Raw genomic sequence first — 218,200 nt, 5'->3', positions numbered from 1 at the left:
TCGAAAACACCTTCACCGGAGCAGAAGGGGCCTTCGAGCGGACCACAAACGGGGCGCTGCATGGCGTCGTCAGCCGCACGTCGCAGGGCGGACACCGCGCCGGGATCTACGGGGCGGACGCAATCCGTGATTATCTCGCCAACAATCCGGGGCGCGAGGTTGCCATGTTCGTCTGGGCTGACGTGACCCGCGTGGCGACGGCTACGACAAACCTCTACTTCACCGGCATGGGCAACACGGCGGCCTTTGCCACCAACCGCCTGTTGCTCGGCTCGCTGAGCAACACGACAGGGCCGCGCCAGAAGCCCCTGAATTCCAGCGGGTGGAGCGGATCGCCCAACAGCAATGCCAGCCTGAACGCGATCTATCAGGCGTTCTGGGGGAACATCCCGCCTTATAACAGCCTGCGCTCCGATGATGGTCAGAGCTTCATTCTCTACCAATACCATCTGATCGACGTTGCCGCGTCCGGCATGACCTATGCGGAACTGCTGGCGGCGGATCAGGCAGCTTACACGGCCTTCTTTGGTGAAGGCGGGCGTGGCTTTGGGGATGCGACGGCGCTTGACCTGGGCAGCTACCCCTGATGCCCATAACCTATCTGGGTGAAGTGGCACTTGCGGGGACCGGCAAGACCGCCGACATCTCCGCCTTGGCTCTGCAGGCTGGTGACGTTCTGCTGATCCAGTGGTTCGGCGGGGCAAACACCCAACGCAACTTCGACATTGTCTCGGATGTGGATGACGCGGTCCGGCGCATTCGGACGGATGGGCTCGTTGACGCGGTGGGGGCGGTTGGCGTGCTGACCGTCGGCGCCAGCCCGCCGACGGAGCTGGTCTTCAGCGGCACGATCTACAGCACCCACAGCACCGGCTTCAACATCCGCGCCTTTCGCGGCGTCGAAGAGGTTTCCCTCTCGGTGGAACAGGCCGGGGGCAATAACCCGATTGCAGTATCGGCGGTGGACGTGACGCGAGACGGCTCTTTGGTGGTGATCGGTGCGGCTATGGCTCACCAGTCCGGCAGCTTGGACCTGAACCATCCGGAGCTCGATGGGCAAACCGTGATCGGGCAGAACACCACTTATGATCTGGTCGCCTGTACAGGGCAGATCACGCGCGACACCGGGGCGTATGCGCCAGCAGACTTTGCCACCGGGATAGCAAACCCGAAGACCTGGTTCACGTCCACCTTTCTGCTCACGCCTCAGGAAGAACCCGAGCCGGAACCTGACCCTTCCGGGTTCGATGGGCCGGTTGGGAAGGCGGCTACACACATGGCCACCGGCACTGCTTTGAAACATGCGGCCACCGGGCGCGCCAGAACATGGAGGGCGACGGCAAATGTCGGAACGCTATGACATCGAGGATTACACCAAGGGCGAAGCGTTGCCCTTTGAAATGCTGGCCCAAGACGGGGCAGGGGCTGCGGTTACAGCCGGTGACTTCGCGATGCGCATTCGCCGCTCCAAAGGCGGCGCTGCCGACGTCGAGGTCACCGGGGTGCACAGCGGCGACGGCCTTTGGCTCTTCGACGTAAGCGCCGCGCAAATGGCGGCTTTCGAGGTTGGAAAGGTGGCGTCCTATCAGGTGTGGGACACGGCAAACCTGCGCGTCTTTCTCGAAGGCGGCATTCTTATCGGGCAACAAATCGACCCTGCGACTTGAGCAGGCTTCAAAGAAAGAGGACTGGTAATGAGCGAAAACACGTTGGACCGTTCGTTCACAGAAACAGAGCTCGCGGCGCTCCGATCCTTGGCGGAGATATTCCAGGACAAGGATGAACGCGATGAGCTTCGAAACCTAATCCAAGAGGGAGCGACTATTCGTGAAATCCTTCTCGCCTATCGGACGCAACGCCGACTGGGCGCAACTCTCAAAGCGATTGCCGGTCTGATCGTCCTCGCCGGAGCGGCCGTCGCCGCGCTCAAGGGGTTAAACCTCTGGCCGAAGTGACCTGAACCAAAACTGACCGTTTTCTGCCCGCCTCCGAGCGGGCTTTTTTATGGAGGAAGAAATGAAACTTGTACCCAACGCCCGCGCCATCGCGGCGCGGTCCCATTCGATGTGGGCAATCTATCTCGGAATTGTCGTCCTTTGGTTGGGCGATGTGATCTATTGGGCCAAAGGCGTCGATACCAACCCGCGCATCTGGTTTTGGCTGTCGATGGCCTGTTTCGCATACGGCATCTTCGGGCGCGTCTTGCGTCAGGGGATCGAGCATCCCAAGGATCGCAGCACTTTCCACAGCCCGCCGTGGGTTGGGCTGATCGCGTTGATTGCCGTGCTTGGCGGCGGGATCTGGATGTCTCAGGAGCCGGGACCGGTGGAGCGATCAGGGGCTCAACCGATCGAGGCAGAGGCCAGCCCCGATGCCGCGCAAGCCTTCCTCGATCATGCTTTCCCGCTGGTCGCCAAATGGGAAGGGCTGCGACTTGAGGCTTATCTCGATCCCGTGGGCATCCCGACCGTTTGCTACGGCGAAACCAAGGGCGTCAAGCTCGGGGACAGCTATTCCGAAGCCGAATGCCGCGCGATGCTGGAACGTGAGCTGGTCAGTTACCGGAACGGCCTGCACGGCTATTTCTCGCCTGAGACCATCTCCGCGCGCCTGCCACCGACGCGAGACGCCGCCTATGGGTCACTGGCCTATAACGTGGGCGTGGCCGGGGCAGGGAAGAGCACCGCCACGCGCCGTCTGAATGCCGGTGACATTGCGGGCGGGTGTGAGGCGTTGACCTGGTGGAACAAAGCGGGAGGGCGCGTCCTGCGCGGCCTTGTGCGCCGTCGCGCCGAAGAGCGGGACCTTTGCCTGATCGGTGCGACCACATGATCAGACTTGCAGCATTGGGCGGTCTGTTGATCGCCCTCATTGGCGCGGGGATCTGGCTGCATCAGTCCGGCCGCGCGGATCACGAAGCAGAAGTGGAGGCGGAGAATGCAAAAGCTGTTGGACAAGCGATCCAGGCTGATCTTGGCCGTCGCGAGTGTGTTGACGCTGGCGGGGTGTTTCAGTTCGACACCGGGAAATGTGCCCGGCCTGAGCCAAGCCATCGGTGATGCGCTTCCGGGCGCTCAGGGGCTCACCCTGCAGGATCAGGATCGGATTGACGAAACCGTCGCCCGTGGCTGTGCTGCGGGGGTTTTTGCGAAATCCCGCTGTGCGGAGCATACCGCCGCCAGCGCATCGAGGCGGGCGGAGTTGAACGGAAAGACTCTTGAAAAGACAACACCCCGTCAGAAGTGGCGGGGCGCTCTTCCGCATTTTTCAGGGGCAGTACCCGTCTTGTAACTGACACAAGATTTCGTCCGGACTGTATTTACACATCCCCACATCTGGTGGGTGCATGGACAGATCGTGCCGAATCACTTAAAAGAAAAGGCGGTGAGGGTGCGACCTCACCGCCTTAAGAGAAACCCGCCGGTTGGTGGCGGAAGATTTCGAAATCTGTAGATTCGTTATCTACTGATTCACCGAAATGGTCAACCATCAACTGGCTCAACATCGGAGCAACCTTAATGGTTGATAATACTAAGAGCGTCCTTTGCGGCGCGTGTCGCGTAGCGCTGAAAGGCCCTGCTAATCCTGATCCCCAAGATGTTTTCTCCTGCCCTTCCTGTGGGCGTGCTGACAGCTTCGACAACGTTATGGCATCCGTCAAAGCCTTCATCGTGGAATTGACAGAGCGTCGTTTGGAAGAAACCATGCGGAAGGCGGCCAGGGGCAGCAAGGTCATCAAGGTCACTGGAAAACCCGTCCAAAAGGGAAACCACCCCTTCATTGCAGACGTCGAATTGTGAGGGTTTGAACATGGCAAGCTATCTCATTTCGTACGACCTCAATGGTCCCGTTCCGTCTCACAAACAGATGGACGATCTGATCCGCAAGATTTCGGCAAGAGCTGGCAGGGTTCTCGAAACAGTATGGTGGGTCGAGTTTCACGGCTCGGCGGCACAACTGCGTGACCGGCTTCTCTCCACTCTCCGCAGCGAGGATCGTCTCTTCGTATGTGCTTGCAAGGAAGCTGCATGGTTCAACACTCTATTGAATAATGTCGCTCTCAAAGAAGCAATAGAAGCCGCCTAAATTAAGGCGACATCGTAACTCACAGGCTGGCCTTTCCGGGCCAGCCTTCATGCCTGCCGTTACGCTGCACACTTCCAAGCCCGCTACTTGCACACTGCGTTGGACAGTCTACTTCAACCATCGGCGAAAAAATCGCTTTCCTCACCGTTGTCCGGTTCGACTGTCGTATAATGAGCATTTCGGCGACGGTCTTCTTCGAGCCAGTCTTTTGGCCAAATGAACGCAACGGGCTTCCCGCCGAAGGGGGCGAGCATAACCACTTCCATTTCATGTTCTTTATATGTTCTACGCATGAACCTATAGATTGCATCGGTAGGTTAAGAGCGCATGAACGTCCTGCATTTCGTCTGCGGTCACTGCAAAAGGCCCAATGACATTCCATTCCCCGAAGCTGCGGAGGGGCTTACGCGCGAGCGGATCCTGCCTCGATGCAAGTGCCGACACTGCGGCCTGACCGGGGCGTCTGAGATGCGCCGATACTACGATCCAGGCGTCAACGCTCTAAGCGGATCCAGAACCGACTTTGAGGAATCGTAGTCACTGGCTTTCTAGGCCATGTTCGGCCAGCAAACCCCGCAGAGCCAAGGAGGCCTCCGGGCTTAGGGATTTAACGCCGTTCTCGACCTCAAACATGGTCTTGTGCCTGGTGTTGCTGTTGCCCCGATAGCCGATGGCTTCTGCGAAGTCCGCGCGCGACATGTTTAGAGAGGCCCGGGCTTTCGAAACGAACTCACCGGTCAACCTCTCCGACTGGCGCAACCGCTTGGCTTCTGCGAGGGCGGCTTCCGGAGAGTCGTACCAACCAGAGGGCTGGGGCAGGGTGGCGAGCCATTGCTGGGCTTCAAGGACGGTGGCCAAGTTCGGAGCGTCCTTTAGTCCTGACAGCGCCGCGAGCAGAAGCGCGTCACTCTCTTGAGCAAGGATGGCCGGCGTGACTTCTGACACCGGCATGACAATTGCGACGGGCATAACCTTATCCTTTCGGTGGTCCGGGGCGGTTGCCCGCCCCGGTGTTGTTCATTCGATGATTTCGGCCTGATCGCCAACCGCGATGAAAACGGCCTCTTGATCGGTGGCGTTGAGAATCTCCCGGGCGGCTTCCCGAAGGACAGACAAAGCGCCGTCCTTTTCGGTGGCGGCGCTGACGATCACGGAAACCGGATCGCGGAAGAGGGTGCCGGATTCGTTGATCCAGTAGCCATTGGCCTGATAAACAGTTGCCCCGCCGAAAGCTGCACACATCGCTGAGATGTTGCGTTCGATCAGTGCGGCGTTGTCAGAGCCATCGTTATCAAGGTTGGGGATGATCAGTTCAGTTTTCATCGACAATCTCCTTTCTCATTGTGGGCGCATTGCCCTCTGTCGATGAAACTAGAATATGGGTATTTACCCATAATAACAAGTCTTTCTATGGGTAAATACCCATAAAAATCACCTTTACTGCCTGTGATTTTCAGGCTCTGTCATTGTCAGCTTCGTGTAACGCCTGATCTTCGGCGGCGCGGTCAATGTGCCATCCACCCTTGCCCCGACATGTGTCACACCGGACGGGCGTCGGAACCGCACAGAAGCAAATGTCCTCTATTCGCTCGCACTCGCACATACTGTCGTCCTGACCTGATCCACCGCAATCCTCGCAATCGTGCCAGTCGTCATAATCAAGATCGGAAAGGTCTGCGCTTGGGTTCAGATTGCTTGCCATATCGGCCTCCTGAGGTTGTTCGACTACTTGATGACGATCGCTTCGGCGGGAAGAGCAGGTGCTTTCATCCCCGGGTCCATCGGGTACGAAAAATCAACTTCCTGCACCGGCTGGCCGCTATCCAGTTGAACAACCATGTCGCCGTTTTGATCGAGTAAGTCTTCGAGTTCGTTGATCAGTTCTGAAAGGTGCATTGGAGCTCCTGGGGTTGTCAGGCCGGGCAGGGCCCGGCCTCGTTTCGTCAAGCGGCCAACTGGTCACGGAGACGGAAACCAAGAAGCGGCCACAGCTTTTCGCGGGCGTTTCCGCGCGCAATCTTCTGGCCGATTTCGGCGTCGAAGTTCTCGGGACTCGCGCAGGCGCTTTCACCGGTAACGGTGAAGCCGTTCTTGAGCGTCAGGCAGCACACCGTCAGGCAGGAACCGGGGAATACGTGGTAATCCTCTGCCACGATTTCCGCGTCCAGATCGGCGGGCGTGATGCGCTTGGCTGTCAGGCCCTTCGCTTTGATTTCGGCTTCGATCGCCGCTTCGTTCTTGCTCATGGGTATGTCCTTTCTGAGCGTTGAGTTTGAGGGTGGCCCGAGATCATCCGTTTCGGCTGTGCAGATCGGGCAAAAGCCTGCGCATTCGGGGTGTCCGCATGGCATCGGAAGCTCCGGCGCTAAGTGAACTAGTCAAAGAAGCCGGCGCGGCGAGCGCTGGTGTTTGTCGCGGCGTATAGAGCGTCGCTCGCGCGACTATACGCAGCCCGTGTCATGCCGTTTGCAGTTGCTTCGAAAGCATCTTCTCCGAGGCTGGCTGAGGTCAGAAGCGCTTCAGCCTCCGCTTTTGACAGTGTGACCGTCACGGTGTCCCGCGACGCGTTGTTCGCTATGTAGGTCGCCATATCCGTCTCCTATCTGTTGTTGGTTTTAGGCTGCGACACGGAAGCCAGCAGCGTTCCGATGTCCGCCACCACCATTCGCCTCTGCGATTTCTGAAACGTCCATGCGGTCATCCATCGAGCGCAAAGAGTACGTCACGCCGTCATAGGATCGGACAATGCAGGCCGCGAATGGGGCTGTCGGGTTGCGATTGAGCAGCTCGTGCGCCGTTTCGGAAACGAAGTCGTAGGAGCAAGCCGCTACAGGAACCGCGTGGCCGTCGATTTCCTCGATGAAGGCGGTGTCGCAGATGTTGCTCACGATCATGTCCACATAGCGCCGGATGGCCACACCATCGTTTGCAAGGCGTTCTGTCGTGAACATGTCCCAGAGCTCGAAGTCCCTGGGTAACGACCGGATGGCGATGCAGACTTCCTTTGTACCACGAATGTTGAACCGCCACAGATCCCGGTCCTCAACGTGTTCCATCCATTCCGGCATGGGTTCGCGGCCAAAGCAGTACTCCCATGCAAGACGGCACCCGGATTTCTCCATATCGAAGTGGACGCCGACGCCTTCGATCATGCGATCCGCATGCCACGCCTCCAGCGGCCCGTCGAAACGCTCCAGATTCAGAAAGCCGGCCAGCTCAGCCTCGGCGGTCTTGTGGTGATCCAGAACGATGATGCGCGCGGCCTTGTTCGCCATTTCGTTCAGAACGTCTTTCTTGAACGAGAAATCGACCATCAGGACGTCTTTACCGGTCACGTCCGGCGCTTCGTCGCCGTACTGGCAAGGGATGAACTTCACTCCATCTCCAAACCGTTTCCACACTGCGTAGGCCGCAGCAAATCCGTCGTCGCAGTTGGCGTGGTAGATACAAATGTCGGGTTTCATGTTTGTTGTCCTTTCTGCTGAGTGGGAGTGTCGAGGTAGCGGAACTCGATCCGGTTCACTTGCTTGTCGTCTGGGCACCCATAGTGACTGGTCAGCATCGCGACGAAATCGGCCGGGCGGAAATCGGGGAAGCCTTCGCGCGCGCAGTCTTCGTGGGTGATCACGTTCAGTGGCTCAGCGCGGATGCTGACAATTTCGATTTGGCAGATGCGCTTGATCTTCTCACCGGGCTTCAGGCCCATGCCCTTTTCGACGGCATTGACCACATCGCCTGGTTTCAGGAACCACCATCCGAACCGGCGGGTCACGTCCTTTTCACGGTTGCGCACTTGGTTGAGCGTCAGCGCAAATGACATGTTGCGAGGCATGCGACCCCTCCTTTCGGGCGGCTCACCCATTCACGTTTCGTTTTTGTTTTGTCTGGGGGCGTCGATCAGGCCAAGGTGCTGATCTTGCGGAGAGTCGGCTGGATTCAAAATCCCCCGTCCTAACGGACGTGCCGGTTCGAGTCCGGCCTTGGGTACCAGTCTCGCAGCAAGACCTGCGTGATCTCCCGCTGAATTCCCCTTCAATTCCTGTTTGTTTTTCGCTTGTCGCAACTCTGCTTTGACATGTTTTTTGTCGAGGCTCCGCAAAATATGGCTGAAACGCGGCGCCTGCGATTTTCGATTCGGCGATTCGCGGCGACATTGATTATCGCCACGTAAACAATCCAACCCACGGTTGCTTATTGGTTCGTCAATTGCCGCAGGCCGTGCCACATTTCGCGGGGAAATACGGCAATCCGGGAAACCGCGGCAGAGCTTGTCGATTGTTCTTGAAACGTAAACAGTCCGTTTGACAGCGCAGCCCGAAAGCGTGCGGAATGCGGGATTTCTCCAAAGATTCGATCAAATCTTGTAAAAAACCACCGGTCTGTTCGGAAACAATACCGTTAAAAATTTGTTAAAAATTGCTTTGGATTCGGGCAAAATCCTGCCTTTCGTTGAGGCAACGGGGAAGCGACGGCCAAATTTGTCCTTTGTGGGACATGTTTGAGAGCGTATTAATTAACGCAAGCCCACTGGGGGGTGATGTCTGTTGGCCACGGGGGCGGCCGCTGAACTGTTGAGCATTCGGGATGAATGCGAGGTGACGCGAGGGCGGAGAATCCGCTCGTGCTGCTATGGTGATGTGTGTTCCGTGCCGGGGGCGTGGAATGTTTATGACGCCGACCACTTCGCAACAAATCGCTGGCCCAACGGGATAACGAGGAAACGGGCAGTGCGGTGCGCATTGTCACCGCTGCTGCAAACCGGGTTCTCCCCGGGAAAGGATTGAGGGTCGAAACATGGCTGATCTGTTTCTGAACTGGGGCGATTTTGGCCCTTACGGCACTACCTTGGACGACGGGACAACAACCTCGGTTGATACCGGTGGTGTTGCGGTCGGCGTGACTTTCAACGCGCTGGACCCTTACGCAACCGCCTTCACCTTCAACGCCGAAGGCTACGTGGAAGACGGTGAGGACATCAGCCCGAACTCCTTCCTGAAGCTGTTCGACGACACCAATGACGACGGTGCCCCGGCGACCTCCTCCGCATCGCTGGTCTTCACGGCCTCCGATGATCTCTACACCGACGAAGTGACGGACGTTTCCTTCCGGATCAACGACATCGACATGTCGGCCGTGAACGGCGATCTCGAAGACCTCGGCCTCGGCGCCTTCGAAGACATCGTGACCGTCAATGCCTTTGACATCGACGGCAACCCGGTTCCTGTCACGCTGACCCCAGCCGGGGCGGTGTCGACCTCCGGCCAGACCGCGACCGGCACCACCGAAGGCACCTTCACTGATGCCAGCGGCTCGCTGCTTGTCACCATTTCCGAGCCGGTGCACACCATCGAGATCACCTATGGCAACGGTGCCGAGGCGGCCCAGGCCGTGACCATCTCGGACGTGCACTTCTCCACTGTGGACGTTGATGGCAACCTGCCGCCGATCGCCGTGGACGACAGCGCCACAACACCTGAGGACGTGGCGGTCATCGTTGACGTGCTTGAGAACGACAGCGACCCGGAAGGCGGCGCGCTGACCGTGACCGGCGCCACCGTGGACACCGGCACCGTGTCGGTGAACCCGGACAACACCGTGACCTACACGCCGCCCGTGGGCTACAACGGCCCGGCGACCATCACCTACACAATCGAAGACCCGGAAGGGAACTCGGCTACCGGCGAAGTTGCCGTGACCGTGGAGCCGGACAACGGCAACACGCCCCCGGTCGCCTTTGACGACACCGAAACCACCGGGATGGACACGCCTGTCACCCTGACCCCGACCGACAATGACACCGACGCCGAAGATTCCCCTGCGGATCTGATCGTCGAGTCCATCGGCACGCCCGCCAACGGCACCGCCACGCTGAACCCCGATGGCACCGTGACCTACACGCCGAACATGGGTTTCACCGGGACCGACAGCTTCACCTATGAGCTGCGCGACACCGGCGGTCTGGGCGACACCGGCACCATTACGGTAACCGTGAGCGACGATCCGAACACCGCGCCCACCGCGGTGGACGACAGCGAAACCACAACCGAGGACTTCCCGGTCATCATTGATGTGCAGGGCAACGACAGCGATCCGGAAAGCGATCCGCTGACCACGGCCTCGACCACCGATCCGACCAACGGCTCGGTTGCCATCAACCCCGATGGCTCCGTGACCTACACCCCGGATGGCGGCTTCACCGGCACCGACACCTTCGATTACACCATCGAAGACGGCAACGGCGGCAGTGATACGGCCACTGTGACCGTGACCGTGGATCCGGCGAACGGCGATCCGGTTGCCGAAGACGACACGGCCACCACACCGGAAGACACGCCGGTTGTGATCCCGGATCCGTCCGATAACGACACCGATCCTGATGGCGATCCGCTGACCGTGACCGAAGTGGGTGATCCGACCAACGGCACCGCCACGCTCAACCCCGATGGCACGGTGACCTACACGCCGGACCCGGATTTCGTGGGTCAGGACACGATCCCCTACACCGTGGATGACGGCAATGGCGGCACGGACACAGGCGAGATCGTCGTCACCGTGACCCCCGAAGATCTCGGCCGCATCGACACCGACATCTTCCCGGTCGACCCGGCGCTTCAGGATCAGGACCCCTTCAACGGTCTTGATGAGGACCCCGATCCCTCTGACGATCTCGACAACGAGACCGGAACAAGCGGCGCAGACGTGATCAGCACCGGCGACGACGATGACACCATCGTTGCGGGCGACGGCAATGACACAGTGAACCCAGGGATAGACGATGACCTCGTGCGTCTCGGCGGCGGTGATGACCTTCTGATCGACCCGCAGGGTGCGGACACGATCACCGGCGGCTCCGGCAACGACACGATCATCGCAGGCGTTGACACCTTCTCGAACTACGAGGGCGACGATCCGTTCTTCCCGACGCTCGGCTTCCTTTCGGATCCGAACACGGACGACGGCCGTGACTATGTCGAAGGCAACACCGGCGACGACTCGATTGAAACCGGCGACGACGATGACACCATCGACGCAGGTCAGGGCGATGACACCGTGGACGGCGGCATCGACGACGACCTGATCACCGGCAACCAGGGCAATGACTCGCTGCTTGGCGGCCATGGCTCCGACACCATTGACGGTGGCCAGGGTGACGACTTCATCGACGGTTCCAACCTCGCTCCTCTGGAGCAGACCGACGATGTGGACGTCAACACCGAGAACGACCGCGACAGTCTCATGGGCGCGCTTGGCAACGACACGATCCTCGGAGGGGACGATGACGACACTCTCATTGGCGGTTCTGGCAATGACCTGCTTGACGGCGGCATTGATGAAGACTCCATCAACGGTGGCGGCGACGACGACACGCTGATCGGCGGTCAGGGCGCGGATACGCTCGATGGCGGCGACGGCGAAGACAGCATCTCGGGCGGTGCAGACCGCGACGTGATCATCGTCGGCAGCCCGACCGCTGGCATCAATGACACCGTGGATGGTGGCGCAGAAGGCGATGACTTCGACATTCTCGATCTGACCGGCGCCGGCGTGCGCGGTGAAGACTGGCGCATCGTTGACACCTCGCCGGACAGCAACGGCAACGGCATCGACGGTACCGTCGAATTCCTGAACGCCGACGGCGACGTGACCGGCACCATGGACTTCTTCGAAATCGAAGAGGTGGTGCCCTGCTTCACCCCCGGCACGCTGATTGCCACGCCGCAGGGCGAGCGCCTTGTCGAGGATCTGGAGCCCGGCGACCGTGTCATCACCCGTGACAACGGTATCCAGGAGATCAAATGGGTGGGCCGCAAGGACCTCACGGGCTTCGATCTGGCCCGCAAGCCGCACTTCAAGCCGATCCTGATCCAGAAGGGCGCCTTGGGGAACAACCTGCCGGAGCATGACATGCTCGTCTCGCCGAACCACCGCGTTCTGGTGGCCAACGACAAGACCGCGCTCTACTTCGAAGAGCGGGAAGTTCTGGTCGCGGCCAAGCACCTGACTGGTCTGGACGGGGTGGATGAGGTCGAAAGCCTTGGCGTCAGCTACATCCACGTGATGTTCGAGAACCACGAAGTGATCCTCTCGAACGGCGCATGGACCGAAAGCTTCCAGCCCGGTGATTACACCCTCAAGGGCATCGGCGCGGCGCAGCGCGAAGAGATCTTCGAACTCTTCCCGGAACTGGAGCAGGCCGAAGGGCTCAAGGCCTATGGTGCCGCGCGCCGCTCGCTCAAGAAGCACGAAGCGCAGCTTCTGACCAAATAACCGGGAGGCCGGAACCCGCATATGCAGCGTGTTCCGGTTCTCGATGGGCCGGAACAGAAAACGGGGCAGAGCTATCTGCCCCGTTTTTTTGCGGTTTGGAGAGGGCCTTGAGCATACCGCGTCCCGGACTTGATCCGGGACCTCAACGGCAACGTTTGAACCAAGGGAAACGCCGTGCCGTCACGCCAAAGGCGTGCCGAGAACATGTTGGCGCACCTCTGGTGCGACGGACGACTCGTCATGTCAGAGACATACTTCCAGCATGATGGCGCGGCGGCCTGCGGCCTTGATTCCGCGCCTTTTGTGATGGGAATGGTCGCTTTGGGGGAGACGGTGCGGCTCCGTTAACCCCTAAGCCACAGCCGCCGCCCGCCAGGAAGCCCAGGCCTCCGGCGTATCCAGATCGACCAGAGCACGATTGTCCTCCAGCGGCACCTGCACCAACCGGTGCTTGTTTGCCCGCAGAACATCCCGCGCGCCCTGATCCCCGGTCAGCCGGGTCAGTGCATAAAAACAATCCGCCGGAAACAGCACCGGATGTCCCGGCGTGCCATCGGCGGCGGTTGCCTGATGCAACATCGGATGCGGCACGGCCCGGAACCCGGTCACAAGCCGCATCAGATCTTCCGGCTCCAGATCCGGCATATCGCCGGGCAGGATCATCACCGCCTTGAGCCCCTTTGGCAAAAGCGCCACGCCGCGCCGAAGCGACGCCGACATGCCTTCGCCCGCGTCTGGCACAGCCACAAGCTGCACCGGCAAACCCGAAAGGGCCGCACAGCGGGCGTGCTCATGATCCGGCACGGTTACCGTCACATGACAGCCTGTCGCCAGCGCCCGATCAGCCTGACGCCGCAGCAGTGGCACACCGTCCACCGGCTCCAAAAGTTTGTCCTTGCCGAGCATGCGCGAGCTTGCACCGGCGGCGGGAATGAGAATGGCGATATCTTGCATGACGGGTCTTATAACAGACCCGTTGACGCAGTGTCACCCTCAGCTGTGTCAATCCGCCACAGGTTTGTGTCAAGACAGGGATCTTGCCCTAAATGCCGCGCACGCAACATTTTTTTCTGCATCAGCAGCGTTGCTTTCAACCCCGCATCCGCGCGCCATCCGCGTCAAAAGGCACTTCAGACAGCAACCGCGCCTTGCAGCGTTTGCCCAGGATCTCGATCTCCGCCTCAAGCCCCGGCACCGCCCGATCCCGCGGGATCAGGGCCAGCGCGATGGATTGCTGCGTGTGATGAGAATAGCCGCCCGAGGTGCAGAACCCCTGTACTTCGCCGTCAATCCAAACCGGCTCATAGGCGTGCACATCCGCGTCCTCGGTCTCAACAACAAAGGCCGCATTAATTCGTTCGGGGGGTGTGTCACGCTCCGCCTCAGCGGCCGCACGCCCAATGAAATTCGTGTTCTTTTTCCATGAGATAAACCGATCAAGGCCCGTCTCCGCGCAGGTGTAATCGGGGCTGAATTCCGCGCCCCAGGAGCCAAAGAACTTGTCCAGCCGCAGGCTCATCATCGCCCGCATGCCAAAAGGTTTCATCCCAAGAGGCTGCCCCGCGCTCCACAGAGTGGCCCAAAGCTGCCGCTGCGCCATCGGATCACAGTAAATCTCATACCCCAGATCGCCGGTATAAGAGACGCGTTGCACCAGACACTCTGTCATGCCGATGGTCATCTTGCGAATATCCATGAATTTCAAATCAACCACATCGCGCGTGCAGGCTTGCAAAACCTCCGTCGCCTTCGGCCCTGCGATCTGAAATCCGTTCAGTTTATCGCTTATATTCTTAATGCTTACGCCGCCTTCTTCATGTTGAAGGAACCACCGCATGTGATAGGCTTGCGCGCCATAGCTGGCAATCAGCTGGAAGGTCTGCTCATCAAGACAGGACACTGTGAAATCCCCGATGATCCGCCCCGAGGGCGCCAGCATCGGCGTCAGCGAAAGTCGCCCAGGCTTCGGGATGCGCCCGGCCATGATCCGATCCAGCCACGCCCGCGCACCGGAGCCAGTGACACGGTACTTTCCGAAGTTGTGAACCTCATTGATTCCAACAGCTTCGCGCACGGACTTCACCTCCCGCGCGGTGGCCTCAAAGGCGTTGGAGCGGCGGAAAGACGGGGTCTCATACCGTGGCTCATCCCCTTCGGCGAAGTAGTTCACCACCTCCAGCCCGTATTGCTGTCCCCACACTGCACCCATGCGGTCAAAGATGTCATACATCGGCGTGGTCCGGTTTGGCCGCGCGGCGGGCAGCTCTTCGTTCGGATAGCTGACAGAGAAACGTTTCTGATAGTTTTCAATGACTTTCGGCAGGGTGTAGCCCGGGCTGATCCAGTCGCCAAACCGCGCCACGTCCATCGCCGCCGTGTCCCGTTCGCACTCGCCATGCACCATCCACTGCGCCAGCATCAGCCCGACACCGCCTCCTTGGGAGAACCCCGCCATCACACCGCATGCGCTCCAATAGCCGCGTAGACCGGGGATCGGACCAACCAACGGATTGCCATCCGGCGCAAAGGTAAACGGCCCATGGATCACGGACTTCACGCCAGAGCGTTCAAGAACAGGGAAGCGTTTGTAAGCAAATTCAATACTGTCTTCGATCTTGTTAAAGTCGTCTGGCAAGAGCTCATGGCCAAAATTCCATGGCGTGCCATCCACCGCCCAGGGCCGGCAGGGTTGCTCATAGAATCCAATGCAAAGCCCACGACCTTCCTGCCGCAGGTAGCTTTCGCCTGCAGGATCCATCACATGCGGATGCTCTGTTTCGCGTTCATAAATCTCTGGCGTCTCATCGGTGACGATATATTGGTGCTCCATCGGGTGAAGCGGCAGATAAACGCCCGCCATGGCCCCAACTTCCCGCGCCCAGAGACCACCCGCATTGACCACATGTTCGGTGTGGATCGTGCCCTTGTCGGTGAAGATTTCCCAAGTTCCATCAGTTCGTTGCGTGGTTTCCTTCACGTGGCAATGGGTGACGATCTCCGCGCCCCCCATGCGCGCTGCCTTGGCGTAGGCATGGGTTGTCCCCGATGGATCAAGATGCCCGTCCAGAGGATCATAAAGCGCCCCGATGATCCCATCGAGGTTCACGATCGGAGCCAGTTTGGCGATCTCTTCGGGGCCGACGATTTCCGTCTCCAACCCCATGTAGCGATGCTTGGCCCGTTCCGCGAGCAGCATATCAAACCGCTCCTGATTGTCTGCCAAGGTAATTCCACCTACATGATGCAGGCCGCAGCTCATGCCTGTGATCTCTTCCAACTCTCGGTATAGGCGAATTGTATAGCCCTGAAGCGCGGCCATGTTCGTATCACCATTGAGCGTGTGAAACCCGCCCGCGGCGTGCCATGTGCTGCCCGACGTCAGCTCGGACCTCTCAACCAGCATCACGTCGGACCAGCCAAGCTTTGTCAGATGGTACAGGACTGACGCGCCAACAACGCCGCCGCCAATCACAACGACTCTGGTGGTGGTTTTCATGACGCACTCCTTTTTCTGTTAACGCTAATTCAAGGCATACAGGCCTGTTCAGACTTGGCCAAACACGACACGAGATGTCGGGAACCGTCGTTTCGGCCCGCTTTTCCTGCGCCACCCTAGGCGTCAGGCAAACAGGAGGCTTTCATGCGCAGCCAAGCTCAGGCGGTCGTGATCGGTGGCGGTGTCATCGGCTGTTCGATCCTTTACCACCTTACCAAACTCGGCTGGTCCGATGTGGTTCTGCTCGAACGGGACGAGCTGACGTCCGGCAGCACATGGCACGCCGCCGCGAACATTCACGGGCTGCACGACAGCACCAACATCAGCCGCCTCCAGCACTATACGATGAACCTTTACAAGGATATCGAAGCCGAGACCGGGCAGGGCTGCGGCGTGTTTCAACCCGGCAGCCTGTACCTCGCACAGACCGAAGCCAGAGAGCATCAGCTGCGGCTTCAGGAGGCAAAGGCGCGGCTGTATGGTATGAACTTCCACGAGGTGAGCCGGGATGAGGCCGAACGTCTGCACCCGCTCGTTGATTTCTCCGGCATCCGCTGCATCATGTTCGAGCCGGACGGTGGCAATGTCGACCCGAGCGGCGTCACAGCCGCCTATGCCGCAGGCGCGCGGGCGCGCGGAGCGGACATTCATCGCCACACGCCGGTGACGGCCACCGAACAGCAGCCGGATGGCACATGGATCGTCCGCACGCCGAAGGGCGACATTCGCACCGATTGGATCGTCAATGCCGCAGGGCTTTGGGGCCGTGAGGTCGCCGCGCTCGCCGGGATCACGTTGCCGCTTCAGCCGACCGAACATCAGTACTTCGTCACTGAAACAATTCACGAAATCAAAGAGTTGGACCGGCGTCTTCCGTCCGTCGCTGACCGGGACGGCGAGTATTACCTGCGCCAGGAGGGTCAGGGCCTGTTGATCGGGGCCTATGAGCGCGACGTGCGGCTCTGGGCCGAACAGGGCACGCCGCTCGATTTCGCACATGACCTCTTCCCGGATGATCTCGACCGGATCGAAGACAACATGATGCGCGCCATCGATCGCGTGCCGGTGATCGGTAGTGCAGGCATCAAGCGGGTGATCAACGGCCCGATGATCTGGTCGCCGGATTCAAACGTGCTGATGGGGCCGGTGCCGGAGCGGTCGAACTACTTCTGCTGCAACGGCATCATCCCGGGCTTTAGCCAGTCGGGCGGCATGGGCCTGATGGCCGCGCAGTGGATTATCGAAGGCGAGATGCAATACGACATGTTCGCCTGGGATGTGGCGCGGTTTGACGACTGGGCGGATGAGGCTTTCACCAAGGCGCGGGTCAAGGACCAGTACGCGCACCGGTTCAAGATCCACTTCCCGCTAGAGGAGCGCGAGGCCGGGCGGCCCGCGCAGGTGCGGCCGGTTTATGAGTCGCAAAAGGCGCTCGGAGCGGTGTTTGGGCTCAACGCGGGCTGGGAGCATCCGCTCTATTTTGACCACGAAACGCCGGAAAGCGCTGGCTTCACCCGTCAGCCCTGGTTTGACAGCGTGGGCCGTGAATGCACCATGCTGCGCGAGAAGGCCGGGATCATCGACATCTCCAACTTCGCCAAATACCGCGTCACCGGGCCGGGCGCGGAGGACTGGTTGAACGCGGTTTTTGCCAATCACATGCCGCGCGCGGTGGGGCGTTCTTGCCTTACGCCGCTGATCGGGAAACGCGGCGGAATCGCCGGGGATTTCACGGTTACACGCCCCGGGGAGGAAGAATTCTGGATCATCGGCTCCGGCATGGCGGAGCGGTATCACAAGCGTTTCTTTGATGCCGTGCCGCGCGGCGAGGACGTCTCCTTCGAGAGCATGACCCAGGCGTTTTGCGGCTTCAACGTTGCGGGCCCTGCGGCGCGGGACATGCTCCAACGCATGACCAACGTGTCGCTTGGCTCGGACAGTTTCGCTTTCATGCGAAGCTGCTGGATTACGGTTTCCGGTGTCACCTGTCTGGCCCTCCGCGTATCCTTCACCGGTGATCTTGGCTGGGAATTGCACTGTAAGGCAGAAGATCAGAAAACCCTTTACGAAGCGTTGCTGGAAGCCGGGAAAGAGTTTGGCGCCGGTCCGGTGGGCAGCCGCGCGCTGATGAGCCTGCGGCTTGAGAAGGGATATGGCTCCTGGGGGCGCGAATACAGCCCGGAATACTGGCCGCAGGAAGTCGGGCTCGAAAGACTCTGCCAGCTGGAGAAGGATTTCTTGAACAAAGACAGTCTTCTAAAGGTCATACATAATCCATCACGTGAAGATTTACGCATTCTTCAGATTGACTCGACAGAGGCGGAGGTATCGCAGGCAGATGCCCTTGGCGGTGAGCCAATTTTCAAGGAAGAACAGGGCATTGGCCGCGTTTCTTCAGGTGGGTATGGGTTTGGTGTCGGCATGAGCCTTGCGCTTGGATACATCAAGGCAGGCACCGCCAAACCAGGCGATCGGGTTGAGGTGATGATCCTCGGCAAACCGCATACCGCGACAATCCTTGAAGAGCCGCCGTTTGATCCAAAGGGTACACGGCTGCGCGCCTAAATTCCTCAAATGGGTCAGAGACTTGCCATGATTGCCCGGCACAAGGGGCGTCATGGTAGAAACAAGTCAATCACCGGGCGTCTGGCGCCAGACCTTTGCAAAACCGGGCCTCGCGGCGATGGTTGTCTTGCCGCCAGCAGCGATCTCCTTGCTTCTGGCCTGGCTTTTTACCCTGCCTTTCGACATCTCCATGCCGTTCTGGCAGACGGTTTTCACCGTGGTTTTCTTCTCGGGCATGATGTTCATCTGGTTGCGCTGGCTGCTGATCGACGCCTCGCCGCTGGACAAACTGCCTAAGGACATCCGCAGCCTCCGTCGCAAGTTCGCCTTGCGTATGGTGCTGTTTGCATTGGCAATTTGCGCTGGCGTCGGGCTTGTTGGCGTGGATGCCGCGCAGGCTCTAGTCTCGCTTCTGGCGATGCTGGCCCAGGATCATACAACTGATGTCTGGGAGATGACGTACCACAATGCCGAAACCGCGCGCGAGCAGATCTGGCTTTTTGTGATCCGCTGGCTGGTCTTTGCGCAGTTGATCGGCGGGATGTTTGTTGCGGTGATCTGGCATGATCCGGTTTTGCCGGTGCGCGCCATTGGCGTTGATCCGGCGCGGCTGCGGAAACTCCCTGATATGCGCATCGCGCAGACCCGCACCGCCCTCGGTCTTGCGGTGATCTGGGCCGGAATAGGGGCTTTGCTCGGCCAAAGCGCAGTTCTGTGGGAGATTTTCCTGAGCGAGGTGGCCTCGGAGCGGCTTGTGGAAGCGCTTCAGCAGGTCTGCCTTGCCTGCGCCGGGATCAGCTTTGCAACCTTGCTCGCCCAACCGTTCCTTGATCTCAAACGTCAGGCGAGCCGGAAACCGGCCCCAAAGCCTGCGCCTGACCCACAACCCGCCGCAAAAGCCCCGTCAAAACCGCACCGCGCCCCGTTCCGGCGCTACAAAGCGCAGTAAGTTACAGCGGCCGCACCTTCAGCTGAGTGATGCGGTTGTTTTCCCGTGCCATCACCTCGAAACGGAAGCCGTGGAAGGAAAACACCTGTCCCACGGTCGGGATCATCTGGGCTTCGTGAATGACCAGACCAGCCACGGTGTTGGCCTCTTCATCGGGCAGGGACCAGTCCGTGGCGCGGTTGAAATCGCGGATCGTCATGGCGCCATCAACCGAATAATTGCCGTCCTCGCCGCGCTCCAGCGTGTCTTCGTCGAGGGGATCATGTTCGTCGGTGATTTCGCCAACAATCTCTTCGAGAATGTCTTCGAGCGTGATCAGCCCTTCAAGCGAGCCATACTCATCCACCACCAGCGCAAAATGTGTCCTTCGGCGCAGGAATTGCCGCATCTGATCGTCGAGCGAGGTGGTGTCCGGCACGAAATACGGCTTCATCGCCACGTCGAGCACGCGAAAATCGGCAAAGCGCGCCTCTTGGTCGCCGCTTTGCTCGTAGAGCTTGTACATGGCGCGCACGAGGTCCTTGGCGTGAACCACGCCGATGATGTTCTCCGGCTCGCCGCGATAGACGGGCAGGCGGGTGTGCGGGCTGGACAGACATTGTTGCAGGATCGCCTGCGGCTCTGCGCCCGCGTCGATCATCTCGATGCCGGACCGGTGCAGCATGATCTCTTCAACGGTGCGATCCGCAAGATCCAGCGCGCCGAGGATCCGGTCACGGTCTTCTTTTTCCACCACTCCTTCGGAGTGGCCAAGCTGCAACGCGCCGGCAATCTCTTCACGCACGGCGAGGATATGGCTGTCCGGGTCAGTCTTGACCCCAAACAGGCTCAGAACCCCGCGCACCAGCACGCGCACGGCAGAAACCACCGGCGCAAAGACGCGCACCACCACGGAGATCGGCCCCGCGACGCGCGATGCGGCGGTCTCGGGGTTGGTTATGGCGTAGGTTTTCGGCAGCACCTCGGCAAAGATCAGCACAAGCAGCGTCATCACCAGCGTCGCCAGCGCCACGCCGCTTTCGCCGAACAGGGAGGTGAACAGGGCCGTCGCCAGTGAGGTGGCAAGAATGTTCACAAGGTTGTTGCCCAAGAGCACAGAGCCGATCAGCCGCTCGTTGTCTTCGGTGATCCTGAGCGCGGTTTCCGCCCCGCGCGATCCCTTGTCCGCCCCGGCGCGCAACTTTCCGCGCGAGGCGGCGGTCAAAGCCGTCTCGGAGCCGGAGAAAAAGGCCGACAGGGTCAGCAGCGCCAGAATTGACGCGGATGTGATCCAGAAAGCTGTGTCGAGAAGGCTGGTCTCGGGTTCCATGTCGGCTGTATTCCTCTAGTGATAAAGGGGTTATGGGGGCGCGGCCCTTCAGGATCAAGGGCGGGCCAATGCTGACCGAACGCATTTTTCGAGGGGACTTGCCCGCAGGCGGGCCGCTGCTGATTTTCGGTGGGCCCTATTCCAATCTGCACGCCACGCGCGCGATGCGGGCAGAAGCTGACCGGCGGGGTATCCCGGCGGATCGCACCATTTGCACCGGCGATGTGGTGGCCTATTGCGCGCATCCCGAAGAGACTGTGGCCGAGGTGCGCGATTGGGGCTGCCATGTGATTGCGGGCAACGTGGAGCGGCAGCTGGGCGAGGGGGCGCTGGACTGCGGTTGCGGCTTCGAGGAAGGCACGGCTTGCGATCTGCTGTCTGCGGGCTGGTACGCCCATGCCAACGCTCAGGTGAGCGCAGAGACGCGGAGCTGGATGGCCGGTCTGCCGGATGTTCTGATACTCGGGTCGCAATGGGGCAGGCTGGGTTTTGTCCATGGCGGCACCCGCGCGGTGAACCGCTTTCTCTGGCCGGACACGCCGGATGCCGTGCTGCGCGCAGAGATTGCGCATCTGGATGCGCAGCCTGCGTACGTCTTTGCCGGGCATAGCGGCATTCCGTTTCAGCGCCGCGTGGCGGACACGTTCTGGGTCAACGCCGGTGTGATTGGCATGCCGCCTCATGATGGCCGGACCGAGACGCGCTACGCGGTCCTGCACGAGGACGGTCAGGTCGAGATTTGCACGCTGACTTATGACGCCGAAGGGGCCGCCGCCGCCATGGAAACCGCGCACCTGCGGCAAGGCTATCACACGGCCTTGCGATCCGGCTTCTGGCCCTCCGAAGACATCCTGCCCGCCGCGTTCCGGCGCTAACGCAATCCCGCGCGCGCCGCTGCCCGGTGGATGGCTTCGACCACCGCGCCGGGGCGGTTGTGGTTGGGCATGTGGCCGATGCCGTCGAGCAGAGTGATCTCTGCCGTGGGATGAACCTGCGCAAAGGGAATGCCGTGGATTGCGGCGCTCACCGTGTCATCTGCCGTGCCGTGCAGAAGCTCAATGGGCATGGTCAGCCGGTCATAGTCTTTCGACAGCGCCGTCATCTCCGCCAGAAGCCGCGCGCGCTGGATTGCGTTTTCGCGCAAGGATACCCGGCGCAGAGTCAGGGGCGGGCCAAAATGGGCGGCGTAGCCGTCTGGTTCTTCTTGCGGGACAAAAACCTCCGCCACGTTCCGCTCCACCACGCGATCGGGAACAAAGGCGGTGATCAGCGGGATCGCCACCGGCCCCAGAACAGGGTTCGACAGGACACGATAATAGGTGCTGAGCGGCGTGTCCCACGGGTAGACGGGCGCGGCCAGCAGCATCAGCGCCGAGACATCCTCGGGCCGCGACACACCCCAGGCCAGTGCCACCGCGCCGCCATAGGAATGGCCCATGACAATCGGCTTCTCGATGCCCAGAGCCTCCGCCGCCTGCGCCAGAAGATCCGCTTGCCGGGTGATTGTCGGATTGTCGAGCGCATCCGTGTAGCCAAGTCCGGGCCGGTCAAAGGCAATCACCCGGTAGTCCTGCGCCAGCCGCTCCATCAGCTGAAACGTCATGTCGCGCAGGTTTCCCGATGAGCCATGCAGCAGCACCAGATCCGGCCCCGCGCCGCGCATCACGTAATGCACGCGGGTGCCGTCCACCTCGATGAAATCCCCCACGGGCGGGAAATCCCGCAGCGCCGCTGCCTCGTGCCGCGCGGCCCGAACGAGGGTGACAGCCGCCAGCAGCGCCGCCAATCCCGCCAGAACAAGCAGCGCCTTGAGCATGATCACTCTTGTCCGATCTTCGTCAGATCAAACGGCGTTGTCTGGTATATCTCGTTGATCCAGTTGCCATAAAGCAGATGCGCATGGCTTCGCCAGCGGTTCGACGGCGGACGCGACGGATCATCATCGGGGTAATAATTCGCCGGAACGTTGATCGGCGTGCCCTCGGCCACGTCCCGATCATACTCCTGCTTTAGCGTATCGGAATCATACTCAAAGTGGTTGAAGATATAGAGCGCGCGATGCGCCGGATCTTCCACAAGGCAGGGGCCGGTGTCCGCGCTGTCGATCAGGATCGGCAGACCGGCGGCCTCGATTTCTTCGCGCTTCAGCTCGGTCCAGCGCGATACCGGTATGACCATATCATCCGAGAACCCCCGCAGGTACGGCGAGGCGGCGGCCTGATTGTGGTGCCGAACGCAGCCAAAGGCCTTGTGGTCCAGCATGTGCTTGGCCACGCCATGGAAGTGGTTGATCATCGCCATCCCGCCCCAGCATACGCCAAAGGTGGAATGCACATGGCCCTGCGTCCAGTTGAAGACGCGGGTCAGCTCTTCCCAATAGGTCACCTCGTCAAACGGCAGATGTTCGATCGGCGCGCCGGTGATGATCAGCCCGTCGAACTTGTCGCCGCTGGCCTCCACTTCCGAAAACGGACGGTAAAACGTCTCCATGTGATCGGCGGCGGTGTTGCGGGTCTGGTGCTCGCTCATGCGGATGAGCGACAGTTCGATCTGCAAAGGCGTCGCGCCGATCAGCCGGGCAAACTGGTTCTCGGTCTGGATCTTCTTCGGCATCAGATTGAGCAGCCCGATGCGCAAAGGCCGGATGTCCTGCCGCGCCGCCTGACGCTCACCCATGACCATGACGCCCTCGCGCGCGAGCACGTCGTAGGCGGGCAGGTCGGATGGCAGTTTGATGGGCATGGAACACTCCGGGGTTGAAACGTTTGACGGATGTAGGCGATCCGGCGCGGCGCGGCAAGGTGGGGTTGACCGGGAAGGGCAATGGCGGAACAGTTTGAATTCTATTTCAGGAGGACCCGATGATCCGAACCGCCTTTGTTTTCATGTCATTGCTCATCGCCGCTCCGTTGCAGGCCGAAGAGGACCCGATGGCCATGCAGCGCTGCGTCTGGGCCTGTCTTGCCAACTTCGGCCCGGCGGACAATCCGGCCTACGCGCAATGCGTGGCGGAGCACTGCTCGGACATCGGAGCGGAAGCGCCTGAGATCGCTTGGGAAAACGGCGCGCTCAAGAACGGCACGCGCTACGCCGGGGTCAACACGCCGGACGGATCACGCGGGCTTTATTACTTCTGCAACAAGACCGGACGCAGCGATTTGATGATTGCCGGCGTGCCGGAGGTGGCCGGAAGCTGGAGCCTCGCATTTGGCGAAGGGGAGGAGACCAGCAACACGCACATGGGCTGGCATTTCACCCCTGTGCGCAACGGGGTTGCCGTGTCCGTACCCAGTGATCACGCGGTGTTTACGCAGTTACGCAGCCGCGCGGAGGTGGCGATTGCCGATGAGGGCGGAGCAACGCGCTTCACACTGCCACTTCGAGGGTCCACAGCGGCCTTGCTGCGGACTTTGGCGGGCTGTTCCTGACGGTCAGTGCAGGGTGCGCGTCTCAGCGTTGGAAACGCCGTCCAGCACGTCAATCTGCGCTTGCAGGCCCACCGCCAGCGGCCCGTCTGCCTCCAGCGTAACGGTCTCGCCTTCGAGCGTTTCAAAGACCACATCAACAGAGGTGAAACGGAACACCGGGGCGGAGCCGGGGAAGAGGCTCGCCTGATCGGTCACACCTTCATGTCCGCCGGTGATGCGCGGATTGACCAGCGCCAGCGCGCGCCAAGTGCCCGAGGCGTCGGGCAGGTCCACCACCGTCAGCCGCTCGGGCCGTCCGATGGCCGAAGCCGAAAGCGCCACGCCGCCCGCCTCGGACATGATGTCAAAGAGCAGATGTGCCAGCTCTGCAATCCGCCCGTCAAACTCGGTGACGGTCTGCGAGGTCAGGCTCAGGGGCGCGGGTGTGATCGGTGTATTAAAGGCGGTCATAGTCATCCTCCGGGACTACTCGGGTAGGAGGATTTTCTTTGATTCTCAATCGATTCGGAGAATGGGTTAACAGAATCTTGTGGGCGAATCCGCGGGGTTTCCTGTGGATGAATTGTGTATGAAAGTCGGTTCGAAGGACGGCTCGGCCTAAACCGACCCGCGCACATGCGCCTTACTTCAAAGCCGCCGCAATCACCGCGTCGAAATCCGCCTCGTCCCGCACCGTGGCCACGTCAGAGGCTTCCACCGTCACCCCCCATTTCGCCGCCATCGCTTTATAGAGCGGCTGGCGGTGCGCCAGCGCCTTGGCATAGGTCCAGCGGATGAAGGCATCGGGGTCCACCTCCGCCTCCGCGCAACCCTGTTCGTCCAGATAGGCCCGCCACGCCCCGTCCAGAAACGCGGGCTGATAGGCCATCGGTTTCGGGGCCTGATCAAAGCGCCGGATCAGCTCTTCGGTGTGCGCCTCGTCGCCCTTGATCCAGACCATCAGCGCCACGTCCGAAAGCGCTTTCAGGATCGGATCAGCCGGATCGCTCGGGTCCACCCATTCACAGATGCTCCCGCCGGTGTCGCAGACAAAATGCGGATAGCCATACAGCGCCTCGGCCCGGTCGATGAAATAGGGCGTGTCGAGCAAAGCCTGCCGCTCCGCGCGCTCGAACTGCGCCTGACGGCGGCGGTACTCTTCGATCTCGACGCCGCCTTTGTCCGGATCGCCGGGTTTGCCAAGGTAGGTCGAGACGGGCGTGAGATTGTCGAAGGTGATGTTGGAGCCGATGAAAATCGAATCCGACATCAGAAGATCGCGCAGGAACGGCACCTTCATCGCCTCGCGCTTGGCATTGTCGGCGATGAACTCGCCCATGTATCGCGTGCCGATGCGGTAATCGATGGAGTAGTGAAACCAGTTGCCCGAGCCGCGCAGAAGGTTCGAGACATGGGTCTTGCCCAGCCCCGACATGGCGAAAATCACGGCGCGCTTGTGCGGGGCGCTGCGCCAATCGGCGGCGGAATTGTAGAGCATGCCATCCCTCATCTGACTTCAGGCATGGATTACGCGCGGGGGCGGGCGGCGTCAAACCCTGTTGCGCCGCAGAACCCTGCCATCGATGATCGCAAGGCCCATAACCAGCAGGGCAAAGCCCGCATAAGCGGCAGGCCCGAGGCTTTCGCCGCGAAAAGCCGCGCCCAGCACAATGGCAATGGGCGGGATCATCAGGGTGACCAGCAGGAGGTTGCCGCTGCCCGCCATTTTCAGCACGCGATAATAGAGCAGATAGGCCAGCGCCGTCGCGAGCGCTGCGTAATAGGCAATGCCGGTCCAGGCGGACGCGCTGAGCGCTACGGGCGGCACCCCTTCGACCAGCAAGGTGAGCGGCAGCATCACGGCGGTGGAGGCGGTCAACATGCCAAAGGCAGCGGCGAGCGGCGAGAGACCGGAGAGCTGCGCACGCGCCCAGACCCCCGCAAAGGCATAAGACAGGGTTCCGGCCAGAACGGCGATCTGCGCCAGAGACGTCACGCTGAAGCCGGTGAGCGCGCCCGGCCCGATGGTGAGCGCCACGCCCGCAAAGCCGAGGCTGACCCCAAGTGCCTTGCGCGCCGTCAGCCGCTCATCGGCAAAGACCATGGCCGCGATCAACACGCCGAAAATCGCCGTGGTGGCGTTGAGAATGGCGGTCAGACCGGATTCGATGTGCAGCTGGCCCCAGGCCATCAGCGTGAAGGGAATGACGTTGTTCAAAAGCCCCATCACCATTAGCCGCCCCCAGAGCGCCGCGCCCTTTGGCAAGGCCGCCCCTTGCCAGCGCAGCACCATCAGCAGGATCAGGGCCGCAGGCGCGGTGCGATAAAGCACGGACGTCAGCGGGCCGATCTCGTCCAGTGCGGTGCGAATGGCCAAAAAGGAGCCGCCCCAGACAAGGGCCAGCAGCAGAAGTTCGGCCCAGGCGCGAGCGGAGAGAGAGGTCTGTGTCATACAAGGGGTGTCCCACGCGCGCGCCCCGCAAACGATCCGAATCCTGCGCAAAGAAAAACGCGCGGGGGCCGGGCCACCGCGCGTCTCTCAAATCTTTGAAACCGGATCAGAAATTCGCGGTGTAAGACACCCCGACGCCCCATGCGGAGTTGCCGGTGAACTCGGTGCCCGAGGCATCCGTCGCATCGCCAAGCTTCACGTATTCCGCGCCAACCCGCAGCTTGTGCGCGCCTTCGGTGAACTGTGCGCCGATGCCGAAGGACGTGCGCCCGTCGGTCGGGGCCAGACGCGAAGCCACGCCGCCGTCGCCAGCCTCGTAGGTGACCTGCGCAAAGGCGGAGAGGTTGTCGTTGAACTGTTTGCCGATGCCCAGCTTCCAGGTGATCGTATCGGAATCGAAGCCGGTGACCTCGTCGCCCGTAACCGATTCATAGCCCGGCGTGCGCACTTCCCAGGCGGACCATTCCGTCCACTTGACGCCACCAAACAGCAGCGTGCCTGCCGCAATGCCGGTCTGGAAGTCGAGCGCCAGCGACTGCGGCATTTCAATTTCCGTGGTGCTGTCCGTCGGGATGCCAAAGAAGGGCAGGGACTCCGTGGTGCCGAACTTGTGCGTCACGGCGCTCTCGTAGGTCAGCGCAACGCGCAGAGCGATGTCCGGGATTTCGTAAGCCGCCCCGATGGTGTAGCCGAAGTCGCCGCGCTGCGCGCCGTTCGCGGTGTACTGGAACGCGCCCGGTGCAGCGGTTGCCACGGCGGTGCCATAGGCGGTTGTCTGTGCCAGTTGCGTTTGCAGCGCGATCAGGCGCGGGTCGGTAGCCGGTGCGCCTGCCGCGGTCAGCTGCGCAATGCCCGCCTGAATTTGCGTGATGCCTGCGGCCACACCGGCGGCAGTGCTCGCCCGGATCATCTGGTCAGGAATGACGATATCCGCTGTCGACAGCACGTAGCGCGCGCCGCCAAACACCGAGAAGCGATCCGCGATCTTGTACTTGGCGATCAGCGAGGTCTGCTTGGACTGCCAGTCCGCCGTCAGCCCGGTGTAGAAGCCCTGCGAGTAGGCGGCATTCGCGCCATAGGCCTGGTTGTGATAAATGCCGAGCGAGAGCTTGTCGTTCAGATCGGTCTTGGCCGAAAAGCTGAAGCTGCCATAGCTGCGCGCCATGTTCCCGGTGCTGCCACCGCCCAGCGCAGGCGCATATTCACCGGATACCGTCGGCGTCACGATGGCATGGCCAAGGCTGAACGCGTTGCCCGGGGTGAACAGGAAACCGTAGTCGTTGCTGGACCGCTCGATACCACCTGCAGTTGCGGCTGTGGTGGTCAGGGCCAGTGCGGTGGCCCCCAGTGTGGCTTTGTACATAATATCCCTCATCCCTGTCTGGGAAGTCTCTGTTGATCGGCCCGAGTGAAGGCCGCCTCCTGCGCATACGCTAGGGTGCCGGGGGGGAATCGGTCAATCTTTGACCATACGTCAGCTTGACGTGTCGCGACGCTGCGTCACGTTTTTGTAACAGGCGCGTTTTTCGCCGAATCCCGCGTCTCTCTGAGGATATTCAGGTAGTTGGCCCCGAAGATCACCACGGCTCCCAAAAACACCCATGGGTCCAAGTCTTCGCTGTAGAGCAGCATTCCGACCAAGGCAATAACCGGCAAGCGTGCAAAGTCGATTGGCATGACAACTGTAGCGGGGGCAAGGGACAGCGCCGTGGTCAGGCAGAAATGCGCCACCAGCCCGGCAAAGGCGATCACGGCGATCCAGGGCAGGCTGGCCGGATCGGGCACGGCGATATCGCCATCGAACCCGGCACAGAGCAATCCGAAGACAGCCTGCATGGCAGTCAACCAAAAGAGGATCTGCGTGATCGGCTCCGTCCGCGTCAACCGGCGGGTGAAAACAGCGGAACCGGCAAAGCCAATAGCGGCCAGCGCAGCAGCGACCAGCCCGATGTGAAAGGTCTCCGGACTGGGCCGGGCCACGATCAGGATGCCGATGAAGCCCCCGATAGCCGCCAGCGCCCGCCCCATGGTCAGCCGCTCACCCAGCACCAGCGGGCTGAGCAGCATCACCCAGAGCGGCGAGGTGAACTCCAGCGCAAACACCTGCGCCAGCGGCACCACGGTGATGGCATAGAACCACAGGTTCTGCCCGGCAAAATGCGAAATGTTGCGCAGCCCGTGAAGGCCCATCCTGCGCACGCCGATCTGGTGCCGCGTCCCGAAGGCGCTCGCCACGGCCACAACGATCACAATGCCGATCAGGGAGCGATAGAGCATGATTTCGAAGGTATCGAGATCAAGGCTGACCGCCCGCCCGGCCACGGCCATGCAGGTGAACGAGACAATCGTGCCGATCATCCAAAGACAACCGCGCAGGGTGTCGTGCATGGAGCTGGTCCTCTTGTGCCGGAAACGCGGCGCAATAGCCGCGCCGCTCAGAGGTGACAGAGCGGCGATGGATTGGCAAGGGCAGGGCGCATGCGTCCGGTCTTTACCACGGCATACCTCCGCCATCACCGGCCCTTAAAAGATGTTTTTCAAAGGCATGTTGTCTGTCCGCGTCATATCGCATTTACTGAATGCCGGAGGAGAGGAAAGGGAGCTTTTGATGCCAGACACACCGAAACCGGGGGTGCCGGACCTGGCACGGGTCGATGTTGCGCTGCTGCGCGAAGCGCTCCGGCGCGGCGCACGGGATCTGCGCAAGGCACCGGGCTTCGCGCTTTTGTTTGCAGGGGTTTACGTGCTCGGCGGCTGGCTGATGACATGGATCACAGCCATCACGGGCCAATCCTACTGGCTGGTCTTTGCCGCCGTCGGCTTCCCGATGATCGGCCCGTTCGCGGCCGTCGGCTTCTACGATGTCTCGCGCCGCATCGAAGCAGGCCAGCCGCTCGACTGGATGCAGATCACCAGCGTCGTTCTGCGCCAATCAAAACGGCAATTGCCCTCGATCAGCGCCATCATTATCGTGGTCTTCCTGTTCTGGTTCTTCCTCGCCCATATGATCTTTGCCCTGTTCCTTGGCCTGTCGACCATGACCAACGTCTCCAGCTCCTTCGAGGTCTTCTTGACAGGCAACGGGCTGACAATGCTGGTGGTCGGCACGGTGGTCGGCGCGGGCTTTTCCGTATTGCTCTACATGATTACGGTGCTGTCGCTGCCGATGCTTCTGGACCGCGAAATCGACTTCGTCACGGCCATGATCACCTCGTTCCAATATGTCGCCAGCCACCCGATCCCGATGCTCGGCTGGGCCGCCTTCATCGCGGTCTTCACGCTGATCTCGATGCTGCCGTTCTTTGTCGGCCTGCTGATCTCTCTGCCGCTGCTCGGCCATGCCACCTGGCATCTCTACGACATGCTGGCCTACGGCGTGGAACGCGGCGCCCCGCAAGCCGCTCCTGCCGAATAACCCGGGCACGCGCCGAAAACCGGCTCGCCCCGGTTTCTTTGGGCCACAAATACCTCGGGGAGTCGCGGCCCTGCCGCGACGGGGCAGCGCCCCAAAACAAAACGCGCGCCCGAAGGGCGCGCGCCGGTCGGATCAGGAATGGTCCGAAACCTCTCGAAAGATCACGCGCCGCGGGCGAGGGCGGCAACCCCGGTCCGGGCGATCTCGGTCAGCCCGAGGGGCCGCATCAGTTCGGCAAAGGCGTCAATTTTTTCGGACGGGCCGGTGAGCTGGAAGACAAAGCTTTCCAATGTCGAATCCACCACCTGCGCGCGGAAGATGTCCGCCAGACGCAGCGCCTCGACCCGCTTGTCGCCCTGACCCGCGACCTTGAGCAGCGCCAGTTCGCGCTCCACCGCAGCGCCTTCGACGGTCAGATCGTGCACGTCATGCACCGGCACGATGCGGCCCAGCTGCGCCTTGATCTGTTCGATCACCTGCGGCGTGCCGGTGGTCACAATGGTGATGCGGGAAAGGTGCCCTTCGTGGTCCACCTCCGCCACGGTCAGGCTTTCGATGTTGTAGCCCCGGCCGGAAAACAGCCCGATCACACGGGCCAGAACCCCCGGCTCGTTTTCCACCAGCACCGCCAGCGTATGGCTCTCCTGAACATCCGAAAAGCTCGGGCGCAGGTTGTAGGCAGAGTGCTTCGTGGAGCCTTTTTTGATGTTGAGCGCCGACATCGGTCGTTCCTTTCCTCAGTTTTGCCGGGCGCCGTCAGACGGCGTAGCCCCAGCGGTCAATCCATGGGCTCAGCCGGTCCAGCACCGGCTGCAGGTCTGTCTCGTAGCGTTTCCAGCGGCCATCGGCGCCGGTATACAGCGTTTCGGTCACCTGCCGATAGCTCGGCGTGCGGACCATCGGGCGGGCTTTGACGGTTTTCTGGTAATCCGCCATTTCGTCGCGCCATGTCAGGCCGAGGTGATCCAGCACCGGCTCCACCGCGCCGCGCAGATCGCGGATCAGATGTTCGTAGCGGATCTCCACCACGCTCAGACCCAGCCGCGCGCGGTAGCCTTCAAACAGGGTAAAGGCCTTGTCATAGGCTTCCGCCGCGCTGTCCAGATCGAGAAAGGTGTTCATCGCGTCATTGGGCCGGAAATTCTGCATGAAGCCGCTCAGCACGCAATCCGCCGGGTGGCGCAGGGCGAGGATGAAGCGCGCATTCGGAAAATGCCGCGCAAGCGTGCCCGCCTCGGTCATGTTGAGCGGCATCTTGTCGATGGCCATCCGGTCGCCCAGCGGTGCGCCGATCTGCGCCTCGAAGGCGGCAAGATAGCCCGCGCGGCGCTCTGCGAGTTGGCTTTCGGTCAGGGCCGAGAGCGCGGCGGCCTCGCCGCTTTCGGGAATGCCGTCCGTCAGCGGGGTAATCAGCGGCTGCTCTTCGACCACCGCCACGCCTTCGTGCCCGCGCAGGATGCTGTCGAGCAGGGTTGTGCCGGAGCGCGGGAAGCCGACGAGGAACACCGGGCCGGGCGCTGCCGGGTCGGTCTGCCAATCCAAGGCATCAAAATCGCTGAGCCCGCCTGCGCGGGCGTCCAGCCGCGTCAGGAAGGGCAGGGGCGTCGTCACATGGTGCAGCCGCGCCTGCGCCGCGTTCATCTCCGCAAAGGCCTGCAAGGCCCCGTCCTGTTGCAACGCGTCAAGTGCCTGCCCGCGCAGCTGCGCCGCGATGGATTGCGAATGCAGCGGCAGGGCAGCGGTGCTCAGGCCGTCCAGCGTCTCCAGTGTCGCCGCAAACTCCTTGCGCCGGGCCAGAAGCCCCGCCTGTTGCAAGCGCAGCAGCGGATCGCCAGGGCAGTGGCGCAGCGCCTCCGTCACCGTGTCGTCCAGATCCTCCAGCCGCGTGCTCTGCTCCAGAGCCCGGCACAGCGCATCCCAGGCCAGCGGGTCTTTGGGATCGAGCGCGCAGGCGTCTCGCAGCGCCGCTTCGCCTTCCGCCACCCGAAGCGCATCAATCAGGGCCAGCCCCAGCGCGCGATGCGCCAGCGCCATTTTCGGCGCCACATCAAGCGCCGCTTCCGCGGCCTGACGGGCGGCATCGGGCTGCTCAAGGCTCAGGTAGAGCGCAGAAATATTCAGATAGCCATCCGGCTGTACAGGATCGACGCGCACCGCGTGGTTGAACGCGCCCAGCGCGTCCTTGGGCCGACCAAGCTGAAACAGCGCATTGCCCAGCGCGTTGGCCGCATCGGCCACATGCGGCTGACGTTGCAGCAGGCTCTGCGCCTCGCTGACGACCTGCCGCCATTGTCCGGCCTCCATCGCCGCCTGAATCGCCTTGGCCGCGCGCTTGTCCTGCGGCGTCAGGCTCACGGCGCGGCGCGCCTCCGGGCCAAGACCGGCCAGCATCTGCCGCGCCGCGCCATTGCGCCCGTCGCGCACCAACACGTTGCGCAACAGCGTCGCCGCCTGCGCCCGCGCGCCTTTCTTGATCAGCGCGCGCGCCTGAGCCACCGGATCCGTCGCCGGGTTCAGAGGGATGAAAGGTTTGGGACCAGAGGCCATGACACCATCGACCGGTTCAAGAGGAAAGGAGGGCTGCCGCGCAACCCTCCTTGCCGTGGTTTTACACCAACACCGCGCCTTTGCCGGCGATGGCGTTGGTTGCCTTGGCGTCGCCGAGCAGCATCTTGTTGTGCGGCTCGCCCGAAGGGATCATGGGGAAGCAGTTTTCGTGCTTTTCCACCAGACAATCAAAGATCACCGGCCCGTCGTAGTTGATCATTTCCATGATCGCATCGTCGAGATCGGCGGGGTCCTTGCAGAGGATGCCCTTGGCGCCAAAGGCTTCGGCGAGCTTGACGAAATCGGGCAGCGCTTCGGACCAGGAGTGCGAGTAGCGCTCGCCGTGCAGCAGCTGCTGCCACTGGCGCACCATGCCGAGGCGTTCGTTGTTCAGGATGAACTGTTTCACCGGCAGACGGTACTGCACCGCCGTGCCCATCTCCTGCATGTTCATCAGCCACGAGGCTTCGCCCGCCACGTTGATCACCAGCGCTTCGGGATGGGCCATCTGAACCCCCACGGAGGCCGGGAAGCCGTAACCCATGGTGCCAAGGCCACCGGAGGTCATCCAGCGGTTCGGATCCTCAAAGCCAAGATACTGCGCCGCCCACATCTGGTGCTGGCCCACTTCGGTACAGACGTAGCGGTCCATGCCCTTGGTCAGCGCCTCAAGGCGTTCCAGCGCGTATTGCGGTTTGATCGTAGTTTCGGAGTTCTTGTAGCTGAGGCAGTTGACCTCTTTCCACGTCTCGATCTGCGACCACCATTTGGCGATGCCTTCGCGGTTGACCTTGCGGCCGCGCGATTTCCACAGGTTCAGCACGTCTTCGAGCACATGGCCCACGTCGCCGACAATCGGGATGTCGGTCTTGATGACCTTGTTGATCGAGGACGGGTCGATGTCGATATGCGCCTTGCGGCTGTTCGGGCTGAACGCATCGAGACGGCCGGTGATCCGGTCATCGAACCGCGCGCCGATGTTGATCATCAGATCACAGCCGTGCATCGCGAGGTTGGCCTCGTAAAGACCGTGCATGCCGAGCATCCCGAGCCACGCCTTGCCCGACGCCGGATAGGCACCAAGCCCCATCAGCGTGGAGGTGATTGGGAAACCGGTGGCTTCAACCAGTTCGCGCAGGAGTTGCGAGGCCGCCGGGCCGGAGTTGATAACGCCGCCGCCGGTGTAGAAAATCGGCTTTTCTGCCGTTTCAATGGCTTCGACCAGCTCCGTGATCATCTCCATGTCACCCTTGACCTGCGGCTGATAGTGGCGCGTGGCCGCTTTCGGCTTGGGCTGGTAGGAGGCAGAGGCGAACTGCACGTCCTTCGGAATGTCGATCAGCACCGGGCCGGGACGGCCGGAGGTCGCCACGTGGAAGGCCTCGTGGATGGTCGAGGACAGGCGCTCTGTCTCTTTGACCAGCCAGTTGTGCTTGGTGCAGGGGCGGGTGATGCCCACGGTGTCCGCTTCCTGAAAGGCGTCGGATCCGATCATGAAGGTCGGCACCTGACCGGTGAGAACCACGATCGGGATCGAATCCATCAAGGCATCGGTGAGGCCCGTCACGGCGTTTGTCGCGCCGGGGCCGGAGGTCACAAGAACAACACCCGGCTTGCCGGTTGCGCGGGCATAGCCCTCAGCCGCATGAACCGCGCCCTGCTCGTGACGCACGAGCACGTGGCGAATGTCGTTTTGCTGAAAAACCTCGTCATAAATCGGTAGGACGGCACCGCCGGGGTATCCGAATACCGTGTCCACGCCCTGATCCTTGAGGGCCTGGACCACCATTTTCGCGCCGGTCATCTGACGTGCCATCGTCTATCTCCAATTTTGACACTTCATTCATGTGCTCACAAAAAAGCCCCCGATTTTGTCGGGGGCGCATGGGTTAACCGTCTGGTTCCGATTACTCGGCCATGCGCCTTTTTCCTACGACTACCACTAGAATGGACATCTTGCGGGGCTCCGGTTTGCGTGCGGGGTGGACATTATGAGCAGGGGGCCGGGGCGTCAACCGCAAATACCCGGAAAAAGTTGCCGCCTGCTGTGATTTTTTTTCCAAATGTTGCGCAAACCCGGTGTTAGCGTGAAACTTTTCGCAAATTGAAAGGGGTCGGCGGTGCGCGCGCGGGTGTTTTGAGGCCGAAAATACATCTTCGCTCCCCGCGATTGGCGCTTTATGGTAGCGGCGCTGCAGAAAGAGGGGCCGGTATGGCAGAGCGTGTCAGTCGAATCGCGGGGCGGTTCTGTCCGCCGGAGCAAGACGCTCTGGATCGGATGCTGGCGGATCTGGCCCGGCCTTTTGCTGCCATGACGCGGGCGGTGCCGGCTGCGCCCAAGGCTATTGTCGCGCCGCATGGTCCCTATGAGCACAGCGGCGCGCTGGCGGCGGCGGCCTGGACGGCGGCGGCGCAATCTCAGCCTGCGCGCATCATCGTCCTGTCCACGGCGCATCACGAAACCTTTGACGGGATCGGCGTGCCGACGGGGCATGACGTGGTGCGGGTTCTGGACAAGCGGGTGCGCATCGACACACGCGCCTGTCAGGCGTTGATCCGCTCCGGCCTTGCCCATGGCGAGGAAACCGCCTTCGAAGATGAACACGGCATTGACGCGCAGCTGCCCTTTGCCCGGCATTTTTTGCCGAAGGTGCCGGTTGTTCCGATCCTGATCGGCCGGACCGATGTGCGCGCGGTGGCGCGGGCGATCGACCGGCTGACGCGGATGCAGGGCGAGACGCTGTTTGTGCTGAGCACCGATCTGAGCCACCTGCATGGCCAGACCCGGGCGCAGAGCCTTGATACCCATTGCGCGCGCCTGCTGGAGACCGGCCAGCCGGAGGCGCTGAGCGGCCTGCATGCTTGCGGGTATCTGGCGCTGGCGGGCTGGCTGACGTCGCAGACCGGGGCGGGGACGCGGGCGTTGCGGCTTGGCCTGCACAGCGCTTATCACGGCACGTCGCGCGCCGGGCAGGGGATCGGCTATGGCGCTTGGGCGCTGTATCCGCCGGGGGCCTCTATCGTGGATACCGCCGCGCGCAAGGCGCTGCTGGAGGTGGCGCGGCAAGGGCTGGTGTCGCGCTGTCGCCGGGGGATCGCGCCGGTGATCGACAGCGATAGTTTCGCGGTGCAGCTGCGCAGCCATGCGGCCAGTTTCGTTGCGCTGAAGCAGCACGGGATGCCACGCGGCTGCGCCGGTTCGATGACCGCCCATGCGCCTCTGGTTCAGGATGTGGTCAAGAACGCGATCAAGGCCGGGTTCGACGACCCGCGTTTCGACCCTATCAAGGACGTGGACCTGCCCGGGCTGAGCCTGTCGATCAGTGTTTTGTCAAACCCTGTACATCTGCCCGTGTCCAGCGAGGCGACGCTGGCTGAGGCATTGCAGCCCGGCATCAGCGGCGTGATCTTGCATGATGCGCGCCAAAGGGCGCTGCTGCTGCCTTCCGAATGGGACAGGCTGGACACGCCGGAGGCGTTTGTGGCCGCGTTGAAGCGCAAGGCGGGATTTGGTGCGCGCGCCTGGGATGAGACGATGCAGGCGCTTGTGTTCCAGACCGAAGCCTTCTCGGAGACGCCCGCACAGGTGGATGTAGCCTGATCCGCAAAGCCGTTTGCAACACTCGCGCGCGGCAACGTGATTGGACCGTGTGCGGGGCTTTGCGGCAAAGTGAACGGGCAAGTTCACTTGAGGACATGGAACACAGAGGTCACGAACATGGCACACAGCATCTTTCATCGCGCGTATTCGGGTCAGCATTCCGGCGTAAAGGCGGTGGCGCTGGCGGCATTGATGGCGGTGGCGGTTCTCATGGGAGACATGCCGCACCCGGTGAGCGGCGAAGCCAGCAACATGGTGAACCCGGTGACGGAACGGCTGGTTCCGGCTCTGTTCAACTTCGCGGATTGCGAGGATGGATCACACGGGGTGGACGTCTGACGCCAGCGTTTTGGCCCGCCACGGCGATGCTCGCCGGACGGGGTTTGCCTATGGGTGATGTGAGAGCCTGAAAAAGGCGGCCGCCCAGGTACGGATCATCAAGGCCGGGGTGTTCAATCCCGGCTTATTCGTCTGATCAGATCGAACATCCCCCGATGGGGCTGCCCGCCTTGGCTTTGATGGAGCCAGAGCGGATTAATCCGAGTGTCAGTGGTACCGCGGGCAAACCTGCCTTTTGTTTGTGAACAAGAGGTTAGGGCAGCGCGCGGTGGGTGCGAGGCCCCCGATCAATCGTATCCGGCCATCAAGGCCCCCAGCATCTCCCGCTCTTCACCGCTCAGATCGGTCAGCGGCGTTCTGACCGGCCCGGTGTCAAAGCCGCGCAGAGCCACGCCTGCCTTGATCGCCGAAACCGCGTAGCCCGTGTTGCGGTCGCGGATCGCGGCAAAAGGATAATAGAAGTCACGCAGCATCTGCTCGCAGGTGGCGTCATCACCCGCGAGGAAAGCCGCGTGGAATTTCAGCGCGGTGTTCGGCACGAAATTGAAGACCGCAGAGGAATAGGTGTCCACCCCGGCGCCGCGATAGGCCTGGGCGAACAATTCGTGCGTCGGCATGCCGCCGATATAGGCGAGGCGGTCGCCGTTATGCACGGTGATGCGCTTGACCGTGTCGATGTCGCCGGTGCCGTCCTTGAAACCGACAAGGTTCGGACAATCGTCGGCCAGCCGCGCCAGAGTTTCAGCCGACACAACCGATTGGCCGCGATTGTAGACAATCACCCCCATGTTGGTGGACTGGCAGACCCGGCGGATATGCGCCTCGATCCCGGCCTGCGGCGCGCCGATCAGGTAATGCGGCAAAAGCAGGATACCATCGCCGCCCGCCGCCTCGATCCCCTGTGCCATGTCGATGGCCATGCGCGTGCCATAACCACATCCGGCGATGATCGGATCGTTGGGTTGTGCCGCCTTCGCGGTTTTGACCACGGCGATCACCTCTTCGGGGGTGAGCGAGAACAGCTCCCCGGTGCCGCCCGCCACAATCAGCCCGGCAACCGGCGTTTGCGACAGCCATTCGAGATGCGCGGCAAAGGCGGCGTGGTTGACGCGATCGTCGGCGTCAAATGGTGTGACAGGAAAGGACAGCAGGCCGGATCGGATGATCCCGCGCAGATCGTTCGGAGCAATCATCGTCAGAGCCTACTCTTCTTCATGGATGTCATCGGTGCAGAACAAACCGCCCTGCCAGAGCACATCAGCGGCATCTGGGGCAGGCTTTGGCATGGCGGCGTCGATCTTGGCGCGGTAGCGCTCGGAGTCGTCCTGCGGTTTCCAGCCGAGCCAGTCGACATTGCTGTTGTCCCAGAACTTCGCGGTGTTGTCCGACATGCCGTAAAGGATCGGGCAGCCGAGTTTGGGCACATCGAAGATCCGGGTGATCATGGCGGCAAAATCATCAAAGCTCATCCATGTGGAGAGCATCCGGTGATTGCGCGGCTCTTCAAAACAGGAGCCGATGCGCACGATGGCGGTCTCCTGTCCGAATTTGTCGTGATAGGCGTGGGCCACCGCTTCGCCAAAGACCTTGGAGATGCCATAAAGCCCGTCCGGGCGCGGGTAGGCCGTGTTGTCGATCACCTGATCCTGCGGATAAAATCCAACGGCATGCACGGACGAGGCGTAGACGATGCGCGGTTTGCCCTGTTTGCGGGCGGCTTCATAGAGGTTGATCACACCCTGAATATTGGCGTTGTTGATCACGGACCATGGCCCTTCGATGGACTTGCCGCCGAAATGCACGATGCCATCACAGCCCTGAACCAGCGCCTCAACCGCCGCCGCATCGCCGAGATCGCATTGGACAAACTCTTCGCTCGGCGAGAGATCGTCCAGCACGGTTTTGTCCGACAACCGTATGGTTTCGGCCAGCGGCGCGAGGCGGCTGCGCAGCGCGGTGCCAAGCCCGCCAGCGGCGCCGGTGATGAGAAGGCGTTTCATGAAAATGCGCTCCTTGGTTGGTTCGATCGTCCGGGCGAGTCAGAGTTGTACTATGGGTATGACCCATTGTTTCCTCAGAATCATTGAAACAGGTTTCAAGTTATCATACAAGTACAGATATAAGTCATATGATTATGGGCGCGGAAGGACGAAGCGGTGATTGTGAAGGCGCAAGGCGGCGATACGCTGACGGAAGCCACGACAAAGGCGCTGTCGGCGCGGATCCTCGGAGGGGAGTTTGCCATCGGGGCACGCCTGCCGAGCGAGGCGCAGCTGTGCACGGCCTATGGCGTCAGCCGCACGGTGGTGCGCGAGGCAGTTGCCGCGCTGCGCGCCGATGGCCTTGTGGAGCCGCGCCGCGGCGCGGGGGTGTTTGTGGTGCGCGACAGTCTCAGCGTCACGGTGCCTTTCGGAGAGATCGATTTTGACCGGCTGTCCTCGGTGATCGAGGTGCTGGAACTGCGCACCGCCATCGAGGTGGAAAGCGCCCGCATGGCCGCCATTCGCCGTTCCGGCGCGCAGATCGAGGCCATCGTGGAGGCGGCGCGGGCGGTGACGGCAGAAGGTCCGGCGGATGCGGATTTTGCCTTTCACGTCGCCATTGCCGAGGCCACAAACAACCCCTGCTTCGTCGAGGCTCTGAAAATGTTCGGCCCCACAGCGATCCCGCGCAAGGCCCTGGAAGACAAGGCTTTGTCCGGCACGCCGCAGGATTACATCGCTTTCATCGACGAGGAACATCAACGCATTGTCGAGGCGCTTCTGGATCAGGACGCAGAGGCGGCGGCACGGGCCATGCGCGGACATCTCGAAGGCGCGCAGAAACGCTATCGCAGGCTGCTTCGCGCGCGGTGACTGGACAGCGGGGGCGCGTCCTGCCACATCGGGCCTCTAAAAGGAGACGCCCATGCAGCCCGCCGCCCGAGTTCAGACCGCCATCGAAATCATTGACCAGATCACCGCCGGCATGGCCGCGGAACGGGCGTTGACCAACTGGGCGCGGGGCGCGCGCTATGCGGGCTCCAAGGATCGGGCAGCGGTGCGCGACATCGTGTTTGATGTGCTGCGGCGCTGGCGCTCGTCGGCGGCGCTCGGGGGCGGCGAGACAGGCCGTGCACGGGTGCTTGGCCTATTGCGCGGGCAGGGGGCGGATCCTGAAGCGCTGTTCATTGGGGGCCGCCACGGGCCGGAGCCTTTGACAGATGACGAACAGGGCAGGGCGCCCGAGGGATTTGAAGCCTGGGATCTGCCCGATTGGCTGGCGGAGCGCTTCTCCGAAAGCCTTGGCGCGCAGGCACCGGATACCGCGCAGGCGCTGCGGGACCGGGCCGAGGTATTCCTGCGGGTCAATCGGCTCAAGGCCGATCTGCCACAGGCACAGGCAGCGCTTTCCGAGGCTGGAATCGAGACGGAGCCCCATCCGCTTGCGCCCGACGCCCTGCGTGTCATCAGCGGCGCCCGTGCCGTGGCCCGCAGCGCGGCCTATGAACAAGGGTTGGTGGAATTACAGGATGTTGCGAGCCAGGCCGTGGTCGACATGCTGCCGCTGGAGCGCGGCATGTCCGTGCTGGATTACTGCGCGGGCGGCGGCGGCAAAACCCTCGCCATGGCGGCGAAATGCCCCGAATGTGAGATCATGGCGCATGATGCAGACCCCCGGCGCATGGCAGACCTGCCGAACCGGGCGGAGCGCGCCGGGGTCAAGGTGCGCACGATCAAAGCGCCGAAAGGTCGGTTCGACCTGGTGCTGGCAGATGCGCCCTGTTCGGGCAGCGGTGCGTGGCGGCGCTCCCCGGAAGGGAAATGGCGCCTGACCGAAGACGCGCTGACCGACCTGACCCACACGCAGGCTGAAATTCTGAAGACCTGCGCGGGTTTGACGGCGCAGGGCGGTGTGCTGGCCTACGCCACCTGCAGCGTTCTGCACGAGGAAAACATGGGTCAGGTTGCGCGCTTCCTGGACGAAAACCCCGGATGGAAAACCCTTGCCTCACGGCAGTTTTTGCCCTCCGATGGGGGTGACGGGTTCTTTATTGTGTGCCTCCAGCGGGGGTGATCACCCTTTGGTTGCATTTTGTTTGTGTTATTTCTGTTTCTGGTTACATTTTGTTTACGGTTAACCAGCGATTAAGGGTCGCCGGTGTTAACTACGGACAAGATTCGAACAGGAGTTGGAATGAGCGCCACATCCTACCAGGAGAGTGACAACAGCCTTGGTCTTGCGTTTCGGTATGGTGCTTTTGCCATGCTGATGATGGCTGCCGCGTCTCTTGTGGCCTCCTGGTTTGTTCAGGAAGGTGTTGTTCGCACGGCACTTCTGGCGGCGACTGGGGCGATGGGCAGCATCGGGATCGGCTGGCTGCTGGCCAAGGCGCTGTCGGATTGGCGACGCATGCGGCGCACAACCTTGCTCATTGATCTGGTCGAGGGTGACCCGGATTATTGTTTTGTCACCGATGGCGAAGGCGGTTTGATCGGCGCGAACAAGACCGCGCGCACCCGCTTTTCCGCGCAACACGGCATGCCGCTCGCACAGGTTTTGCGCGATGTGTTTGCCAGTGCCGAGGGTATTCTGTACCGGCTTCAAAATCGCGCAGAATCAGATGGTTATGCTGTTGAAGACATCACCAGCCACGCAGAGGGGTTTCGTGTCTACACCCGAATTCTGCCCGGTCCAATCGTGTTCTGGCGGCTCGAGCCTGACAGCGCGCAGGCCAGCGCCGCGCGCGGTGATCAGGCAGTTCTGACGCTTGGGCGCAATGGCGCGGTGCTTTACATGAACGCGCGCGCAAGAGAGATCGCGGGCCGCCGCGTGAAGCGGGTCGAGGAAATGATCGAGGACATGCCGCTGCGATCGGGCGGCGTGCACAAGATCGTGACGGCGGATGGGCCTGTTCCGATGCTTCTGCACTGTGCGGAAATTGGCGCGGGTCGGCTTGAGTTGAACCTGCTCTCGATGCCGGAAAAAGCGCAGGACGAGGCGCTGGACGCGGATCTTGACGGTGGTTTTGACAACTTGCCTGTGCCGCTCGTCAAGGTGGATCCCGATGGCACGATCCTGCGCGCCAACCCCGAAGCGCAGCGGATGTTGTCGCTGGACGGGGCCAGCGGCGGCAATCTGGCGGAACATATGGTTGGGCTTGGGCGGGCTCTGGCGGATTGGCTGCAAGAAGCCAGCGAAGGACGCGGGTTGCACCGGTCCGAATTTCTGCGTCTGACGCGCGATGACAAGGACATTTATGTTCAGGTGACGCTCAAGCAGGTCACCGATCACGGCAAATCCTGCCTCGTTGCGGTGCTCAATGACGCGACTGAACTCAAGACGCTCGAGATGCAGTTTGTCCAGAGCCAGAAGATGCAGGCAATTGGTCAGCTGGCCGGCGGGGTTGCACATGATTTCAACAACTTGCTGACCGCCATTTCCGGGCACTGTGACCTGATGTTGCTGCGCCACGACCAGGGCGATCCGGATTACAACGATCTTGTTCAAATCAACCAGAACGCCAATCGCGCGGCCTCGCTGGTGGGGCAATTGCTGGCTTTCTCGCGCAAGCAGAACCTGCGCCGGGAGGTGCTGGACCTGCGGGATACGCTGTCGGATCTCACCCATTTGCTGAACCGGCTGGTAGGCGAACGGGTGTCGCTGACGTTGAAACACGATCCGATCCTGCCGCCGGTGCGCGGGGACAAGCGTCAGCTGGAACAGGTGATCGTGAACCTCGTGGTAAATGCGCGCGATGCGATGCCGGACGGTGGCGAAATCACAGTCGAGACCGAGCGCCGCGTTCTACGGGAGCCTTTGGAGCGGGACCGCGCGGTGGTGGAGCCGGGGGTCTACGTCTCGGTGCGCATCGTCGATCAGGGCACGGGTATTCCGAAGGACAAGCTGCAGAAGGTTTTTGAGCCGTTCTTCACCACGAAACGGCCCGGTGAGGGCACGGGTCTGGGGCTGTCGACGGTCTATGGGATCGTCAAACAGACCGGCGGTTTCATCTTCGTGGACAGCGTCGTGGGGCAGGGCACCTGCTTTACGTTGCTGCTGCCGTCTTTTGAGCCGACGGAGGAGGAGCAGGTTGCCAAGCCGGAGCCGGAAGCCCGCAAGCTGCCGGAGAAAGGCTCGGGTGTTGTGCTGCTGGTCGAGGACGAAGCGCCGGTTCGCGCCTTTGCCGCGAGAGCGTTGCGACTGCGTGGCTACACGGTGATCGAAGCCGAGACCGCCGAAGAGGCGCTGAGCACGCTGGAAGACGATGAGCTGAACGTCGACATCTTTGTCACGGACGTGGTGATGCCGGGTATGGACGGGCCAAGTTGGGTGCGTGAGGCGCGCAAAGCCCGCCCGGATGTGCGCGTTGTCTTCGTTTCGGGCTATGCGGAAGACGCCTTTGGCGAGGGGCGCGATGAGATCCCGAATTCCGTCTTCCTGCCGAAACCCTTCTCGCTGACGGATCTGACGGAAACAGTGCATCAGCAGTTGAACTGACGGCTTGCGCCCTGCTGGGCTTGAATCGCCCGAGGCCGGTTTCACACGCAGCGACGGCGGCGCAACGGGTGGTTTAAAAGCGCCGAACCAAGTTGTGCTGATCAAGGCAACAAACGTGCCAAAACCTGCGAATATTGCTTGGTTTTTTGTCTGCGATAACGGCCGAATTATTTCTCAAAACCGGGTTTGACATTGCCGGGCAATGGGCGCATTGAAGCCGCGCCCGACACACCCGAGGCTTTTGCCAAAGGCCCAGGTATGCGGCACTTTTTGCTGACATAGATTGAGAGGGACCATGCCCGGCCGCAATCTGACCTGCCTTGATGCGATGCTGCCAACGGATCGCCAGCGCACCATTTCCCCCGATGCCACGGTTTTTGACGCCTTTCACGTTTTGCGCGAAAGCCGGGCCCGGTTTTTGCCCGTTGTCGAGGACAATGGCACCTATCGCGGCGTGTTCACCGCGCCGACCTTGCTCAGCATGCTGCTGCCGCGGGCCGCGTCGATTTCTGTGACCGGGAACGCCGATAAAACCAACTTCGACAACCTGCGGTTCCTGACGTTGGACAAGTCGGACCTCGATGCCCAGATCGAACGGCTGAAAGAAGAGACGGTGTGCGAGCACATGTCCGATCCGGAAAACATTCCGACAACGGCGCCGGAAACGCCGCTGATGGAAGCCATCTTGATGATCTACCGCTACAAGCGGCACGTGATCCTTGTGGAGCCGGAGACCAACCGCTTTGTCGGCACGGTCAGCGCCAACGCCATCTTTGATCGAATTCTGGACTAGGGCCCGAGTGCACTGCCAAACCTGCGTCATCGCGTGTGGCGCATCGCAAATGCTTGGTTTTCGGCACGGTTTGCCGGCGTTCGGCGCATGGCAAGGAACGCCGGGCGACTTGAGCGTGTTTGGCAATGCTCTCTGACCCAAATCCAACTCCACAGGACCGAAACATTGACTGAGTCTTCCGCACACCACGGAGAAGCCGGCTTTTCCATGGCCAACCTCATCGGCATTGACCCGCTTTGGCTGGCCACCGGCATACTGATTGCCGTCTATGCCCTTCTGATCACGGAGAAAATGAACCGGGCAATCCTGGCGATGCTCGGCGCGTCCCTGATGGTGATCTTTGGTATCATCAATCAACAACAAGCGCTTGCGGGCGTCGATGCCAACACGCTCGCGCTGTTGATCGGGATGATGGTGATCGTGGCCATCACGTCAAAATCCGGTCTTTTTCAGTATGTTGCGATCAAGGCGGCGAAGTCGGTCAAGGCCAATCCGACCGGCATCCTGATCATGCTGACGCTGATCACGGCGGTGTTCTCGGCCATGCTCGACAACGTGACCACGGTGCTGCTGATCGCGCCGATCACGCTTTTGATTACCGACGCGCTTGAAACGCCGGTGTTTCCATTCTTCATGGCCGAGATTCTGGCGTCCAATGTCGGCGGTACCGCGACGCTGATTGGGGATCCGCCGAACATCATCATCGGCTCGGCCGCCGGGCTCAGCTTTAACGATTTCCTTTGGAACCTTGCGCCGATTTCGGCCTTCTGCCTCGTGATCCTGACAGCGATCATCTACGTCATGAACCGCAAGGCGCTGGCGAAAATTCCGGCTTCGGCCAGTGAGCGCATTATGAAGTTCGACGAAAGCGGCGCGATCACGGATGTGACGCTGATGATCAAATCGCTGGCCGTGCTGGCGCTGGTGATCTTTGGTTTCACCGTGGGTCATGGCTACGGCATTCAGCCGGGGACCAGCGCGCTGGCGGGCTCGGCGCTCTTGATGCTGCTGGCCTACGGGCATCAGACCGCAGAGCAGCAATCGGAATCGGTGCATCACATCTTTGGCGAGGTGGAATGGGTGACGATCCTGTTCTTCGCGGGCCTGTTTGTGATTGTCGCGGGCGTGGAGCACGTGGGCCTGCTGAACTTCTTTGCGGAGAAGGTTCTGGAGGTGACGGACGGCGATCTGATGTGGACCTCCTTCCTGATCTTCTGGGCCTCGGGCATCCTGTCGGCGATCCTCGACAACATCCCGTTTGTGGCCACGATGATCCCGCTGATCGAATCCACCGAAGGCACCTTTGGCGGGCCGGAGGCGATTGAACCGCTGTGGTGGTCGCTGGCGCTTGGGGCGTGCCTTGGCGGGAACGGTTCCTTGCTGGGGGCGAGCGCGAACCTGACCGTCGCAGCCTTTGCCGAAAAGGCCAAGCAGCCGATCAAGTTCCTGGCCTTCATGAAGATTGCTTTCCCGATCATGCTGCTGACGCTGGCGATCTCCAACGTCTACCTCTGGCTGCGCTACTTCATGTAAGTCCCGCCTCCCGGTGCGCCCGGCGCGCGCCGGGGTTCTGGACACTTGCAGTCAAACCTGTGCTTGCTGCATGTTTCCTGCCGCAGGGTCTGAAACAGAGGTCTCGGACCGGGCGGGTGTGCAATGGGGAGGATTGCAGGTGAAGGTTGCATTGACGGGCGGCGCCAGCGGGATCGGCGCGGAGGTGGCAAAGAAACTGGTGGCGCAGGGACATGAGGTCACGGCCTTTGACGTCACGCGCCCTGCGGAGGGCGCGGCGCGCTGGATCGAGGTCAATCTGAACGATCCGGCCTCGATTTCCGCAGCTTTGGACGCGGCACACGGGCCTTATGATGCGCTGATCAACAACGCGGGCCTGCCGCCGCGCGAAGGGCTCGAAAGCGTGATCCTCGGGGTGAACTTCCTTGGGTTTCGCAGCTTCCTGACCGGGTTTCTGGACAAGCTCGCCCCGGGAGCGGCGATTGTGAATGTGGCCTCGCGAGCGGGTGCGGCGTGGCGGGACAATATCGACGAGGTCAAGGCGCTGATGGCCTGTGCCCCGGATGAGGCGCAGGCGTTTGTAGAGGCGCGCGGCATTGATCATGTGCGCGCCTACAACCTGTCGAAAGAAGCGGTGATTGCCTTCACCATCGCCGAAACCGAAGCGATGATCGCTCGGGGATTGCGGATGAATTCGGTCAGCCCGGCGGCGGTGAGCACCGGGATCCTCGAGGATTTCAAGTCCGCCTTCGGAGACAAGGTGGCCAAGGCCATCGGGCGGGTGGGCCGTCCCGGCGCGCCGTCGGAGATTGCCGATGTGATCCTCTACCTTGCGTCGCCGCAAAGCGCTTGGATCAAGGGGCAGGATATTACCATCGACGGCGGCATGACGGCGCTGGCCATGAGTGATGCGCTGGGATTGAAGAGCACCTGAGGGGCGGGCGCAATCCCTATGGGCCCAGATCAGACTAGGCGACGCGCGGCGCGGCGATGCCCGCGCGGTCGAGAGCGACGCCAATGCGGGCCGAGGACTTTTGCAGGTCCTGAAGGGATCCGAGCGCAAGAACCTCGTCGAGGCTCATCTCATCGGCCATCCAGATCAGGCTGATCGAGCCGTGCACGCCGGTTTTCGACAGCACCGGCACCGCCATGGCGGCGTGTTCCGGTCCGGGATCAAAGGGCGGCTGCCAGTAGTTCGGCTCGCGCAGGCCAAACCCTTGCGCGCGGGTTTGCGCGATTACGGCGTCGAGCTTGCCGGATTCGATCCAGCGCTGATCTTCCTTGTTGGCGGCTTTTTTCATGCCATCGAGGTGAATTTGACGTTGTTCCTTGCTTGAAAAGGACAGGATTGCGCGGCCGTGGGCGGAGAGCACCATGGACGGGCGGATGCCGAGCGCGGTGCGGGTCATGGCGAGCGGGCCGCGAATGCGCGTGCTTTCAATGATCTCGATCCGTCCCGCGCCGAGCATGGTGCACAGGTCCGAAGGCCATCCCGCCTGCCGGCTTTTCAACTCCAGCAGGTACGGCGCAGCGATTTCGGCCAGAGGGTGGGCGCGCGCGGTCTCCCCGAGCAGATTGCCCAGCGAATGGGCCAGCTCATAGCGGCCTTCGGCGATGTTGCGCCGGACCCAGCCGCGCTCCTGCAAGGTGAGCAAAATGCGCAGCAAGGTTGGATTGCTGAGGCCGGTGGACCTGCGCAATTCGGCCAGCGTCATCTGCCCGCGTTGCGACAGGGTTTCGACAAGCAGCAGGCCGCGATCGAGCGCGCGGATGGTCTTGGTCGAGCTGGGGTTGGGCGTGTCTTGCATCGGTCCACCTGGTGGACTGCACATTAGGACACGCCGGTTTTTTCGGCAATAGTGAGATCCAACGACGGCCCAGAATAACCGTGGCCGCACTTAGGGAGGACTGCGATGAACATTCTGTTCATCATGTATGATCAGCTGCGGTTTGATTACCTCAGCTGCGCGGGACATCCGCATCTGCACACGCCGAATTTCGATCGTGTTGCCAAGATGGGCGTGCGCTTTTCCAATACATATGTGCAATCGCCGATCTGCGGGGCGAGCCGGATGAGTTTTTACACCGGGCGCTATGTCTCGTCGCATGGTGCGGCGTGGAACGGCTTTCCGTTGCGCGTGGGCGAGATGACCATGGGCGATCACCTGCGCCGGGCCGGGATGGATTGCTGGCTGATTGGCAAGACGCATATGAAAGCCGATGCCGAAGGGCTGGCCCGGCTGGGTCTCAGCCCCGACAGCGAGATTGGCGCGCGGCAGGCGGAATGCGGGTTTGACGTCTGGATTCGCGATGACGGGCTGTGGGGGCAGGGGCCTGACGGGTTTTATGACGAACGCCGCTCGCCCTATAATGAATACCTGAAATCAAAGGGGTATCCCTCGGAAAACCCCTGGGCGACCCATGCCAATGCCGGGGTGGACGAAGACGGGGACATCGCCTCTGGCTGGATGTTCAAGAACGCCGACAAACCTGCCAACATTCGCGAAGAGGACAGCGAAACGCCGTGGCTGACCCAGCGCACGATTGATTTCATCGAACAGGCAGAGGGGCCGTGGTGCACCCATGTCAGCTATATCAAACCGCATTGGCCCTATATCGTCCCAAGCCCCTATCACGACATGTACGGGGCCAACCATGTCCCGGCGCCGCTGCGCGCAGATTGTGAACGGCAGGACGCGCATCCGGTTTACGAGGCCTATATGGCCAACAAGATCGGCCTTGCCTTTCAGCGCGAAGACGTGCGGCACAAGGTGATCCCGGCCTACATGGGGCTGATCAAGCAATGCGACGATCAGTTGGGCGTGTTGCTGGACTATCTGGAACGCTCCGGGCGGCTGGAGGACACGATGATCGTGCTGACCTCTGATCATGGGGATTACCTCGGGGATCACTGGATGGGGGAGAAAGATCTGTTTCATGACCCGTCCGTGCGGATTCCGATGATTGTCTATGATCCGCGCCCGGAGGCGGATGCCAGCCGGGGCAGCGTTTGCGAGGCGCTGGTGGAATCGATTGATCTTGCGCCGACGTTCCTTGAGTTCGCGGGTGGCAAGGCGGTGCCGCATATCCTTGAGGGGCGCTCGCTGATGCCCTGGCTGCGCGGCGAGACGCCGGAGTGGCGCGATTTCGCGGTGTCTGAATTTGACTACTCACCGACGCCGCAGGCGGTGAAATTGGGGCTCGACCCGATGGATTGTCGGCTTTTCATGGTGTTTGACGGGCGGTTCAAGCTGATGCACGCCGAAGGCGGGTTCCGCCCCATGCTGTTTGATCTGCAAAACGATCCGAACGAGTTCCACGATCTGGCGAAGGAGCCGGGCCATGAGGCCGAGATCACACGGCTTTACGGGCTGCTCGCCGATTGGGGCCGGCGCTGTGCGCAGCGGGTGACACGGTCCGATGACGACATTCGGGGCATGCGCGGAAAATCCAGCCGACGCGGTATTTTGCCTTTCCTCATAGAGGGGGACGAGGTGCCCGAGGAATTGACCGTGGTCTATCGCGGACCGGCAGGAAAAATCTATGTGAAGGAATGACTTATGCCAAATAACAGTCTTGTCGTTCACAATGAGACCCAGTTCAGAAAACAGGTGGTCGACCTTGCGCCCGGTGTCTGGACCGCCGTGGGTTATGCCGCCTCGACCCAGCATATGATCGAAGGCCGCGAGACGGTTACCATCGTTGACACCTCCGAAAGCACCAGCGCGGCGGCGCATGTTCTGGCGGCCTTCCGGGAGAAGACGGACAAGCCCGTTGGGCGGATCATCTACACACACAGCCACCGCGATCACATCTCCGGCGCGAGCGTGTTCAGCGAGGGGCAAACGGTGCCCATTCTGGCGAGCGCCGGGTTCGAGTCCGATCTGGTGGGGCAGGACGAGACGCGGATTGCGCCGAACAAGGCTTTGGGGCGGCGGACCATGGCGCAGTTTGGCATCGGGCTGACACCCGAAGAGCGGATTTCGCTTGGCTGCGGGCCGGGCAATCGCCCGATGGAAGGTATGGGCGCGGGGCATATCCCGCCGACGGAGCTATTCGCCGAGGACAGGGATATTGACCTTGATGGGACTTTGGCGCGGCTGATCCACGCGCCGGGAGAGACGGCGGATCACATGGCGGTCTGGCTGCCGGAGCAGAAGATCCTGTTTCCCGGTGACAACTGGTATCATGCCTTTCCTAACCTTTATGCCATTCGCGGCACGCCTTACCGGGATTTTGCGAAATGGGCCGAAAGCCTTGCCATGCTGGCGGAGCTTGGGGCCGAGGTGCTGGCGCCGGGGCACACCCAACCGGTCTTTGGCGCGGACCGGGTGCGCGAGGTGCTGCTGACCACGCGCGAGGCGATCTTGCACGTGATGCGCCATACGGCGGAAGGCATGGACGCGGGGCTGTCTCAGGACGACATCGCCGCCAGCATCTCCCTGCCGCCGCATCTGGCGGACAAGCCCTGGCTGGGCGAGTTCTATGGCAAGGCGTCCTGGTCGGCCCGTGCTTTTGCGACGGGCACGCTGGGGTGGTACGATGGCAACCCGACCCATCTGGGCACGCTGTCCTCGGCGGCGCGGGCGCGGCACATGGCTGAGCTGGCTGGCGGTGTTGAGGCGCTTGAGGCACAGGCGCAGGCCACCCCGGATCTGCAATGGCGGCTGGAGCTGTGCGATCACCTTCTTGCGCTTGGCGCATCTGCCGAGGCGTTGAAGGCGGAGACGATGGAGGCGCTTGCGGAAACCGAGATCAACGCCACCGCGCGCAATACCTACCTGTGGGAAGCGAAGAAACTGCGAGAGGGCGCGGGCGCATGATCGAGACACCGACAAGCCGCAAGGTTGGCGATCTGCTCGCCTTTGTCTTCACGCTGATCATCCTGATCTACGCCGCCTCCGGGCCGCTGACCGAGTTTGTGCGCTGGTTGATCGAGATCACCACGGCGGATTTCGACGAGCTGTCGCGCCGCGAGAAACGCATGCTGTTTCGCGAACACTGGCTCGGCGCGGGGTTTCGCAGCTTTGAGCAGAGTTTCCTGCTGCCCACGGGCCTGATCCTTGGGTTGCCGTTGGTGTTCTCCTTCGTGATTTCGTTTCTGGGTGAGACGCGCACGCCCGATTGGCTCAAATGGGGAGGCGCGGCGCTGTCGGCCGGGGTTCTGATGCTCTGGATCATCGGGCTGTTTGCCATTGACGGCGGGGCGCTGCCCTCTGCCAACCCGGTTGATTTCATCCTGTTCCCGCTTGCCACGGCGCTGGTGCTGTACCTGACGTGGCGCATGTTCGGCACTTTCATCGTTGGCTTCTGCCTGTTCTGGGTGCTGTATTTCTTTGTGCGCGGGGCTTTGCCGGACTGGACCGGCATTCTGGCCGGATCCGAATCCACGTTCTCCCAAAGCATGCGCAGCATGGTGCTGAACTTCTGGTCGCAGACAGGGGGCATGTTCGGCCAGCCGCTGCAGGTGGTGTCCGGCAATGTGCTTGTGTTCATCGTCTTCGGCGCGGTGCTGATGGCCAGCGGGGCCGGGGGGCTTTTGATGAAAATCGCCAACCGCCTGACCGGGCGCTTTACCGGCGGGGCGGCCCATGCTGCGGTGGCCAGTTCGGCGCTGTTCGGCACACTCAGCGGCGCGGCGATTTCCAACGTTGTCTCCACCGGCGTGATGACAATCCCGGTGATCAAGAAATCCGGTTTCAAGCCGGCCTTTGCGGCGGCAGTCGAGGCGGCGGCCTCCACCGGCGGGCAGGTCATGCCGCCGGTCATGGGGGTGGTGGCCTTCTTCGTCGCGGGCCAGATCGGACTCGAATACCGCTACATCATCGTGGCGGCGATTGTCCCGGCGATCTTCTTCTACCTCGGCACCTTCCTGACCGTGTATTTCGAGGCGCGGCGGCAGGGGGTTGGCCCGCTGCCCGCCGAAGAAAGACCGAACCTGACCTCAAGCGAGCTGATGCAATGCCTTGTCTTCATCCTGCCGCTGGGTGTGCTGAGCTACTTCCTCTTTGCGCAGCCCTCGGTGCAGAAGGCGGGTTTTTACGGTTTTGTTGTCGCCCTGATCAGCGCGCTTGTCCTGTTTCGGGGCTTTCGCAACTGGCCCGGCGTTTACAGCGCCTTTGTCAGCGCCGGGCGGATGTCGGCGGCGATCATCATCATCGTGGCCGCCATCGGGCTGATCGTGGGATTGATCCAGGTTTCGGGCTTCAGCGGGCGGCTTTCGCTCTTGCTGGCGCAACTGGCCAACGGGCCGCTGTTCTCGACGCTGATCGTGGTGGCGCTTGGGGCCATTGTGCTGGGCATGGGGCTGCCGCCGGGCGCGACTTATTTCATCATCGTGATCGCGCTCAGCTCCGGCATTGACGCGGTTGGCATCCCGCCGCTGACGCTGCACCTGTTTGTGGTCTTCTTCGCGGTGATTTCGACGGTGACGCCGCCGGTGGCGCTGGCGGCTTTTGCTGCAGCGCCCATTGCCAAGGCCGATCCGGTGCTCACCGGGTTTCAGGCGGCGCGGCTGGCGCTCGCGGGCTTCCTGATCCCCTTTGTCTTCGTCTATCACCCGGCGGTGCTCTACCAGCTTCAGACCCTGTTTGTCTGGTTCGGAAGCGAGCTGCCGAACTCGAATGCGATGATTGATCTGGCCACCGTGGGCTGGCTGGATCTGGGCTGGATCGTCTTTGCCTTTACGCTGGCCATGTGGCTGCTCACGTCAGCGCTGACCGGGTTCGAAAGGAACAAACTCAGCCTCATCGAACGCCTGCTTCGAACGGGTGCCGGGATCCTGGTGCTGTTTCCGGCCATGATCATTGCCGGGCCGGCGGTGCTGGCGGGCCTCGGCCTTATCGTGGCGCATCGGTTCCTGGGAGGGGAGCCATCGCCGATCGACATCACGTCACAGACAAACGCAGATAAATAACGGGAGGAACGCTATGCGTAGAACACTTGCAGCACTGACAACGGGGCTTGCCCTGACCACGGCCGCACAGGCCGAGGACGTGACCCTCAAGATGGCCACCATTGCCCCAAGCCTGGGGCAGGCGGTGACCATGGCCACCTTTGCCAACGTGGTGAGCGACAACCTCGAGGACGTCTCGATCGAGGTGTCCGGGGGCGGCGCGGCGACGCTGCACATGATGGAGGTGGCGCGCGGCAATCTCGACATGTCGATGACCAGCCCGGTTGTCTACAACCTGATGGCGGGCGGCAAGGCCATGTATGCCAAGCAGGCCGACGCGCCGGAGCTGTCGAAGAACCTGTCGTTGCTGATGTGGTTCCCCTATGGCGCCTATCACTTCGTGGTGCGGGCAGACAGCGACATCGAACTGCTCGATGACATCGAAGGGGCCACGGTCTTTCTGGGCCCGCAGGGCGGCGGCGCCTATAACGCGGCGCGCGGTTGGGTTGAAGCGACCACCGGGCTGGTCGTGGGCGAAGACTACGACGCGATCAAAGCCAACTGGCAGACTGGCTTTCAGGCCTTCATGGATGGCAAGATCGACGTCTACGTGAATGGCTGTCTCGATCCTTGTGGCAACTTCATCCAGTTCACCGAAACCGAGGACATCCGCTTCCTCGGGCCGGAAAGCGATCAGGGTGAGGTGGTTGAAAAGTTCCTTGGCAAATGGCGCTACCGCAATGAAATCGGCACCGGGCTTTACGACGGTCAGAAGAACGAAACCCCGGTGATCTCTTTTGACACGGCGGTGGGTATCGGGGTGCGCAATGATCTCGATGAGGACACGGTTTACCGGATCACCAAGACCTTCTGGGACAACATTGACCAAGTGACCTCGGACGCGCCATGGGCGAAGGCGCTGAGCCTTGAATTTGCGGCTTCCAAGCGCGGGTTGATGGAACTGCACCCCGGTGCGGCGCGCTATTACAAGGAAGTGGGCGTGCTGCAGTAAGCGCGTGCAGGCATTCAGGCGGGGCCGTCGGCCTCGCCTTTTGCGGCCTCGGTCAGGTAATCGAGCAGACGGCGGGTGAGCTGCTTTTGCGGGCCGCTGTCCGGCCAGACTGCGTAGATGCCAAGGTCCGGCAGTTTCCACGCAGGCAGCACCTCCACAAGGCTGCCCTCCGCCAGATCCGCCAGAATTTCGGATTCCGGCAGATGCTGACAGCCCAGCCCGGCTTTCACGGCGGCAATCGCGGCGGCGATGGAATCGACTTCGAGCCGGTGACGCTCTGGTTCAAACGTCGCGGTCTCGCCGTTGCGGACCATGGTAATGGCGCTCTTGATCATCGAAAACGCGACGAAATCGCATTGCGCGAGATTCTCGATGGTCTCGATGGGTGCACGCTCTGCCAGATAGCCGGGGGAGGCGACCATGACCCGGCGGAACCGGCCAATCCGCTTTGATTTCAATGTGCTGTCCGCCAGTTTGCCCAAACGGATGGCCAGATCATAGCCTTCGCTCACCAGATCAACCTGCCGATCAAGGCTGTTCACGGTCATCGACACCAGCGGATGCTCCAGCGCGAAATCCCAGATCGCGCGGTGCATCGAGGTGCACTGCCCGAAGGCCGGGATCGTGATGCGCAGCGTGCCCACCGGCTGGTCCAGCTCGCCGGACAGGGCGTCAAAAGCTTCGGTTCCGGCGGCCACCATGCGTTTGGCCGCATCGAGGATCTTGTGGCCTTCGCTGGTCAGGGTCAGCGCGCGGGTGGAGCGGAAAAACAGGCTGACGCCAAGCTTGCTTTCGAGCTTTGAGACATGGTGGCTGACCACGGAGGTCGACAGGTTCAACCGCCGCCCCGCCGCGCTGAAGCTGCCGGCTTCGGTGACCGCCACGAAGACGGCAAGACCTCTGAAATCGTCAATCATCTTTCGAAAATTTGGATAGCAGTTTGCGATCATCTTTGCCTAATCGAAAAGGGGGCGACTGTCTACATTCCCTGCCACACGCAAAACACGGCGTATTCATGGAACAGGGAAACGGAACATGACTGATCTTGGAAACACGATTTCGCGGCGCGCGCTGCTTAAGGGCGCAACCCTGACTGCGGGCGCTATTGCCCTTCTGCGCGGCGGCCTCGCGCCGAGCGCGGCCTTGGCCCAGGGCGAGATGCCCGGCGGCACGGTTCACAGCTTTGCGCAGGGCGGCCTGCGCTTTCACACCTATGTTTCACCGGCCCAGGCGGTGAATGTCACCAGCCATATCATCGAATTCGACGATCAGCTCCTGCTGGTGGATGCCACGATGCTGCCGCCGACGGCGCAGGAGGTGGGCGCGCTGATCCAAGCCACGGGCAAGCCCGTGGGTCTGGCGCTTTTGAGCCACGAACATCCCGATCACTGGGGCGGGGCGTCGTTCATCGAGGGTGTCGAATTCTCGACCCTGCCAGAGGTGCGCGACGGCATGCGGGCCGAGGCCACGGGCGGCAACTGGCCGGAGCCGACAAATGTGCTGAGCGGCGGTGATGTTGCGGCTGGCACGATGACCATGGCGGGCGTGCCTGTTGAGCTGCGCCACTACAAGGACGTGGAAGCGCCGCACATGCTTGTCGCGGTTCTGCCGGAACAGAAAGTCGCGGTGGTTCAGGACCTTGTCTACAACGGCGTCTATTTCGCACCGGGCGTGGACCGTTCGAACTGGATTTCGACGCTCGAAGGGCTGCGCAGCGATCCGGCCTTTGAAACGCTTCTGGTGGGGCATGGTCTGCCGACCACGCGCGGGGATCTCGACACCGCCATCGCCTATATCCGGGTGATGGACGATGTGATCGCCTCGGCGGAAACGCCGGACGATGCCGTGGCCCAGATGAAGGCGGCTTTCCCGGCCTACACCGGGGAGTTCCTGCTCAGCCTGATCGCGGAATACTGGCCGCGCTGACGCGCACAATGCGTGTGCGGCACGCGCAGTCCCGTAGCGCAGCCGCCGCGCTTATATTGCCGGACGGGCCGCCAGAGGTTGGCGGCCCTTTTGCCGCTCGAAAGGAGAGTCCCATGAGCTTTGCAAACCTTGACCAGACCCCGGTTGATGTGATGCCGGAGGATCATCCTGTTCACATGCCGTTCTACGTGGCGGCTACAACGCTGCGCGTTGCGGACTTGCCCGGCATGACGCGGTGGTATCAATCGGTTCTTGGCCTCGATGTGGTGGGGCAGGCCGCCGGGCAGGCGGTTCTGGGGGCAGGGGGGCAGACCCTGCTGACCCTTGAGAGCGATCCGCGCGCAACCAAGGCCCCGCGCGGTGCGCCGGGTCTGTTTCACACCGCCTATCTCATGCCGCGCCGCGCCGATCTGGCCGATTGGTTTGCCCATGTGGTCAGCCTTGGCACGCGGATCATCGGGGCATCGGATCACGGGGTCAGCGAGGCGATTTACCTGAATGATCCCGAAGGCAACGGGATCGAGATCTACGCCGACAAACCGCGGGCGCACTGGCCGCAAGCGCCTGAGGGGCGTCTCGATTTCCCGACCAGACCGCTGGATTTGCAGGCTCTCTTTGACAGCGCCGCGCCGGACACGCCGTATCGTGCGCCCGAAGGCCTGCGCATCGGGCATTTGCACCTGTCGGTCAGCGCGCTTGCACAGGCCGAAGGCTTCTTTGTGGAGACGCTGGGCTTTGCCATTCGCAACGAAATGGACAGCGCGCAATTCTACGCCAGCGGAGGCTATCATCACCATATCGCCGCGAATATCTGGCACGCGCGCGCGGGCGCCGTCCGGCCGGACGTGGCCTTGGGTCTTGCGGCCTATACGCTGCGCTTGAGAGACGGCGCCGGGATCGAAGCCCTGGCCCGCAGCCTCGACAGCCGTGGCATGGCCTATACGCGGCCCCAAACCGGCCTGATGCTGCGTGATCCGTGGGGCACGCAGGTCATCATCCGGGCGGATTAAGCCCGGACCCCTCAACCCAGCAGCTCAGCCACCGTCCCCGGACGCAGCCAGGCTAACCTGCCATAGGAAAGGCATGAAATGAGCGTGTTATCCAATTTGAAAACCAAGGCAAAACAGGCGCTTGGCCGTCCCAGCCCGCGCGTTCTGACGGTGAAGCGGGCAGGCTACCTGACCCCCAACATGATCCGCGTTGTCTTTGCCGGGCCGGAGCTGGATGGTTTCCCCGAGGACCGCAACGGCGCCAATTGCAAGATCATGATCCCGGATCCGGATGAGAGCCGTGAGGCCTTTGCCGCGCGGCTTTCAGGTGGACCCGCGCCCGTGCGCCGTACCTACACGGTGCGCGGCTTTGATCCGGTGACGCGGGAGATGTGGATCGACTTTGTGGCCCATGGTGACAACGGCCCCGCGTCCCGCTGGGCCATGCAGGCGAAGACCGGGGACTTCCTCGGATTCGCCGGTCCGAGCGGCGCGAAGGTCACGCGTTTTGACGCGGATTGGTACCTTGTCGCGGCGGACCCATCCGCGATCCCGGTCGCTGCGGCCACGCTCGAAGCCATGCCGCGAGATGCCAAAGGGGTCGCGATCTTCGAAGTGACCTCTGCGGAGGACAAACAGGAGATCGACGCGCCCGCCGGCATCGAGACGCACTGGCTCGTGCACCCGCACCCCGAGCAGCCCTCCACCGCACAGGAAGAGCTGATCCGCGCGCTGCCCTGGCCTTCAGGCCGCGTACAGACCTGCATCGCAGGGGAAAGCGCGGTTGTCCGCGCCCTGCGGGCCTTCCTGCATCAGGAAAAGGGTTTGCCCCGCGCCGACACCTATATTTCGGGCTATTGGAAAATCGGTCTTGTCGAAGACGAGCACCAGAAAGTGAAACGCGCTGAAGGCTGAATTGGCCGGTTTCAGGGGGCGGATACGCGGCCCCTGACCCTGTATCTCAAAAACCAAAAAAGCCCTTAAGGTTCTGACCTTAAGGGCTTTTTATGGCTCCGGCGGTAGGGATCGAACCTACGACCAATTGATTAACAGTCAACTGCTCTACCGCTGAGCTACGCCGGAACATGTGGGGCGTATAGCAATGTGGAATCCGGGCGTCCAGAGGGTTTTGTAACAAAATTCAGCTTTTTCGAATTTTCCTCTCAAACCGCAGAAAAGCGCGCGGAAATGGACAGGTCTTCTACCGCGCGGGCCGCGTTTTTTGTCACAAGATCAATGAGGTGGCTGAATACGTTGCGTTCCGCGGCGGGCAGGAGCGCGGGCGGGGTGTCGGTGTAGATCCGGGCGGCGAGATCGGCGGCGGTGGCCGGGCCGTCCTGCAGAGCGGCAAGGATCGCTGCCTCGCGGCTCAGGCGGTGGGTGATCAGCTCTTCGAGGCGCTGTTGCGGGTCGCTCACCGGCGCGCCGTGACCGGGATGGAAGGTTGCCCATGGCCGTTTCTGCAAACTGCGGAGGGAGCGCATGAAGTCCGTCAGGTCGCCGTCCGGCGGCGAGACCAGCGAACTGGCCCAACCCATGACAAGATCTCCGGTGAAGAGCGCGTCGCCCCAGGCAAACGCCAGATGGTTGGCCATATGGCCCGGTGTGTGCAGCGCCGTGAGCGTCCAGCCCTTGCCGGTGAGTTCCGCGCCATCGTTAAGGGTTTCATCTGGCTCAAATGCCGAATCCACCCCTTCGCCGCCACCGGTCAGACCGTCCGCCGCCAATCGGATCATGACGTCGGAGCGCCCGGCCGTTGCCGGGCCGAATCCGTAGACTGGCGCGCCTGTGCGCTCGGACAGCGGGCGGGCGAGCGGCGAATGGTCGAGATGAGCGTGGGTGACAAGGATATGACTGATCCGCGCGTCTGGCGCCACGGCGGCCAGAATCGCCTCCAGATGCGGCGCTGAGTCTGGCCCCGGATCGATCACCGCAATCTCACGCTCCCCCAGCAGATAGGTGTTTGTCCCGCGATAGGTCATCGGCGACGGATTGGGCGCAAGGATCCGGCGCAGGCCGGGTGCAAGCGTGACGGCTTCGCCGGGGATAGGGAGGAAATCAGGTTGCGGATCGATCAAGGCGAGGTCCTTTCGCGGGTGGCGGGGGCCGGGGTGATTGGCTAGGCTTAGCCCATGTCGTTCGAATGGCTCAAACGTTATATGCCGCGCAGCCTTTATGGCCGTGCCGCGCTCATTCTGGTCCTGCCGGTGGTCACGCTGCAACTGGTGGTTTCCGTGGTGTTTGTGCAGCGTCATTTCGAAGGGGTGACGGTGCAGCTCAGCCGCGAACTGGCGCGCTCCGTCAACTTTGTACTGGATGCGGGGCCGGAGGATGCGGCGCTGGCGCAGGCGTTGGATCTGGCGATCAAACCCGTCGCGCGGGACGACGTTCCGGAGGCGGACATGCGGCGCTGGTACGATTTTACCGGGATCGTTGTGATGCGGGTTCTGCGCGACAGGGTGGAGGGTCTGCGCCAGATCAGTCTGCCGGATGATCGCGACGTCATGCTCTTCGTGGAGCGCGGCGGTGTGGTTTATGAAGTCGACTTCGGCCGCGGGCGGGTTTCGGCGAGCAATCCGCACCAACTTCTTGTGAACATGGTGTTTTTTGGTCTGGTGATGACCGTGATCGCCTTTCTCTACCTGCGCAATCAGCTGCGGCCCATCACCCGTCTTGCCAGGGCGGCGGAGGCGTTCGGGCGCGGGCGGAACGAGCCGTATTCGCCCTCTGGCGCGATCGAGGTGCGTTCCGCCGGGCATGCTTTTCTCGACATGCGGGCGCGGATCGAACGGCAGATCGAACAGCGCACCATGATGCTTTCCGGGGTAAGCCACGATCTGCGCACGCCGCTGACGCGGATGCGGCTTGGCCTGTCCTTGCTGGACGATGAGGACCGCGCGCCGCTGGAGCGGGACGTGGAGGACATGCAACAACTGATTGATGCCTTCCTTGAGTTTGCGCGAGGGGATGCAGAGACCTCTGCGGTGGAGCCGACGGACCCTGTGGCGCTGGTGCAATCGGTGGCCGAGGACGCGCAGCGGGCCGGGCAGGCTGTGCGGCTTGTGGAGGTTGAGGGGAGCGGCAGTTACCCGCTGCGGCCCCGTGCTCTGCGGCGGGCCATCGAGAACCTCGCGGGCAATGCCATTCGTTACGGCTCGCATTGTGAATTGTCGGTGATGATCACCGGGAAATCGCTCCGAATCCGGGTGGAAGACGACGGGCCGGGCATTCCGGCGGATCAGCGGGAGGATGCCCTGCGCCCGTTTGTGCGGTTGGACCCGGCGCGAAACCAGGACAAAGGGCCGGGCGTGGGTCTGGGGCTTGCCATTGCGGCGGATATTGCCCGGGCGCATGGCGGTGTCTTGCGGCTTGGCGAGAGCGAGACCTTGGGCGGATTGCGCGCGGATATCGTGATCGCAATCTGACTTATAATGTAAATTCAATGGCTTGTCGGGTATTCTTGAAGTTCCACCTGAGCGCCATCGCAAAGAAATCTGCTAAAATTAAACCGGAAGTTCATCTTTCTGACGTTTACGGGACACGGTTCAGGGCTGTGGGGGTGTCACACCGTCCGTATCGGCGCTTTTGCGCGCCCCAGAAACGAAGGAGAGCCAACTCATGAGCTTCACTGCCCTTGTCACTGCTTCTGCCCTTGGTCTTGTTTCCCTGCCGCCCGTGGACAGCGGCGCTCCGAAGGAGCTGATGCTCGCCCAGGCCCAGCCATTCATCAGCACGCAGGGTGTTGTTGCGCCCCGTGGTGAGTACCGGACCATGTCCAACGGCTGTGTCTATCGCAAGACGCAAGCGCCGGGTTATCCGCCGCGCTGGATCCTGGTGATCAACCCGCAAAGGCTTGGCATGCCGAAGCCGCGCGGTCGCTGCAGCGGCATGATGTAAATCTGTCCCGCCTCAGGAGGCAATCATGCGACCGGCAGCGGCTTCGAGCAATGCGCTGAGCTTCTGCCGGTCGATCGGCTTTTGCAGGAAGGTCGCGCCGGCGTCTTCGCAGGCGGCGGCCAGTTCCGGTGTTCTGTCTGCCGAGATGATGGCGCAGGGCAGGGGACCGAGCGATTCCGAAATTGTCCGATAGAGGTCCAGCCCGCTGGCCCCGGCGCCAAGCTGGTGATCGAGCACCATGGCGTCCGGGCTGATCTCGATGTCCTCCAGAAGGGTCAGGGCCGAAGCGGCGTCTTCGGCCTCGATCACGTGCACGCCCCAGCTTTCCATCAGGACGGTGATCGCGCGGCGCATTTGAGGATCGTTTTCCACCAAGAGCGTGATCATGCCCGCATGGGCCAGCGACACGGGCCGGGCCATGCGCGGTTTGGCCGGATCGCGCGGGGCCGCTTGCCCTGCAAGCGGCAGGTTCACCATGAAACAGCTGCCCACACCCGGCTGTGACCAAAGGCCAATGGGATGGCCAAGCCGCGCGCAGGCCCGCTCCACGATGGCAAGGCCAAGGCCCAGACCGTCGTTGTCGGAGGCCCCCGCGTCCAGCCGTTTGAACTCTTCGAAAATGCTGTTCTGATCCTCTTCGGCAATGCCGGGGCCGGTGTCCCAGACTTCGATCCGCGCCATGCCACCGCGCCGCCGCACGCCGAGCAGAACCCGCCCTTGTTCGGTATAGCGAATGGCGTTGGCGAGCAGGTTCTGCACGATGCGCCGCAGGTAGGCCGGATCGCTTTCGACACTGAGCGAGCAGCCGACAAGCCGCAGCTCCAGCCCCTTGTTCAGCGCGAGCACTTCCATTTCATCAACCAGCGGGCGCAGAATGTCATTGAGCGCCACGGTGCCCACGTCAAAGCTCACCCCGTCGCCATCCAGTTTCGAGATGTCGAGCAGCGCGTCGATGATCGCTTCGGCGCTGTTGAGCGCGCTTTCGGTCTTGGCCAGGACCACCGTTTCGGCGGAGTCGGTGGAGCGGTCCGCCAGCGACGCGATATAGAGTTTTGCCGCTGACAGCGGCTGGAGCAGGTCATGGCTGGCGGCCGCGACAAAGCGCGATTTCGATGCGTTCGCCCGCTCTGCGGCAGACAGCGCATCCTCAAGTTCCAGCGTGCGCTCCATCACTCGTTGTTCGAGGATCTCATTGAGTTCATGCAGTTTTTGCGCCGCTTCGCGTTCCGTGGTGACATCGGTGACCGAAATCACGAACCCGCCGTCGGGCATGCCCCGGCCAAAGATCTGCAAGGTGATGCTGCCGCTTCGGCGGATCTCGAAACTGATCTGTTCGCGCGGCCTGTCCTGCCGCGCCCAGTTCGAAAAGCCTTCCTGCGTCAGGCCGCGGGTAAAGACGATGTCGTCCCCGAGCCGATCCAGCAGCGCAAAGAACGACGCGCCCAGCTGCATGCGCCGGGCGGGCAGGGCGAGCAGCGTGCCGATCTTCTCGTTCCAGCCCACAAGCCGGGCCTTTTCGTCGAAGATGCAGACACCCTGGTTTAGGTGATCGAGCGTGGCACGGATCATGCGAGTCTGCTTGTCGCGCAGCTTGTCGCGTTCCTGCCGTTCAAGCCGGATCAGGTCGGTCACATCGGTCTGCAAAACCACCGTGCCGCCGTTGGCGGTGCGATGTTCGGAGACCTGCAGCCAGCGGTCATGGGCCAGCTCAACATTGAACATGACATGGCGATCGCGGTGGCGGCGCAGCCGTTTGTCGGCCCAGGTCCGGGCCGAGGTTTCCTGCGGCAGCGCGAGGTAGCGCGAGCGGCTGACCTGATCCACGTATTGCGAGAAGGCGAGACCGGGGCTGAGATCGCGCACGGTATCGCGAAAATCCCGGCAAAAGCGCGAATTGCACATGACCAGTGTTTCGGCACTGTCAAAGAGCGCAAAGCCCTCGGAGACGGTTTCAATCGCATCGGCGAGATTGCGGCGCGCGGCCTCGGTTTCGTCGTTGGCGGCGGCCAGTTGGGCGTTGGATTCGTGCAGCAGGTTGAGCGTGCGCTCCAGCTCCAGCGTCCGTTCCCGCACCCGCTTTTCCAGCAGGGCGGCGCGCTCGAATTGCTCATAGGCCGCGCCGGACGGTTCAGAGCCGTATTCGACCCGCTTCATCAGCGACTCGGCGATCTTGATCAGCTTTTCGTTCTGCCGTTCGACCGAATCCGCGGGGTTCACCAGCGACATGGCTCAGACATCCTCCATCGCCGGGTAGAAGGCCACGCCGGTCAGCGTCTGGTTCACGTGCAGCGCGCCGATCTGCTCGCCGTAGGTCGAAAAGCCCACCACGTTGTTGCGGGTCAGAATGTCGGAGACCTGCCGGGATCTTTGATGCTGGGTGGCCTCGATCTTGCGCAGCAGACAATCGCAGGCGAGGATGTGATCCGGTTTGCCCACAGCGCCCAGAGCGCTGAGACGTTCGTCCAGATGTTCGGCAATGTCGCGATGGTCCGCGAGGCTCAGCACCATGCCTTCGTCGATGGCCGAAAAGAACACCAGATCGCCGTTTTCATCCATGCGCTGGATCGAGCGCACGTGATGTGTATCGCCCAGCCGCACCACCACCGGGTGCGCGGCAAAGGTGAAGGCGGAGAGCTGGTTGGGGTCCTTGCCCAGAAGCCGCGCGTATTCCTGCGCGGCAGGTTCGGCGTTGATCTCCTGCACCACGCGGCGGTCGGGATCGGCCTTGGTCACCACCATGCGCGTCTCGCCCGGGACCATGTGGTCGAGGCTGAACACCTGTACCGGGCAGCGCGAGCGCACCAGCGCCAGCAGCGCCGCGTTCTGGCGAATGCTGCCATTGCGCGACAGGAAGGTGGACCGGAAATCTTCGCCATCGCCGGCGGAGCCGCCAAACAGCGGTGTCGGGCCAAGCCCGGCGGTCAGCACGCCGGTCAGGTGCTCTTCCTGAAGCGACAGGCCGTCCACCATCAGGAAAGCAAACTCCGATTGCATCTCCGGGGCGCGTTGGTTCAGTGCCATGCGGTCCTGAATGAGCCGATCAATCACCGCCTGTTCATCAAGCTCGTCGAGCGCGTCGATCACCAGCGTGCTGGTGGCGAAATGGCTGCAAGGGAAGCCGATGGCGATGATCTGGCCTTCCTCATAGCCGTCCTGACCGATCTCTCCGGCGGTGGTACAGGCAAGCACATCCGCCCCGCCAAAGGCGCGGTGGCTGTTGCGGGTCAGCCCCGCGAAATCCGCATCGGGAGAAACAAACAGGCAAACCAGCGCAAAAGGCCCGGGGCCCAACCGCGTTGCCAATGTTCCGGCCCTGTCCGGACCGGTGCAGGAGGCCTGTGCCACGCGCAGCGCGGATTTGGCCCCGATCTCCCCCCGTGCGGAGCGTTTCGTCGCTCCGTCCAATTGCCTGACCTTGTGTAAGGATCCGAGTGGTCTTCAGGTTACGGCTTATTCCCCGGTTGGCAAGACCCGCGAAAAGCGCGCCTCCTGCGCGACCAGCACCGCCTGGGTGCGGCTGTGCACGCCGAGTTTGCGCATGATGGCGGTGACATGGGCCTTTACAGTGGTTTCCGCGATCGACAGATCATAGGCGATCTGCTTGTTCAGCTTGCCTTCGCAGATCAGATGCAGGATGCGCGCCTGCTGGTTTGTCAGGCTGGCCAGCCGTGCGAGCGCGTCGTCCTGCGCCGGTTCCTTGCCCGCCTGCGGATCAATGTAGCCATCGGGAACAAAAGCCTGTCCCTTGGCCACCGCTTCAAACGCGCGGCGGAACACCGAGCGCTGCGAATGCTTGGGTACAAAGGCATCGGCGCCCGCCTTGAGCGCATGGCTGATCATGGTGTTGTCGGCCATCGAAGAAGCGATGATGATCGGCGCTTTCGGCGCGGCATTGCGCAGCCGGACCAGCCCGTCGAGCCCGTTCACATCCGGCAGGTTCAGGTCCAGCACGATCAGCCCGATGGCGGGATCCTGTCCGACCACTTCGAGCGCCTTTTCAAGCGTGCCCGCGCTGCGGATCTCTTCGAAGTCGGCGATGGATTGCAGGGTCAGCGTGAGCGCATCGCAAAACAGTGGATGATCGTCGACCACCAATGCCGTTGTCTGATTGTTTTCGAAAAACGGTTTTGCCGGTTCGCTCATCACGTTGCGCTCCTCCTCGCCCTCCTACAATAGGCGGGCGAGGCGCGAAAAGGGAACTAGGCGAAAAGTACTAGGAGCCGGGATTTCAGAACCAGCCGGACACTTTGCGCGCCCCGCTGGAGATGTCTTCGCCCACGCCTTCGACGGTGGCGCAGCCGGCCATTCCCATGGCCAGCGCGATGATCAGAACTGCTCGTTTCATGACTGCCTCTTTGGCTTTTTGGTTTTGGAAGACTTATTTGTCCTCCGACCACCATACGTTAGGCTGGAATCCAATCCAATCGCCGTAGGCGGGAAGGCGCTCGGGGTAGTGCAGCTCTGCCGCATGGGCGATGAAGCTGACGTCGAACTTGTCCTGGAACGGCACCACGTAGCGGCCCGCCATCAACATACGGTCAAGCGCCCGCACCGAGGAGACGTAATCCTCGCGGCTGGTAGAGTTCAGCATGGTGCCGATCATCGCATCAATCGCCGGGTTGCAGATACCCGCCCAATTGCGCCCGCCTTCAACGTCCTTCGTCTCGCAGGACCAGTAGGACAGCTGCTCGTTGCCGGGGCTGAGCGACAACCCGCGGCGGAAGGGGGTCATGTCGTATTGGAACTTGCCCGTGCGTTCGCGGTATTGCGCGTCATCGGTGGTGGTCACCGTGACATCAATGCCAAGGCGTTTCAGCCCTTCGGCATAGGTGTCCGCCATGGCACCTTCCTCCGCCGAGCCCTGGCTGAGCAGCAATTCCAGCGTGAAAACCTCGCCATCGGCGTTCTTCATCATGCCGTCCTGCACGGTCCAGCCAGCCTCGGCAAAAAGGTCCATCGCGCGGGCGATGTTCTTGCGGTTGCGCGCCGAGCCATCCGAGACGGGCAGGGCATAGCCTTCCAGCGTACCGGGCAGAAGATCGGCCTTGTGCGGCTCCAGAAGTTCCGCCACGCGTCCGCTCGCGGCCCCTGGCTCCATACCAAGGACAGAGCTGCCAAAGTAGCTCTTGATCCGGTTCTTGCGGCTGCCGACGATGGCTTCGTTGATGTACTCGAAGTTGTAGGCGGTGATCAGCGCCTCACGCACACGCCAATCGGCGAATTTCTCAAGGCGGTTGTTGATCACGAAACCGGTCATACCGGTGGGGCGCGCGTTCGGGATGGTGGATTTCACCACATCGCCGGCTTCGACTGCCGGGAAGCTGTACTGCTCATCCCATTTGACCGGGTTGGTCTCGCGGTTGGAGTTCAGCAGGCCGCCCTTGAACGCTTCGAACTGGGCGGTACCTTCGAGGAAGAACTCCATGCGGATGGTATCAAGGTTGGCCTGACCGCGCATGTAAGGCACATCGTTGCCCCAGTAATCGGGATTGCGCTTCAGTGTCACGTGCCGCCCGGCCTCGTAGTCGGAGATGACATAAGGCGCAGAGCTGATCGGGATCACGTCGAGCCCGCTTTCGGCAAAATCCTTGCCTTCCCACTGCGCCTTTTTCAGGATCGGGCGCATGCCGACGATCAGGGCCAGTTCGCGGTCCTCGACGTTGAAGGTGAACTTCACGCTGCGCTCGCCGGTCTGCTCCATGCTGCCGATCTTGCCCCAGACGCCGTGATAGCGTGGGTGGCCGATGGTGCCGAGCGTCTCGTAGCTCCACATCACGTCCTCGATGGTGACCGGGCTGCCGTCCGAGAATTTTGCCTCCGGGCGCAGGGTGAATTCGGCCCATTCGCGATTCGGCCCGACCTCAATGGATTCGGCCAAAAGCCCGTACAGGGTGAACGGTTCGTCCCAACTGCGGCCCATGAGTGACTCATACGCCAAAAAGCGCAATTGCCACGGTGTTTTGCCTTTGCGGATGTGCGGGTTGAGACTGTCGAAGGTGCCTGTCTCCCCGGTGACAATCTCGCCGCCACGCGGCGCATCCGGATTCGCGTAGGGCAGGGACACAAAATCCGGTGGCAATTGCGGCTCGCCATACATAGCTATGCCATGCTTTGGTTCTGCGCCTGCAAACGTGCCTGCGAGAATCAGGGACAGCGCCGTGCTGCCAAGTCCGAGCTTTTGGAAAAAGTTTAGATACATTTCGGAGACAATCCTTTACCGCCCTTTGTTTGTTAACGCTGAGCGTAACTGGGCTTTTACGCCTTTTCAAACTTTTACCTTGGACTCGGGCGCGGAGTTGCTTATAAAGAAATCACTGCTCGATAGGTTTCTTGCCTGTATGAAACCTGCCTCAATGACTTAACCCCGGCTTCGGCCGGGGTTTTTTTTGGTGGTGTCTCTTGAGGGCGAGGATCGGCGTCCGCGATCAAAAAACTGCCCGGAAAGCCAGCATAGATTGGCGCTTTGGCTTTTCCTTTCGCCTTTGACGCCCTAGGCTTGCTGCAAAGCAGCATCAAAGGACACCGCCATGACACTTTCCGGCAAAACCGCAATCGTGACCGGCTCCAACTCGGGAATCGGTCTGGGAATCGCTCGCGAACTCGCCCGCGCCGGGGCCTCCGTTGTCATCAATTCCTTCACCGACCGCGATGAGGACCACGCGCTGGCCGCAGAGATCGCCAAGGAGCACGGTGTGGAGGTTCGCTATATCAAAGCCGACATGTCCAAAGCCGACGAATGCCGCGCCCTGATTGAAAAGGCGGGGGCCTGCGATATTCTGGTGAACAACGCCGGTATTCAGCACGTCTCGCCGATTGATGAATTCCCGGCCGAGAAATGGGACGCGATCATCGCGATCAACATGAACTCCGCTTTCCACACCACCGCCGCCGCGCTGCCGATGATGCGCAAGGCCGGGTGGGGCAGGGTGGTGAACATTGCCTCGGCGCACGGGCTGACCGCGTCTCCGTTCAAATCCGCATATGTCGCAGCCAAACACGGCGTTGTCGGCATGACCAAGGTTGTGGCGCTGGAAACCGCGCGCGAGCCGATCACCGCCAACGCGATCTGCCCCGGCTATGTTCTGACCCCGCTGGTCGAGGCGCAAATCCCCGACACCATGGAAAAATACGGCATGGGCCGCGAAGAGGTGATCGAGAAGGTCATGTTAGAACGCCAGCCGTCCAAGGAGTTTGCCACTACCGAACAGCTTGGCGGCACGGTTGTCTTCCTGTGTTCGGATGCCGCCGCGCAGATCACCGGAACCACGCTGAGCGTCGATGGCGGCTGGACCGCGCTTTAAGCAATCGTGCGGGAAACGCCCGTTTTCGTACAGTAACTGACCGAGGCCCGCATGACCGTTCCCGTTCGTATCAACCTCGCCCTGCAAGGCGGAGGCGCCCATGGCGCCTTCACCTGGGGGGTGCTGGACCGCCTTCTTGAAGAGGACGCGATCGAGATTGCCGCCATGTCCGGCACCTCGGCCGGAGCGTTGAACGGCGCTGCGATCAAATCGGGTATGCTGGAAGGAGGGCGCGCGGGTGCGCGGGAAAAACTGGATTGGCTGTGGGAGCAGATCGGCGCGCTCGACGACATGACGCTGCCCGATTGGATGATGCCCTTCCTGCCGTCGCCGGGCATCGTCAGCAAAACGCTTGAATATTCCGCGCCTTACGTCTTCGGCGAGGCTTTGTCGCGGATGTTCTCGCCCTATGCCAGCGGCCCGTTCTACCAGAACCCGCTGGAGCGGATCGTCAAACAGTTCGATTTTGACGAGGTCTGTTCGATCTCCGGCCCGCGGTTTTTTGTCTGCGCCACGCAGGTGCGCAGCGGCAAGATCCGGGTTTTCACCGGCGGACAGATCACCACCGATGCCATCCTGGCCTCCGCTTGTCTGCCAACGCTGTTCCAGGCGGTTGAGGTCACAGATCCGGAGAGCGGCGAGCTGGAGGCCTTCTGGGACGGCGGCTATACCGGCAACCCGGCGTTGTTTCCCTTCTTTGAGCCGGACCTGCCGGACGACGTGGTGGTGGTCAACATCAACCCGCTGCACCGCGAATCCGTGCCGGTTACGCCGCCGGAAATTCAGAACAGAATCAATGAGATCGGGTTCAACTCTTCGCTTCTGAGCGAGCTGCGCGCGATTGATTTCGTACAGCGCTTGCTGGCTGATGGCACCGTCAAACCCGGCACCATGAAAGACGTGCGCGTGCATATGATTGCCGATGATGACCTGATGAACATGCTCTCGGTCGCCACGAAAATCGTGCCGGTGCCGTCGGTTATCGCACAGTTGAAAACCGCTGGCCGCCGCGCGGCCGGGGTCTTTCTGAATGATCACATCGACGATCTGGGCCGTCGCCAGACAGCCAATCTGCGCAAGATGTTCGGCTAAGAATTTCGGCGCAAAGCGGGCTCAGGAGGCTTTCTTGAGCTGCGATTCCACCGCCGCTTTGGCCTTTTCCCCGTTCGGGTAGACAAGCCCCGCCGAAATCACCAGCTTTGCCGCCTCTTCGATGGTCATGTCGAGTTCGATCACGTCATCCTTGGGGAAGAACAGCAGGAAACCGGAGGTCGGGTTCGGCGTGGTTGGCACAAAAACCGACACCATCCCGCCCATGGTCTGCGCCTTTTCCGCCACCTCGCCACGCGTGTCGGTGGAGATGAAGGCAATCGCCCAGATGCCTTTGCGCGGGTATTCGACGAGGCAGGCCTTCTCGAAGCTGCGCTCGCTCTGGGCAAAGACGGTTTCGGCGATCTGCTTGATGCCGGAATAGACCGACCGCACCACGGGGGTGCGTTCCACAAGGCTTTCCCCGAAGCGGATCAGCGAACGCCCAATCAGCCCCTTGGCGATCCAGCCCACAATAATGGTGAACAAAAACAGGAAGATCACACCAACGCCGCGCAGGTTGATGCCGATGTATTGCTCAGGATTGAGGTTCGCCGGAACCAGCGGGAGGACAAAGCCGTCGATCAGGCCAAAGACCTTCCACACAAGCCAGATCGTTAGCCCAACCGGCAAGATCACCACGAGTCCGGTCAGGAAGCTGGAGCGCAGGCTGGCAAAGATGCCCGGGCGTTTCGGGTCCGGCTCGAAAGGCGAGGAACTCATCGTCAGAAAAACTCAGGTGGCGTCATTGCCCAATAGCTAAGCACTGCGCGCCGCAGCCACAATGGGATAATGGTTAATCAGGCCAATTCGCCGCGAATAGTGCACAATTCGCGGGCAATTTCTGCACCCAGACGGGCATTGTTCAGGACAAGCGCAATGTTGGCGGTCAGAGAGCGGCCTTCCGTCAATTCAAAGATGCGTTGCAGCAGATAGGGCGTGACCTGCTTGCCGCGAATGCCGTGGGTTTCCGCATCGGCGGTGGCCTGGGCGATGATCGGCGCCATCACCTCATGCGGAATCTCGGCCTCCTGCGGGATCGGGTTGGCCACAAGCTGCCCGCCCGGCAGCCCCAGAGCCGCCCGCATCACCTGCGCGCGCGCGATCTCTGCGGCGCTGTCCATGCGCAGCGGCGCAGCATGACCGGCAGAGCGCGACCAGAAGGCAGGCAGGTCGTCCTGGCCAACGGCAATTGTCGGAACCCCAAGGGTTTCGAGCACTTCCAGCGTCTTGGGCAGGTCAAGGATGGCCTTGGCTCCAGCGGCGATCACCGTGACTGGGCTTTGAGCCAGTTCCTGAAGATCGGCGGAGACGTCAAAGCTCTCTTCGGCCCCTTTGTGAACGCCGCCAATGCCGCCGGTGGCAAAAACGCCGATCCCGGCAAGGCGTGCCGCGATCATGGTGGCCGCAACCGTTGTCGCCCCGGTGCGCCCCTGCGCCATGCAGACCGCCATGTCGGCGCGGCTGAGCTTGGCGACATTCTTGGCCTGGGCAAGCGCTTCAAGCTGCTCATCCGTCAGGCCCACATGCAGCGTGCCATCCATGACGGCAATCGTCGCCGGGGTGGCGCCATTCTCGCGGATGGTGTCTTCGACCTTGCGCGCCATCTCCAGGTTCTGCGGCCAGGGCATTCCGTGTGTGATAATGGTCGATTCCAGCGCGACAACCGGGTTGCCCGCGTCCAATGCGGCCTGAACCTCGGGGGATGTGGTGTAGAGCGTCATAGCGAGATTTCTCCGGAAACATGGGCGGCGGCGGTCTCAAGGGCGAAGTCGAGCGCTTCTTCGCGAGACAATCCCCGGCGCTCTCCGGCGATATGGGCCGCCATGAAGGTATCCCCTGCGCCGGTGATGCGCGTGACATTCACCTGCGGCGGGCGTTCGGCGATCAGCGCGTCTTCGGTCGCGTCACAGCAGGTTTCGCTGCCGTGGGTGACCACTGCGCGGCGCGCACCGCGTTCGATCAGCTTGGTCGCGGCTTCGGGCGCGCTGCGGAAGCTGCAATCACACAAAAGGCCCGCCTCTTCGAGATTGACATAAAGCGTTCCGCGCTTGGCACTCAGGAACGGGCGCAGCCGCTCGGCCTTGCCGGGGGAGGCGGGGGCAATGCGCAAATCCGCCGCGGCAAAAGCCGGGTTCTGTGCAATATCCGTCAGCAGCCTGTCGGTCAGGTTGCCGTCAAGCGCGATCTGCCCCGCGTAGGGGACCTCTGCAGAGCCGAGCGATCCGTCCAGAAGCGGTGTCAGGATGCGCGATCCGGCGGTTTCCAGCGAATGGGCATCGGCAATTGCGGCGATCAGCCCGGCGGGAGCCTCGACGGCCATATAGACATCCGTGGGCAAGTCTTCGGAGCGGTAGACATGGCGCGTGTCGATCCCGAAGCCTTCGCAGCGCCCGATCAGCTCTTCGCCTTCCGGATCCTGTCCAATTGCACTGAGCAGAACCGGGCGCATGCCGAAGCGGCCCAGCGTGATCGCGATGTTCAGCGCCACACCGCCGGGGATTCTGGTGATCCGGCCCGGCACATCATTGCCCGGCTTCATATCGCTGAACGTGCGGCCAATCACGTCCCAGAGCGCAGAGCCGATACAGAGGATTTCAGGAGCGTTTGTCATGACTTCCTTTTGGCGCGAGGCAGGCAAACGCGCAAGCCTATGCGCGCGAAATCTGCAATTGGGCGCGCGCGGATTTCACCTGGTGAAAGGGCGCGAGAGCAATGGTTTTGGTGGTTAAAGTTGTAGCCGCGAGAAATGCGACTTCTTAAGTTGACATTAATCTCCTTTCCGTTAGGTCAGCCACGTGATCACAGATCATGGCGACACTCCATCCCGATCGGGAACTCTTTGAATGACTTATAATTTCCATATGCTTGGCGAAGCGCTCAAGACGATTTTCCTCAAGAAAGCCAAGTTTCGAACCGCATTTTACACCAAGCTGAGCGAACTGGCTCCTGAACTGGATGTGTTCTTTGCGCACTCCAATGTGCAGCAGACGGAAATGGTTGAAAAATTCATGGCGCGCCTGATTCAGACGGCGGCTGGCGGGCAGAGCATTGATGCCTTTGCCCGGGAATTCGCCAGCAGCCACAGCCGTTTTCAATTCACCCCGGCGCAACTGGCGGCGGCGCAGGATGCCTTGCTGCACGCCTATGATCGCGCGGTCGAGGGGACATTGGTCGGCACGCCGGAGATGCACGCGAACTGGCACATGTTCGTTGAGTTCGTCTTCATGGAGTTCCGCGCCGCTTTGCGCCAGATCGACACGTAATCGCCTGCGATTCCAGCATCGCGATGCGGCGTTGTGCGGCGGGGGTTTGGTAGGCCCGGCAGGACTTGAACCCGCAACCAAGGCGTTATGAGCGCCCTGCTCTAACCAATTGAGCTACAGGCCCACCGTGGAAGTCTTCGTATCAGAGGGGCGGGGGGCGTCAAGTCGCGGAACGTGCGAAAAACAAACAACCCGGGCGAGGGATCGCCCGGGCCGAAAATCAAAGCCGGAACAGGTCAGGCGGCTTTCTCGCCCTGAGCCTTGAGGTAGGCCATCACGGACTCGGGCGCGCTTTCGCCGTAGGGGTCTTCCGCGTGGTTGTCGCCGAGGCCCGGCTCCTGGAACCAGGCTTCGATCACACCGTCATTGACCACGGCCGCATAGCGCCATGAGCGCATGCCGAAACCGAGGTTGTCCTTGGCCACGAGCATGCCCATCTTGCGGGTGAACTCGCCGGAGCCATCCGGGATCACCGCGACATTCTCGAGGTTCTGCGCTTCCGCCCATTTGTTCATGACAAAGCTGTCGTTGACGGACATGCAGTAGATCGCGTCGATGCCTTCGGCCTGGAAATCGGCGAATCCTTTTTCATAACCGGGCAGCTGGTAGGTGGAGCAGGTGGGGGTGAACGCACCGGGTAGGGAGAACAGGATCACCCGCTTGCCTGCAAAATAATCGGCGGTGGTCTTGTCCTGCCAGCGGAAGGGATTCGGCCCTTCGATGCTGTCATCGCGCACGCGGGTTTTAAAGGTCACATCGGGAAGTTTAGATCCGGTCTGCATGGTCGGCTCCTTGATAACACATCATAAATCGCGATCTAGAATCATTCTCAACTGAGTGCAATGCTGCGATTGCATAATTTCACTGTGCGGGCGCAGAATTGATCGGGCTGCCTGACAAACAGACGGTTTCACGGGCGGCAATTGCAGCGCGCCGCGGTTTCGGCTAGGTGCAGGGCGTGATCTGGAAGGGACGGATGATGAGCGACGGCAAGAACGGGCTGACCTACGCGCAGGCGGGTGTGGATATTGATGCGGGCAATGCGCTTGTGGACCGGATCAAACCGGCCGCAAAGAAGACCAACCGCTCCGGCGTGATGTCCGGTTTGGGCGGTTTCGGCGCGCTGTTCGATCTTAAGGCTGCAGGCTACGAAGACCCGATCCTCGTGGGCGCGACCGATGGGGTTGGCACTAAGCTCCGGATTGCCATCGACACCGGCCATGTGGACGGCGTTGGCATTGATCTGGTCGCCATGTGCGTCAACGATCTGGTCTGCCAAGGCGCAGAGCCGCTGTTCTTTCTTGATTACTTCGCCACCGGCAAGCTCGACACGGACACAGCCGCGCGGGTGGTCGAAGGCATCGCCGAAGGCTGCGTGCGGTCGGGCTGTGCCCTGATCGGCGGTGAGACGGCGGAAATGCCGGGCATGTATCCGGCGGGAGATTTTGATCTGGCGGGCTTCTCCGTTGGCGCGATGGAGCGCGGCGCGGACCTGCCAGCGGGTGTGACAGAGGGTGACGTGCTGTTGGGTCTGGCCTCGGACGGCGTGCATTCCAACGGCTACAGCCTTGTGCGCAAGCTGGTCGAAGTCTCCGGCCTTGGCTGGGACGCGGAGTGTCCCTGGGGGACCGGATCGCTCGGCGCGGCGCTGCTGACGCCGACACGGCTTTACGTCAAACCGACGCTTGAAGCGGTCAGGGCAGGGGGCGTGCACGCGCTGGCCCATATCACTGGCGGCGGTCTGACAGAGAACCTGCCGCGCGTTCTGCCCGAAGGTATGGGCGCGACCATCGACCTGAACGCCTGGGATTTGCCGCCGATTTTCAAATGGATGATGGAGACCGGCAACATTGAAGGGGGCGAGATGCTCAAGACCTTCAACTGCGGCATCGGCATGATTGTCGTTGTGGCCGCAGACCGGGCCGAGGCGCTGAGCGCGCTGCTGGCGGAGGCGGGCGAGACCGTCTGCACCCTTGGCACCGTGACCGCCGAGGGTGGCGTGTCTTACGAGGGCGCGCTTTCGTGAAACGGGTTGCCATCCTGATTTCCGGGGGCGGCTCGAACATGGTCAAGCTGGTGGAAAGCATGACCGGCGATCATCCCGCCCGCGCCTGTCTTGTGGCCTCCAATGATCCGGAGGCCGGGGGGCTGAAAAAGGCCGCCGAGATGGGCATTGCCACGGCGGCGGTCGACCATCGGCTTTTCAAAGGGGATCGGGAGGCTTTCGAGGCGGCGCTGCGCGAGCATATTGATGCCAGCCAGCCGGACATTCTGTGCCTTGCCGGGTTCATGCGCATCCTCACGCCGTCTTTCATCGAAGCCTATCAGGGGCGGATGCTGAACATTCATCCTTCGCTTCTGCCAAAATACAAAGGGCTCAACACCCATCAGCGCGCGCTGGATGCCGGCGACACCGAGGCAGGCTGCACCGTGCACGAGGTCACGCCCGCGCTTGATGACGGCCCGATCCTTGGTCAGGCGCGCGTGCCGATCGAGGCCGAAGACACCGCCGAGACCCTCGCGGCGCGGGTTCTGGTGCAGGAACACCGGCTCTATCCCGAAGCATTGCGGCGTTTTGCGGCGGGGGAGCGCAGCAAGTTCGAGTTGTAGCGCTATCGGTCAATTGCCCTTGGCCGACAAATCCGGTTAGGGTGCACGAGACGTGCGAAGAAGAGAACGATAAAGAGGAAATAGCGGCGGCCCATGAGAACGATAACCACCACGGCAGACCTGTCCGAGTTCTGCAAACAGGCCGAAACGCAGCCCTATATCACCGTCGACACCGAGTTCCTGCGCGAGCGGACCTATTATTCCAAGCTCTGCCTGATCCAGTTGGCTCTGCCCGGCACCGATGATGCGGATGCGGTTCTGGTTGATCCTCTGGTGGACGGGCTGGCGCTTGATCCGCTGATCGAACTGTTCCGCAATGAAAACGTGGTCAAGGTGTTCCACGCCGCGCGGCAGGATCTGGAGATTTTCTTCATTGATCACAAGGTGATCCCCAAACCGCTCTTTGACACGCAGGTGGCGGCCATGGTCTGCGGCTTTGGCGAACAGGTGGGTTATGAGACGCTGGTCAAACGCATCGCCAAGGCCTCCATCGACAAGAGCAGCCGCTTTACCGATTGGTCCCGCCGCCCGCTGACCGACGCGCAAAAGACCTATGCGCTGGCGGATGTCACGCACCTGCGGCAGATCTACGAGTTCCTCAATCGCAAGCTTGAAGAAACCGGCCGCGCCCGTTGGGTGGCCGAAGAACTGGGCACGCTGACCGACCCGGAAACCTATATTTCCCGCCCCGAAGACGCCTGGAAACGGGTGCGCACCCGTTCCAACGCGCCGAAGTTCCTTGCCATCGTGCGCGAGCTGGCGCGTTTCCGAGAGGACCACGCGCAAAGCCGCAACATCCCGCGCAACCGTGTTTTCAAGGATGATGCGCTGGTCGAGCTGGCCTCGACGAAGCCGCAGAACATGGGGGATCTGGGCCGCTCGCGCTTGCTTTTGCGTGAGGCGCGCAAAGGCGATATCGCCGACGGCATTCTGAAGGCGGTCAAGGACGGGCTGAACTGTCCGAAAGACAAACTGCCAAAGGTGGTCGACAACCGCGACAAGCTTCAGGTGAACCCGGCGCTGGCGGATTTGCTGCGGGTGCTTCTGAAATCGCGCACCGAAAGCTCCGGCGTGGCTTCGAAACTCATTGCCCCCGCCGCCGATCTGGACGCCATCGCCGCCGGTCTGCGCGATGTTCCCGCGCTTTCCGGCTGGCGGCGCGAAGTGTTTGGCGACGATGCGCTGCGGCTTTGCGAAGGCAAGATCGCGCTGGCAGCCAAAGGCCGCAATGTCCGGGTCATCGAACTCTGACGCCACGCGCTTTTGCGCTTGAAACCCTCCGTGAATGCGTCAGGTTAGTCCCCGGACAGTGAGGGGATCTATGTATGCGCATCCTATTGGCATGTTTGATGGTTTTGGCGTCTGTCACGGGGGCTGCCTCGCATGAGGTTCAGCCCGCTATTGGCGATCTGACCATCTCTTCCGGGCGTCTGGAACTGGTGATCGAGCTTGATGCGGAGGCCATCGTCTCCGGGGCTGATCTGCAGGGCATTTTCAACACCAACGAAACGCCGTTTTCTGATGACATCGACGCCATGCGGGCGCTGCCGCCCGAAGACATGGGGCAAAAGCTGCGCGGCGAACAGGATGCCATCATTCGCGGGCTGGCCATCAAGGCGGATGAAACCTTGCTTGACGTGTCCGTCACCGGGTTTCTGGTGCCCCCGGCTAGCGAGCAGGAAATCGCGCGCCGCACGGTCATGACCTTCGAGGCCGATGTGCCCGCCGGTGCGTCAAACGTCGATGTCAGCTGGCCTGCGCAATACGGCACGCTGATCCTGCGCCAGCAGGGTGTCTCGGAGCCCTACACCGGGTATCTGTCCGGCGAAAGCAGCGGGCCGATTGCCGTGGCCGGGGGCGATGCCAAAGGCGCCATGGCGACCTTTGCCGAATACATCCCCGTGGGGTTTGACCACATTCTGCCCAAAGGGCTGGACCACATCCTCTTTGTGCTGGGCCTGTTTTTCCTCTCGACCCGGCTTGGCACGCTGATCTGGCAGATTTCGGCTTTTACACTGGCCCACACGGTGACGCTGGCGCTTGGCGCTTTGGGGTATGTGAACATCCCCGGCAGCATCGTCGAGCCGATCATCGCCGCTTCCATCGTCTATGTGGCGGTTGAAAACATCGTGTCGGACAAGCTGCACCGCTGGCGGCCTTTGGTGATCTTTGTCTTCGGTCTCTTGCACGGGCTTGGCTTTGCCAGCGTTCTGGGCGAATTCGGCCTGCCGCAGGGACAGTTTGTACCGGCCCTCATCGGCTTCAACATCGGTGTCGAGATCGGCCAGCTGACGGTGATCGCCATGGCCTTTGTGCTGGTCGTGCTGGCGCAGCGGATCGACGATGGCGACGGAGACATTCGCACGGGGCAGATCGTCTACGGTGTGCTGGCGCTGGCTTTCGTCGGCCTGAGTTTTGCCCTGAACGGGCCGGGTTTTGTGGACAGCATGGGGGCAGGGGCCCCGGTGTTCTTCTGGCCCGTAGCGGCGCTCTGCGCTCTGTGCTTCCTGTCGGTGACGTTCCTTGACCAACTCCAGGCCTACCGCCGCTTCGTCGCCGTGCCCGCCTCGGTCGGGATCGCACTGGTCGGGGCGTTCTGGTTTGTGGAGCGGGTGTTTCTTTAAACGGACGGACCTTGAGCGGTCATTTTGAGGCAGGGTCCCGGACTTGATCCGGGACTTCTTGGCCAAAGCGTAAGCCGCGCCTGTGGCGAGCGGATTGAGCGCTCAACACCAATTCCGCCCATTCCCCAATCCCCCCTTGCACTCCCGGTCAAACCGCTCTAAAGGCACGCGCACGAACCCCGCAGGCGGGGGCGGGCCTCTTGGACAGACATCCCCAAAGGTCCACCGGTTGAGGCAACTGCCTTGATCCCCCGCCGAGGAAATGAAACCGGAAAGGAATAGAAGCATGGCTCTTCCCGAGTTCACCATGCGTCAGCTGCTCGAAGCTGGCGTTCATTTTGGCCACCAGACGCAGCGCTGGAACCCCCGCATGGGCGAGTTCATCTACGGTGCGCGCAATGGCATCCACATCATGGACCTCACCCAGACCGTTCCGCTGCTGGACCAGGCGCTGAACGCAATCCGTGACACCGTTGCCAAAGGCGGCCGCGTTCTCTTCGTCGGCACCAAGCGTCAGGCGGCTCAGCCGATCGCAGACGCCGCTGAGAAATGCGCACAGTACTACATGAACCACCGCTGGCTCGGCGGCACGCTGACCAACTGGCAGACCGTGTCCCAGTCCATCAACCGCCTGAAGGCGATTGACGAGACCATGGAGCAGGGCGCCGAAGGCCTGACCAAGAAAGAGCGTCTTGGCATGGAACGTGACCAGCAGAAGCTCGAAGCTTCGCTGGGCGGCATCCGCGAAATGGGCGGTGTTCCGGACATGCTCTTCGTCATCGACGTCAAGAAAGAAGCACTGGCCGTGGCCGAAGCCAACAAGCTGGGTATCCCGGTTGTTGCCATCGTCGACACCAACTGCTCGCCCGAAGGCGTGGACTACATCATCCCGGGCAACGACGACGCGGCCCGCGCGATTGCTCTGTACTGTGACCTCGTCTCCCGCGCGGCCCTCGACGGCATGACCGGCCAGATGGAAGCCGCAGGCGTTGACCTCGGCGCGCTCGAAGAAGCGCCCGTCGAAGAGGTTCTGGCCGAGGCCGAAGCACAGGGCGAATAATCGCCGGTCTGTCTTAGGACTGACATCTCACTGTGACAGATCGGGGCAGGCCATCGCGGGCCTGCCTCAACACGACAAATTCGAGGAGAGCCAATCATGGCTATTTCTGCAAAGCAGGTGAAAGAACTGCGCGAAATGACTGCCGCTGGCATGATGGATGCCAAAAAAGCGCTGGTCGAAACCGATGGCGACATGGAGGCGGCTGTTGACTGGCTGCGCACCAAGGGTCTCGCCAAGGCCGCCAAGAAGTCCGGCCGTACCGCCGCTGAGGGCCTCGTGGCCGTCAAGGTCGACGGTGGCAAAGGTGTTGCCGTCGAGGTGAACTCCGAAACCGACTTCGTTGGCAAGAACGCCGAATTCCAGGGCATGGTTGCCAGCATCGCCGGTGCCGCCATGGGTGTTGCCGACGTTGACGCGCTGAAAGAAGCCGAAGTCGAAGGCAAGAAAGTCGCTGACCTGATCACCGACAAGATCGCCACCATCGGCGAGAACATGTCCCTGCGCCGCATGGCGTCCGTGACCGGCGACGTGGTTGCCTCCTACGTGCACAACGCGGCAGCCGGTGGCATGGGCCAGATCGGCGTGCTCGTGGCGCTCAAGGGCGGCGACGAAGCGTTCGGCAAGCAGGTTGCCATGCACATCGCAGCGGCCAACCCGCAGGCCCTCAACGAAGCCGAACTCGACCCGGCCGTTGTTGAGAAGGAAAAGCAGGTTCAGATCGACATCGCCAAGGAATCCGGCAAGCCGGACGCCGTGATCGAGAAAATGATCGTGGGCCGCATGAAGAAGTTCCTCGCCGAAGTGACCCTCACCGGTCAGCAGTTCGTCATGGACACCGACAAGACCGTTGAGCAGGCCGCAAAAGACGCGGGCGCCGAGATCGTCGGCTTCGTGCGCATGCAGGTTGGTGAAGGCATCGAGAAAGTCGAAGAAGACTTCGCTGCCGAGGTGGCCAAGGCCGCTCAGGGCTAATTCAGCCCCCGCACAGACAATAAGGAACGGCGCGTCCATCTGGGCGCGCCGTTTTTTGTTGCCGACCGATAAAAGCGGGCAGGGGAGGTATCCGGGGCCCCCACGTTTGAGACATTGGGGATGAAGCGGGAGCCCCGGAAAAATGCCGGCCCGGCAAAGGCGGAAATTGCCCTGCCGAAACCAGCGCCGACAAAGCCGGCAAGATCTCAGAGCCCGGACAATACCCGGGGGTAGGACCTCTGTGTTCCATGGCCTAAAGCCACCACTCACGGAACGATTACAGATTGGCAAATGACGCCACGTAAAAAAAGTCGGGATTTCCCGACCTTTTGGATTTCAGGCGTTTTTTACGCAGAATTCACGGTGACTTAGGTGTGATCTTTATCACAGCTTATCAGGCACATAGCCTTCGTTCTTTATGTGACGTTTCGATGACAATCGCCGCCCCGTGGCACAACTGTTCACGTCGCTTCAATAATGTACATCTGGTTGTGAAACGCGGCCTTCGCGACGGCCTGTGCCGTGGTCTCGACATTGAGCGTTTCGCGCGCAAGACGCAGGTGCTTTTCGATCGTTGCCTGGGTCAATCCCATGATCTGCGCGATGTCCTGCATGGTCTTGCCATCGCCAACCCATTCCAGCGCCTCACGCTGTCTCGGCGTCAGGGTCTGATTCTGCAGCGGGACGGGCAGGGTGAGGATTTTCAGGTGAGCGATGTTGTTCAGCAGAACGATATCCTGACCGTGTTCGGCCCAGATCTCATCCGCCTGATCCTGGCTCAGCTCGGCCCGCGTGGTCAGCGAAATTGCGCCCTTGGCGCGGCTGGAGACGGACTTGAAGCTGATCGTGTAGCCCGCGTGCACCTTGTGCGACAGGTTGAACTCCAGAACCTTGCGCTCCTGATCGCTCAGATCGCCGGACGTCACACGCGGCGCCATCACGCGCCAGCTGCAGAAACCCTCATTGGCCAGCGCCCAACGCACCATCGGCGCATTGCGGTACAGGCCACCTTCGACAAACCCTTTGCGATAGGCCGTCGTGTGATTGCTCAGGATGACAAAATCATTGGGATCACCGAGCGAGGTCTCCGTGCGGAAGTTCGTGAAACCATAAATCAGCCGGTCAAACCCGTATGAGGCCATCGTCTCGCAGTGAAGCGCCCAGACGGCCTCGACACTGTCCATGTTCGTCAGTTCGATCAACGTGTCTCGAAATTCAGCCTTCATCGGTCTGGGCTCTCCATGGCAAGGCGTGGTGGACCAAGCGGTGTGTCTGCAAGGACCGGCCTGTGGCGATCATTTCGCGAGGTCGGTACAGGCGCATAGCTAAGCGCGCTCAGGGCAAGCTGTCCAGCGCCGGGACTAAGTATGCCACAGGATTCACGGTAAAAAAATGACCATTTGGTCAATTGGCCCGGACAGTTGTGTCAGGGGGCCATTTCGGCATCCATTATATTTACATAATACCGATTATAAGATGTCCGGACGCCAGATGGGCAACTCGGACAAATCCACCAAGGGCAAGGTTTGAACCCTGCCCCTGATGCGCGCAGGTTCAGAAAAACGCCTGTAGCCCGGTTTGTGCGCGGCCAAGGATCAGCGCGTGCACATCATGCGTGCCTTCATAGGTGTTCACCGTCTCAAGGTTCACCATGTGACGGATCACCTGGAACTCCCCGGAGATGCCATTGCCGCCGTGCATGTCACGGGCCATGCGCGCAATGTCGAGCGCCTTGCCGCAATTGTTGCGCTTGAGGATCGAGATCATCTCCGGCGCGCCCTGCGCCTCATCCATCAAACGTCCGACCCGCAGACAGCCCTGAAGCCCCAGAGATATCTCGGTCTGCATATCCGCCAGTTTCTTCTGGAACAGCTGCGTCTGGGCAATCGGCTTGCCGAATTGCTGCCGGTCCAGCCCGTATTGCCGCGCCGCGTGCCAGCAGAACTCAGCCGCCCCCAGAACGCCCCAGCTGATGCCATAGCGCGCGCGGTTCAGACAGCCGAACGGCCCTTTGAGCCCCTGCACATGCGGCAGGAGCGCGTCTTCACCCACTTCCACATTGTCCATGACCACTTCACCGGTCACAGAGGCGCGCAGCGACAGCTTGTTGCCAATCTTAGGCGCGGACAGGCCCTTGGCACCTTTCTCAAGCACAAAGCCGCGGATCTTGCCGCCATGCGCCTCGGACTTCGCCCAGACCACAAAGACATCCGCAATCGGTGAATTGGAAATCCACATCTTGGAGCCATTGAGCACATAGCCGCCGTCGGTTTTCTTCGCGGTGGTTTTCATGCTGCCCGGATCGCTGCCCGCATCCGGCTCGGTCAGGCCAAAACAACCGATCCACTCCCCGCTCGCCAGCTTGGGGAGGTATTTTTTCCTTTGTTCTTCAGAGCCATAGGCATAAATCGGATACATCACGAGGCTCGACTGAACGCTCATCATCGACCGGTACCCGCTGTCGACCCGCTCAATCTCGCGCGCAACCAAGCCGTAGGAGACGTAAGACGCGCCAATGCCGCCGTATTCCTCCGGCACGGTCACGCCAAGCAGGCCCATCTCGCCCATCTCGGCGAAAACTTCCGGCGCAACGGTTTCTTCCTCGAAAGCCTGCACAACGCGCGGCGCGAGTTTTTCTGCCGCAAAAGCGCGGGCGCCGTCGGCCAGCATCCGCTCTTCTTCGCTCAGCTGATCGTTCAGGCGAAAAGCATCTTCCCAATCGAAACGGCCAAGATCGGGCGCGTCCTTGGCTTTGAGTTTCGGGGTCCCGGGCGTCATCTCGTTCATGGCATCCTCCAACGATTTGAGGCTCAGAATACCCCGATCCGATCTGAGGGAAAGCCCTCGGTGATAAATTTGATCAAATCAATTGCAACAATTCCGGATGGCCACAAAAAACCCGGCCCTGCGTGAACAGGACCGGGCCATATCAACTGCTCCGGGATCAGCCGTTGGCGGCCGCGACAGCGCGTTTGGTCATCACACCCACCAGATGCGCGCGATAGGCGCCAGAGCCGTGCAGATCGCTGATCATGTCGTCGCCAGACACGGACAGGCCGTCGATCGCCTCAGGTGCGAAGTTGCCGGACAGCGCGGCCTCGGCCTCGCTCCAGCGGAACACACCGTCGTTGGATGCGCCTGTGACCGCGACCCGCACATCGCCGCCGGATTTGGTCACAAAGACACCGACAAGCGCAAAGCGGGACGCAGGCTGTTCGAACTTCACATAAGCTGCCTTTTCCGGCACCGGGAAGCTGACGGAGGTGACCACTTCGCCTTCGTCCAGCGCCGTGGTGAACAGGCCCTGGAAGTAGTCGTCCGCCGCGATGGCGCGGCTGTTGGTCGTGATCGTGGCCCCTGCCCCGAGCGCCGCCGCCGGATAACAGGCGGACGGATCGTTGTTGGCAAGGCTGCCGCCAATGGTGCCCCGGTTGCGCACCGCCGGATCACCGATGTTCCCGGCAAGCTGAGCCAGCGCCGGGAAGCTGCCCGCCTCGGCCGCCACGGTCGCATGCGGTGTTGCTCCGCCAATCGTGATTGTACCGCCATCAGCAGACACACCTTGCAGATCCGCGATTCCCGTCAGGCTCACCAGCTTTGACGGCATGGCCAGCCGCTGTTTCAGCGTCGGGATCAGCGTCTGCCCGCCGCTCAGCGCCTGCGCGTCTTCTTCTCCCAGCGCCGCCACCGCCTCATCAAGGCTGCTTGGGCGCACTACATCAAATGCATACATTGTCATTTCTCCCTGGCATTCGAACCGGGGCCGCGCCCCATGTTTCTTTGTGCCAAAAATATCCTCAGGGGGTCCGGGGGCAGAATGCCCCCGGCGCTCTCAGATATCAGCCGTTGATCGCAGACCAGACGCGCGAAGGGCTCAGCGGCATGTCGATATGCCCGATGTCATGCCCGGCGGCGTTCAGTGCATCGAGCACCGCGTTGACCAGCGCCGGCGGCGAACCAATCGCACCCGCTTCGCCGCAGCCTTTCACACCCAGAGGGTTGTGCGTGCAGGGCGTCACGTTGGAATGGTCGACCTTGTAGTACGGCACATCATCCGCGCGCGGCATGGCGTAGTCCATGTAGGACGCGCTCAGAAGCTGGCCGTTCTCGTCATAGGCACAGTTTTCGAGCAGCGCCTGCCCGATCCCCTGCGCCAGACCGCCGTGCACCTGACCTTCCACGATCATCGGGTTGACCACGTTGCCAAAATCATCCGCCGCTGCGAAATCCAGCACCGTAACCTTGCCGGTTTCCGGGTCCACCTCGACCTCGCAGGCATAGGCGCCCGAGGGGTAGGTGAAGTTGGCCGGATCGTAGAAGGCCGTCTCCTCGAGGCCCGGCTCGATGTCTTCGAGCGGGTAGTTGTGCGGCACATAGGCAGCAAGGGTCACATCCCCCCAGGCCACGGATTTGTCCGTGCCCGCAACCGAGAATTGACCATCCTTCAGCTCGATATCCGCCTCGGAGGCCTCTAACAGGTGGGCGGCGATCTTCTTGGCCTTGTTGATGATCTTCTCCGTGGCGCGGACCATAGCCGAGCCACAAACCGCAAGAGACCGCGAGCCATAGGTGCCCATGCCAAACGGGATCTTGGAGCTGTCACCATGGACGATGTCCACCATGCCCTCATCAATCCCGAGCATCTCGGCCACAACCTGCGGGAACACAGTCTCGTGTCCCTGCCCGTGGCTGTGTGCGCCAACCATCACCGAGATCGAGCCAGTGGCATTCACCCGCACCGTCGCCGCGTCATAGAGACCGGCGCGCGCCCCAAGCTGCCCGACGAGGTTCGACGGCGCGATCCCGCAGGCCTCGATGTAGCAGTTCACGCCCAGACCGCGCAGCTTGCCGCGCGATGCGCTCTCGGCCCGGCGAGCGGCAAAGCCTTCGCGGTCGATCATGCTTTCCAGCGTGTCCATGGTCGCATGGTAGTTGCCGGTGTCATATTCCACCGCAACCGGCGTCGCATAGGGGAACTCGGTGATGAAGTTCTGACGGCGCAGCGCGATGGGATCAACGCCCAGCTCCCGCGCGGCCTTGTCCACCAGGCGCTCCAGCTGGAAGGTCGCTTCCGGCCGCCCTGCCCCACGATACGCGTCCACCGCAACCGTGTTGGTAAACACCGCCTTGACGTTCACCTGAACCGCGGGCGTCTTGTAGTTGCCCGCCATCAGCGTGCCGTGCAGCCACGTGGGCACCGAGGAGGCGAAAGTCGACAGATACGCGCCCATGTTGGCGTGTGTGTCGGTGCGCAGACCGGTGAAGTTGTTGTCCGCATCCAGCGCCAGCTCGATCGTGGTCACGTGATCGCGGCCATGGGCGTCAGACATGAAGGCCTCGGAGCGGGTCGAGGTCCACTTGACCGGGCGATTGATCTGCCGCGAGGCAAAGGTCACAAAAGCCTCTTCCGCATAGTGGAAGATCTTCGTGCCAAATCCGCCGCCCACATCCGGGGCCACCACGCGCAGCTTGTGCTCCGGCAAACCCAGAACAAAGGCACCCATCAGCAGCCGAATGACGTGCGGGTTTTGCGAGGTGGTGTAAAGCGTGCTCTCATCGTTGGCGCGGTTGTAATCGCCAAGCGCCACGCGCGGCTCCATCGGGTTTGCCACCAGACGGTTGTTGCGCAGATCCAGCGTGGTCACGTGGGCCGCGTTGGCGAAAGCCTCATCGACGGCGGCCTGATCCGATCCGAACTGCCAGTCATAGCAGAGGTTGTCGCTCAGATCGTCGTGCACCTTGGTCGAGCCAGCCTCCAGGGCGGATTTCATGTCGACCACGGCGGGCAGTTCGGTGATGTCCACCTCGATGGCCTCGGCGGCGTTGCGCGCCTCCTCCAGACTCTCGGCAACCACGGCGGCAATCGGATCGCCCACATGGCGAACCTTGCCTTGCGCCAGCACCGGGTGGCCCGGCTCTTTCATCGCCTCACCGTGCTTGTCCGTCACCTGCCAGCCGCAGGGCAGACCGCCGACCCCTTCGAAGTCCGCGCCGGTGAAAATGCGCACCACGCCGGGCATGCCCGCCGCCGCGCCGGTGTCCACCGAATTGATCGTGCCGTGCGCCACGTCAGAGCGCAGGAAATGCACGTAGGTCTGACCGTAAACGTTGATGTCGTCTGTATAATTTCCGGCGCCTGTCAGAAAGCGGACGTCCTCGCGCCGCTTCGGGCTTGCGCCAATGCCATGATCCTTGGGCATGGTCTCATTCCTCCCTTGGGGGTTGCGGGGCCCAGCCCCGCCCTACCGTGTGTCGGTCCCGTAGGCCGGGGCTGTGCCCCGGCACTCCACGCGAAACCGGCTTACTCTGCAGCGATACTGGTGACGTCCTGACCGGATGCCGCCATGATCGCCTTGACGATGTTGTGGTAGCCGGTGCAGCGGCAAATGTTGCCTTCCAGGTAATCGCGCACCTCGGCCTCCGTCGGCTTGGGGTTATCCCGCAAAAGCGCCGTTGCGGTCATCACCATGCCCGGCGTGCAAAAGCCGCACTGCAAGCCGTGATGCTCCTGGAACGCCGCCTGAACCGCGCTCAGCGTGCCGTCCGGGGCCGCCTCACCTTCGATCGTTGCAACCTCTGCGCCATCGGCCTCAACCGCGAACATGGTGCAGGCTTTTACGTCCTTGCCGTTCACATGCACCACACAGGCGCCGCACTGCGAGGTGTCGCAACCCACATGGGTGCCGGTCAGCCGCAGGTCTTCACGCAAAAACTCGACCAAGAGCGTGTTGCCCTTGACCGACTTGGTGACGGACCGGCCGTTCACCGTCAGTGTAATCTCTGCCATTCTTCTCCTCCCTGGATGTCGAAATATCGGTGTCTGGGTTGGGGTTTGGACCCGCGCCGGCCTATGAGACCAGACGCTTGAACCACCCCTTTTTCTTGTGTTCTGTGCCATGGCCTTCCTCGGCCTCGGCTTCATCGGAGGGGCCTTCGACCGCCTCCTGGAAATTGTTGAAAAACTGGTCGGCCATCTTCTTGGCAAAGCCGTCGATGATGCGGCTGCCAAGCTGCGCCAGCTTGCCGCCAACCTTGGCCTCCACCTCGTAGCTCAGCAACGTGCCGCCGTCCTCACCCGGAGCCAGCGTCACCACCGCGCCGCCCTTGGCAAAACCGGCCGCGCCGCCTTTGCCCTCGCCCGACAGCGTGACCGTGTTCGGGGCGTCCATGTTCGACAGGGTCACCTGCCCTTTGAACGTGGCTTTGACCGGGCCGACTTTTTGCACAACGGTGGCTTCAAATCCCTCTTCCGCGCTGCCCGCCATCTCGGTGCAGCCGGGGACGCACTCTTTCAGGACATCGGGGTTCAAAATGGCTGTCCAGACCACATCCTGCGGCGCGGCTATCTGCCGGGAATCGCTCATTTGCATTGGCTGTTCCTCTCTCTTGAGACCAGCCTAGGCCGGTTTCGTAACATTGGCATATTAGACCAAGGGTGTAGAATGACCCTCTCCCGGAGGTCAGGCCAGTGTCCTGCGCTCCGGTTCCGTCTTGTCTGGTCTGCTCGTCTCATAACGGACAGTGCGCAACCTGCGGCACAGTGGTCAAGGCGGCAATCCCTGAAAAATTGCTGAAAGCGAGTCGCGGGGAGTTCGATTATCTGTTTGAAAACAAGCCGCTGAAACACAAAACTCATGCAGTGCACGAGCTTCCTCCTGCACCGCTCAACCCTTCAAAAAAGCAATTGCCGTTTGACGGGCCGCGCTACCGTCCCTTGAATAAACCACCCAACAGCCCGCGCACGATGCGGCGGCCCGTGGTGCCGGTCAGTTCCTTGACCACCATGTCCTGCATCTGCTGGCCAAAACTCTTGGACCGTGACGAACGCCGTACCGGTTTCGAGGTCGAGCGCCCCACCCTGCTGCCGGAATAGCGCCGCCCGGCGTTGTATTCGCGCTGCGCCGCCTCCTGCTCTTCCTCAAGCCGTTCCGCCTCTTCCGCCGCCTTGGCCGCAGCCTCCGCGCGGGCCTTGAGCATCTCATAGGCGGAATTGCGGTCCAGCTTCGCCTCATATTTTCCGGACAGCGCCGAGGCTCCGATCACGCCGCCCCGCTCTGCCGGGGTGATCGGCCCAAGCTGCGACGAGGGCGGGCGGATCAACGTGCGCTGCGCCATGCCCGGCACGCCCTTTTTCTGGAGCATGGAGGTCACCGCCTCCCCGACCCCGACCTCTCGGATCGCTTCCTCGATGTCGAATTCCGGGTTCTCGCGATAGGTTTCCGCCGCCAGCCGCAGCGCCTTGCGGTCCCGCGCCGTGAACGCCCGCAGCGCATGTTGCACGCGGTTGCCAAGCTGGCCGAGGATGTCTTCGGGAATGTCATCGGGGCTTTGCGTGATGAAATAGACCCCAACGCCCTTGGAGCGGATCAGGCGGGCAACCTGCTCCACCTTGTCCACCAGCGCCTTGGGCGCGCCGTCAAACAACAGATGCGCCTCGTCAAAGAAGAACACCAGCTTCGGCTTGTCCGGATCGCCCACCTCGGGCAGTTCCTCGAACAGTTCCGACAGGAGCCAGAGCAGGAAGGTCGCATAGAGCCGCGGGCTCTGCATCAGCGTGTCGGCGGCGAGGATGTTCACCCGCCCGCGCCCTTCGCTGTCCGTGAACATGAAATCCGACAGATCCAGCGCAGGCTCGCCGAACAACTCCGCCCCGCCCTGGTTTTCAAGCACCAGCAGGCGGCGCTGGATGGCGCCCACGCTGGCGGTGGAAATATTGCCGTAGCGCAGCCCCAGCGCCGCGCGGTTCTCGCCAACCCAGACCAGCATCGCCCGCAGATCATTCAGATCCAGCAGCGGCAGCCCCTCTTCATCGGCCACGCGGAACGCAATGTTCAGAACGCCTTCCTGCGCCTCGGACAGCTCCAGCAGCCGCGCCAGCAGAAGCGGCCCCATCTCGGCCACGGTCGTGCGCACCGGATGACCCTGCTTGCCAAACAGGTCCCAGAAGGTGACCGGGAAAGCCTCGTAGCCGAAGTTGTCAAAACCGATGGTCTGGCAGCGTTCCATGAACGGACCGTGCAGCTTGCCGCCCGGATCACCCGCCTTGGCCATGCCGGACAGATCGCCTTTGACGTCGGCCATGAACACTGGCACACCGGCCTTGCAGAACCCTTCGGCGAGGATTTGCAGCGTGACCGTTTTGCCGGTTCCCGTCGCCCCGGCCACCAATCCGTGACGGTTGGCATACTTTAACGTGAGGTGCTGTTTCTCGCCGTAATCAGCCCCGCCGCCGCCAACAAAAATCCCGTCACTCATCTGCCTGTCTCCCGATGTTCCTGTCGTTTTACGTCAAATCAGCCCCGACAACGCGGACAAAATTGCGGGATTTACCCCGTGTCCAGTGCCGCAGGATTCCTGCAAAACGCCATTGAACATACATCCTTAACCTTTTTGTTCCATAGTGCTTTTGCCGGGAATGACATGTCCTCTCCTATTTCCGGCAGACTTCCTCCCTGTCAGACTGGCCGCGCCTCTTGGCGCGGCTTTTTTTGTCCTGACGCAACGTTATCGACAGACGCCCCCGGGCTGATCACATGTTTTCACGGACGCGTGAGGCCAACAATCCACAGCCCCTGACGCTGCGTAGCCCTTGCACTGAACAATCAGAAAACAGGGTGCACGATGCCCCGCCATCAAGGAGACGACCTCATGAAACTAACTCTCAAAACCGCGGCCGCAGCGCTGGCTTTCACGGTTGCGGCCGGGGCCGCCACCGCCAACACCATCGTCGACATCGCAGCCGGCGATGAGCGCTTCTCGACCCTCGTCGCCGCCGTGCAGGCCGCCGGTCTTGCCGAGACTCTCTCCGGTCCGGGCCCCTTCACCGTGTACGCTCCGGTCAATGACGCCTTCGCCGCCCTGCCCGACGGCACCGTGGACACGCTCCTGAAGCCTGAAAACAAAGGCCAATTGACCAATGTACTGCTCTATCACGTCGATGATCGCAAGCTCATGGCCGACATGATCCCGGCTGGCTCCAACTACTTCAAGCCGGTCCTGACCAGCGAGCGCCTATGCATCAGCGCCGGGGCCGATGGCGTCAAGATTGCCGATGGTACCGGTGCCATGGCCAATGTCATCATCGCGGACATCCAGGCCGAGAACGGCGTGATCCACGTGATCGACAAGGTCCTGCTGCCGGGCACCCGTCCCGCCTGCCACTGATAGCGCCTGAGCTGCGGGCGCATACAACATGAATTGCGCCTGCGTGTTATCGCAACCAAGTCTTGCCGAGCGCTCATTTTGCGCTAGGGCAAGACTTCGGTAACTTTTTGAACTCCGGGAGAAAAATTCCCGAAAAAACCCTGTTGACCACGGCCTGCAACTTTCGTAGCGTCTGCCTCAATGAAAAGTCGGCCAGTCCGACAGGGAGCAAAACGGAAAGGGGCCCGGTGTGTGGCCCCTTTCCTTTTCGACAAGAGATTTTGTCGAATCCAGCCACCCTCCCCCGGCATTTTTTCGCGCTGAGTGAACAGGTCAGGTATTTCCGCACTGACAGCCCCGGTTGGACATGGTAAGCGGTTCGGCAACCATAAAGAGGATTTTTGAGGACTTCATGACACGACCCCTTCTTCTTCTGTCGCTGCTTGCAGCCTTGGGCGCAGCACCGGCCATGGCGCAGGAAACCACCGAAACCGAACAGGCCCCGGCTGGCAGCACCAACATTGGCGGCGAACTTGACCTCGGAGAGGCCGACACGGACGCCCCGGCGCAGCCCGGTCAGCCGCAGACCTACATCAAGGAAACCTTCAACGACTGGTCGCTGCAGTGCCTTCAGATCGAAGAAGCCGAAGACGTCTGTCAGATGTACCAGTTGCTCAAGGATGAGGCCGGCGCCTCCGTTGCCGAAGTCAGCATCTTCAAACTGAACAATGGCGGCCGCGCGGTTGCGGGCGGCACCTTTGTCGTACCGCTCGAAACGCTGCTGACGCAAAAGCTCAGCGTCTCCGTCGATGGCGGACAGGCCCGCCGCTACGAGTACAGCTTCTGTGCGCCGGTCGGCTGCTACGCCCGCGTCGGCTTCACCCAGGAAGACATCAACCGCTTCAAGGCGGGGGCCAAGGCCGTCGTCTCTCTCGTGCCCGCGCTGGCGCCGGATCAGAAAGTGACCGTCGAGATGTCCCTCAGCGGCTTCACCGCCGCCTTTGATCAGGCGTCTTCGCTGAACCAGTAAACCCGGTTCCATCCGGTCCCAAGCCCCCGTCAGCGCAGGTTGACGGGGGCTTTTTTCGTTCAACCATTGGTTTTCAGACATCAAGGCTTGATCGGAAAGGCAAAACCGTCATTCTGCATTAACCTTTTTTTCAAATCCGCGCGGCCTGCCCCGCGCTGTTTTTTTGCCCATCGGAGACTGCCATGGCTGACGCCGCACACACTGCCCAGACCGCGAAGAAATACGCAGGCTATGCCAAGGACGCAGCCGGGAAAATGGAGGCCTGGCACAAGGAAGCGGCCAAGCTTTCCGACGCGGGCAAGACACTGAACGATTTTCAAGAGGTCATGAAAGGCCTGACCTGGACGACAAAGCTCGCCGCCGGGCTTGGGGTGGCTTCATTTGCGATTTCGGCGATTGCCTCATTCCTGCCGGTCGAAACCAAGGAGGATCAGATCTTCAACGCTGTGAACCGGCTGAGCCAGCAGGTGGATGATCTGCACTCCGAAATCAAGGCTGCCTTCAAGAATCTGGACAAGAAGATCGCCCTCGACCGCGTCAAAATCGGGCTCAAGCCGCATATCGACAAGGTGCATGGTGCGACAAACAAATTGGCGATTATTGCGGGACGCCGTGCCAAGGACAAAAATGCCGACATCTCGGACATCGAAAGTGATCTCAAGCGCATCAACCCCAATGATCTGAGTGACGCAGTCTATGCGATTGCCTCCGCCTTTACGGCCACGACACACGACGACAATCTGCTGTCTCTGACCTTTGAGGTGAACTACGCGGACCCGCGCGAAGTGATCCGCGTTGCCGCCAAATATCAGGCCGTCGCCCTGGCGGCGCTCAGCGCCTATACGGCGGTCAAGATGATTGAAAAGCGCGACAGCAAAGGCAGCGCGCTGACGGATGCAGAGGCCAACGGGGTCATTTCCGATGCTGCCGGGGATTCCGGCAACCCTGCGACCCTTTCGGCCTCCGTGAACCGCATTGGCGAAGCCATCGAGACCCAGACCAAACGCTGCTACAATCGCGCAGAGCGCGCAGCTCAAGTCGCGCGCTATTTCAGCGAACATCTGGAAAGCGATAACCGATCCAAACTCGGCAATTGTCAGGCCTATTCAGAAACAATGGTCAGCCTTCTGCACAAGCGCTTCCCCTATCTGAATTTCACGGTTCTCGTCTATTGGGGCTATGCGGGTGCTGAGAAGCACGGCTGGTACGTGAACGGAGATGATTACGGGTTCATCGTTCGCAAACGTGTCGATTACACCGGGGAGAAAAAAACCGATCCCGAAGACACGCGTATGCTGATGATCTATTCCGCGCCGCGTACCGTCGAGGGCGATCCGCCGCTGCACAAGATGCCAAACCTGCCAACGCCCAGCCCCACGCGCAAAAAGGCTCTGTCACAGTTGTCCGACTTGGCGAACCAACCAAAACGCGGCGGGATTTTCAAAGACACGCAGTTCCTCACCCGCTGGCATCGCACACATATCGATGGAAGCCTGACGGATGACTACATCAGGGGGTTCTACCCGGCGCTTATGGGCCGAAGCTCTCTTCCTCCGCTTTATCACGTCCTAGAGGAAAAAGGGTGGGAAAGCGGTGATTTCGTCTGGTGTGCTTATACCAAGGGGGCCGATGAATATGCGATTACTGTTTATGATATCGACCCGAAAACCGGCGGCTATGTCAAACCCAAGGATAAGGACGTCCAGACATCGCTGAACACGGTGATGGGTGTGACCAGCCAGAACCGCATCGGCCTTGTGTCCAAACATTATAACGAACCCGGCGAACACCTCTGGACGCTGGACTGCGAGTATTATCAATGGCTCGTGGTCTGGGACGATCAGCACTAAATGGGCGCTGGGCCCAACGTGGACTGAGCGCATGCCGCGTCTATCGACGGGCCGTGGTACGGCGATCCCACCTCTGATCCCCTCGATTTATCCCCGCCACTGGCGCGCTAGTTATGTGTAGCTCAATACGACAACCCAATCGCCGTGCCGTGCGGACGGCCCGTCGATAGGCGCGGCGGCCTGCGGCCTTTGCTCCGCGCCTGTGGTGAGCGGAATGGCCCGCTCAATGCTTCGTCGCTGATCCCGCCAGACCGTTCAGCACGGCCCGCGCCGCGCGTAATCCGGGAAAGTCCTGCCCCTGCCCCAGCCGTTCCATCGTCAGCGCCATGGCCGCTTTCTGATCTCCGGGATCGGCCAGCACCGATAGCACACCGTCGGCAATCGGCTCCGGCAGGCATTTCTGCCCGATGAACTCCGGCACCGCGCGGGTCTCGGACACCAGGTTAACCAAAGTCACCGTATCCACGAGCAGCATCCGCCCGATAATCTGGCGCGACAGCCAGCTCATGTCATAGGCGATCACCATCGGCGTACCCGCCGCCGCAAGCTCCAGCGACACCGTGCCGGACGCCGCCAAGGCCACATCCGCCGCCCGAAACGCCGCGCGCTTCTCTGCGCCATCGGCGTCCTGATCAGGCGTGATGATCAGCGGCGCGCCGGGCCAACCCGCCACCGCCTCCTGCACCGTCTTCGCCACATTCGGCGCGGCAGGAAGCACCAACCGCAAATCCGGCCGCGCGTCATGCAAACGCGCCGCGACGTCCGTGAAAATCGGCATGAGCCGGGCAATTTCGGACCGGCGCGAACCGGGCAGCATCAGCGCCATCGGCCCATCTATCCCGTGCCGCGCCCGGAACGCCTCAGCCTCTGTCTCGCTCGCCTGCGGGTCCATCACCACCGGATGGCCGACAAAATCGCAATCAATCCCCGCCGCTTCCATATAGGGCGGCTCAAACGGCAACAGCGCGAGCACCTGATCCACATGGCTCGCCATCTTCTTCGCCCGCCCCGGACGCCATGCCCAGACCGTCGGCGCCACGTAATGCACCACACGCACATCGCTCACCGCCTTGACCAAGCGGTTCACCCGTAACGAAAATTCCGGCAGGTCGATGGTGATCAGCACGTCCGGCTTCTCTGCGATCACCGCATCCGCCGTTTGGCGAATGCGCGCTTTTAGCTGGCGGTATTCCTTCAGGATTTCGCCGATCCCCATGATCGAAATCTCATCCATGGGAAACAGGCTATCAAGCCCCTCGGCCTCCATCCTTGGCCCGCCAATGCCCCGGAAGGTCACCTCCGGCATCAGCTCTTTTAACCCCTGCATCAGGGCCGCGCCCAGCTTGTCGCCCGAGGCTTCCCCGGCTGTGATAAAGACACGCATCACTCAGGCCTTTCCCGAACCCAGAGAAACAGGCCCGCCTCGTCCAAAATCCGCAGCACCTCGGCCCGGTCCAGAACCATCACGCCGCCCGCTTCGATCACCAGCCCCGACAGGCCCAGTTCCACCGCGCGCCGCGCCGTTTCTGCGCCGATCACCGGCAGGTCCGCGCGCCGGTCCTGCCCCGGTTTGGGCGCTTTGTAGAACACCGCCCCCGGTGCGGGGCTGAGCCGCGCCAGCATGGCGTCCGTACCATCCTGACCTTCGCGGGCGATCACCGCGCCGCCGGTCACAACGCAGGCCTGCCCGAGATCATCTGTTGCTTGCGCATGGCTCACCGCATCACCTTGTTCGGCGGCGCGGAAGACCGCGTCCTGCGGCTCTGCCCGGGTCAGAACGCCAGCCTCCGGGAGCAGCGACGGGGCCACCTCATGTGCCGCGACCACCTCGAACCCGGCGTCCTCGATCAACCCCATGGCGATGCGCAGCGCACCATCGTCGCCCTGCCGAAGCGCGCGCCGGATTCGCGGCAGCATCCGCATCGTGGCAAGATCGAGTTTCATCAGCGAGAGCCCGGGCCGGTCCACCGCGCCACACAGGCACAGCCGTGTCACACCGGCTTTTCGCAGCCTGTTCAGAAAGCCGCCAAGCCGTTCGAGCGAAAACACATGTGCCGGGATTACCCCGTCCGGCTCCGACCCGCGCAACGCGCAGATCACCGGTGTTTCGGGCAAGGCCGAGACCACGGCCGCAGGCAACGCGCCCCGGCCCGCAATCAGCGCCAGCTTGCCCTCCGTCAAAACGATCAGCCCGGCGTCAGGAAAGAACGGTCAGTCTCGCCGAGCACGAAGTCGACGATCTCGCGCACGTAATCGCTCTGGGTTTCATCGCCCAAACGCCGCGCCCGATCCTGAAACGCCCCCTCGCCCTGCGCCAGCATCTGGAAGGCGGCGCGCAGCGCGGTGATGTCCGAGCGGGCCACGCCCTTGCGTTTGAGACCGACAAGGTTCAGCCCGTCGAGTTTGCCGCGCGGGGCCTGCACGAGACCATAGGGAATGACGTCATTCGTCACCATGGTGACCGCGCCAATGATCGCGCCTTTGCCGATGCGCACCCATTGGTGCACCCCCGAGAGCCCGCCGATGATCACGTCGTCTTCGAGCACGCAATGCCCGGCCAGCGCGGCAGAGTTCACCACGATCACCCGATCGCCCACCTGCGCATCATGCGCCACGTGGCAACCGGCCATAAACAAACCATCGTCGCCGACGCGGGTCACGCCGCCGCCGCCTTCGGTGCCGGTGTTCATGGTCACATGCTCGCGGATGCGGTTGCGCTTGCCGATGATCAGCTTCGAAGCTTCGCCCTTGAACTTCAGATCCTGCGGAATCTCGCCCAGAACGGTGAACGGGAAGACCACCGTATCATCGCCAATCTCCGTCTGCCCGGTGACCACCACATGGCTCTTGAGCACCACGTTCTGGCCCAAAACAACCTCCGGGCCGACGTGGCAGAACGGGCCGATATAACAGCCGTCTCCCAGCACCGCGCCCTCTTCGACAATGGCGCCCGGATGGATCGTGGCCGGGGTCACGCGGGGATGTCCATCATGGCGGTGAACTCGACCTCTGCGGCCATCTCGCCTTCAACCTCGGCCACGCCGCCGAATTTCCAGACCTTGCCGCCGGGCTTGCCGCGCAGCGTGGTCAGCTTCATCAAAAGCTGATCGCCGGGCACCACCTTGCGGCGGAACTTGCACTTGTCGATGGCCATGAAATAGACCTTCAGTTCCTTGTCCGCCATATCCAGCGCGGTGCCGACCATCACGGCGGCGGTCTGTGCCATGGCCTCGACAATGGTCACACCCGGCATGATCGGCATGCCCGGGAAATGGCCCTGGAAATGCGGCTCGTTCATGGTCACGTTCTTGATCCCCGTGGCCGACTGCGTGCCGTCGATGTCCACCACCCGGTCCACCAGAAGGAATGGGTAGCGGTGCGGAATAATCCGTTGGATCAACTGGATGTCAGCGCTGAGCAGCGTGTCGGTCATGGCCCGTGTCCTTGTTCTTTGTCTTGCCCCGTGACTAGCAACAGGGGCGGCGCGGGGCAAGCACCCGGCCTGTTACTGATCGTCTTCGGGCGCGGTTTCCAGCGCCGATCCGTCCCCGATCCGGTCGTTCATCCGTTCGATCACCAGCGCCGTGACGTCCACGTCCGGCAGCGCATCAATCACCGCCCGGCGTTCGAGAATGACCGCCGCGCCGCTGTCGAGCAGGATTTCGCGCAGGATCGGCTGCACCACCTGGATCATCCGGCGCCGCGCCTCTTCGGGGCGCGCGCTGACGGCGCGGGCCTTGGCATCCTGCTCATCGCGCATTCGCTGCACCTTGGTATCAAACGCATTCGCCAGGGTCCGGAAATCCTCCACGGCAAGGCTCGGGCGCTGTTCGGTCAGCAGGCGTTCTTCTTCAGCCAGTTCGGCTTCGATCCGGCGGTTTTCCGCAGCCAGTTCCGCCGTCGCGCTTTCGATTTCCACGATGGTCCGGCGGCCAAAGGCGCTTTCGGTGAACACCCGGTCCAGCGACACCACAAGCACCGTGCTCTCAACCACACCGGTGCTCAGCGGCCCGCCCAATTGCTGCGCGCTTCCGGCCAGAGGCCAGATCCCCAGCACAAGGCAGGCCAAAAGCCGGATCATGTCAGAACTCGGTGGATACGGACAAGTTGAAGTTCAGCGGCTGGTCGCGCTTTTCCTTCTTGATCGCCTCAGAGAAGTTCAACCGCAGAGGGCCGACAAAGCTGTCCCAGAAGATCGAGACCCCCACCACGTGGCGGTCGCTGAAGTCATCATAAAGCACATTCGAGCCGGCAACACGGCTATCGTAACCCCAGACAGAGCCGATGTCATAGAACACGCCGCCCGTGATGCCGTATTCTTCCGGCAGGCCCAGCGGGAACTCCGCCTCAAGGCTAAGGACTGCGTAGTAGTTCCCGCCAAGCGAGTCGTTGATATCCGTGCCAGGAACGAACTCACGCGGACCAATGCCGCCGTATTCAAAGCCTCGCATGATGTTCGGGCCAACCTGGAAACGGTCGGAGACACGGCCTTGTCCTTTGGAATAGCTTAGGGCGCCGCCTTCGAACCGGGCGCGCAGCGTGACTTCCTCATTGAAAATCTTCGTCTGAGCAATCGCTTTGACCTTGGTGCGAATAAAGTTGCTGTCCCCTCCGACACCGCCGAAGTCTTGGCCAAACTCAAGCAGAACACCGGCGTTCGGGTTAAGACCGGTGCGGCGGGTATCGTAGCTGTAGGTATAGCCAACCGAGCTGTCGAACCGCTCGCCCTGCGCCAGTTCAGCACCGATTTCAGCGCCAATCAAAGCGTCGGTGTTGTCGGCCATCGGTGCGTAATTGTAGACCACAGAGTTGTCGTTGTTGGTCAAATTCGAGTAGCGCAGCGTATAGCGCAGCTGCAGGCGGCCATTGTCCGACACCGGGAAAGCGATCGACGGCTGGAACACCCCTTCGGCCGTGTTGTAGGCCGTCGAGGTCAGATTGGTTTCTGCGTAGTTCAGCGAAAGACCAAACGCCAGATCGCGCCCAAGGAAACGAGGCTCCACAAAGTTCATCGAGTACCGGTTCGCGTTTTCCCCGGTCTGGATGCCAAAGCTGAACGCCTGACCCCGGCCAAGGAAGTTGCGCTCCGAGAAGCTGATCGACGCGCCGAAACCGCCTGTCGTGGAGTAGGATCCGCCAAAGCTCAGCGAGCCGGTCGGTTTTTCTTCGACATCCACGTCCACGATCACCTGGTTCGGGGTGGAGCCTTCACGGGCCTGCACGTCTGCCTCGCCAAAGAAGCCAAGCGCGCGGATGCGCTCGGCGCTTTCGCGAATGGCGCGCGGGTTGAACGGATCCCCTTCGGCCACGGTAAACTGTTCGCGCACCACGCGGTCCAGCGTGGTGGTGTTGCCTTCGATGTCGATGCGCTCGACAAAGATGCGCTCGCCGCGCGTCAGCATGAGCTCGACATCCAGCGTCAGATCGCGGTCATTGCGGGTGATGCGCGGCACAACCCGCACGAAGTTCAGCCCTTCCTGGATCGCCAGCCGCTCAAGCCGGGCGATCTCGTTCTCGACCTTGCTGGGCGAGTAGGTCACGCCGCTGCGCAGCTTGACCGCCTTTTCGAAAAGCTCCACGTCCACGTCCGGCAGATCGGAGTTCACCAGAACTTCGCCCACGTTGAACTGCTGACCTTCCTCGACATTGAACGTCACGAAATAGCCGTCGCGCTCTTCGGACAGTTCCGCATTCACCCCGGTCACGCGGAAATCCACATAACCGCGCGAAGAATAGAAATCGTTCAACAATTGCTTGTCGAACTCGATCCGGTCTTCGATGAAGGTGTCTTTCTTGATCACCGCGCGCAGCAGGCCGGCCTGCTTGGTGTCCAGAACCCGGCGCAGACGGCGGTCCGAATAGGTGCCGTTGCCGGCAAAGCCGATGCGCTCGATCTCGGAGACACCGCCTTCAAAAACCTCGAACACAAGGTCAACGCGGTTGTTGGACCGGCGGATCACCTTGGGCGAAACCCGTGCGGCGATGCGGCCCTGCTGAGAATAGGCTTCCGAAATGGCCTGCGCGTCGGCCTCGGCCTGACGCGGGCTGAACACGCGGCGCGATTGCGATTGGACAATGGACGACAGGTCCTCGTCCTTGATCCGCTTGTTGCCTTCAAAGTTGATGCGGTTGACCGTCGGGTATTCAACCACCTTGATCAGCAGGCGCGAGCCCTGCGGGATCAGCTCGACGGATTCAAAAAGACCGGAGCCGACAATGTTCTGATAGGCGTCGTTGAGCTGGGCGGCGCTGACCGCCTGCCCGCGCGCAATCCCGGCGTAAGACAGGATGGTGCTGCCTTCGATTCGATTGTTGCCCTCGATAGAGACGGAGCTGAACGAGAAGGTCTGCGCATATGCAACCTGAGGGACAACTGTGCCGCTCACACCTGCGCCCAAAGCCACGGCAATCAAAGCCGCCTTTGACGCGGTGGAAACACGATGAGCCTTAATACGGGTGTGCGCCGCGCGCGCAGAAAAACGCTTTGCCATGATAGCCAATCCACTCCGACCTGTCTTGCAGAGTCAGTATCGGGATTGGGCGGGGTTGTCAAAAGCCGAAGACCCGTAATGCCACCAGATGTAGCGGTATCTTTACGGATCGGCGCAAAACGGCCTGCGCAGCCGGCTTCGCGATGAATTACACGAGGAAGGCGCCCAGGTAGGCCCCGAAGAACAGGGCAAAGACGATGGTCGCGATATAGAGCAGCGTGTCCCAGTTGATCGAGACGAGCAGGCTCATGCTGCGGTATCCGGCGTGAATCGTTTGCATGGATTCGGTCCCTTTGCTTACAGGACCGTTCTGACAGAGAAATAGGGCAGGATTTTGACCCCTGCCCCGTTCATTGTCCTCAGTGGCAGAACAAATCGTTGCTCAGACCAAAGATCATCAACGCCAGCACAACAGTCAGGCCAATCGACATCAGAACGCGCAGCGCCTGATCGCTGGGTTTGCGGCCCGAGATTGCCTCGTAGGCATAAAAAACAAGGTGTCCGCCGTCCAGAACCGGGATCGGGAACAGGTTGAGCAGGCCAATCGCCGTGGACAGCACCGCGATAAATCCGATGAAGTCGACAAGGCCAAGGCTCGCCATGTCCCCGGCGGTCTGCGCAATGCCGATTGCGCCGGACAGGTTGCAGCTGCTGATCGCGCCCGTCGCCATGTGCCACAGGCCCGATAGCGAGCCATGGATGACGGTGCCGACCTGCCGCGCCCCGGCTGTGAGCGCCTCACCAAAGCCAATCGATTCCATCGCCGGTTCGAACAGAATGCCGTTGCCCAGACCGATGCGATAAACGGTGCGGAAACCGCCCTCGTCCTGAGGCTCGTCCACCCGGCGCGGGATCAACGTGCGGTTGAGCACCTCTCCGTTGCGCCAGATTTCCAGCTCCGCCGGTGCGCCGCCGGAATTCTCGATCACCTCCGGCAGTTGGTTGAAGGCGAAGACGTCTTGTCCGTTCAGCTTGGTGATCACGTCACCCACCTGCAGCCCCGCATCCATCGAAGCCGAGCGCGGCGCCACGCTGCCGACGATGGGCGCGAGGAAATACGGCCCCTGCACGGTCATTTCCCGCCCCTCACGCAGCACGCGATAGTCCAGCTGCGGCTCGAACGGCAGGTTCGCCATGAAAGCGTCATAAGACGTGCGATCATCGGCGCTTGGCAGGGCTTTCCCGGCAATAGCGAGGATCTGATCGCCTTCCTGCAACTCCTGCACAAAGGGCAAGGGTTTCAGCTCCGAGACCACCAGCGGATCCGCTGTCTGGCCGCGATAGAGGAAAATCCCGGCGAAAATCACCAGCGACATCACGAAGTTGAACAAAGGCCCCGCCGCAACGGTCGCGGTGCGCGCCCAAAGCGGTGCGCCGTCCATAGTGGTGCGGCGGTCGTGCTCTGAAATATTGTCGTAGACCTCGGCGTCGCGCCCGCCCGAGGGGTTCGCATCGCCGCGGAACTTCACGTAGCCGCCAAACGGGATGGCCGCGATCTGCCATTTCGTGCCGTCGCGGTCGTGTTTTGACCAGATCACCGGCCCGAATCCGAGCGAGAAAACCTCCGGGTAGATCCCGGATTTCTTGCCGACGATGTAATGGCCGTATTCATGGATGGCGACGATGACGGACAAGGTCACGATGAAGAACGCGATTGTCCAGAGCGAGCCGCCGAACATCGGCACCAGCGTGGTGAATTCCAAGGTCTTGCCCCTTTTCCCTACGGTCCGTCGCGCATGATCTCGCTGGCATGCTGCCTTGCGAGATGGTCCGCGTGAGCGACGTTATCAAGAGTAACTTCGGCATCAATAAGGCCACCAGTGGCCGAAAAGCGGGTTAACGCTTCCTCAACAACCCCGGCCATCCGGGGGAAGGAAATGCGCCCTTCGATGAACCCATCGAGCGCCGTTTCCTTCGCCGCATTGAACACCGCCCCGCTCAACCCGCCGGTTTCCATCACCTCCCGCGCGAGCCGGAGTGCAGGCCAGCGCATCTCGCAGGCTGGCCGGAAGGTCATCTGCCCGAGCGTGACCAGATCAAGCCGTTCGACCGGCAGCGCCCGACGCTCCGGGTAATGCAGGGCAAAGCCGATGGCGTGCCGCATGTCGGGCATCCCCACATGCGCCATGAGCGCGCCATCGTTGAAGCCGACCAGCGCATGGATCATCGATTCCGGGTGCACCACGGTTTCGATCATGCCGGGATCAATGCCAAAGAATTCCTTCGTTTCGATTAACTCCAGCGCCTTGTTGAACATCGACGCCGAGTCGATCGTGATGCGCTGGCCCATGTCCCAATTGGGATGGGTCGCGGCCTGCGCAGGTGTCGCCTTCTCCAGGTCTTCCAAAGGCCAGTCCCGGAACGCACCGCCCGAGGCGGTGATGACAATCCGTTCCACCGCCGTCAAATCTTCACCGATCAGCGCCTGAAACACCGCCGAGTGTTCGCTGTCCACGGGCAAGAGCGTGCCCTGCCCGTCCCGCGCGGTCTGCATCATGAGCGGCCCGGCGCAAACCATGCTTTCCTTGTTCGCCAGCGCCAGCGCCGCGCCGCCCTGCAAGGCGCGCAAACCCGGCTCAAGACCCGCAGCGCCGACAATCGCCGACATGACCCAATCCGCTGGCCTTTGCGCGGCTTCAATCAGCGCCGCGCGCCCCGCCGCCGCCTCAATGCCGCTGCCTGCAAGCGCCTCGCGCAGCGCAGGCAAGGCGCTGTCCTCGGCCACCACGGCCACATCCGCGTTCAAGGCAATCGCATCGCGCGCCAGCGCCGCAACGTTGCGCCCGCCGGTCAGCGCCACAACGTCATAGCTCTCAGGCGCCCGCGCGATCAGATCAATCGTGCTCTGCCCGATCGAGCCCGTCGCCCCGAGGATGGATATGCGCCGCTTGTCGTTCATGTCCGATCAGAGCAGCGCCGTGACAAGCGCCAGCACCAGCATCGCGCCGACAACACCGTCAAACCGGTCAAGAAACCCGCCGTGTCCGGGAATGAGATTCGAGCTGTCCTTGATCCCGGCCCGCCGTTTCAGCGCGCTTTCGGCGATATCGCCAAGCTGCGAAGCAAAGGACATGACCATCGCGGCCAGCCCCATCAGCGCGCCGTCGAACCAGGCCAATCCCGCCCAGAGCCCAAAGACCCCCGCCGCCAGCCAACCGGCAATGACGCCGGACCATGTCTTCTTCGGGCTGACCTTGGGCCAGAACTTCGGCCCGCCAAGAATCCTCCCGGCAAAATAGCCCGCAACATCGGTCAGGATCACCACGCCCAGCACCGTCACCAGCAGCAACTCGCCAATGCGCCAGCCGAGCAGGGTCACGATCAGAATGCCGGTCAGCGCCACCGCCGCCGCATAAACACCTGTAATCCCTCGATCTTTCCCGGAAGCAAAGCCCGCAACGCCGCCAAGCACCAGCGCCAGCAACAGATCGAGACCGAGCACCGGCATCATCTGTTGCCAGCCGCGTACCAGCACCGCCACGGCCACCAGCGCCGCCAAAGCCAGCGGAGCGGCAGGCCAGCGCGTCCCCTGCATCCGGCTCAACTCCCAGATCATCGCGCCGGTCGCGCAGGCCACCAAAGGCACAAACAGGACCGGGCCAGAGAGGAACGCGCCAATCGCTACGCCCAGCATGACAATCGCCGACAAAACCCGCGCCCGCAGATCAGACCACTGCGCGCTCATGTCTTCACCGCCCCGAACCGGCGGTCGCGTTTGCCGTATGAGCCCACAAGCCGCCCAAGCTCCTCTGCCGAGAAATCCGGCCAGAGCGTGTCGACAAACTCATATTCCGCATAGGCGGACTGCCACAAAAGGAAGTTCGAAATCCGCGCCTCGCCGCTGGTGCGGATCACCAGATCAGGGTCGGGCAGCACATGGGTGTCGAGATATTTCGGCAGGGTTTCCTCATCCACATCCGCCGGATCAAGGTTGCCATCCGCCACATCCTGCGCCAGCCGCTTTGTCGCGCGGGCCACCTCGTCGCGGCCGCCGTAGTTCAAAGCAATCGTCAGGTTGGTCCCGGTGCAATCGGCGGTCAGTTGCTCCAGCTCATCCATGAGCGTGGTCAGCTTGTCATCAAGCCGCACCCGGTCTCCGATGAACCGCACCTGCACGTTCTGCTTCTTCAGCGCCCGGGCCTCTTTCGAGATATAGCGGCGGAACAGGCTCATCAGCCCGGCCACCTCCACCTGCGTGCGTTTCCAATTCTCCGTCGAAAAGGCAAAGATCGTCAGGTACTTGATGCCAAGATCAGGGCAAGCCTCCACGACCTCCCGCACCCGTTTCGCCCCGGCGTGGTGCCCGAACAGACGCGGCCGCCCGCGCATCGTGGCCCAACGCCCGTTGCCATCCATGATAATGGCCACATGGCGCGGACCATCGGTCTCGCGGAGGGGTTTGTTCATTGAGCTATCCTTGCACAAGGGCGTTTGGGACGGGCGCGCGGGCGGCGCCCCGGTCCCGGATCAGACCTGCATGATCTCTTCTTGCTTGGTCTCAAGCGCGGCGTCGACGTTCTTGATATATTCGTCGGTCAGCTCCTGCACTTCCTGCTCCCAGAACTTCTGGTCGTCCTCGGACATGCCGTCGGACTTGGCCTTCTTGATCTGGTCCATGCCGTCGCGGCGTACGTTGCGCACCGACACGCGGGCGCTTTCCGCATATTGGCCGGCAACCTTGCCCAGCTCGCGGCGGCGCTCTTCGTTCAGTTCCGGGATCGGCAGCATGATGATTGTGCCATTGAGCTGCGGATTGATGCCAAGACCGCTTTCGCGGATCGCCTTTTCCACCTTGCCCACAAGCCCCTTGTCCCAGACATTCACCGTCACCATGCGCGGCTCCGGCACGTTCACGGTGCCCACCTGGTTGATCGGGGTCATCGCGCCATAAGCGTCGACCATCACCGGGTCGAGCATGGAGCCGGAGGCGCGGCCCGTCCGCAGCGACGCAAATTCGGTCCGCAGGTTGGCAATCGCGCCGTCCATGCGGCGTTTGAGATCATCGGTATCAAGCTCGAAATCTTCTCCGGACATCTGCCTCGTGTCTCCCCTGTTCAAGAACCGCCCGGCCTGGGCGGCGTCAGTCGCACCTGCTATACCCTTGCAAGGCCTGTGTTGTATAGAGCATGGGGCGACAAGGAAAACCGGAAAATCCGTGCAGATGCCCCGCAGAGCGGCACAATCGGGCCATCCCTCTTCAATTCACACCGGCCTGTAGAGAATTCTCCCGACTGTCCTCAAAACGCCCGATATCATGCGGAAAATTCCGCGCGATCAAGGGAATCTTCAACTTTCTGGGCGATCACCCGTGCCGGGGCTTCCCGGATGGACCGGGTTCGGAAAGGGCTTGCCATGATGATTGCCATCGTGCTTTGCGCGGATGCGCCCGCGCTCGATCTTGCGCTGGTCCGGCATGTCCTGAACGCGGTGGACGACAGCGCCGGGCGCGCCCTCGTCACGGTGCAGATCCGCAGCGCCACGGGCCTGCCGGTCACGCTGTCAGACGGGGCCACGCGGGTGCCGGATGAAACCGGCTGGGACAAACCCGAAGGCTTTGACCTTGTCCTTATTCTGTCAGGCCCGGCGCCGCTAAATTTCCTCAGCATGGGGTTGCGCGGTTTTCTGCTGCGCGCGGCGCGCTCCGGGGCAACGCTCGGCGGCATTGGCTGCGGCACCCATGTTCTGGCAGAGACCGGCCTGCTCAAAGGGCGCGAAGCGGTGCTTGCGGGTGATCTCAGCCGCTACGCAACGCCGCTCTGGCCGGACATCGCCCGTTCGGACGCGGATTTCGTTGTGGAACGCGACAGGCTCACCGCCAAGGGCGGGCTGACCGTGACGCAGGCCATGCTCGCCTGGTTGTCTGCGGCCATCGCGCCGGATCTGTTCGCGGACGTGTCCCGCCGATGTTGCCGGGGACCGCAGGGCATCGCGCCCGAGCCTGTGATTGATCCGGTGCTGCGCCGGATGCGTGCGGTCATGGCGGCCCACATTGATGCGCCCATCCCGCTGACCGCCATCGCGCATCACTTGGACATGAGCGCCAAACAGATGCGCGCCCGCTGTCAGAACACAGAAGGAAAAGGCCCGGCGCAGGTCTATCTTGAACTGCGTTTGGACCGCGCGCGGCGATTGGTGCATGAAACCGGGCAATCGGTGCGGGAGATCGCCGCGGCGACGGGGTTTGCCTCCCCGTCTTCCTTCACGCGCCGTTACAAGGCCCACTTTGGCGAGACGCCGCGCGACTGGCGCGGCACGCAGGCGAGGATCAGCCGTGCACCCGCGTATAGGTCCCCTGCCCCGCAAGAATCCCTTTGAACCCGCCCGGCTCATCGAGCGGGAAAACAATGATATCGAGGTTGTTGTCTCGGGTCAGCGCAATCGCAGAGGCGTCCATCACCTTCAGGTTCTTTGCCAGAACCTCGTCAAAGGTGATCTCGTCAAACCGTTTGGCGTCCGCATGTTCACGCGGATCTTTGTCATAAACCCCGTCCACCCCGTTCTTGCCCATGAAGATCGCCTCGCAGGCCATTTCATTGGCGCGCAACGCGGCGGCGGTATCGGTGGTGAAATACGGGTTGCCGGTTCCGGCGGCGAAGATGCACACGCGTTTCTTCTCAAGGTGACGCACCGCGCGGCGGCGAATATAGGGCTCGGCCACCTCATCCATGCGAATGGCGGTGATCACGCGGCAGAACACACCCATGCCTTCGAGCGCGGACTGCATGCCAAGCGCGTTCATCACCGTGGCCAGCATCCCCATGTAATCCGCCGTCGTGCGCTCCATCCCCTGCGCGCTGCCCGCCAGTCCGCGGAAGATGTTGCCGCCGCCGATCACCAGGCAGATTTCCACGCCCATGTCGTGTACCGTCTTGATTTCATTTGCAATACGCTGAACGGTTGGCGGGTGCAGGCCAAAGCCCTGATCGCCCATGAGCGCCTCTCCCGAGATCTTCAACATGACCCGCTTGAACTTGGTTTCCGGCGTGGCTGCTTCGCTCATGTTGCGCTCCGTCTTGGCTGGGGGATATGATCGCGCCATGTTTGGCGCAAAACCGTCGCGGCTGCAATGGCCGATGCCGGGATGCGCCGGGCTTTGGGGCAGGACGACAGGGTGGAGCGGGACGCAAGGCATGGCAGTCTCTCACATGAACGCCGCGCGCGCGGTGGCGGCCGGGTTCGATCCGGCGGGCCACGTGTTGATCGCGGGCCCCACGGCGAGCGGTAAATCCGCGCTGGCGCTGGCCCTCGCGCAGGATCAGGGCGGTGTGATCGTCAATGCGGACGCCATCCAGGTCTATGAAAACTGGCGCATTCTCACCGCAAGGCCGTCCGAAGAAGAAGAGCGCGCCGCGCCCCACGCGCTCTATGGGCACATCCCCTATGACACGCCGTATTCCGTCGGCGACTGGCTGCGCGCGGTGGCTGATCTGATGCGTTCGGGTGAGCGGTTGATCATCACCGGCGGCACCGGGCTTTACTTCACCGCGCTGACCGAAGGGCTGGCGGACATCCCGCCGACGCCGCCGCAGCTGCGCGCCGAAGGCGAGGCTTTCCTGAAAGACGCCGGTCTGGACGCGGTCTGCGCTACGCTCGACAGTGAGACACGCAGCCGGATCGACGTGCAAAACCCCGCCCGCGTCATGCGCGCCTGGGAAGTGTTGCAAACCACCGGCAAGGGTCTTGCGCAGTGGCAGGATCAGACGCCGCCGCCGCTTTTGCCACTGGATCGTGCGCAAACTGCCCTGTTTGATGCACCAAAGGACTGGCTGACCCCGCGTATCGAGACCCGTTTTGACAAGATGATCGCGGCCGGTGCCTTGGATGAGGCCCGCGCCAACCGCGCCACTTGGTCGCCCGATCTGCCCTCCGCCAAGGCCATCGGCGCGGCGGAACTCATCGCCGTGCTGCGCGAAGACATGAGCCTGCAACAGGCCACCGACCGCGCCACCATCCTGACCCGGCAATTCGCCAAGCGCCAACGAACCTGGTTCAAGGCCCGCATGAAGGCCTGGTCCCGCATTCATCCCGGAGATCTGGCATGACGGGCGTCCCCACCTTCCTGCGCAAGGCCATGCCGCCTGCCCCGGCACCGAAAGGTCCTGTCAGCTGCGGCTCCTATGCACTTGCGGCGCAGGGCGCGGACTGGAAATTCGCGCTTCAGCATGATCGCGACAAGAACTTCCTGCTTTGGGTCACGCGCGGGCAAGGCCGGGTGATCGTCAACGGTGTGCGCCGTGGCGTGTCGATGCACAGCGCGGTGTTCCTGCCTGCGGGCACGCTGTTTTCCATCGAACTGCCGGGCACCGCGCAGGCGCTTTACGTCGAGAGCCCGCCGGACATGACCAGCACTTTCCCGCACACGCCGCTGCATCTGCGCATTCGCGACGGGCTGGCCCAGGCAGAGCTGACCGGCACCATCGACACCATCTCGCGCGAGCTGGCGCAGCGCCGGGCCTATCTCGATGAGGCGATCACCGCGCACACGGCGCTGCTCGCCGTCTGGATGAACCGACAGGTCAGCGAAGGCGCGCTCGACGCCGCCCAAGAGACCGCCGCCACCCGGCTTGTGCAGCGCTATGCGCAGCAGGTCACACGCGATTTCGCCACGTCGAAACTGATGGCCGACTATGCCGACGCACTTGACGTGACTCCGACCCATCTCACCCGTGTTTGCCGCCAGAGCTGCGGCAAGACCGCCGCCGATATCCTGACCGAGCGCAAGCTGCACGCGGCTCGAATCGCCCTCGCCCGGCCCAAGCCCGCGATCCAGCAGGTTGCCCGCGATCTCGGCTTTGCCTCCCCGGCCTATTTCACCCGTTTCATTCAGAATCATACAGGTCAGACGCCCTCTGCCCTGCGCCGGCGTGCGTCAAATCGGGACCGCTCTGCCTAGGGGCCATTTCGCGCGCATTCCCCTTGCGCAACCCGGCGTGGTCGTTTTTGAATGATGTGAATGTCGCAATTAGACAATGAAAAGGCGAATCCGAACATTGACGCCGGGCTCCAAACCATGCGCAATGACACCGACAAAAGATCAGGCGGCGGCGGGTCACGGGGAAACCGGCTGGCAATGCCTGACCAGAAAACAAAATGAAAACAAAATAATGTGTCACAGGGAGAACAGAATGACGCAACGCACCCACGCCAACCGGAGGCATCCGGTCGCTCAGATGTACGCGGAAGAATTCAAGGCCGGTCAGATCGACCGCCGCGAGTTCCTCGCCCGGACCACCGCGCTCGGCCTGACCGCCGCTGCCGCCTACACGCTGGGCGGACTTGGTGCTCCGGCGCAGGCCGCAGGCCATGCACAACGCGGCGGCACCATCCGCATGCAGTCCGAGGTCCGCGCCCACAAGGACCCGCGCACCTATGACTGGACCCAGATGGCCTATGTCACGCACGGCGTGATCGAATACCTGATCGAATACAACTCCGACGGTACTTTCCGCGGCATGCTGCTGGAAGGCTGGGAAGCCAACGAGGACGCCACCCAGTTCACACTGAAAGTCCGTCAGGGCATCAAGTGGAACAACGGCGACGATTTCACCGCCGAAGACGTGGCACGCAACATCGAGCGCTGGTGTGACAAGGCGGTCGAGGGCAACTCCATGGCCGCCCGTATGGCCTCGCTCGTGGATGAAGCGACCAGCAAGGCCCGCGACGGCGCGATCCAGGTGGTCGACAGCCACACGGTTCTGCTCACCGCCAGCCAGCCGGACATCACCCTGATCCCGGGCATGGCGGATTATCCGGCGGCGATCGTGCACTCGTCCTATGATCCGACGGCGGATCTGTCGACGCTGGTCGGCACCGGCCCGATGAAGATCTCCTCCAACGAGGTCGGCGTCAAAGCGGTCATCGAAAAATCCGGCCACGAATGGTGGGGCGATGCGGCGCTGGAAGGCGGCGGCTGGTTCATCGATACGCTTGAAATCATTGACTACGGTCAGGATCCGGCAGCCTGGGTTGCCGCGGCAGAAGCGGAAGAGGTGGACGTCTTCTACGAAACCGTGGGTGACTTCATCGACATCATGGACGGCCTTGGCTGGCAGAACTCGAACATTGCCACAGGCTCGACCATCGTCATCCGTCCGAACCAGCTGGCCGAAGACGGCGATGGCAACAAGATCTACGGGGACAAGCGTGTCCGTCAGGCGCTCGCCATGGCGGTGAACAACGATGTCTGCCTTGAGCTGGGCTATGCCTCGCGCGGTGTTGGCGCGGACAACTGCCATGTTGGCCCGGTCCACCCGGAGCATGACGCCTCCGTCGGCCGCCTGCCCTATGATCCCGCCAAGGCCAAGGCCCTGATGGATGAAGCGGGCATGGGTGACTTCGAGCACGAAGTGCAGTCCATCGACGATGACTGGCGCAAGAACACCACCGCCGCGGTGGTGGCCCAGCTCAACGATGCGGGCATCAAGGCGCGTCACACGATCCTCCCCGGCTCGACCTTCTGGAACGACTGGACCAAATACGCCTTCTCCTCGACCAACTGGAACCACCGCCCGCTGGGTACGCAGGTTCTGGCGCTGGCCTACAAGTCCGGCGAGGCGTGGAACGAGTTCGGCTTTGCCAACGAAGAGTTCGACACGCTGCTGGCACAGGCCAACTCCATCGCGGACGCCGATGCGCGCCGTGAAGTGATGGCCAAGATGCAGGCGATCCTGATCGACGAAGGTGTGACGATCCAGCCGTACTGGCGTTCGCTCTACCGTCACTCTGCCCCAAGCATTGTCGGCGCGGAGATGCACATCGCGTATCTGCCGCAGGCCTACAAGTGGAGCGTGGCGGGCTAAGCCGTCTCATCGAGAAGGCCGCGTCTTCGGGCGCGGCCTTTTTTCCAGAAGACCGGGCAGCAAACCCGGCAGCCAACGCCACCAACAGGGGCCATCATGGGACGTTTCATCCTGCGCCGGACGGGGGTGCTTATCCTCACCGCGCTTTGCCTGACTTTCATCGTCTTTCTTCTGACGAACCTTTATCCGAACCTCGAAAAACTCGCCAAGTCCGAAGGCAACTTCCGCATGGCCGACCACGAGGTCGCCACCTTCCTGTCCAACAACGGCTACCGGTCCGCGCTTGACCCGGACTTCCTCGCAAAGGTGCGCAGCGGTCAGGCCACGGACGAAGAGATCGAGGCCGGCATCAACACCGGTTTTGACGCACGCATCTTCCGCAACTACGGCGAATGGCTGGGCATCGTGCCGGGCTATGTGATCGAAGGCACCGACGGCACCACCCGCGCCCGCTGCGCGACGCCGGGCATGGACATCGCCGACGCGCCGAGCTTCTGCGGCATTCTTCAGGGGTACTGGGGCTGGTCGACGGTGTTCAAGGATGAGGCAGGCTCGATCATCGGCACCCGTCTGGCCCTGACTGGCAAGCTGATGTTCTGGGTGATGCTGCTGATGGTGCCCTCCGCGCTGATCATCGGCGTGCTGGCTGGCATGCGCGAAGGTTCCGCCACGGACCGCAGCCTCTCGACCGTCTCCATCACCACCACGGCAACCCCCGAATATGTTTCGGGCGTTTTGTTCATCGCGGTCTTCGCCTCTTCGGCCGTTGGCCTGAAATGGTTCAAGGGCACGGCAACCTCCGCCATGGACAACGCCACCTTCGAGAACTTCTTTCTGCCGGTGCTGACCATCGCGCTTTACGGCATGGGCTATATCGCCCGCATGACCCGCGCCTCCATGGCCGAAGTCATGACCGCCCACTACGTGCGCACCGCCCGGCTCAAAGGCGTCTCCTTCCGCAACATCGTGCTGAAACACGCGCTCAGGAACGCGCTGATCGCGCCGTTCACGGTGATCATGCTGCAGTTTCCATGGCTGCTGAACGGCGTGGTGATCGTCGAGACCCTGTTCAATTACAAAGGCTTTGGCTGGGTTCTGGTACAAGCCGCCGGGAACAATGACATCGAACTTTTGATGGGCGTCTCCGTCGTGTCGGTCTTCGTGGTGCTGGTCACCCAGCTGATCTCGGACATCGGCTACGTTTATCTCAACCCGCGCATCAGCGTCACCTAAAGGAGGCTCCCCATGGAAAAGCTCACATGGACCGGCAGCCTGGGCGCTGTCCTCGACCCCATCTTCATGATCCTCGTTCCGGTCTTCCTGACCGTAATCATCCTGCGCGTGGTGCTCTCGTTCTTTGAACCGGACGTGGGCATCCAGCCCAACCCCGACGGCACCGCCAATGCCACCGGCGGCATCTGGGGGCTGACCCGCACAGGCTCGAACTGGCTTGGCCTTGCCATGCTCGTGCTCCTGCTCGCCTATCTGGTGATCGGGGCCGTCATGGGCACCGGCGCGGGCATCATCGGCGGCATCAGCCAGCAGTTCCTGCCGGTCTGGATCGCGCTGATCGCCACCTTTGCGGTCTCGATCCGCTACAAGACGCGGCTCGGCCTTTACGGCAAGCTCTTCGATTCCGTCATTGGCATGATCGGTTTTGCTTTGGTGATGTTCTGGGTCTACACCGCGCTCTTCACCGGGCTGTTCGACTTGGTCTCGACCCATGACCCGCTCAGCCAGGTCTCGTCGATGAAGAACAAGGTCCCCGGCACTCCCGTGGCCCGCGCCGATGAGGGCACCTACCCCTATTATCTTCTGGGCGGTGACAACCTCGCACGCGATGTCTTCTCGCGCATGGTCAAAGGCTCGCTCGTGGTCATGGCCATCGCGCCGCTGGCGACGCTCTTTGCCTTCATGGTCGGCATCACGCTGGGCCTGCCTGCGGGTTACTACGGCGGCAAGCTGGACACCTTCCTGTCCTTCCTCGCCAACCTGATCCTCGCCTTCCCGGTCATCCTGCTGTTCTACCTTCTGGTAACGCCGGAGATCGTGGCAGCAGGTCTGCCGCAATACATGGCGGTGGTGCTGTTCTTCTTCCCGTTGGTGTTCATGGCGGTGCTGATCCACTCGCGCTATCGCACGCAGCCGAAAAAGAACTACACCTGGCTCGCCATCACGCTGATCCCGATGTTCCTGATCTACGCCGCGTCCATCAATGCGGACGGCTCCAAGATCACCTTCTGGCCGCTGGATTTCTTCGACATTCCCGGCGGTATCCTCGTGGTCTTTGTCTCCGTGGTGTTTGTGAACTCGCCCACCGTGTTCCGCATCGTCCGGGGCCTCGCCATGGACATCAAGACGCGCGATTACGTCTCGGCGGCGCAGACGCGTGGCGAGCGGCCGTGGTACATCATGCTGTGGGAGATCCTGCCCAACGCGCGCGGGCCGCTGATCGTCGATTTCTGCCTGCGGATTGGCTATACGACCATCCTTCTGGGCACGCTCGGCTTCTTCGGCCTCGGCCTGCCGCCGGAAAGCCCGGACTGGGGGACCACGATCAACGACGGGCGGCGCCTGCTGTCGATCTACCTGCACCCGGCGCTTGTCCCCGCCATCGCGCTTTTGTCGCTGGTGCTGGGTCTGAACCTGCTGGCGGACGGCCTGCGCGAGCAATCCATCCGCGATTGATCCGCGCGTCGAAAAGGAAAAAACCGAGGCGCTCTTCCGCGCCTCGGTTTTTCATGTCAGCGCAGCGTTTTGTGGCTTCGTTTATCGCCGCCACGCCCGGTACGGGCTGAAAAAGCGACTCCAAAATATAGCTTAACGTGCAGTGGATACACCCAAGCACACGCTTGGGTATAGACTTGTTGACATCCTCGCGAAGTCACCGGACCGTAAAGCTGAATTGAAATTCTCGGGGGGATTTTCCATGAAACTTTTGAAGTCAGTTGCGATCGCAGCTGTTCTGAGCCTGTCATCAGTCGCGGCGCAGGCGGCCACGCTTGTCGGAACCGGCAATTTTGCCACCACCGGTGATCTGACCATCGTAGACGATGGCGGCACCATTCTGGAGTTCCTGGACTACACATCAACCCAAGGCATGACCGTCACCACAGCCTTGAGCACCTTTGGATCGGCGGGGTTCACGCTGGTCAACGGGAGCCAGATGTCCGCGCTCTTCGATGCTTTCGGCATGATTTACGATTTCTTGCCGGGAGGTGTGCTTGACATGACGACACCGGGCTACGTCACGCCCACCGAGTCCTCGGCCTTCACCTCTTACCTCGGCACCACATTTGAGGACGCAGCGATCTTGACGTTTGCCTCTGAGAAAGCCGTCAGCGGCTACGGCTTCTTGTGCACATCTCCCTCCGGATCGGCCTGTGGTCCAGACACGCATATTGCTGACACCGCTCATCACATTGGCCAGTTCTATTCCGGCATCGCCCTAGTGCGCGCCTCCGCCGTCGCCCCCGTCCCGCTCCCCGCGGGCGGTCTGCTTCTGCTGACCGGTCTCGCCGGACTGGGCCTTGCGCGTAAGCGTCGTCAGATGCGCGGCTGAGAATAACTCTCCACAAACGTGCAATTTCCTGTACGCTACAACCGGGGTGCCATTCCGCATCCCGGTTTTGTGCGTTTCAGGGAGGAAATTTGCCATGCCGTTTGTTTTTGCCACATTCAACACCATGTGGCTCTTCGACAATGAAGAGCCGCTCAAGCGCTGGGGGCTGCGTCTGCCCTCCGGCGGGCTTGCCGAAAAGATCGAGCTTGTCGCCAAGGCGATCATGTCCATAGGTCCCGAAGGCGGCCACGGCCCGGACATCATCGCCCTGCAGGAGGTCGAGGGGCAGGTCACACTTGGCCCATTGCTGGCCAAGCTGCAGGAGCTCGGCTCGCCGCTCAAACACATCTATTGCTCGGACACGCTGGATCCCTTCACCGGCCAGAATGTCGCCGTGCTCAGCGCCACCCCCGCCTCCATTCTCCCGGTCACCCGGCTTGATCAGACCGCCGTGGCTTACGTGGATGCGGGCGAGCGCGAGAAGATGGGATCGCTGGGCAAGTTCCTGCGGGTTGATATCGAGATCGACAACACCGTGCTGACCATCTTCAACTGTCACCTGAAATCGCGCCGGGGCGGCACCGAGCAGACCCGCCTTTTGCGCAATGTTCAGGCGCAGATCATGCGCGATCTTTCAAGGCCACGGGTGGAACAGGGCTCCATGCGACAGCCGTCCTTCACGCTGATCTGCGGTGATTTCAACGATGAGCCGCGCAGCCAGCCGATCAACATCATGGCGGGCAAGCTGGACACCAGCTACAACCTGATCTCGGCCACCACGGAACTGCCCGTGGATGAGCAGCACACCTACACTTACGACGGCAAGAACCAGCAGCTCGACCACATCCTGCTGTCGAAGTTCACCCATGACCGTATGACCGAGGCGGGCTTCACACGCGTTGACGAGGAGACCTCCGATCACGATGCGGTCTGGTGCGCGCTGGACCTGACCTTGCCGCCGCCTGCGTGAGGCAAGGGCGCGCGCCAATCCTAGGGATCACGCGCGCGCCTGAAACGCCTGAAACGCGGGTTTCAACTCTTCGCGGCTGCGGACCCCTTGCAGAACGTCCTGCACGCTGCCCTGCCCGTCCATGAGCACCAAGGTCACATGCGGCAACCCCAAGCCATTGGCAAAGGCCGCGCCATCTTCGGTCCGGATATTGGCAATCACATATTGAAGGCTTCCGTCCTCGAAACAGGTTAACGCCTTGCGCGTATTGCGTTGCAACTGCGTACATTGGTTGCAAAGAGGATCGTGGATCTGAACGACGCTCGGCAGCCCGTTCCCGATGCGGGACAGATCGTGTTCATGCTGGGTACGGCTGACCGCCGAGCTGCCCCACCATCCGGCGCCGCCGAGCACCAAAAGCCCGGCCGGTCCCAGAACCAGCGCGCGGCGAGACAGCCCCTTTGCCCCCTGCGCCGTTTCGGTTTGTTTCGTGCGTTTTCTGGTTTTACGTGCCATGCGCCTGTCCCCTCTTGTTAAGGGCAAGCGTAGCACCGGTGCCGCGGGATCCCTGATCACCGCTGGTCACAGTCCGGTGAGGGCGTTACGAGCCCCAGATCTTCTTCACGTAGTTTTTCGTCTCGCGGTAAGGCGGCACGCCGCCGTATTTCTTCACCGCGCCGGGGCCCGCGTTGTAGGCCGCCAAAGCCAGACGCCAGCTTTTGAAGGTGGCATACTGCATCTTGAGATAGCGCGCCCCGCCTTCGAGGTTCTGGCGCGGATCATGCGGGTCCACCCCAAGCTGGCGCGCCGTGCCCGGCATCAGCTGCGCGAGACCAATCGCGCCTTTGTGCGAGCGGGCCTTGGGTTTGAAACGGGATTCCTGGTTGACCAGCCGCAGGAAGAGATCCTCCGGCACGCCATGTTTGCGCGCGGCGGCGCGGGCCATTTCGATGTATTCGCCCTGATAACGGCCGCGATACTTCGGCAGGTTGCCATCGAGAACGCCATATTTCGTAGGTGTAATCACGCTTGGCGGCTTGAGCCGGACCGAGCTGTTGTACTGCTCGGCGGCGCGGCTATCGAGCACCTTGGTCTGGCTGGAGAAGATCCGCAGACGGCCCTGCGAGGAAATCTGATCGGCAATCGACGGCCCCGGCATGCACAGCAGCGCCGCCCCGACCAACAGACTAATTATCCCCCGACCCATTCTGATGTCCTCAAACGCTCACGCACAAAATCGCCTGCACTATACCTATTCACCCGGATTTGGCTACCCGCCCCGTTCCGCTTGCCCGCGCGCTGGTATAGGCTGCGGCAAATATCTGCCGACAAGATTCGAAGGGAAGAGAGTGCATGGCCGGTTCAGTGAACAAAGTGATCCTTGTGGGCAATCTGGGGCGCGACCCGGAAGTCCGCAGCTTTCAGAACGGCGGCAAGGTTTGCAACCTGCGCATCGCGACCTCTGAAAACTGGAAAGACCGCAACACCGGGGAGCGCCGCGAGCGCACCGAGTGGCATTCCGTTGCGATCTTCAACGAAAACCTCGCGCGTTTGGCGGAGCAATATCTGCGCAAAGGCTCCAAGGTCTATATCGAGGGCAAGCTGGAAACCCGCAAATGGCAGGACCAGAACGGCCAGGATCGCTATTCCACCGAAGTGGTGCTGCGCCCCTATGCTGGCGAGCTGACCTTCCTCGACAGCCGTGAAGGCGGCGGCGGTGGCGGCGGCAACTTTGGTGGCGGTGGCGGCGGCTACGACGACCGCGGCGGCGACTATGGTGGTGGCGGCGGTGGCGGTTATGACGACCGCAATTCGGGCTCCGGCCCGTCGCGCGCCCCGGCCCGTGACATCGACGACGAAATCCCGTTCTGATTCACTCGGGTCAGCAAAACAGAGACAAAGGGCGGCGCGTGCAGACGGGCCGCTCTCTTTTTTGGTGAGTTTCATGCGCACCTTTCGTCCCTGACTGGTTTTTCAGCCACAATTTCCGTTACGTCAACAAACTGTTAACCACGATTAACCCGCTACAATTGTGGCAAAAATGTGTTGGCGGTGGTAACGGTAATGGGCTCGCCAGACGGCGGGTCAGACCGAACCCGGAGTTAAGCAATGCATTTGACTACATCCCGCCTTCTGGCTTCCCTTGCCTTTACGGCGCTTTTGCCCGCGGCAGCTTCGGCGGCGACCTTTACGGCGACCGCGCTGCTCAGCGTCGAGCAGGAAATCTCCGTCACCGGCGCTGGCGATCCGAATTATCAGGATCCGGGCACCGGCGATTACATCTTCTTCGATGAGTACCGCCGCATTCTGACCGAAGAGGCCACGGTCTGGGACCCCTCGCAAATTCCGGCTGCCCCGCCCGTGACCGGCGATCCCTTCAATATCTCCAGCACCGGCACCATCCTTCTGACCTTCGGCCTCGATACCGATGATTTCGACCCGGCCCAGTTCCAGTTTGGCACCTACAATCCTGAAACCGGCTCCGGCGCGGTCAGCGTTGGCAAGCTGGACATGGGTGTGACCGCGAACATTTCCTATGATGTCGGGGGCGGCAGCGTGTCGTCCTTCACCGGGGTCTACAATGTCTACGCCAGCAACAACTTCGACACAGGCAATCCCGGTCTCGGCACGATTGACGTGCTCTTCATCGAAATCCAGAACTCGACCCGCCTGTCTGATGGCTCGACCTCACGGATTTTCTCCGCTGCGGGCTTTGACGGCACCTATTTCGAAAGCCTGACTGCAAGCAGCGAACTGGATCTGACCGCGGCCTTCTTGTCCTACCTCGAAGTACGCCACTCTAACAACGGCATCACCAGCGGCGGAGATATCGTGCCGCTCTTCGATGAGCAGATCAACGGCTTTGGCGCGGGCTTTTCCTTGTCGTCCACCGGCGGTGGCACCACAGCCCCGGTTCCACTTCCGGCGGCCCTGCCGATGCTGCTTGCAGGTCTTGGCGGTCTGGCCTTCGTGCGTCGCCGCCGCAAGAGCTGAACACCGGCTAATCGGAAAACCAAAGCAAAGGGCGCCGCATCTGGCGCCCTTTTTCTTATTCTGGGGCGCCCCCTTCCGGTTTGACATCCCCCCATCCGCCTGTTTCCCTGCCCGCAATCGCGTATCGCAAAAGGCCCCGATCCTATGCCAAAAAGACTCCTCACCGAATTCGGCATGGGCACCTCCCTGCGCCGTCAGGACTATACCCAGGCCGCCTGCCGCGCCGTGGAAAACGCGCTGTGGCACAATTCGATCAACCTCGCCGAGCTCTTTGGCAAGGACAAGTCCGACATGCGGATCACTGTGGACGTGGGCGTGCAAGCCCCTGACAAGGTTGACAAAGATAAAGTCGCCGCCGTCTTTCCTTACGGGCAGGTGACGGTCAACGCGGTCAAAGGCGGGTTGGACGCGCCGCGCCCCGATGGGGATGGCAATCCAACCGTCATGGCCAATGTCGCCATTTCCGTCGCGCTGGAGGGCATCTGACATGCAGCGTTTCATCATCGAAATGGGTATGGGCAATGATCTGCACGGGCAGGATTACCAGAAGGCCGCCGGGCGGGCGATCGAAGACGCGCTGCGTCATTCCTCGATCCCGCTTTTCGGCGCGCTTGACATGCCGCACAGCGCAATGGAGGTGCGCGTGACGGTGGCTGTGCAGGAGCCGGACGCGCTCGACTGTGCCGCCCTTGCCAGCGCCCTGCCCCGTGGCACCGCATCGGTCAAGGCGGTCCACGGCGGGCTCAACATCACCAACCCGGACAGCGGCGAGATCACCGTCATCGCGCAGGCCGCCGTCGAGGCCTTCCTGCCGTTTCAGGGGTAAGCCATGCAGCCCGATCTGATCGTCTGGGATTTCGACGGTGTCCTGAACGCCAACATGCGCGACGGGCGGATTTTCTGGGCCGATGACATGAAGGCGGACCTCGGGATCGATCCATCGGTCTTTACCCACGACATGTTCACCGCGGGCGATTTCAAGGCGATCATCCGCGGCCGGGTGGATCTGCTGGAGCATGTCTCGGACTGGCTGGCGCGCAATGATTTTGCGATCAGCGGCGCGGCTTTCCTGCGCTACTGGTTCGAGAAGGACGCGCATCCGGATGCCTGGATGCTCGGCCACATCGAAGCGCATCCGGCGCGGCATGTAATCGGCACCAACAATGAGCACCACCGCTGCGCCTATATCGAGGACGAGATGGGCTATGCGGATCATGTCGAACGGGTGTTTTCCTCCGGGCGCATGGGTGCGGCCAAGCCGGACGCGGGTTTCTTTGCCCAGATCGAGCGCTGGGCCGGGCTTGCGCCGTCCCGGATCCTGCTGGTCGATGACGTCGCCGCCAATATCGCCGCCGCCACCGCACGCGGCTGGCAGGGGTTTCATTTCACCGACCAGACACGGGATGGGCTGCCGGAACGATTGGGGCTGGCGTAAAGCAGCAAAGACTCTTGCCAGCAGCGCCTCCGCAGGTTCGCACCCGGCCTCGAGGGCGGGTTACACTCAAAGTGCAGTATTGGCCCCACGGCTCCCACGTCGGGTCACTTCAAACCGGAACGCCACTTCGCACCCGCCCTGGGGGGCGAGGTCGGGTGCGAACCGGACCGCTTCGCGATCCGGTACAAACTGTCTCAGGCTATTCCAAAGAGTTGCCGTTGTGCATACCGGATTGCTGCCGCGGCTTCGCCCGAGACATCCCCAATCGCGCGGCCGAACTGGATCTTATCCCCGGGCTTCGCCCGAGAAATCCTCAAACGCTCCACTGGAGCGTTTGACGCTGCGCGCACAGGATTTCTCCCCCTTGCATTCAGCGGCCCCGCTTCGCAACATGGCCGGACCTGCCAGGGAGATCAGAAATGTCATTGTCCGACGCCGCCCGCGCGGCGCGCGAAAACGCCTATGTTCCTTACTCGAAATTCAAGGTCGGGGCTGCTTTGCGCACGTCCTCTGGCGCGACTCACGTGGGCTGCAATGTCGAAAACGTCGCCTATCCCGAAGGCACCTGTGCGGAAGCGGGCGCAATTGCGGCCATGGTTGCTGCCGGTGAGACCAAAATCGAAGAGATTTACGTCATTGCCGACAGCCCTGAACCGGTGCCGCCCTGCGGCGGCTGCCGCCAGAAAATCGCCGAGTTCGCCAAACGCGAGGCCAAAGTGACACTCGCCACCACCGACGGCAAGGAAACCGTGACCACGGTCGCCGATCTGCTGCCCGGCGCGTTCAACCCGGACCATATGGAGCGCACATGACCGACGCCCGCCGGATTATCGCGCATCTGCGCAAGGGAGAGTCTGTCCCTGCAAGCGATTTGCGCTGGTTTGCCAAAGGTTTGGCCGATGGTACCGTGTCGGATGCACAGGCCGGGGCCTTTGCCATGGGGGTCTGCCTGCGCGGGCTCAGCGAAGAGGGCCGCGTGGCGCTGACACTCGCCATGCGCGATTCCGGCCATGTGATGACCTGGGACCTGCCCGGCCCTGTTGCGGACAAGCATTCCACCGGCGGCGTGGGCGATTGCACGTCGCTGGTGCTGGCCCCGGCGCTGGCCGCCTGCGGCGTTTACGTGCCGATGATTTCCGGGCGCGGGCTTGGCCATACGGGCGGCACGCTCGACAAGCTCGACGCCATCCCGGGCTATGCCACAGCCCCGGACGAGCGCCGCTTTCGGCAGGTGGTCAAAGATGCGGGCTGCGCGATTGTCAGCGCCTCCGCAGAAATCGCCCCGGCGGACAAGAAACTCTATGCCGTGCGCGATGTGACCGCGACGGTCGAAAGCCTCGATCTGATCTGCGCCTCCATCCTGTCGAAGAAACTCGCGGCAGGGCTGGAATCGCTGGTGCTGGATGTGAAATCCGGCTCCGGGGCTTTCCTGAAAACCATGGAAGAGGCCCGCGCGCTCAGCCGTGCCATGGTAGACACCGCCAATGGCGCAGGCTGCAAGACCTCTGTGCTGATCACCGGCATGGACGAGCCGCTCGCCCCTTCGCTGGGCAACGCCTTGGAAGTTGACGCCGCCATGTGCGCACTGACAGGCCGCGACAGCGGGCCGCTCTATGAACTCTCTATCGCGCTGGGCGCCGAGGTGCTGGCCAATGTCGGCATCAAAGATGGCGAGGCCAAGATGATCGAGGCCATCGCCTCCGGCGCGGCGGCAGAGCGCTTTGGCAGAATGGTCTACGGGCTTGGCGGGCCGATCAACTTTGTCGAGGACTGGCGGCGCTTCATGCCCGAAGCCCCGGTGATCCGCGCGGTGGAGGTCGACACCCCCGGCACCGTGGCCTCGATTGATGGCGAAGCGCTGGGGCTGGCCGTGGTTGCCTTGGGCGGCGGACGGCAGGTCGAGAGCGATCAGATCAACCCGATGGTGGGCCTGTCGGAAGTTACCCGTCTGGGCAGCAAGCTGAACAAAGGTGACGTGCTCTGCCGCATCCACGCCGCCCGGCTTGAAGAGGCCGACAAGGCGGAGGCCACGATCCGCGCCGCGATCCGCTTTGGCAAAGCGCCGAAAGGCGACGCCCTGGTGCGGGAGCGCATCGCGTGAGCCGCGCGTTCCTGATTGTCATGGACAGCGTCGGCATCGGCGGCGCGCCGGATGCGGACACCTATTTCAACGGGGATCGCCCGGACAGTGGGGCCAACACGCTGGGCCATATCGCCGAATGGTGCGCGGCAAAGCGCCCCGAAGGCCCGTTGCGCGTGCCGAACATGGCGCGGCTCGGGCTGTTCCATGCGCTAAAAGCCTCGGATGGCATGGGCACACCCGAAGGCACGGCACAGGGCCGTTGGGGCGTCGCGCGCGAGGTCTCCAAAGGCAAGGACACCCCGTCCGGCCACTGGGAAATCGCCGGTCTGCCGGTGCCGTGGGACTGGACCTATTTCCCCAAGACCGTGCCAACCTTTCCGCCAGAGCTGACCGAGCGCGTCTGCGAGATCGCGGGCGTCGATGGTGTTCTGGGCGATTGCCACGCCTCCGGCACAACCATTATCGCGGAACTTGGCGCAGAGCATATACGGACGGGCAAGCCGATCTGCTACACCTCCATCGACAGCGTTTTTCAGATCGCCGCCCATGAGGAGAGCTTTGGGCTGGACCGGCTGCTTGACCTGTGCGAACGGCTCTCACCGATGCTGCACGAGCGCAAGGTGGGCCGCGTCATTGCGCGCCCCTTCATCGGAGAGCCGGGCGCGTTTGAGCGCACGTCCAACCGCCACGACTATGCCATTCGCCCGCCCAGCCCGGTGCTGACCAATTGGGTTCAAGACGCAGGAAGACACGTCTATGCCATTGGCAAGATTGGCGATATCTTCTCCATGGAAGGCATCGACGAGGTCCGCAAAGGGCCGGACGCCACGCTCATGGAGCACCTGTCCGATCTGGTGGAAGACGCCGTGGACGGCTCGCTCACCTTCGCCAATTTTGTCGAGTTCGACAGCCTCTATGGCCACCGCCGCGACGTGGCGGGCTATGCGGCGCATCTTGAGTGGTTCGATGCGGAACTGGGCAAGCTGCTGCCGCGCCTGCGGGAGGGCGACATGCTCCTGATCACCGCCGATCACGGCAACGATCCCACTTGGACCGGCACCGATCACACGCGCGAACAGGTGCCTGTTGTGATCGCGGGCTGCGGCGCGGGCGATCTGGGCACCTTCGGTTTTGCAGACATCGCCGCCAGCGTTGCGGCCCACCTCGGCGTTCCGGCGCAGGGACCCGGGCGATCTGTTCTGTGAGCCTTCCCCCGGCGGATGCGTTTTGATATCCGCCGTCAAATTGTGCCGCCAAGGATTCTCCTCATGACCCTGCAAGACCGCCCGCCTCTGGACGAAGAGGCCATCGACGCCATCACCCGCCTGCCCAAGGCCGAGTTGCACCTGCATTTCGAAGGCGCGGCTCCGCCGTCCTTCATCCGGGGGCTGGCCAAGGAAAAGAACGTCGATCTGAGCGGGATCTTCAACGCGGACGGCTCTTATGCCTACCGCGACTTTGTGCATTTCCTGTCGGTCTACGAGGCGGCGACCTCCGTCTTGCAAACGCCCGAAGACTTCGCCCGCCTGTGCACCGCCTTCCTAGAGGAATGCGCGGCCAATGACGTGGTTTATGCGGAGACCTTCCTCTCGCCCGATTTCTGCGGCGGCGGGGATGTGGGCGCATGGCGCGAATACCTGCACGCCATTCGCGAAGCGGCGGAGGCCGCGGAAAAGGCCAATGGCATCACGCTTCGAGGCATCGTCACGTGCATCCGTCACTTCGGCCCGGAAAAAGCCAAGGCGGCGGCGCTCTGCGCGGCGGAAACCGCCGGAGACTGGATCTGCGGCTTTGGCATGGGCGGCGACGAGAACAAGGGCAAGCAACGCGACTTTGCCTACAGCTATGACATGGCGCGCGAAGCGGGACTGAAGCTGACCACCCACGCGGGCGAATGGCGCGGGCCTGAGGAGGTGCGCGAGGCGGTCGAGGATCTGGGCGTGGAACGCATCGGTCACGGCGTTCGGGTGATCGGTGATCTAGCGACCGTCGATATGCTGATCGAAAAAGGCGTGACACTGGAAGTTTGCCCGGGCTCCAACGTCTTTCTCGGGGTTTTCCCAAACCTCGATCAGCACCCGATCGACAGGCTTCGGGAGCGCGGCGTCAAAGTGACCGTCTCAACCGACGATCCGCCGTTTTTTCATACAACCATGCGCCGCGAATATGCCGCTCTCGCCAAGACCTTTCGCTGGGATGCGGATGTCTTTACAGAGTTGAACAGAACCGCCATGGCCGCCGCCTTCTGCGATGAAGAGACCCGCGCCAAGGTGCTCAAGACAATCGAAAACGCGAGGACCGCATGAGTGACCATCTGACCATCGTCGACCACCCGCTGGTGCAACACAAGCTGACGCAGATGCGCAAGACGGATTGCTCCACCGGCAAATTCCGCAGCCTCCTGCGCGAGATCAGCCTGCTGCTGGCTTATGAAGTCACGCGCGAAATGCCGATGGCGAGCGAGGCGATTGAAACGCCCATGTGCGCGATGGACGCGCCGGTGATTGCGGGCAAGAAGCTGGCGCTGGTTTCGATCCTGCGCGCGGGCAACGGGCTTCTGGATGGCATTCTGGAGCTGATCCCCTCGGCCCGCGTGGGCTTCATCGGGCTTTACCGTGATGAGGAAACCCTAGAGCCGGTGGAATACTATAACAAGCTGCCGCAACACATGGATGAGCGTCTGACCATCGTGGTTGACCCGATGCTGGCCACGGGCAACAGCTCGGTTGCGGCGATTGACATGGTCAAGGCGTCGGGCGCCAAGAACATCCGTTTCCTCTGCCTTCTGGCCGCGCCCGAGGGCGTTGCGCGCATGAAAGAGGCGCACCCGGATGTGCCGGTTGTGACCGCCTCCCTCGATGAGAAGCTGAACGAAAAAGGCTATATCGTACCGGGACTTGGCGACGCCGGCGACCGGATGTTCGGCACGCAGTAAAGCGGCCTCACCTTGGGTCTGCACTGTCATGGCACCGGATTCCGTCAAGGACTCCGGGCAGCCGAGGCGTGCGATCAATCACGAATTGTTTTGCGGGTAAATCCTTAACCTTTCCATGCTTTACAGGGGCACATCCATGGTGCAATGTGCTTTGAGCATCTGTGGGGGCAGACATGACTTTGAAATCCTTGACGATTATCGCACTGTTCACAGCCGGACTGGGGATGGTTTCCCAGCCCGCCGCGGCGCAGGGCCTTGACGCGGTTCCGGTGAACTTCCCGCCTGCGTCCTTCAATGGCCGCCAGTTTGTGGACAACAAAGGCTGCGTCTTTGTGCGCGCTGGGTTTGATGGCAACGTGACATGGGTGCCGCGCGTGACGCGCCAGCGCAAGCAGATCTGCGGCCAGACTCCGACATTTGGCGGCGGCGGCGGCGCAAGCGCGCCGGTCACTGCAACCGCCCCGGCCCCTGCGCCGGCGCCAACAGCGCGGCCGGTGCAGATCACCGCCGATCCGCAGCCTGCCCCGGTCCGGTCCGGCGTGACCCTGGCCCAGCCCAGCGGCACCATCCGGGTTCTGCCCGGCGGCTCCGGCACGCTGACCCCTGCGGCCCCGACCACAACCGCGCGCACCGCCCCCGTGGTGCGCCGCGCCCCGGCTTCCAAACCGCCCGCCGCGCAACCCCCGCGTGTGGTGCGCCGCGTGCCCGCTCCGGCCCCGACGCAGCCGCGTGCCACCGTGCGCGCCGCGCCGCCCGCCACCGGCGCCGGTCCCTGCATCAACGGCTCGCGCACCCGCGTGGTCGATGGCCGTTCATACGTCTCGGCTTGCGGTCCGCAAAAGGCGCCTCAGGTGACCTCCGTGCGCCGTGGCTGGAAGGACAGCAAAGCCACTGCTCCCGCCATCACCCCGCAGACCCGGATCGTTCCGCGCAAGGTATATGAGCGCCAGCAGCAGGTTCTGGTGTCTGCGGTGCCCGAAGGATACCGCCCGGCCTGGTCCGATGACCGGCTGAACCCCTACCGCGCCTATCAGACGGTCGAGGGATACCGCGACACGCAGCAGGTCTGGACCAACCGGGTGCCGCGCAAGCTGACCTCTTCGGTGCGCGTCCACCGCAAGAAAGAGCCGACAATCGCCTATGTCGGCAACACGAAGCAGTATCCGACGCCCATTATTTCGACCAGCGGCAGCGCCCATGCGGTCAAAACGCCGGTGATCTCCACCCGCTCCGCGCCCAAGGCAAGCGGTGCGCGCTACGTGGAAATCGGGGCCTTCACCACGAAGGCCAAGGCTCAGGCCGCTGCGGCCCGGCTGAGCGCCGCCGGTCTGCCAGTGCGCTACGGCACGCTCAAGCGCGGCGGTCAGACGCTGCGCCGCGTGATGGTTGGCCCCTATGCCTCTGCCGCCGCTTTGGACGCCGGTCTGCGGACCACGCGCTCGGTTGGCTACACGCAGGCCTACATCCGTTAAACGCCGGTTTCTAAACGCGAAAACACCCCGAACGCCGGTTCGGGGTGTTTTTGTTTGGAGTCAGACATGGTTTGTGCGCCCCCTGTCCCGGACCTGATCTGGGACCTCCTGCTGTCGCAAGCAGGGTCAGCTGCAGGCCGCGCGTTGCTCCTTGAGCAGGTCCAGCACCACATCCTTGGGCACCTCGGAGGTGACAAAGCTCGCGCCGATCCCGCGCGCCAGAATAAAGCGCAGCTGCCCGTCGATGACCTTCTTGTCCTGGCCCATCAGGTCCAGCAGCACCTCGGCATCCGGCAAATCGCCCGGAATGTCACGCAGATCGCGCTTCATGCCCATGGCCGCAAGGTGCTCGCGCACGCGGCTCGGGTCTTCCTGTGAACACAGGCCCAGCCGCGACGAAAGCTCGAAGGCCAGAGCACAGCCGATCGCGACACCCTCGCCATGCAGCAGACGATCCGAATAGCCCGTCGCCGCTTCCAGTGCGTGGCAGAACGTGTGGCCGAGGTTGAGCAGCGCCCGATCCCCCTGCTCCGTCTCGTCGCGCAGCACAATCTCGGCCTTCATCTCGACCGAGCGTTTAACCGCATAGGCGCGCGCGGCCATGTCGCCTGCGGCCGCCTTCGGCCCGTTCACTTCCAGCCAGTCAAAGAAATCTGCGTCGCCCAGCAAACCGTATTTGGCCACCTCGCCATAACCCGCAAGGAAGTCGCGTTCGGTCAGTGTCCCCAGTACGCCGATGTCCGCCAGCACCAGAGACGGTTGATGGAACGCGCCAATCAGGTTCTTGCCCTGCGGCGCATTGATGCCGGTCTTGCCGCCGACGGAGCTGTCCACCTGCGCCAAGAGCGAGGTTGGCACCTGCACAAAGCGCACGCCCCGGCGCAGCACCGCGGCGGCAAAGCCCACCAGATCACCGATCACGCCGCCGCCCAGAGCGACCACCACGTCGCGGCGCTCGACCTTCTGTTCAAGCAGCCATTCGACCGTGCGGGTGAACTCCGGCCAGCCTTTGGTGGCCTCGCCCGCAGGCAGGGTCAGGGAAACCGAGGCGATGCCCTCGGCCTCAAGCGCCTTTACCAGAGTGTCGAGATGCAAAGCCGCCACGTTGGCATCGCTGACAATCGCCACGCGCGGGCGGTGCAGCAAGGGGGCGATCTCCGCCCCGGCGCGGGCCAGCAGGCCTTCGCCAATGCGCACCTGGTATTCGCGCCCTTCAAGCGGAACCTCGACGATCTCGGTCATGTCTTTTTCTCCAATACGTCCGGGCGGCTGTCCAAAAGCGCCTGGCGCACCACGCCTGCCTGGGCATCGAGCGTGCGCCCGCCTTCGGACAGCACCGTGACATCGGCCAGCGCATAGGTCGGCACACGGTTTTCATAAAGCGCGGTCAGCGTGCCCTTGGGATCGGGCGAGCGCAGCAACGGGCGCGTGTCCTTGTGCCTGACCCGCTCCCAGAGCACCTCCAGATCGGCGTTGAGCCAGACAGAGACGCCCTTGGCGCTGATCATCTCGCGGTTCTCGGCGCTCATGAACGCACCGCCGCCGGTGGACAGAACGCAAGGATCGCCGTCCAGAAGACGGTCTATGATCTGGGTTTCCTTGCGGCGAAAGAACGGCTCGCCGTCGCGTTCGAAAATCTCGGCGATGGTCATGTTGGCGGCGGCTTCGATCTCGTGATCGGAATCCTTGAACGGCACCCCCAGCTGCGCGGCCAGCGTGCGGCCCACCGCCGTCTTGCCCGCACCCATCATCCCCACAAGCACAACCGTCTTCAAAAGAACCGGTTCCGCCCCTTGCGTCTCTTCGGCCATCATTCGCCCATTCGTTTCTTCGTTGCGTGAATGACGTGAACGCGACAAAAAGGCTAGGTATAAACTTGAAAAAACAGTGAGGCAGGGAGACGCGCACATGGGGCGCCTATTGAAATACTTGTTCTATCTTCTTGTTCTTGGGGCAATAGTTCTGGTTGGCTATGCCTACGTCGGGCCGTTCTTTGGCGCCGACTTCAGCCCGCCGCAAACAGAGATTCGTCTACCCGTGGAGCTTGATGATCAGTAATCGTGCCAAATTGCCCGTGCGGGCCCGTGTTTTCACACTGTTGTGTTCTTTGGGTGTGGCCTGTGGCGCATCCATGGCAAGCGCGCAAAGCGAGCCGGTTGCCGGAAGCGCCCTGCCGCCTGATGTGTCCTCCACCACGCTGGGCGCGCCCAATGCGGGCGGCGCGGGGCTTTTGCCGGCGCGGGTGACGGGCCTTCCGGCCACGCTCTGGCTCGGCTCTGATCCGGTGCGGCTGGGAGAATTGATCACTGCGGCGCGCCCGGCGGTGCCTGCGCTGCGCGATTTGTTGCACACGCTGATGCTGGCCGAGGCCGATCCGCCTGCGGGCGGCGCAGCGGCGGTGCGCCATCTGGGCCATCGGCTCGATTGGCTGATCCGGCTGGGGGCCGTGGAAGAGGCGCTGGCGCTGATCGAGATTGCCGGCCATGACAGCCCGGACCTGTTTGCGCGCTGGTCGGACCTGCGGCTGCTGCTGGGCCAGACTGCTGCGCCTTGCGGGGCGCTCCGAGCCAAACCGGCACTGAGCGAGGATATTTCGCTCCGGATTTTCTGCACCGCGCGGGGCGGCGATTGGCAACGGGCGGCGCTGCTGCTTGGCTCGGCGCGCACGCTGGGTGATCTGCCCGCGCGCAAGGTCGACCTGATGGAGCGCTTTCTGGACGATGAACTGGCCGAGGAACGCGGCGCATTGATCCCGCCGGTGCGCCCCTCACCGCTGGAGTTCCGCTTGTTCGAGGCTCTGGGTGAGCCTTTGCCCACCGCGCCTTTGCCGCTGGCGTTTTCGGTGCTGGATCTGGGGGGCGACAATGGCTGGCGCGCGCAGATCGAGGCGGCGGAACGGCTGGCCCGTGTCGGTGCCCTGCCCGCCAACCAGCTTCTGGGGCTTTATACCTTGCGCAAACCGGCGGCCTCTGGCGGGGTTTGGGATCGCATTGATGCGCTACAGGACTTCGAAAAGGCGCTGGATCGCGGCGCGGTTGGGGCGATTTCCATCGCTCTGCCCAAGGTCTGGTCGCAGATGGCGAGCGCCGGGCTTCTGGTGCCTTTTGCCGATCTGTTTGCCGAGCGGCTTGCGCCGCTGGACCTGTCCGGGCGCGCCAAACGCATGGCGCTGCGCAGCGTTTTCCTCTCCCCCGGCTACGAGGCGCTGAGCGCGACACTGGCTGATGATGGCCCCGAGGCGCGTTTCCTGACCGCCATCGCCCGAGGCCAGAGCCCGGGCGAGACAACAGTTTCCGGTCTGCCACACGCGCAGGCCGTTGCCATGGGCTTTTCCGGTCCCGCTGTGCCGCAGGTTTTGCAGGACCAGTTGGCGCAGGGGCGTCTGGGTGAGGTTATCCTGCGCGCCGTGGCGCTGTTCAACGCCGGGGCCGAGGGCAACGGGCGCGATCTGACCGATGCAATTGTCACGCTCCGGGCCGTGGGGCTGGAAGATGTTGCGCGGCGGGCCTCCTTGCAGCTGATGCTGCTGGATGCGGAACGGGCGCGGCGATGAGCGCGGACCGCTTCTGGATCTCCAATTTCCTTGAGGCCATCGCCGCAGAGCGCGGCGCGGCGGGCAACACATTGGCCGCCTACGCGCGCGATCTGAGCCATGTGCGCGAGTGGCTGGGCGGCGAAGGACTGGATTTCACCAGCGCGCAGAAGGCGGATGTGGAAAGCTACCTCGTGTTCTGCGACCGCGAGGGCCTGTCCCGCTCCACCCGCGCGCGGCGGCTTTCAGCGATCAAGCAGCTTTACCGTTTTGCCTTTGAAGAAGGGCTGCGCGAGGACAATCCGGCGGTGCAGATCGCCGGTCCCGGACGCGACAAACGCCTGCCGAAAACGCTGTCTATTGAAGAGGTTGACCGACTTCTGGCGGCGGCGAGTGCCTATGGTCGGACCGAGGCGGACAAGCTGCGCAATGGCTGTCTGATGCAGGTGCTTTATGCCACGGGCATGCGTGTGACCGAGCTGGTCTCGCTCCCGGTGTCGAGCGCGCGGGGCGATCCGCGTATGCTGCTGATCCGGGGCAAGGGCGGCAAGGAGCGCATGGTGCCGCTCTCGCCGCCTGCACGCGAAGCGCTGGCCTCCTGGCTGGCGGAGCGCGACGCGCAGGATGAGGCCGCAAGGCTCAAGGGCAAACCCGGATCGGCCTTTCTCTTTCCGTCGCGCGGCAAGGCCGGTCACCTGACACGGCACGGGTTTTACGCGCTGATCAAGGAGTTTGCCGTGGCGGGCGGGGTCGCGTCGGACAAGGTCACGCCGCACACGCTGCGCCATGCCTTTGCGACGCATCTGCTGCAAAACGGCGCGGATCTGCGCTCGATCCAGACGCTGCTGGGCCATGCGGATGTGGCGACAACCGAAATCTATACGCATGTTCTCGAAGAGCGGCTGCGGGAGCTGGTGCTGGATCACCATCCGCTGGCGAAGGACTAAAGCCCCCTGCCCGCCACGGCAGTGCTGCCGGACGGGGATGGGACTTTTAAGAACGTAGTGCCTGAAAAAGGCGGCCGCCCGTTACGGATTTCACGTCCGGAGGTGCCAAACTCCGGCTTGTTCGCCTGTACAGATCGAGCATCCCCGAAGGGCTGTCGCTCGGGCCTTGAGGACAGGCCGTCGCGCATCAATCCGATGTTTCAGTGGATCCGCCGAGGAGTGTCTGCGCCAAAGGTGAAGACCGGGTTACAGCACCGTTCGGTCAAGCCGGTCAATGGGTTAGCCGGGACACAGGGCGCCGCAACTTTCGCGGCAAACCCCATTCGGCTATTTCGCAAACCGCCAAAACACCCCATATAGAGTAAAACACACGAGGCCCGGCATGTCTGATCTGCCTTTCGACGGTGCCATCAGCACCTATTTCAACGACCGCGCGCCGCAAGAGGTGCGCGATGCGATCAAGCGCGATGAGAAAGACGATATTCTCTCGCACAGCTACCCCTATTCCGAAGGCCTGAAGCGCAAGGCCTATGAAAAGGAAATGGCGACGTTGCAGGTTGAACTGGTCAAGATGCAGGCTTGGGCACGAGAGAGCGGTGCGCGGATTGCCTGCGTGTTCGAAGGGCGCGATGCCGCCGGAAAAGGCGGGACGATCAAGCGTTTTCGCGAGAACCTGAACCCGCGCGGGGCGCGCGTGGTGGCTTTGTCGAAACCGTCCGAGCTTGAAGCGACGCAATGGTATTTCCAGCGCTATATCGACCATCTGCCGTCGGGCGGCGAAATCGTGTTTTTTGACCGCTCCTGGTACAATCGCGGCGTGGTTGAGAAGGTGTTCGACTTCTGCACGGACGATCAGCGCGCGCATTTTTTCCAGCAGACGCCGGAGTTTGAAAAGATGCTCGCCGATGAGGGCATTCATCTGTTCAAGTTCTGGCTCAACGTCGGGCGGGCAGAGCAGCTGCGGCGGTTCCTGAAACGCGAAGGCGATCCGCTCAAGCAGTGGAAGCTGTCGTGGATCGACGTTGAAGGGCTGAACCGCTGGGATGCCTATTCGTCGGCGATCAAGGAGACGTTGGAGCGCACCCATACCGAGGCCGCGCCCTGGACGGTGATCCGGTCGGACGACAAGAAACGTGCGCGGCTGGCGGCGATCCGGCATGTTCTGTCGTCGCTGGATTATGATCGCAAGGACGCCCGCTCCGTCGGCACGGCAGACCCGAAAATCTGCGGCGGGCCGGAGATTTGGGACGCGTGATGGTCAAGAAGCGCGGCTATCACCACGGCAACCTGCGCCAGGCACTGGTCGAAGCGGCGCTGAGCCTGATCGAGGCCAAGGGCCCGACGGGCTTTACGCTCTCGGAGGCGGCGAAACAGGCGGGGGTGACGCCAGCGGCGGTTTACCGGCACTTTGACGGGCGCGAAGACCTGATCGCGGAGGCGGCAAAGCAGGGCTACGAGATTTTCGCCGATGTGATGGAATACGCCTACAACAAGGGCGGGCCGTCCGATCTGGCCGCGTTCGAAGCGACGGGCCGGGCTTATCTGGCCTTTGCGCGGAAATATCCGGGTCACTACATCGCCATGTTCGAATCCGGCATTTCGGTGAACCATTCGCCGGAGCTGGCCGCGATTTCCGCCAAGGCACGTGGAGTTCTGGAGAAGGCCGCAGCGCGGTTGTCCGAGCATATTCCGCCGGATCGCCGCCCACCGCCCGCGATGTTTTCGGCCCATGTCTGGGCGCTGAGCCACGGGGTTGTGGAGCTTTTCGCGCGGAATTCACCCGGCACGCAATCCCCCTTCCCGCCCGAGGATCTGCTGGAGACCGGGATTGGCGTGTACCTGCGGGGTTTGGGCCTTTTGGACCGGGATTGATTATTCCGCCGTTTGCGGGGCGGTCTGCTGATCGTGGATGCTCTGCCAGAGCGCCAGATCCTCGGCGTAATGCGTCTCGATTGCGCGGCGGGTGGATTTTTTCATGGCGGGCGCCGGGGTCTGGGATTTCTTGGCCCAGAACTGCCCGTCGGACGCCGCTGTTTCTGTCACCGCGTCAAGCCAGCGGAACACCGGATCAAGGCCCGCTTCGAGCGTGAACAGCCCCATGTCTTCGGTCACAAAGTCCACCTGCGGGCGCAGATGATTGTCATAGATGAAGCCGTCGCGCTTGAGGGCGGCCAGCGCCTTTGGCACCCATTCGTCGAAGGTCAGGGATTTCTTCTGATCCTCAAGCTTGATCCGGCGCGCGCGGCCCCCCTTGATGGGGCGCGCCACCCGTTGCAGAGGCTTGAGAGGCTCCGAACGCCAGAGAAACTCGCTGACCATGCGCTCCACCGGATGGCGCAGCACCGCAAAGCGCGCGGTGAAGAGATCGGCGGGAAACAGCGGCTCAAACAGGGCGGCGTGGAAGTGCTGCGGCGTGCAGGGCAAGCCTTCGGGGCGTGATGATGCGGTCATCGCCAGCGTGCCTTTTGTGCGCAAGTAAGCTTCGATGCTCGACCCGCCCGCTTTGGGAATATGGGCGAAGTGGATCAGTTGCGCTCCGGCGCGGCAAATCGGCATGCTGTGTCTCCAGTCGCGGCTCTTTTGGCCTTTGTTAACCTTTAACCGGGCCTCACCGAAACAAACAGCACGAAACGAAAAAGGGCCGCGCAAACTGCGCGACCCCCGTATCGTATGCCAAAGCGATTAGCGCTTGGAGAACTGGAAGCTCCGGCGCGCCTTGCGCTTACCGAATTTCTTACGTTCAACCACACGGCTGTCGCGGGTCAGGAAGCCGGCAGCTTTCAGAGCGCCGCGCAGGGACGGATCGTACAGCTGCAGCGCCTTGGAGACACCGTGCTTGACCGCGCCGGCCTGACCGGAGAGGCCACCGCCCTTGACGGTTGCCATGACGTCGAACTGGTCTTCGACACCGGCAACCTGGAACGGCTGGCGCAGGATCATCTGCAGAACCGGACGGGCAAAGTACTTGTTCATTTCCTTGCCGTTCACGGTGACCTTGCCGGAGCCGGGCTTGATCCACACGCGGGCAACAGCGTCTTTACGCTTGCCGGTGGCATAGGAGCGACCCAGCTCGTCACGGACGGGCTCACGCGGGGCAGCGGCTTCTTCGACGGCAACAGCGGCGTCTACGCCTGCGGCTGCGCCCAGTTCTTCGAGGGAATTGATCTGATCAGCCATGATTACACCCGGGTGTTTTTCTTGTTCATCGACTTGACGTCCAGCACTTCCGGCTCTTGCGCCTCGTGCGGGTGCTCACCACCGGCGTAAACGCGCAGGTTGGTCATGATCTGGCGGGACAGACGGTTGCCCGGCAGCATGCGCTTGACCGCCTGGGTCACGACGCGCTCGGGGTGCTTGCCCTCGAGGATCTGTGCCTTGGTGCGGGATTTGATGCCGCCCGGGTGGCCGGTGTGCCAGTAGAAGTTTTCTTCACGCTTCTTGCCGGTCATCTGAATCTTTTCAGCGTTGATGACGATGACATTGTCGCCGCAATCCATGTGCGGGGTGAAGGACGGCTTGTGCTTGCCGCGCAGGCGCATGGCAATGATCGAGGCGAGACGGCCCAGAACAACGCCTTCGGCGTCGATCACGATCCATTTCTTCTCGATGTCTGCCGGTGTAGCAGAGAAGGTTTTCATGGGTCTTATCCATCTTAGACAGGGAAAGGCCGCGCATGCGCACGGCCTCGTAAATCCGATGGGCGGGTTATACTGATGTGAAAAACCCCGTCAAGCGCGGGAAGCGGTTTTAAAGATATGAAATTCAATGAGTTACGATAAAGGTATCAATTTACCCCACATTACTGCTCCCGAGTCGCCTCCCATTCGGGCTTTGTGATCTTCCACGACTGCCAACCCCCCTTTTTGCCGCCCATGGTCAACGGTCCTGTGCCCACGTGCTGCGCACCGATCCGCGCCGTCGCTTTTTGCGAGCGGATATTGGACGGGTCGATGTGCAGCCAAACCTCGGGAACGGTCTCAAACGCATGGGCAAACATCAGATCCTTCATGACGCGATTGCTGCGCCCGCGCCAATGATCCCGCGTCAGAAAGGTGTAGCCGATGGCCACCTGCCCCGGCGCATCGGGCGGATCGTAGTACCGCGAACACCCGATGACGCGGCCCGTCTTGTCGCGCGCGATGAGCGTGCCGCCGCTGTCCAGCAGCTTGGTGAAATACGGTTTGAACACCTCCGGTTTGAAGCGGTCTGTGGCGGGGTGACCGGCCCAGATCAGCGGATCAGCGGCGGCCTTGGTCAGCTCCGTTTCATCTTCGGCACGCAGCGGGTAAAGGTCCAATATCGTGCCGAAAAGTCCCTCTGGCATCGGAATCATGCAGAAAACTCCCGATTTCGTGCGAAAAACACCCGGCTTCAGACGGCGATTTGCTCCGGTGGATTGTCGAGAAGGCGCCGCAGCCGCCCCATGGCCGACTCAAAGCTCGACAACGACACATGCGCATTGATCGCAAGCCGCACAGCATGGGGCGCGTTGCCGTTGCGCAGGGCAAATTCATCGGCATTGCGCAACTGCACCCCTTCCGCTTCCGCGGCCTGAACAAAACTGCTGGCGCGCCAGCCCTGAGGCAACATCAGCCACAGATACGGCACATCGTCGTGCCAACGCAGATCATAGCCGCCAAGCGCATTGACCGCCGCGCGCACATATTTGCCAAAGGCGGCGCGCACCGCATCCATCATGCGATAAGTCTCCTGCCGGGTCAGAATGTCTTCGGTCACATGGGCCAAAGGACTGGCGAGCCCGAAGAAACCATATTCCGCCGTACGGCGCAGGGTGGCGCGATGCGGCTCTGGCGCAACCGCAAAACCGACGCGCAAGGAGGGTGTCAGGCATTTCGAGAAAGACGAGACGTGCCAACCCTGCTCCGGCAGATAGGACCGATAAGACGGCGCGTTTGGACGGCCCAGGCGGTAACAATCGTCCTCCATCACATGAAAGCCGCAACGCCGTGCCACCTTGGCGATTTCCGCGCGCCGCTCTGCCGGAGTGCACAGGCCTGTCGGATTGTGCACTTCGGGACTGGTACAAAGCAATTGTGCGCCATGTTTGCGCGCGATCTCTTCCAATGCGGATGGTACAATCCCCTTCTCATCCATCGGAACAGAGACAACCTCGGCTCGCAAAAGCTCTGCGGCGCGGCGAAAACCGGGGTAACTGAGATGTTCCACCATCACCACAGGACGCCCGCCTTTGAGCACCGCCTGCATGACGAGAGAAATCGCAGATTGTCCGCCGTGGCTGAGGACAATGTCCTGCTCGCAAACCGGGCCAAGCACCGACCCTTCCAGCCAGCGCAACACGGCACGCCGCGCCGGGGCAAAGGCGCGGGAGGTGGGGTAGTTCAACAGGTCTTGGGCCGGGCGCTCCGAAAGCCGCGAAAAGGCATCCCGGATCAAGGCCACCTGTCCCACATCCGGAAGTTTGGGTGAAAAAAGACTAACCTGATCTGTATCTTCCGCCGCATGAGCCGTGTTCCACTTGATGCTCGCCACCGGTGCAGGAGGGCCCGCCACAAAGGTGCCGCGGCCCACTTCGGCGGTCAAAACGCCCTCGTCCGTCAGGATCGAATAGGCCCGCGCCACCGTCCCCGGCGTGATGCCCAGACGCCAGGCCAGTTCCCGCACGGGCGGCAGCTTGTCGCCTTCCGCCAGATCCTTTGCCGAGATCGCATCACGGATCGCCAGAACCACCGCGCGATATTTCGGCCCGCCACCGTTCAGATCGCAGCGCTGCAAAATTGTATCCATAACAATGTTTCCCTCGACCTGATACATTCCGGCATGTATCAAAATATGTACCGAATAACGGTGATTTGTGTCAATACAATTATAGGAGTTTCCCATGGCACAGGCTGCAACACGCGACGCATTGTCTTTCCTCGACGCCGCACATCCGCTTCCCCCGCTGGCATCGCTGGCGCTCCGTTTTGCAGTCGTCACCGCAAAATGGGCGCAGCGCCGCCGAACGCGGAAGGCGCTCTCCCAATTGGACCCGCACTTGCTGAACGATGTTGGCCTCAACCGGATGTCGGCCCACCGCGAAGCAAGCAAGATGTTCTGGCAAGGTTGATCCCTGTTCTTGCTGAACAAACTCGGGGCGCGGGTCTTTCCGCGCCTCCTTTTCATGGTATGATGCGGCGCAAGCACGCCACATCGGACCGTTCCGTGAAAGATACCCCCCTTCCCGAAAAGCAAAGCACACCGGATCACTTCGCCCGCGAAGACGGGGTGACGTTTGCGGGCAAACATCTGATCGTTGACGTGGTCGGCGGCGCGGGGCTTGACGATGAGACCAGGGTGCGGGGCGCCCTGCGCGAGGCCGCGCTCGCGTGCGGCGCGACGATTCTTCATCTGCACACGCACCGGTTTTCCCCGCAGGGCATCACGGGTGTTGCCGTGCTCGCCGAAAGCCATATCACCGTGCACACATGGCCCGAGGTGGCTTATGCGGCCTTTGACATTTTCATGTGCGGCGATGCGCAACCCGATCGCGCCCTGCCCGTTCTCGCCGCCGCTTTTGAAACGGACGACGTGCGCGTCCGTAGCCTGAGACGCGGCGAAAACGTGCTTTGATCTACTTCGGCGGGATCGAATAGGTCAGGCTGGCGTGGGCCACCGGCTTGTCGCTGCCCTCGCTATAGAGCAACACATCGGTGACCGAGAGCGCCTTTCCCAGCTTCAGCACCTTTGCATGGGCCAGCACGTCCCTACCGGCCACGGGTTTGCGCATAAAGTCGATAGAACAATGGGTTGTGACCGCTAGCGCCTGTTTTCCAACAAAGGCCATGGTGGCTACATAGGCCGCAACATCCGCCAGCGAAAACATCGCGGGACCCGACACCGTGCCGCCCGGCCGCAAATGCCGGTCGTCGCTGTGAAGGCGCATGATCAACCGCTCTTCATCCAGATGATCAATTGCAAACATGCCCTCGACCTGCGGGAAAACCTCCCCCAGAAAGGCCATCATCTCTTCCCTGCCCACTTTCAATTCCAACGCTTGTCCTCCCTTTGTTACGCCAGCTAAGCTGCGGAAAATGCGGAGGACAAGATGGAACTTCTGGAACGTCACGACACAAACGGAATCGCGCATCTGCGGATGAACGCGCCAGGGAAGCTGAATGCGCTATCCGACGAGATGCTGGCGGCGTTTCAGGCCCAGATCGACGCGCTGCAGGACGACCGAGAGACGCGCGTCGTGGTGATTTCGGGCTCCGGAAAAGCGTTTTGCGCCGGGCACGATCTCAAGCAGATGCAGGCTGGGCGGCAGGCCGAAGACGGCGGCGCGGCCTACTTCAAGGATCTGTTTACCCGCTGCGCATCTGTCATGACAGGCCTGACGCGCCTGCCGCAACCGGTGATCGCACAGGTGCATGGGATCGCCACGGCAGCGGGCTGCCAGATGGTGGCCTCCTGCGATATGGCGGTGGCCGCTGAAGGGACGCGGTTTGGCGTAAATGGCGTGAATATCGGACTTTTTTGCTCCACGCCGATGGTTGCCCTGTCCCGGAACGTCCCGCGCAAGAAGGCGTTTGAAATGCTGACAACCGGACAGTTTGTCGACGCGGCACAGGCCGAGCAGATGGGGTTGATTAATCGCGTGGTGCCCCCGGAGGCGTTGGAATCGGAGACCCAGACGCTGGCCGAAACCGTTGCGGGCAAACTGACCGCGGCGGTGAAAATCGGGAAATCGGCCTTTTATGACCAAATGGGCATGGATCTGGACGCGGCCTACGGGTTTACCGGCGATGTCATGGTGGAGAACATGCTCTGGCGCGACACGGAGGAAGGCATTTCCGCGTTTTTGGAAAAGCGCAAACCGGACTGGAGCTAGGCCGCTCTTGGCAGACCGGCGCACATGCACTATGTGCGCGACATGACAGAAGAACTCCACATCGTCGGCGGCGGAATGGCCGGATCGGAAGCGGCCTGGCAGGCCGCGAAACAGGGCGTGCGCGTGGTGCTGCACGAGATGCGCCCCAAGGTGAAGACATTCGCGCATCAGTCTGGAATGTTTGGGGAAATGGTCTGTTCGAACTCATTTCGTTCAGACGATTCCGAACAGAACGCCGTGGGCCTGCTGCATTGGGAAATGGCAAAGGCCGATGGCCTGATCATGAACACGGCCTATGACCACAAGCTCCCAGCGGGCGGTGCCTTGGCTGTGGATCGGGAGGCTTTTGCGCAGAGCATCACGGATGCTTTAACGTCGCTTCCTAACGTCTCTGTTTCTTATGAAGAAATCACTGATCTGCCTGACGAAGGACAGTGGATTTTTGCAACCGGACCTCTGACCTCCCCGGCGCTTGGCGAAGCCATCCAGCGCGAGACCGGCTCGGATCGGCTGGCGTTTTTTGATGCCATCGCGCCGATTGTCTATGCGGAAAGCATCGACATGGACGTGGCGTGGCGGCAGTCACGCTATGACAAGGGTGAGACAGAAGAAGAGCGCAAGGCTTACATCAACTGCCCGATGACCAAAGAGCAGTACGAGGCCTTTATAGACGCCCTTCTGGCGGCGGACAAAACCGAGTTTCATGAAGGCGAAACAGCCGGTTACTTTGACGGTTGCCTGCCGATCGAAGTGATGGCCGAACGTGGCCGGGAAACGCTACGCCACGGGCCAATGAAGCCGGTTGGCCTGACCAATCCGCATGATCCGGAGGTTAAGGCCTATGCCGTGGTGCAGCTGCGCCGGGACAATGCGCTTGGCACGCTCTACAATATTGTCGGGTTCCAGACGAAGATGAAGTACGGCGCGCAGTCCTCTGTTTTTAAAATGATTCCCGGTCTTCAGGATGCATCTTTTGCGCGCCTTGGAGGCATTCATCGCAACACGTTTCTGAACTCGCCGACTCTGCTTGATGAGCAGATGCGCCTTCGGTCCAAACCGAATATCCGCTTTGCAGGACAAGTCACGGGCGTGGAAGGATACGTTGAAAGCGCTGCGATGGGTCTGCTCGCCGGTCGCTATGCGGCGGCTGAAATGCTTGGAAAGACAATACCTTCCGTGCCGCAGGACAGTGCACACGGGGCGTTGATCCATCACATCACCGGCGGCGCGGAGGCCAAGACTTTCCAGCCGATGAACGTGAACTTTGGCCTGTTCCGCCCGCTGGACGGTGTGCGTGGCGGTCGCAAGGGACGTGCAGCGCGCTACAAGGGATATACGGACCGCGCCAAGGACGTCTGGTCCGCGTGGCTGGCAGAACAAAACGCGGCTTAATTCTTGACGGGACCGGGTTTGAGCAGGCAGGCTTGCGGAATGGCAGAGAGCTATTTCGACAAAGTCTATGCGGCCCGAAACGCGGATGAGACCCGTGATCTTTATAACGCGTGGTCAAAGAGTTACGAGGCGGAAGTCGCGGAAAACGGCTATGTCACACCGGGGCGTTGCGCCGAGGCCCTGGTGCGATTTCTGCCTTCCCTCGATGCCCCTGTTTTGGATTTCGGATGCGGCACCGGCTTGTCCGGCCTCGCCTTGCGTGCCGCCGGCGTGACCGTTGTCGACGGCGTTGACCTCGCAGAGGGCATGTTGGCGCAGGCCCGCGAAAAAGGGGCCTATCGCAATCTGACATTGATTGGCCCGGAAGACGCGCTCCCGCAAGGATACCGAGCGATCTCGGCGATGGGTGTAATCGGAGCAGGCGCCGCACCGCTTGGCGTCCTCGAGCGGATCGTCGACACGTTACCCGAAGCGGGATTAACCGTGTTTTCCTTCAACGATCACACCCTTGAGGATCCAGCCTATCAGTCCTGCGTCGATCGAATGAAAGCGGATGGCACCGTGCGGGAACTGTTCAACGAATACGGCGAACACCTTCCCGGCCTCAACATGAACTCCCGCGTATACGTGCTTGAAAAAAAGTGACTTTTATCACAAGATTTGCACCCAGCCCAACGGGTCCGCTGCACCTCGGACACGCCTATTCTGCGCTTCTTGCCTTTGATCGCGCACGACGAGCCAACGGCACCTTCCTGCTCCGCATCGAGGACATCGACCAAACCCGCGCCCGGCCAGAATGGGAGCAGCAGATTTACGATGATCTCATCTGGCTAGGGATCACTTGGGACGCTGCTCCCGTGCGGCAATCCGAACACGTGAAGCTATATGAAGAGTGCCTCGTAACACTCTGGGAGAAAGGATTTTTATATCCATGCTCATGTACACGGCGTGACATTGTCGCTGCCGCAAATGCGCCACAAGAAGGCACAGAGTTGGTCTATGGCCCGGACGGGTTGATTTACCCGGGCACCTGTCGGCCAAACGATGGGCCGGTGAACCCTGTCATGCCAAAAGGACAGGTTCTACGGCTGAACATGCGCCGCGCTTTGGACGCGTTGAGCGAGCAGGAACCGTTCAGCTTTTACGAGGATGGCGCACCGCGCGAGGACATGCCCGGACGCGTCCGGTTCACCTCGGAGGAGTTGATCACTGCTGTCGGTGACATCGTTCTGTCCCGCAAGGATTTTCCGGGCAGTTACCACCTCAGCGTCGTGCTGGATGACGCGGCGCAAGGCATTACCCATGTAATCCGAGGCGAGGATCTCTTCGACGCCACAAAAATTCATGTTTTTTTGCAAAGACTTCTGGGGCTTCCAACACCGAAATACACGCATCATCAGCTGATACGGGACGAGCGCGGCAAACGGCTTGCCAAACGCTGCGACGCCCGCGCCATCGCGACCTATCGCAGCGAGGGCGCGAGCCCCGAAGACATCCGGGCCATGGTGGGTCTCTAGTCTTCCATCGGCTTCATGAGTTCTTTTTCGCCATCGATCACCGAAGTGTAAAAACACGATCTGCGATTCGTGTGGCAGGCCGCACCAGTCTGCCGAATGATAGCCAGCAGGCAATCGCGATCGCAATCCACGCGCAAATCCACGAGGTCCTGGATGTGACCTGAAGTCTCACCCTTGATCCAGAAAGACTTTCTCGAACGGGACCAATATGTTACACGGCGTGTTTTAAGTGTTTTCGCCACAGCTTCCGCGTTCATCCACGCCATCATCAGGACGTCGCCGTTTTCAACATCCTGCGCGATGCAGGGAATCAAACCGTTTGCGTCATAGACCAAGGTCGAAGGATCGAAGGACATGGGGTAAAAACCCTTTGCTTGAGGAGACTTCACGCCTATCTAAGAGCAGGACGATAAAAGGGAAAGGCGCAATGGCCGAAAGCGATCTGATCAAGCTCTATTCGGGCCGCATTCTTGAACTTGCCGCGGATATTCCGCGTCTGGGACGCCTTGATACGCCCGATGCAACCATCAAGAAACGCTCGCCTTTGTGTGGCTCGACCGTGGTTGTTGACCTCGTGATGCAGGACGGCAAGGTCACGGCGTTTGCACAGGACGTGAAAGCCTGCGCGCTGGGTCAGGCAGCGGCTGCCGTCGTTGGCGGCGCGATCGTTGGGAGCAGCGAGGCGCAGATCCTGGCCGCACGCGATTCTCTGCGGGCCATGCTGAAAGCCGACGGTCCGACGCCAGCGGCTCCTTTTGACGGTTTCGAAGTGCTGCGCCCCGCCGCCGCATACAAGAACAGACATGCCTCGATCCTGCTGTCGATTGAAGCGGCTGCCGAGGCCTGCGCAAAGGTGCGGGAAACGCACAGCGCTTAAACCTCTGTTTGTACTTTTTGTTTATCTGTGCCGCCTGAGCTTTGAAAGACGGTGGCATGCAGCAACCAGACAACCTGTCGGTCCCCGACACGCAAGCGCGCCTGACCGCGCTGACGCAGGACGCAACCAGCCTCGGCAGGGAAACTGTCGATGTGGGCGGCTTCCTGAGTGACCTCGATGCGCGCTGTCAGGACCAGATCGCGGGACTGGACCAGATTACGCACAACGCCTCCGATCTGTCCCAGACGGGCAGTGCCATGCTGGAAGCTGCGGAGCGCATGGCGAAGGCCTCCGATGATGCGCTCAACCGCGTTCGGGAATCGACCGCTCTGCTGACGGAAAATGGCGCGCAATCTCAAATGCTGGCGGAGTGGGTGCGCACCATCCATGCGCAAGGCCCGGAAGTGGAGGAAATGCTGCGCGCGGTTCAGGTCTCCAACTCCGAAATCGCCGATATTTCGTGGCAGGTGAAACTGCTTGCCGTCAATGCCAAGATCGAAGCGGCGCGCGCGGGCCAGGCCGGCAAAGGGTTCTCAATTGTCGCTGACGCCGTGAATGAACTCAGCCAAAAAACCAGCAACGCCGCCGATACGATTTCTGCCACGGTCAAGAAACTGTCGGACTGGATGAGCGCACTGCACCGCGGCGCGGAACATACATCGACAAACGCCAAGGCCGTTCTGGACCGAAGCGCCGATGCGGATCGGGCCCTGATGACCATCGAGTCCCGCGTGGAAGAATTGCAAACCGATGCGCATGCGCTCACGGATACGTCCGAGTCCGCGCAACGCGCGGTTGGCATTGTCGCGTCCGCCGTCGAACAGATCGCCGGCTCCGTTCAGGAAGTGGCCCGGGGCGTCGATGAGGCAAACACACGCTGTGAAACGCTGGTGGATACATCGGAATCCATCTTGCAAGGGGCCGTGGCCTTGGGCGGCAGCAGTGACGATGGGCCGATGATCACCGCAGTCCAAGACCTTGCCGGGCAAATCATGGAAGCCTTCGAGAAGGCGATCGTTTCCGGCCGCATTCAGGAGGCTGATCTGTTCGATACGGATTACAAGCCGATCCCGGGCAGCAATCCTGAACAGGTGATGACACGTTTCACGAACCTGACGGATGAGGCCTTGCCAGCCATTCAGGAACCTGTTCTGGAACGGGGGCAGAACATTGTTTTCTGTGCCGCAGTGGATCGCAACGGCTATCTGCCAACACATAATTTGAAGTTCAGCCGTCCGCTGAGCGAAGATCCGGTCTGGAACGCGGCAAATTGCCGGAACCGCCGCATATTCGATGATCGCGTTGGCCTGAAGGCGGGCCGGAACGAAATGCCGTTCCTGCTGCAGGTGTACCGGCGCGATATGGGGGGCGGCGTGTTTGTCATGATGAAGGACCTGTCCGCTCCGATTACGGTTCGTGGCCGGCACTGGGGCGGGCTACGCCTCGCCTACAAGTTCTAAACAAAAAAGCCGCCGCGCTCCGGAAGGAGGCGGCGGTCAGTGGCGCGTCTTGCTATGCATCCAGATCAGGTTCGGTCGCAGGCAGGCAGACCGGTTGGGACAGGCGTACGCATCGGGGACAGGATGATGCGGACAAGACCTGGGGCACTATAAAAACGCAGGCAGAAAGTCAGACGAGAGAGGGAAGATGCAGAACACCCATCAAGATCACAACGAGAGACACGGCGCCCAAGGCGTCCTGCCATAACGTTGCCGTCTGGCGGGTAAGGACCGTTTTCACTGTATCAATCATGGTCTTCGCTCCGATGTTCCCCTTCGTTGCTTATTTGTTCTCATATTGTTTACGCGTTGTAAAGAACTTTATGAGAACAAATGGGAACAAACTGAGTTTACCCTTATATCGCTCTTCAGTTTGGCCTCGCGGTTCCGAACTTCCCCTTTGGATCACCGCTGCGCGCGCACCGCTTCCCCCGGTGCGCGCGTCTCCACAATCTGAAACAATCGGTATCTCACCCGACGCTGATCAACCGAATGGCTTCATCCTGGCGCATCAGCCAGAGCAGATGTCGTGCCGCAACGCCACGCGGGCTTTCCAGATTTGGATCTTCCGCAAGCAACCGGCGTGCATCGCTCTGCGCAATTGCCATCAACCCGGCCTGCCGTTCCAAATCGGCCACACGAAACTGCGGCAGTCCGGATTGCGCGGTCCCGATCAGATCCCCCGATCCTCGCATTTCAAGATCAACTTCGGAAATCCGGAACCCGTCTTCGGTTTCCCGCAAGGTCGTCAAACGCTTGAGCCCGCTCTCCGACAAAGGTGGCTGGTACATCAATAGGCAGGTCGAAGCCGCCTCACCCCGCCCTACCCGCCCGCGCAATTGATGCAATTGCGCAAGGCCAAAGATTTCGGCCCGCTCGATCACCATGATGGAGGCGTTGGGCACGTTCACCCCGACCTCGATCACAGTGGTGGCGACCAGCACACTGGTTTCGCCCGCTACGAACCGCGCCATGGCGGCGTCCTTCTCATCGTTCGGCATCTGGCCGTGCACCAACCCAACAACGCCCTCGCCGAACGCCGCGCGCAACCGTTTGAACCGCGCCTCAGCCGCAATGAGATCCGACACTTCGCTCTCTTCGACCAGCGGACAGACCCAATATGCTTGTCGCCCCTCGGCAATCGCGCTGCGCAGGTGATCAATCACCTCGTCCATGCGTTCAGTCGACAGCAATGCGGTCTTGACCGGTTTTCGGCCCGGCGGTTTTTCGTCCAGAACGGAGACGTCCATATCGCCGTACTGCGCGAGGGCAAGACTGCGTGGAATGGGCGTTGCCGTCATCACCAGAACGTCTGCACCTTGCCCTTTCTTGCCAAGTTCCAGCCGTTGGCGCACGCCGAACCTGTGTTGCTCATCAACGATAGCAACTCGAAGATCTTGAAAGGACACGTCTTTTTGAAAAACCGCATGGGTGCCAACCAGGATCTGGATGTCTCCGCGCGCCAAGGCCTGAAGTTTGGCCTCACGCTCTGCGCCCTTGTCCCGGCCGGTCAATCCTTCCAGCACGACCCCGGCAGCTTCGGCCAGAGGTTGCAACCCTTCCAGATGTTGCCGCGCGAGGATTTCGGTTGGCGCCATCATGACGCCCTGCCCGCCCGCTTCGACCGCGACCAGCAATGCCATGAAGGCCACGAGAGTTTTGCCGGCCCCGACATCCCCCTGAAGCAGTCGGTTCATCCGCTCCGGCTGGCCCATATCATCGGCGATCTCGTCCATCGACCGAAGTTGCGCCCCGGTTGGTTTGTACGGCAGAGATTTCAGAACCCTGGATCGCAACTGGCCATCACCTTCGGAGACCATGCCGCGTCCTCGCCGCCGATCCGCCCGAGCCAACGCGAGGGTCAACTGATGCGCCATCAACTCGTCATAGGCGAGCCGCGCCCGGGCCGGTGCCGTCGGCGCCAAGGCCTGAACCCCATCCGGCGCGTGGGCCTGAACAACCGCTTCGGCCCAGGATGGCCAGTTCTCCTGCGCGCGTTGGCTCGGGTCGATCCATTCTTCGAGTTGCGGCAAACGGGTTAACGCATCCGCCATGGCGCGCGACATGGTTTTCTGCGTCACGCCAGACGTTAACGGATAGACCGGCTCAAACTCAGGCAAGGCCTGCGCCTCCTCGGGTTCGAGCACATGCTCGGGGTGCACCATCTGCGGCACACCGTCAAAGAGCTCAACCCGGCCAGACACGATCCGGCGCTCGCCGTGCGGCAATGTCCGAAGCAGGTATTCGGGGCGGGCATGAAAGAACACCAATTGAAATCGCGTTTGCGCGTCATCCACCTCGATCCGATACGGCGCGCCGCGTTTCGACGGGGCACGATGCTGGCCAATCTGCACTTCGACCGTCGCGATACCCGGCAGGTCCGCATCAAGAACTGACGGCTTCAAACGCCGGTCAACAATGGATTGCGGCAGTGTGAACAGCAGGTCGCGCGGCGCAAAAACAGAAAGATTCTCAAAAGCCTGAGCCGTTTTCGGCCCGATCCCGTCAAGCCCCTTGATATCGGCAAACAGACCGAAAAGCGCTTCGGGACGGCCGCTCATCCGGCGATGAACTCCAGCCATCCGTCTTCGTCGAGGATCATGAGACCAAGATCGCGCGCCTTCTTTTCCTTGCTGCCCGCGCCGGGCCCGGCGACGACGATGTCGGTCTTTGCGGACACCGAACCGGAGACCTTCGCGCCAAGTGCTTCGGCACGCGCTTTGGCTTCGGCGCGGGTCATGCGTTCAAGCGTTCCGGTAAAAACCACGGTCTTGCCGGCCACCGGGCTGCCTTCCGTATTCGGGCGCTCCGCTTCCTGGATGTCGAGATGGGCAACAAGACGATCGATGGACTGACGCTCCGCGCTTTGGTTGAACGCCGCTACCAGAGAGTGCGCCATGACCGCACCAACCCCGTCAATGGAGAGCAGATCGTCCCAAGCTGCCCCGTCCATGGGCGCGGCGTTAACCATAGCGGCCTCGAACGCAGGCCACGTGCCGTAGTGGCGGGCCAGCAGTGCAGAGGCACTTTCGCCCACATGGCGAATGCCGAGAGAGAAAATCACACGCGGCAGAGCAATACGGCGCCGTTCATCGATGGCATCGAACAGGTTTCCAGCAGATTTCTCACCCCACCCCTCGCGGTTCTTCAGCTGCTGCAAGCCTGAGCCGTAGTTGTCCTTCAATGTGAAAATATCCGCTGGCTCTTTGATCCAACCGTCGGTGTAGAATTGCTCCACCTGTTTTGCGCCGAAGCCTTCGATGTCAAACGCGCTGCGCGAGACGAAATGCTTCATCTTTTCAATTGCTTGGGCAGGGCAAATCATACCACCGGAGCAACGGCGAATGGCGTCGCCTTCCTCTCGGATCGCGTCGGACCCGCATTCCGGGCAGATTGTCGGAAACACGAAGGGTTGGGACTCTGCGGGGCGTTTGCTCAGGTCCACGTCCGCGACCTTCGGGATCACATCGCCTGCGCGGTAGACCTGAACCCAGTCGCCTTCACGGATGTCCTTGCCATCGCGGATCGGGTTTCCCTCGTTGTCGCGGCCGGCGATGTAATCTTCGTTGTGCAAGGTCGCATTGGAGACGACCACGCCGCCGACGGTGACCGGGGTCAGCCGTGCGACGGGCGACAACGCGCCGGTCCGGCCGACCTGAATGTCGATTTTTTCTAGGCGGGTCCAGGCAAGCTCGGCCGGGAATTTGTGTGCAATGGCCCAGCGAGGGGTGGTCGAGCGGAACCCTAGGCGGGCCTGAAGTGCGAGATCATTGACCTTGTAGACCACGCCGTCGATGTCATAGCCAAGCGTCGCTCGCTGCGTTTCGATCTTGCGGTAGTGCGCCAGGATCGCGTCCGGGTTCTCACAAATCGCGGTTAGAGGGTTGGTTTCAAAACGAAAATCCTTGAGCCGTGCGATCGCAGCCATCTGGGTTTCGGCCAAAGGTTCGGAAAGTTCGCCCCACGCATAGGCAAAAAATCGCAGCGGGCGGTCACGCGTGATCCGCGCATCGAGTTGCCTCAGACTGCCGGCGGCGGCGTTTCGCGGGTTGGCGAAGGTCTTGCCGCCGCGCGCTTCTTGCCGGGCATTGAGATCCGCGAAATCGGCATGGCTCATATAGACCTCGCCGCGCACCTCGAGCACCTCCGGGGCTCCGTCAATCTGCTCTGGAATATCTGTGATGGTGCGGGCGTTTGCGGTGACGTTTTCACCCTCGCTGCCATTGCCGCGCGTGGCCGCCTGCATGAGTTTGCCGTTCTCATAGCGCAGCGACAGAGAAAGACCGTCAATTTTCGGCTCCGCCGTATAGGTCAGCGCATCATCTTCGCTCAGGCCAAGGTAACGGCGCAAAGACGTGTCGAAATCGGTGATGTCCGCGTCTTCAAAGGCGTTTGACAGGGACATCATGCGCTGCGCGTGGCGGATTTTACCAAAACCTTCCGCCGGCGCGGATCCGACCTGATCAGACGGGCTGTCTTCGCGTTTCAAATGCGGAAACCGCGCCTCGATCGCCGCGTTCCGCTGTTTCAGCCGGTCATAATCCGCATCGGAAATCTCTGGCGCATCGTCCGTGTGATACGCACGATTGGCCTGTGACAGAGTTTCTGCAAGAGCGGCAAGCTCTGCGCGCGCCGCCTCTTCACTCAGCGTCTCTACTGCTGGTTCGGCCATGCCCTTGCCCTTTGCGCCTGTTCACTGTGCCAGTGATAGGGCCGCGTTCAGGCAAGGTCCAGTGTCAGGCGCTGGCCGCGAGACGTTTCGGCTCGTCCTGGCCCGGTTCCGGATCGCGCAGCACGTAGCCACGGCCCCAGACCGTCTCGATATAGTTGTCGTCGCCGGTGGCCTCCGAAAGCTTCTTGCGTAGCTTGCAGATGAAAACGTCAATGATTTTCAGTTCCGGCTCGTCCATGCCGCCATAGAGATGGTTAAGGAACATCTCCTTGGTCAGCGTGGTGCCCTTGCGCAGGCTCAGAAGCTCCAGCATCTGGTATTCCTTGCCGGTCAGGTGCACCGACTTGCCGCCCACTTCCACCGTCTTGGCATCGAGATTGACGGAGATCTTGCCTGTACGGATGACGGATTGCGAATGCCCCTTGGAGCGGCGGATGATCGCGTGAATGCGCGCGATCAGCTCGTCGCGGTGGAACGGCTTTGTCATATAGTCGTCTGCACCAAATCCGAAGCCTTTGATTTTGCTTTGGGTATCGTCATCGCCGGAGAGAATCAGGATCGGCGTTTCGATACGGGCCACACGCAGCTGACGCAGAACTTCATGTCCGTTGATATCCGGCAGGTTCAGGTCCAGCAGAATCAGGTCGTAATCGTAGAGTTTGGCGAGATCGATCCCCTCCTCACCCAGATCCGTCGCATAGACGTTCAGATTGGCATGAGACAACATCAATTCGATGCTTTTTGACGTTGTCGGATCGTCTTCGACCAGCAGAATGCGCATTGAAAATCTCCAGCTTGTTCCTCAGGCTGCCGTGAACCTGTCGGAAAATAGTTAACGCGAACTTACCACGGGTTAACTTTATCGGAGATTTTTTGTCATTCAACCTCAGGTTGCCGAAATTTCTGCACCCGCGTGGCTTTGAGCGCTTCTTCGCCGTGCCTGGCGGAGGCCCGCACCCAGGACATCAGTTCCTCGGCGCTGAGCGCGTAGCGTTCGATAGCCTGTTCGGACGTCAACAGCCCAAATTGGACCGCCCTGACAACCGCCGCCTTGCGGGAGGCGACCCAGCGCCGGGTTTCGGCGGGTGGCAGATCAGCCCGTGTCATCATCGTGCCATCGGGCAGCTTTACCGCGCGCGGACCATCGATCTTCTTCAGGTACATGCTCGTCTTTCCCTCGTTCGGATTGAGGCCAATCAAACACGGAGGATTTAACAGCAGCTAAAGCGCCCCCTTGAGAGTGTGTCGAATTTTCCTATATTCCCGGCTTGTTCCTAGGAGACGCCCCAATGCCCCTCGATCCGGCCCCGCTCAATTCGCTTGGCCTGCCCAAAGCGCCTGAAGATACCCGCGTTGTCGTTGCCATGTCCGGCGGCGTTGACAGCTCCGTTGTGGCTGCCAAGCTGAAGGAAGAGGGCTATGACGTGGTCGGCGTGACCTTGCAGCTCTATGACCATGGCGCGGCGCTGGCCAAGAAAGGCGCGTGCTGTGCCGGGATCGACATTCATGATGCGCGGCGCGTGGCGGAAGAGATGAACTTCCCTCACTATGTTCTTGATTATGAAAATATTTTCAAGGATGCGGTGATTGATGAATTCGCCGAAAGCTACCTTGGCGGCGCAACACCCGTGCCCTGCATTCGCTGCAATGAGCGGGTCAAATTCAAGGATCTTCTGGAGACCGCGAAGGATCTTGAGGCCGACTGCATGGCGACCGGTCATTACATTCAGCGCAAGGTGGGCGTGCAGGGCGCAGAGCTGCATTGCGCCGAAGATCGCAACCGGGATCAGAGCTATTTTCTGTTTTCCACGACGCCGGAGCAGCTCGATTTCCTGCGCTTTCCCCTTGGGCACCTGCCCTCGAAAGACGCGACTCGGGAGTTGGCGGCGAAATACGGATTGGCGGTGGCGGACAAGCCCGACAGTCAGGACATTTGTTTTGTTCCGGACGGAAATTATGCCGCTGTCATCGAAAAACTGCGCCCCGGCTCGGCGGAACCGGGGGAGATCGTGCATGCCGATGGCCGCGTTCTGGGCCAGCACAACGGGGTGATTCACTACACCATCGGTCAGCGGCGGGGTCTTGGCATCGGCGGTTTGAGCGAGCCTTTGTACGTGGTGCGGCTGGATGTGGACGCCAAGCAGGTGATCGTCGGCCCCAAGGAGATGCTGGCGACGCGCGTGATCCCGGTTCGGGAGATCAACTGGCTCGGCGATGAGCCGTTCACCGCCCGAGACGAGTGGCATCTGGCGGTGAAGGTGCGCTCGACGCGACCACCGCGGGAGGCGATCATTCGGCCATTGTCGGAGACAGAGGCAGAGGTCGAGCTTTTGACGCCGGAAGAAGGGGTGAGCCCGGGCCAGGCCTGCGTGTTTTATGATCCGGACAGCACGCGCATTTTCGGCGGCGGGTGGATCTGGCGCGGACGGTGAGCACAGCCCGTCCGGGACGCGCAGTGCACAATATCCCGATCAAGCCAGATACCTCTCAAAGAACACAGGGCCGCCCACGATCCGTGGGCGGCCCTGCCGGGCGACGCGCATCAGCGCGGCGCAATCGCTCGGTTTAAGCGCGTCCCATCGCCAGAACCGCGTTCAACCCGCCAAAGGCAAAGGCATTCGACAAAACCACGTCCACCTCGGCCTCGCGCGCCGCGTTGGGCACCACGTCCAGTGCGCATTCCGGGTCCGGCTCTTCATAGCCAATCGTCGGCGCAATCACCCCGTCGCGCAGAGCCATGATGCAGGCGAGCAGTTCAACCGCGCCAGTCCCACCAATCAGGTGGCCGTGCATGGATTTGGTCGAAGACATCATCAGATCATTGGCGTGTTGGCCAAAGACGTCCGCGACGGCGGCGCATTCTGTCTTGTCGTTGGCGGCCGTTCCGGTGCCATGGGCGTTGATATAGCCCACGCGCTCGCGGTTTACCCTGGCATCCTTCAAGGCGCCCGAAATGGCCCGCGCCGCGCCCTGTTTGGAGGGCATGACGATATCGGCGGCATCAGATGTCATTGCAAAACCAAGCACTTCGCAAAGAATAGTCGCGCCGCGCGCACGCGCGTGCTCATACTCTTCGAACACAAACACCCCTGCGCCTTCGCCCTGCACCATGCCGTTGCGCGTGGCGGAGAACGGGCGGCAGGCGTCTTTGGACATGACGCGCAGCCCTTCCCAGGCCTTTACGCCGCCAAAGCACAGCATCGATTCGGAGCCGCCGGTGATCATCGCCGTGCACATGCCGGTGCGGATCATCTGGAAGGCCTGCCCCATGGCGTGGTTCGACGAGGCGCAGGCGGTCGAGACGGTAAAGCTCGGCCCGCGCAGGTTGAACTCCATGGAGACGTGGCTCGCCGCAGCGTTGTTCATCAGCTTGGGCACCACGAAGGGGTGCACGCGGTTTTTACCCTCTTCATAAACCGCGCGGTAATTCTCGTCCTGCGTCAGCAGACCGCCGCCGGAATTGCCGAGCACAACGCCGGACCGGTCTGCCAGTTCACCGGTGAACTCGAGCCCGGAGTCCGCCAAAGCCTCGCGCGCCGCCAGAAGCGTGAACTGCGTGAAACGGTCATAAAGCGAGAGTTGCTGGCGGTTGAAGTGGGTGTCCGGATCGTAGCCCTTGATCTGCCCGCCGATGCCGATGGCGAGGCGCTCCACATCCCGAAACGCCAGATCGGTGATGCCGCAGCGCCCTTCGCGCATCGCCTCAAGCGTGGCCGGAACGCTGTCACCGAGCGGGTTGATCGTCCCTGCCCCGGTGATGACAACCCGTTTCACGACCCTTGCTCTTTCATCAGCGTTTCGATCCCGGCGATGATGCTTGCCACGGAAGAGATGTCAAAATCGCTCTCCGACGGGTCATTCGCGTTAAAGGGGATCGAGATGTCGAAGGCTTCTTCGATGGCGAAGATCGATTCGACGAGCCCGAGGCTGTCGATCCCGAGGCTCTCCGGCGTGCTGTCCAGCGTCACGTCGGATGGCTCCAGAAGCGCCTGTTCGGCGATGATTTCAATCACCCGGTCCTGAACGGTCATGGTCTCGGTCATGGTCATAAAACCTCTGTTCGCGCCCTGCCCGTGATTTAGTCATTCCCGGTGAGTTTTGAAACCGCTTTCTTGAGGTCCGCGACGTCGCGGAACAGGCGCGGCAGACGGCGCAGGCCTTTGTAACTCTCGATGTGGCTGTCCATTTTCATCGCCGGATAGCCCAGCACCACGCGCCCTGCCGGCACGTTGGAGAGCACAACAGACGCCCCGCCCAGGATGGCGCGATCGCCGATGGTCAGGTTGTCGGACACCCCGGACATGCCGCCGAGTACAACGCCCGTGCCGATGACGGAGGATCCGGCAATGCCGACCTGCGCGCAGACCATGGTGTGATCGCCGATGACCACGTTGTGGCCGATCTGCACGAGGTTATCGAGTTTGACGCCATTGCCGACGCGGGTTGCCCGGACGGTGCCGCGATCAATGCAGGAATTTGCGCCCAGTTCGACGTCATCGCCAATCTCGACGCCGCCAAGGCTGTGGATGCGCGCCCAGGGCTGCACGTCAGAGGTGCCTTCCTCGCCAAGGCTGGCGCGGGCTTTTTCCACGCCGGAAGGCTCTGGCGTGACAAAGGAGAAACCATCCGCGCCGACGCTGGCTCCGAAATGGGCAATGAAGCGCGCGCCGATCTGCACCCGCGCGCCGATGCGCACGCCGGTGTGCAGCAGACTGCCTTCGCCGATCACTGCGTCCCAGCCGACGAAACACTGCGGGCCGATATGACTGCCCGCGCCAATGCGCGCACCGGCCTCAACAATGGCAAAGGGGCCGATGGAGACGTCCGCGCCGATCTCGGCGGTGTCATGTATAATAGCGGTGGGATGAATGCCGGGGGCATAGCCCTGCCCCTTGTCCATCATCGCCGACAGGCCCGACATGGCAAAGCGCGGGCGCGGGGCGGTGAGCGCGGCTTTGAGTCCGTAGCTTTGCCAATCCGCGCCATTCCAGAGCATGGCGGCCTGCGCCTGCCCTTCGGCAATCCCGGCGGCAAATTCCGGCTTCATGGCCAGCGCCAGCTCATCTGATGCCGCAGAGGCCGGTTCGGCCACGCCGGAAATCAGGATGGACCCATCGCCGAAGACCTCAAGGCCAAGGGCCTCGGCGATTTGAGACACTGTATAAGATGTCATGTCAGGCATTCCCGGCTTGGTGTCACCGGGCGAGGTTTAGCTGCGACCCGTGCGCAGCGCCACCCCTTCATTCGCCAGCGCACGCCAAAGCAGCTGATCACGGTTGTAGACGTCCGGGCGGTAGTTCATCTGCCCCTTCGCCTGCGTAAAGGCTGTGCGATAGATCAGGTGCACCGGCACTTCCTGCTCCAGATTGACCCGCGTTTCCGCGCCGGTGTTCAGGATGCGGTGGAAGGTGCCCTTGGGATCGTCTTCCTGTGGGCCAAGCAGCGCATAGGCAAAGTCATGCGGATCATCGAGACGGATACAGCCGTGGCTGAAGGTCCGCACGGTACGCGAAAACAGATGCTGCGATGGCGTGTCGTGCAGGTAGATGTTGTACTTGTTCGGGAACATGAACTTCACCGAACCCAGCGCGTTGCGCGGCCCCGGGGGCTGGCGCATGTTGAACGGGAAGCTGCGGGCGGAGTAGCCCGCAAAGCTGCGGCCCCGGCCCACCACACGGCCCCGCGCATCAACGATCTGCAGGTGCCCGACGGCACCGGGGTTGTTGCGCAGCAGCGGAAGGTATTCCTTCACGATGATCGAACGCGGTACATACCAGGACGGGTTGATGACCATGTGGGTCATCACGTCGGAAAACTCCGGCGTGCGGCGGTCCATGGCCTGATGGCCAATCACCGAGCGGGTTTCATAGGTCAGCTTGTCATCGTCGATGACTTGCGCGTGGTAATCCACGAGGTTCACCAGAACATGACGTTTGCCGCGGCCTTCGGGACGATTGAGCCAGCGCTCACGCTCCATGGCGACGATGATCGACTTCAGCCGCGCCTCTGGCGTGGTGTTGACCTCGCGCATGGTTGTGGCCCCGGCCACGCCGTCCACCTCGATGCCGTGGTCTTCCTGGAACTGGCTGACGGCGGCTTCCATGGCGGAATCATAGGTGCCGCTGAGCGAGGATCGCAGGTAGCCCATGGCGGTCAGACGATTGCGCAGGGCAATGACAGCCGGGCCGCTGGAGCCGGGCTTGAGGCTTTGCGTCGGAACGACCGGACCCCAGCCGCCGTGTGCAATGCGGTGCTCCATGCGCAGCTTCGCCCGCATCAGGCGGGTGTATTCGGCGGTGCGCGGTGCAAGATCGCGCATCACAAACGCCGGATCTTCCTTGACCAGACGCGCCAAAAGATTGCCAGACGCATGGCGCGGCGGCTTGCGTTTGATGCCGGGGCTGACCTTTGTGCCGTCGAGCGCACCGGTGGAAATATCATGGGCAAAGCGCAGGTAGAGGTTTGTCAGGTCCAGTTCGAGCTGGCCACGATCCCGTCCGGTCTGAACCGTTGCCATGCGCGCCATAAGCGCATCCGCATTGTACCGGCGTCCGGGCAGCCCGTGATCGGCGGCCATGGAGAGCGCGTCAAACAGTGCCGCGCGCCGTGCCCTGTCCTCGTCCGACGGTCCGGTCCAGATCGGCTCGAAGCCTCGCAGGCGGTAAAACTCGGCAACGCTTTCATCTTCGCCGATGCGTTCGGCCACGGCCTGTTTGTAGGCGGTCACCTGAAAAGAGAAGCTGTCCTGCGCCTGCCCCTTCGGCGCCGTGGCGAAAATCACGCCAGCCGCGAGAAGAGCGATCGCCGATGTTCGGCCAAAGGAGACTGAAACCCGTTTCATAAAATAATCCTTGTTCCTGCACGCCCGTTTATGTTTTCATTAGTAATCAGTGACCTGCGGCTGTCTACTCACAATTCCGACAAGGCACAAACTTCTTTAGATCCCGTTAGCTCAAATGCAACGCGGCGCATTCCCGCCACAGTGTGGCAACGCTTGAGCAGGAATCTGCCACTTTCCCCTTGATCCCCCGAAAAGGCCCCAAAACACCCTTTTTCGAGCCGCCGATTCGTGTCATACGGATTGTGCATCTGGGGATAGATGGCAGGGCGCACAACGATGCGCATCATACAGTAGCAACCAGCGACCACGGGACAGGCGCTTTCAAAATGGCAGATATGACTTCCAGCAGCTTTACGCGGCGTGGCGTGCTTGGCGCATTTGCGGCCACCACCATCGCAGCAGCCCCCACCTTCTCCAATGCAGCAGGCTTCCTGCGCGGGTCCGGCGACATTCGCCGCATTCGCATGTTCTCCGGCCGCACCGGCGAGCGGATCGACATGATTTACTGGATCGAAGGGCATTACATTGCCGACGCGATCAAGGAAGTGAATTATTTCATGCGCGACTGGCGCACCAATGACGTCAAGAAAATCGATACGCGCACGATCGACATTCTTGCGGCGGCGCACAACCTGATGGATGTGACCGAGCCGTACATGCTGATTTCCGGCTACCGCAGCCCGAAAACCAACGCGATGCTTCGCTCGCGTTCCGGCGGCGTCGCGAAAAACTCGCGTCACCTGCGTGGGCAAGCGGCGGACCTGCGGCTTTCCTCGCGCTCCGTCAGTCAGATGGCCCGTGCGGCCCAATCCTGCAACGGCGGCGGCGTTGGCCGCTATACGAAGTCCAACTTCGTTCACATGGACTGCGGCCCGGTGCGCACCTGGGGACGGTAACTTTCCGGACCAGCACATCTTTTTGTCCCAAACTGCTGCGCCCCTTCCCTTGTCCCGGGATTGGGGCGTTTTGTCGTGTTGGAGCGGTGTATCCGATCCGGACAGGGACAGGCAGTCAGGAATTCCTCACTGCTGTGTGACAGCATAGCGGAATTCTGAACGAAAGGTTGCGTTTAACACCGCAAATTTTCGTTAGTTCATGTGCAGACCCGCGCGCGGCGGGCCACATCCACATGCCCTGACCGTGTTGTTCTTTTCGGGAGGGGGAGGAAGTGGCGCGGTTGACGGGGCTCGAACCCGCGACCCCCGGCGTGACAGGCCGGTACTCTAACCATCTGAGCTACAACCGCGCATTTCCTTCGGCGCTTCGTTTCGGGGCAGTGGTGGCGCGGTTGACGGGGCTCGAACCCGCGACCCCCGGCGTGACAGGCCGGTACTCTAACCATCTGAGCTACAACCGCTCACTGCCGCCGAAGCTGAGCGCCTCGGTGTGAGGGGCCTTTTATGTGCGGGGCTTTGGCGCGTCAAGCGCTTTCCAAGACGAAAAGTGAGGAAAATGAACCGCGGCTTTCTATTGGCGTGTCCGGCGAGACACGCATTGCGCGATCCGGCGGCACTTGCCGAAAATTTTCCTTGCGCATCAAGCCCCTGCTGCGCCTTCATGCTTCGGTCTGCTGTACTGTAAATCCTGCCACGGGGGTGGCCCATATGTTTGAACTGAACCGACGGACGTTTTTGTCCGCCAGCGGTGCTGCGCTTGCCTGTACGCATCCTTTCGAAGCCCTCGCCGCTCCGGTGATAGCCCTGCCAAAAGACGTCGCACAGCGCGACGCGGCTACGGTGATGGCCGTGCGCACGCCCTCGCCCGTTGTTGGCATGACGTTCGACGATGGCCCGCATCCAAAACTCACGCCGATTCTGCTCGACATGCTCAAGGCCCGCGGCCTGCGCGCCACGTTTTACCTGATCGGGAATCGCGTTGTTACATGGCCTGACATCGTGCGCCGCATTGCGGATGAAGGGCATGAGATCGGCAACCATAGCTGGACCCACCCGAATCTCGCCAGGTATTCGGACAAGAAAGTCCTGAGCGAGATCGACCGCACCTCTGATGCGATCTTCAAGGTTACGGGCCGCCCGCCCGTCACCTTCCGGCCGCCCTATGGCTCATTTACCAAGCGCCAGCGGCTGATGTTGTACGAGGCGCGCAACCTGCCAACGATTCTGTGGTCCGTCGATCCGCAGGACTGGCGCCGTCCCGGCGCCTCCGTGGTCGCCAAGCGCATCCTCAAAGGCTCTAAACCCGGCGCGATCATCCTCAGCCACGACATCCAAAGCGGCACAGTCAAGGCCATGCCGCAAACGCTGGACGGGCTGTCCGGGCGCGGGCTCAAGTTCGCCACGGTCAGCCAGATGATGGGCTGGCCGCTCTGGCAATCGCGCCGTTTCCGCCGCGCAGGTTGATAAGCAGGCTCCGGCCTGCTTCGGCAGGTTGAATAAGCGCCCGTACGCTTGACGCAAGGCAATGCCGGATTTACCAATATTAACCAAAGGTAAAGGAGGGGCAGCGCATTCTGGGGCAGGACTTGGGGCAGTCATTTCAGGCGCGGCGCAAAAGAATTCTGATCACACAGAGGGCGCTGGAGACCTATAGCGGAACGGAAATGTACACGGCGGAAATCGCCCGTGCGCTCAAAGCCCGTGGCCATGAGGTGGAGATCTTCTGCCCCCTGCCCGGCAAAATCGCCAATCTGATCACCCCAAGCGGCATCTCGGTCTGTGATCGGCTGAGCGATCTGCCCTTTGTGCCCGAAGTCATTCACGGTCATCACCATTTGCCGTTGATGGCCGCCCTCGCCCGGTTCGAGCACACCCCCGCCATTCATCTCTGGCACGGCACGCGCCCTTGGGTGGAGCGGGTGCCCGATCACCCCCGGATCAAACGCTACGTGGTGACCTCAGACCGCATGGCCCCGCGTCTTCGGGCGGAGTTTGGCATTGCCGAGGACCGCGTGCGCAGCCTGCCGAACTTTGTCGATACGGAGCGCTATTCGCATGTGCGCGAGGTGGCAAAAACACCAGGCCGGGCCGTGCTGTTCGGGCAAAGCGGGTTTTATCCGCATGAGCTTGAGATGCTGGAACAGGCCTGTGCGGACAATGGGCTTGCGCTCGACAAGGTTGGCTATGCCTATGGCAATCCGCGCCCGCGCCCGGAGTATTTCCTGCCCGATTACGACATTGCCTTTGCCGTCGGGCGCTCTGCGCTGGAGGCCATGGCGAGCGGCTGCGCCGTGATTCCCATCGTGCCGCAGCTTGCCGGGGCGCGAATCACCGAAGACAGCCTCGAGACATGGGCGGCCTCGAACTACAGCCCGCGCTATTTCACCGGGGCGGATCGGTTTGACAGCGCATGGATGGCGCAGCAGCTGCAAAGCTGGGATCCAGAGGATATCGCAGCCGTCACGCAGCAGGTGCGGCAGGACTTCACGCTGGAGCGGGCGATTGACCGGCTCGAGCGGCTTTATGAAGAAGCGGTGCAAGCGCCGTATGATGCGGGCAGCCAGGCTGCGTTCGCCAGTTACCTCGAATGGATGGCGCGGGAAGCGGATGGGCTTTGGGCACAGACCGCCACGGCGCAAAACGAGTTGGACAAGCTGCGGGCCGAGAATGCCCGGCTGAAGGCGCAAGACGTGCCGCCGGGACCGCTGCCCGATGCCATCGAGCCGGTGGCCAAGGCGCAACTGTCCCAATCCGCCCGCTCGGACGCGGCGCGGCGGGCGCGGATCGAAGCCTCCGGTCTGTTTGATCCGGGCTGGTATCGCAGAACCTATGAGGACGTGGCCGCAAGCGGTGTCGACCCGCTTGTCCATTATATGCAGATCGGCTGGAGCGAAGGCCGCAGCCCGTCCGCCTATTTTGACGGTCGGGCCTATCTGGACACCCATCCGGATCTGGAGGCGGAACAGATCACGCCGCTGGAACACTACCTGTCGCGCATCGACGCGCTGACAAACAGTCTGCGCGCCCCTGGTGCGCAGAGCACGGAGGCCTGAGGTGATGGACGGCGGTTTGATCCTCGAACGTCCGCCGATGGCCCCGTCCGGGGTCTGCGTGAGCCGGTTCGATGCAGCGCTGGAAGACTGGCTCAACGCGCATTACCGCTATTGGAACTGCGACGAATGCGTGGTTTTGCCGAAAGTTGCGGTGAACGCCATGCGCACCGTGGGCGGCTGGCGCCGGGGCGTGCGGGCCGCGGATCACCTGGTGCCGCCGGGCACGCCTGTGGCGACCTTCCTTGATCGCAAGGGCCGCGCGTCAGATCGCTGGGACGGCGGCGAAGGACTTGGCATTTCGGGCAATGGCACCACCCATTCGGGGGTTCTCGCGGGTTATCTTCTGGATGCCTGCGGCGGGGTGATCGGCCTGAAACTCTGGGAGCTGTATCCCGGCTGCGGGCGCGTGCGGCGGCGGATCTATCCGTTTGACGATACGCTGTTTGGCACGGCGAACGGGCGGAACTACTGCGTGATACTTGAAACGGATGGCAGGCTGCTGGGCGGGCGGGACAATCCGGCGTCCGGGATCCTGCCTTGAAACAGGTGGAACCATTGGTCGCGTGACGCCGGGCCTTTACCCCGGCTGCGCTTTTCCTATATGAAAACTCAGGAATACGCTGAGAGGACCACCATGACCGATGCAAGCCCGCCGATTGAAGGCACGCCGCTGATTGCGCCGTCGAGCACGGATCATCCGCTTTACGACCAGGTGGTCGAAGCCTGCCGCACGGTTTACGACCCTGAAATCCCGGTGAACATCTATGATCTTGGGCTGGTCTATACGCTTGAGATCAATGACGAGAACGAGGTGAAGGCAATCATGACCCTGACCGCGCCGGGCTGCCCGGTTGCAGGGGAAATGCCGGGATGGCTTTCGGACGCGATCGGGCCGGTGGCCGGGGTCAAAAGCGTCGAGGTCGAACTGACCTGGGAGCCCGCGTGGGGTATGGACATGATGTCCGACGAAGCACGGCTGGAACTCGGCTTCATGTGATCTCTATGCAAGCCTTTGGGCTTGCTTTGATCATTAGCAAGTCAAAAGGCTTGCTTTGACGCGGTGCAAGCCTTACGGCTTGCACATGGCAGATTGGACAAATCTCACTTTCGCAGCGGTCCTGACCGGCGATCTTGTTTCCTCGCGCAAGCAAGACAGTGCAATGGTGGACCGCGCCATGACTGTGCTGCACGGCGCCGTCGCCGAGTTTGCCGAAGACTATGCCCTGCCGCCCGATGCCTTTGTCTTTGACCGCTATCGCGGCGACGGATGGCAGGTTTTTCTGCCCGAGGGAGACATGGCCCTGCGCGCCGCCCTGCGCCTGATCGCAACCTTGACCAAACACCCGGACCTGCCCCTCTCGACCCGTATCGGCGTGGGCCTTGGCGCAGCACAGCTTCCCGGATCGCGTGATCTTGGCGCGGCGCGTGGCGAAGCCTTTACAGAGGCTGGCGACGTGTTGGATGGAATGGACCGGCACCAAAGGCTGGCATTCCCTGACAGGATCGGCCCGTCTTTGCAGGCCATCGCCGGATTGCTGGACTGGCAATCGCAGAACTGGACCCCTGCCCAGGCCGCGGCGCTTTTCGAAGCACTGCGCAACCAAAGCCCGACACAGGAAGAGATCGCCACGCAGTTCGGCGTGAGCCGTCAGGCCGTGCAAATCCGGTTGTCGAAGGCCGGGGCAAAGGCCATTCTGGAGGCCATCGAGGCTTATGAGAGCCAGATACAGGAGACCTGGGAGCGCCGCGCATGACCTTGATGGACCTTGTTCCACCGCTCAGCGCTCCGGCGCTTCAGGTCTTTACGGCTTTGCTGCTCGCCCATGTTCTGGCGGATTTTCTGTTTCAAACCAAGAAGATGGTGGCGCACAAGGGCAATGTGCTTGTGCTCGGCCTGCATGTTCTGATCGTCTTTGCCTTGTCAACGCTCGCGCTGGGCGGGGTCTGGCAGGTGGCGGCCATGGTAGCGGCGGCGCATTTCGTCATCGACATGATCAAGGTGATCTGGCGCGCCACCGGACAGGGCGACGGGCTGGCACCGTTTCTCTTGGATCAGGCGGCGCATCTGGTCAGCCTTCTGGCCGCCGCGCTGCTCTGGCCCGGCGCCATGGCGCTGGGCTGGTGGGACAACGATGCTGTCCATCTGGTCGCCCCTGCCCTGCTCGCCTCCGGCCTGATCCTGACTGTGATCGCGGGCGGCATGGCGGTGGGCCTTTTGACCGCCCGCTACCAGGGCGAGATCAGCGACGACAGCCTGCCCGACGCGGGCCGCCTGATCGGCCAGCTGGAGCGGTTCATCATCTTCGTGCTGGTGATGATCGGCGAGCCTGCGGGCATCGGTTTTCTGATCGCCGCCAAATCCGTTCTGCGCTTTGACACCGCGTCACAGGGACAAAAGGCCAGCGAATATGTCATCATTGGCACGCTGGCATCCTTTTCCTGGGCGCTGGTGATGGCCTATGGCACGCAGGCCCTTCTTGAGATTGCCGCACAGGCGTCCTAGATAGGCTGTAGAGCAAAAGAGGTATCCCATGTTCAGCATTCCCGGCAAACAGGCGGTCACAATAACACCCCCCGCCGTGAAACAGATTCGCAAACTGATGGATCGTGACGGCCGCCATGGCCTGCGCATCGGCATCAAGAAAGGCGGCTGCGCGGGCATGGAATACACCATGGATTATGTCGATTCTGCTGATCCGAACGACGAGGTGGTCGAACAGGACGGCGCGCGGGTGATGATTGCCCCAATGGCGCAGATGTTCCTGTTTGGCACGGAAATCGACTACGAGACCAGCCTGCTGGAATCCGCCTTCAAGTTCCGCAATCCGAACGTGACAGATGCCTGTGGCTGCGGCGAGTCGATCAAATTCAAGGACGTGGAAGAGCTGTCTGCCGAGCGCGAACAGTGAGCCTCTCGGACGAAGAGATCGCCTTTGCCCGCGATCTTTTCGCCGGTCTTGGAGAGATCAGCACCCGGAAAATGTTTGGCGGGCTGGGGATATACCACGGCGGCACGATCTTTGCCGTGATGCTGGCCGAAGGGGATATCCTGATCAAGGGCGCCGGGGATTTCATCGACCGGCTGGAAGAGATGGGCTGCGCGCGCTGGCGTTACACGCGCAAGGACGGCTCCGGCGCGGCCATGCCCTATTGGTCCCTGCCCGGCGCGGCGCTCGATGATCCCGAAGAAGCGGTGGCGCTCGCCCGCGAGGCTTTGCGCCACCTGTAGGATCACACCTCGGCCATAGCCTCGGCCTCAAACGCGCCAACAGCCGCGAAAGACGGATGCGCCTGACACCGCGCAATCCATCCGGTGATCGCAGCACTGTCCGGAGCCAGCCCCGGCACCCAGGCAAAGATCGATCCGACGAGAATATCCACCGCCGTGAACCGCGCGCCCATCAGGTAGTCCCCGGACGCCAGAGCCGTCTCCAGCTCTGCCATCACTTCGTCCCAACCCCGGAAATTAGACTGAATCGCCGGGTGCTCGATCCCCGACAGCTTGGCCACCAGAACCGGCTCCACCACGTTGCCGTACCACGTCATCCATCCAAGATAGGCCCCATGCTCCGGCGTGCCCGGCGCAGGCGCGAGCCCCGCTTCGGGGAACAGCGTGGTCAGATGGATCATGATCGCGTTGCTTTCGCGGATCGCCTGCCCGTCATGCTCCAGAAGCGGCACCTTGCCATCGGGATGCGGGTTCGCCGGGTCGCGCCCGCCGGAGCCGTCCGCCCGGACAACCGAAACCTGGCGAATGTCGACCTTGTCGCGCACGCCAAGCGCTTCGATCAATTGAACAATCCGCGTCGCGCGGCTTTGCGGGGCGTAATAGAGGGTGAGCATGTGCAGTATCCTTGTAAGCTGTGTCTCACGCCCGGATCTACACCGCCCTGCTGTCAGTTCCTGTCAGGACGGATCACCCGGCCTTCTGCAAATGCAGATAGGTTTCCTTGAACCGTTTCTCCATGTGCTCCCCGGCGCGGATGATCTCATCCGACCCTTTCGGCGCAACATTGGTCTCATGGTTCGGGTTGAAGAACAGCGGCACGGAAATGCGCTCTTCGGCGGTGCCCTTCACCCGGTGCAGCGTGGCCTTGACGCGGCCTTCCGTCCACATCTCCAGCATCTCACCGAAGTTGATCACAAAATCGCCGGGGCGCGCCTCAACAGATATCCAGTTGCCATCCCGGCCCTGCACCTCAAGCCCCGGCACACCGTCGGTGCCAAGCAAGGTCAGGCAGCCGTAATCGGTGTGGGCCGCGATGCCGAAATCCTTCTCTCCGGCCCAATCCGGGCGCGGCGGGTAATAATTGCCCCGCAAAAGCGCCATGGGCCGGTCGAACTTGTTATCAAAGTAATCGCGGTCTTCGCCGATCGCCTCGGCGATGCCGCGCAGAAGCGTCATGGCCACGGTGCGCGCATCGGCATAATAGGCCTCGACCACCTCGCAAAAACCCGCGGGTGCGGCGGGCCAAAGGTTGGAAGCGTAGACCGACAGCCCGGTCTCAGGCGCTTCGAACCCGCAGTCAAAGACCTGCTTGTAATCGGGATTGGCCTCGGGATCGACCTGCTCGGATCCGGACGCCCCCCAGCCCCGGTTCGATCCGGTGCGTGCCATGTCCACTTGTGCCTTTTCCTCGGTCGACAGTGCGAAAAAGGCCCGATAAGCCGCCAGCACAAAGCGCATGCGCGCCGCACCAATGGCCGTGTTGTGCACGGTCAGAAAGCCGATCTCCTCGGCACCGCGACGCAGGGCCGCCAGCGTCTCCGGGTCTCTGTTTTCGATCTTTTGCGCGTCCAACCTCGGGATCATGGCTACCCCTCCCTCTCAATCGCCTTTCCCATGTCATCTCGCAGCCTCTGGCGCAAGCGCCCTTGACGCCGCGCGCTGCCCCGCGATGATGGCGCAAAGTCAATTTGGAGACCTCGATGCGCAGCAAACTCGCCGCAGGCAACTGGAAAATGAACGGAACACGGGCCGCCTTGGACGAACTCGGCGCCATGGCCGAGGCCGCAGGGGGCGCCGCAGAAGTGCTGATCTGCCCGCCCGCCACTTTGGTCGCGGAAGCCGCCACCAAGGCAGACGGCGTGATGATCGGCGGGCAGGATTGCCACGCAGAGGCCAAGGGCGCGCATACAGGCGATATTGCCGCAGACATGCTCAAAGACGCAGGCGCAAGCCATGTCATCCTCGGCCACTCCGAACGCCGCGAAGATCACGGTGAAAGCGACGAAGACGTGCGCGCAAAATGCCGCGCGGCCTGGGATGCGGGTCTGGTTGCGGTGCTCTGCTGCGGCGAGAGCCTCGCCCAACGTGAGGCACAGAACACGCTCGACATCATCGGCGGACAACTGGCCGGCTCGATCCCGGATGGGGCCACCGGCCACAACCTCGTCGTCGCCTATGAGCCGATCTGGGCCATCGGCACCGGCAAGGTCCCGACAACGGACCAGATCGGCGACGTGCACGATTTCATCCGCGCCCGCCTCGAGCGCCGCTTCGGCGAAGGTGTCGGCCGCTCGGTGCGCATCCTCTACGGCGGCTCCGTCAAACCCTCCAATGCGGCCGAGATCTTCGCCGTCTCCAACGTCGACGGCGCGCTGGTCGGCGGCGCGTCCCTCAAGGCCACGGATTTCGTGCCCATCATCGACGCGCTCAACGCCAGCGCTGAATAACCCCGCTCCCGGCTTCTTCTCTGCCAAATATCCCCGCCGGAGGCATCGGCAGAAAACACAAAAGGCGGCGCTTGTTCAAAGCGCCGCCTTTCTTGTTTGTCGCACCAGGACCTTACTCGGTGGTCGCCCCCATGGTCGCCTTGCAGTAGGCCAGTTCCAGCGGCTCCGACGGCAATGTACCTGTACAGCGGACCTGAGGTCCCATCACCGCGTTTGGCAGCACCGTCGAGATCTTGGGAATGTAGGTCACCATGATCAGGAAGACGAAGAGCACGGCGAGGAATGGCAGGGCCGCGCGGACAACCCGCATCATCGGCATCCCGGCAACCCCCGAGGTCACAAAGAGGTTGAGACCAACCGGCGGTGTGATCATGCCAATCTCCATGTTCACCACCATAATGATGCCAAGGTGGATCGGGTCGATCCCTAGCTGCAGCGCGATCGGGAAGACCAGCGGTGCAACGATCACCAGAAGACCCGAGGGTTCCATGAACTGACCACCGATCAGCAGGATCACGTTCACGATGATCAGGAACATGATCGGACCAAAACCCGCATCCAGCATGGCAGAAGCGATCTGCTGCGGGATCTGCTCATCGGTCAGCACGTGCTTGAGGATCAGCGCGTTGGCGATGATGAACATCAACGTGACGGTCAGTTTACCGGCCTCAAACAGCGTGTTCTTCGTGTCCTTGTGAAAGAAGACGGTGATCAGCGCGATCGGTTTGCGCAAGAGAGACAGGTTCTCCCCACCCTCCTTGTTCGCCAGCGGCCCCATGTCGCGATAGATGAAGTTCGCAATGAAGAAAGCATAGACGGCAGCCACGGCGGCGGCTTCGGTCGGGGTAAAGAACCCGAGGTAGATGCCCCCAAGGATGATGCCGATCAGCAGAAGGCCCCAGACAGCCTCACCCCCCGATTGTGCGACCTCGCCCCAGCCCTGCCACTCGCCTTTCGGCAGGTTGCGCATCTTGGCGATGACGTAGATCGTGATCATCAGCATGGTCCCGGCCATGAGGCCCGGAATGACACCCGCAAGGAACATGCGGCCCACAGAGACATCCGTCGCGGAGGCGTAGACCACCATCACGATGGACGGCGGGATCAGGATGCCCAGCGTGCCCGCGTTGGCGATGACACCGGCGGCGAAGTCCTTGGAATACCCCACCTGGCGCATCCCGGCGATCACGATGGAGCCGATGGCCACAACGGTTGCAGGGGACGAGCCGGAGAGCGCGGCGAAGAGCATACAGGCAAAGACACCCGCAATCGCCAGACCACCCGGCAGGTGCCCCACGATGGCGATGGAGAAGCGGATGATCCGCTGCGCCACACCGCCCGTCGACATGAACGAAGAGGCAAGGATGAAGAAAGGAATGGCAAGCAGCGTGTAGTGCCCGGCCATCGCCTGGAAGAAGCTTTGTGCAACAGAGCTGAGCGAGGTATCGGACAGCACCAGCAAAAAGACGATGGATGAGAAGCCAAGGCTGACCGCGATCGGAACACCGATCAACATCAGGCCGATGACCATACCAAAGAGGATGACAACGTCCATTCTCTTAGTCCTCCTTGTTCAGATGTGCGACGTTATCGACGTCGTCTTCGGCTTCGTGGCTGACGATCAGGCTCTCATCGACCCCGGTCCAGATGCGAATGGTCGCCTGGATGAACCGGATGAGAAGCAGAAGCGCGCCAAAAGGCAGAATGAAATAGGGGATGAAACGCGGGATCTTCTCGTAAGCGTCGCCGTAGTTCATCAAAGGCTCGATAAAGCGCAGGATCTCCGGGATCGGGATGTCGTTCACTTCGTACCAAGAGCGGTAGGAGGTGCGCTTCATCTCTTCAAACCCCGTCGGGAACCAGCGCCCGGTGGTCTGCGGCAGGTTGGCGAAATTCGCCCAGTAGTCCCACGCGCCTTTCAGCAAGAGCGCGGCGTAGATCACGCAGACCGCAGCGGCGATCAGACCCATGATGCGGCGCGCGCGCGGCGAGACCACGTTCAGGACCGCATCAACGCCGAGGTTGGCGGTGGTCTTGACCGCGTAGCTCACACCGAACAGCACAAGCCAGGCAAACAGGAAGGACGTGGCTTCCAGCCCCCAGATCAGGCCCGAGTTGAAGCCGTAGCGCAGGACGACGTTGACAAAAGTGATGAGAGTCATCGCGCCAAGGATCAGGGCGATGAAGGTTTCCTCAAGCTCGGAGACGAAGGCCCCGATCATACTCTCTTTATGGTGATGAGATGACATGTCCCTTCCCCCGAGTTATGCCGAACGACAGGCTCCGGAGCATCCCCGGCCGGTCAGTGCGGACAAAAGTTTTCGAAAAACTTTTGCAAAATTCTTGCGAAGAATTTTGCGCGGCGCTGTTGCCGCGGGTGGTCCGCCCCGGCGGGGGCGGACCTGTGATCCAGGCGGATCAGAAGTTGGCGTTGATGCCCTGTGCGGCGTCGATGTTTTCCTGACCGACGTCACCCACGAACTGGCCCCAGACCGGCTTCATGGCTTCAACCCAGGCTGCGCGCTGCTCTGCGTTCAGCTCACGCACCATGCCGCCAGCGTCGATGATCGCGGCCTTGGCTTCCTGGTTCACCTTGTAGCTCTCGGCGTTGCGAACCGCAGTCACGTCCGCGACAATGGCCGCCAGCTGGTCACGCACGTCGGCGTCAAGGCTGTCCCACCAGTCAGCGGAGGTCACGAGCATGTAGTCGATAATGCCGTGGTTGGTTTCGGTGATCCCGTCCTGCACCTCGAAGAACTTCTTGCCGTAGATGTTGGACCAGGTGTTTTCCTGACCGTCCACAACGCCGGTCTGCAGCGCGCCGTAGACTTCGGAGAAGGCCATCGGCTGCGGAGAGCCACCCAGAGCCGCCATCTGCGCCTTGAGCACTTCGGAGTTCTGCACGCGGAACTTCAGGCCCGCTGCATCGGACGGCAGGTTCAGCGCCTTGTTGGCAGACATCTGCTTCATGCCGTTGTGCCAGAACGCGAGGCCAAGCAGGCCGCGGCGCACCATGGATTCCTTCATCGCCTGACCGGTGTCAGAGTTCTGGAAGGCGTCAACCGCTTCGATGTTCTTGAACATGAACGGCAGGTCGAAGATGCGGAACTGCTTGGTGAACTGCTCGAACTTCGACAGCGACGGCGCGGCCATCTGCACGTCGCCGTTCAGCATCGCTTCGAGGACCTGGTCATCGTTGTAGAGCGTGGAGTTCGGGAAGACTTCCATGCAAGCCTTGCCATTCATCTCTTCGTTCACGCGCTCCTGCAGAAGCGAAGCCGCGATGCCCTTCGGGTGGCGGTCGGTGTTGGTCACGTGGCTGAGCTTGATGACGATCTCGCCATCGTCACAGGCCGCCATAGCACCGGTTGCGCCGGTCATGGTCAGCGCGGCAACCGCCGCGGACATGAGAAACTTTTTCATGAGTATCCTCCCGGGAATACATGTTTGTGTGTCGTGGCACCCCTCCTCGGGCACCCGTACCGTCACAAGACCGTGAGCCGCCAAATCGTGCAAGGCCGCTCCAAATATTTTGCAAACACCCTCTTGAATGTTCTTTTTTTCAGCAGGTTACGCCTGTTTTCTTTCTGTTCAGAGTTTTTTGCGTGCGGCCTCTGTGCGAAATCCCGCACAACGCCCGACTGGACTTGTGCGGAAATCCGCACAGCTTCGACTCACTGTTGAAACTTCTACGCCAGATCGGGCAAGCTTTGCGGGCCTTGAAGTTCGAAACGGAGGCTACCCGTGTTCACCCGCGTTTACCGTGTTCAGATCAAACCCGCGCTCCGTGCCGAGTTCGAACCGCTGTTCCGGACCGTCGCCCGCGCCTCTGTCGAGACCGCGCCGGGCTGTGTTCAGGTGATCCTCGGCGAGGCAACACCGCAGGCCCCCGATGAATACGCGATGATTTCCGTCTGGGAGAGCCGTGCGGCGCTGGCGGATTTTGCCGGGCCGGACTGGTCCGTGCCGCATATCCCGGATGGGATGGAGCGCTTTGTCGAGACCTGCTGGCTGCACCACTATTAGAGCGCTACCCCTCGCGCCGGAACGCCTCGGGCTTGAGATCGTATTTCGCCAGCTTGTCATAGAAGGTCTTGCGCGGCAGCTTCAGCGCCTTGGCGGCTTCCGAGGCCTTGCCATTGTGCCGCCCCAGCGCCGAGGCCAGCAGCATCTTTTCGACCTGCGCCATCTGTTCGGCCAGCCCCAGATCGCGCGTCTTCGACAGATCCTCCGGCATGCCCAGCACAAAGCGCATGGCTGCGGACATGAGCGAGCGGGCGTTGCCTGGCCAGCGCTGTGCCATGAGACCGGCCATGTGATCGGGGGTCACAAGCGGCGGTTCAATGCCCGCCTGTTCCGCCGCCTGAGAGACGTAGTGATTGAACAGAACCGGGATATCCTCGGGGCGCTCATCCAGCATCGGAATACGCACCCGGCACACTTCGAGCCGGTAATAGAGATCCGCGCTAAAACTGCCCGCTGCCACACGCCCGGCCAAATCCTCGGTAGAGCCACCAATCAGCACAGCCCCGCCCTGCTCCATCAGATCCAGAAGCGCCAGTTGCACATCGTCAGACGCCCCGCCGATCTCATCGAGAAAGAGCGTGCCGCCCTGGCTGGCCTGCCAGACCTGCGCCAGCCCGTCGCGTGTCAGCCCCGAGGCCGCGCGTTTTTCGAACGGCGCCTTGGCCCGGGCGCTGCTCAGATGGATGACCTCGGCCACCTTGGACACGCCGGAACCCGGACCGCCGCCGATCAGAACATCGGTCCCGGCGCGGGCGGCGGCGCGCACGCGGGCGCGCATGTCTTCGGACGCCGCCGAGGCCCCGAACAGCATCCGCGCCGCCGGATCGCCCCGTTCCCGGGCCACGCGCAAGGCGCGGTCTTCGAGCACAAGCGCACGCGCCGCCATGGCGCGGGTGATGATCGCGGTCAACTCCGCCGCAGAACAGGGTTTTTCGAGAAAGCCAAAGGCCCCTTCCCCCATGGCGCGCACCGCCATCGGGATATCACCTTCCCCGGTTAGGAGGATCACCGGCAGATCCGCATCCTGCTCCTGCGCATAGCCCAGAAGGTGAAAGCCGTCGCGTCCGGGCATCCGCACATCGGACAGGATCACCCCGTCAAACCCATCGGTGATATGATCCTTCGCCTCGACAAAAGACCCTGCAGTCAACGCATCGAAATCCGCCAGATCCAAGGTCTGCCCCAGCGCCTCGCGCACCTCTGCATCATCGTCCACCACGAGCACCCGCCGGGTCATGATGCACCTCCCTTGGCGGGATGGCGGGCGGGGCGATGTTCGCTTTGCGGACGAGCGTCGTGCGTCATTCTCATGCGGCGGCCTCCTCGCGCCAATACTCCAGTTCCACGGTAAACAACGCCCCGTGTTCCGTGTTGGTGCCGCGGATGTTGCCGCCGAAGCTTTGCACCAAACCATAGGAAATGGACAGGCCCAGCCCCATGCCGCCGCCCACTTCCTTGGTCGAGTAAAACGGCTCAAAGACCTTTTCGGGATCGGCGATCCCCGGTCCGCTGTCCTGCACCAGAACGCGCAGCTCTGCGTCCGCATCCAGCCGGATCACGATCTGCTTGTCCGGCTGCCCGGCCATGGCATCGGCGGCATTGTTGATCAGATTGACAAACACCTGCCCCAGCCGCACCTCGCCGCCAAGCGCATAGACCGGCCCTTCCGGCCTTTGCCAATCGAGCGTCACCCCATCGCCGCGCAACCGCGCTTCGGTCAGCTCTACCGCCGTGTCGATCACCGCGATCAGGTCAACGCGTCCCATCGGTTCGCTCTCATTGCGGGCAAAGGCGCGCAGGTTCTTGATGATCCGCGCCGCGCGCCCGGCCAAATCGCCGATCCGGCCAAGATTGGCCCCGGCCTTTTCGGGCTTGCCCCGAGCAAGAAACGCCTCGCCGTTCTCCGCATACTGCTGGATCGCCATCAAGGGCTGGTTCAACTCGTGGCTGATCCCCGCCGACATCTGCCCCAGCGCGCTGAGCTTGCCCGCCTGCACCAGCTCGTCCTGCGCCCGTTTCAGGGCCGCTTCCGCCTCAAGCCGTTCCGAGACCTCGCGGCGCAGCTGTGTGTTGGCTTCGGTCAGGTCTTCTGTGCGCGCATGCACGCGCGCCTCCAGTTCCACGTTCGCCTCCGCCAGAGCCCGCCGCCGCGCCGTCGCCCAGGACAAAAGCGCGCCGAAAAACAGGCAAAGCGCCGCCGCCGCCGCCGCCTGGAGGTTGGCGATACTCCGTGCGGGCGCGGTGTCGAGCAACACTTCGCCGGTCATGTCGATGACCGGGATCGCCTTTTCGAGGTGCAGCGCAACCGTCGGCACATAAGGGCTCAGCGATTGCTGCCAAATCTCAACACCGAACATCTGCTGCGAGGTGATGAGCCGGGGCAGACCGGCGGGTGGGGCCATCCCGCGCTCCGTACGCCGCCAGCCGAGCAATTCGGAGCGGTTGGTCAGGAAAATCCGCGCGTCGCCATCGCGGAAAAACACCGCCGGGTTGGAGCCGCCCCAGTCTTCCTCCAGATCGTCGATGTCCACCGCGACGATCAGCACACCCTGCACGCTGCCATCGGTGGCAAAAGATGGCGCGGCATAGACGTAGGTCCGCTGGCCAAACCCGAGATCCCAGCCGTAGGCGCTGCCAAGCGCGCCATGCAGCGCGCGCTCGAAATAGCGGCTTTGCGCAAGTCCCGCCGGCGCTTCGCCAAAGGCCGAAGCCAGCACAACGCCATCCGTGTCGAGATAGATCGCCGTCAGCGCCCCGGTCTTGTCCGTTGTCTCCAGCAACAGGCGGTCCGCCCGCGCCCGGTCGCCTCCGGTGTGCAGCGCCGCGAGGCCCGGATGCCCGGACATCAGAACCGCTGCCATCTGGTAGCGTTGCAGCTCTGTCACCAGCCGATCCGAAGCCAGCGCCAGATCGGATTCCGCCCGCCCGGCCACCTGGCTCAGAGCCTGGCCATAGCCATAGCTCCACACACCCCAGCAAAGCCCCGCCGCCGCCCCAAGAGACAGCAAAGCGACCGCCCCGCGTTTGATCGGATTGTTCAACATGCTGCTTTTGTACGGCGATTTCTGCGTCGATGCGATACCCCACTTGCATTGGCGCCTGCTGCCTTTCACTCTGTCGCCATGCAGCGTTTTTCCCAATCCCCCACCGATCCCGGCTTTGTTCAGAATCCCTATCCGTTTTATGACCGGATGCGGGGCGCTGGCGATCTGGCCTATTGGGAGGACTACGCCATGCCCTGCGCGGTCAGCCATCGGGCGGTCAACACGCTGCTGAAGGATCGCCGCTTTGGCCGGGAGGTCCCGCCGGAACAGGCACCCGAGGTCCCGGAACACCTCGCGCCGTTCTACGCTGTCGAGGCCCATTCCATGCTGGAGCTGGAGCCGCCCCGGCACACGCGGCTGCGCGGCCTTGTCTTGCGGGCCTTCACCTCCCGCCGGATCAAGGCGCTTGGGCCGGAGATTGCCGCGCTGAGCCATCACCTGATCGATGCCATCCCGGAAGGACCGGTCGATCTGCTCCCCGCATTTTGTCAGCCGCTGCCGGTGATCATCATCTGCCGCCTGCTTGGCGTGCCCGAGGACATGGCGCCGCAACTACTGCGCTGGTCCAATGACATGGTCGCGCTCTACCAGGCCCGCCGGGACCGCGAGATCGAAACCCGCGCTGCCCGTGCCGCACAGGACTTCGCGGATTTCATGCGCGGCTATGTTGAGGAGCGCCGCAAGCGCCCTGCCGATGACCTGATTACTCACCTGATTGCCGCCGAAGAGGACGGCGAAAAGCTCTCAACCGATGAGCTGATCACCACCTGCATCCTGCTGCTGAACGCCGGGCATGAAGCCACGGTGCACACCATGGGCAACGGTATCAAAACCCTGCTGGAAACCGGCACCCGGATCACCGAGGAAACCGCCGCAGCGGTGAGCGAAGAGATCATGCGCTTTGATCCGCCTTTGCACATGTTCACCCGCTATGCCTATGAAGAGACGACGGTTTTCGGCCATACGTTTCGGCGCGGCGATCAGGTTGCGTTGCTGTTGGGCGCGGCCAACCGCGATCCCGAGGTCTGGGCGAATCCGGGCCGTTTTGACCCGAAGAGGCCTCTGACGACCCACACCGCTTTCGGCGGCGGTTTGCATTTCTGTGTCGGGGCGCCGCTCGCCCGGCTGGAGCTGCAAATCGCCCTGCCAATCCTCTTCGCGCGTCTGTCCGGCCTCCACCTGATCGAGACCCCGGAATACGCAAACCTTTACCATTTTCACGGATTGAAGCGGGTGATGGTCTCGCGGTGATCCCGGCCGGTTCGGCACGCGGCGTCAGATCGGCAGTTCGGTTGTGGCCTTGATCTCTTCCATCGACAGCAGCGCCGTGACGTTGTGCACCTTCACCTCGGAAATCAGCGCCTGGTAGAACACATCATAAGCCCGCGCGTTGCGCACGCGGACCTTGAGGATGTAGTCGATGTCCCCGGCAAGCCGGTGCGCCTCCTGCACTTCCGGCCGCTCGCGCAGCGCCTTGAGAAAGGCTTGCTGCCAGTCTGCATCATGCTCGGACGTCCGGATCAGGACAAAGAAAGTGGCATCAAATCCAAGCGCTTCGGCGTCGAGCAGAACGGTCTGCTGACCGATCACCCCCGCTTCGCGCATTTTGCGTATGCGATTCCACACCGGGGTCTTTGAAGAGCCGACGGTTTTGGCAATTTCGTCCAGCGATTGGCTGGCATCCTGCTGCAGCGCGCGAAGGATTTTCCGGTCGGTTTCGTCAATCTTCATCTTTGTTCCAACATGGCCGAGGTTTCGGGACAACCCTTTCGGATTTGGCACGACATAGAACATACGTCCTTATATTCGCAACCCCATAGCCAATTTGTGGGACAATTTCCTATATAGTGATCCAGAACACGCCACGGAAAGGATGACCCATGTCCCAGCACAGCACCACCGCACCGGCCAAGACCGAAAGCCTGATCCAATGCGGCATGGTTTGCTTTGTCGGGTCCGGCCCGGGCGATGCAGAGCTTCTGACCGTGAAGGCCGTGCGCGCCCTGGAGGCGGCGGACGTCATCTTGCACGATGCGCTTGTGACCGATGAGATCCTTGCGCTGGCGAACCCCGAGGCCACGCTTGTTGCGGTTGGCAAGACCGGCTTTGGCCCGTCCACGCCGCAGGACGAGATCAATCGTCTGATCGTTCTTTACGCCTATGCAGGCCTGCGGGTTGTGCGCCTCAAGGGCGGCGATCCGGCGATCTTTGCCCGGCTGGACGAGGAAATCGCGGCGCTGGAGCTTGAGGATATTGGCTGGACCATCGTGCCCGGCGTCACCGCCGCCTCTGCTGCGGTTGCCGCCATTGGCCAATCGCTGACCACACGGGGCCGCAACGCGAGCCTGCGCATACTGACCGGTCATGTGCTTGAAGGCTTTGCCGAGCAGGACTGGCGCAGCCTGTCCCGCCCCGGCGAAGTCGCGGCGATCTACATGGGCAAGCGCGCAGCACGGTTCATTCAGGGACGGCTTATGATGCACGGCGCCGATCCGACCACGCCGGTGACATTGGTTTCCAACGCCTCCCGCCCGGACCAGCACGTTCTGGCCTCCAGCCTTGGCACGCTGTCGCAGGATCTCGCAGAGGCCGAGCTGCACGGCCCTGCCCTGACCCTTTATGGCATTGCTCCGCGCGCCGCGGCCTCTGCCCTGACTGAAATTCGCAAACAGGAGGTTTCCTGATGTCTCGCGCCTTTACCCCCAAAGTCATCACCGCCAACGCCCTGATCGAAGGCGACGTGATCTATCTCGATGCCCGCGACAACTGGACACGCGAGCTGTCCCGGGCCGAGCTGCTCACGGATGAAGCTCATGCGCAGCTGCGTCTCGTCGAGGCAAGCCAGCGCCATGCTGAGGCGGTGGGTGTCTACCTCGCCGATGTGAAGGCCGGGGACACCGGCCCCGAGCCCACGCACTTCCGCGAGGATTTCCGCCGGACCGGCCCCTCCAACTATTTCCACGGCAAACAGGCTGAGCGCTGATCAAAATCCTTCCAAGGATTTTGCAAAACCCGTCCACGGGTTTTACCGCACCAGGCCCCACCCGAGAGAACACAGCCATGTACAGCTACTCCGACTTCGACGCCGACTTCGTCGCCAACCGCAACCGCCAGTTCCGCGCCCAGGTCGCGCGCCGCATCGACGGCTCGCTGACCGAGGACGAGTTCAAGCCCTTGCGCCTGATGAACGGCCTTTATCTGCAGCTGCACGCCTACATGCTGCGTGTTGCCATCCCCTATGGCACGCTGAACAGCGCCCAGATGCGCCAGCTGGCCTATATCGCCGAGCGTTGGGACAAGGGCTACGGCCACTTCACCACGCGCCAGAACATCCAGTACAACTGGCCGCTGCTCTCGGATGTGCCGGACATGCTCGACGCGCTGGCCGAGGTGGAGATGCACGCGATCCAGACCTCCGGCAACACCATCCGCAACGTGACTGCCGACCATTTCGCCGGTGCCGCCGCCGATGAGATCGCCGACCCGCGTCCGGTGGCCGAACTGCTGCGCCAGTGGTCCACGGATCACCCGGAGTTCCAGTTCCTGCCGCGCAAGTTCAAGATCGCCGTCACCGGCAGCCCGAACGACCGCGCCGTGACCGCCGCCCATGACCTCGCCCTGCGCATCGTCGAACGCGATGGCGAGATCGGCTATGCGGTGCTGATCGGCGGCGGGCTTGGCCGCACGCCGATGATCGGCAAGATCGTCAATGACTTCGTGTCGCAGGAGGACCTGCTGCCGTATGTCGAGGCCGTGGTATCGGTCTGGAACCTGCTTGGCCGCCGCGACAACAAGTACAAGGCCCGCATCAAGATCACCGTGCATGAGCACGGCCTTGAGGAGATCCGCGCGCTTGTTGATCAGCGTTTCGAGGAGACCAAGGCCGCCTTCAACGGCGCAGATCTTGCCCTGTTCGAGACCATCAAACCGCAGTTCGCCGCGCCGGACTTCGCCAAACGCACGGTTTCCGACTTCGAGCGGGCGTATGATGCCGATCCGGTTTTCCGCTCCTGGGCCGATACCAACCTCGCCGAGCACCGCGCCGAGGGCTATGCCATCGCGCAGATCTCGATCAAGGCGCATGGCCAGACGCCGGGCGATGCGACGGCCGAGCAAATGCGCGTGATGGCCGACATCGCCGCCGAGTTCGGTCATGACGAACTGCGCATCAGCCATGAGCAGAACGTGATCCTGCCGCATGTGCACAAGTCCGACCTGCCGGAAATTCATGCCCGTCTGAAAGCGCATGGCCTGGCCACCGCGAACATCGGCATGATCTCCGACATCATCGCCTGCCCCGGCATGGACTACTGCGCGCTGGCCACGGCGCGGTCCATCCCGGTTGCCGAGAAGATCGCCACGCGGTTTGACGAGCTCAAGATCGAGAAGGACATCGGCGATCTGAAGATCAAGATCTCCGGCTGCATCAACGCCTGCGGGCACCACCACGTTGGCAACATCGGCATTCTTGGTCTCGACCGCGCAGGTGTGGAAACCTACCAGATCACGCTGGGCGGCGATCACACGGAAAACGCGGCCTTGGGTCAGCGCACCGGGCCGGGCTTTGGTTATGACGAGATCGTTCCGGCCGTGGAACGGCTGGTCGAGGCCTATCTGGAAGAGCGCGAGGATGCCTCCGAGACCTTCCTCGAGACCTACCGCCGGGTTGGCATGCCGCCGTTCAAGGCCGCGCTTTACGAGCGCGACCCCGCCCGCGTGGCCGCCGAGTAAAGCCCATGTCGGTTCTTCTTGGCGAAGAGACCCAAGGCGCGGAACAGCCGTCACCGGATCTGGACGCGCTGCGGGAGCGGGTTGATGCGCTCAACGCGCGCTACCGGCACCACGGGGCAACCGCGGTCCTCGAAGGCGCTTTGCGCGATCCGGAAGCGGGCAAGATCGCCATGGTCTCGTCCTTCGGGGCGGAATCCGTGGCGCTCTTGCACCTTGTGGCCATGGTAAATCGCAAGACGCCGGTGCTGTTCATCGACACGCGGCTGCTGTTTGCCGAAACGCTTGCCTATCAGCAGGAGATCGCGGAGCGGCTGCATCTGGAAAATGTGCGCATCATTCAGACCAGCGCCAGGACTCTGGAAAGCCGGGATCCCTATGGCGCGTTGCGGTTTTCCGATACGGATGCCTGCTGTGCCCTGCGCAAGACGGAGCCTTTGCAACAGGCTCTCGAAGGCTTCGACGGCTGGATCACCGGACGCAAACGCTATCAGGCGAAAACCCGCGCCGAGATGGAGTTTTTCGAGCTGGAAGACGCCACGGGCCGGATCAAGGTCAACCCGCTGGCCCATTGGGGGCCGGAGGACACCCGCGCCTATATGGAGGAAAACCGTCTGCCCAAGCACCCGCTGGTGGCACAGGGTTACCCCTCGATTGGTTGCGCGCCCTGCACCAGCAAGGTCAAGCCGGGCGAAGACCCGCGCGCCGGGCGCTGGCGCGACCAGGACAAGACAGAATGCGGCATTCACATCGAAGGTGGTGTGATCTCGCGCAACACAAAGTAGGCCGGGGCTTTGCCCCGGACCCCGACAAGACATAGGAGCATGACATGCCCATCGTGACCGACAGCGGCTTTGCCGCAGACACATACACCGGCGAGATCACCGATCTGGCGTCCGACACCGATCCCGCAACCCTGACCGCCTCCAACGTCGAGATGATCCGCATCGACTTCCCGAGCTTTGCCGATGGACGGGGCTTCACCCTCGCGCGGCTTCTGCGGCTGCGCGGCTACAAGGGCCGCCTGCGCGCCAAAGGCCACGTGATTGCGGATCAATACGCCATGGCCCGCCGCGCGGGGTTTGATGAGGTGGAAATCGACGACTCCCTCGCCAAACGCCAGCCGGAAGATCAGTGGATTTTCCGCGCGGACTGGCAGCAGAACGATTATCAGGCCCGCATGCGCGGCTGATTGACAGCCGTGGCCCGATGCCGCCTTTCATCTGACCTAAATCAAAGCTAAATCCAAGGTGTCGGTTTAGACCACCGGCAAATGACATCATGACAGAGTTGACGCCCGTGACCGAATCCACCGCCCTCAAGGCCGACGCGCCGAAGAAAATGGCCATGCCGGATGCCCAGACCGTAACCGAGGTCCAGCATTACACCGACCGGCTGTTTTCCTTCCGCTGCACCCGCCCCGCCACCATGCGTTTTCGCTCCGGCGAATTTGTGATGATCGGTCTGATGGGCGATCCGGATCCCAAGACAGGCCGTCAAAAGCCGCTGCTGCGCGCCTATTCCATTGCGTCGCCGTCCTGGGACGAAGAACTGGAGTTCTACTCGATCAAGGTGCAGGACGGTCCGCTGACCTCGAAACTTCAGCACATCCAGCCCGGCGATGAGATCATCCTGCGCCCCAAGCCTGTTGGCACGCTGGTGCATGACGCATTGCTGCCCGGCAAGCGCATCTGGTTCTTCGCCACCGGCACCGGTTTTGCCCCTTTTGCCTCGCTCCTGCGCGAGCCGCAGACCTATGAGGATTACGATGAGATCGTGATCACCCACACCTGCCGCGAAGTGGGCGAGCTGACCTATGGCCGCGATCTGATCGAGAGCCTGAAAGAAGATGAGCTTCTCAATGAAGTCATCGGTGAGGGCTTCTGGAAGAAGATCAAGTATTACCCGACCACAACGCGCGAAGAGAGCCCGAAGATGGGCCGCATCACCGATCTGATGCGCTCGGGCGAGGCTTTTGCCGATCTTGGAGTCGCGCCGCTGAACCCCGAGCACGACCGTGCCATGATCTGCGGCAACCTCGCGTTCAACCTCGAACTCAAGGATATGCTTGAGGAGTACGGTCTCGTGGAGGGCGCGAACTCTGATCCCAAGCATTACGTCGTGGAAAAGGCCTTCCTCGACTAACTTTGCGAAAACACATGTCCGAGCAGCTCAAAACCGGTTCCCGCTTTTGAGCGAAATGCTCAAACGTTATCAGCAATCAGATCGATCAATGCGGAGCGGCCCTTGTGGCCGCTTCCTTCGTTCAGATGGGCCTCATAGGTCGCAAGGCGCAGGATATTCATGTCGCCAAAGTGCTGCCGCAGCAGCGCTTCGGTGTACATATTCTCTTCGCGCCCCGGACCGCCCGTGCCAAGCGCGACCTGCTCCGGCGTGTAGCCGTGCAGCATGAGCCGCCCGCCCGGAGCGACCGCGCGTTTGAGATTGTTCAGAAGCGTTGCCTGCTCCGGCGGGCCGACAAACTGGATGAAGCAGCCCAGGACCAGATCGTACTGCCTGTTCCAATCCCAGTCCTCGATGCCGTTTTGGTGAAAATCGACCGAGACTTCGCGCGTCTCAGCCAGGCTCGCCGCTTTCGCAAGTGCATTTTCGGAAACGTCAAAGGCCGTGACCGCGCAGCCCTGCTCTGCCAGCCAGACCGCATTGCGCCCTTCGCCATCCGCCACACAAAGCGCCGAAGCGCCAAAGGGAATCAGTCCGGCATGGGCCGGCAGAAAGGCGGCCGGGGCCGTGCCAAAGACATAGCCTTCCGTCGCATAGCGATCATTCCAGAACGTGCTCATCCCTGCCCCATCCGAGTTGCGCCAGCCCAACAAAAAACCCGCCGGGCTGCGGCGGGTTCCTGTTCTTGGCGTCAGTCGCTTACTTGGCGTTTGGCCCGATCATCATGACCATCTGACGGCCTTCCATCTTCGGCATGTTCTCGACCTTGCCGAGTTCCTTGACGTCTTCGGCCACCCGTTCAAGCAGCTCGCGGCCCAGGTTCTGGTGCGCCATTTCGCGGCCACGGAACCGCAAGGTGACTTTCACCTTGTCGCCGTTTTCAAGGAATTTGAAGACGTTACGCATCTTCACATCATAGTCATGGGTGTCCGTGTTGGGACGGAACTTTACCTCTTTGACCTCGATGATCTTCTGTTTCTTGCGGGCCTCGGACTCGCGCTTTTGCTGTTCGTATTTGAACTTGCCGAAGTCCATGATCTTGCACACCGGCGGGTTCGCATTGGGCGAGATTTCAACAAGGTCCAACCCGGCTTGTTCAGCCAGATCCATCGCGCGCGCCGGCGAGACAACTCCGATGTTTTCGCCTTCGGCACCAATAAGACGGATTTCAGGCGCCCGGATACGTCCGTTGACGCGGGGGCCTGTGTCGCGCTGTGGGGGCGCGTTGTGGGGTCTGCGGGCTATGGGATTGCTCCTGATAATTTCCAGTAGTGGTTAGGGGGGCAAAGTAAACTTGCCTCCGGCGCGATTCAAGCGGCATTTCGCCGGATATGCAGCAAGCGCTGACGCTTTCCCCTTGCAGTTGCAGAAAAATCCCGTTCATTGAAGGGGCATCTCTGCGCTGCGGCATCGTGCCGGGCGCAAACCCTGACAAGGAAGGTATGTCATGAAAAATATCATCGTAGCAGGCATTGCTGCCATCGTGGCCGTTGGAGGGTATTTCGTATACTCCAGCCAGACCGCGCAAGAGGCGACGAAAGATATGGCCGACACCGGTGCAGCGGCCGTCGAAACCGCGACCGAGACGGCCACGGACGCTGTGACCGAGACCGCCGAAGAGACCACTGAAGCGGCCGAAGAAGTTGTTGAAAGCGTCGAAGAAGCCGCTCAAGAAGTGGCCGACGAAGTCGAAGCCGCTGTCGAGGAAGCCAAGGAAGCCGCTGAAACGGCTGTCGAAGAGGTGACCGAGCAAGCCGAAGAAGCCGTGGAAGAAGCAGTTGAGGCTGCTGAAACCGCCGCAACAGAAGCTGTGGAAGCAGCCGAAGAAGCGGTGGACGAGGCTGTCGAGAACGCAGGCCAGATGCTGAACGACGCTCTGGGCACTGGCGACGAGGCGGCAGAAGCCGCAACCGAAGCCGCTGAAGAAGCCACCGGCGCCGCACAGCAAGCCGCGGAAGAAACCGCGGAAGCGGCTGAAGAAGCCGCTGAAGAGGCAGCTGAAGAAGCAACCGAGGCGGCTAACGAAGCGGCTGAAGAAGCAACCGAGGCAGCGACAGAGGCCGCTGAAGAGGCAACCGAAGCCGCTGAGGAAGCTGTAGAGGAAGCAACGGAAACCGCGACCGAAGCCGCAACAGAAGCAGCCGAAGAAGCCACCGAGGCTGCAACGGAAGCGGCTGCCGAGGCTGCGGAAGAGGTCTCGATCACGGATCTGCTGACCGTCGAAGGCTTTGATTTCGACAAGGTCGCCGAGTACATCGACGGCTCCGATCTGGGCCCCGTGGCCAAAACCGGCGCCACTGCTCTGCTGCAGCAGGCAAAGGACAACCCGGATGCGCTTGCCGGGGTTCTGGACCAGCTGAAAGGCGCGCTCGGGTTTTGATCACCCCGTGCCAAAACCTTGAAAGGGCCGCCGCAACGCGGCCCTTTTTCTTTGGCGTCACGCTTCGCGCAGTCGGCCCCTTTGCGGAATTTCCTTGAGCAAACCGCCCACGCCCATCCCGGCAATGTCGCGCGGGTGCAGCGGCACACCGCAGAGCAGCCGCTCCATCACCCAATCCGCGCCGTTGAGTGCAGGAGAGCGGGCGCAGCCCGGCAAACCGATGACAGGTTTGCCCTGCAACTCACCGAAAAACAGAAGATTTCCTGGATCAACGGGCATACCGAAATGGGTGACTGTGCCACCCGCACGCCGCAGCGCTTCGGGCGCCGTGTCATGGGTGTCGGAGGTCGCGGAGGCGGTCAGGATCAGGATGGCATCGGCACAGCTGGCGCGGATCGCTTCGGCCAGCGGTGCGGTCTCATGCGGGACAAGATGCTCCGGCGCGAGGCCCACACCAAGCCGTGCCAGGCGCTCTTCGGTCACTTTCTGCCCTTTTGCCCCGTCTGCGCCGGGTTCCAGCACGGTCTGGATCAACTCCGCCGTGGCGCAGGTGGCGCGGCGCAGGCGCAAGGCGGATTGTCCGGCCAGACAGGCTGCCTCCAGCGCCGCTTCGGGCACCGCGTAGGCGATAATCTTGACCGTCGCCACCATGCCCCGCGCGCCGATGCGCTGCCATTCGGGCACCGTGGCCACAGTGATCATCGGATGCAGCGCGTTCAGGGCGTGTATGCGGTCGGCAAGAACTTCAACGATTCCAGAATCTTCTGCGTGGATGTTCACACGGCCTGTTGCGGCCTTCCCAAGCCGCAGACCGGCGCGTTCGGGATCGGGCACAAGCGCCCGGGCAAGCCGCTCTGCCGCCGCGTCCTCTGGCACGTCTCCCGCCTCGTAAGTCGCTGCGGTCACCGTCTTGATGCCCGCAGCATCCAGTTGCGTAAGGTCTTGGGACGTCAACACACGCCCCTTCTTGAGCCGCCCGCCCGGTAAGGCAACCGAATGCGCCAGAACGCTGCCAGCGGCCTCGGAGACGGGCCGTTCCCCGAACTTCATGCGCCTTTCCTGAGCGTTCGGGTCATCTCTGCGATGACAGAGACAGCAATCTCGGACGGCCCTGCTGCGCCGATATCAAGCCCGATGGGTCCGTTGATGCGGGCGATCTCATCCGTGGAAAACCCTGCCTCTGTCAGGCGCTGCACGCGTTTGGCATGGGTGCGGGTCGAGCCAAGCGCACCGATATAGAAACACCGTGATTTCAAAGCCTTGTGTAAAGCCGGATCATCCAGTTTCGGATCATGAGTGAGCAGGACAAGCGCCGTGCGGCTGTCCAGCCCCAGCGCCTCCAGCGCATCATCGGGCCAGTCATGCACAAGGGTTTCGCCGGGGAAACGCTCCGGGCTGGCGAAGGCTTCGCGCGGATCAACCACCGTCGGATCATAGCCCGCGATTTTTGCCATGGGGATCAGCGCTTGCGCGATATGCACCGCCCCCACCACGATCAGGCGCAGAGGCGGGTTGTGAATGGCAACGAAGGTGCGGCTGTCCTCTTCGAAACCGGAGCGGTCCATGCGGAACCGGCTCTCAAAACCGTCCTTTGTCAAAGCCCGCTTTTGCCTATCAAGTTCAACCACATAGGCAATCGGCTCGCGCGTGGCGCGGGCGGCGCAGAGCGCCTCAAGCATGGCTTCGGGCAGGACGCTGCCGATGGGTTCCACCAGCACGCGGATGGTGCCGCCACAGGCCAGCCCGACGGCAAAAGCGTCGCCGTCAGAGACGCCGAATTCCAGCTCGCGCGCTTCGCCCGCTTCCAAAGCTTCGAGCGCTTCGACGATCACCGCCCCCTCGACACAGCCGCCCGAAACCGAGCCTTCGATCTGGGCATCGCCGCTGATCGCCAACTGGCTGCCGACGCGGCGCGGCGCGCTGCCCCATGTCTCGATCACCGTGGCCAGCACCGCGCCCCTGCCCGCCTTGTGCCAGGCCAGCGCGGTTTCGGGAATCGTATCGAACCGGTCCATGCATGCTCCTCCTGCCCCATCTTATGCGCAGACAATAGCCCGCGTCTGCACCTTCTAAAGTGCTAGACGGAAGTCGCATTCAATCCGTGACGCTCATCAACCCAAAGCATAGCCCGCGCCGCGCACCGTGCGCAGCGGGTCTTCGCCGCCGTGTTTGCATAGCGCTTTGCGAAGGCGGCCCACGTGGACGTCCACGGTGCGGGTGTCGACGTAGATATCCCGGCCCCAGACCCGATCCAGAAGCTGTTCACGGGTGAACACGCGGCCGGGCTTTTCCATGAAGGTCGAGAGCAGACGAAACTCTGTCGGCCCCAGTTTCAGCGCCTCTTCGCCGCGCGTGACGCGGTGGGTTTCGCTGTCGAGGCGAATGTCTTCGTATTCCAGAACCAGCCCCGCCGCCGCAGGCCGCGCCCGGCGCAGTTGCGCGCGCACGCGGGCCATGAGCTCGATCACCGAATAGGGTTTGACCACGTAGTCATCCGCCCCGGTTTCGAGACCGCGCACCCGGTCCACCTCTTCGGAGCGGGCGGACAGCATGATGATCGGCACCGCCCGCGTCTCGGGCCGGGTCTTGAGCTGGCGGCAGACCTCGATGCCGGAGACCTTCGGCAGCATCCAGTCAAGGACAACGACATCGGGGCTTTCCTCGTCCATCAGGACAAGCCCCTCCTCGCCGTTTTCCCCGGCCACAACGCGAAACCCTTCGGCTTCGAGATTGTAGCGCAGAACCTCGCGTTGCGCGGGCTCATCCTCGACCAGAAGAACGGTGGGTTGATCGGCGGCCATGGCTCAGGATCCCTTTTGTCAGTCCGCCAGAGGCGTGCTGAGTTCTGCGTCCGTGGAGGTATCGTCCTGCTTCTCGCGCGCCTCGTCCGGCTTCTTGCCGGAAGTGAGGAACACCACCTGCTCGGCAATCGAGGTCACATGATCGCCCATACGTTCGATGTTCTTGGCGATGAAATGCAGGTGCATACAGGCGGTGATGTTGCGCGGATCTTCGAGCATGAAGGTCAGGAACTCGCGGAACAGCGTGTTGTACATCTGGTCAATTTCGATGTCGCGTTCGATCACGTCGAGCGCCAGCGCCTCGTTGCGCTGGATATAGCTGTCGAGCGCATCCTTGAGCATAACCTCGACCTCGCGCGCCATACGGCGCAGGGATTGCGCGCCGCCGTCGATGTTGGGCATCTCGGCCAGCACGGAGGTCCGCTTGGCCATGTTCTTGGCCAGATCACCAATACGTTCGAGGTTTGCCGACATGCGCATGACCGACAGGATTACCCGCAGGTCAATCGCAGTGGGTGCGCGCAGGGCGATGACGCGGGCAGCCTCTTCGTTGAGCGCCTCTTCCATGGCGTCGATCACCTTGTCGCCCTTGCGGACCTTTTCGGCGAGATCCACATCACGGCTTTCCAGGCTGATCGAGCCTTCGCGAATGGCGACCTCGACAAGGCCACCCATCTTCAGGATGTTCGCCTGAATGCCCTCAAGATCGCGGTCGAAGGCCGATGAAATGTGCTGGGACTGTTCCTGCATGGCTTATCCGATCCGTCCAGTGATGTAGCTTTCGGTGCGGGGGTCTTCGGGGTTGGTGAAGATCTGCGCGGTCTCGCCGAACTCGACGAGATTGCCGAGGTGGAAAAACGCGGTTTTCTGACTGACACGCGCAGCCTGCTGCATGGAGTGCGTGACGATCACCACCGAGTAGTTCTGGCGCAACTCGTCAATCAGTTCCTCGACCTGTGCCGTGGCAATGGGATCCAGCGCGGAGCACGGCTCGTCCATCAGCAGAACCTCGGGTTCCGTGGCGATGGCACGGGCGATGCACAGGCGCTGCTGCTGACCACCCGAGAGACCGGTTCCGGGTGCGGTCAGGCGGTCCTTGACCTCATCCCAGATCGCACCGCGGCGCAGGGCCTTTTCGACGATCTCGTCCAGTTCTGCCTTGTTCTTGGCCAGACCGTGGATGCGCGGGCCATAAGCCACGTTGTCATAGATCGACTTCGGAAACGGGTTCGGCTTCTGGAACACCATGCCGACCTTGGCGCGCAGTTGCACCGGGTCCACGCGCTTGTCGTAGATGTCCTCGCCATCAAGCCGGATGTCCCCTTCGACCCGGCAGATGTCGATGGTGTCGTTCATGCGGTTGAGCGTGCGCAGGAAGGTCGACTTGCCGCAGCCCGAGGGGCCGATGAAGGCGGTCACGGTCTTGTCTTCGATATCGACATCCACGTCCCGAATGGCATGGGTGTCACCGTAGAAGACCTGAACGCCGCGTGCGCCGATCTTGATGGTATTTGCGGTCACGTCTCTCTCCGTAAATAGCGGTGCGTCGTACATGAGGTTTACTCCCTTACCAGCTAACCTTACCAGCGGCGCTCAAAGCGGCGGCGCAGAATGATGGCGATGAGGTTCATGGTCAGAAGGAAGACCAGAAGGATGATGATGCCGCCCCAGGCCCGTTCGTAATAGGCCGGATCGGCGCGCTTGGCCCATTCGTAGATCTGGGCGGGCATGGCCGAGTTGGGCGACAGGAAGCCAGCGGCGATGCCATCGGGCACGTTGGTGGCGATATAGCCGACCATACCGATCAGCAGCAGCGGTGCGGTTTCCCCCAGAGCCTGCGCAAGACCGATGATGGTCCCGGTCAGGATGCCCGGCATGGCCAGCGGCAGCACATGGTGGAAGGTCGCCTGCATCTTGGACGCGCCAATGCCAAGCGCCGCATCGCGGATCGACGGCGGCACAGCCTTCAGCGAGGCGCGCGTGGAGATGATGATTGTCGGCAGGGTCATGAGCGTCAGCACGAGCCCGCCAACCAGCGGCGCGGACTGCGGCAGGTGGGCGAACTGGATGAAGACCGCGAGGCCAAGGATACCAAAGACGATCGACGGCACAGCCGCGAGGTTGGCGATGTTTACCTCGATCAGGTCAGTCCAGCGGTTCTGCGGGGCGAACTCTTCGAGGTAGATCGACGCGGCCACACCGATGGGCAAGGACAGCACCAGAACCACGATCATCATGAAGAAGGAACCGAGCATGGACACGCCGAGGCCCGCCTGCTCCGGGCGGCTCTCGGAGGCATCCGCACCAAAGATGAAGCCCGCGTTGAAACCCTTGCTGACGATCCCGGCTTCGCGCAGAGCGTCGGTCAGATCAAGGTGTTCGGCGTCGATGTTCTTGTCACGTGCAACGTCTTCACGCTGCACACGGCCTTTGAGATAGCCGTCGACGCGCGAGGATGCGAGCATGCGGAACTCGACCGTCTGGCCGACCATGTCGGGGTTTGCCAGCACCACATCGCGCACCTGGGCGGCGGCGGAAGCGGACAAAAGCGCCTTCATGTTCTTCGACTTCTTCAGAGGCGTTTCAATGCCCGCCTCTTCGACAGCGGCCAGAACCGCTTTTTGGATCAGCGGGTTGTAGCCAAAGGTCGAAACCTTGGCCATTTCCGCCGGATCGCGGTTGCCCTTTTTGTCGAGCTTCGCCTCATCGAGGTAGACCGGCACAGTGATGAAGGTTTGCTGAAACGCGCCAATCCCGGAGGACAGGATCGCACCGATCAGCACCACGAGGAAGAACAGGCCCGCCCCAATGGCGGCCATGCCGTACATCTGGAAACGCTTTTCAGCGGCGTTGCGTTTGGCTGTGCGCGCGTCAGCGGACATCAGCGAGCCGTGGCGCTTGGGTACAGCGGGGTTGATGGATGCGTCGGTCATCAGTCGTACTGCTCCCGGTATTTGCGCACGATGTAGAGCGCGAGAACGTTAAGCCCCAGGGTGAGGATGAAGAGGGACATGCCAAGCGCGAAGGCCACCAGCGCCTCGGGCGAGGCAAAGTCGCTGTCGCCGGTCAGCTGGCTGACGATCTTGGCGGTGACGGTGGTCATGGCCTCGAAGGGGTTGAGCGACAGCCGCGCGGCGGCCCCTGCCCCCAGCACCACGATCATGGTCTCGCCAATAGCGCGGGAAGCAGCCAGCAGAACAGCGCCCACGATCCCCGGCAAAGCGGCGGGCAGGATCACCTGTTTGATCGTCTCGGATTTGGTTGCACCAAGGCCGTAAGACCCATCGCGCATCGCCTGCGGCACCGCGTTGATAATGTCGTCGGACAGCGAGGAGACAAACGGGATCAGCATGATGCCCATGGCAATCCCTGCGGTCATCACCGCGCGCTGCCCCTGCATCCAGCCAGTGCCTTCGTCGCCAAAGACCGTCAGCAGGATCGGCCCGATGGTCAGCAGCGCGAAGAGACCGTAAACGATTGTGGGAATACCGGCGAGCACTTCGAGCAGCGGCTTGGCAAAGGCGCGGGTCTTGGGACCGGCGTATTCGGAGAGGTAGACGGCGGCGAACAGACCAATCGGCACGGCGACCAGAAGCGCGACGATGCTGATATAGAGCGTGCCCCACAGCAGCGGCAGGATCCCCAGGGCCGATGCGCCACCCCGGCCAGAGAAGCTCGGTGCCCATTCCAGCAAGGTGAAGAATTCGGAAGCCGGATAGAGACTGAAGAACTCGATGGTGTTGAAGATCAGCGACAAAACGATGCCGATGGTTGTCAGGATCGCGATGGAGGCGGCGGCGATCAGGATCGCCTTGATCCCCCGCTCCACCGTGTTGCGGGCGCGAAAATCAGCGTGGGCTTCTTTCAGCCCCCAAAGCAGGCCCAGCACCGCAATCGCGATAACCGCAATGGTCATGAACAGGGTGCCGTTCTTTTGCTCCGCCCGCCATTCCTGTGCGGCGGCAAGGATCGGCGCGGTCAGCTCGTTGGTGACGATCTTGCCCGCATCCTTGAGCGCGGCAGTCACGGCGGCAGGGTCCGACCCATTGGCAACGGTCTGGGTCATCAGGCCTTCGGCGGTGGCGGCGTCGATTCCATCAGCGGTGCGCCGCACTTCGGACATGACCAGACCGAGGTTGGAGCCTTCGGCCACTTCGCTTTCCGGGATCATCCCGGACACCGACATGTTAATCCAGATCGGCTGCGCGATGAGCCAGACAACCAACAGAAGGAAGGCGGGTACAACCGATTTCATCATGGCATTGGAGCCATAATAGCTTGGCAGGCTGTGCATGCCGCGGATTTCACCGCCCGCACTGGAAAGCGCGCGAGAGCGGCCGAGGACATAGCCTGCGGCCGCAATCACGAGCACGATGACGATGAGCCAGAGTAACGGCATTTGCCCCCCGTTTGCTTGCGGTCTGCTGTTGGAAAAAGATCTAAAAGAGAAAGGGGGCGGCGGAATATGCCGCCCCCGAGCGTCCCGGACCACATTTGGTCCGGAAAGGCAATTACATGCCTTCACCCATGGTCACTTCGTCGCCAACGATGGCCTGGACTTTTTCCAGTTCCGGATCGGAGACAAGGCCGTACTCGGCGAGCGGGCCGTCGGGGCCAGCGATCTCGTCTGCAACAAAGAACTCAGCGTATTCCTTGAGGCCCGGGATCACGCCAATGTGGGCTTTCTTGATGTAGAAGTAGAGCGGGCGGGACACCGGGTAATCACCGGCTGCGATGCTCTCGGTGGTCGGCTCGACGCCAGCCATGGTGGCCACTTTCAGCTTGTCGGTGTTGTTCTCGTAGAACGCGAGACCGAAGACGCCGATGGCGTTGGCGTTGGCGTCGATGGAGGCCAGCGTTTCGGTGTAGTCACCGTCGATGTCCACGGAGCGGCCATCGGAGCGCACTTCGAGGCAGGCATCTTCTGCGTCGTCTTCGGACATGCCGGAAGCGATCATCGCTTCCATGGCGCCGGTGGCTTCACAGCCTGCCGCGATCACTTTTTCTTCGAACACTTCACGGGTGCCGTGCTTGGTGCCCGGGATGAAGGCGAGGATTTCTTCAGCCGGCAGATCGGCGTTGAAGTCGGACCACTTGGTGTAGGGGTTGTCGACCAGCTGACCGTCAACCATGACCTTCGGCGCCAGAGCGTTGAAGATGTCGGACTGGGTGAAGGCGGTGTAGGACGGGCCGTCGAACTGGGAGGCGAACACGATGCCGTCATAGCCGATGCGCACTTCGATGATGTCGGTCACACCGTTTTCGGCACAGGCCTTGATCTCTTTTTCGCGGATCGCGCGGGAGGCGTTTGCAACGTCGGTGTGCTCTTCGCCAACACCCTGGCAGAAACGCTTGAGGCCAGCGGAGGAGCCGCCCGATTCCACAACCGGTGTCGGGAAGTCGAAGTTTTCGCCGAAGGCTTCTGCAACGATGGAAGCGTAGGGCAGAACGGTGGAGGACCCGGCGACCTGCACGTTGTCGCGCGCTGCGGCGGATGTGGCAACGGCGGCAATGGCCAGCGCGGAAGCGGTGAGCTTGATGTTCATGTCGAACTCCTGAAAGTCTCTTGGCGACCATCCCCATGATGTCGCCTTGAGGCGGGTCCTAAGCACCCTGCGCAATGCTTTTGTGACAGCTGTGTAACAGTTTCATGACACCGCTGGATAAATGCGAAATTTGTCTAGTGACGTGGGGTTAAGGTGCAGTTTTCCCTGGCCTGAAACGGATGTTTAGCTGCCTCCGTCCCGGACTTGATCCGGGACCTCATCGTTTACGCTGGAGCCAAAGCAGAAGCCACGCCCAGGTCCGTGGAAATGCTCGCGCAAGGCTCCTTCTCAGCCAACCGGAAGAATCACCGAAAACCGTGATCCTGCGCCAAGCGTGCTCTCAATCGACAATCGTCCGCGATGCCGCGACACGATGTGCTTTACGATCGCAAGGCCAAGCCCGGTCCCGCCTTTTTCGCGCGAACGGTGGCTGTCGACCCGGTAAAACCGTTCGGTCAGACGCGGCAGATGCAAAGGATCAATACCCGCCCCCGTGTCCTCAACCGTGATGCGAATCCCGTCACACCGCAGGCGCGGTCGAAATTCCGGCGCGTCGAGCCGAACCGTCACCGAAGCCCCCTCCCCGGAATACTTGACGGCATTTTCCACGAGGTTTGTCAGAACCTGCCGGATCTGATCCGCATCCCCGACAATGGTAAAGGCGGCAGACGGCAGCTCGGACGCCAGGCTCACCCCGGCCTCTTCCGCCAGCGGCTCCAGCCCGTGCAGCGTGCTGCGGATCAACTCCGCCGGATCCACCTGGCTGGTCGGGCGCACGCGTTCTTCCTGCTCGACCCGGCTCAGCGACAGCAGATCCCCCACAAGGCGGTTCATCCGGCTCGCCTCGCGATCCATGATGTCAAGGAACCGCAGGCGCGCAGGCGCGTCATCCGCCGCAGGCCCTTTGAGGGTTTCGACAAACCCCATGATCGCAGTCAGCGGCGTGCGCAGCTCATGACTGACGTTTGCGACAAAATCGCGCCGCATCCGGTCGGAGTGTTCGAGATGACTCACGTCCTGAAAACAGCACAACGCGCCGGACCCGCCTTCGAGCAGCGGCACCGGGCGAACCGTGACCCGATAGGTCGAGTCGGCCTCACCATCGGCAACACGGTAGTCCGCCTCGCCCGGCGCCTGCCGCGTCAAACAGGCTTCGATCGCATCCAGCAACGCAGGCTGGCGCAGCGCCGTGATGAAATGCCGCCCCGCCAAACCGTCTCCCAGCAACGCCGTCGCCTCGGCGTTGACCGCCGCCACACGTTCGGTCTTTCGGATCAGCAAGGCCGGCAGCGGCACCGCGTCAAGGTAGGCCTGCGCGTTCATGGCTTACACGGCCCGCGCCGCCGCAAGTCCGTCGTCAAAACAGGCCAGCAGCGCCTCCGGCTCTTCGAGGCCCACGGAAACCCGGAAGAACCCTTCAGTGATCCCGATCTCGGCCCGCCCCTCCGGCGTCAAAGCCCGGTGCGAGGACGAGGCGGGATGCGACAGCGTCGTGCCTACGTCCCCCAGCGTCGGCGCAAATGCGATGCCGCTTGCGCCCTTGGCAAAGGCATTGGCCGCCGCGCGCCCGCCTTCGATCTCGAAGCTGACCATGTTGCAGCCCTGCCCCTTGAGCAGCCCCTGCGCCCGCGCCGCATCAGGATGATCGGCCCGCGTTGGATACAGCACGCGTTTGACACCGGGTTGCGACGCCAGATGCGCCGACAACCGCTGCGCCGTTTGCTGTGTGCGATCAAACCGCAAGGCAAAGGTCGCCAGACCGCGCTCAGCCAACCAGCAATCAAACGGGCTCGCCGTCAAACCGGTTGTCACCGCAAACACCCGCATGCGCGCGGCCAGATCCGGATCTTTCGCCGCAACCCAACCAAGGGTGACATCAGAATGCCCCGCCAGCAGCTTGGTGACCGAATGCAGCACGATATCCGCGCCGTGCTCCTCGGGGCGGATTGCGGCGGGCGTCGTGAAGGTGTTGTCAACGACCAGCAAAACGCCCCGCGCCTTGCACAGCGCGGCAATCCCATCAAGATCCGCCACCCGCAGCGTCGGGTTCGACACCACTTCGATCAACACCATTGAGGTCTCGGGCCTGAGCGCCGCCTCAATCGAATCCACATCGCACGGATCCGCCAGGCTCGTCTCGATCCCGAGACGCGGCAGATCCTCGGCCATGAGCCGCAGCGACCGGCCATAAAGCTGATTGCCGCCAACCACATGATCGCCCGCCTTGCACAGCCCCATCAGAACCGCCGTGACCGCCGCCATGCCGGAGCCGACGACAAGACCGTTCTCCATCCCCTCCAACGCGTCGATCCGCGCCGCAAGAAGGTCGGCGTTTGGATGGCCTTCGCGCGCATAGGTATGGCCCTGAACCCATCCCTCATACTGCGCATCCAGCGCATCGGGGCTGTCCGAGGCATACACCACAGACGGCATGATCGGCGACACCACCGGCCGGGACGCACCCTCGATCAGTGGAACAAACGGCCTTTGCAACGTCGGCTTCATGAAGTCATCCCTGTCTTCTTTGTGCTTCAAGTATCCCGGGGAGTCGCGGCCGCGCCGCGGCGGGGCTGGCCCCGTCCAAAATTTTGCCCCGACAAATTTTTCGCCCTGTTCAAAGCGCGCGTAGCCCAGCCATGAACCGCGCCGCGTTCTGCTGGTAGTGCTCGGCAGACAGGCGCAGCTTGGCAATCGCCGCATCATCCAGTTGCCGCACCACCTTCCCCGGCGCGCCCATCACAAGGCTGCCGTCCGGGATTTCCTTGCCTTCGGTGATCAGCGCCCCTGCCCCGATCAGGCAGTTCTTGCCGATCTTCGCACCATTGAGGATCGTCGCCCCCATGCCGATCAGGCTGTTTTCGCCGATCACGCAGCCGTGCAGCATGACCTTGTGGCCAATCGTGCAGCCAGCCCCGATCATCAGCGGATACCCCATGTCCGTGTGGCAGACGACGTTTTCCTGAACATTGCTGCCCGCGCCGACGCGGATTTCCTCGTTGTCACCGCGCAGCGTGCAGCCGAACCAGACGTTGCTTCCCGGCTCCAGAACCACATTGCCAATGACATTGGCATCGGGGGCCACAAAAACATCCTCGGCAACCTGCGGTTCCACGCCGTCCAATGCATAAAGCGTCATGTCAGGTCCTCGAATTCCGTTTGAAGTTGGCGCACATGGCTGACAAGCGACGGCTGTTGCAGGCGGCGCAGACGGGTGGCGCTGACGATGGTTTGAAGATCCGCAAAGGTGCGATCCAGATCGTCGTTCACCAGCACGTAATCATAGCTGCCCCAGTGGCTGATTTCGTCCCAGCTTTTCTGCATGCGCTTGGAGATCACATCGTCGCTGTCCTGCGCCCGCGACACGAGCCGCCGGTGCAGTTCCGGGATCGACGGCGGCAGGATGAAGATCGACAGCGTATGCTGCCCAAGCGCGGAGTTGCGGATCTGTTGCGCCCCCTGCCAGTCGATATCAAACAGCACGTCCCGCCCCGCGTCGATGGCGGTTTCAACCGGCGCGCAGGGGCTGCCGTAGAAGTTGCCAAACACGTGGGCATGTTCGAGCATGCCATCTTCCGCCACGGTCCGCTTGAACGCCTCTTCGCTCATGAAGTGATAGTCCTTGCCATCCTCTTCGCCCGGACGCGGGGCGCGGGTGGTGGCCGAGACAGAGAAACTCAAGCTCGGATCCCAGCTCAAAAGCCGTTTAGACAAGGTCGATTTGCCCGCGCCGGAGGGCGAGGACAGGATGATCAGAAGGCCGCGCCGTTGTGACATCACGTCTTACTCCACATTCTGTACCTGTTCGCGCATTTGCTCGATCATCGTCTTGAGCGCCAGACCGGTTGTCGTCAACGCCGCATCGCCGGATTTCGAGCAAAGCGTATTGGCCTCACGGTTGAACTCCTGCATGAGAAAATCAAGCTTGCGCCCCACCGGCCCTTTGCTCGCCAACAGTTCGTGCGCGGCGGTGACATGGGCGCGAAGCCGGTCGATCTCTTCCGTCACATCCGCCTTGACCGCCAACAGCGCCAATTCCTGTGCGATGCGGCTCTCGTCCAGCCCTTCTGTGTTGTCCATGACGCGGGCAAGCTGAGCCTTGAAGCGCGTCTCCTGCGCCGGAGCACGGTCTGCCGCGCGGGTTTCGGCCTCTTCGACCAAAGCTGCAATTTCATCGGTCTGGCGGGTCAGCACCTCGGCAAGCTTGTCACCTTCGGCGGCGCGCATGGCGCGGAAGTCAGCCAGAGCGTCATCAAAATCCGCCAAGAGCGCCGCGCTGAGCGCCTTCAGATCCACGTCGCCCGCCTCGGACGTCAGCACACCGCGCAGACCGACGATATCGGCTGCGGTGGATGGCGCGAGGTTCAATCCCAGCGACTTCGCCGCCTGTTCGATCGTCATCATCGCGTCCAGGACCACGCCAAGCTGCGCGTCATCAAGGCTCTGCGTGCCCTCCTCGCCGGCAGCAGCGATCCGCAGGCCGACCTGCACATTGCCGCGCCCAAGCGCCTTTGTCAGCCGGGCGCGCACCTGCGCCTCGAGCCCCTCGATCCAGTCCGGCAGACGCAGCCGCAGATCAAGCCCCTTGGCATTGACCCCGCGCAACTCCCACGTCCAGGAATAGGTTAATCCTTCGCCCTGCCGCGAGGCAAATCCGGTCATTGACTGGCGCATCTCGGCCTCCTTGCAATTCACGCTTCCGGCCTATCGCCCTCAAACCGGCAAAGCAAGCGCTGCTGCCGTTAAGAATGGTTAACACGTTGGGAAACAGGGATATTATGAGAAGCAACGAAAGCATTGAAAATTCAATGAATTGTTGAAGCGTTAACCTCTTGGTGACAAATGGGGCGAAATTGCGACGCTGATCTGCTAGTAATGATTTAGCAAAAATGATTAAATCGTCAGGGCGGAACGGGGGCTCCAGCCAGATGAGACAGAGCCAGGAGCAACGGTTATGTTTGGCAACGGTGGGAAAGGTCAGGACGTGGTTTCGATGACGGATCGCGAGAAGACAAAACGGATGGCCCCGATCCGCTTGGTGGAAACCTATTGGCACGGGCTTTGCGGCGAGAACGAGATTCCGCTGCGCAGCCAGGTGGACCCGCGCGGCATGGAGAGCGCGCTGGAAAACGCCTTCCTGATGGAGAAGATCGCGCCGACCATGGGCAAGATCCGCGTCGCTGGCACCCATCTTTCCGATCTGATGGGCATGCAGATCGCAGGGATGCCGCTGTCGACCATGATTGCGCCGAAAGATCGCGAACAGTTCGGCCTCGCCGTCGAGGCGCTGTTTGCCGAGCAGTCGATCATTCGCATTGATCTCGCCGCCGAGGGCGGTTTCGGCAAGCCGGATATGGAAGGTCACATGATCATCTTGCCGCTGCGCTCCGATTTCGGGGATGTCAGCCGGGCGCTTGGAGCGCTGATCACCCAAGGCCGCATTGGCCGCACGCCGCGCCGCTTCACCATCACCAATATCGCGGTCACCCCGGCCCACAAAATCGCCAATCCCGGCAAGCCGCAGGCAATCAAAGCGGAGGATCAAGGCACAGCTGTTCCGCTGCCCCGCCTGTCCAAGTCCCAGCCGGTGAAGACCGAAGCCGAGACCAAGGGCATGGCCGAGCCGCGCGCCGTCTTCAAGGCGAAGGACAGCGGGAAACCGGCGCTGCCGCAGCGCGGTCATCTACGGCTGATTGTCTCTAACGACTGATGATTTTCCGGCTCCGGCGCGGTTCGTCAGCGCGCCCGGGCACACGCTTGCGGCCAGACAGAATGTCTGGCCGTCTTTTTATTCAGCAATGCGCCGGGCGATGAATTCCGTCACCCGATACTCCGCCACATCCGCTGTCGCAAAGGGATCGCTGGCAAGCAGCGTCTCCAGAGCCGCGCGCGATGACGCCTGAGCCAGAATGATTCCGCCATCGCGTGGCACCTTTGGCCCGGAGACCAGAAACACACCGGTATCATACTGCGCATTGACCCAATCCAGATGCGGATCGAGCACGCGATCCACCGCCTCCATATCCGCGACGTAGGTCAATTCGACCACGAACAGGTGTTGATCCTTCTTCAGGTTTAACATGAACATCGCCTCTCAAAGATTTGAAAACAAAAGCCCGCCTCGTTTGGGGCGGGCTTTCATCGCAAGATTTGTTAACCGCGTTAGCCGTTGGCTGCCTCAGCATTGGCGAGGCGCAGCTGGGTCAGCTCCTCGGCCACGAGGAAGGCAAGTTCCAGCGACTGCGACGCGTTGAGACGCGGATCACAGGCGGTGTGGTAGCGGTCCGACAGGTCCTCTTCGGTCACATCGCGCACGCCGCCGGTGCATTCGGTCACGTCCTGACCGGTCATCTCGAAATGCACGCCGCCCGGCACGGTGCCTTCCGCGCCATGCACGGCAAAGAAATCGCGCACCTCTTTGAGAACACTGTCAAACGGGCGGGTCTTGTAGCCGGTCGCCGACTTGATGGTGTTGCCATGCATCGGGTCGCACACCCATGTCACGTTGGCACCCTCTTCCTGCACGGCCTTGATCAGGCGCGGCAGATGTTCGGCTACTTTGCCCGCACCAAAGCGCGCGATCAGCGTCAACTTGCCCTCTTCATTGGACGGGTTGAGCTTCTGCATCAGCACCTTGAGGTCTTCGGCGGTGGTCGTCGGGCCGCATTTGAGGCCAACCGGGTTCAACACTCCGCGTGCAAACTCCACATGCGCGCCATCGGGCTGACGGGTGCGGTCTCCGATCCAGATCATGTGACCGGAGCCTGCCAGCCACTTGCCGGAGGTCGAATCGAGACGGCAGAGCGCCTCTTCGTACTCCAGCAAAAGCGATTCATGGCTGGTGAAGAAATCCACGACCTGCAGCGCATGAGCCTGCGCCCCGGACACGCCCGCCGCCTTGATGAAGTCCAGCGTATCGGTGATCCGGTTTGCCATGTCGCGGTATTTCTCGGCGCCGTTGCCATCGGTGAAGCCCAACGTCCACTGGTGCACCTGATGCACATCGGCATAGCCGCCCTGCGAGAAGGCGCGCAGAAGGTTCAGCGTGGCCGCCGCCTGCGTGTAGGCCTGCAGCATCTTTTTCGGATCAGGGATGCGGGCTTCGGGGGTGAAGGCCAGCTCGTTGATGATGTCGCCTCGGTAGCTCGGCAGTTCCACACCTTCGACCACCTCGGTCGGCGCCGAGCGCGGTTTGGCGAACTGACCCGCCATGCGGCCCACTTTCACCACCGGCACTTTCGCACCATAGGTCAGCACCATGGCCATCTGCAGCATCACCTTGAAGGTGTCCCGGATGGCGTCCGCGCTGAACTGGTCAAAAGCCTCGGCGCAATCGCCGCCCTGCAGAACAAAAGCCTCACCACGCCCTGCGGCCGCGATGTGGGTCTTGAGGTTGCGCGCTTCTCCGGCAAAGACCAGCGGCGGATATTTGGACAGCTGTGCCTCAACGGCATTCAGCGCGGCCTCATCCGTATAGTCGGGCATCTGAACCCGCGGAAGGTCGCGCCAGTTCGATTTCTGCCACTCGGTCATTGGTCTTCTCCGGTTATCTTAAGAATTTGTGTCTTCGTGAGCGTTAACGTTCCTGCTCTATAACGAATGCAGCGCACTTGCCCAACCCATGAATTTTGTCCCCTCTCTTGACGCGCCGCAATAGCCGTGAGCAACTCGTTTACAAACACGACACGGTGTGTCGCAATTTGCCAGAAGGATGCCGCCAGATGCTCCCAAACGCCAAAGCACCGATCGTCGAGCTGGACAGCGTTCCGGAGAAGCCTCGCCGCTTCGTTTTTGTTCTGCTCGACAACTTCACGCTTCTGAGCTTTGCCGCCGCGCTCGATTGCCTGCGGCTGGCCAATCGCATGGCGGGCAAACCCCTGTATGCTTGGCGGATTGTCAGCGAAGATGGCGATACTGTTGCCTGTTCCACCGGCACGGCCTTTAACGTGGATGCCGGATTCGAAGAGTTGGACCGGAGCGACACGGTTGTCGTTTGCGGCGGTCACAATGTGCAGGACGCCACCACCAAGAAGCTGCTGAACTGGCTGCGGCGCGAGGCCCGCAAGGGCGTCGGCTTTGCCGGTCTGTGCACCGCCTCGTATTCGCTGGCCAAGGCCGGGCTTCTGGACGGCAAGCGCGCCACGATTCACTGGGAGAATCAGGACAGCTTTCTCGAGGAGTTCGAGGACGTGATCCTGACCAAATCCGTCTTCACCATTGACGGCAAACATCTGACCACCGCTGGCGGCACCTCTTCGATTGATCTGTTCCTGCAGGTGATCGCCAATGACCATGGCGAAGAGCTCGCCAACGCGGTGGCGGACCAGCAGATCTACAGCTCCATCCGCACGGACCAGGACACGCAGCGCCTGTCAGTACCGACGCGGATCGGCGTGCGTCATCCGAAGCTGAGCCAGGTCATTCAGCAGATGGAAGCCAACATCGAAGAGCCGATCAGCCCCTCGATCCTCGCCAAGGATGTGGGCATGTCCACGCGCCAGCTTGAACGCCTGTTCCGGCGCTACCTGAACCGCTCGCCAAAACGCTATTACATGGAACTCCGCCTTCAGAAAGCGCGGAACCTCTTGATGCAGACCGACATGAGCGTGATCAACGTGGCGCTGGCCTGCGGTTTTGCCTCGCCCTCGCATTTCTCGAAATGCTACCGGGCCCACTACGACACCACGCCCTATAGAGAGCGTGGTGCCCATGCGACGCGTCTGTCAGTTTGACACGTCGCCCTGCGAAGCAGGTTTGTGGCCAAGATACATGGCCGCTGTCAAAAGCCCGCCGCCAAGCGTGATCGCCAGACAGACAACAAAACCAAAAGCGACGATCGGGCTTTTGATCGCCATCATGGTCTTCTTTGGGCCGCGCGCGAGAAACGCGTGATTGCGATAATCACCGTCGCGCTTGTTGGGGGTCAGGGGGTCCTTCTCATGGTTGGTCATAGTCCTCGTCCTTGGTGAGTGTGGGGCGCAAAGACGCGCGGGAATCGGTGACGCGCCTTGGCATCATTTCCGCATACGCAGGTTGATGAGTCACGTCAGGTTTTCACGTAAACACCTGATTTAGTGAACTCTTTTACAATTTTCAGAAAATTAGACTTTCAAAAATGAAACCCCGAAACCCGGCTTCCAATTGGGGCATAAGTTTTTGTGATGCCCTCGCCGACGCACACAAAAGCGGACCGGCTGAAAAAAGCAAAGGCCATCCATGCGATCATGCATGGATGGCCTCCGTTAGAAAGTTCCGCTCGATTGTACGTCGCTCTCAGAACAAGCCCGTCAGCTTGGCGTAATCGCTGTTGAAGCGGAAGTTGATCGAGACCACCTCACCGCCCCGGTCGTGGTAGAACACGTAGACATAGAGGTAGTTCAGACCGGTCCAGTACACGAGAAGCTCCTGGGTAAACCCGCCGCCGTGCTGAAGCCTGCGCATCACCGCGACGTTTTCGAAGTTGTTCGGGTAGAGCCGCTCGACCGTGGCATCAAGATCGTTGAGCTGCGCCACGGTCATCTCGTCTCCACCGCCAAAGCGCACCATAAGTTCCTGCACCTGACGCGTGACGATCAATTGGTCCATGACGCGGCGCATGTCTTCGTAACTGTCGAAGACCGGCTGCTGCTCCTGGGCTTGGAGCGGGGCGGAGAGCGAAAAACTGGTCAGAAGGGCGAGGATCAAAGCGCGCATGGGGCAAACTCCTTTGGAAACCTGCCCCATGGTTACACGGCAAAAGCCGCCGGGAAAGTCCGGCAAACCGCTATTCCAGCCTGTAAAGCGCCCCTTCGAACACCGAAAGCCACCACAGCTTGCCGTCCGGCCCTTGCGCAACATCGCGCACGCGGCCTGTCTCCTCACCCCGGATCTGCTCCACCTCGCGCAGCGGATTGCCCGCGAGGCGGGAGATATAGTCAAACTTCAAAGAGCCGACAAAGGCGTTACCGTCCCAGTCTCCGCCTTCAAAAAAGGTCATGCCGGACGGTGCGATGGAAGGGTCCCAGTAGTGGACCGGTTGGGCCATGCCCTCTTTTGCCGTGCCTTCGCCAATCTTGGTGCCGTTGTAATTGACCCCGTAAGAGATCACCGGCCAGCCGTAGTTCACGCCCGGCTCCACCCGGTTCACCTCATCCCCGCCCTGCGCGCCATGTTCGACCAGCCAGAGCTGACCGGAGCCATCGAGCGCGGCCCCTTGCGGGTTGCGGTGGCCGTAACTGTAGATTTCGGGCAGGCCGTCGAGTTCCGGATTACCCAGCCCCGGATCGCCGTCTTTGGTGATGTGCACAACCGAGCCGTTGTGCATTTCCAAATCCTGCGCGGTGTCCGGATTACCCCGGTCTCCGATTGTCACAAACAGCGTGCCCTCCGGGGATTCGACGAGGCGCGAGCCAAAGTGGAACCCGCCGCCGGAGCCGCGCGCGATTTCGAAGATGGTTTCACCGCCCGTCAGGCTGCGCCCGTCCGCGGACAGTGTCGCCTTGTAGACCGCCGTGCCGGAGCCGCGAATGAACTGGCGTTTTGAATAGGTAAAGAACAGCTCGCGCGTTTGCGCAAAGTCGCGCGGCACCATGATGTCCAGAAGACCGCCCTGCCCGTCCGCGAGCACCTTCGGCGGATTCTCGACAAGCCAGCGCTCTTCGCCCCGAAACGCAACAATCGCCCCATCCCGTAACGTCACGAGGATCGTGCCATCGGGCAGGAAATCGAAGGCCCACGGGGTATCGAGGCCCTCCGCCACTGTCACCGCCTGCAACGTGCCGGCTTCGGTCTCGATTGGCCCGGCCGTCGCAGTGCTGGCAAGCAGCGGAAAAATCAGGGAAATCGCAAATCTCGTCATAAGGCACCTCCTGCTGCAAGATATGGGCGCGCGGGGCGCGGGCGGCAAGGGAGCGCGCGCAACGACAGGCCCACACGCCCCCTTTTCTTTTGCCAAACCGGGGCATAGGCTGAACGGCAGGACAATACGTTCCAATAAGGGAGACCAACAATGAAAAAGCTGCTGATGGCGACAACCGCCACTGCAATGCTCGCGGGCGCGGCCTATGCTGACGGCCACGCGAATACGATCAAACTTGGCGTGATTCTCGGCTTCACCGGCCCGATTGAAAGCCTGACCCCGGCCATGGCGGCTGGCGCTGAAATGGCGATGTCCGAAGTGACGGACAGCGGCAAACTGATGGATGGCGCAAAGATCGAGCCGGTCCGCGCGGACAGCACCTGTGTTGACAGCGCTGCGGCCACCGCCGCTGCCGAGCGTCTGATCACCTCCGAAGGTGTCAAAGGCATCATGGGCGCGGATTGCTCCGGTGTGACAGGCGCGGTTCTGGCGAACGCCGCTGTGCCGAACGGCATGGTGATGATCTCGCCGTCGGCCACATCCCCGGCGCTGTCCGAAGCCGAAGACAACGGCCTGTTCTTCCGCACCGCCCCGTCTGACGCGCGTCAGGGTGCCGTGCTGGCGAAGATCCTGCTCGACAAGGGCATTTCTTCCGTCGCGGTGACCTACACCAACAATGACTACGGCAAAGGCTTCTCCGACGCCTTCAACCAGAACTACACCGCCGGTGGCGGCTCGGTCACTCTGACCGCAGCGCACGAAGACGGCAAGGCGGACTACTCCGCTGAAGTGGGCGCGCTGGCCTCTGCGGGCGGCGATGCGCTGGTTGTTCTGGGCTATGTGGACCAGGGCGGCGCGGGCATCATCCAGGCCTCGCTCGACACCGGCGCCTTTGACATGTTCGCGCTTGGCGACGGCATGATCGGCGACAGCCTGACCGAGCGTTTCGGCGCAGACATCGACGGCGCCATCGGCACCATCGCTGGCTCCGAAAACGAAGGTGGTCCGAAGTTCGCGGAAATGGCGGGAGCAGCCGGCATTGACGGCACGGCTGTGTATGCGGGCGAAAGCTACGACGCTGCCGCACTGATCATGCTGGCCATGGCGGCCGCTGGCTCTTCGGAGCCGGGCGATTACTCGGGCAAGATCATGGACGTGGCCAATGCGCCGGGTGAAGTGATCCTGCCGGGCGAGCTGGACAAGGCGCTCGAAATCCTCGCCGGTGGCGGTGAGATCGACTACGCAGGCGCGACCGGCGTGGAACTGGTTGGCCCGGGTGAGGCCGCAGGCTCCTACGCGGAATACACCGTCGACGGTGGCGCGCTGAAGGTTGTGGGCTACCACTAATTCGGCCTTTTGCCCCAAAATAGGGGCTTGCGAAACTCGGCGGCGCGGGGCATCTCCGCGCCGCTGCCATAAGGGCCGGTTCGGCCATGAGAGCCCCAAAGGGCTCCGCAAACAGGGATGTGGGATGTGATCCGGGTTGAGAACCTTCACCGCCATTTTGGCGGTTTCCGTGCCGTAGACGGAGCTTCGCTGGAAATCGCCAAAGGCTCCATTACCGGCCTCGTCGGGCCAAACGGCGCTGGCAAAACAACGCTGTTCAATGTGATCGCGGGCGCTCTGCCGCCGACCTCTGGTCAGGTGTTCATGGATGGCGAGGACATCACCGGCCTGCCGCCGCACGAGCTCTTTCACAAGGGCCTTTTGCGCACTTTCCAGATTGCGCACGAGTTTTCCTCCATGTCCTGCCGCGAGAACCTGATGATGGTGCCGGGCGGGCAATCGGGAGAGGTGCTGTGGAACACTTGGTTTGGCCGAAAGCGCATTGCCGATGAAGAACGCGCGCTCAGGGCCAAAGCGGATGAGGTGCTGGAGTTCTTGACGATCTCGCATCTGGCGGATCACCCGGCCGGGGCAATCTCCGGCGGACAAAAGAAGCTGCTGGAGCTGGGGCGCACCATGATGGTCGACGCCAAGATCGTGTTTCTCGATGAGGTTGGCGCGGGCGTGAACCGCACGCTCCTGATGACCATCGCAGATACCATCATCCGTTTGAACAAGGAACGCGGCTACACCTTCTGCGTGATTGAGCATGACATGGATTTCATTGGAAAAATCTGCGATCCGGTGATCGTCATGGCGGAAGGCAAGAAGCTGGCCGAAGGCACGCTGGACGAGATCAAGGCCAATGAGCAGGTCATCGAGGCCTACCTTGGAACAGGTTTGAAGAACAAGGACGCGGTGGGATGAGGGATTGCGCCTCGCCCTGCGAGACACCCGGCGGGCGCGTGCTGCGCACGCGTTGGAGCGCTGCTCCAAACCACGAGGTATTTTGCGCCCAAAGAAGCAAGGGAGCTGCGCGATGAGCGGTGGATCTTATGATGATCGTGGCAACCGGGACATGAGCCTTGGCAACGCTGCGGGCATGGGAACAGTGGATGGCTATCGCGGCGACGAAGAGGCGCGGCCTGGCACGCCGGGACCGTTTCTGATTGGTGACAGCATGACCGGCGGCTACGGGAAATCCGGGCCGGACATTCTGCATGATTGTACGATCGCCGTTGAGAAGGGTGAGATCGCGGTGATTGTCGGGCCGAATGGTGCGGGCAAGTCGACGGCGATGAAGGCCGTGTTTGGCATGTTGGACTTGCGGCAAGGGCATGTGATGCTCGACGGTGAGGACATCACGGATCTGAGCCCGCAGGCAAGAGTTCGGCATGGCATGGGGTTTGTGCCGCAGACGTCGAATATCTTCACCTCGATGACCGTGGAAGAGAACCTGGAGATGGGCGCTTTCATTCGAGAGGATGATTACAAGGCGACCATGGCGCAGGTTTATGATCTGTTTCCGATCCTGAAGGAGAAGCGCTTTCAGCCCGCAGGCGAGTTGTCTGGTGGCCAGCGCCAGCAGGTTGCCGTGGGCCGGGCGCTGATGACCGAGCCGAAGGTTCTGATGCTCGATGAGCCGACCGCGGGCGTCTCTCCCATTGTCATGGACGAGTTGTTTGACCGGATCATCGAGGTGGCGCGCACCGGGATTTCTATCCTGATGGTGGAGCAGAACGCGCGCCAGGCGCTGGAGATTGCGGACAAAGGCTTTGTGCTGGTTCAGGGGGCAAATGCGCATACCGGAACGGGCAAGGGCCTCTTGGCTGATGACGAGGTGCGGCGCTCGTTCCTCGGGGGATGAGCCGCGTGTTGGGGGCGACGTTGAAGATTTTTGCCGGGAAAAGACGCGGTTTGATCGCCTTTGTTTTGGCGACTGCGCTTGGGTTGCCCGCCACAGCGGAGATGCTTTGCACGGCCCAGACGCAGTGTCGCGGCGACGCCAAGGAGATGTGCGCGCCTTCGACCCTGGCCGTAAAGGTGGTACGCGACGGCGCGTACTGGCGGCTCTGGATCGACTGGCAAGGCCCCTACTCCGCCCGTTTCAGCGCCGGGAATGATGCGCGGGTCTGGGCGGTCAAGGGCTTTGGCAACGGCTACGGGATTCAGGTCTTTGAGGACGGCTCTTTTCTTTACACCGGCAATCGCGGCAAGCGGTTCCGTGGCACCTGTACAGGAGAGGTTTGATGCGGCTTTTCATCTGTTGTCTAGCAATGGCTGCGTTGGCCGAGCCCGCCGCCGCACAGCCCCGCAGCAGTTTTGGCGGCGAGCAGCTTTCGATCGACCACGCGCCAGTGCGTGAGGACATTGCTTTGACCTGCGCCTATGCGACCGAGTGCTATGAGGCCGAGGGCTGCCAGGAGGCGGGCTTTGGCTACGCTTTGAGCGGGCGCGGTGGCGGCATGAACAATGAGATGCTGGTGGTGGAGCTCGATATGGTCTCGGACATCGGCGATGTGACCTTGGTTGGGCTGCGCTCGGGCGGCTATGCCCTGTCGGGCGGCAGTTTTGATGCGCGGCACCTGCTGAGCATTGCTGAAAACGGCGATGCCCGTCACACGGTGCATTACATGAGCGGGCCGCAGGTCATCTCTTACATCGGACAATGTGTGAAGGCGGACTGATGGATTTACTCAACGCGATCATCGCGCTCTCGAACTTCGTACTGATCCCCGCCGTCGCCTATGGCAGCCAGTTGGCGCTTGGCGCATTGGGGGTGACGTTGATCTACGGGATCCTGCGGTTTTCCAACTTCGCCCACGGCGACACCATGGCCTTTGGCACGATGGTGGTCATCATCTTCACATGGCTGTTCCAGAGCTGGGGGATCAGCCTTGGACCGCTCCCAACAGCGCTTCTCGCGGTGCCGTTCGGGATCGCTGCGACGGCGGTTCTGGTGTTGGGGACAGACCGGGTGGTCTATCGCTTCTACAGAAAACAAAAGGTCAAACCGGTGATCCTCGTGATGGTCTCGCTGGGTGTGATGTTTGTCTACAACGGCATCACCCGGATCATCCTCGGCCCCGATGACCAGCGTTTTGCCGATGGTGAGCGCTTCCTGATTTCTGCGCGTGACTTCAAGGCGATGACGGGTCTGAGCGAGGGGCTGGCGATCCGCACGACGCAGGCTCTGACCGTGGTTGTGGCCATTTTGGTTGTCGCCCTGCTCTTCTGGTTTCTCAACCGCACGCGCACCGGCAAGTCCATGCGCGCCTATTCTGACAACGAAGATCTGGCTCTGCTTTCCGGCATCAATCCAGAGAAGGTCGAGCGGGTCACATGGGTGATTGTCGCAGCTTTGGTGACCATCGCAGGCGTGCTCTACGGGCTCGACAAATCCTACAAACCTTTCACCTATTTCCAGCTTCTACTGCCCATCTTTGCCGCCGCAATTGTCGGCGGGCTGGGCAATCCGCTGGGGGCCATCGCAGGCGGGTTTGTGATCGCGTTCAGCGAGGTCGGCATCACTTACGCGTGGAAGAAAGTGCTGAACTATGCACTGCCAGACAGCCTCGCACCCGATGGGCTCGTGCAACTGATGTCCACCGACTACAAATTCGCAGTCAGCTTTGTGATCCTTGTGATCGTGCTGCTGTTCAAGCCCACCGGGCTGTTCAAAGGGAAGGCGGTGTAAGATGCGCACGTTCGGACTTTTTGCCCTCGTCGCGGTGCTGATCCTTGGCACCGGCCTTCTGCAAAGCTGGAACGCGGCGCTGTTGATCCTGAACATGGGATTGGTGAGCGCGGTTATGGCGCTTGGTGTGAACCTGCAATGGGGGATTGCCGGGCTGTTTAACGTTGGCGTCATGGGGTTTGTGGCCCTCGGGGGCCTTGGCGTTGTGCTGACATCCACGGCACCTGTGTCCGAGGCCTGGGCTGCGGGCGGGATGCGTGTGATAGGCGCGTTGCTCCTTGGCGCGGCCACGGTGATCGGTGCGGTGCTTGTCTGGACACGGATCAAGAACGGCCTGCTGACGGCGGCTGTTCTGGTGGTCGGCTTCTTTGTCTATCGCTGGCTGCTCGATCCCGGTGTCGAGGCTATCGAGGCGATCAATCCGGCGCTGCAAGGCAATCTGGGCGGGCTCGGCCTGCCCGTGCTTCTGGCCTGGCCGATTGGCGGGCTTTTGGCGGCGGGTGCGGCTTGGGTGATCGGCAAAACCGCGCTTGGTCTGCGCTCCGACTACCTCGCCATTGCAACGCTGGGCATTGCGGAGATCATCATCGCGGTGATGAAAAACGAAGACTGGCTGGCGCGCGGCGTGAAAAACGTGATCGGCCTGCCCCGGCCCGTGCCCTATGAGGTCGATCTGCAAAACGATCCGTCCTTTGTAGAGCGGGCGGCGGGCTTTGGGCTTGATCCGACAACCGCCTCGACGCTGACCGTGAAGCTTGGCTACTCCATGCTTTTTGCGGTGGTTCTGATTGTTCTCCTGGTGCTGGCGCAACTGGCGCTCAACTCGCCATGGGGCCGAATGATGCGCGCGATCCGCGACAATGAAACCGCGGCGCGGGCCATGGGCAAGGACGTGACCTTCCGCCATCTGCAGGTCTTCATCCTCGGCAGCGCCATTTGCGGCGTGGCGGGCGCGATGATGACCACGCTCGATGGCCAGCTCACGCCTTCGAGCTATCAGCCGCTGCGCTACACCTTCCTGATCTGGGTGATGGTGATTGTTGGCGGATCTGGCAACAACCTTGGCGCTGTGCTCGGCGGTTTCCTGATCTGGTTCCTCTGGGTGCAGGTGGAGCCGATGGGTCAGGCGCTGATGGGGCTTGTGACCTCGGGCATGGCGGATGGCTCGGCGCTCAAGGCGCATCTGCAGGACAGCGCACAGCATCTTCGGCTGTTGACCATGGGTCTGATCCTGCTGCTTGTGCTGCGGTTCAGCCCGCGCGGGTTGCTGCCTGAACGCTAAGCGTTCTGAGAGCTCGTTCGCGTCAAAAGAGACCCGTGAAGCCGGAATACGCGCTCTGGCTTCACGGTTTGTTCAGGTTTCCGTTCCAGCATGAAATCTCGTAACGAGGAGACGTGCTGATGGACGACAGCCTGACACTGCCCCTGCCGCAGGATTTTCTATCCCGCTTCAGGACCCGCTTTCCCCATGTGGACGAAACCGTGGTGCCGGATCTGGTGGAGAACCAGCAACAGCTCAGCCAGCACCTTGCCGAACGGCACGATCTGACGCTTCTCGAAGCGAAGGAAGAGCTGCTGGACTTTCTTTGGCTTGAACGATTGACCGCACAGATTGCTGCGCCGTCCGCCAGGTCAGCCTAGCGACGTAACCCAAAGGATGTTCGCATCCTCTTCGCTGATCGACACCACGTTGTGCCCCATGGTGCTGTCGTAATAGGCGCTGTCACCGCGCTTCATGTCGACGGGTTCGTAGAACTCCGTGTACAACCGGATCACACCGGTCAGAACGTACAGAAATTCTTCGCCGTCGTGGCGCACCCAACCATCGAATTCATCCATGCTCCGGGCCCGAACACGGGCGCGGTAAGGCAACATCTTCTTGCGGGTCAGCGTCTCTGCGAGCAGTTCATGCTCGTAAGTCGCCGTCGCATGGCTGTGGCCTTCGCCGCTGCGTGTAAACGCCATGCGGCCGTTCACCTTTTCCTGCTGGGGCTGGGTGAACAGTTGTGGCACCGAAATTTCCAGACCCACCGCCAGCTTCTTGAGCGCATCATAGGTTGGAGACATCTGGCCATTTTCAATTTTCGACAAGGTCGAACGCGCCAATCCCGCCTGTTTGGCCGCCTGCTCCAGCGTCCAGGACTTGTCTTTGCGCAAGTCGCGCACACGCTGACCCAGATCAAGCGGCTCACCGCCGTGTTCATGGCCAGTATTGCGGGCAATTCGGATCAGGGATCTGGGGTCTTTTGTCATGGCCTAAAGCTATAGGACGCGGCCCGCCCCCTTGCAAGCGATGCCACGCGGGCCTAAGCGTTGATCCATGCAGTCACTCTTCTTCGAGGGGGCGTTTGCCCCCTGCCCCGCGCCATTCAATCTCGCAGCCCATGTGCTGAGCGCCGGGTCCCAAACACCGGACAAGATCGCGCTTTCCATCGTGAAGCCAACCGGGGCGGAACGCTGGTCCTATGCGCGCCTGATCGCGGCCGTGCGCGGCACGGCAACGGGCTTGCTGCAATCGGGTCTTGTCCCCGGTGACATCCTCTTGATGCGGCTTGGAAACACCGTCGATTTCCCGATTGCCTACCTCGGTGCCATTGCCGCCGGAATCGTGCCGGTTCCGACCTCTTCCCAGCTGACCGTGCACGAAGTGACAAAAATCGTGCAGCATTTGTCGCCCACGGCGATCCTGCGCGGCGACGGCATTGCCTGCCCCGAGGCAGGCATTCCCGTCCACGGGCCCGAAACCTACGAAGCCTGGCACGATTTGCCTCCCGCCGACTACGCGCTCGGCGATCCCGAAAGGCTGGCCTATATCGTCTACACGTCCGGCACCTCCGGCACGCCGCGAGCCGTGGGTCATGCGCATCGTGCCATTTGGGCGCGTCAGATGATGATGGATGGCTGGTACGGGCTGACCGCCTCGGACCGGATGCTGCACGCCGGAGCCTTCAACTGGACCTTCACGCTCGGCACCGGACTGATGGACCCCTGGACAAAAGGCGCAACCGCCCTGATCCCGGCGGCCGGAACCGATCCTGCGCAGCTGGGACTGCTGCTTTCGCGCAATGACGCGACAATTTTTGCTGCCGCCCCGGGCGTTTACCGTCAACTCCTCAAGTACCCCCTGCCACCTTTGCGCAAGCTGCGTCATGGCCTCGCCGCCGGGGAGAAACTGCCCGATACGGTCCGCGACGCATGGCGCGAGGCCACCGGAGGCGAGATTTATGAAGCCTACGGCATGTCGGAGTGTTCCACATTCATCTCCTCCGCACCCTCTCGGCCCAACACCCCGGGCATGCTCGGCGCACCGCAACCCGGCCGCCACATAGCGCTTGTCGACGATACCGGCACGCCCGTTCCCCTTGGCGCGGAAGGCATCATCGCCGTGCACCGAACCGATCCGGGCCTGATGCTTGGCTATGTCGGGGCCGAGGCGGCAACTGCCAACAAATTCGCCAAAGACTGGTTTCTCAGCGGCGACAAAGGCGTGATGAACGAAAGCGGTCAAATCCACTATCTCGGCCGCTCCGATGACATGATGAATGCAGGCGGTTACCGCGTCTCGCCGCTCGAGGTCGAAGCCGCCCTGTCCGGCTTGCCCGGCGTGCAGGAGATTGCCGTCACCGACGTCGAGGTCAAACCCGGCGTGCGCGTGATCGCGGCTTTCTACACCGGGGAAACCGAGCTGGATGACGCCTTGCTCCAAACTGCCGCCGAAGACCGGCTTGCCCGTTACAAACAGCCCCGCGCCTATATCCATGTGGACAGCCTGCCGCGCAATCCCAATGGCAAACTCCAACGCAAAGCGCTCACGCTTCCGCAGTGAGCCGAGGACCCTATCATGACCCAGCTTGATATCTTTTCCGATCCGATTTGCCCGTGGTGCTACATTGGAAAGGCCAATTTGGACCGGGCGCTTGAAGCCAACCCGAACCATCCGTTCCGCGTGCGTTGGCTGCCCTTCATGCTCAACCCGGACATGCCGAAGGACGGCATGGACCGACGGACCTATCTGGAGTCGAAATTCGGCGGGCAGCAAGGCGCGGTCAACGCCTACATGCCGGTGATCGAACATGCCCAGAAAGCGGGATTGAAGATCAATCTTGATGCCATTGAAAAGACCCCATCAACCGTTGATGCGCATCGCCTGATCCATTGGGCGGAGATGGAAGGCGTTCAGACGCCAATCGTTTCGGCCCTCTTCCGCGCCTACTTCGTCGACGGGCGGGACATTGGTGACATCGAGGTTCTCGCCGACATCGCCGACGGGAACGGCATGGACGCCTCCGTGGTGATGCGTTTGCTCTCGACCGACGAGGACCGCCGCGAGATCGTGGAGCGCGACGCGGCGGCGCGCGGCATGGGCATCAATTCCGTGCCGACTTTCATCGTCGCGCAACAACACGCGGTGCCCGGCGCGCAGCCGCCGGAGCTTTGGAGCAGCGTGATTTCCGAAATCCTCGGTGCAAAGGACCCCGATGCGCCATGAACCGTATCAAGCTCCTCACGCTCATTGCGACTTTGATCCTGATCATCGCGGGCGGGACCGTGTTTTTTCGGCATGTCGAAGGATGGAGTTGGCTCGACAGTTATTTCTTTACCGTCGTGACAATTTCGACGGTGGGTTACGGCAATCTCGTACCGGCGACCGCACTCGGCAAAGTCGGCACAACGCTGTTCATCCTGCTTGGTCTTGGGATCTTCGCTGCAGCGGTTCAGCAGTTCGGTATGTTCGCCATGCGCAAACGCGAAGAGCACACCGAATGGTTGATTGCGCGTCTGAAACACGAGGACGGACCCGTCGCAAATGAAGACGATGCGCCAAAACACAGGGCCAAGCGCAAGCATTGAAAACACGCGGCACCTTCCTGTGCCGGAATGGCTTTCGACCTGTGCAATTGTGCAAATTTCGCCTGTAGCCGCAGCAGGTGTAGTGCGGCACTAAAGAGTACCGGAGTCCCCATGACCAACTTGCCCAGCAAAGCGGAGTTTGTCGCGATCATCGCGATGCTCATGGCCAATATCGCCTTCGCGATCGACGCCATGCTGCCGGCGCTTCCTCAGCTGACGTCCGTGTTTTCCCCGGATGATCCGAACCGGGTTCAACTCGTTGTGACCATTTTCGTTCTGGGCATGGGGATCGGCACGTTGTTCAGCGGCCCGCTCTCCGATGCCTTTGGGCGCAAGCCGGTGGTTCTGGTCGGAGCCCTGCTCTATGTCGGGGCCATCGCGTTCGCACTCTCTGCGAACAGCCTGGAAGCTCTGTTGTTTGCGCGCTTCCTGCAAGGGATCGGTGCCGCCGCTCCGCGGATCGTGGCCTTGGCAATTGTGCGGGACCTATATGCCGGGCGCGGCATGGCACAGATCATGTCCTTTGTCATGATCGTGTTCACGGTTGTTCCTGCCATCGCACCGTTGCTAGGGGCACAATTGGTATTGCTTGGCGGCTGGCAAACGATCTTCATCGCCTTTGCCATTTTTACTTTGGTTGTCACCACATGGCTTGCGCTGAGGTTGCCGGAAACACTGCCAAAACCCCGCAGAATACCGTTTCAAGTCAGCAAGTTACGCTCCGCCACGCGTGAAGTTCTGTCGCATGCCAGCGTGCGGTTGTCGATCGTTTCGCAGGCCTTCTGTTACGCGATCCTGTTCACGATGATTTCCACTGTGCAACCTTTGTACGATGACTTCTTTGGTCAGGGCGACGCTTTCCCGCTCTGGTTTGGCGGCATTGCCATCGTGGCGAGTTCCGCAAGCTTTCTTAACGCTGCGTTGGTGATGCGCCTTGGCATGCGCTTGCTGGTCACGGCCATGCTGATTGCGCAGCTGGGTTTGACCAGTGCGATGATTTTTCTGCTTCTCTGGGGCGTGTCTGGCGATACGCTGTTTTATGCATTTGTCGTTTGGCAAACCGGGGTTTTCTTCCAGGCCGGTTTGACGCTTGGCAACCTCAATGCTCTGGCGATGGAGCCCATGGGGCATATCGCCGGTTTGGCGGCTTCCGTGATCGGGGCGCTGGCAACGGTCGGCGCCGTAATCCTGGCCGTGCCGGTCAGCCTTGCGTTCAACGGAACACCTTTGCCCGTCGCCTTGGGTATCCTGTTGCAGGTTTTTGGAGCACTGTGGGCTATTTTGCGTCTGCGCCGCAGGGAGTTCGCGGAAAACGCGACGTGACGGTTAGAAGGTCAGGCCAGCCGCGCGGACTCTTCCTCATCGCTTTGCCTTTGCTTGACTGAAAATTGCCCCATCAGGCTGGCCAACTCATCCGCATGGCTTTGCAATCTGTGGCCCGATCCGCCCATTTCGGCGCTTTGCTCCAGAATTTTTTGTGCTTCGGAGTCCAGAGACGCCATCTGCTGAGACAGCGTTGCCATTTCTGCAGCGCGCTCACCGGCATCACCGCGAATATCCTCGATCAAGGCGTTGACCTCGTTGACTTGCTCCACGATCAGCGAAAGACGCCGCCCGGCTTCATGCACAAGCCGCGCACCCGAGGCCACTTCCTCTTCCGAGCTGGATATCAGATCTTTCACGCCGCGCGCTGCGTCGGCCGTGCGCTGTGAAAGCGCCTGAACCTCGCCCGCAACAACCGCAAAACCGCGACCGGATGCACCGGCGCGCGCCGCTTCCACCCCGGCGTTCAAAGCCAAAAGGTTGGTTTGGAAGGCGATGTCGTCGATCAGATCCATGATCTTGCCGACCTCATCAGAACTCTTTTCGATCCGCGACATGGCGGCCACCGCCTGCCCTGTGATTTCTCCGCCCTGGTCCGCCTCCCGGCGGGCCTTTGCTACACGATCTGCTGCGCGCTGCGCTTGCGCCGACGCTTCCTCAAGCCGTTCACTCAACTGCGCAACGTGCCGGGACTGTTGGCCAAGCCCGTCCGCCTGGGACCGGGTGCCGTTCGCCAGATCGTCGATCAACGCGCCCAGCAACCGGGCTTCTCCGTCAAAACTCTGCGCCATGCCGAGCGCCTTGGACAAGGCCGCATCCAACTGGTCGACGGCGAGGTTGTAGTCTGTTCGCAAATCTTCGAAGGCTTCGGGCATTTCGCCGTCGATCCGGCAATCGAGACGTCTTTCCGACAACTCATGTAACGTGCCCCGCAAAATTCCAATCGCCGTCTCCGCCTCCCGGATCAGGGTGCGCGCCTTGCTTTCCGCGATCTCGGCGCGATGGGATTGATCCGCAAGGGACTCGCTTTGCTCTGTAATCTGGCGCACCATTCTTTGATCCCGGCGCATCGACAAGACCAGAACACCCGTCTCAAACACGACCAGGGCACCATGCAGCCCGGTTCGTGCGAGGTTTTCAAACAGGTCCGCAGAAGGATACGCCAGCGCGGGCAGGACAAATGCCAACCCGAGGTGATGCAATGCCGTGACGCCCGCACCGAGCAACAAGGCCCGAATGCTACCCAGTGTCGAAATCCCGGCCAGCATGACGAAATAGATCATATGCGTGTCGATCTGCCAGGGATGCCCCTGGAATGCCGCGGTGCAAACGATCGCCTGACCGACCAGACACACCGCAACCACATCCGCAGCCATCTTTGATTTTCGCTGTACGGCCAATGTCGCAAAAGCCGCCAAAACCAAAATCGCGCCCGTCGCCAGTCCGGGCATACCCTGAAGGACGACATCAAATCCAGCCTGCAGCGTGACCATAACATAGGCCAAGGCCAATACGGCCTTGCCAGCCTGGCTTTGCGTTTCTTTATTGCCCGCTTCGTTCACACTGTACCGCCTTTACAGAACATGGCGAGAAACTGCCCGTCTCGCACTGCCCACGCCCCAAGCCGTTTCAGCCTCGCCCTTGGGTCCGGATCATCAAAGGTTGCCAGAGCGCCGAAAACGGTCTGGCTCGGCCCGATTACCGCCCCCCCGCCCTGTTCCGCGATATGCGCCGCCCCGACACCCCATGGCGCGGCCAGCACAAGCACCGGTGTGCCCGCCCCCGCAACAAATGGCGAAAATGCTCCGGACACCGCCACGGCCCCCGAAAGGAGCAACGCACCGGACATCAGCATCACATCAAGACAAGTTCCGCGCAGAATTCCCATGGACCTGTCTTTAGCCTCGGTTAAGTTTCGAAACCGTTAGTTTGGTCTTTAGAAAGCCGCGCTAATTCGAAGGACGAAAGCCCTCACTGCATACCATGGCATACAATTATTGATCCTTTGATCAAAACCCGTTAGAAGCGATTCAAACGCCCAGCCAACCCCCAAGGAGAAACCGATGACGAAGATCAAGGTCGCGAACCCGATCGTCGAAATGGATGGCGATGAGATGACCCGTATCATGTGGGATTTCATCAAGAATAAGCTGATCGAGCCATATCTGGACATCGACCTGCTCTACTATGATCTGGGCATCGAAGAGCGCGATCGCACCGAGGATCAGATCACAATCGACGCCGCCGAAAAGACCAAGGAAGTTGGCGTTGCGGTGAAATGCGCGACCATCACACCGGACGAAGCGCGGGTCGAAGAGTTCGGTTTGAAGAAGATGTGGCGCAGTCCAAACGGGACAATTCGAAACATTTTGGGCGGTGTCGTTTTTCGCCAGCCGATCATTTGCCGCAATGTGCCGCGTCTTGTGCCGGGCTGGACCGATCCGATTGTTGTCGGCCGCCACGCCTTTGGCGATCAGTACAAGGCCACGGATTTCACCTTCCCCGGCAAGGGCAAGCTGACGATGAAATTCGAAGGCGAGGACGGCACGGTGATCGAACGCGAGGTTTATGACGCGCCGGACGCCGGGGTTTACATGGGCATGTACAACCTCGATTCTTCGATCCGGGATTTCGCCCGCGCGTCCTTGAATTACGGGTTGAACATCGGCTGGCCGGTGTATCTGTCGACGAAGAACACAATCCTGAAGGCCTATGACGGCCGCTTCAAGGATCTGTTTCAGGAGATCTACGAAGCCGAGTTCGAAGAGAAGTTCAAAGCTGCTGGCATCTGGTATGAACACCGCCTGATCGACGACATGGTGGCTTGCGCACTGAAATGGAACGGAAAGTTCGTCTGGGCCTGCAAAAACTACGACGGTGACGTTCAGTCCGATACCGTCGCGCAGGGGTTTGGCTCGCTCGGTATGATGGCGTCGCAGTTGATGACCCCCGATGGCAAGATCGTGGAAGCCGAAGCCGCCCACGGCACGGTGACGCGCCATTATCGCCAGCATCAGAAGGGCGAGGCCACCTCGACCAATTCCATCGCGTCTATCTATGCCTGGACCGGCGGTCTGAAGCATCGCGCCAAACTCGATGAAAACGCGGCTTTGCAGGGCTTTGCAGAAACACTGGAGCGGGTGATCGTGGACACGGTGGAATCCGGTCACATGACCAAGGATCTCGCGCTGCTTGTCGGCCCGGATCAGGGTTGGCTGACAACCATGGGTTTCCTCGAGAAAATCGACGAGAACCTGAACAAAGCCCTGAAAGGCTGATCCAGGGAACCGGAAGCGGGGCCTTCCCGGCCCTGCCCTAAGGGATCAAAACGGCAACGGCGCTCACCGTGATCGCCCCGAGCAACGTCGTCAAAAGCATCGCGGAAGAGGCCATCGCCGCCCCGCCATGGCGCGCGGCCAGGATCGGGAAGATGGCGATCATCGGCATCGCCGCAAAGACCAGGCCCGCTAATGCAATTTCCTGCGAAACGCCGGGTATCATGAGCAGCACGGCCACCGTAACCAGCGGATGCACCAGCAGTTTTCCAAGCGCTACCGCCATGACCGCCGCGCCGCCCTCGCGCCATTGCGCCGTTGCCACGGTGCCCCCGACGAACACCAGCGACAAAACCGGCGTGGCGGCGGCGATCATGCCGCGTGTCGTCTCGACCGGTCCGGTGATCGGTATGCCAAAGCCGGCAATCAACAGCCCCGCCACCAGGCCGATCAAAACCGGGCTGCGCACCATCTGGCCTAAGGTCTGACGTAGCGAGGCTGCGATCCCCTGCCCTTTTTCCCCGGACAAAGCTTCCGACAAGACAATGGCCGCCGGGATCACAACGAGGTTTTCCGCCGTTATGATCCAGGCGAAAAGCGCATCCGCTTGCTCCGGAAACAGAACACGGCCAATTGGGTAGCCTAGGAAAATCGTGTTCGAGCTACACATCCCCATGGCCATCATCGCGCCAAGCGGGCCTTTGAGTCCGAAGACGCGAACCATGACGAAACTGCCAATCCCGAGAACGATCAGCGCTGCAAAAGCATAGCCGCCGATAAACCACCAGTTGAATGCGCTTAAGTCCCCGGCGCGCATGACGGCGGAGGCCACGATCACCGGCATGCAGATCACCAAAACAAAGCGGCTCAGATGCGGCAAGCCCTCCGGGCTGATCAGCTTCACCCGAATGGCCAGCGCCCCCAGCGCCAAAAGCGCGTATATCGGCAGGAGAGAAATCAGCGGATCAAACATCGGTACGGGACCTCGGGCTTAGCCTTGCGCGCCGAACCGCTCCGGCAGAACGGTGCGATACGGCAGTTTGAGCGCGCGGGTTTTGACAATCGAGCCCTTTTCCAATCTCGCGGGTTTGACCGACAGGGTATCGAAGGCTTTTTGCTCTGCCTTGTCCCAAGCCAGCAGCTTCTTTTCCAAAAAAGCCTGATGGAAGCGGGTCGCATCCGCGTCCGCCTCCTTCCAGCCCGTCCCCGGAACACCCGGCGCATCCGTATTGCCGACGTCCATGCGCACCGCGTTTACCTCCTGCAATACCTCTGAGTTGGCGTATTTGAGATGCGCGAGGTACAGCCCGCGCGGCATGGTGAAAGGAAACCCCTCCAGGCGCCGGGGCGCGACACGCACGCCATGCAAGGCAAAATCCATCGCACGCCGCGCCGCTATGGCTTTGGAATAATGGCCGGAAAAGGCGATGTGCCGCCGCTGTGCCAAAACCGGACCTGCGCTCACCGGCGCATCATCCGGTTGCTCCACCACATCAAACCCGAGAGCCGTCAACACGGGCGCATCGGCATTGGCGGCAATCGCGTCCGGCAAAGAAGGATAGCAATCGGGATCAAAACAGATCAGCTCGTCCGCATCCGTCCGGATCACCCAGTTATAGGCTTCGTTCAAACCGGCATGGAACCCGTTGAGCATCGCGGCGCGGCTGCGGTCAAAATGCGCGAAATCACCGCGCGGGACAGTCAGAACAGAGGCGCCCGGGCAGAGCTCCGCAATCCTGGGGTCCGCTCCGTGCGCCACAACAAACAGATTGCCCGCCCCCAGCTGTGCCGCATGGTGGGCATACCACCGGGACAGAGCCCAGTAATCGCGGTAAACCATGGTCAAGGCACAGATTTTCATGGTTTTTCTTGCCTGCCCCAAGGCCGTTCTGTCAAGCGTCAGCGCGTCTGTACAGCTGTCACGATGTTCAGCAGGCGCAGCTCGATTTCGCGAAAAGACTGCAATGCTTCCGCTTCTGGATGCGCCAATGCATGAAACGCGCTGTTTGCCACAGACAGGTGCGCTTCGCAGCCCGGCACATCCAGAACGACAAAACTGGTAGCCCCGTCCGCCACGCGATTAATGGGCACACGGCCATCCTGCGCGCCGTCAGCGGAGAATGATCCCGCGATCTCTTCGCTGGTCAAACGCGCCAACCCTGCGGTTTCAATCGCCTGAAACATCGCCCGGACATCCGATTGGCCGATGTGATCGTCCCTCGCCTCTCCCGGCATCGCAACACGGACGCGTCCATCGCTGAAAACCGTCAGGAGCGGAACGGCCCGAGGCGTATCTGCATCCACAACGTCATAGATCAAGATCCGCTCTGAACCGGTCAAGCCGGACAGGTCGCACCCGGCCCAAAGAACAGTCGCCGCGCTGAGGCAAAAGCTCAACGCGGCGACAAAGGTGTTCATTTTCAAACTCTTGGCAGTCAAACTTGCGCTTTTCGACGGCGTGTCACACCCGCCAAAGTACCCAAAGCCAATAGGCCAAGACCAAGGCCCGCCGGAAGCGGAACCGGCGCGATGGCATGTGTCACGGCCGTTGTGTAACCGATATCGGCAAAGGACGCGATTGTGGTGGCCGACAATGTCATCGCCGCAAACGGAGCATCTGCCGCCGGTGTCGGCGCTCCGATGAAACCAGTCATCAGGTCCAGAGGACCACCGGCGAAATCCGCCTCATCCCAATGGCCGTCAGCAGTACCGGGCCCGCCACCAAGTTCCACGGGAATGAAAGTTTCGCTGAGCCCAAACTCCGCATTGTACGCGGTCAGGCCATAAGCCCCAGTGTATTCGCCGGATCCGGCTGTATAGACGTTCTGCGTACCAGTGAAGATTCCGCCAATGCTGTCGGTGTTCCAGAGTGTCCCGAACCCAAGCACGTGCCCCATCTCGTGGACGATCACGTCAAAGAACGTTCCGTCCGCCTCCATATTTGCGAGATCGGCGGTATCGAAGTTCATGATGCCAGTATCGACATACGCAAAGCTGTTGGTCCCATCCGAAACGGAATAGGCCGTCGTAGGACCGGCAGAGCCAAGTGTGCCGCCAACGCCATCAATGGCGGTCCCTTGCGCATTGATCGTCGGGCCTTCGTACAAGGAACCGCCCACGGTAAAGGCGATCTGGTAGCCGGTGATCATGGTTTCCCAGAAATACTCGGCCGCCGTGAACGTGGATTGCTGCGAGGCGGTCAATCCCCCGACAAAATTGATCGTGATGTCGAACACGCTGGACGAGATCGACTTTTCACCGCCAGGAACTGTCCCAACGGCGACACCGGCAGGCAAAGCCGTTGCCGCATGGGCCCCCGTCGACGCCAGCCCACCTGCCAAAGCCAGGGCCAATACAGACAAGGATTTCAATTTTACAGACAAATCATGCTCCTCAATGTCGAAAACAACCACTTGAGCCACCCTACCCAAGAGTGTCGCCGGGCAAAACAATAAACGCAAAACGTGCATTCACCCGTGACAGCAGTATCCGCAAGCCTGCTAGCCCTGTCAAAGATTCGAAGCCCTCCCGACGGTTTTCCGCCGAAAGTCCGCTTACCGTGTCGGGATGCTAACGCGCAGTTGCACAGTTTCGATCCCGGGATTGTCATCATAGATGCCCGCGTTGGACCGATGGTCATAACTCAGACCGTATCGCCAACCGCGTCGGTTTTCATAGCCGAGTTCAATCCCGGACCGGAACTCGATCGGCCCGCCCAGGTCAAAGCCGCCATTGTCGAAATAGATGCCGGGCATGGAGTGCAACTCCGCAAAAAACGGGCTGCCCTGCGCCTGCAACGTATAAGTCGTGCCAAAGCCGATCCAGGTTTCGCCGTGTTCACCAATCGAAACGCCAACCGCGTTTCCAAAGGGGCCGCGCTTGTGACCAAGATCGTAACGAAAATAGACTTCGCTTGCTTCATCCGCGCGGCGCTCGAGAACCGTGCCTGCGGAAATTGCAAACCGCGGCGTGGCATCAGTTTTGCCCAGACATCCCGTCTCGGTCCCGCAATAGTTCCGGCCCATATCCGTCAAGCCAAGAATGAGCATCAAAACCGCAAAAGTACCGTCAGCCATTGTGCGCGCCCTGTTTTTCGAAGCGGGTCATCCCCCGCTGTTCTGTATTCCCTGCCTTGATGGCCCAGTTGACCTTCGAAGTCCAGCGCGGCGTGCACCCGGCAAGTTCAATCCCGGCATTCTCTGCGCTTTACGGAATGCATTTGCATCATGCAGGTCCCAACTGCTCGGCCTTCAGAAGCCAGATATCGTTTTCCCGGACCAAAGCCGTCACCCCCCGACCAGAACCAGAAGCTTCGCGCCCCTGAATGACACCACTCCAGTGAAAATCAAACATGTAGACCGCATGATCCGCGGTTTCGAACACCCAATGGATGTTATCCATCACAAAGCGCTCGCTCTTGATTGCCGCAAAATTTCGTTGGTACGCCCGCTCAATCGCACCCAGTCCCTCGTGAACAGAGCCGTCCGAGAACACCACTCGCGCAGAACCGTGTATCAGCGGAGACACTTGCGCCCAGTCCTGAGACGCCAAAGCCGCCTCATAGCGTTTCAGAAAGTCTCGCACATCCATCCTGTTGCTCCCCCATTGTTACTCTGATGAGGGTAAGGTGCGGTCGCGATGATATGGAAGCCCGCATCGTGACCCGATTCAGGCGGTTTGGGATCTAGCCTAATGTCTTTGTGTGTTTTTGGTTGCGGGAGCAGGATTTGAACCTGCGACCTTCAGGTTATGAGCCTGACGAGCTACCGGGCTGCTCCATCCCGCGACGCTTTGATCACTCTTTGAGTTTGAGTGATTGGGTATCGCTATC

General features: G+C 61.7%; 219 protein-coding genes, 5 tRNA genes and 1 pseudogene. 110 read left to right on the top strand and 115 right to left on the bottom strand.

Annotated features, from left to right (window positions below):
* From E4662_RS24160 to E4662_RS21415, 8 genes are all read left to right on the top strand, one after another.
* A partial coding sequence (locus E4662_RS24160) for a hypothetical protein (protein ID WP_168798044.1) occupies positions 1-587 on the top strand: 587 nt, incomplete at its 5' end.
* Positions 587-1,360 carry a hypothetical protein gene (locus tag E4662_RS21445; RefSeq protein WP_136443676.1) on the top strand — a complete coding sequence of 258 codons (774 nt, stop codon included), beginning with the start codon at positions 587-589 and terminating at the stop codon, positions 1,358-1,360. The genes E4662_RS24160 and E4662_RS21445, both read left to right, overlap by 1 nt.
* Positions 1,344-1,667, top strand: a complete 324-nt coding sequence (locus E4662_RS21440) for a hypothetical protein (protein ID WP_136443675.1) — start codon at positions 1,344-1,346, stop codon at positions 1,665-1,667. The genes E4662_RS21445 and E4662_RS21440 overlap by 17 nt, the downstream gene beginning before the upstream one ends.
* A 27-nt stretch (positions 1,668-1,694) precedes the next feature.
* Entirely contained in the window at positions 1,695-1,955 is a 261-nt protein-coding gene (locus tag E4662_RS21435) for a hypothetical protein (protein ID WP_136443674.1), read from the top strand.
* Positions 1,956-2,016: 61 nt separating this feature from the next.
* Positions 2,017-2,832, top strand: coding sequence for a lysozyme (locus tag E4662_RS24230; RefSeq protein WP_206080328.1), 816 nt, complete (start codon positions 2,017-2,019; stop codon positions 2,830-2,832).
* A complete protein-coding gene (locus tag E4662_RS24155) occupies positions 2,829-3,059 on the top strand; it encodes a hypothetical protein (protein ID WP_168798043.1) in 231 nt (76 codons plus the stop codon). Before E4662_RS24230 ends, E4662_RS24155 begins: the two co-directional genes overlap by 4 nt.
* 459 nt (positions 3,060-3,518) lie before the next feature.
* The gene (locus E4662_RS21420; RefSeq protein WP_136443673.1) at positions 3,519-3,800 is read left to right on the top strand and encodes a hypothetical protein; all 282 of its coding nucleotides are present in this window, start codon (positions 3,519-3,521) and stop codon (positions 3,798-3,800) included.
* A 10-nt stretch (positions 3,801-3,810) separates the two neighbouring features.
* Complete coding sequence (locus tag E4662_RS21415) at positions 3,811-4,086, top strand: hypothetical protein (RefSeq protein WP_168798042.1); 276 nt, start codon at positions 3,811-3,813, stop codon at positions 4,084-4,086.
* 537 nt (positions 4,087-4,623) lie between these two features.
* Here E4662_RS21415 and E4662_RS21405 read toward each other — a convergent pair.
* The 7 genes from E4662_RS21405 to E4662_RS21380 form a co-directional block, all read right to left on the bottom strand.
* Complete coding sequence (locus tag E4662_RS21405) at positions 4,624-5,055, bottom strand: hypothetical protein (RefSeq protein ID WP_136443670.1); 432 nt, start codon at positions 5,053-5,055, stop codon at positions 4,624-4,626.
* Positions 5,056-5,103: 48 nt separating this feature from the next.
* Positions 5,104-5,409, bottom strand: coding sequence for a DUF3574 domain-containing protein (locus E4662_RS21400; RefSeq protein WP_136443669.1), 306 nt, complete (start codon positions 5,407-5,409; stop codon positions 5,104-5,106).
* A 402-nt stretch (positions 5,410-5,811) separates the two neighbouring features.
* A complete protein-coding gene (locus E4662_RS24150) occupies positions 5,812-5,982 on the bottom strand; it encodes a hypothetical protein (protein ID WP_168798041.1) in 171 nt (56 codons plus the stop codon).
* A gap of 47 nt (positions 5,983-6,029) precedes the next feature.
* Positions 6,030-6,332, bottom strand: a complete 303-nt coding sequence (locus E4662_RS21395; RefSeq protein ID WP_136443668.1) for a Gp49 family protein — start codon at positions 6,330-6,332, stop codon at positions 6,030-6,032.
* Between the two features lie 128 nt (positions 6,333-6,460).
* Positions 6,461-6,676: a hypothetical protein gene (locus E4662_RS21390; protein ID WP_136443667.1), complete on the bottom strand. Its 216-nt coding sequence runs from the start codon at positions 6,674-6,676 to the stop codon at positions 6,461-6,463.
* 25 nt (positions 6,677-6,701) lie between these two features.
* Positions 6,702-7,550 carry a DHH family phosphoesterase gene (locus tag E4662_RS21385; protein ID WP_136443666.1) on the bottom strand — a complete coding sequence of 283 codons (849 nt, stop codon included), beginning with the start codon at positions 7,548-7,550 and terminating at the stop codon, positions 6,702-6,704.
* Complete coding sequence (locus E4662_RS21380; RefSeq protein WP_136443665.1) at positions 7,547-7,918, bottom strand: ASCH domain-containing protein; 372 nt, start codon at positions 7,916-7,918, stop codon at positions 7,547-7,549. Before E4662_RS21380 ends, E4662_RS21385 begins: the two co-directional genes overlap by 4 nt.
* A 962-nt stretch (positions 7,919-8,880) precedes the next feature.
* On the opposite strand from E4662_RS21380, the gene E4662_RS21370 reads away from it, so the two are divergent.
* A complete protein-coding gene (locus E4662_RS21370; protein WP_136443664.1) occupies positions 8,881-12,354 on the top strand; it encodes an Ig-like domain-containing protein in 3,474 nt (1,157 codons plus the stop codon).
* A 351-nt stretch (positions 12,355-12,705) separates the two neighbouring features.
* Here E4662_RS21370 and E4662_RS21365 read toward each other — a convergent pair whose 3' ends face one another.
* Together E4662_RS21365 and E4662_RS21360 are read right to left on the bottom strand one after the other, a co-directional pair.
* Entirely contained in the window at positions 12,706-13,308 is a 603-nt protein-coding gene (locus E4662_RS21365; protein ID WP_136443663.1) for a nucleotidyltransferase family protein, read from the bottom strand.
* A gap of 136 nt (positions 13,309-13,444) precedes the next feature.
* Positions 13,445-15,850, bottom strand: a complete 2,406-nt coding sequence (locus E4662_RS21360; protein WP_136443662.1) for a GcvT family protein — start codon at positions 15,848-15,850, stop codon at positions 13,445-13,447.
* A gap of 144 nt (positions 15,851-15,994) precedes the next feature.
* On the opposite strand from E4662_RS21360, the gene E4662_RS21355 reads away from it, so the two are divergent.
* Positions 15,995-18,415, top strand: a complete 2,421-nt coding sequence (locus E4662_RS21355; RefSeq protein WP_136443661.1) for a GcvT family protein — start codon at positions 15,995-15,997, stop codon at positions 18,413-18,415.
* Between the two features lie 52 nt (positions 18,416-18,467).
* Positions 18,468-19,364 (top strand): hypothetical protein, encoded by an 897-nt coding sequence (locus E4662_RS21350; protein ID WP_136443660.1) that lies wholly within the window; start codon positions 18,468-18,470, stop codon positions 19,362-19,364.
* A 1-nt stretch (position 19,365) separates the two neighbouring features.
* On the opposite strand, the gene E4662_RS21345 is transcribed toward E4662_RS21350, so the two are convergent.
* Positions 19,366-20,673, bottom strand: coding sequence for an HlyC/CorC family transporter (locus E4662_RS21345; RefSeq protein WP_136443659.1), 1,308 nt, complete (start codon positions 20,671-20,673; stop codon positions 19,366-19,368).
* A gap of 68 nt (positions 20,674-20,741) precedes the next feature.
* Here E4662_RS21345 and E4662_RS21340 point away from each other — a divergent pair, with 68 nt between their 5' ends.
* Entirely contained in the window at positions 20,742-21,548 is an 807-nt protein-coding gene (locus tag E4662_RS21340; protein ID WP_136443658.1) for a metallophosphoesterase family protein, read from the top strand.
* On the opposite strand, the gene E4662_RS21335 is transcribed toward E4662_RS21340, so the two are convergent.
* Both E4662_RS21335 and E4662_RS21330 read right to left on the bottom strand, forming a co-directional pair.
* Positions 21,545-22,489 (bottom strand): alpha/beta fold hydrolase, encoded by a 945-nt coding sequence (locus E4662_RS21335; RefSeq protein WP_136443657.1) that lies wholly within the window; start codon positions 22,487-22,489, stop codon positions 21,545-21,547. The genes E4662_RS21340 and E4662_RS21335 overlap by 4 nt on opposite strands.
* A 2-nt stretch (positions 22,490-22,491) precedes the next feature.
* The gene (locus E4662_RS21330; protein ID WP_136443656.1) at positions 22,492-23,415 is read right to left on the bottom strand and encodes a homoserine O-succinyltransferase; all 924 of its coding nucleotides are present in this window, start codon (positions 23,413-23,415) and stop codon (positions 22,492-22,494) included.
* A 119-nt stretch (positions 23,416-23,534) separates the two neighbouring features.
* Between E4662_RS21330 and E4662_RS21325 the strand changes: the two genes are divergently transcribed.
* The gene (locus tag E4662_RS21325) at positions 23,535-24,101 is read left to right on the top strand and encodes a hypothetical protein (protein WP_136443655.1); all 567 of its coding nucleotides are present in this window, start codon (positions 23,535-23,537) and stop codon (positions 24,099-24,101) included.
* A gap of 3 nt (positions 24,102-24,104) precedes the next feature.
* On the opposite strand, the gene E4662_RS21320 is transcribed toward E4662_RS21325, so the two are convergent.
* The 5 genes from E4662_RS21320 to E4662_RS21300 all read right to left on the bottom strand — a co-directional run bounded on the left by E4662_RS21320 (position 24,105) and on the right by E4662_RS21300 (position 28,920).
* Complete coding sequence (locus E4662_RS21320; protein WP_168798040.1) at positions 24,105-24,551, bottom strand: peptide deformylase; 447 nt, start codon at positions 24,549-24,551, stop codon at positions 24,105-24,107.
* A 172-nt stretch (positions 24,552-24,723) separates the two neighbouring features.
* Positions 24,724-25,578: an ATPase gene (locus tag E4662_RS21315; protein ID WP_136443653.1), complete on the bottom strand. Its 855-nt coding sequence runs from the start codon at positions 25,576-25,578 to the stop codon at positions 24,724-24,726.
* Between the two features lie 51 nt (positions 25,579-25,629).
* Positions 25,630-26,532 carry a DMT family transporter gene (locus E4662_RS21310; protein WP_136443652.1) on the bottom strand — a complete coding sequence of 301 codons (903 nt, stop codon included), beginning with the start codon at positions 26,530-26,532 and terminating at the stop codon, positions 25,630-25,632.
* 106 nt (positions 26,533-26,638) lie between these two features.
* A complete protein-coding gene (locus tag E4662_RS21305) occupies positions 26,639-27,895 on the bottom strand; it encodes a hypothetical protein (RefSeq protein WP_136443651.1) in 1,257 nt (418 codons plus the stop codon).
* Positions 27,896-28,032: 137 nt separating this feature from the next.
* On the bottom strand, positions 28,033-28,920 hold the full coding sequence (locus E4662_RS21300) for a DMT family transporter (RefSeq protein WP_136443650.1): 888 nt from the start codon (positions 28,918-28,920) through the stop codon (positions 28,033-28,035).
* A 220-nt stretch (positions 28,921-29,140) separates the two neighbouring features.
* Between E4662_RS21300 and E4662_RS21295 the strand changes: the two genes are divergently transcribed.
* Positions 29,141-29,947 carry a DUF2189 domain-containing protein gene (locus E4662_RS21295; protein ID WP_136443649.1) on the top strand — a complete coding sequence of 269 codons (807 nt, stop codon included), beginning with the start codon at positions 29,141-29,143 and terminating at the stop codon, positions 29,945-29,947.
* Positions 29,948-30,108: 161 nt separating this feature from the next.
* Here the strand turns inward: E4662_RS21295 and ilvN are convergent, their stop codons facing one another.
* From ilvN to E4662_RS21280, 3 genes are all read right to left on the bottom strand, one after another.
* A complete protein-coding gene (ilvN, locus tag E4662_RS21290; protein WP_136443648.1) occupies positions 30,109-30,669 on the bottom strand; it encodes an acetolactate synthase small subunit in 561 nt (186 codons plus the stop codon).
* A 34-nt stretch (positions 30,670-30,703) separates the two neighbouring features.
* A complete protein-coding gene (locus E4662_RS21285) occupies positions 30,704-32,494 on the bottom strand; it encodes a tetratricopeptide repeat-containing sulfotransferase family protein (protein WP_136443647.1) in 1,791 nt (596 codons plus the stop codon).
* A gap of 61 nt (positions 32,495-32,555) precedes the next feature.
* Positions 32,556-34,310 carry an acetolactate synthase 3 large subunit gene (locus E4662_RS21280; RefSeq protein WP_136443646.1) on the bottom strand — a complete coding sequence of 585 codons (1,755 nt, stop codon included), beginning with the start codon at positions 34,308-34,310 and terminating at the stop codon, positions 32,556-32,558.
* A gap of 396 nt (positions 34,311-34,706) precedes the next feature.
* Between E4662_RS21280 and amrA the strand changes: the two genes are divergently transcribed.
* Positions 34,707-36,095 carry an AmmeMemoRadiSam system protein A gene (gene amrA, locus E4662_RS21275; RefSeq protein ID WP_136443645.1) on the top strand — a complete coding sequence of 463 codons (1,389 nt, stop codon included), beginning with the start codon at positions 34,707-34,709 and terminating at the stop codon, positions 36,093-36,095.
* Between the two features lie 117 nt (positions 36,096-36,212).
* The gene (locus tag E4662_RS21270) at positions 36,213-36,434 is read left to right on the top strand and encodes a hypothetical protein (protein WP_136443644.1); all 222 of its coding nucleotides are present in this window, start codon (positions 36,213-36,215) and stop codon (positions 36,432-36,434) included.
* A gap of 287 nt (positions 36,435-36,721) precedes the next feature.
* Here E4662_RS21270 and E4662_RS21265 read toward each other — a convergent pair whose 3' ends face one another.
* Together E4662_RS21265 and E4662_RS21260 are read right to left on the bottom strand one after the other, a co-directional pair.
* Positions 36,722-37,624 (bottom strand): 5-dehydro-4-deoxyglucarate dehydratase, encoded by a 903-nt coding sequence (locus E4662_RS21265; protein WP_206080329.1) that lies wholly within the window; start codon positions 37,622-37,624, stop codon positions 36,722-36,724.
* Positions 37,625-37,636: 12 nt separating this feature from the next.
* Positions 37,637-38,434: an NAD-dependent epimerase/dehydratase family protein gene (locus E4662_RS21260; protein ID WP_136443642.1), complete on the bottom strand. Its 798-nt coding sequence runs from the start codon at positions 38,432-38,434 to the stop codon at positions 37,637-37,639.
* A 156-nt stretch (positions 38,435-38,590) separates the two neighbouring features.
* On the opposite strand from E4662_RS21260, the gene E4662_RS21255 reads away from it, so the two are divergent.
* From E4662_RS21255 to E4662_RS21230, 6 genes are all read left to right on the top strand, one after another.
* Positions 38,591-39,289 (top strand): FadR/GntR family transcriptional regulator, encoded by a 699-nt coding sequence (locus tag E4662_RS21255; RefSeq protein WP_136443641.1) that lies wholly within the window; start codon positions 38,591-38,593, stop codon positions 39,287-39,289.
* A 52-nt stretch (positions 39,290-39,341) separates the two neighbouring features.
* Complete coding sequence (locus E4662_RS21250) at positions 39,342-40,490, top strand: RsmB/NOP family class I SAM-dependent RNA methyltransferase (RefSeq protein ID WP_136443640.1); 1,149 nt, start codon at positions 39,342-39,344, stop codon at positions 40,488-40,490.
* Positions 40,491-40,610: 120 nt separating this feature from the next.
* Entirely contained in the window at positions 40,611-42,914 is a 2,304-nt protein-coding gene (locus E4662_RS21245) for a hybrid sensor histidine kinase/response regulator (RefSeq protein ID WP_240705278.1), read from the top strand.
* 295 nt (positions 42,915-43,209) lie between these two features.
* Positions 43,210-43,707, top strand: coding sequence for a CBS domain-containing protein (locus E4662_RS21240; protein WP_136443639.1), 498 nt, complete (start codon positions 43,210-43,212; stop codon positions 43,705-43,707).
* A 165-nt stretch (positions 43,708-43,872) separates the two neighbouring features.
* On the top strand, positions 43,873-45,240 hold the full coding sequence (locus tag E4662_RS21235; RefSeq protein WP_206080327.1) for an ArsB/NhaD family transporter: 1,368 nt from the start codon (positions 43,873-43,875) through the stop codon (positions 45,238-45,240).
* Positions 45,241-45,379: 139 nt separating this feature from the next.
* Entirely contained in the window at positions 45,380-46,153 is a 774-nt protein-coding gene (locus E4662_RS21230) for an SDR family oxidoreductase (RefSeq protein ID WP_136443637.1), read from the top strand.
* Positions 46,154-46,187: 34 nt separating this feature from the next.
* Here E4662_RS21230 and E4662_RS21225 read toward each other — a convergent pair whose 3' ends face one another.
* Positions 46,188-47,027, bottom strand: coding sequence for a helix-turn-helix domain-containing protein (locus tag E4662_RS21225; RefSeq protein WP_168798039.1), 840 nt, complete (start codon positions 47,025-47,027; stop codon positions 46,188-46,190).
* Between the two features lie 105 nt (positions 47,028-47,132).
* Between E4662_RS21225 and E4662_RS21220 the strand changes: the two genes are divergently transcribed.
* Genes E4662_RS21220 through E4662_RS21205 form a run of 4 tightly spaced genes read left to right on the top strand, consistent with a single transcriptional unit; the run spans position 47,133 to position 53,126 of the window.
* The gene (locus E4662_RS21220) at positions 47,133-48,776 is read left to right on the top strand and encodes a sulfatase-like hydrolase/transferase (protein ID WP_136443635.1); all 1,644 of its coding nucleotides are present in this window, start codon (positions 47,133-47,135) and stop codon (positions 48,774-48,776) included.
* 3 nt (positions 48,777-48,779) lie between these two features.
* Entirely contained in the window at positions 48,780-50,042 is a 1,263-nt protein-coding gene (locus tag E4662_RS21215) for an alkyl/aryl-sulfatase (protein ID WP_136443634.1), read from the top strand.
* On the top strand, positions 50,039-52,135 hold the full coding sequence (locus E4662_RS21210) for a TRAP transporter permease (RefSeq protein WP_136443633.1): 2,097 nt from the start codon (positions 50,039-50,041) through the stop codon (positions 52,133-52,135). Before E4662_RS21215 ends, E4662_RS21210 begins: the two co-directional genes overlap by 4 nt.
* Positions 52,136-52,148: 13 nt before the next feature.
* Positions 52,149-53,126, top strand: coding sequence for a TAXI family TRAP transporter solute-binding subunit (locus E4662_RS21205; RefSeq protein WP_136443632.1), 978 nt, complete (start codon positions 52,149-52,151; stop codon positions 53,124-53,126).
* A 14-nt stretch (positions 53,127-53,140) separates the two neighbouring features.
* On the opposite strand, the gene E4662_RS21200 is transcribed toward E4662_RS21205, so the two are convergent.
* Positions 53,141-54,043, bottom strand: a complete 903-nt coding sequence (locus E4662_RS21200; RefSeq protein WP_168798038.1) for a LysR family transcriptional regulator — start codon at positions 54,041-54,043, stop codon at positions 53,141-53,143.
* Between the two features lie 118 nt (positions 54,044-54,161).
* Here E4662_RS21200 and E4662_RS21195 point away from each other — a divergent pair, with 118 nt between their 5' ends.
* From E4662_RS21195 to E4662_RS21185, 3 genes are all read left to right on the top strand, one after another.
* A complete protein-coding gene (locus tag E4662_RS21195; protein ID WP_136443630.1) occupies positions 54,162-55,052 on the top strand; it encodes an MBL fold metallo-hydrolase in 891 nt (296 codons plus the stop codon).
* Between the two features lie 113 nt (positions 55,053-55,165).
* Positions 55,166-56,062 (top strand): VOC family protein, encoded by an 897-nt coding sequence (locus tag E4662_RS21190; protein WP_168798037.1) that lies wholly within the window; start codon positions 55,166-55,168, stop codon positions 56,060-56,062.
* A gap of 78 nt (positions 56,063-56,140) precedes the next feature.
* On the top strand, positions 56,141-56,956 hold the full coding sequence (locus E4662_RS21185) for a siderophore-interacting protein (protein ID WP_136443628.1): 816 nt from the start codon (positions 56,141-56,143) through the stop codon (positions 56,954-56,956).
* Between the two features lie 93 nt (positions 56,957-57,049).
* Here the strand turns inward: E4662_RS21185 and E4662_RS21180 are convergent.
* Positions 57,050-57,124: transfer RNA gene (locus E4662_RS21180), tRNA-Asn, on the bottom strand.
* An 80-nt stretch (positions 57,125-57,204) separates the two neighbouring features.
* Positions 57,205-58,116: an MBL fold metallo-hydrolase gene (locus E4662_RS21175; protein WP_420819283.1), complete on the bottom strand. Its 912-nt coding sequence runs from the start codon at positions 58,114-58,116 to the stop codon at positions 57,205-57,207.
* A gap of 57 nt (positions 58,117-58,173) precedes the next feature.
* Here E4662_RS21175 and E4662_RS21170 point away from each other — a divergent pair, with 57 nt between their 5' ends.
* Together E4662_RS21170 and E4662_RS21165 are read left to right on the top strand one after the other, a co-directional pair.
* A complete protein-coding gene (locus E4662_RS21170; RefSeq protein WP_136443627.1) occupies positions 58,174-59,466 on the top strand; it encodes an ATP-binding protein in 1,293 nt (430 codons plus the stop codon).
* A 193-nt stretch (positions 59,467-59,659) separates the two neighbouring features.
* On the top strand, positions 59,660-59,938 hold the full coding sequence (locus E4662_RS21165) for a hypothetical protein (RefSeq protein WP_136443626.1): 279 nt from the start codon (positions 59,660-59,662) through the stop codon (positions 59,936-59,938).
* Positions 59,939-59,950: 12 nt separating this feature from the next.
* On the opposite strand, the gene E4662_RS21160 is transcribed toward E4662_RS21165, so the two are convergent.
* The 5 genes from E4662_RS21160 to E4662_RS21140 all read right to left on the bottom strand — a co-directional run bounded on the left by E4662_RS21160 (position 59,951) and on the right by E4662_RS21140 (position 66,137).
* Positions 59,951-62,164 carry a hybrid sensor histidine kinase/response regulator gene (locus E4662_RS21160; RefSeq protein ID WP_136443625.1) on the bottom strand — a complete coding sequence of 738 codons (2,214 nt, stop codon included), beginning with the start codon at positions 62,162-62,164 and terminating at the stop codon, positions 59,951-59,953.
* 3 nt (positions 62,165-62,167) lie between these two features.
* The gene (locus E4662_RS21155; RefSeq protein WP_136443624.1) at positions 62,168-63,343 is read right to left on the bottom strand and encodes an FIST N-terminal domain-containing protein; all 1,176 of its coding nucleotides are present in this window, start codon (positions 63,341-63,343) and stop codon (positions 62,168-62,170) included.
* Between the two features lie 45 nt (positions 63,344-63,388).
* On the bottom strand, positions 63,389-64,081 hold the full coding sequence (locus E4662_RS21150; RefSeq protein WP_136443623.1) for a response regulator: 693 nt from the start codon (positions 64,079-64,081) through the stop codon (positions 63,389-63,391).
* A gap of 85 nt (positions 64,082-64,166) precedes the next feature.
* Positions 64,167-64,283, bottom strand: coding sequence for an entericidin A/B family lipoprotein (locus E4662_RS21145; protein WP_136443622.1), 117 nt, complete (start codon positions 64,281-64,283; stop codon positions 64,167-64,169).
* Positions 64,284-64,316: 33 nt separating this feature from the next.
* Positions 64,317-66,137: an extracellular solute-binding protein gene (locus E4662_RS21140; RefSeq protein WP_136443621.1), complete on the bottom strand. Its 1,821-nt coding sequence runs from the start codon at positions 66,135-66,137 to the stop codon at positions 64,317-64,319.
* Between the two features lie 328 nt (positions 66,138-66,465).
* On the opposite strand from E4662_RS21140, the gene E4662_RS21135 reads away from it, so the two are divergent.
* Together E4662_RS21135 and E4662_RS21130 are read left to right on the top strand one after the other, a co-directional pair.
* A complete protein-coding gene (locus E4662_RS21135) occupies positions 66,466-67,239 on the top strand; it encodes a 3-hydroxybutyrate dehydrogenase (protein ID WP_136443620.1) in 774 nt (257 codons plus the stop codon).
* 51 nt (positions 67,240-67,290) lie between these two features.
* Positions 67,291-68,331 (top strand): patatin-like phospholipase family protein, encoded by a 1,041-nt coding sequence (locus E4662_RS21130; RefSeq protein WP_136443619.1) that lies wholly within the window; start codon positions 67,291-67,293, stop codon positions 68,329-68,331.
* Between the two features lie 21 nt (positions 68,332-68,352).
* Here E4662_RS21130 and E4662_RS21125 read toward each other — a convergent pair whose 3' ends face one another.
* The 3 genes from E4662_RS21125 to E4662_RS21115 form a co-directional block, all read right to left on the bottom strand.
* Positions 68,353-69,051, bottom strand: a complete 699-nt coding sequence (locus E4662_RS21125; protein ID WP_136443618.1) for a DUF502 domain-containing protein — start codon at positions 69,049-69,051, stop codon at positions 68,353-68,355.
* A gap of 77 nt (positions 69,052-69,128) precedes the next feature.
* Entirely contained in the window at positions 69,129-70,052 is a 924-nt protein-coding gene (locus tag E4662_RS21120) for a pseudouridine-5'-phosphate glycosidase (RefSeq protein WP_136443617.1), read from the bottom strand.
* Positions 70,049-70,942, bottom strand: a complete 894-nt coding sequence (locus E4662_RS21115; RefSeq protein WP_136443616.1) for a PfkB family carbohydrate kinase — start codon at positions 70,940-70,942, stop codon at positions 70,049-70,051. Before E4662_RS21115 ends, E4662_RS21120 begins: the two co-directional genes overlap by 4 nt.
* Before the next feature lie 232 nt (positions 70,943-71,174).
* Between E4662_RS21115 and E4662_RS21110 the strand changes: the two genes are divergently transcribed.
* Positions 71,175-71,594 (top strand): hypothetical protein, encoded by a 420-nt coding sequence (locus E4662_RS21110; protein ID WP_136443615.1) that lies wholly within the window; start codon positions 71,175-71,177, stop codon positions 71,592-71,594.
* 47 nt (positions 71,595-71,641) lie between these two features.
* Here E4662_RS21110 and E4662_RS21105 read toward each other — a convergent pair.
* Together E4662_RS21105 and E4662_RS21100 are read right to left on the bottom strand one after the other, a co-directional pair.
* A tRNA-Ile gene (locus tag E4662_RS21105) sits at positions 71,642-71,718 on the bottom strand.
* A 112-nt stretch (positions 71,719-71,830) separates the two neighbouring features.
* On the bottom strand, positions 71,831-72,376 hold the full coding sequence (locus E4662_RS21100) for a peroxiredoxin (protein ID WP_136443614.1): 546 nt from the start codon (positions 72,374-72,376) through the stop codon (positions 71,831-71,833).
* A 197-nt stretch (positions 72,377-72,573) separates the two neighbouring features.
* Here E4662_RS21100 and purM point away from each other — a divergent pair, with 197 nt between their 5' ends.
* The 6 genes from purM to tsf all read left to right on the top strand — a co-directional run bounded on the left by purM (position 72,574) and on the right by tsf (position 78,860).
* Positions 72,574-73,620, top strand: a complete 1,047-nt coding sequence (purM, locus tag E4662_RS21095) for a phosphoribosylformylglycinamidine cyclo-ligase (protein WP_136443688.1) — start codon at positions 72,574-72,576, stop codon at positions 73,618-73,620.
* Positions 73,617-74,204 (top strand): phosphoribosylglycinamide formyltransferase, encoded by a 588-nt coding sequence (gene purN / locus E4662_RS21090; RefSeq protein ID WP_136443613.1) that lies wholly within the window; start codon positions 73,617-73,619, stop codon positions 74,202-74,204. The genes purM and purN overlap by 4 nt, the downstream gene beginning before the upstream one ends.
* A 93-nt stretch (positions 74,205-74,297) precedes the next feature.
* A complete protein-coding gene (rnd, locus tag E4662_RS21085) occupies positions 74,298-75,455 on the top strand; it encodes a ribonuclease D (RefSeq protein WP_136443612.1) in 1,158 nt (385 codons plus the stop codon).
* Between the two features lie 74 nt (positions 75,456-75,529).
* Positions 75,530-76,828, top strand: a complete 1,299-nt coding sequence (locus E4662_RS21080) for a HupE/UreJ family protein (protein WP_136443611.1) — start codon at positions 75,530-75,532, stop codon at positions 76,826-76,828.
* Between the two features lie 286 nt (positions 76,829-77,114).
* A complete protein-coding gene (gene rpsB / locus E4662_RS21075) occupies positions 77,115-77,888 on the top strand; it encodes a 30S ribosomal protein S2 (protein ID WP_136443610.1) in 774 nt (257 codons plus the stop codon).
* A gap of 96 nt (positions 77,889-77,984) precedes the next feature.
* Positions 77,985-78,860, top strand: a complete 876-nt coding sequence (gene tsf / locus E4662_RS21070) for a translation elongation factor Ts (RefSeq protein ID WP_136443609.1) — start codon at positions 77,985-77,987, stop codon at positions 78,858-78,860.
* Between the two features lie 461 nt (positions 78,861-79,321).
* Here tsf and E4662_RS21065 read toward each other — a convergent pair whose 3' ends face one another.
* The 7 genes from E4662_RS21065 to E4662_RS21035 all read right to left on the bottom strand — a co-directional run bounded on the left by E4662_RS21065 (position 79,322) and on the right by E4662_RS21035 (position 88,115).
* Positions 79,322-80,086, bottom strand: coding sequence for a helix-turn-helix transcriptional regulator (locus E4662_RS21065; RefSeq protein WP_136443608.1), 765 nt, complete (start codon positions 80,084-80,086; stop codon positions 79,322-79,324).
* Positions 80,087-80,414: 328 nt separating this feature from the next.
* Positions 80,415-81,638 carry an acyl-CoA dehydrogenase gene (locus tag E4662_RS21060; RefSeq protein ID WP_136443687.1) on the bottom strand — a complete coding sequence of 408 codons (1,224 nt, stop codon included), beginning with the start codon at positions 81,636-81,638 and terminating at the stop codon, positions 80,415-80,417.
* Positions 81,639-81,804: 166 nt separating this feature from the next.
* Positions 81,805-82,593 (bottom strand): FAD binding domain-containing protein, encoded by a 789-nt coding sequence (locus E4662_RS21055; protein WP_136443607.1) that lies wholly within the window; start codon positions 82,591-82,593, stop codon positions 81,805-81,807.
* Positions 82,594-82,699: 106 nt separating this feature from the next.
* Positions 82,700-85,060, bottom strand: a complete 2,361-nt coding sequence (locus E4662_RS21050) for a xanthine dehydrogenase family protein molybdopterin-binding subunit (protein ID WP_136443606.1) — start codon at positions 85,058-85,060, stop codon at positions 82,700-82,702.
* 101 nt (positions 85,061-85,161) lie between these two features.
* Positions 85,162-85,647 (bottom strand): (2Fe-2S)-binding protein, encoded by a 486-nt coding sequence (locus tag E4662_RS21045; RefSeq protein ID WP_136443605.1) that lies wholly within the window; start codon positions 85,645-85,647, stop codon positions 85,162-85,164.
* Between the two features lie 61 nt (positions 85,648-85,708).
* The gene (locus tag E4662_RS21040; RefSeq protein WP_136443604.1) at positions 85,709-86,230 is read right to left on the bottom strand and encodes an SRPBCC family protein; all 522 of its coding nucleotides are present in this window, start codon (positions 86,228-86,230) and stop codon (positions 85,709-85,711) included.
* A gap of 334 nt (positions 86,231-86,564) precedes the next feature.
* Positions 86,565-88,115 (bottom strand): helicase HerA-like domain-containing protein, encoded by a 1,551-nt coding sequence (locus tag E4662_RS21035; RefSeq protein WP_136443603.1) that lies wholly within the window; start codon positions 88,113-88,115, stop codon positions 86,565-86,567.
* 393 nt (positions 88,116-88,508) lie between these two features.
* On the opposite strand from E4662_RS21035, the gene E4662_RS21030 reads away from it, so the two are divergent.
* From E4662_RS21030 to E4662_RS21020, 3 genes are all read left to right on the top strand, one after another.
* Positions 88,509-89,024: a fasciclin domain-containing protein gene (locus E4662_RS21030; protein ID WP_136443602.1), complete on the top strand. Its 516-nt coding sequence runs from the start codon at positions 88,509-88,511 to the stop codon at positions 89,022-89,024.
* A gap of 391 nt (positions 89,025-89,415) precedes the next feature.
* Entirely contained in the window at positions 89,416-90,033 is a 618-nt protein-coding gene (locus E4662_RS21025) for an invasion associated locus B family protein (RefSeq protein WP_136443601.1), read from the top strand.
* 182 nt (positions 90,034-90,215) lie between these two features.
* Positions 90,216-91,883, top strand: coding sequence for a hypothetical protein (locus E4662_RS21020; RefSeq protein WP_136443600.1), 1,668 nt, complete (start codon positions 90,216-90,218; stop codon positions 91,881-91,883).
* A 223-nt stretch (positions 91,884-92,106) separates the two neighbouring features.
* On the opposite strand, the gene lpxB is transcribed toward E4662_RS21020, so the two are convergent.
* The 12 genes from lpxB to frr form a co-directional block, all read right to left on the bottom strand.
* Positions 92,107-93,267, bottom strand: a complete 1,161-nt coding sequence (gene lpxB / locus E4662_RS21015; RefSeq protein ID WP_136443599.1) for a lipid-A-disaccharide synthase — start codon at positions 93,265-93,267, stop codon at positions 92,107-92,109.
* Complete coding sequence (locus E4662_RS21010; protein ID WP_240705277.1) at positions 93,267-94,064, bottom strand: LpxI family protein; 798 nt, start codon at positions 94,062-94,064, stop codon at positions 93,267-93,269. Before E4662_RS21010 ends, lpxB begins: the two co-directional genes overlap by 1 nt.
* A 5-nt stretch (positions 94,065-94,069) precedes the next feature.
* Positions 94,070-94,858 (bottom strand): acyl-ACP--UDP-N-acetylglucosamine O-acyltransferase, encoded by a 789-nt coding sequence (lpxA, locus tag E4662_RS21005; RefSeq protein ID WP_136443598.1) that lies wholly within the window; start codon positions 94,856-94,858, stop codon positions 94,070-94,072.
* Positions 94,855-95,316, bottom strand: a complete 462-nt coding sequence (gene fabZ, locus E4662_RS21000; protein WP_136443597.1) for a 3-hydroxyacyl-ACP dehydratase FabZ — start codon at positions 95,314-95,316, stop codon at positions 94,855-94,857. Before fabZ ends, lpxA begins: the two co-directional genes overlap by 4 nt.
* 72 nt (positions 95,317-95,388) lie before the next feature.
* Positions 95,389-95,964, bottom strand: a complete 576-nt coding sequence (locus E4662_RS20995) for an OmpH/Skp family outer membrane protein (protein WP_136443596.1) — start codon at positions 95,962-95,964, stop codon at positions 95,389-95,391.
* A gap of 1 nt (position 95,965) precedes the next feature.
* Positions 95,966-98,374 carry an outer membrane protein assembly factor BamA gene (gene bamA, locus E4662_RS20990; protein ID WP_136443595.1) on the bottom strand — a complete coding sequence of 803 codons (2,409 nt, stop codon included), beginning with the start codon at positions 98,372-98,374 and terminating at the stop codon, positions 95,966-95,968.
* Positions 98,375-98,522: 148 nt separating this feature from the next.
* Positions 98,523-98,654 (bottom strand): hypothetical protein, encoded by a 132-nt coding sequence (locus E4662_RS24440; protein WP_276606319.1) that lies wholly within the window; start codon positions 98,652-98,654, stop codon positions 98,523-98,525.
* Between the two features lie 79 nt (positions 98,655-98,733).
* Positions 98,734-100,077, bottom strand: coding sequence for an RIP metalloprotease RseP (gene rseP, locus E4662_RS20985; RefSeq protein WP_136443594.1), 1,344 nt, complete (start codon positions 100,075-100,077; stop codon positions 98,734-98,736).
* Between the two features lie 17 nt (positions 100,078-100,094).
* Positions 100,095-101,273 carry a 1-deoxy-D-xylulose-5-phosphate reductoisomerase gene (gene dxr, locus E4662_RS20980; RefSeq protein WP_136443593.1) on the bottom strand — a complete coding sequence of 393 codons (1,179 nt, stop codon included), beginning with the start codon at positions 101,271-101,273 and terminating at the stop codon, positions 100,095-100,097.
* A 6-nt stretch (positions 101,274-101,279) separates the two neighbouring features.
* Positions 101,280-102,059: a phosphatidate cytidylyltransferase gene (locus tag E4662_RS20975; protein ID WP_136443592.1), complete on the bottom strand. Its 780-nt coding sequence runs from the start codon at positions 102,057-102,059 to the stop codon at positions 101,280-101,282.
* Positions 102,056-102,781, bottom strand: a complete 726-nt coding sequence (locus tag E4662_RS20970) for an isoprenyl transferase (RefSeq protein ID WP_136443591.1) — start codon at positions 102,779-102,781, stop codon at positions 102,056-102,058. Before E4662_RS20970 ends, E4662_RS20975 begins: the two co-directional genes overlap by 4 nt.
* A 60-nt stretch (positions 102,782-102,841) precedes the next feature.
* A complete protein-coding gene (gene frr / locus E4662_RS20965; protein WP_136443590.1) occupies positions 102,842-103,408 on the bottom strand; it encodes a ribosome recycling factor in 567 nt (188 codons plus the stop codon).
* Positions 103,409-103,726: 318 nt separating this feature from the next.
* On the opposite strand from frr, the gene E4662_RS20960 reads away from it, so the two are divergent.
* Positions 103,727-104,689 (top strand): GlxA family transcriptional regulator, encoded by a 963-nt coding sequence (locus E4662_RS20960; RefSeq protein WP_168798036.1) that lies wholly within the window; start codon positions 103,727-103,729, stop codon positions 104,687-104,689.
* Here E4662_RS20960 and pyrH read toward each other — a convergent pair.
* Complete coding sequence (gene pyrH, locus E4662_RS20955; protein ID WP_136443588.1) at positions 104,640-105,374, bottom strand: UMP kinase; 735 nt, start codon at positions 105,372-105,374, stop codon at positions 104,640-104,642. The two genes, E4662_RS20960 and pyrH, sit on opposite strands and share 50 nt — an antisense overlap.
* A 130-nt stretch (positions 105,375-105,504) precedes the next feature.
* Between pyrH and miaA the strand changes: the two genes are divergently transcribed.
* The 7 genes from miaA (at position 105,505) to E4662_RS20920 (ending at position 113,705) form a co-directional block, all read left to right on the top strand.
* Positions 105,505-106,416, top strand: a complete 912-nt coding sequence (gene miaA, locus E4662_RS20950; RefSeq protein ID WP_420819282.1) for a tRNA (adenosine(37)-N6)-dimethylallyltransferase MiaA — start codon at positions 105,505-105,507, stop codon at positions 106,414-106,416.
* The gene (locus E4662_RS20945; protein WP_240705276.1) at positions 106,413-107,267 is read left to right on the top strand and encodes a helix-turn-helix transcriptional regulator; all 855 of its coding nucleotides are present in this window, start codon (positions 106,413-106,415) and stop codon (positions 107,265-107,267) included. Before miaA ends, E4662_RS20945 begins: the two co-directional genes overlap by 4 nt.
* 232 nt (positions 107,268-107,499) lie before the next feature.
* Positions 107,500-109,173 (top strand): ABC transporter substrate-binding protein, encoded by a 1,674-nt coding sequence (locus tag E4662_RS20940; protein WP_136443587.1) that lies wholly within the window; start codon positions 107,500-107,502, stop codon positions 109,171-109,173.
* 96 nt (positions 109,174-109,269) lie between these two features.
* Positions 109,270-110,406, top strand: a complete 1,137-nt coding sequence (locus tag E4662_RS20935; protein WP_136443586.1) for an ABC transporter permease — start codon at positions 109,270-109,272, stop codon at positions 110,404-110,406.
* Between the two features lie 12 nt (positions 110,407-110,418).
* Positions 110,419-111,861, top strand: a complete 1,443-nt coding sequence (locus tag E4662_RS20930; RefSeq protein WP_136443585.1) for an ABC transporter permease — start codon at positions 110,419-110,421, stop codon at positions 111,859-111,861.
* A 241-nt stretch (positions 111,862-112,102) separates the two neighbouring features.
* Positions 112,103-112,735 (top strand): VPLPA-CTERM sorting domain-containing protein, encoded by a 633-nt coding sequence (locus E4662_RS20925; RefSeq protein WP_136443584.1) that lies wholly within the window; start codon positions 112,103-112,105, stop codon positions 112,733-112,735.
* 94 nt (positions 112,736-112,829) lie between these two features.
* Positions 112,830-113,705 carry an endonuclease/exonuclease/phosphatase family protein gene (locus E4662_RS20920; RefSeq protein ID WP_136443583.1) on the top strand — a complete coding sequence of 292 codons (876 nt, stop codon included), beginning with the start codon at positions 112,830-112,832 and terminating at the stop codon, positions 113,703-113,705.
* Positions 113,706-113,732: 27 nt separating this feature from the next.
* Here the strand turns inward: E4662_RS20920 and E4662_RS20915 are convergent, their stop codons facing one another.
* Positions 113,733-114,200, bottom strand: coding sequence for a hypothetical protein (locus E4662_RS20915; RefSeq protein ID WP_136443582.1), 468 nt, complete (start codon positions 114,198-114,200; stop codon positions 113,733-113,735).
* 85 nt (positions 114,201-114,285) lie between these two features.
* The gene (locus E4662_RS20910) at positions 114,286-114,891 is read right to left on the bottom strand and encodes a lytic transglycosylase domain-containing protein (protein ID WP_136443581.1); all 606 of its coding nucleotides are present in this window, start codon (positions 114,889-114,891) and stop codon (positions 114,286-114,288) included.
* A 146-nt stretch (positions 114,892-115,037) separates the two neighbouring features.
* Between E4662_RS20910 and ssb the strand changes: the two genes are divergently transcribed.
* From ssb to E4662_RS20855, 11 genes are all read left to right on the top strand, one after another.
* On the top strand, positions 115,038-115,556 hold the full coding sequence (gene ssb / locus E4662_RS20905) for a single-stranded DNA-binding protein (protein ID WP_136443580.1): 519 nt from the start codon (positions 115,038-115,040) through the stop codon (positions 115,554-115,556).
* 237 nt (positions 115,557-115,793) lie between these two features.
* On the top strand, positions 115,794-116,678 hold the full coding sequence (locus E4662_RS24360) for a VPLPA-CTERM sorting domain-containing protein (RefSeq protein ID WP_240705275.1): 885 nt from the start codon (positions 115,794-115,796) through the stop codon (positions 116,676-116,678).
* A 144-nt stretch (positions 116,679-116,822) separates the two neighbouring features.
* Positions 116,823-117,164 (top strand): Lin0512 family protein, encoded by a 342-nt coding sequence (locus tag E4662_RS20895; RefSeq protein WP_136443579.1) that lies wholly within the window; start codon positions 116,823-116,825, stop codon positions 117,162-117,164.
* Between the two features lies 1 nt (position 117,165).
* Entirely contained in the window at positions 117,166-117,504 is a 339-nt protein-coding gene (locus E4662_RS20890; RefSeq protein WP_136443578.1) for a Lin0512 family protein, read from the top strand.
* Between the two features lie 3 nt (positions 117,505-117,507).
* The gene (locus tag E4662_RS20885) at positions 117,508-118,113 is read left to right on the top strand and encodes an HAD family hydrolase (protein ID WP_136443577.1); all 606 of its coding nucleotides are present in this window, start codon (positions 117,508-117,510) and stop codon (positions 118,111-118,113) included.
* A 419-nt stretch (positions 118,114-118,532) separates the two neighbouring features.
* Positions 118,533-118,925, top strand: coding sequence for a cytidine deaminase (locus tag E4662_RS20880; RefSeq protein WP_136443576.1), 393 nt, complete (start codon positions 118,533-118,535; stop codon positions 118,923-118,925).
* Positions 118,922-120,214, top strand: coding sequence for a thymidine phosphorylase (locus tag E4662_RS20875; protein WP_136443575.1), 1,293 nt, complete (start codon positions 118,922-118,924; stop codon positions 120,212-120,214). Before E4662_RS20880 ends, E4662_RS20875 begins: the two co-directional genes overlap by 4 nt.
* Entirely contained in the window at positions 120,211-121,401 is a 1,191-nt protein-coding gene (locus tag E4662_RS20870; protein WP_136443574.1) for a phosphopentomutase, read from the top strand. Before E4662_RS20875 ends, E4662_RS20870 begins: the two co-directional genes overlap by 4 nt.
* A 63-nt stretch (positions 121,402-121,464) precedes the next feature.
* Positions 121,465-122,502: an adenosine deaminase gene (locus E4662_RS20865; protein ID WP_136443573.1), complete on the top strand. Its 1,038-nt coding sequence runs from the start codon at positions 121,465-121,467 to the stop codon at positions 122,500-122,502.
* On the top strand, positions 122,499-123,131 hold the full coding sequence (gene upp / locus E4662_RS20860) for a uracil phosphoribosyltransferase (RefSeq protein WP_136443572.1): 633 nt from the start codon (positions 122,499-122,501) through the stop codon (positions 123,129-123,131). Before E4662_RS20865 ends, upp begins: the two co-directional genes overlap by 4 nt.
* A 173-nt stretch (positions 123,132-123,304) precedes the next feature.
* The gene (locus E4662_RS20855; RefSeq protein ID WP_136443571.1) at positions 123,305-124,603 is read left to right on the top strand and encodes an SPOR domain-containing protein; all 1,299 of its coding nucleotides are present in this window, start codon (positions 123,305-123,307) and stop codon (positions 124,601-124,603) included.
* A gap of 126 nt (positions 124,604-124,729) precedes the next feature.
* Here the strand turns inward: E4662_RS20855 and aroB are convergent, their stop codons facing one another.
* Positions 124,730-125,845, bottom strand: a complete 1,116-nt coding sequence (gene aroB, locus E4662_RS20850; protein WP_136443570.1) for a 3-dehydroquinate synthase — start codon at positions 125,843-125,845, stop codon at positions 124,730-124,732.
* Entirely contained in the window at positions 125,842-126,462 is a 621-nt protein-coding gene (locus E4662_RS20845) for a shikimate kinase (RefSeq protein ID WP_420819281.1), read from the bottom strand. Before E4662_RS20845 ends, aroB begins: the two co-directional genes overlap by 4 nt.
* A 49-nt stretch (positions 126,463-126,511) precedes the next feature.
* On the opposite strand from E4662_RS20845, the gene E4662_RS24145 reads away from it, so the two are divergent.
* The 5 genes from E4662_RS24145 (at position 126,512) to E4662_RS20825 (ending at position 130,954) form a co-directional block, all read left to right on the top strand.
* Positions 126,512-126,661 (top strand): hypothetical protein, encoded by a 150-nt coding sequence (locus tag E4662_RS24145; protein WP_168798035.1) that lies wholly within the window; start codon positions 126,512-126,514, stop codon positions 126,659-126,661.
* 73 nt (positions 126,662-126,734) lie between these two features.
* Positions 126,735-128,156 carry a hypothetical protein gene (locus E4662_RS20840; protein ID WP_136443568.1) on the top strand — a complete coding sequence of 474 codons (1,422 nt, stop codon included), beginning with the start codon at positions 126,735-126,737 and terminating at the stop codon, positions 128,154-128,156.
* Positions 128,153-129,082, top strand: a complete 930-nt coding sequence (locus E4662_RS20835) for a site-specific tyrosine recombinase XerD (protein ID WP_136443567.1) — start codon at positions 128,153-128,155, stop codon at positions 129,080-129,082. The genes E4662_RS20840 and E4662_RS20835 overlap by 4 nt, the downstream gene beginning before the upstream one ends.
* Before the next feature lie 382 nt (positions 129,083-129,464).
* Positions 129,465-130,337 (top strand): polyphosphate kinase 2, encoded by an 873-nt coding sequence (gene ppk2, locus E4662_RS20830; RefSeq protein WP_136443566.1) that lies wholly within the window; start codon positions 129,465-129,467, stop codon positions 130,335-130,337.
* Positions 130,337-130,954, top strand: coding sequence for a TetR/AcrR family transcriptional regulator (locus E4662_RS20825; RefSeq protein ID WP_136443565.1), 618 nt, complete (start codon positions 130,337-130,339; stop codon positions 130,952-130,954). Before ppk2 ends, E4662_RS20825 begins: the two co-directional genes overlap by 1 nt.
* Here E4662_RS20825 and E4662_RS20820 read toward each other — a convergent pair whose 3' ends face one another.
* From E4662_RS20820 to E4662_RS20800, 5 genes are all read right to left on the bottom strand, one after another.
* Complete coding sequence (locus E4662_RS20820) at positions 130,955-131,638, bottom strand: sulfotransferase family 2 domain-containing protein (RefSeq protein ID WP_136443564.1); 684 nt, start codon at positions 131,636-131,638, stop codon at positions 130,955-130,957. It lies immediately after the preceding gene.
* 126 nt (positions 131,639-131,764) lie between these two features.
* The gene (rpsI, locus tag E4662_RS20815; RefSeq protein WP_136443563.1) at positions 131,765-132,259 is read right to left on the bottom strand and encodes a 30S ribosomal protein S9; all 495 of its coding nucleotides are present in this window, start codon (positions 132,257-132,259) and stop codon (positions 131,765-131,767) included.
* A gap of 2 nt (positions 132,260-132,261) precedes the next feature.
* Positions 132,262-132,720 carry a 50S ribosomal protein L13 gene (gene rplM / locus E4662_RS20810; protein ID WP_136443562.1) on the bottom strand — a complete coding sequence of 153 codons (459 nt, stop codon included), beginning with the start codon at positions 132,718-132,720 and terminating at the stop codon, positions 132,262-132,264.
* A 161-nt stretch (positions 132,721-132,881) separates the two neighbouring features.
* Positions 132,882-133,415: a GNAT family N-acetyltransferase gene (locus E4662_RS20805; RefSeq protein WP_136443561.1), complete on the bottom strand. Its 534-nt coding sequence runs from the start codon at positions 133,413-133,415 to the stop codon at positions 132,882-132,884.
* Between the two features lie 38 nt (positions 133,416-133,453).
* Positions 133,454-134,848: an aminotransferase-like domain-containing protein gene (locus E4662_RS20800; protein ID WP_136443560.1), complete on the bottom strand. Its 1,395-nt coding sequence runs from the start codon at positions 134,846-134,848 to the stop codon at positions 133,454-133,456.
* A gap of 94 nt (positions 134,849-134,942) precedes the next feature.
* Between E4662_RS20800 and E4662_RS20795 the strand changes: the two genes are divergently transcribed.
* Positions 134,943-135,170: a DUF1127 domain-containing protein gene (locus E4662_RS20795; protein ID WP_136443559.1), complete on the top strand. Its 228-nt coding sequence runs from the start codon at positions 134,943-134,945 to the stop codon at positions 135,168-135,170.
* Positions 135,171-135,265: 95 nt separating this feature from the next.
* The gene (gene speD / locus E4662_RS20790) at positions 135,266-135,673 is read left to right on the top strand and encodes an adenosylmethionine decarboxylase (RefSeq protein ID WP_240705274.1); all 408 of its coding nucleotides are present in this window, start codon (positions 135,266-135,268) and stop codon (positions 135,671-135,673) included.
* Between the two features lies 1 nt (position 135,674).
* Here speD and E4662_RS20785 read toward each other — a convergent pair whose 3' ends face one another.
* Positions 135,675-136,067, bottom strand: a complete 393-nt coding sequence (locus E4662_RS20785; protein WP_136443682.1) for a PaaI family thioesterase — start codon at positions 136,065-136,067, stop codon at positions 135,675-135,677.
* A 72-nt stretch (positions 136,068-136,139) separates the two neighbouring features.
* On the opposite strand from E4662_RS20785, the pseudogene E4662_RS20780 reads away from it, so the two are divergent.
* From E4662_RS20780 to gluQRS, 4 genes and pseudogenes are all read left to right on the top strand, one after another.
* Positions 136,140-136,931 (top strand): annotated as a pseudogene (locus tag E4662_RS20780) (enoyl-CoA hydratase); the annotation flags it as partial.
* 42 nt (positions 136,932-136,973) lie between these two features.
* On the top strand, positions 136,974-138,323 hold the full coding sequence (trmFO, locus tag E4662_RS20775) for a methylenetetrahydrofolate--tRNA-(uracil(54)-C(5))-methyltransferase (FADH(2)-oxidizing) TrmFO (protein ID WP_136443556.1): 1,350 nt from the start codon (positions 136,974-136,976) through the stop codon (positions 138,321-138,323).
* A 39-nt stretch (positions 138,324-138,362) separates the two neighbouring features.
* A complete protein-coding gene (locus tag E4662_RS20770) occupies positions 138,363-138,968 on the top strand; it encodes a class I SAM-dependent DNA methyltransferase (RefSeq protein WP_136443555.1) in 606 nt (201 codons plus the stop codon).
* A complete protein-coding gene (gene gluQRS / locus E4662_RS20765; RefSeq protein ID WP_136443554.1) occupies positions 138,965-139,840 on the top strand; it encodes a tRNA glutamyl-Q(34) synthetase GluQRS in 876 nt (291 codons plus the stop codon). Before E4662_RS20770 ends, gluQRS begins: the two co-directional genes overlap by 4 nt.
* On the opposite strand, the gene hisI is transcribed toward gluQRS, so the two are convergent.
* A complete protein-coding gene (gene hisI / locus E4662_RS20760; RefSeq protein WP_136443553.1) occupies positions 139,837-140,196 on the bottom strand; it encodes a phosphoribosyl-AMP cyclohydrolase in 360 nt (119 codons plus the stop codon). The genes gluQRS and hisI overlap by 4 nt on opposite strands.
* Positions 140,197-140,267: 71 nt before the next feature.
* On the opposite strand from hisI, the gene E4662_RS20755 reads away from it, so the two are divergent.
* Together E4662_RS20755 and E4662_RS20750 are read left to right on the top strand one after the other, a co-directional pair.
* Entirely contained in the window at positions 140,268-140,717 is a 450-nt protein-coding gene (locus E4662_RS20755; RefSeq protein WP_136443552.1) for an iron-sulfur cluster assembly scaffold protein, read from the top strand.
* 56 nt (positions 140,718-140,773) lie between these two features.
* Positions 140,774-142,177, top strand: a complete 1,404-nt coding sequence (locus E4662_RS20750; RefSeq protein WP_136443551.1) for a methyl-accepting chemotaxis protein — start codon at positions 140,774-140,776, stop codon at positions 142,175-142,177.
* Positions 142,178-142,686: 509 nt separating this feature from the next.
* Here the strand turns inward: E4662_RS20750 and recG are convergent.
* The 4 genes from recG to sciP form a co-directional block, all read right to left on the bottom strand.
* Complete coding sequence (recG, locus tag E4662_RS20745) at positions 142,687-144,777, bottom strand: ATP-dependent DNA helicase RecG (protein ID WP_136443550.1); 2,091 nt, start codon at positions 144,775-144,777, stop codon at positions 142,687-142,689.
* Positions 144,774-146,888, bottom strand: coding sequence for an NAD-dependent DNA ligase LigA (gene ligA, locus E4662_RS20740; RefSeq protein WP_136443549.1), 2,115 nt, complete (start codon positions 146,886-146,888; stop codon positions 144,774-144,776). The genes recG and ligA overlap by 4 nt, the downstream gene beginning before the upstream one ends.
* A gap of 64 nt (positions 146,889-146,952) precedes the next feature.
* Positions 146,953-147,669 (bottom strand): response regulator transcription factor CtrA, encoded by a 717-nt coding sequence (gene ctrA, locus E4662_RS20735; RefSeq protein ID WP_136443548.1) that lies wholly within the window; start codon positions 147,667-147,669, stop codon positions 146,953-146,955.
* Positions 147,670-147,764: 95 nt separating this feature from the next.
* Positions 147,765-148,052: a CtrA inhibitor SciP gene (gene sciP, locus E4662_RS20730; protein ID WP_136443547.1), complete on the bottom strand. Its 288-nt coding sequence runs from the start codon at positions 148,050-148,052 to the stop codon at positions 147,765-147,767.
* Positions 148,053-148,177: 125 nt separating this feature from the next.
* On the opposite strand from sciP, the gene mnmA reads away from it, so the two are divergent.
* Positions 148,178-149,320, top strand: a complete 1,143-nt coding sequence (mnmA, locus tag E4662_RS20725; RefSeq protein WP_136443546.1) for a tRNA 2-thiouridine(34) synthase MnmA — start codon at positions 148,178-148,180, stop codon at positions 149,318-149,320.
* 133 nt (positions 149,321-149,453) lie between these two features.
* Here the strand turns inward: mnmA and E4662_RS20720 are convergent, their stop codons facing one another.
* The 4 genes from E4662_RS20720 to E4662_RS20705 are packed head-to-tail and all read right to left on the bottom strand — an operon-like array spanning position 149,454 to position 153,729.
* On the bottom strand, positions 149,454-150,662 hold the full coding sequence (locus E4662_RS20720; RefSeq protein WP_136443545.1) for a beta-ketoacyl-[acyl-carrier-protein] synthase family protein: 1,209 nt from the start codon (positions 150,660-150,662) through the stop codon (positions 149,454-149,456).
* Entirely contained in the window at positions 150,659-150,919 is a 261-nt protein-coding gene (locus E4662_RS20715; RefSeq protein ID WP_136443681.1) for an acyl carrier protein, read from the bottom strand. Before E4662_RS20715 ends, E4662_RS20720 begins: the two co-directional genes overlap by 4 nt.
* 47 nt (positions 150,920-150,966) lie before the next feature.
* Entirely contained in the window at positions 150,967-152,061 is a 1,095-nt protein-coding gene (gene lpxD / locus E4662_RS20710) for a UDP-3-O-(3-hydroxymyristoyl)glucosamine N-acyltransferase (protein WP_240705273.1), read from the bottom strand.
* 36 nt (positions 152,062-152,097) lie between these two features.
* A complete protein-coding gene (locus E4662_RS20705; RefSeq protein WP_136443543.1) occupies positions 152,098-153,729 on the bottom strand; it encodes a L,D-transpeptidase family protein in 1,632 nt (543 codons plus the stop codon).
* Between the two features lie 326 nt (positions 153,730-154,055).
* On the opposite strand from E4662_RS20705, the gene mepK reads away from it, so the two are divergent.
* Positions 154,056-154,625, top strand: coding sequence for a peptidoglycan L,D-endopeptidase MepK (mepK, locus tag E4662_RS20700; RefSeq protein ID WP_136443542.1), 570 nt, complete (start codon positions 154,056-154,058; stop codon positions 154,623-154,625).
* A 273-nt stretch (positions 154,626-154,898) separates the two neighbouring features.
* On the opposite strand, the gene E4662_RS20695 is transcribed toward mepK, so the two are convergent.
* Positions 154,899-154,975: transfer RNA gene (locus tag E4662_RS20695), tRNA-Asp, on the bottom strand.
* Positions 154,976-155,009: 34 nt separating this feature from the next.
* Positions 155,010-155,086: transfer RNA gene (locus E4662_RS20690), tRNA-Asp, on the bottom strand.
* 247 nt (positions 155,087-155,333) lie between these two features.
* Between E4662_RS20690 and E4662_RS20685 the strand changes: the two genes are divergently transcribed.
* From E4662_RS20685 to E4662_RS20650, 8 genes are all read left to right on the top strand, one after another.
* Complete coding sequence (locus tag E4662_RS20685; RefSeq protein WP_136443541.1) at positions 155,334-156,089, top strand: polysaccharide deacetylase family protein; 756 nt, start codon at positions 155,334-155,336, stop codon at positions 156,087-156,089.
* A 122-nt stretch (positions 156,090-156,211) separates the two neighbouring features.
* Positions 156,212-157,678: a glycosyltransferase family 4 protein gene (locus tag E4662_RS20680; RefSeq protein WP_136443540.1), complete on the top strand. Its 1,467-nt coding sequence runs from the start codon at positions 156,212-156,214 to the stop codon at positions 157,676-157,678.
* Between the two features lie 4 nt (positions 157,679-157,682).
* Positions 157,683-158,219, top strand: coding sequence for a hypothetical protein (locus E4662_RS20675; protein WP_136443539.1), 537 nt, complete (start codon positions 157,683-157,685; stop codon positions 158,217-158,219).
* A 93-nt stretch (positions 158,220-158,312) separates the two neighbouring features.
* Entirely contained in the window at positions 158,313-158,675 is a 363-nt protein-coding gene (locus E4662_RS20670) for an SUF system Fe-S cluster assembly protein (RefSeq protein ID WP_136443538.1), read from the top strand.
* Between the two features lie 85 nt (positions 158,676-158,760).
* Entirely contained in the window at positions 158,761-159,432 is a 672-nt protein-coding gene (locus tag E4662_RS20665) for a MarR family transcriptional regulator (protein ID WP_136443537.1), read from the top strand.
* Entirely contained in the window at positions 159,429-160,181 is a 753-nt protein-coding gene (locus tag E4662_RS20660) for a DUF3307 domain-containing protein (protein WP_240705272.1), read from the top strand. The genes E4662_RS20665 and E4662_RS20660 overlap by 4 nt, the downstream gene beginning before the upstream one ends.
* 28 nt (positions 160,182-160,209) lie before the next feature.
* Entirely contained in the window at positions 160,210-160,587 is a 378-nt protein-coding gene (locus E4662_RS20655) for a HesB/IscA family protein (protein ID WP_136443536.1), read from the top strand.
* Positions 160,584-160,907 (top strand): TfoX/Sxy family protein, encoded by a 324-nt coding sequence (locus E4662_RS20650; RefSeq protein ID WP_136443535.1) that lies wholly within the window; start codon positions 160,584-160,586, stop codon positions 160,905-160,907. The genes E4662_RS20655 and E4662_RS20650 overlap by 4 nt, the downstream gene beginning before the upstream one ends.
* A 2-nt stretch (positions 160,908-160,909) precedes the next feature.
* Here E4662_RS20650 and E4662_RS20645 read toward each other — a convergent pair whose 3' ends face one another.
* Entirely contained in the window at positions 160,910-161,521 is a 612-nt protein-coding gene (locus E4662_RS20645) for a glutathione S-transferase family protein (RefSeq protein WP_136443534.1), read from the bottom strand.
* 73 nt (positions 161,522-161,594) lie between these two features.
* Entirely contained in the window at positions 161,595-162,491 is an 897-nt protein-coding gene (locus tag E4662_RS20640; protein ID WP_136443533.1) for an isopenicillin N synthase family dioxygenase, read from the bottom strand.
* 116 nt (positions 162,492-162,607) lie between these two features.
* Here E4662_RS20640 and tpiA point away from each other — a divergent pair, with 116 nt between their 5' ends.
* Positions 162,608-163,354, top strand: a complete 747-nt coding sequence (gene tpiA / locus E4662_RS20635; RefSeq protein ID WP_136443532.1) for a triose-phosphate isomerase — start codon at positions 162,608-162,610, stop codon at positions 163,352-163,354.
* 112 nt (positions 163,355-163,466) lie between these two features.
* Here tpiA and E4662_RS20630 read toward each other — a convergent pair whose 3' ends face one another.
* The 3 genes from E4662_RS20630 to E4662_RS20620 all read right to left on the bottom strand — a co-directional run bounded on the left by E4662_RS20630 (position 163,467) and on the right by E4662_RS20620 (position 166,777).
* Positions 163,467-164,909 carry a TRAP transporter large permease gene (locus tag E4662_RS20630; protein ID WP_136443531.1) on the bottom strand — a complete coding sequence of 481 codons (1,443 nt, stop codon included), beginning with the start codon at positions 164,907-164,909 and terminating at the stop codon, positions 163,467-163,469.
* Positions 164,910-164,913: 4 nt separating this feature from the next.
* Positions 164,914-165,603, bottom strand: a complete 690-nt coding sequence (locus E4662_RS20625) for a TRAP transporter small permease (RefSeq protein WP_136443530.1) — start codon at positions 165,601-165,603, stop codon at positions 164,914-164,916.
* A 169-nt stretch (positions 165,604-165,772) separates the two neighbouring features.
* Positions 165,773-166,777 carry a DctP family TRAP transporter solute-binding subunit gene (locus E4662_RS20620; RefSeq protein WP_206080325.1) on the bottom strand — a complete coding sequence of 335 codons (1,005 nt, stop codon included), beginning with the start codon at positions 166,775-166,777 and terminating at the stop codon, positions 165,773-165,775.
* 321 nt (positions 166,778-167,098) lie between these two features.
* Here E4662_RS20620 and E4662_RS20615 point away from each other — a divergent pair, with 321 nt between their 5' ends.
* Positions 167,099-167,380 (top strand): antibiotic biosynthesis monooxygenase family protein, encoded by a 282-nt coding sequence (locus E4662_RS20615; RefSeq protein ID WP_136443529.1) that lies wholly within the window; start codon positions 167,099-167,101, stop codon positions 167,378-167,380.
* 4 nt (positions 167,381-167,384) lie between these two features.
* On the opposite strand, the gene E4662_RS20610 is transcribed toward E4662_RS20615, so the two are convergent.
* Positions 167,385-168,617, bottom strand: a complete 1,233-nt coding sequence (locus E4662_RS20610) for a sigma-54-dependent transcriptional regulator (RefSeq protein ID WP_136443528.1) — start codon at positions 168,615-168,617, stop codon at positions 167,385-167,387.
* Between the two features lie 70 nt (positions 168,618-168,687).
* Positions 168,688-170,424, bottom strand: a complete 1,737-nt coding sequence (locus E4662_RS20605; protein ID WP_136443527.1) for a sensor histidine kinase — start codon at positions 170,422-170,424, stop codon at positions 168,688-168,690.
* Between the two features lie 78 nt (positions 170,425-170,502).
* Here E4662_RS20605 and E4662_RS20600 point away from each other — a divergent pair, with 78 nt between their 5' ends.
* Entirely contained in the window at positions 170,503-171,675 is a 1,173-nt protein-coding gene (locus E4662_RS20600; RefSeq protein WP_136443526.1) for a cytochrome P450, read from the top strand.
* Between the two features lie 24 nt (positions 171,676-171,699).
* On the opposite strand, the gene E4662_RS20595 is transcribed toward E4662_RS20600, so the two are convergent.
* Positions 171,700-172,155, bottom strand: coding sequence for an Lrp/AsnC family transcriptional regulator (locus E4662_RS20595; RefSeq protein WP_136443525.1), 456 nt, complete (start codon positions 172,153-172,155; stop codon positions 171,700-171,702).
* 149 nt (positions 172,156-172,304) lie between these two features.
* On the opposite strand from E4662_RS20595, the gene cobA reads away from it, so the two are divergent.
* From cobA to E4662_RS20565, 6 genes are all read left to right on the top strand, one after another.
* Complete coding sequence (cobA, locus tag E4662_RS20590; RefSeq protein ID WP_136443524.1) at positions 172,305-173,108, top strand: uroporphyrinogen-III C-methyltransferase; 804 nt, start codon at positions 172,305-172,307, stop codon at positions 173,106-173,108.
* Positions 173,108-173,407 (top strand): DUF2849 domain-containing protein, encoded by a 300-nt coding sequence (locus E4662_RS20585; RefSeq protein WP_136443523.1) that lies wholly within the window; start codon positions 173,108-173,110, stop codon positions 173,405-173,407. The genes cobA and E4662_RS20585 overlap by 1 nt, the downstream gene beginning before the upstream one ends.
* A gap of 77 nt (positions 173,408-173,484) precedes the next feature.
* Entirely contained in the window at positions 173,485-175,155 is a 1,671-nt protein-coding gene (locus E4662_RS20580) for a nitrite/sulfite reductase (protein ID WP_136443522.1), read from the top strand.
* 5 nt (positions 175,156-175,160) lie between these two features.
* The gene (locus E4662_RS20575; RefSeq protein ID WP_136443521.1) at positions 175,161-175,937 is read left to right on the top strand and encodes a phosphoadenylyl-sulfate reductase; all 777 of its coding nucleotides are present in this window, start codon (positions 175,161-175,163) and stop codon (positions 175,935-175,937) included.
* A gap of 44 nt (positions 175,938-175,981) precedes the next feature.
* Complete coding sequence (locus tag E4662_RS20570; protein WP_136443520.1) at positions 175,982-176,344, top strand: DUF934 domain-containing protein; 363 nt, start codon at positions 175,982-175,984, stop codon at positions 176,342-176,344.
* Between the two features lie 89 nt (positions 176,345-176,433).
* Positions 176,434-177,297: a ferredoxin--NADP reductase gene (locus tag E4662_RS20565; protein WP_136443519.1), complete on the top strand. Its 864-nt coding sequence runs from the start codon at positions 176,434-176,436 to the stop codon at positions 177,295-177,297.
* Between the two features lie 59 nt (positions 177,298-177,356).
* Here E4662_RS20565 and E4662_RS20560 read toward each other — a convergent pair whose 3' ends face one another.
* Positions 177,357-177,956, bottom strand: a complete 600-nt coding sequence (locus E4662_RS20560; RefSeq protein WP_136443518.1) for a class I SAM-dependent methyltransferase — start codon at positions 177,954-177,956, stop codon at positions 177,357-177,359.
* A gap of 79 nt (positions 177,957-178,035) precedes the next feature.
* Positions 178,036-178,581, bottom strand: a complete 546-nt coding sequence (gene infC / locus E4662_RS20555; RefSeq protein WP_136443517.1) for a translation initiation factor IF-3 — start codon at positions 178,579-178,581, stop codon at positions 178,036-178,038.
* A gap of 202 nt (positions 178,582-178,783) precedes the next feature.
* On the opposite strand from infC, the gene E4662_RS20550 reads away from it, so the two are divergent.
* Entirely contained in the window at positions 178,784-179,716 is a 933-nt protein-coding gene (locus E4662_RS20550; RefSeq protein WP_136443516.1) for a translation initiation factor 3, read from the top strand.
* A gap of 57 nt (positions 179,717-179,773) precedes the next feature.
* On the opposite strand, the gene E4662_RS20545 is transcribed toward E4662_RS20550, so the two are convergent.
* The 13 genes from E4662_RS20545 to E4662_RS20485 form a co-directional block, all read right to left on the bottom strand.
* On the bottom strand, positions 179,774-180,766 hold the full coding sequence (locus E4662_RS20545) for a molybdopterin-binding protein (protein WP_136443515.1): 993 nt from the start codon (positions 180,764-180,766) through the stop codon (positions 179,774-179,776).
* Complete coding sequence (locus E4662_RS20540; protein ID WP_136443514.1) at positions 180,763-181,731, bottom strand: XdhC family protein; 969 nt, start codon at positions 181,729-181,731, stop codon at positions 180,763-180,765. Before E4662_RS20540 ends, E4662_RS20545 begins: the two co-directional genes overlap by 4 nt.
* Before the next feature lie 96 nt (positions 181,732-181,827).
* A complete protein-coding gene (gene phoB / locus E4662_RS20535) occupies positions 181,828-182,517 on the bottom strand; it encodes a phosphate regulon transcriptional regulator PhoB (protein ID WP_136443513.1) in 690 nt (229 codons plus the stop codon).
* 18 nt (positions 182,518-182,535) lie between these two features.
* Positions 182,536-183,267 carry a phosphate signaling complex protein PhoU gene (gene phoU / locus E4662_RS20530; protein WP_136443512.1) on the bottom strand — a complete coding sequence of 244 codons (732 nt, stop codon included), beginning with the start codon at positions 183,265-183,267 and terminating at the stop codon, positions 182,536-182,538.
* Between the two features lie 3 nt (positions 183,268-183,270).
* Positions 183,271-184,071, bottom strand: coding sequence for a phosphate ABC transporter ATP-binding protein PstB (gene pstB, locus E4662_RS20525; protein ID WP_136443511.1), 801 nt, complete (start codon positions 184,069-184,071; stop codon positions 183,271-183,273).
* Positions 184,072-184,097: 26 nt separating this feature from the next.
* A complete protein-coding gene (gene pstA, locus E4662_RS20520; RefSeq protein WP_136443510.1) occupies positions 184,098-185,450 on the bottom strand; it encodes a phosphate ABC transporter permease PstA in 1,353 nt (450 codons plus the stop codon).
* On the bottom strand, positions 185,450-186,916 hold the full coding sequence (gene pstC, locus E4662_RS20515) for a phosphate ABC transporter permease subunit PstC (RefSeq protein WP_136443509.1): 1,467 nt from the start codon (positions 186,914-186,916) through the stop codon (positions 185,450-185,452). Before pstC ends, pstA begins: the two co-directional genes overlap by 1 nt.
* Before the next feature lie 112 nt (positions 186,917-187,028).
* The gene (locus E4662_RS20510; protein ID WP_136443508.1) at positions 187,029-188,063 is read right to left on the bottom strand and encodes a substrate-binding domain-containing protein; all 1,035 of its coding nucleotides are present in this window, start codon (positions 188,061-188,063) and stop codon (positions 187,029-187,031) included.
* A 288-nt stretch (positions 188,064-188,351) separates the two neighbouring features.
* On the bottom strand, positions 188,352-189,386 hold the full coding sequence (locus E4662_RS20505) for a sensor histidine kinase (protein ID WP_136443507.1): 1,035 nt from the start codon (positions 189,384-189,386) through the stop codon (positions 188,352-188,354).
* A gap of 3 nt (positions 189,387-189,389) precedes the next feature.
* The gene (locus E4662_RS20500) at positions 189,390-190,568 is read right to left on the bottom strand and encodes a trans-sulfuration enzyme family protein (protein ID WP_136443506.1); all 1,179 of its coding nucleotides are present in this window, start codon (positions 190,566-190,568) and stop codon (positions 189,390-189,392) included.
* 109 nt (positions 190,569-190,677) lie between these two features.
* Positions 190,678-191,199 carry a gamma carbonic anhydrase family protein gene (locus tag E4662_RS20495; protein ID WP_136443505.1) on the bottom strand — a complete coding sequence of 174 codons (522 nt, stop codon included), beginning with the start codon at positions 191,197-191,199 and terminating at the stop codon, positions 190,678-190,680.
* Positions 191,196-191,837 (bottom strand): guanylate kinase, encoded by a 642-nt coding sequence (gene gmk, locus E4662_RS20490; RefSeq protein WP_136443504.1) that lies wholly within the window; start codon positions 191,835-191,837, stop codon positions 191,196-191,198. The genes E4662_RS20495 and gmk overlap by 4 nt, the downstream gene beginning before the upstream one ends.
* A 6-nt stretch (positions 191,838-191,843) precedes the next feature.
* On the bottom strand, positions 191,844-192,734 hold the full coding sequence (locus tag E4662_RS20485; RefSeq protein ID WP_136443503.1) for a YicC/YloC family endoribonuclease: 891 nt from the start codon (positions 192,732-192,734) through the stop codon (positions 191,844-191,846).
* A gap of 280 nt (positions 192,735-193,014) precedes the next feature.
* Between E4662_RS20485 and E4662_RS20480 the strand changes: the two genes are divergently transcribed.
* Complete coding sequence (locus tag E4662_RS20480) at positions 193,015-193,770, top strand: PAS domain-containing protein (RefSeq protein ID WP_136443502.1); 756 nt, start codon at positions 193,015-193,017, stop codon at positions 193,768-193,770.
* A gap of 78 nt (positions 193,771-193,848) precedes the next feature.
* Here E4662_RS20480 and E4662_RS20475 read toward each other — a convergent pair whose 3' ends face one another.
* Both E4662_RS20475 and E4662_RS20470 read right to left on the bottom strand, forming a co-directional pair.
* Positions 193,849-194,142: a YciI family protein gene (locus tag E4662_RS20475; protein WP_206080324.1), complete on the bottom strand. Its 294-nt coding sequence runs from the start codon at positions 194,140-194,142 to the stop codon at positions 193,849-193,851.
* 80 nt (positions 194,143-194,222) lie between these two features.
* Positions 194,223-195,593, bottom strand: a complete 1,371-nt coding sequence (locus tag E4662_RS20470; RefSeq protein WP_136443501.1) for a class II 3-deoxy-7-phosphoheptulonate synthase — start codon at positions 195,591-195,593, stop codon at positions 194,223-194,225.
* A 188-nt stretch (positions 195,594-195,781) separates the two neighbouring features.
* On the opposite strand from E4662_RS20470, the gene E4662_RS20465 reads away from it, so the two are divergent.
* Positions 195,782-196,792, top strand: coding sequence for a GlxA family transcriptional regulator (locus E4662_RS20465; RefSeq protein WP_136443500.1), 1,011 nt, complete (start codon positions 195,782-195,784; stop codon positions 196,790-196,792).
* On the opposite strand, the gene E4662_RS20460 is transcribed toward E4662_RS20465, so the two are convergent.
* The 3 genes from E4662_RS20460 to E4662_RS20450 form a co-directional block, all read right to left on the bottom strand.
* Positions 196,784-197,011: a hypothetical protein gene (locus tag E4662_RS20460; protein ID WP_136443499.1), complete on the bottom strand. Its 228-nt coding sequence runs from the start codon at positions 197,009-197,011 to the stop codon at positions 196,784-196,786. The genes E4662_RS20465 and E4662_RS20460 overlap by 9 nt on opposite strands.
* Before the next feature lie 322 nt (positions 197,012-197,333).
* Positions 197,334-197,753 carry a hypothetical protein gene (locus E4662_RS20455; protein ID WP_136443498.1) on the bottom strand — a complete coding sequence of 140 codons (420 nt, stop codon included), beginning with the start codon at positions 197,751-197,753 and terminating at the stop codon, positions 197,334-197,336.
* Between the two features lie 70 nt (positions 197,754-197,823).
* Complete coding sequence (locus E4662_RS20450; protein WP_136443497.1) at positions 197,824-198,897, bottom strand: PQQ-dependent sugar dehydrogenase; 1,074 nt, start codon at positions 198,895-198,897, stop codon at positions 197,824-197,826.
* Between the two features lie 150 nt (positions 198,898-199,047).
* Here E4662_RS20450 and E4662_RS20445 point away from each other — a divergent pair, with 150 nt between their 5' ends.
* The 8 genes from E4662_RS20445 (at position 199,048) to E4662_RS20410 (ending at position 205,561) form a co-directional block, all read left to right on the top strand.
* Entirely contained in the window at positions 199,048-200,244 is a 1,197-nt protein-coding gene (locus E4662_RS20445) for an ABC transporter substrate-binding protein (RefSeq protein WP_136443496.1), read from the top strand.
* A 126-nt stretch (positions 200,245-200,370) separates the two neighbouring features.
* Positions 200,371-201,150: an ABC transporter ATP-binding protein gene (locus tag E4662_RS20440; RefSeq protein WP_136443495.1), complete on the top strand. Its 780-nt coding sequence runs from the start codon at positions 200,371-200,373 to the stop codon at positions 201,148-201,150.
* Positions 201,151-201,262: 112 nt separating this feature from the next.
* Complete coding sequence (locus E4662_RS20435) at positions 201,263-202,090, top strand: ABC transporter ATP-binding protein (RefSeq protein WP_136443494.1); 828 nt, start codon at positions 201,263-201,265, stop codon at positions 202,088-202,090.
* A 50-nt stretch (positions 202,091-202,140) separates the two neighbouring features.
* On the top strand, positions 202,141-202,473 hold the full coding sequence (locus E4662_RS20430; RefSeq protein ID WP_168798034.1) for a hypothetical protein: 333 nt from the start codon (positions 202,141-202,143) through the stop codon (positions 202,471-202,473).
* On the top strand, positions 202,473-202,910 hold the full coding sequence (locus E4662_RS20425; RefSeq protein WP_136443492.1) for a hypothetical protein: 438 nt from the start codon (positions 202,473-202,475) through the stop codon (positions 202,908-202,910). The genes E4662_RS20430 and E4662_RS20425 overlap by 1 nt, the downstream gene beginning before the upstream one ends.
* Complete coding sequence (locus E4662_RS20420) at positions 202,910-203,920, top strand: branched-chain amino acid ABC transporter permease (RefSeq protein ID WP_136443491.1); 1,011 nt, start codon at positions 202,910-202,912, stop codon at positions 203,918-203,920. The genes E4662_RS20425 and E4662_RS20420 overlap by 1 nt, the downstream gene beginning before the upstream one ends.
* Position 203,921: 1 nt before the next feature.
* The gene (locus E4662_RS20415; protein WP_136443490.1) at positions 203,922-205,202 is read left to right on the top strand and encodes a branched-chain amino acid ABC transporter permease; all 1,281 of its coding nucleotides are present in this window, start codon (positions 203,922-203,924) and stop codon (positions 205,200-205,202) included.
* 119 nt (positions 205,203-205,321) lie between these two features.
* A complete protein-coding gene (locus E4662_RS20410; protein WP_136443489.1) occupies positions 205,322-205,561 on the top strand; it encodes a hypothetical protein in 240 nt (79 codons plus the stop codon).
* Here the strand turns inward: E4662_RS20410 and E4662_RS20405 are convergent.
* The gene (locus E4662_RS20405; RefSeq protein WP_136443488.1) at positions 205,553-206,173 is read right to left on the bottom strand and encodes a helix-turn-helix domain-containing protein; all 621 of its coding nucleotides are present in this window, start codon (positions 206,171-206,173) and stop codon (positions 205,553-205,555) included. The genes E4662_RS20410 and E4662_RS20405 overlap by 9 nt on opposite strands.
* Positions 206,174-206,240: 67 nt before the next feature.
* Here E4662_RS20405 and E4662_RS20400 point away from each other — a divergent pair, with 67 nt between their 5' ends.
* The 4 genes from E4662_RS20400 to E4662_RS20385 all read left to right on the top strand — a co-directional run bounded on the left by E4662_RS20400 (position 206,241) and on the right by E4662_RS20385 (position 210,094).
* Positions 206,241-207,746 carry a class I adenylate-forming enzyme family protein gene (locus tag E4662_RS20400; protein ID WP_136443487.1) on the top strand — a complete coding sequence of 502 codons (1,506 nt, stop codon included), beginning with the start codon at positions 206,241-206,243 and terminating at the stop codon, positions 207,744-207,746.
* 15 nt (positions 207,747-207,761) lie between these two features.
* Positions 207,762-208,409, top strand: a complete 648-nt coding sequence (locus E4662_RS20395; protein WP_136443486.1) for a DsbA family oxidoreductase — start codon at positions 207,762-207,764, stop codon at positions 208,407-208,409.
* Positions 208,406-208,771 carry a potassium channel family protein gene (locus E4662_RS20390; protein ID WP_136443485.1) on the top strand — a complete coding sequence of 122 codons (366 nt, stop codon included), beginning with the start codon at positions 208,406-208,408 and terminating at the stop codon, positions 208,769-208,771. The genes E4662_RS20395 and E4662_RS20390 overlap by 4 nt, the downstream gene beginning before the upstream one ends.
* Positions 208,772-208,882: 111 nt before the next feature.
* A complete protein-coding gene (locus tag E4662_RS20385; protein ID WP_136443484.1) occupies positions 208,883-210,094 on the top strand; it encodes a multidrug effflux MFS transporter in 1,212 nt (403 codons plus the stop codon).
* A gap of 11 nt (positions 210,095-210,105) precedes the next feature.
* Here E4662_RS20385 and E4662_RS20380 read toward each other — a convergent pair whose 3' ends face one another.
* Both E4662_RS20380 and E4662_RS20375 read right to left on the bottom strand, forming a co-directional pair.
* On the bottom strand, positions 210,106-211,656 hold the full coding sequence (locus tag E4662_RS20380; RefSeq protein WP_136443483.1) for a methyl-accepting chemotaxis protein: 1,551 nt from the start codon (positions 211,654-211,656) through the stop codon (positions 210,106-210,108).
* Positions 211,653-211,982, bottom strand: a complete 330-nt coding sequence (locus tag E4662_RS20375; RefSeq protein ID WP_136443482.1) for a hypothetical protein — start codon at positions 211,980-211,982, stop codon at positions 211,653-211,655. Before E4662_RS20375 ends, E4662_RS20380 begins: the two co-directional genes overlap by 4 nt.
* Before the next feature lie 175 nt (positions 211,983-212,157).
* On the opposite strand from E4662_RS20375, the gene E4662_RS20370 reads away from it, so the two are divergent.
* Positions 212,158-213,372: an NADP-dependent isocitrate dehydrogenase gene (locus tag E4662_RS20370; RefSeq protein WP_136443481.1), complete on the top strand. Its 1,215-nt coding sequence runs from the start codon at positions 212,158-212,160 to the stop codon at positions 213,370-213,372.
* A gap of 37 nt (positions 213,373-213,409) precedes the next feature.
* Here the strand turns inward: E4662_RS20370 and E4662_RS20365 are convergent, their stop codons facing one another.
* From E4662_RS20365 to E4662_RS20335, 7 genes are all read right to left on the bottom strand, one after another.
* Positions 213,410-214,342, bottom strand: coding sequence for an AEC family transporter (locus E4662_RS20365; protein ID WP_136443480.1), 933 nt, complete (start codon positions 214,340-214,342; stop codon positions 213,410-213,412).
* Between the two features lie 18 nt (positions 214,343-214,360).
* On the bottom strand, positions 214,361-215,230 hold the full coding sequence (locus E4662_RS20360) for a glycosyltransferase family 2 protein (RefSeq protein WP_136443479.1): 870 nt from the start codon (positions 215,228-215,230) through the stop codon (positions 214,361-214,363).
* A gap of 38 nt (positions 215,231-215,268) precedes the next feature.
* A complete protein-coding gene (locus E4662_RS20355; RefSeq protein ID WP_136443478.1) occupies positions 215,269-215,787 on the bottom strand; it encodes a hypothetical protein in 519 nt (172 codons plus the stop codon).
* A gap of 17 nt (positions 215,788-215,804) precedes the next feature.
* The gene (locus E4662_RS20350) at positions 215,805-216,752 is read right to left on the bottom strand and encodes a hypothetical protein (protein WP_206080323.1); all 948 of its coding nucleotides are present in this window, start codon (positions 216,750-216,752) and stop codon (positions 215,805-215,807) included.
* Positions 216,753-216,923: 171 nt separating this feature from the next.
* The gene (locus E4662_RS20345; RefSeq protein ID WP_136443477.1) at positions 216,924-217,445 is read right to left on the bottom strand and encodes an acyloxyacyl hydrolase; all 522 of its coding nucleotides are present in this window, start codon (positions 217,443-217,445) and stop codon (positions 216,924-216,926) included.
* Between the two features lie 148 nt (positions 217,446-217,593).
* Positions 217,594-217,959 (bottom strand): nuclear transport factor 2 family protein, encoded by a 366-nt coding sequence (locus tag E4662_RS20340; RefSeq protein WP_136443476.1) that lies wholly within the window; start codon positions 217,957-217,959, stop codon positions 217,594-217,596.
* 119 nt (positions 217,960-218,078) lie between these two features.
* Positions 218,079-218,155: transfer RNA gene (locus tag E4662_RS20335), tRNA-Met, on the bottom strand.
* Between the last annotated feature and the right edge of the window lie 45 nt (positions 218,156-218,200).

Source organism: Pacificoceanicola onchidii (assembly GCF_004804335.1).
GTDB lineage: Bacteria > Pseudomonadota > Alphaproteobacteria > Rhodobacterales > Rhodobacteraceae > Pacificoceanicola > Pacificoceanicola onchidii.
The sequence above is the reverse complement of the archived record's forward strand: the minus strand, read 5'-3'. Positions and strand labels throughout refer to the sequence as shown.

Coding starts and splice junctions, on each gene's coding strand:
- E4662_RS20805 (WP_136443561.1), bottom strand. CDS start 133,415: ATGATTCCGATGCCAGAGGGACTTTTCGGCACGATATTGGACCTTTAC.
- ligA (WP_136443549.1), bottom strand. CDS start 146,888: ATGGCCGAACCAGCAGTAGAGACGCTGAGTGAAGAGGCGGCGCGCGCA.
- E4662_RS21115 (WP_136443616.1), bottom strand. CDS start 70,942: ATGACAAACGCTCCTGAAATCCTCTGTATCGGCTCTGCGCTCTGGGAC.
- E4662_RS21300 (WP_136443650.1), bottom strand. CDS start 28,920: ATGCACGACACCCTGCGCGGTTGTCTTTGGATGATCGGCACGATTGTC.
- E4662_RS21065 (WP_136443608.1), bottom strand. CDS start 80,086: ATGAAGGCTGAATTTCGAGACACGTTGATCGAACTGACGAACATGGAC.
- ilvN (WP_136443648.1), bottom strand. CDS start 30,669: ATGTCGGCGCTCAACATCAAAAAAGGCTCCACGAAGCACTCTGCCTAC.
- E4662_RS21250 (WP_136443640.1), top strand. CDS start 39,342: ATGCAGCCCGCCGCCCGAGTTCAGACCGCCATCGAAATCATTGACCAG.
- E4662_RS20925 (WP_136443584.1), top strand. CDS start 112,103: ATGAAACTTTTGAAGTCAGTTGCGATCGCAGCTGTTCTGAGCCTGTCA.
- E4662_RS20620 (WP_206080325.1), bottom strand. CDS start 166,777: ATGAAAAAGTTTCTCATGTCCGCGGCGGTTGCCGCGCTGACCATGACC.
- E4662_RS21360 (WP_136443662.1), bottom strand. CDS start 15,850: ATGAAAACCACCACCAGAGTCGTTGTGATTGGCGGCGGCGTTGTTGGC.
- E4662_RS20770 (WP_136443555.1), top strand. CDS start 138,363: ATGGCAGAGAGCTATTTCGACAAAGTCTATGCGGCCCGAAACGCGGAT.
- E4662_RS21260 (WP_136443642.1), bottom strand. CDS start 38,434: ATGAAACGCCTTCTCATCACCGGCGCCGCTGGCGGGCTTGGCACCGCG.
- E4662_RS20785 (WP_136443682.1), bottom strand. CDS start 136,067: ATGATGGCCTTTCTGGGGGAGGTTTTCCCGCAGGTCGAGGGCATGTTT.
- fabZ (WP_136443597.1), bottom strand. CDS start 95,316: ATGACCGACACGCTGCTCAGCGCTGACATCCAGTTGATCCAACGGATT.
- E4662_RS20855 (WP_136443571.1), top strand. CDS start 123,305: ATGACTTTGAAATCCTTGACGATTATCGCACTGTTCACAGCCGGACTG.
- E4662_RS20445 (WP_136443496.1), top strand. CDS start 199,048: ATGAAAAAGCTGCTGATGGCGACAACCGCCACTGCAATGCTCGCGGGC.
- rnd (WP_136443612.1), top strand. CDS start 74,298: ATGAGAACGATAACCACCACGGCAGACCTGTCCGAGTTCTGCAAACAG.
- E4662_RS20365 (WP_136443480.1), bottom strand. CDS start 214,342: ATGTTTGATCCGCTGATTTCTCTCCTGCCGATATACGCGCTTTTGGCG.
- rplM (WP_136443562.1), bottom strand. CDS start 132,720: ATGAAAACCTTCTCTGCTACACCGGCAGACATCGAGAAGAAATGGATC.
- pstB (WP_136443511.1), bottom strand. CDS start 184,071: ATGTACGACGCACCGCTATTTACGGAGAGAGACGTGACCGCAAATACC.
- E4662_RS21310 (WP_136443652.1), bottom strand. CDS start 26,532: ATGACACAGACCTCTCTCTCCGCTCGCGCCTGGGCCGAACTTCTGCTG.
- upp (WP_136443572.1), top strand. CDS start 122,499: ATGAGTGACCATCTGACCATCGTCGACCACCCGCTGGTGCAACACAAG.
- E4662_RS21035 (WP_136443603.1), bottom strand. CDS start 88,115: ATGAGTGACGGGATTTTTGTTGGCGGCGGCGGGGCTGATTACGGCGAG.
- E4662_RS20970 (WP_136443591.1), bottom strand. CDS start 102,781: ATGAACAAACCCCTCCGCGAGACCGATGGTCCGCGCCATGTGGCCATT.
- E4662_RS20910 (WP_136443581.1), bottom strand. CDS start 114,891: ATGGGTCGGGGGATAATTAGTCTGTTGGTCGGGGCGGCGCTGCTGTGC.
- E4662_RS20580 (WP_136443522.1), top strand. CDS start 173,485: ATGTACAGCTACTCCGACTTCGACGCCGACTTCGTCGCCAACCGCAAC.
- E4662_RS20550 (WP_136443516.1), top strand. CDS start 178,784: ATGAAAAATATCATCGTAGCAGGCATTGCTGCCATCGTGGCCGTTGGA.
- E4662_RS20890 (WP_136443578.1), top strand. CDS start 117,166: ATGCAGCGTTTCATCATCGAAATGGGTATGGGCAATGATCTGCACGGG.
- E4662_RS20715 (WP_136443681.1), bottom strand. CDS start 150,919: ATGACCGTTCAGGACCGGGTGATTGAAATCATCGCCGAACAGGCGCTT.
- E4662_RS20585 (WP_136443523.1), top strand. CDS start 173,108: ATGTCTCGCGCCTTTACCCCCAAAGTCATCACCGCCAACGCCCTGATC.
- lpxB (WP_136443599.1), bottom strand. CDS start 93,267: ATGCGTGTCTTTATCACAGCCGGGGAAGCCTCGGGCGACAAGCTGGGC.
- E4662_RS24145 (WP_168798035.1), top strand. CDS start 126,512: ATGGGGCGCCTATTGAAATACTTGTTCTATCTTCTTGTTCTTGGGGCA.
- E4662_RS20610 (WP_136443528.1), bottom strand. CDS start 168,617: ATGACCCGGCGGGTGCTCGTGGTGGACGATGATGCAGAGGTGCGCGAG.
- E4662_RS21185 (WP_136443628.1), top strand. CDS start 56,141: ATGAGCGTGTTATCCAATTTGAAAACCAAGGCAAAACAGGCGCTTGGC.
- E4662_RS20865 (WP_136443573.1), top strand. CDS start 121,465: ATGACCCTGCAAGACCGCCCGCCTCTGGACGAAGAGGCCATCGACGCC.
- E4662_RS20640 (WP_136443533.1), bottom strand. CDS start 162,491: ATGATCCCGAGGTTGGACGCGCAAAAGATCGAAAACAGAGACCCGGAG.
- E4662_RS21400 (WP_136443669.1), bottom strand. CDS start 5,409: ATGAAAACTGAACTGATCATCCCCAACCTTGATAACGATGGCTCTGAC.
- E4662_RS21270 (WP_136443644.1), top strand. CDS start 36,213: ATGGCACACAGCATCTTTCATCGCGCGTATTCGGGTCAGCATTCCGGC.
- E4662_RS20420 (WP_136443491.1), top strand. CDS start 202,910: ATGGATTTACTCAACGCGATCATCGCGCTCTCGAACTTCGTACTGATC.
- E4662_RS20920 (WP_136443583.1), top strand. CDS start 112,830: ATGCCGTTTGTTTTTGCCACATTCAACACCATGTGGCTCTTCGACAAT.
- E4662_RS21170 (WP_136443627.1), top strand. CDS start 58,174: ATGTCGTTCGAATGGCTCAAACGTTATATGCCGCGCAGCCTTTATGGC.
- phoB (WP_136443513.1), bottom strand. CDS start 182,517: ATGGCCGCCGATCAACCCACCGTTCTTCTGGTCGAGGATGAGCCCGCG.
- E4662_RS20480 (WP_136443502.1), top strand. CDS start 193,015: ATGTTTGGCAACGGTGGGAAAGGTCAGGACGTGGTTTCGATGACGGAT.
- E4662_RS20375 (WP_136443482.1), bottom strand. CDS start 211,982: ATGGGAATTCTGCGCGGAACTTGTCTTGATGTGATGCTGATGTCCGGT.
- E4662_RS21025 (WP_136443601.1), top strand. CDS start 89,416: ATGACACGACCCCTTCTTCTTCTGTCGCTGCTTGCAGCCTTGGGCGCA.
- E4662_RS21370 (WP_136443664.1), top strand. CDS start 8,881: ATGGCTGATCTGTTTCTGAACTGGGGCGATTTTGGCCCTTACGGCACT.
- bamA (WP_136443595.1), bottom strand. CDS start 98,374: ATGGCAAAGCGTTTTTCTGCGCGCGCGGCGCACACCCGTATTAAGGCT.
- E4662_RS21295 (WP_136443649.1), top strand. CDS start 29,141: ATGCCAGACACACCGAAACCGGGGGTGCCGGACCTGGCACGGGTCGAT.
- E4662_RS20875 (WP_136443575.1), top strand. CDS start 118,922: ATGACCGACGCCCGCCGGATTATCGCGCATCTGCGCAAGGGAGAGTCT.
- E4662_RS20400 (WP_136443487.1), top strand. CDS start 206,241: ATGCAGTCACTCTTCTTCGAGGGGGCGTTTGCCCCCTGCCCCGCGCCA.
- E4662_RS21340 (WP_136443658.1), top strand. CDS start 20,742: ATGCTGACCGAACGCATTTTTCGAGGGGACTTGCCCGCAGGCGGGCCG.
- pstA (WP_136443510.1), bottom strand. CDS start 185,450: ATGACCGACGCATCCATCAACCCCGCTGTACCCAAGCGCCACGGCTCG.
- E4662_RS20750 (WP_136443551.1), top strand. CDS start 140,774: ATGCAGCAACCAGACAACCTGTCGGTCCCCGACACGCAAGCGCGCCTG.
- E4662_RS20645 (WP_136443534.1), bottom strand. CDS start 161,521: ATGCTCACCCTCTATTACGCCCCGCAAAGCCGCGCGACGCGGATTGTT.
- E4662_RS20940 (WP_136443587.1), top strand. CDS start 107,500: ATGACGCAACGCACCCACGCCAACCGGAGGCATCCGGTCGCTCAGATG.
- E4662_RS21345 (WP_136443659.1), bottom strand. CDS start 20,673: ATGGAACCCGAGACCAGCCTTCTCGACACAGCTTTCTGGATCACATCC.
- E4662_RS20685 (WP_136443541.1), top strand. CDS start 155,334: ATGTTTGAACTGAACCGACGGACGTTTTTGTCCGCCAGCGGTGCTGCG.
- tpiA (WP_136443532.1), top strand. CDS start 162,608: ATGCGCAGCAAACTCGCCGCAGGCAACTGGAAAATGAACGGAACACGG.
- pstC (WP_136443509.1), bottom strand. CDS start 186,916: ATGCCGTTACTCTGGCTCATCGTCATCGTGCTCGTGATTGCGGCCGCA.
- E4662_RS21350 (WP_136443660.1), top strand. CDS start 18,468: ATGGTAGAAACAAGTCAATCACCGGGCGTCTGGCGCCAGACCTTTGCA.
- E4662_RS21225 (WP_168798039.1), bottom strand. CDS start 47,027: ATGCAAGACACGCCCAACCCCAGCTCGACCAAGACCATCCGCGCGCTC.
- E4662_RS21440 (WP_136443675.1), top strand. CDS start 1,344: ATGTCGGAACGCTATGACATCGAGGATTACACCAAGGGCGAAGCGTTG.
- E4662_RS21315 (WP_136443653.1), bottom strand. CDS start 25,578: ATGCTCTACAATTCCGCCGCCGATTGGCGCAGCGCCCCGCACAAGCGC.
- miaA (WP_420819282.1), top strand. CDS start 105,505: ATGGCAGTCTCTCACATGAACGCCGCGCGCGCGGTGGCGGCCGGGTTC.
- E4662_RS21355 (WP_136443661.1), top strand. CDS start 15,995: ATGCGCAGCCAAGCTCAGGCGGTCGTGATCGGTGGCGGTGTCATCGGC.
- E4662_RS20820 (WP_136443564.1), bottom strand. CDS start 131,638: ATGCCGATTTGCCGCGCCGGAGCGCAACTGATCCACTTCGCCCATATT.
- E4662_RS21380 (WP_136443665.1), bottom strand. CDS start 7,918: ATGCCTCGCAACATGTCATTTGCGCTGACGCTCAACCAAGTGCGCAAC.
- E4662_RS20410 (WP_136443489.1), top strand. CDS start 205,322: ATGGACGACAGCCTGACACTGCCCCTGCCGCAGGATTTTCTATCCCGC.
- phoU (WP_136443512.1), bottom strand. CDS start 183,267: ATGCAGGAACAGTCCCAGCACATTTCATCGGCCTTCGACCGCGATCTT.
- E4662_RS24440 (WP_276606319.1), bottom strand. CDS start 98,654: ATGCAAACGATTCACGCCGGATACCGCAGCATGAGCCTGCTCGTCTCG.
- E4662_RS20655 (WP_136443536.1), top strand. CDS start 160,210: ATGTTCAGCATTCCCGGCAAACAGGCGGTCACAATAACACCCCCCGCC.
- E4662_RS20975 (WP_136443592.1), bottom strand. CDS start 102,059: ATGAGCGCGCAGTGGTCTGATCTGCGGGCGCGGGTTTTGTCGGCGATT.
- E4662_RS20390 (WP_136443485.1), top strand. CDS start 208,406: ATGAACCGTATCAAGCTCCTCACGCTCATTGCGACTTTGATCCTGATC.
- E4662_RS20560 (WP_136443518.1), bottom strand. CDS start 177,956: ATGAGCACGTTCTGGAATGATCGCTATGCGACGGAAGGCTATGTCTTT.
- E4662_RS21245 (WP_240705278.1), top strand. CDS start 40,611: ATGAGCGCCACATCCTACCAGGAGAGTGACAACAGCCTTGGTCTTGCG.
- E4662_RS20545 (WP_136443515.1), bottom strand. CDS start 180,766: ATGAAGTTCGGGGAACGGCCCGTCTCCGAGGCCGCTGGCAGCGTTCTG.
- sciP (WP_136443547.1), bottom strand. CDS start 148,052: ATGTACCTGAAGAAGATCGATGGTCCGCGCGCGGTAAAGCTGCCCGAT.
- E4662_RS21445 (WP_136443676.1), top strand. CDS start 587: ATGCCCATAACCTATCTGGGTGAAGTGGCACTTGCGGGGACCGGCAAG.
- E4662_RS21045 (WP_136443605.1), bottom strand. CDS start 85,647: ATGGCAGAGATTACACTGACGGTGAACGGCCGGTCCGTCACCAAGTCG.
- E4662_RS21330 (WP_136443656.1), bottom strand. CDS start 23,415: ATGCCCATCAAACTGCCATCCGACCTGCCCGCCTACGACGTGCTCGCG.
- E4662_RS20505 (WP_136443507.1), bottom strand. CDS start 189,386: ATGAACGCGCAGGCCTACCTTGACGCGGTGCCGCTGCCGGCCTTGCTG.
- E4662_RS20880 (WP_136443576.1), top strand. CDS start 118,533: ATGTCATTGTCCGACGCCGCCCGCGCGGCGCGCGAAAACGCCTATGTT.
- E4662_RS21040 (WP_136443604.1), bottom strand. CDS start 86,230: ATGCAAATGAGCGATTCCCGGCAGATAGCCGCGCCGCAGGATGTGGTC.
- dxr (WP_136443593.1), bottom strand. CDS start 101,273: ATGAACGACAAGCGGCGCATATCCATCCTCGGGGCGACGGGCTCGATC.
- cobA (WP_136443524.1), top strand. CDS start 172,305: ATGTCCCAGCACAGCACCACCGCACCGGCCAAGACCGAAAGCCTGATC.
- E4662_RS20470 (WP_136443501.1), bottom strand. CDS start 195,593: ATGACCGAGTGGCAGAAATCGAACTGGCGCGACCTTCCGCGGGTTCAG.
- E4662_RS21435 (WP_136443674.1), top strand. CDS start 1,695: ATGAGCGAAAACACGTTGGACCGTTCGTTCACAGAAACAGAGCTCGCG.
- E4662_RS20500 (WP_136443506.1), bottom strand. CDS start 190,568: ATGAAGCCGACGTTGCAAAGGCCGTTTGTTCCACTGATCGAGGGTGCG.
- E4662_RS20495 (WP_136443505.1), bottom strand. CDS start 191,199: ATGACGCTTTATGCATTGGACGGCGTGGAACCGCAGGTTGCCGAGGAT.
- E4662_RS21060 (WP_136443687.1), bottom strand. CDS start 81,638: ATGACGCCCGGGACCCCGAAACTCAAAGCCAAGGACGCGCCCGATCTT.
- E4662_RS20425 (WP_136443492.1), top strand. CDS start 202,473: ATGCGGCTTTTCATCTGTTGTCTAGCAATGGCTGCGTTGGCCGAGCCC.
- E4662_RS20460 (WP_136443499.1), bottom strand. CDS start 197,011: ATGACCAACCATGAGAAGGACCCCCTGACCCCCAACAAGCGCGACGGT.
- E4662_RS20385 (WP_136443484.1), top strand. CDS start 208,883: ATGACCAACTTGCCCAGCAAAGCGGAGTTTGTCGCGATCATCGCGATG.
- E4662_RS24360 (WP_240705275.1), top strand. CDS start 115,794: ATGCATTTGACTACATCCCGCCTTCTGGCTTCCCTTGCCTTTACGGCG.
- E4662_RS21205 (WP_136443632.1), top strand. CDS start 52,149: ATGCGTAGAACACTTGCAGCACTGACAACGGGGCTTGCCCTGACCACG.
- E4662_RS24155 (WP_168798043.1), top strand. CDS start 2,829: ATGATCAGACTTGCAGCATTGGGCGGTCTGTTGATCGCCCTCATTGGC.
- E4662_RS20945 (WP_240705276.1), top strand. CDS start 106,413: ATGACGGGCGTCCCCACCTTCCTGCGCAAGGCCATGCCGCCTGCCCCG.
- E4662_RS20625 (WP_136443530.1), bottom strand. CDS start 165,603: ATGTCATCTCATCACCATAAAGAGAGTATGATCGGGGCCTTCGTCTCC.
- E4662_RS21220 (WP_136443635.1), top strand. CDS start 47,133: ATGAACATTCTGTTCATCATGTATGATCAGCTGCGGTTTGATTACCTC.
- E4662_RS20435 (WP_136443494.1), top strand. CDS start 201,263: ATGAGCGGTGGATCTTATGATGATCGTGGCAACCGGGACATGAGCCTT.
- E4662_RS20755 (WP_136443552.1), top strand. CDS start 140,268: ATGGCCGAAAGCGATCTGATCAAGCTCTATTCGGGCCGCATTCTTGAA.
- E4662_RS20370 (WP_136443481.1), top strand. CDS start 212,158: ATGACGAAGATCAAGGTCGCGAACCCGATCGTCGAAATGGATGGCGAT.
- E4662_RS21365 (WP_136443663.1), bottom strand. CDS start 13,308: ATGCAAGATATCGCCATTCTCATTCCCGCCGCCGGTGCAAGCTCGCGC.
- E4662_RS21395 (WP_136443668.1), bottom strand. CDS start 6,332: ATGAGCAAGAACGAAGCGGCGATCGAAGCCGAAATCAAAGCGAAGGGC.
- ctrA (WP_136443548.1), bottom strand. CDS start 147,669: ATGCGCATTCTGCTGGTCGAAGACGATCCGACAACGTCAAAAAGCATC.
- E4662_RS21145 (WP_136443622.1), bottom strand. CDS start 64,283: ATGAAACGAGCAGTTCTGATCATCGCGCTGGCCATGGGAATGGCCGGC.
- E4662_RS20600 (WP_136443526.1), top strand. CDS start 170,503: ATGCAGCGTTTTTCCCAATCCCCCACCGATCCCGGCTTTGTTCAGAAT.
- E4662_RS20395 (WP_136443486.1), top strand. CDS start 207,762: ATGACCCAGCTTGATATCTTTTCCGATCCGATTTGCCCGTGGTGCTAC.
- E4662_RS21415 (WP_168798042.1), top strand. CDS start 3,811: ATGGCAAGCTATCTCATTTCGTACGACCTCAATGGTCCCGTTCCGTCT.
- E4662_RS21385 (WP_136443666.1), bottom strand. CDS start 7,550: ATGAAACCCGACATTTGTATCTACCACGCCAACTGCGACGACGGATTT.
- E4662_RS21080 (WP_136443611.1), top strand. CDS start 75,530: ATGCGCATCCTATTGGCATGTTTGATGGTTTTGGCGTCTGTCACGGGG.
- E4662_RS20475 (WP_206080324.1), bottom strand. CDS start 194,142: ATGTTAAACCTGAAGAAGGATCAACACCTGTTCGTGGTCGAATTGACC.
- aroB (WP_136443570.1), bottom strand. CDS start 125,845: ATGACCGAGATCGTCGAGGTTCCGCTTGAAGGGCGCGAATACCAGGTG.
- E4662_RS20540 (WP_136443514.1), bottom strand. CDS start 181,731: ATGGACCGGTTCGATACGATTCCCGAAACCGCGCTGGCCTGGCACAAG.
- E4662_RS21030 (WP_136443602.1), top strand. CDS start 88,509: ATGAAACTAACTCTCAAAACCGCGGCCGCAGCGCTGGCTTTCACGGTT.
- E4662_RS21055 (WP_136443607.1), bottom strand. CDS start 82,593: ATGTATGCATTTGATGTAGTGCGCCCAAGCAGCCTTGATGAGGCGGTG.
- rpsI (WP_136443563.1), bottom strand. CDS start 132,259: ATGGCTGATCAGATCAATTCCCTCGAAGAACTGGGCGCAGCCGCAGGC.
- E4662_RS21390 (WP_136443667.1), bottom strand. CDS start 6,676: ATGGCGACCTACATAGCGAACAACGCGTCGCGGGACACCGTGACGGTC.
- E4662_RS21405 (WP_136443670.1), bottom strand. CDS start 5,055: ATGCCCGTCGCAATTGTCATGCCGGTGTCAGAAGTCACGCCGGCCATC.
- E4662_RS24150 (WP_168798041.1), bottom strand. CDS start 5,982: ATGCACCTTTCAGAACTGATCAACGAACTCGAAGACTTACTCGATCAA.
- E4662_RS20840 (WP_136443568.1), top strand. CDS start 126,735: ATGGCAAGCGCGCAAAGCGAGCCGGTTGCCGGAAGCGCCCTGCCGCCT.
- E4662_RS21195 (WP_136443630.1), top strand. CDS start 54,162: ATGACTGATCTTGGAAACACGATTTCGCGGCGCGCGCTGCTTAAGGGC.
- E4662_RS21110 (WP_136443615.1), top strand. CDS start 71,175: ATGACTTATAATTTCCATATGCTTGGCGAAGCGCTCAAGACGATTTTC.
- E4662_RS21165 (WP_136443626.1), top strand. CDS start 59,660: ATGAGCTTCACTGCCCTTGTCACTGCTTCTGCCCTTGGTCTTGTTTCC.
- E4662_RS20565 (WP_136443519.1), top strand. CDS start 176,434: ATGACAGAGTTGACGCCCGTGACCGAATCCACCGCCCTCAAGGCCGAC.
- E4662_RS20670 (WP_136443538.1), top strand. CDS start 158,313: ATGACCGATGCAAGCCCGCCGATTGAAGGCACGCCGCTGATTGCGCCG.
- E4662_RS21130 (WP_136443619.1), top strand. CDS start 67,291: ATGACCGTTCCCGTTCGTATCAACCTCGCCCTGCAAGGCGGAGGCGCC.
- gmk (WP_136443504.1), bottom strand. CDS start 191,837: ATGTCACAACGGCGCGGCCTTCTGATCATCCTGTCCTCGCCCTCCGGC.
- E4662_RS20835 (WP_136443567.1), top strand. CDS start 128,153: ATGAGCGCGGACCGCTTCTGGATCTCCAATTTCCTTGAGGCCATCGCC.
- E4662_RS21050 (WP_136443606.1), bottom strand. CDS start 85,060: ATGCCCAAGGATCATGGCATTGGCGCAAGCCCGAAGCGGCGCGAGGAC.
- mnmA (WP_136443546.1), top strand. CDS start 148,178: ATGCCCCTCGATCCGGCCCCGCTCAATTCGCTTGGCCTGCCCAAAGCG.
- tsf (WP_136443609.1), top strand. CDS start 77,985: ATGGCTATTTCTGCAAAGCAGGTGAAAGAACTGCGCGAAATGACTGCC.
- E4662_RS20960 (WP_168798036.1), top strand. CDS start 103,727: ATGATGATTGCCATCGTGCTTTGCGCGGATGCGCCCGCGCTCGATCTT.
- E4662_RS20935 (WP_136443586.1), top strand. CDS start 109,270: ATGGGACGTTTCATCCTGCGCCGGACGGGGGTGCTTATCCTCACCGCG.
- E4662_RS20355 (WP_136443478.1), bottom strand. CDS start 215,787: ATGAACACCTTTGTCGCCGCGTTGAGCTTTTGCCTCAGCGCGGCGACT.
- E4662_RS21420 (WP_136443673.1), top strand. CDS start 3,519: ATGGTTGATAATACTAAGAGCGTCCTTTGCGGCGCGTGTCGCGTAGCG.
- E4662_RS20485 (WP_136443503.1), bottom strand. CDS start 192,734: ATGCGCCAGTCAATGACCGGATTTGCCTCGCGGCAGGGCGAAGGATTA.
- rpsB (WP_136443610.1), top strand. CDS start 77,115: ATGGCTCTTCCCGAGTTCACCATGCGTCAGCTGCTCGAAGCTGGCGTT.
- E4662_RS21320 (WP_168798040.1), bottom strand. CDS start 24,551: ATGACCGCCTTTAATACACCGATCACACCCGCGCCCCTGAGCCTGACC.
- E4662_RS20415 (WP_136443490.1), top strand. CDS start 203,922: ATGCGCACGTTCGGACTTTTTGCCCTCGTCGCGGTGCTGATCCTTGGC.
- E4662_RS21140 (WP_136443621.1), bottom strand. CDS start 66,137: ATGTATCTAAACTTTTTCCAAAAGCTCGGACTTGGCAGCACGGCGCTG.
- hisI (WP_136443553.1), bottom strand. CDS start 140,196: ATGTCCTTCGATCCTTCGACCTTGGTCTATGACGCAAACGGTTTGATT.
- E4662_RS21200 (WP_168798038.1), bottom strand. CDS start 54,043: ATGATTGACGATTTCAGAGGTCTTGCCGTCTTCGTGGCGGTCACCGAA.
- E4662_RS20595 (WP_136443525.1), bottom strand. CDS start 172,155: ATGAAGATTGACGAAACCGACCGGAAAATCCTTCGCGCGCTGCAGCAG.
- E4662_RS20930 (WP_136443585.1), top strand. CDS start 110,419: ATGGAAAAGCTCACATGGACCGGCAGCCTGGGCGCTGTCCTCGACCCC.
- E4662_RS20405 (WP_136443488.1), bottom strand. CDS start 206,173: ATGACAAAAGACCCCAGATCCCTGATCCGAATTGCCCGCAATACTGGC.
- E4662_RS20360 (WP_136443479.1), bottom strand. CDS start 215,230: ATGAAAATCTGTGCCTTGACCATGGTTTACCGCGATTACTGGGCTCTG.
- mepK (WP_136443542.1), top strand. CDS start 154,056: ATGGCAGATATGACTTCCAGCAGCTTTACGCGGCGTGGCGTGCTTGGC.
- ssb (WP_136443580.1), top strand. CDS start 115,038: ATGGCCGGTTCAGTGAACAAAGTGATCCTTGTGGGCAATCTGGGGCGC.
- E4662_RS20450 (WP_136443497.1), bottom strand. CDS start 198,897: ATGACGAGATTTGCGATTTCCCTGATTTTTCCGCTGCTTGCCAGCACT.
- E4662_RS21100 (WP_136443614.1), bottom strand. CDS start 72,376: ATGCAGACCGGATCTAAACTTCCCGATGTGACCTTTAAAACCCGCGTG.
- purM (WP_136443688.1), top strand. CDS start 72,574: ATGAGCGACGGCAAGAACGGGCTGACCTACGCGCAGGCGGGTGTGGAT.
- E4662_RS21305 (WP_136443651.1), bottom strand. CDS start 27,895: ATGTACAAAGCCACACTGGGGGCCACCGCACTGGCCCTGACCACCACA.
- amrA (WP_136443645.1), top strand. CDS start 34,707: ATGGCAGAGCGTGTCAGTCGAATCGCGGGGCGGTTCTGTCCGCCGGAG.
- E4662_RS20705 (WP_136443543.1), bottom strand. CDS start 153,729: ATGAAACGGGTTTCAGTCTCCTTTGGCCGAACATCGGCGATCGCTCTT.
- E4662_RS20895 (WP_136443579.1), top strand. CDS start 116,823: ATGCCAAAAAGACTCCTCACCGAATTCGGCATGGGCACCTCCCTGCGC.
- E4662_RS20465 (WP_136443500.1), top strand. CDS start 195,782: ATGCTCCCAAACGCCAAAGCACCGATCGTCGAGCTGGACAGCGTTCCG.
- E4662_RS21280 (WP_136443646.1), bottom strand. CDS start 34,310: ATGGCACGTCAGATGACCGGCGCGAAAATGGTGGTCCAGGCCCTCAAG.
- E4662_RS20575 (WP_136443521.1), top strand. CDS start 175,161: ATGTCGGTTCTTCTTGGCGAAGAGACCCAAGGCGCGGAACAGCCGTCA.
- E4662_RS20995 (WP_136443596.1), bottom strand. CDS start 95,964: ATGATCCGGCTTTTGGCCTGCCTTGTGCTGGGGATCTGGCCTCTGGCC.
- E4662_RS21135 (WP_136443620.1), top strand. CDS start 66,466: ATGACACTTTCCGGCAAAACCGCAATCGTGACCGGCTCCAACTCGGGA.
- E4662_RS21240 (WP_136443639.1), top strand. CDS start 43,210: ATGCCCGGCCGCAATCTGACCTGCCTTGATGCGATGCTGCCAACGGAT.
- E4662_RS20660 (WP_240705272.1), top strand. CDS start 159,429: ATGACCTTGATGGACCTTGTTCCACCGCTCAGCGCTCCGGCGCTTCAG.
- E4662_RS21190 (WP_168798037.1), top strand. CDS start 55,166: ATGAGCTTTGCAAACCTTGACCAGACCCCGGTTGATGTGATGCCGGAG.
- E4662_RS20675 (WP_136443539.1), top strand. CDS start 157,683: ATGGACGGCGGTTTGATCCTCGAACGTCCGCCGATGGCCCCGTCCGGG.
- E4662_RS21210 (WP_136443633.1), top strand. CDS start 50,039: ATGATCGAGACACCGACAAGCCGCAAGGTTGGCGATCTGCTCGCCTTT.
- E4662_RS20800 (WP_136443560.1), bottom strand. CDS start 134,848: ATGGATACAATTTTGCAGCGCTGCGATCTGAACGGTGGCGGGCCGAAA.
- E4662_RS20630 (WP_136443531.1), bottom strand. CDS start 164,909: ATGGACGTTGTCATCCTCTTTGGTATGGTCATCGGCCTGATGTTGATC.
- E4662_RS20665 (WP_136443537.1), top strand. CDS start 158,761: ATGGCAGATTGGACAAATCTCACTTTCGCAGCGGTCCTGACCGGCGAT.
- E4662_RS20345 (WP_136443477.1), bottom strand. CDS start 217,445: ATGGCTGACGGTACTTTTGCGGTTTTGATGCTCATTCTTGGCTTGACG.
- E4662_RS21215 (WP_136443634.1), top strand. CDS start 48,780: ATGCCAAATAACAGTCTTGTCGTTCACAATGAGACCCAGTTCAGAAAA.
- E4662_RS20605 (WP_136443527.1), bottom strand. CDS start 170,424: ATGTTGAACAATCCGATCAAACGCGGGGCGGTCGCTTTGCTGTCTCTT.
- E4662_RS21335 (WP_136443657.1), bottom strand. CDS start 22,489: ATGCTCAAGGCGCTGCTTGTTCTGGCGGGATTGGCGGCGCTGCTGGCG.
- recG (WP_136443550.1), bottom strand. CDS start 144,777: ATGAGCGGCCGTCCCGAAGCGCTTTTCGGTCTGTTTGCCGATATCAAG.
- frr (WP_136443590.1), bottom strand. CDS start 103,408: ATGTCCGGAGAAGATTTCGAGCTTGATACCGATGATCTCAAACGCCGC.
- ppk2 (WP_136443566.1), top strand. CDS start 129,465: ATGTCTGATCTGCCTTTCGACGGTGCCATCAGCACCTATTTCAACGAC.
- E4662_RS20340 (WP_136443476.1), bottom strand. CDS start 217,959: ATGGATGTGCGAGACTTTCTGAAACGCTATGAGGCGGCTTTGGCGTCT.
- E4662_RS24230 (WP_206080328.1), top strand. CDS start 2,017: ATGAAACTTGTACCCAACGCCCGCGCCATCGCGGCGCGGTCCCATTCG.
- trmFO (WP_136443556.1), top strand. CDS start 136,974: ATGACAGAAGAACTCCACATCGTCGGCGGCGGAATGGCCGGATCGGAA.
- E4662_RS20885 (WP_136443577.1), top strand. CDS start 117,508: ATGCAGCCCGATCTGATCGTCTGGGATTTCGACGGTGTCCTGAACGCC.
- E4662_RS20510 (WP_136443508.1), bottom strand. CDS start 188,063: ATGAACATCAAGCTCACCGCTTCCGCGCTGGCCATTGCCGCCGTTGCC.
- E4662_RS20825 (WP_136443565.1), top strand. CDS start 130,337: ATGGTCAAGAAGCGCGGCTATCACCACGGCAACCTGCGCCAGGCACTG.
- E4662_RS20455 (WP_136443498.1), bottom strand. CDS start 197,753: ATGCGCGCTTTGATCCTCGCCCTTCTGACCAGTTTTTCGCTCTCCGCC.
- E4662_RS21325 (WP_136443655.1), top strand. CDS start 23,535: ATGATCCGAACCGCCTTTGTTTTCATGTCATTGCTCATCGCCGCTCCG.
- E4662_RS20795 (WP_136443559.1), top strand. CDS start 134,943: ATGGCACAGGCTGCAACACGCGACGCATTGTCTTTCCTCGACGCCGCA.
- E4662_RS21285 (WP_136443647.1), bottom strand. CDS start 32,494: ATGGCCTCTGGTCCCAAACCTTTCATCCCTCTGAACCCGGCGACGGAT.
- lpxD (WP_240705273.1), bottom strand. CDS start 152,061: ATGACATCTTATACAGTGTCTCAAATCGCCGAGGCCCTTGGCCTTGAG.
- E4662_RS20915 (WP_136443582.1), bottom strand. CDS start 114,200: ATGGCACGTAAAACCAGAAAACGCACGAAACAAACCGAAACGGCGCAG.
- E4662_RS20570 (WP_136443520.1), top strand. CDS start 175,982: ATGCCCATCGTGACCGACAGCGGCTTTGCCGCAGACACATACACCGGC.
- E4662_RS21125 (WP_136443618.1), bottom strand. CDS start 69,051: ATGAGTTCCTCGCCTTTCGAGCCGGACCCGAAACGCCCGGGCATCTTT.
- pyrH (WP_136443588.1), bottom strand. CDS start 105,374: ATGAGCGAAGCAGCCACGCCGGAAACCAAGTTCAAGCGGGTCATGTTG.
- E4662_RS21120 (WP_136443617.1), bottom strand. CDS start 70,052: ATGACGCTCTACACCACATCCCCCGAGGTTCAGGCCGCATTGGACGCG.
- E4662_RS21150 (WP_136443623.1), bottom strand. CDS start 64,081: ATGAGCGAACCGGCAAAACCGTTTTTCGAAAACAATCAGACAACGGCA.
- E4662_RS21020 (WP_136443600.1), top strand. CDS start 90,216: ATGGCTGACGCCGCACACACTGCCCAGACCGCGAAGAAATACGCAGGC.
- E4662_RS21160 (WP_136443625.1), bottom strand. CDS start 62,164: ATGTCGCTGGTGAACCCCGCGGATTCGGTCGAACGGCAGAACGAAAAG.